Origin of the sequence: Paraburkholderia sp. J94 (genome assembly GCF_905220285.1) — a bacterium.
GTDB lineage: Bacteria > Pseudomonadota > Gammaproteobacteria > Burkholderiales > Burkholderiaceae > Paraburkholderia > Paraburkholderia tropica_A.
In genome coordinates, this window is record NZ_CAJMZH010000006.1 from 230687 (window position 1) to 461372 (window position 230686).

Annotated in this window: 192 protein-coding genes, 9 tRNA genes and 1 pseudogene (2 of these 202 cut by a window edge); 60 read left to right on the top strand and 142 right to left on the bottom strand. The window is 65.0% G+C overall.

Going from position 1 to position 230686, the window contains the following annotated elements:
• Window positions 1-796, top strand: the end of a protein-coding gene (locus U4Y88_RS14635; protein ID WP_321784750.1) for an ESPR-type extended signal peptide-containing protein. It extends 2924 nt beyond the left edge of the window; 796 of the gene's 3720 nt are visible here — the last part of the coding sequence; its start codon lies off the left edge, out of view; its stop codon occupies window positions 794-796.
• 125 nt (window positions 797-921) lie between these two features.
• Here the strand turns inward: U4Y88_RS14635 and U4Y88_RS14640 are convergent, their stop codons facing one another.
• From U4Y88_RS14640 to U4Y88_RS14685, 10 genes are all read right to left on the bottom strand, one after another.
• Window positions 922-1446 (bottom strand): ureidoglycolate lyase, encoded by a 525-nt coding sequence (locus U4Y88_RS14640; protein WP_321784752.1) that lies wholly within the window; start codon window positions 1444-1446, stop codon window positions 922-924.
• Between the two features lie 8 nt (window positions 1447-1454).
• Window positions 1455-2465, bottom strand: coding sequence for an allantoicase (gene alc, locus U4Y88_RS14645; RefSeq protein WP_124262037.1), 1011 nt, complete (start codon window positions 2463-2465; stop codon window positions 1455-1457).
• 78 nt (window positions 2466-2543) lie between these two features.
• Window positions 2544-3065 (bottom strand): 2-oxo-4-hydroxy-4-carboxy-5-ureidoimidazoline decarboxylase, encoded by a 522-nt coding sequence (gene uraD / locus U4Y88_RS14650; RefSeq protein ID WP_224007794.1) that lies wholly within the window; start codon window positions 3063-3065, stop codon window positions 2544-2546.
• The gene (gene puuE / locus U4Y88_RS14655) at window positions 3062-4021 is read right to left on the bottom strand and encodes an allantoinase PuuE (protein WP_321784754.1); all 960 of its coding nucleotides are present in this window, start codon (window positions 4019-4021) and stop codon (window positions 3062-3064) included. Before puuE ends, uraD begins: the two co-directional genes overlap by 4 nt.
• Window positions 4022-4279: 258 nt before the next feature.
• A complete protein-coding gene (locus U4Y88_RS14660; protein WP_321784756.1) occupies window positions 4280-5068 on the bottom strand; it encodes an aspartate/glutamate racemase family protein in 789 nt (262 codons plus the stop codon).
• A gap of 25 nt (window positions 5069-5093) precedes the next feature.
• Window positions 5094-6617, bottom strand: coding sequence for an NCS1 family nucleobase:cation symporter-1 (locus U4Y88_RS14665; RefSeq protein WP_224007787.1), 1524 nt, complete (start codon window positions 6615-6617; stop codon window positions 5094-5096).
• A gap of 350 nt (window positions 6618-6967) precedes the next feature.
• Window positions 6968-7690 carry a GntR family transcriptional regulator gene (locus tag U4Y88_RS14670; RefSeq protein ID WP_224007784.1) on the bottom strand — a complete coding sequence of 241 codons (723 nt, stop codon included), beginning with the start codon at window positions 7688-7690 and terminating at the stop codon, window positions 6968-6970.
• A gap of 306 nt (window positions 7691-7996) precedes the next feature.
• On the bottom strand, window positions 7997-8923 hold the full coding sequence (gene ldcA, locus U4Y88_RS14675; protein WP_321784758.1) for a muramoyltetrapeptide carboxypeptidase: 927 nt from the start codon (window positions 8921-8923) through the stop codon (window positions 7997-7999).
• Window positions 8924-8962: 39 nt separating this feature from the next.
• Window positions 8963-9613, bottom strand: coding sequence for a tRNA adenosine(34) deaminase TadA (gene tadA / locus U4Y88_RS14680; protein ID WP_321784759.1), 651 nt, complete (start codon window positions 9611-9613; stop codon window positions 8963-8965).
• Entirely contained in the window at window positions 9610-10014 is a 405-nt protein-coding gene (locus U4Y88_RS14685) for a DnaJ family domain-containing protein (RefSeq protein WP_224007775.1), read from the bottom strand. The genes tadA and U4Y88_RS14685 overlap by 4 nt, the downstream gene beginning before the upstream one ends.
• Window positions 10015-10127: 113 nt before the next feature.
• Here U4Y88_RS14685 and U4Y88_RS14690 point away from each other — a divergent pair, with 113 nt between their 5' ends.
• A complete protein-coding gene (locus U4Y88_RS14690) occupies window positions 10128-10454 on the top strand; it encodes a hypothetical protein (protein ID WP_321784761.1) in 327 nt (108 codons plus the stop codon).
• 56 nt (window positions 10455-10510) lie between these two features.
• Here the strand turns inward: U4Y88_RS14690 and U4Y88_RS14695 are convergent, their stop codons facing one another.
• Together U4Y88_RS14695 and U4Y88_RS14700 are read right to left on the bottom strand one after the other, a co-directional pair.
• Window positions 10511-11707 (bottom strand): amino acid aminotransferase, encoded by a 1197-nt coding sequence (locus tag U4Y88_RS14695; RefSeq protein ID WP_321784763.1) that lies wholly within the window; start codon window positions 11705-11707, stop codon window positions 10511-10513.
• Between the two features lie 63 nt (window positions 11708-11770).
• Window positions 11771-13183: an amino acid permease gene (locus U4Y88_RS14700; RefSeq protein ID WP_224007753.1), complete on the bottom strand. Its 1413-nt coding sequence runs from the start codon at window positions 13181-13183 to the stop codon at window positions 11771-11773.
• 254 nt (window positions 13184-13437) lie between these two features.
• On the opposite strand from U4Y88_RS14700, the gene U4Y88_RS14705 reads away from it, so the two are divergent.
• Window positions 13438-13911 (top strand): Lrp/AsnC family transcriptional regulator, encoded by a 474-nt coding sequence (locus U4Y88_RS14705; protein WP_224007749.1) that lies wholly within the window; start codon window positions 13438-13440, stop codon window positions 13909-13911.
• Between the two features lie 422 nt (window positions 13912-14333).
• On the opposite strand, the gene U4Y88_RS14710 is transcribed toward U4Y88_RS14705, so the two are convergent.
• From U4Y88_RS14710 to guaB, 5 genes are all read right to left on the bottom strand, one after another.
• Window positions 14334-14852 (bottom strand): hypothetical protein, encoded by a 519-nt coding sequence (locus U4Y88_RS14710; protein ID WP_321784765.1) that lies wholly within the window; start codon window positions 14850-14852, stop codon window positions 14334-14336.
• A complete protein-coding gene (locus U4Y88_RS14715) occupies window positions 14849-16126 on the bottom strand; it encodes a DUF262 domain-containing protein (RefSeq protein WP_321784767.1) in 1278 nt (425 codons plus the stop codon). Before U4Y88_RS14715 ends, U4Y88_RS14710 begins: the two co-directional genes overlap by 4 nt.
• Window positions 16127-16305: 179 nt before the next feature.
• Window positions 16306-17889 (bottom strand): glutamine-hydrolyzing GMP synthase, encoded by a 1584-nt coding sequence (guaA, locus tag U4Y88_RS14720; RefSeq protein WP_224007740.1) that lies wholly within the window; start codon window positions 17887-17889, stop codon window positions 16306-16308.
• Window positions 17890-18078: 189 nt separating this feature from the next.
• Complete coding sequence (locus U4Y88_RS14725) at window positions 18079-18777, bottom strand: hypothetical protein (RefSeq protein WP_321784769.1); 699 nt, start codon at window positions 18775-18777, stop codon at window positions 18079-18081.
• Between the two features lie 6 nt (window positions 18778-18783).
• Window positions 18784-20244: an IMP dehydrogenase gene (gene guaB / locus U4Y88_RS14730; protein ID WP_224007735.1), complete on the bottom strand. Its 1461-nt coding sequence runs from the start codon at window positions 20242-20244 to the stop codon at window positions 18784-18786.
• A 359-nt stretch (window positions 20245-20603) separates the two neighbouring features.
• Between guaB and U4Y88_RS14735 the strand changes: the two genes are divergently transcribed.
• The gene (locus U4Y88_RS14735; RefSeq protein ID WP_321784771.1) at window positions 20604-21650 is read left to right on the top strand and encodes a DMT family transporter; all 1047 of its coding nucleotides are present in this window, start codon (window positions 20604-20606) and stop codon (window positions 21648-21650) included.
• A 131-nt stretch (window positions 21651-21781) separates the two neighbouring features.
• Here U4Y88_RS14735 and U4Y88_RS14740 read toward each other — a convergent pair whose 3' ends face one another.
• On the bottom strand, window positions 21782-22114 hold the full coding sequence (locus tag U4Y88_RS14740) for an RnfH family protein (RefSeq protein ID WP_321784773.1): 333 nt from the start codon (window positions 22112-22114) through the stop codon (window positions 21782-21784).
• Window positions 22111-22554, bottom strand: a complete 444-nt coding sequence (locus U4Y88_RS14745; RefSeq protein WP_224007726.1) for a type II toxin-antitoxin system RatA family toxin — start codon at window positions 22552-22554, stop codon at window positions 22111-22113. Before U4Y88_RS14745 ends, U4Y88_RS14740 begins: the two co-directional genes overlap by 4 nt.
• Before the next feature lie 102 nt (window positions 22555-22656).
• Between U4Y88_RS14745 and smpB the strand changes: the two genes are divergently transcribed.
• Window positions 22657-23103 carry an SsrA-binding protein SmpB gene (smpB, locus tag U4Y88_RS14750; RefSeq protein WP_224007723.1) on the top strand — a complete coding sequence of 149 codons (447 nt, stop codon included), beginning with the start codon at window positions 22657-22659 and terminating at the stop codon, window positions 23101-23103.
• A 181-nt stretch (window positions 23104-23284) separates the two neighbouring features.
• Here the strand turns inward: smpB and U4Y88_RS14755 are convergent, their stop codons facing one another.
• From U4Y88_RS14755 to ppsA, 3 genes are all read right to left on the bottom strand, one after another.
• Window positions 23285-24241: an SPFH domain-containing protein gene (locus tag U4Y88_RS14755; protein WP_224007706.1), complete on the bottom strand. Its 957-nt coding sequence runs from the start codon at window positions 24239-24241 to the stop codon at window positions 23285-23287.
• A gap of 40 nt (window positions 24242-24281) precedes the next feature.
• On the bottom strand, window positions 24282-24737 hold the full coding sequence (locus U4Y88_RS14760) for an NfeD family protein (RefSeq protein ID WP_224007704.1): 456 nt from the start codon (window positions 24735-24737) through the stop codon (window positions 24282-24284).
• 161 nt (window positions 24738-24898) lie between these two features.
• On the bottom strand, window positions 24899-27298 hold the full coding sequence (gene ppsA, locus U4Y88_RS14765; protein ID WP_224007701.1) for a phosphoenolpyruvate synthase: 2400 nt from the start codon (window positions 27296-27298) through the stop codon (window positions 24899-24901).
• A 403-nt stretch (window positions 27299-27701) separates the two neighbouring features.
• Between ppsA and U4Y88_RS14770 the strand changes: the two genes are divergently transcribed.
• Entirely contained in the window at window positions 27702-28517 is an 816-nt protein-coding gene (locus U4Y88_RS14770; RefSeq protein ID WP_224007699.1) for a pyruvate, water dikinase regulatory protein, read from the top strand.
• Between the two features lie 133 nt (window positions 28518-28650).
• On the opposite strand, the gene U4Y88_RS14775 is transcribed toward U4Y88_RS14770, so the two are convergent.
• From U4Y88_RS14775 to rpsB, 16 genes are all read right to left on the bottom strand, one after another.
• The gene (locus U4Y88_RS14775; RefSeq protein ID WP_321784774.1) at window positions 28651-29436 is read right to left on the bottom strand and encodes an RNA methyltransferase; all 786 of its coding nucleotides are present in this window, start codon (window positions 29434-29436) and stop codon (window positions 28651-28653) included.
• Window positions 29437-29530: 94 nt separating this feature from the next.
• Window positions 29531-30316: a ribonuclease HII gene (gene rnhB, locus U4Y88_RS14780; protein WP_321784775.1), complete on the bottom strand. Its 786-nt coding sequence runs from the start codon at window positions 30314-30316 to the stop codon at window positions 29531-29533.
• Entirely contained in the window at window positions 30313-31482 is a 1170-nt protein-coding gene (gene lpxB, locus U4Y88_RS14785) for a lipid-A-disaccharide synthase (RefSeq protein WP_224007690.1), read from the bottom strand. The genes rnhB and lpxB overlap by 4 nt, the downstream gene beginning before the upstream one ends.
• Before the next feature lie 3 nt (window positions 31483-31485).
• Entirely contained in the window at window positions 31486-32274 is a 789-nt protein-coding gene (gene lpxA, locus U4Y88_RS14790; RefSeq protein WP_224007688.1) for an acyl-ACP--UDP-N-acetylglucosamine O-acyltransferase, read from the bottom strand.
• A 73-nt stretch (window positions 32275-32347) separates the two neighbouring features.
• Window positions 32348-32812, bottom strand: a complete 465-nt coding sequence (fabZ, locus tag U4Y88_RS14795) for a 3-hydroxyacyl-ACP dehydratase FabZ (RefSeq protein WP_224007685.1) — start codon at window positions 32810-32812, stop codon at window positions 32348-32350.
• Window positions 32813-33118: 306 nt separating this feature from the next.
• A complete protein-coding gene (lpxD, locus tag U4Y88_RS14800; protein ID WP_310634491.1) occupies window positions 33119-34189 on the bottom strand; it encodes a UDP-3-O-(3-hydroxymyristoyl)glucosamine N-acyltransferase in 1071 nt (356 codons plus the stop codon).
• Window positions 34190-34207: 18 nt separating this feature from the next.
• Window positions 34208-34753, bottom strand: a complete 546-nt coding sequence (locus U4Y88_RS14805; RefSeq protein ID WP_074984514.1) for an OmpH family outer membrane protein — start codon at window positions 34751-34753, stop codon at window positions 34208-34210.
• 44 nt (window positions 34754-34797) lie between these two features.
• Window positions 34798-37104, bottom strand: coding sequence for an outer membrane protein assembly factor BamA (gene bamA, locus U4Y88_RS14810; RefSeq protein ID WP_224007679.1), 2307 nt, complete (start codon window positions 37102-37104; stop codon window positions 34798-34800).
• A gap of 67 nt (window positions 37105-37171) precedes the next feature.
• Window positions 37172-38650 carry an RIP metalloprotease RseP gene (rseP, locus tag U4Y88_RS14815; protein WP_321784776.1) on the bottom strand — a complete coding sequence of 493 codons (1479 nt, stop codon included), beginning with the start codon at window positions 38648-38650 and terminating at the stop codon, window positions 37172-37174.
• A gap of 112 nt (window positions 38651-38762) precedes the next feature.
• On the bottom strand, window positions 38763-39944 hold the full coding sequence (locus U4Y88_RS14820; RefSeq protein WP_224007672.1) for a 1-deoxy-D-xylulose-5-phosphate reductoisomerase: 1182 nt from the start codon (window positions 39942-39944) through the stop codon (window positions 38763-38765).
• 25 nt (window positions 39945-39969) lie between these two features.
• Window positions 39970-40779 (bottom strand): phosphatidate cytidylyltransferase, encoded by an 810-nt coding sequence (locus U4Y88_RS14825; protein WP_224007669.1) that lies wholly within the window; start codon window positions 40777-40779, stop codon window positions 39970-39972.
• Complete coding sequence (gene uppS, locus U4Y88_RS14830) at window positions 40773-41555, bottom strand: polyprenyl diphosphate synthase (RefSeq protein WP_224007666.1); 783 nt, start codon at window positions 41553-41555, stop codon at window positions 40773-40775. The genes U4Y88_RS14825 and uppS overlap by 7 nt, the downstream gene beginning before the upstream one ends.
• A 63-nt stretch (window positions 41556-41618) precedes the next feature.
• Entirely contained in the window at window positions 41619-42179 is a 561-nt protein-coding gene (gene frr / locus U4Y88_RS14835) for a ribosome recycling factor (protein WP_224007647.1), read from the bottom strand.
• A gap of 92 nt (window positions 42180-42271) precedes the next feature.
• Window positions 42272-42988, bottom strand: a complete 717-nt coding sequence (gene pyrH / locus U4Y88_RS14840; protein WP_027814826.1) for a UMP kinase — start codon at window positions 42986-42988, stop codon at window positions 42272-42274.
• Window positions 42989-43260: 272 nt separating this feature from the next.
• On the bottom strand, window positions 43261-44142 hold the full coding sequence (gene tsf, locus U4Y88_RS14845; protein WP_065060168.1) for a translation elongation factor Ts: 882 nt from the start codon (window positions 44140-44142) through the stop codon (window positions 43261-43263).
• Between the two features lie 213 nt (window positions 44143-44355).
• Window positions 44356-45111, bottom strand: coding sequence for a 30S ribosomal protein S2 (gene rpsB / locus U4Y88_RS14850; protein ID WP_205992922.1), 756 nt, complete (start codon window positions 45109-45111; stop codon window positions 44356-44358).
• A gap of 531 nt (window positions 45112-45642) precedes the next feature.
• Here rpsB and map point away from each other — a divergent pair.
• The 3 genes and pseudogenes from map to U4Y88_RS37760 all read left to right on the top strand — a co-directional run.
• Entirely contained in the window at window positions 45643-46464 is an 822-nt protein-coding gene (gene map, locus U4Y88_RS14855) for a type I methionyl aminopeptidase (protein WP_224007644.1), read from the top strand.
• Between the two features lie 334 nt (window positions 46465-46798).
• The gene (locus U4Y88_RS14860) at window positions 46799-49375 is read left to right on the top strand and encodes a [protein-PII] uridylyltransferase (protein WP_310632217.1); all 2577 of its coding nucleotides are present in this window, start codon (window positions 46799-46801) and stop codon (window positions 49373-49375) included.
• Window positions 49376-50511: 1136 nt separating this feature from the next.
• Window positions 50512-51753: pseudogene (locus U4Y88_RS37760) on the top strand (pseudouridine synthase); the annotation flags it as partial.
• Window positions 51754-51877: 124 nt separating this feature from the next.
• Here the strand turns inward: U4Y88_RS37760 and def are convergent.
• From def to U4Y88_RS14890, 5 genes are all read right to left on the bottom strand, one after another.
• On the bottom strand, window positions 51878-52411 hold the full coding sequence (def, locus tag U4Y88_RS14870) for a peptide deformylase (protein ID WP_224016817.1): 534 nt from the start codon (window positions 52409-52411) through the stop codon (window positions 51878-51880).
• Complete coding sequence (gene ligA, locus U4Y88_RS14875) at window positions 52408-54468, bottom strand: NAD-dependent DNA ligase LigA (protein ID WP_321784948.1); 2061 nt, start codon at window positions 54466-54468, stop codon at window positions 52408-52410. Before ligA ends, def begins: the two co-directional genes overlap by 4 nt.
• Window positions 54469-54855: 387 nt before the next feature.
• Window positions 54856-56220 (bottom strand): cell division protein ZipA C-terminal FtsZ-binding domain-containing protein, encoded by a 1365-nt coding sequence (locus U4Y88_RS14880; RefSeq protein WP_321784780.1) that lies wholly within the window; start codon window positions 56218-56220, stop codon window positions 54856-54858.
• A gap of 111 nt (window positions 56221-56331) precedes the next feature.
• On the bottom strand, window positions 56332-59850 hold the full coding sequence (gene smc / locus U4Y88_RS14885) for a chromosome segregation protein SMC (protein WP_321784782.1): 3519 nt from the start codon (window positions 59848-59850) through the stop codon (window positions 56332-56334).
• 218 nt (window positions 59851-60068) lie between these two features.
• On the bottom strand, window positions 60069-61280 hold the full coding sequence (locus U4Y88_RS14890; protein ID WP_321784784.1) for a DMT family transporter: 1212 nt from the start codon (window positions 61278-61280) through the stop codon (window positions 60069-60071).
• 372 nt (window positions 61281-61652) lie between these two features.
• Here U4Y88_RS14890 and dapC point away from each other — a divergent pair, with 372 nt between their 5' ends.
• The 6 genes from dapC (at window position 61653) to cls (ending at window position 68072) form a co-directional block, all read left to right on the top strand.
• Window positions 61653-62876, top strand: coding sequence for a succinyldiaminopimelate transaminase (dapC, locus tag U4Y88_RS14895; protein WP_224016809.1), 1224 nt, complete (start codon window positions 61653-61655; stop codon window positions 62874-62876).
• Between the two features lie 129 nt (window positions 62877-63005).
• Window positions 63006-63833 carry a 2,3,4,5-tetrahydropyridine-2,6-dicarboxylate N-succinyltransferase gene (gene dapD, locus U4Y88_RS14900; RefSeq protein WP_027814838.1) on the top strand — a complete coding sequence of 276 codons (828 nt, stop codon included), beginning with the start codon at window positions 63006-63008 and terminating at the stop codon, window positions 63831-63833.
• Window positions 63833-64201 (top strand): ArsC family reductase, encoded by a 369-nt coding sequence (locus U4Y88_RS14905; protein ID WP_065060178.1) that lies wholly within the window; start codon window positions 63833-63835, stop codon window positions 64199-64201. Before dapD ends, U4Y88_RS14905 begins: the two co-directional genes overlap by 1 nt.
• A 148-nt stretch (window positions 64202-64349) precedes the next feature.
• Window positions 64350-65489 (top strand): succinyl-diaminopimelate desuccinylase, encoded by a 1140-nt coding sequence (dapE, locus tag U4Y88_RS14910; protein ID WP_321784786.1) that lies wholly within the window; start codon window positions 64350-64352, stop codon window positions 65487-65489.
• Window positions 65490-65521: 32 nt separating this feature from the next.
• Window positions 65522-66418: a 50S ribosomal protein L3 N(5)-glutamine methyltransferase gene (gene prmB, locus U4Y88_RS14915; protein ID WP_224016805.1), complete on the top strand. Its 897-nt coding sequence runs from the start codon at window positions 65522-65524 to the stop codon at window positions 66416-66418.
• A gap of 214 nt (window positions 66419-66632) precedes the next feature.
• Window positions 66633-68072 (top strand): cardiolipin synthase, encoded by a 1440-nt coding sequence (gene cls / locus U4Y88_RS14920; RefSeq protein WP_321784788.1) that lies wholly within the window; start codon window positions 66633-66635, stop codon window positions 68070-68072.
• 9 nt (window positions 68073-68081) lie between these two features.
• Here the strand turns inward: cls and U4Y88_RS14925 are convergent, their stop codons facing one another.
• Window positions 68082-68564, bottom strand: coding sequence for a glutathione peroxidase (locus U4Y88_RS14925; protein WP_224016801.1), 483 nt, complete (start codon window positions 68562-68564; stop codon window positions 68082-68084).
• 156 nt (window positions 68565-68720) lie between these two features.
• Between U4Y88_RS14925 and U4Y88_RS14930 the strand changes: the two genes are divergently transcribed.
• Window positions 68721-70676 (top strand): ATP-binding cassette domain-containing protein, encoded by a 1956-nt coding sequence (locus tag U4Y88_RS14930; protein WP_321784790.1) that lies wholly within the window; start codon window positions 68721-68723, stop codon window positions 70674-70676.
• An 88-nt stretch (window positions 70677-70764) separates the two neighbouring features.
• Window positions 70765-72114 carry a CaiB/BaiF CoA transferase family protein gene (locus tag U4Y88_RS14935; protein WP_415774443.1) on the top strand — a complete coding sequence of 450 codons (1350 nt, stop codon included), beginning with the start codon at window positions 70765-70767 and terminating at the stop codon, window positions 72112-72114.
• 113 nt (window positions 72115-72227) lie between these two features.
• Here U4Y88_RS14935 and U4Y88_RS14940 read toward each other — a convergent pair whose 3' ends face one another.
• The 3 genes from U4Y88_RS14940 to alr form a co-directional block, all read right to left on the bottom strand.
• The gene (locus tag U4Y88_RS14940) at window positions 72228-72491 is read right to left on the bottom strand and encodes a DUF2866 domain-containing protein (protein WP_224016796.1); all 264 of its coding nucleotides are present in this window, start codon (window positions 72489-72491) and stop codon (window positions 72228-72230) included.
• 134 nt (window positions 72492-72625) lie between these two features.
• Window positions 72626-74002 (bottom strand): DNA repair protein RadA, encoded by a 1377-nt coding sequence (gene radA, locus U4Y88_RS14945; RefSeq protein ID WP_224016794.1) that lies wholly within the window; start codon window positions 74000-74002, stop codon window positions 72626-72628.
• Between the two features lie 72 nt (window positions 74003-74074).
• Entirely contained in the window at window positions 74075-75145 is a 1071-nt protein-coding gene (gene alr, locus U4Y88_RS14950; protein ID WP_224016792.1) for an alanine racemase, read from the bottom strand.
• Window positions 75146-75362: 217 nt separating this feature from the next.
• Between alr and lplT (U4Y88_RS14955) the strand changes: the two genes are divergently transcribed.
• A complete protein-coding gene (gene lplT, locus U4Y88_RS14955; RefSeq protein WP_224016790.1) occupies window positions 75363-76673 on the top strand; it encodes a lysophospholipid transporter LplT in 1311 nt (436 codons plus the stop codon).
• 111 nt (window positions 76674-76784) lie between these two features.
• Complete coding sequence (gene thiD / locus U4Y88_RS14960) at window positions 76785-77591, top strand: bifunctional hydroxymethylpyrimidine kinase/phosphomethylpyrimidine kinase (protein ID WP_224016788.1); 807 nt, start codon at window positions 76785-76787, stop codon at window positions 77589-77591.
• Between the two features lie 17 nt (window positions 77592-77608).
• Here thiD and U4Y88_RS14965 read toward each other — a convergent pair whose 3' ends face one another.
• From U4Y88_RS14965 to tsaB, 4 genes are read right to left on the bottom strand one after another with little or no spacing between them, the layout of a single operon-like run.
• Window positions 77609-78862: a DUF1853 family protein gene (locus U4Y88_RS14965; RefSeq protein WP_321784792.1), complete on the bottom strand. Its 1254-nt coding sequence runs from the start codon at window positions 78860-78862 to the stop codon at window positions 77609-77611.
• Window positions 78863-78906: 44 nt separating this feature from the next.
• Complete coding sequence (locus tag U4Y88_RS14970) at window positions 78907-79941, bottom strand: uracil-DNA glycosylase (RefSeq protein WP_321784794.1); 1035 nt, start codon at window positions 79939-79941, stop codon at window positions 78907-78909.
• Entirely contained in the window at window positions 79928-80422 is a 495-nt protein-coding gene (gene rimI, locus U4Y88_RS14975) for a ribosomal protein S18-alanine N-acetyltransferase (RefSeq protein WP_224016781.1), read from the bottom strand. The genes U4Y88_RS14970 and rimI overlap by 14 nt, the downstream gene beginning before the upstream one ends.
• Window positions 80419-81213, bottom strand: coding sequence for a tRNA (adenosine(37)-N6)-threonylcarbamoyltransferase complex dimerization subunit type 1 TsaB (tsaB, locus tag U4Y88_RS14980; protein ID WP_321784796.1), 795 nt, complete (start codon window positions 81211-81213; stop codon window positions 80419-80421). The genes rimI and tsaB overlap by 4 nt, the downstream gene beginning before the upstream one ends.
• A 173-nt stretch (window positions 81214-81386) precedes the next feature.
• On the opposite strand from tsaB, the gene U4Y88_RS14985 reads away from it, so the two are divergent.
• From U4Y88_RS14985 to aceA, 3 genes are all read left to right on the top strand, one after another.
• On the top strand, window positions 81387-81656 hold the full coding sequence (locus U4Y88_RS14985) for an acyl-CoA-binding protein (RefSeq protein WP_224016776.1): 270 nt from the start codon (window positions 81387-81389) through the stop codon (window positions 81654-81656).
• A 497-nt stretch (window positions 81657-82153) separates the two neighbouring features.
• Complete coding sequence (locus tag U4Y88_RS14990; RefSeq protein ID WP_224016774.1) at window positions 82154-83884, top strand: DEAD/DEAH box helicase; 1731 nt, start codon at window positions 82154-82156, stop codon at window positions 83882-83884.
• 420 nt (window positions 83885-84304) lie between these two features.
• Window positions 84305-85612: an isocitrate lyase gene (gene aceA, locus U4Y88_RS14995; protein ID WP_224016771.1), complete on the top strand. Its 1308-nt coding sequence runs from the start codon at window positions 84305-84307 to the stop codon at window positions 85610-85612.
• 236 nt (window positions 85613-85848) lie between these two features.
• Here aceA and U4Y88_RS15000 read toward each other — a convergent pair whose 3' ends face one another.
• Window positions 85849-86286: a universal stress protein gene (locus U4Y88_RS15000; RefSeq protein WP_224016823.1), complete on the bottom strand. Its 438-nt coding sequence runs from the start codon at window positions 86284-86286 to the stop codon at window positions 85849-85851.
• Window positions 86287-86459: 173 nt separating this feature from the next.
• The gene (locus U4Y88_RS15005) at window positions 86460-87368 is read right to left on the bottom strand and encodes a LysR family transcriptional regulator (protein ID WP_224016769.1); all 909 of its coding nucleotides are present in this window, start codon (window positions 87366-87368) and stop codon (window positions 86460-86462) included.
• Window positions 87369-87536: 168 nt separating this feature from the next.
• On the opposite strand from U4Y88_RS15005, the gene U4Y88_RS15010 reads away from it, so the two are divergent.
• Window positions 87537-88301 carry a haloacid dehalogenase type II gene (locus U4Y88_RS15010; protein ID WP_310634462.1) on the top strand — a complete coding sequence of 255 codons (765 nt, stop codon included), beginning with the start codon at window positions 87537-87539 and terminating at the stop codon, window positions 88299-88301.
• A 70-nt stretch (window positions 88302-88371) separates the two neighbouring features.
• Window positions 88372-89964, top strand: a complete 1593-nt coding sequence (gene aceB, locus U4Y88_RS15015) for a malate synthase A (protein ID WP_224016765.1) — start codon at window positions 88372-88374, stop codon at window positions 89962-89964.
• 104 nt (window positions 89965-90068) lie between these two features.
• Here aceB and U4Y88_RS15020 read toward each other — a convergent pair whose 3' ends face one another.
• Complete coding sequence (locus tag U4Y88_RS15020) at window positions 90069-90497, bottom strand: gamma-glutamylcyclotransferase family protein (protein WP_321784798.1); 429 nt, start codon at window positions 90495-90497, stop codon at window positions 90069-90071.
• Between the two features lie 211 nt (window positions 90498-90708).
• Here U4Y88_RS15020 and U4Y88_RS15025 point away from each other — a divergent pair, with 211 nt between their 5' ends.
• Complete coding sequence (locus U4Y88_RS15025; protein WP_321784800.1) at window positions 90709-91593, top strand: helix-turn-helix transcriptional regulator; 885 nt, start codon at window positions 90709-90711, stop codon at window positions 91591-91593.
• Window positions 91594-91684: 91 nt separating this feature from the next.
• Here the strand turns inward: U4Y88_RS15025 and U4Y88_RS15030 are convergent, their stop codons facing one another.
• The 9 genes from U4Y88_RS15030 to gltX form a co-directional block, all read right to left on the bottom strand.
• A complete protein-coding gene (locus tag U4Y88_RS15030) occupies window positions 91685-92149 on the bottom strand; it encodes a GNAT family N-acetyltransferase (protein ID WP_224016758.1) in 465 nt (154 codons plus the stop codon).
• Window positions 92150-92357: 208 nt separating this feature from the next.
• Window positions 92358-92434: transfer RNA gene (locus tag U4Y88_RS15035), tRNA-Asp, on the bottom strand.
• Between the two features lie 88 nt (window positions 92435-92522).
• Window positions 92523-92598 (bottom strand) — tRNA-Glu (locus U4Y88_RS15040).
• A 56-nt stretch (window positions 92599-92654) separates the two neighbouring features.
• Window positions 92655-92731: transfer RNA gene (locus U4Y88_RS15045), tRNA-Asp, on the bottom strand.
• An 87-nt stretch (window positions 92732-92818) separates the two neighbouring features.
• A tRNA-Glu gene (locus U4Y88_RS15050) sits at window positions 92819-92894 on the bottom strand.
• 69 nt (window positions 92895-92963) lie between these two features.
• Window positions 92964-93040, bottom strand: a tRNA-Asp gene (locus U4Y88_RS15055).
• A 75-nt stretch (window positions 93041-93115) separates the two neighbouring features.
• A tRNA-Glu gene (locus tag U4Y88_RS15060) sits at window positions 93116-93191 on the bottom strand.
• 89 nt (window positions 93192-93280) lie between these two features.
• Window positions 93281-93356: transfer RNA gene (locus U4Y88_RS15065), tRNA-Ala, on the bottom strand.
• 271 nt (window positions 93357-93627) lie between these two features.
• Window positions 93628-95049 carry a glutamate--tRNA ligase gene (gene gltX / locus U4Y88_RS15070; protein WP_321784802.1) on the bottom strand — a complete coding sequence of 474 codons (1422 nt, stop codon included), beginning with the start codon at window positions 95047-95049 and terminating at the stop codon, window positions 93628-93630.
• A gap of 549 nt (window positions 95050-95598) precedes the next feature.
• Here gltX and U4Y88_RS15075 point away from each other — a divergent pair.
• On the top strand, window positions 95599-96510 hold the full coding sequence (locus U4Y88_RS15075) for a patatin-like phospholipase family protein (RefSeq protein ID WP_415774449.1): 912 nt from the start codon (window positions 95599-95601) through the stop codon (window positions 96508-96510).
• A 135-nt stretch (window positions 96511-96645) separates the two neighbouring features.
• On the opposite strand, the gene U4Y88_RS15080 is transcribed toward U4Y88_RS15075, so the two are convergent.
• The 5 genes from U4Y88_RS15080 to U4Y88_RS15100 form a co-directional block, all read right to left on the bottom strand.
• Window positions 96646-97344 carry a C40 family peptidase gene (locus U4Y88_RS15080; RefSeq protein ID WP_224016754.1) on the bottom strand — a complete coding sequence of 233 codons (699 nt, stop codon included), beginning with the start codon at window positions 97342-97344 and terminating at the stop codon, window positions 96646-96648.
• 160 nt (window positions 97345-97504) lie between these two features.
• Window positions 97505-99115 (bottom strand): dipeptide ABC transporter ATP-binding protein, encoded by a 1611-nt coding sequence (locus U4Y88_RS15085; protein WP_321784804.1) that lies wholly within the window; start codon window positions 99113-99115, stop codon window positions 97505-97507.
• Window positions 99116-99120: 5 nt separating this feature from the next.
• Window positions 99121-100275, bottom strand: a complete 1155-nt coding sequence (locus U4Y88_RS15090) for an ABC transporter permease (protein WP_415774444.1) — start codon at window positions 100273-100275, stop codon at window positions 99121-99123.
• A complete protein-coding gene (locus tag U4Y88_RS15095) occupies window positions 100229-101266 on the bottom strand; it encodes a microcin C ABC transporter permease YejB (RefSeq protein WP_224016748.1) in 1038 nt (345 codons plus the stop codon). The genes U4Y88_RS15090 and U4Y88_RS15095 overlap by 47 nt, the downstream gene beginning before the upstream one ends.
• 25 nt (window positions 101267-101291) lie before the next feature.
• Window positions 101292-103223, bottom strand: a complete 1932-nt coding sequence (locus tag U4Y88_RS15100) for an extracellular solute-binding protein (RefSeq protein ID WP_415774445.1) — start codon at window positions 103221-103223, stop codon at window positions 101292-101294.
• Between the two features lie 109 nt (window positions 103224-103332).
• On the opposite strand from U4Y88_RS15100, the gene fabI reads away from it, so the two are divergent.
• Window positions 103333-104124, top strand: a complete 792-nt coding sequence (gene fabI, locus U4Y88_RS15105) for an enoyl-ACP reductase FabI (protein WP_321784806.1) — start codon at window positions 103333-103335, stop codon at window positions 104122-104124.
• Between the two features lie 188 nt (window positions 104125-104312).
• Here the strand turns inward: fabI and U4Y88_RS15110 are convergent, their stop codons facing one another.
• The 7 genes from U4Y88_RS15110 to cysS form a co-directional block, all read right to left on the bottom strand.
• Window positions 104313-104675 carry a hypothetical protein gene (locus U4Y88_RS15110; RefSeq protein ID WP_224016741.1) on the bottom strand — a complete coding sequence of 121 codons (363 nt, stop codon included), beginning with the start codon at window positions 104673-104675 and terminating at the stop codon, window positions 104313-104315.
• A gap of 539 nt (window positions 104676-105214) precedes the next feature.
• Window positions 105215-105308 (bottom strand) — tRNA-Ser (locus tag U4Y88_RS15115).
• Window positions 105309-105546: 238 nt separating this feature from the next.
• Window positions 105547-106797 (bottom strand): aspartate kinase, encoded by a 1251-nt coding sequence (locus tag U4Y88_RS15120; RefSeq protein ID WP_224016739.1) that lies wholly within the window; start codon window positions 106795-106797, stop codon window positions 105547-105549.
• Window positions 106798-107268: 471 nt separating this feature from the next.
• Window positions 107269-108729, bottom strand: a complete 1461-nt coding sequence (tilS, locus tag U4Y88_RS15125) for a tRNA lysidine(34) synthetase TilS (RefSeq protein WP_321784808.1) — start codon at window positions 108727-108729, stop codon at window positions 107269-107271.
• Between the two features lie 47 nt (window positions 108730-108776).
• Window positions 108777-109748 (bottom strand): acetyl-CoA carboxylase carboxyltransferase subunit alpha, encoded by a 972-nt coding sequence (locus U4Y88_RS15130; protein ID WP_224013909.1) that lies wholly within the window; start codon window positions 109746-109748, stop codon window positions 108777-108779.
• A gap of 183 nt (window positions 109749-109931) precedes the next feature.
• Entirely contained in the window at window positions 109932-110840 is a 909-nt protein-coding gene (locus U4Y88_RS15135) for a DNA-3-methyladenine glycosylase (RefSeq protein WP_321784810.1), read from the bottom strand.
• A 47-nt stretch (window positions 110841-110887) separates the two neighbouring features.
• Complete coding sequence (cysS, locus tag U4Y88_RS15140) at window positions 110888-112285, bottom strand: cysteine--tRNA ligase (RefSeq protein ID WP_321784812.1); 1398 nt, start codon at window positions 112283-112285, stop codon at window positions 110888-110890.
• A gap of 375 nt (window positions 112286-112660) precedes the next feature.
• Here cysS and U4Y88_RS15145 point away from each other — a divergent pair, with 375 nt between their 5' ends.
• The 4 genes from U4Y88_RS15145 to U4Y88_RS15160 all read left to right on the top strand — a co-directional run bounded on the left by U4Y88_RS15145 (window position 112661) and on the right by U4Y88_RS15160 (window position 115465).
• Window positions 112661-113365: a tetratricopeptide repeat protein gene (locus U4Y88_RS15145; protein ID WP_224013903.1), complete on the top strand. Its 705-nt coding sequence runs from the start codon at window positions 112661-112663 to the stop codon at window positions 113363-113365.
• A 63-nt stretch (window positions 113366-113428) separates the two neighbouring features.
• Window positions 113429-114010 carry a peptidylprolyl isomerase gene (locus tag U4Y88_RS15150; RefSeq protein ID WP_074984459.1) on the top strand — a complete coding sequence of 194 codons (582 nt, stop codon included), beginning with the start codon at window positions 113429-113431 and terminating at the stop codon, window positions 114008-114010.
• A 138-nt stretch (window positions 114011-114148) separates the two neighbouring features.
• Window positions 114149-114643: a peptidylprolyl isomerase gene (locus U4Y88_RS15155; protein ID WP_065060212.1), complete on the top strand. Its 495-nt coding sequence runs from the start codon at window positions 114149-114151 to the stop codon at window positions 114641-114643.
• Window positions 114644-114667: 24 nt separating this feature from the next.
• On the top strand, window positions 114668-115465 hold the full coding sequence (locus U4Y88_RS15160; RefSeq protein ID WP_224013901.1) for a UDP-2,3-diacylglucosamine diphosphatase: 798 nt from the start codon (window positions 114668-114670) through the stop codon (window positions 115463-115465).
• Window positions 115466-115565: 100 nt separating this feature from the next.
• Here the strand turns inward: U4Y88_RS15160 and cysE are convergent, their stop codons facing one another.
• Complete coding sequence (gene cysE / locus U4Y88_RS15165; RefSeq protein ID WP_321784814.1) at window positions 115566-116393, bottom strand: serine O-acetyltransferase; 828 nt, start codon at window positions 116391-116393, stop codon at window positions 115566-115568.
• A 260-nt stretch (window positions 116394-116653) separates the two neighbouring features.
• A complete protein-coding gene (locus U4Y88_RS15170; RefSeq protein ID WP_415774446.1) occupies window positions 116654-117469 on the bottom strand; it encodes an RNA methyltransferase in 816 nt (271 codons plus the stop codon).
• 385 nt (window positions 117470-117854) lie between these two features.
• Here U4Y88_RS15170 and U4Y88_RS15175 point away from each other — a divergent pair, with 385 nt between their 5' ends.
• The 4 genes from U4Y88_RS15175 to U4Y88_RS15190 all read left to right on the top strand — a co-directional run bounded on the left by U4Y88_RS15175 (window position 117855) and on the right by U4Y88_RS15190 (window position 124607).
• Window positions 117855-118655, top strand: coding sequence for an inositol monophosphatase family protein (locus U4Y88_RS15175; RefSeq protein WP_224013897.1), 801 nt, complete (start codon window positions 117855-117857; stop codon window positions 118653-118655).
• 273 nt (window positions 118656-118928) lie between these two features.
• Window positions 118929-120290, top strand: coding sequence for a lysophospholipid transporter LplT (gene lplT, locus U4Y88_RS15180; RefSeq protein ID WP_321784816.1), 1362 nt, complete (start codon window positions 118929-118931; stop codon window positions 120288-120290).
• Between the two features lie 113 nt (window positions 120291-120403).
• Window positions 120404-123112 carry a DNA mismatch repair protein MutS gene (gene mutS, locus U4Y88_RS15185; RefSeq protein ID WP_321784818.1) on the top strand — a complete coding sequence of 903 codons (2709 nt, stop codon included), beginning with the start codon at window positions 120404-120406 and terminating at the stop codon, window positions 123110-123112.
• Window positions 123078-124607, top strand: a complete 1530-nt coding sequence (locus U4Y88_RS15190) for a hypothetical protein (RefSeq protein ID WP_321784820.1) — start codon at window positions 123078-123080, stop codon at window positions 124605-124607. Before mutS ends, U4Y88_RS15190 begins: the two co-directional genes overlap by 35 nt.
• Window positions 124608-124708: 101 nt before the next feature.
• Here U4Y88_RS15190 and U4Y88_RS15195 read toward each other — a convergent pair whose 3' ends face one another.
• Window positions 124709-125254 (bottom strand): FKBP-type peptidyl-prolyl cis-trans isomerase, encoded by a 546-nt coding sequence (locus U4Y88_RS15195; protein WP_224013889.1) that lies wholly within the window; start codon window positions 125252-125254, stop codon window positions 124709-124711.
• 32 nt (window positions 125255-125286) lie between these two features.
• Here U4Y88_RS15195 and U4Y88_RS15200 point away from each other — a divergent pair, with 32 nt between their 5' ends.
• The gene (locus U4Y88_RS15200) at window positions 125287-126537 is read left to right on the top strand and encodes a cupin domain-containing protein (RefSeq protein ID WP_310632274.1); all 1251 of its coding nucleotides are present in this window, start codon (window positions 125287-125289) and stop codon (window positions 126535-126537) included.
• 232 nt (window positions 126538-126769) lie between these two features.
• Window positions 126770-127045 carry a hypothetical protein gene (locus U4Y88_RS15205; RefSeq protein WP_082991928.1) on the top strand — a complete coding sequence of 92 codons (276 nt, stop codon included), beginning with the start codon at window positions 126770-126772 and terminating at the stop codon, window positions 127043-127045.
• A 217-nt stretch (window positions 127046-127262) separates the two neighbouring features.
• Here U4Y88_RS15205 and U4Y88_RS15210 read toward each other — a convergent pair whose 3' ends face one another.
• From U4Y88_RS15210 to U4Y88_RS15220, 3 genes are all read right to left on the bottom strand, one after another.
• A complete protein-coding gene (locus tag U4Y88_RS15210) occupies window positions 127263-129509 on the bottom strand; it encodes an ATP-dependent DNA helicase (protein WP_321784822.1) in 2247 nt (748 codons plus the stop codon).
• A gap of 75 nt (window positions 129510-129584) precedes the next feature.
• Window positions 129585-129818, bottom strand: a complete 234-nt coding sequence (locus tag U4Y88_RS15215; protein ID WP_224013885.1) for a DUF465 domain-containing protein — start codon at window positions 129816-129818, stop codon at window positions 129585-129587.
• Window positions 129819-129900: 82 nt separating this feature from the next.
• Window positions 129901-130773 (bottom strand): colicin transporter, encoded by an 873-nt coding sequence (locus U4Y88_RS15220; RefSeq protein ID WP_321784824.1) that lies wholly within the window; start codon window positions 130771-130773, stop codon window positions 129901-129903.
• A 285-nt stretch (window positions 130774-131058) separates the two neighbouring features.
• Here U4Y88_RS15220 and U4Y88_RS15225 point away from each other — a divergent pair, with 285 nt between their 5' ends.
• On the top strand, window positions 131059-133404 hold the full coding sequence (locus U4Y88_RS15225; RefSeq protein ID WP_224013881.1) for a Tex family protein: 2346 nt from the start codon (window positions 131059-131061) through the stop codon (window positions 133402-133404).
• A gap of 121 nt (window positions 133405-133525) precedes the next feature.
• Here the strand turns inward: U4Y88_RS15225 and U4Y88_RS15230 are convergent, their stop codons facing one another.
• The 17 genes from U4Y88_RS15230 to ndk form a co-directional block, all read right to left on the bottom strand.
• Window positions 133526-135412, bottom strand: coding sequence for a potassium transporter Kup (locus U4Y88_RS15230; protein WP_310632268.1), 1887 nt, complete (start codon window positions 135410-135412; stop codon window positions 133526-133528).
• Window positions 135413-135686: 274 nt separating this feature from the next.
• Window positions 135687-136262 carry a phosphoribosyltransferase gene (locus tag U4Y88_RS15235; protein WP_065060227.1) on the bottom strand — a complete coding sequence of 192 codons (576 nt, stop codon included), beginning with the start codon at window positions 136260-136262 and terminating at the stop codon, window positions 135687-135689.
• Between the two features lie 23 nt (window positions 136263-136285).
• Window positions 136286-137632, bottom strand: a complete 1347-nt coding sequence (locus U4Y88_RS15240; protein WP_224013877.1) for an adenylosuccinate synthase — start codon at window positions 137630-137632, stop codon at window positions 136286-136288.
• A 190-nt stretch (window positions 137633-137822) separates the two neighbouring features.
• Window positions 137823-138974 (bottom strand): ATP phosphoribosyltransferase regulatory subunit, encoded by a 1152-nt coding sequence (locus U4Y88_RS15245; RefSeq protein ID WP_321784826.1) that lies wholly within the window; start codon window positions 138972-138974, stop codon window positions 137823-137825.
• Between the two features lie 123 nt (window positions 138975-139097).
• Window positions 139098-139289: a DUF2065 domain-containing protein gene (locus tag U4Y88_RS15250; RefSeq protein WP_065060230.1), complete on the bottom strand. Its 192-nt coding sequence runs from the start codon at window positions 139287-139289 to the stop codon at window positions 139098-139100.
• 44 nt (window positions 139290-139333) lie between these two features.
• The gene (hflC, locus tag U4Y88_RS15255) at window positions 139334-140233 is read right to left on the bottom strand and encodes a protease modulator HflC (RefSeq protein ID WP_224013873.1); all 900 of its coding nucleotides are present in this window, start codon (window positions 140231-140233) and stop codon (window positions 139334-139336) included.
• Between the two features lie 12 nt (window positions 140234-140245).
• Window positions 140246-141694, bottom strand: a complete 1449-nt coding sequence (gene hflK / locus U4Y88_RS15260; protein ID WP_321784828.1) for an FtsH protease activity modulator HflK — start codon at window positions 141692-141694, stop codon at window positions 140246-140248.
• A gap of 82 nt (window positions 141695-141776) precedes the next feature.
• Window positions 141777-142949 carry a GTPase HflX gene (gene hflX / locus U4Y88_RS15265; protein ID WP_321784830.1) on the bottom strand — a complete coding sequence of 391 codons (1173 nt, stop codon included), beginning with the start codon at window positions 142947-142949 and terminating at the stop codon, window positions 141777-141779.
• A 73-nt stretch (window positions 142950-143022) separates the two neighbouring features.
• Entirely contained in the window at window positions 143023-143259 is a 237-nt protein-coding gene (hfq, locus tag U4Y88_RS15270; RefSeq protein WP_027814901.1) for an RNA chaperone Hfq, read from the bottom strand.
• A 164-nt stretch (window positions 143260-143423) separates the two neighbouring features.
• Complete coding sequence (der, locus tag U4Y88_RS15275; RefSeq protein ID WP_065060365.1) at window positions 143424-144761, bottom strand: ribosome biogenesis GTPase Der; 1338 nt, start codon at window positions 144759-144761, stop codon at window positions 143424-143426.
• A gap of 488 nt (window positions 144762-145249) precedes the next feature.
• Window positions 145250-146395, bottom strand: a complete 1146-nt coding sequence (gene bamB, locus U4Y88_RS15280; protein ID WP_321784832.1) for an outer membrane protein assembly factor BamB — start codon at window positions 146393-146395, stop codon at window positions 145250-145252.
• An 86-nt stretch (window positions 146396-146481) separates the two neighbouring features.
• Window positions 146482-147111, bottom strand: coding sequence for a tetratricopeptide repeat protein (locus tag U4Y88_RS15285; protein ID WP_224013865.1), 630 nt, complete (start codon window positions 147109-147111; stop codon window positions 146482-146484).
• A gap of 133 nt (window positions 147112-147244) precedes the next feature.
• Complete coding sequence (gene hisS, locus U4Y88_RS15290) at window positions 147245-148582, bottom strand: histidine--tRNA ligase (protein ID WP_321784834.1); 1338 nt, start codon at window positions 148580-148582, stop codon at window positions 147245-147247.
• A gap of 145 nt (window positions 148583-148727) precedes the next feature.
• Window positions 148728-150062, bottom strand: coding sequence for a flavodoxin-dependent (E)-4-hydroxy-3-methylbut-2-enyl-diphosphate synthase (ispG, locus tag U4Y88_RS15295; protein WP_224013861.1), 1335 nt, complete (start codon window positions 150060-150062; stop codon window positions 148728-148730).
• Window positions 150063-150176: 114 nt separating this feature from the next.
• Window positions 150177-151340 (bottom strand): helix-turn-helix domain-containing protein, encoded by a 1164-nt coding sequence (locus U4Y88_RS15300; protein ID WP_321784836.1) that lies wholly within the window; start codon window positions 151338-151340, stop codon window positions 150177-150179.
• Window positions 151341-151563: 223 nt separating this feature from the next.
• Entirely contained in the window at window positions 151564-152727 is a 1164-nt protein-coding gene (gene rlmN / locus U4Y88_RS15305) for a 23S rRNA (adenine(2503)-C(2))-methyltransferase RlmN (protein WP_321784838.1), read from the bottom strand.
• A 122-nt stretch (window positions 152728-152849) separates the two neighbouring features.
• Window positions 152850-153275, bottom strand: coding sequence for a nucleoside-diphosphate kinase (gene ndk, locus U4Y88_RS15310; RefSeq protein WP_027814909.1), 426 nt, complete (start codon window positions 153273-153275; stop codon window positions 152850-152852).
• A 315-nt stretch (window positions 153276-153590) separates the two neighbouring features.
• On the opposite strand from ndk, the gene U4Y88_RS15315 reads away from it, so the two are divergent.
• Complete coding sequence (locus U4Y88_RS15315) at window positions 153591-154289, top strand: Bax inhibitor-1/YccA family protein (protein ID WP_224013857.1); 699 nt, start codon at window positions 153591-153593, stop codon at window positions 154287-154289.
• 134 nt (window positions 154290-154423) lie between these two features.
• Here the strand turns inward: U4Y88_RS15315 and U4Y88_RS15320 are convergent, their stop codons facing one another.
• The 10 genes from U4Y88_RS15320 to U4Y88_RS15365 all read right to left on the bottom strand — a co-directional run bounded on the left by U4Y88_RS15320 (window position 154424) and on the right by U4Y88_RS15365 (window position 163713).
• The gene (locus U4Y88_RS15320) at window positions 154424-155197 is read right to left on the bottom strand and encodes an MBL fold metallo-hydrolase (RefSeq protein WP_321784840.1); all 774 of its coding nucleotides are present in this window, start codon (window positions 155195-155197) and stop codon (window positions 154424-154426) included.
• Between the two features lie 7 nt (window positions 155198-155204).
• Window positions 155205-156344 carry an outer membrane protein assembly factor BamC gene (gene bamC, locus U4Y88_RS15325; RefSeq protein ID WP_224013853.1) on the bottom strand — a complete coding sequence of 380 codons (1140 nt, stop codon included), beginning with the start codon at window positions 156342-156344 and terminating at the stop codon, window positions 155205-155207.
• 105 nt (window positions 156345-156449) lie between these two features.
• Window positions 156450-157355, bottom strand: coding sequence for a 4-hydroxy-tetrahydrodipicolinate synthase (dapA, locus tag U4Y88_RS15330; RefSeq protein WP_321784842.1), 906 nt, complete (start codon window positions 157353-157355; stop codon window positions 156450-156452).
• A 45-nt stretch (window positions 157356-157400) separates the two neighbouring features.
• Window positions 157401-158072 (bottom strand): class I SAM-dependent methyltransferase, encoded by a 672-nt coding sequence (locus tag U4Y88_RS15335; protein ID WP_321784844.1) that lies wholly within the window; start codon window positions 158070-158072, stop codon window positions 157401-157403.
• A 10-nt stretch (window positions 158073-158082) separates the two neighbouring features.
• Window positions 158083-159285, bottom strand: a complete 1203-nt coding sequence (locus U4Y88_RS15340; RefSeq protein ID WP_224013847.1) for a tryptophan--tRNA ligase — start codon at window positions 159283-159285, stop codon at window positions 158083-158085.
• A gap of 4 nt (window positions 159286-159289) precedes the next feature.
• Entirely contained in the window at window positions 159290-159955 is a 666-nt protein-coding gene (locus tag U4Y88_RS15345; RefSeq protein ID WP_224013845.1) for a site-2 protease family protein, read from the bottom strand.
• Between the two features lie 123 nt (window positions 159956-160078).
• Window positions 160079-160714 (bottom strand): L-threonylcarbamoyladenylate synthase, encoded by a 636-nt coding sequence (locus U4Y88_RS15350; RefSeq protein ID WP_224013843.1) that lies wholly within the window; start codon window positions 160712-160714, stop codon window positions 160079-160081.
• Between the two features lie 191 nt (window positions 160715-160905).
• Complete coding sequence (locus tag U4Y88_RS15355) at window positions 160906-161736, bottom strand: 3',5'-nucleoside bisphosphate phosphatase (RefSeq protein ID WP_224013841.1); 831 nt, start codon at window positions 161734-161736, stop codon at window positions 160906-160908.
• A 95-nt stretch (window positions 161737-161831) separates the two neighbouring features.
• On the bottom strand, window positions 161832-162728 hold the full coding sequence (locus U4Y88_RS15360) for an alpha/beta fold hydrolase (RefSeq protein WP_321784845.1): 897 nt from the start codon (window positions 162726-162728) through the stop codon (window positions 161832-161834).
• Between the two features lie 70 nt (window positions 162729-162798).
• Window positions 162799-163713 carry a ferritin-like domain-containing protein gene (locus U4Y88_RS15365; protein ID WP_321784847.1) on the bottom strand — a complete coding sequence of 305 codons (915 nt, stop codon included), beginning with the start codon at window positions 163711-163713 and terminating at the stop codon, window positions 162799-162801.
• 276 nt (window positions 163714-163989) lie between these two features.
• On the opposite strand from U4Y88_RS15365, the gene U4Y88_RS15370 reads away from it, so the two are divergent.
• The 3 genes from U4Y88_RS15370 to U4Y88_RS15380 all read left to right on the top strand — a co-directional run bounded on the left by U4Y88_RS15370 (window position 163990) and on the right by U4Y88_RS15380 (window position 166138).
• Complete coding sequence (locus tag U4Y88_RS15370) at window positions 163990-164514, top strand: gamma carbonic anhydrase family protein (RefSeq protein WP_224013835.1); 525 nt, start codon at window positions 163990-163992, stop codon at window positions 164512-164514.
• 60 nt (window positions 164515-164574) lie between these two features.
• Window positions 164575-165522, top strand: a complete 948-nt coding sequence (hslO, locus tag U4Y88_RS15375) for an Hsp33 family molecular chaperone HslO (RefSeq protein ID WP_224013833.1) — start codon at window positions 164575-164577, stop codon at window positions 165520-165522.
• Between the two features lie 265 nt (window positions 165523-165787).
• Window positions 165788-166138 (top strand): hypothetical protein, encoded by a 351-nt coding sequence (locus U4Y88_RS15380; RefSeq protein ID WP_321784955.1) that lies wholly within the window; start codon window positions 165788-165790, stop codon window positions 166136-166138.
• 137 nt (window positions 166139-166275) lie between these two features.
• Here U4Y88_RS15380 and ftsB read toward each other — a convergent pair whose 3' ends face one another.
• From ftsB to U4Y88_RS15425, 9 genes are all read right to left on the bottom strand, one after another.
• Entirely contained in the window at window positions 166276-166704 is a 429-nt protein-coding gene (ftsB, locus tag U4Y88_RS15385; protein ID WP_224013831.1) for a cell division protein FtsB, read from the bottom strand.
• A 101-nt stretch (window positions 166705-166805) separates the two neighbouring features.
• Entirely contained in the window at window positions 166806-168089 is a 1284-nt protein-coding gene (gene eno, locus U4Y88_RS15390) for a phosphopyruvate hydratase (RefSeq protein ID WP_224013829.1), read from the bottom strand.
• A 418-nt stretch (window positions 168090-168507) separates the two neighbouring features.
• The gene (kdsA, locus tag U4Y88_RS15395) at window positions 168508-169362 is read right to left on the bottom strand and encodes a 3-deoxy-8-phosphooctulonate synthase (protein ID WP_027814924.1); all 855 of its coding nucleotides are present in this window, start codon (window positions 169360-169362) and stop codon (window positions 168508-168510) included.
• Entirely contained in the window at window positions 169359-171023 is a 1665-nt protein-coding gene (locus U4Y88_RS15400) for a CTP synthase (RefSeq protein ID WP_224013827.1), read from the bottom strand. Before U4Y88_RS15400 ends, kdsA begins: the two co-directional genes overlap by 4 nt.
• 175 nt (window positions 171024-171198) lie before the next feature.
• Entirely contained in the window at window positions 171199-172002 is an 804-nt protein-coding gene (locus U4Y88_RS15405; RefSeq protein WP_224013825.1) for an alpha/beta fold hydrolase, read from the bottom strand.
• A complete protein-coding gene (locus tag U4Y88_RS15410) occupies window positions 171999-174665 on the bottom strand; it encodes a ComEC/Rec2 family competence protein (protein WP_321784849.1) in 2667 nt (888 codons plus the stop codon). The genes U4Y88_RS15405 and U4Y88_RS15410 overlap by 4 nt, the downstream gene beginning before the upstream one ends.
• A 70-nt stretch (window positions 174666-174735) precedes the next feature.
• On the bottom strand, window positions 174736-175524 hold the full coding sequence (locus tag U4Y88_RS15415) for a TatD family hydrolase (RefSeq protein ID WP_321784957.1): 789 nt from the start codon (window positions 175522-175524) through the stop codon (window positions 174736-174738).
• Between the two features lie 116 nt (window positions 175525-175640).
• A complete protein-coding gene (gene lolD / locus U4Y88_RS15420; protein WP_224013821.1) occupies window positions 175641-176384 on the bottom strand; it encodes a lipoprotein-releasing ABC transporter ATP-binding protein LolD in 744 nt (247 codons plus the stop codon).
• Window positions 176377-177630 carry a lipoprotein-releasing ABC transporter permease subunit gene (locus U4Y88_RS15425; protein ID WP_224013820.1) on the bottom strand — a complete coding sequence of 418 codons (1254 nt, stop codon included), beginning with the start codon at window positions 177628-177630 and terminating at the stop codon, window positions 176377-176379. The genes lolD and U4Y88_RS15425 overlap by 8 nt, the downstream gene beginning before the upstream one ends.
• A gap of 350 nt (window positions 177631-177980) precedes the next feature.
• On the opposite strand from U4Y88_RS15425, the gene U4Y88_RS15430 reads away from it, so the two are divergent.
• From U4Y88_RS15430 to U4Y88_RS15450, 5 genes are all read left to right on the top strand, one after another.
• Complete coding sequence (locus tag U4Y88_RS15430; RefSeq protein WP_310633562.1) at window positions 177981-179120, top strand: regulator; 1140 nt, start codon at window positions 177981-177983, stop codon at window positions 179118-179120.
• Between the two features lie 17 nt (window positions 179121-179137).
• Entirely contained in the window at window positions 179138-180844 is a 1707-nt protein-coding gene (gene recJ / locus U4Y88_RS15435) for a single-stranded-DNA-specific exonuclease RecJ (RefSeq protein WP_321784851.1), read from the top strand.
• A 97-nt stretch (window positions 180845-180941) separates the two neighbouring features.
• A protein-coding gene (gene prfB / locus U4Y88_RS15440; RefSeq protein ID WP_224013814.1) for a peptide chain release factor 2 occupies window positions 180942-182046 on the top strand; the annotation gives its coding sequence in 2 pieces (ribosomal slippage) (window positions 180942-181022 and window positions 181024-182046; 1104 coding nt in all).
• Window positions 182047-182136: 90 nt separating this feature from the next.
• The gene (gene lysS, locus U4Y88_RS15445) at window positions 182137-183684 is read left to right on the top strand and encodes a lysine--tRNA ligase (protein WP_224013812.1); all 1548 of its coding nucleotides are present in this window, start codon (window positions 182137-182139) and stop codon (window positions 183682-183684) included.
• A 335-nt stretch (window positions 183685-184019) separates the two neighbouring features.
• Entirely contained in the window at window positions 184020-184754 is a 735-nt protein-coding gene (locus tag U4Y88_RS15450) for a glycine zipper 2TM domain-containing protein (RefSeq protein ID WP_321784853.1), read from the top strand.
• Between the two features lie 113 nt (window positions 184755-184867).
• Here U4Y88_RS15450 and iscX read toward each other — a convergent pair whose 3' ends face one another.
• The 12 genes from iscX to U4Y88_RS15510 form a co-directional block, all read right to left on the bottom strand.
• Complete coding sequence (iscX, locus tag U4Y88_RS15455; RefSeq protein ID WP_224013809.1) at window positions 184868-185065, bottom strand: Fe-S cluster assembly protein IscX; 198 nt, start codon at window positions 185063-185065, stop codon at window positions 184868-184870.
• 25 nt (window positions 185066-185090) lie between these two features.
• Window positions 185091-185432, bottom strand: coding sequence for an ISC system 2Fe-2S type ferredoxin (gene fdx / locus U4Y88_RS15460; protein ID WP_065060263.1), 342 nt, complete (start codon window positions 185430-185432; stop codon window positions 185091-185093).
• A gap of 170 nt (window positions 185433-185602) precedes the next feature.
• Window positions 185603-187474, bottom strand: coding sequence for a Fe-S protein assembly chaperone HscA (hscA, locus tag U4Y88_RS15465; protein ID WP_310633565.1), 1872 nt, complete (start codon window positions 187472-187474; stop codon window positions 185603-185605).
• 106 nt (window positions 187475-187580) lie between these two features.
• The gene (gene hscB / locus U4Y88_RS15470) at window positions 187581-188117 is read right to left on the bottom strand and encodes a Fe-S protein assembly co-chaperone HscB (protein ID WP_065060265.1); all 537 of its coding nucleotides are present in this window, start codon (window positions 188115-188117) and stop codon (window positions 187581-187583) included.
• A 75-nt stretch (window positions 188118-188192) separates the two neighbouring features.
• Entirely contained in the window at window positions 188193-188516 is a 324-nt protein-coding gene (iscA, locus tag U4Y88_RS15475; RefSeq protein WP_065060266.1) for an iron-sulfur cluster assembly protein IscA, read from the bottom strand.
• 181 nt (window positions 188517-188697) lie between these two features.
• Window positions 188698-189102: a Fe-S cluster assembly scaffold IscU gene (gene iscU, locus U4Y88_RS15480; RefSeq protein WP_065060267.1), complete on the bottom strand. Its 405-nt coding sequence runs from the start codon at window positions 189100-189102 to the stop codon at window positions 188698-188700.
• 98 nt (window positions 189103-189200) lie between these two features.
• Window positions 189201-190424, bottom strand: a complete 1224-nt coding sequence (locus tag U4Y88_RS15485) for an IscS subfamily cysteine desulfurase (RefSeq protein ID WP_224013805.1) — start codon at window positions 190422-190424, stop codon at window positions 189201-189203.
• A 67-nt stretch (window positions 190425-190491) separates the two neighbouring features.
• Window positions 190492-191025: a Fe-S cluster assembly transcriptional regulator IscR gene (iscR, locus tag U4Y88_RS15490; RefSeq protein WP_224013803.1), complete on the bottom strand. Its 534-nt coding sequence runs from the start codon at window positions 191023-191025 to the stop codon at window positions 190492-190494.
• Between the two features lie 156 nt (window positions 191026-191181).
• A complete protein-coding gene (locus tag U4Y88_RS15495; protein ID WP_224013801.1) occupies window positions 191182-191664 on the bottom strand; it encodes a low molecular weight protein-tyrosine-phosphatase in 483 nt (160 codons plus the stop codon).
• 154 nt (window positions 191665-191818) lie between these two features.
• Window positions 191819-192055, bottom strand: a complete 237-nt coding sequence (locus U4Y88_RS15500; RefSeq protein ID WP_224013800.1) for a hypothetical protein — start codon at window positions 192053-192055, stop codon at window positions 191819-191821.
• 136 nt (window positions 192056-192191) lie between these two features.
• Window positions 192192-193631, bottom strand: a complete 1440-nt coding sequence (locus tag U4Y88_RS15505) for a lactate utilization protein B (RefSeq protein ID WP_321784855.1) — start codon at window positions 193629-193631, stop codon at window positions 192192-192194.
• A 69-nt stretch (window positions 193632-193700) separates the two neighbouring features.
• Window positions 193701-194432 carry a (Fe-S)-binding protein gene (locus tag U4Y88_RS15510; RefSeq protein WP_310631743.1) on the bottom strand — a complete coding sequence of 244 codons (732 nt, stop codon included), beginning with the start codon at window positions 194430-194432 and terminating at the stop codon, window positions 193701-193703.
• A gap of 224 nt (window positions 194433-194656) precedes the next feature.
• Here U4Y88_RS15510 and U4Y88_RS15515 point away from each other — a divergent pair, with 224 nt between their 5' ends.
• A complete protein-coding gene (locus U4Y88_RS15515; protein WP_224013911.1) occupies window positions 194657-195457 on the top strand; it encodes an IclR family transcriptional regulator in 801 nt (266 codons plus the stop codon).
• A gap of 118 nt (window positions 195458-195575) precedes the next feature.
• Here the strand turns inward: U4Y88_RS15515 and U4Y88_RS15520 are convergent, their stop codons facing one another.
• Together U4Y88_RS15520 and pbpG are read right to left on the bottom strand one after the other, a co-directional pair.
• Window positions 195576-196100 (bottom strand): helix-turn-helix transcriptional regulator, encoded by a 525-nt coding sequence (locus U4Y88_RS15520; protein WP_224013794.1) that lies wholly within the window; start codon window positions 196098-196100, stop codon window positions 195576-195578.
• Between the two features lie 651 nt (window positions 196101-196751).
• Window positions 196752-197927 carry a D-alanyl-D-alanine endopeptidase gene (pbpG, locus tag U4Y88_RS15525; protein ID WP_224013792.1) on the bottom strand — a complete coding sequence of 392 codons (1176 nt, stop codon included), beginning with the start codon at window positions 197925-197927 and terminating at the stop codon, window positions 196752-196754.
• Between the two features lie 757 nt (window positions 197928-198684).
• Here pbpG and U4Y88_RS15530 point away from each other — a divergent pair.
• A complete protein-coding gene (locus tag U4Y88_RS15530; protein ID WP_205994728.1) occupies window positions 198685-199257 on the top strand; it encodes a phasin family protein in 573 nt (190 codons plus the stop codon).
• A 347-nt stretch (window positions 199258-199604) separates the two neighbouring features.
• Here U4Y88_RS15530 and lpdA read toward each other — a convergent pair whose 3' ends face one another.
• The 3 genes from lpdA to aceE all read right to left on the bottom strand — a co-directional run bounded on the left by lpdA (window position 199605) and on the right by aceE (window position 205912).
• A complete protein-coding gene (lpdA, locus tag U4Y88_RS15535; RefSeq protein WP_321784857.1) occupies window positions 199605-201380 on the bottom strand; it encodes a dihydrolipoyl dehydrogenase in 1776 nt (591 codons plus the stop codon).
• A 97-nt stretch (window positions 201381-201477) separates the two neighbouring features.
• On the bottom strand, window positions 201478-203136 hold the full coding sequence (gene aceF, locus U4Y88_RS15540) for a dihydrolipoyllysine-residue acetyltransferase (RefSeq protein ID WP_321784859.1): 1659 nt from the start codon (window positions 203134-203136) through the stop codon (window positions 201478-201480).
• A 79-nt stretch (window positions 203137-203215) separates the two neighbouring features.
• Window positions 203216-205912, bottom strand: coding sequence for a pyruvate dehydrogenase (acetyl-transferring), homodimeric type (aceE, locus tag U4Y88_RS15545; protein ID WP_224015367.1), 2697 nt, complete (start codon window positions 205910-205912; stop codon window positions 203216-203218).
• Window positions 205913-206207: 295 nt separating this feature from the next.
• On the opposite strand from aceE, the gene fixL reads away from it, so the two are divergent.
• The 7 genes from fixL (at window position 206208) to gmtX (ending at window position 218350) form a co-directional block, all read left to right on the top strand.
• Window positions 206208-208724: an oxygen sensor histidine kinase FixL gene (fixL, locus tag U4Y88_RS15550; protein ID WP_224015365.1), complete on the top strand. Its 2517-nt coding sequence runs from the start codon at window positions 206208-206210 to the stop codon at window positions 208722-208724.
• Entirely contained in the window at window positions 208721-209371 is a 651-nt protein-coding gene (gene fixJ, locus U4Y88_RS15555; RefSeq protein ID WP_224015363.1) for an oxygen response regulator transcription factor FixJ, read from the top strand. The genes fixL and fixJ overlap by 4 nt, the downstream gene beginning before the upstream one ends.
• A gap of 306 nt (window positions 209372-209677) precedes the next feature.
• Entirely contained in the window at window positions 209678-210532 is an 855-nt protein-coding gene (gene folD / locus U4Y88_RS15560; protein ID WP_321784861.1) for a bifunctional methylenetetrahydrofolate dehydrogenase/methenyltetrahydrofolate cyclohydrolase FolD, read from the top strand.
• A 306-nt stretch (window positions 210533-210838) separates the two neighbouring features.
• Window positions 210839-212938, top strand: coding sequence for a M3 family metallopeptidase (locus U4Y88_RS15565; protein ID WP_321784863.1), 2100 nt, complete (start codon window positions 210839-210841; stop codon window positions 212936-212938).
• 747 nt (window positions 212939-213685) lie between these two features.
• A complete protein-coding gene (gmtY, locus tag U4Y88_RS15570; RefSeq protein ID WP_321784865.1) occupies window positions 213686-215080 on the top strand; it encodes a gamma-mobile-trio recombinase GmtY in 1395 nt (464 codons plus the stop codon).
• 10 nt (window positions 215081-215090) lie between these two features.
• Window positions 215091-217688, top strand: a complete 2598-nt coding sequence (locus tag U4Y88_RS15575) for an integrase family protein (protein WP_321784867.1) — start codon at window positions 215091-215093, stop codon at window positions 217686-217688.
• Window positions 217685-218350, top strand: coding sequence for a gamma-mobile-trio protein GmtX (gmtX, locus tag U4Y88_RS15580; RefSeq protein ID WP_321784869.1), 666 nt, complete (start codon window positions 217685-217687; stop codon window positions 218348-218350). The genes U4Y88_RS15575 and gmtX overlap by 4 nt, the downstream gene beginning before the upstream one ends.
• A gap of 220 nt (window positions 218351-218570) precedes the next feature.
• On the opposite strand, the gene U4Y88_RS15585 is transcribed toward gmtX, so the two are convergent.
• Complete coding sequence (locus U4Y88_RS15585) at window positions 218571-219857, bottom strand: amidohydrolase family protein (protein ID WP_321784871.1); 1287 nt, start codon at window positions 219855-219857, stop codon at window positions 218571-218573.
• Between the two features lie 260 nt (window positions 219858-220117).
• Here U4Y88_RS15585 and U4Y88_RS15590 point away from each other — a divergent pair, with 260 nt between their 5' ends.
• Window positions 220118-220816 (top strand): aspartate/glutamate racemase family protein, encoded by a 699-nt coding sequence (locus U4Y88_RS15590; RefSeq protein ID WP_321784959.1) that lies wholly within the window; start codon window positions 220118-220120, stop codon window positions 220814-220816.
• A 122-nt stretch (window positions 220817-220938) separates the two neighbouring features.
• Here the strand turns inward: U4Y88_RS15590 and U4Y88_RS15595 are convergent.
• Together U4Y88_RS15595 and U4Y88_RS15600 are read right to left on the bottom strand one after the other, a co-directional pair.
• A tRNA-Met gene (locus U4Y88_RS15595) sits at window positions 220939-221015 on the bottom strand.
• Window positions 221016-221161: 146 nt separating this feature from the next.
• Window positions 221162-221707: a PadR family transcriptional regulator gene (locus U4Y88_RS15600; protein ID WP_321784873.1), complete on the bottom strand. Its 546-nt coding sequence runs from the start codon at window positions 221705-221707 to the stop codon at window positions 221162-221164.
• Window positions 221708-221920: 213 nt separating this feature from the next.
• Here U4Y88_RS15600 and U4Y88_RS15605 point away from each other — a divergent pair, with 213 nt between their 5' ends.
• Window positions 221921-222910, top strand: coding sequence for a nitronate monooxygenase family protein (locus tag U4Y88_RS15605; protein WP_310631627.1), 990 nt, complete (start codon window positions 221921-221923; stop codon window positions 222908-222910).
• Window positions 222911-222992: 82 nt separating this feature from the next.
• On the opposite strand, the gene U4Y88_RS15610 is transcribed toward U4Y88_RS15605, so the two are convergent.
• A complete protein-coding gene (locus U4Y88_RS15610) occupies window positions 222993-223613 on the bottom strand; it encodes a 2-hydroxychromene-2-carboxylate isomerase (RefSeq protein ID WP_321784875.1) in 621 nt (206 codons plus the stop codon).
• Window positions 223614-223693: 80 nt separating this feature from the next.
• On the opposite strand from U4Y88_RS15610, the gene U4Y88_RS15615 reads away from it, so the two are divergent.
• On the top strand, window positions 223694-224422 hold the full coding sequence (locus U4Y88_RS15615) for an SDR family oxidoreductase (protein WP_321784877.1): 729 nt from the start codon (window positions 223694-223696) through the stop codon (window positions 224420-224422).
• A 172-nt stretch (window positions 224423-224594) separates the two neighbouring features.
• On the top strand, window positions 224595-225380 hold the full coding sequence (gene xth, locus U4Y88_RS15620; protein WP_224015348.1) for an exodeoxyribonuclease III: 786 nt from the start codon (window positions 224595-224597) through the stop codon (window positions 225378-225380).
• A gap of 100 nt (window positions 225381-225480) precedes the next feature.
• Here the strand turns inward: xth and U4Y88_RS15625 are convergent, their stop codons facing one another.
• From U4Y88_RS15625 to glnA, 4 genes are all read right to left on the bottom strand, one after another.
• Window positions 225481-227562: a prolyl oligopeptidase family serine peptidase gene (locus U4Y88_RS15625; RefSeq protein ID WP_224015346.1), complete on the bottom strand. Its 2082-nt coding sequence runs from the start codon at window positions 227560-227562 to the stop codon at window positions 225481-225483.
• A gap of 149 nt (window positions 227563-227711) precedes the next feature.
• A complete protein-coding gene (ntrC, locus tag U4Y88_RS15630) occupies window positions 227712-229286 on the bottom strand; it encodes a nitrogen regulation protein NR(I) (protein WP_321784879.1) in 1575 nt (524 codons plus the stop codon).
• 40 nt (window positions 229287-229326) lie between these two features.
• Window positions 229327-230469, bottom strand: a complete 1143-nt coding sequence (glnL, locus tag U4Y88_RS15635; protein WP_224015342.1) for a nitrogen regulation protein NR(II) — start codon at window positions 230467-230469, stop codon at window positions 229327-229329.
• 185 nt (window positions 230470-230654) lie between these two features.
• A protein-coding gene (gene glnA / locus U4Y88_RS15640) for a type I glutamate--ammonia ligase (protein WP_205994438.1) crosses the window boundary here: on the bottom strand, window positions 230655-230686 show its final stretch. Its footprint extends 1384 nt past the window's final position; only the last 32 of its 1416 coding nucleotides appear in the window; its start codon lies off the right edge, out of view; its stop codon occupies window positions 230655-230657.

Genomic DNA, 230686 nt, shown 5'->3' on the forward strand with positions numbered 1-230686 from the left:
TCAGGTCACGCTCGCCAGCACGAGCGGCGGCAACGTCAAGCTCAGCGGCCTGCAGAACGGCACGCTGTCCGCGGCCAGCACGGACGCCGTCACGGGTCAGCAGCTCTACGCGACCAACCTGCAGGTCGATGCGTTGAACCAGGCCGTGCAAAACATCAGCACGACCGGTTCCACGGCGATCGCGGTCAATAGCGCCAACGGTGCCGCCTCGGCGACCAAAGCGCAGACCATCGCGGTCGGCGGCGGCGCGGCGGCTTCGGGCAACAACGCCACGGCCATCGGCGATTCGTCGATCGCTTCGGGCGAAAGCACGGTCGCGCTCGGCCGCAACGCGTCGGCGACCGCGTCGAACGCCGTCGCGGTCGGCGCGAATTCGGTCGCGGATCGTGCGGATTCGGTGTCGGTGGGGTCGGCCGGTTCGGAACGCCAGATCACGAACGTCGCGCCGGGCACGGCGGGCACGGACGCGGTCAACATGAACCAGATGAACAGCGCGCTCACGCAGCAGTCGAACACGTTCAACCAGCAGGTGCAAAGCCTGCAACGCTCGATCAACACGGTCGAGAAGAACGCGTATGCGGGCGTCGCGGCGGCCATGGCCATGCCTAACCTCACGCCTTCGGGCCCGGGCAAGACGGTGGTCGCGGCGGGTGGCGGCTACTACAAGGGCAGCAGCGCGGCGGCGGTCGCCGTTACGTATCGCTCGGCCAATATGCACTGGCTGGCGAACGTCGGCGTGGCGGTCACGAACAATGGCGATGCGGGCGCACGCGCCCAGGTCGGCTACGAGTTCTGATCGGCACACGGTTGAGCGCTCGCATCTCGCGGGCGCTCAACCGCGCGGCAAACAAAAAAGCCACGAACGCGAGTTCGTGGCTTTTCTCATGGCGAAGCGCGAAAACGCTGAAGCCTGCGCCTAAATCAACGCCCCGCCGCGTCCATCGCTTCCTGCGTGAGCCACAGCGACTCCGGCAGATCCTGCTCGTTGAGATTGAGTCCGTCGCCGCCACGATCGACGACGATGAAATCGCTCACGTCGCCCAGCGCGATCAGCGGGTGATGCCAGACGCCCTTCGCGTAATTCACGCCCTGCCAGCCGCTCGACACGAACGCGCGAATCTTCGCCACGTCCAGATCGCCGGCCGGCGCCACCACGACGAGATACGGCTTGTCGTTGAGCGGCACGAACGCCTGACTGCCGAGCGGATGCCGTTCGAGCATCTTCACCTCGAATGGCAGCACGCGCGGCTGGCCGCGAAACAGGTTGACCAGCGTGCGGCCGCCCTCGTCGGTGACATCCACGTTCGCGAGATCGTGATAGCGGATCGTCGTGCCGAGGTTGATCGGAATCTGCTTCGCGCCTTCGAGCTCGATGACGTCGCCGAACGGCGCGAACGCCTCGCGCGTGAGCGGCTCGATGGACAGCGTGGTACGGGTATCGCTCATGATGAGGCTCAGGCCAGCGTGCCCCACAGACGCACGCGCGACACGCCGCCGTCCGGGATGATGTTGAAGCGCACGTGCGTGACCGGGCCGAGTGCCGCGAGCTCGCTCTCGAAGTAGTGCTGATTGTCCATCTGCAGCTTCTGTTCGCCGAGCAGCACCGGCCAGAACATCGCCTGCGTCACGAGCGAGCTGTCGGTGCCGCCGACCACGCGCGCGGCCTGGAACGAGCAGCGATCCGGATAATTGCCCTTGAAGTGCGCCGTGTCGACTTCGATCTTCTTGATGATGCCCGGCTGCGCGAGCGCGATGATCGCCCAGTCGTTGCCCGGTTCGCGGCGGCGGCGCGTTTCCCAGCCGTCGCCCATGTTCACGCCGCGGCCCGGCATCAGGATCGTCGAGGCGAGACCGAAGTGCTGGTTGTTCGCGCCCACGAGGTACGCGCCGTTTTCCATCGCGGCGAGGTCGAACAGTTCCGTGCGGCTCGCGCCCTGCCAGTCGAGTTGCGGCTGACCGTAGACGCGCAGACGCGCGATGCCGCCGTCCGGGTAGATGTTCACGCGCAGATGCGTGAACGGCTTGTCGCTGCCCACTTCCACGTAGTGATGGCTGTTGCCGTTCAACGACATCGACGGCACGATTTCCGTCCATTGCGTCGAGCCGTTCGGCGCGCCGTCAGGCACATGAGCCGCTTCGACGGACGCCGCGGGCGGATAGTTGCCCGTGAAATGACTCGTGTCGAGATCGAGGCCCTTGATGACGCCCGGACGCGCGAGCTTCACAACGCACCAGTCGTAGCCCGTCGTGCGCTTGCGGCGCGTTTCCCAGCCGTCCATCCACTTGCCGTGATCGTCGTACTTGCCCGGGATAAAGACGGCCGGCTCCGGATTGAGCATGCGCTCCTTCGGCGCGAAGAAGTCGTCGCTCGCCTCGAGCGCCTGCGCGCCCAGACGCGGGTCCGCGAGATTCACGTAGCGGCGCGTGAAGTCAGGTGCGTTGGGGTCGAGAGTCGGGAGTGCCATCTTTGTCTTCCTTCGTATCTTTTCGGTGGATCAAAAAGGCGCTGCGCCCCGCATCGGTTGCCGGGGCGCATCGCCAGGTCACGCGTCGATCAGCTCATCCAGCCTGAAGCGCGCAATACGGTAAATCTGGTCGAGGCTCGCGCGCATTTCGTCGGCGCGGCTGTTGCTCACGCGCGATTCGAAGTTCGCGATGATGCCGTGGCGGTCATAGCCGCGCACCGCGAGAATGAACGGGAATCCGAACTTCTCGCGATAGGCGCGGTTGAGCGCCTGCAATTTGTCGAACTCTTCCTGCGTGCACTGATTGAGGCCCGCGCCGCTCTGCTCGCGCGTCGATTCGGCGGTCAGTTCGCCGCGCACCGCCGCCTTGCCCGCGAGTTCCGGGTGAGCGTTGATGAGCGCGAGCTGCTGCGCCTCGCCCGAGGTTTCGACGGCGCTCGACATCGTCTGGTGCAAGGCATCGATGCTCGCGTACGGACGCTGCCGCGCGGCCGCTTCGGCCACCCACGGCGAGTGCTCGAAGATGCCCGAGAGCGCCGCCACGAAGGCGTCGGTCGCGGCTTGATTCAGCTGGTCGAGGGTGTAGTGCATTGCCTTCATGCGGCGGCCCCGCGGTTTGCGTTCTGTTGCGGTTGATGGGGATGGTGCTCGCGCCAGTGACGCGCGATGTCCACGCGGCGCGTGACCCACACGCGATCGTGTTTTTCGATGTGATCGAGGAAGCGCTGCAGCGCGCGGAAACGCCCCGGGCGTCCGAGCAGGCGGCAGTGCATGCCGATCGACAGCATCTTCGGCGCTTCGTCGCCTTCTTCGTAAAGCACGTCGAACGCGTCGCGCAGATACGTGAAGAAGTGATCCGCCGTGTTGAAGCCTTGCGGCGTGGCGAAGCGCATGTCATTGGTGTCGAGCGTGTACGGCACGATCAGTTGCGGCGAGGTCTTGCCGCCCGTGACTTCCACGTCCATCCAGAACGGCAGGTCGTCGCCGTAATAGTCGGAGTCGTAGAGAAAGCCGCCGTATTCCGCGACCAGACGATGCGTGTTCGGACTGTCGCGTCCCGTGTACCAGCCGAGCGGACGCTGGCCCGTGACGCGCTCGATCGCCTGCATGCCGAGCTTCATGTGCTCGGCTTCGAGTTCGGGCGTGGCGTCCTGATAGTGAATCCAGCGATAGCCGTGGCAGGCGATCTCGTGACCGAGTTCGACGAACGCGCGCGCGAGATCGGGATGACGCTCGATCGCCATGCCCACCCCGAACACCGTGAGCGGCAAGGCGCGCTTTTCGAACTCGCGCAGAATGCGCCACACGCCCGCGCGCGAGCCGTATTCGTAGATCGACTCCATGCTCATATGACGCGACGGATACGCGGCCGCGCCGACGATCTCGGAGAGAAACTGCTCGGAAGCCGGGTCGCCGTGCAGCACGCAGTTCTCGCCGCCCTCTTCGTAGTTGAGCACGAACTGCACCGCGACGCGCGCGCGGCCAGGCCAGTTGGCCTGCACCGGATGGCGGCCATAACCGATCAGATCGCGGGGATATTGGGGATCGAGTGGCATGCTGGTCGAATCTATCGAATGGTGAGGATGAAACACACGCTGGAAACGGATTCAGGGTCCGCGCGATACCGGCATCACCCGCCTGCAAGCCTTGCGCCACAAGGATTTGCGGGATTCGACGGCGATCTGCTTCACGGACCGGCCCAGTGTAGCGAAATCGTCAGGCCGCGCCCATACGCACGCTCAGATAGTGCGGGTCAAGCGAGGTGTATGAGCCGGGCGGGCCGCGCCCGGCTTTTATGCTCGCCTGACACGCGTTTACCCGTAGCGCAGCGGGCGTACCGGCGGCGGCGTGTCGGTGGCGCTCGCGGGGCTGGTCGGGCTGAAGCGTGCGAATTCGCCGTCGTAGCGCTTGGCGAGCGGACGCGCGAAGTCGCCGCGCTTCGCGGTCGTGAGGCGCAGCGCGACCAGCGCCTCGACCCACTTCACGGCAGCCGTCACGCCATCGACGACCGGCACGCCCAGCGCGTCCTCCACCTGCGCGCACAGGCTCGTCATGCCGGCGCAGCCGAGCACGATCGCATCGCTGCCGTCTTCGTCGAGCGCGCGCCGACATTCGTCGACGATCGCACGGCGCGCCGCCGAACCTGGCTCGTCGAGTTCGAGCACGGCCACGTCGATCGCGCGCACGTTGCGGCAAAAGCGCGTCATGCCGTAACGCTCGGCCAGATGCCAGGCCATCGCGCGGGTGCGCGAGAGCGTCGTCACCACCGAGAAGCCCGGCGCGAGCACGCTCGCCGCGTGCATGGCCGCTTCGGCGATGCCCACCACCGGGCCGCGCGCCAGCTCGCGCGCCGCGTACAAACCGGGGTCGCCGAAACACGCGATCACATAGCCGTCGACGCCCTCGCGCTCGCCCGCCTCCACTTCGGCGAGCAGGCCGGGCGTCGCGAGCGCCTCGTCGTAGTAGCCCTCGATCGAGGGCGGTCCCATGGTCGGGCTCACGGCCACCACGTCGGTGCCCGGCGAAACGACGGCGCGCGCGCACTGCTCCATCGCGGCCGTCATGCGCTGCGTGGTGTTCGGATTGATCAGTTTGATACGCATGGCATTTCCTTCGTCGATACCGGGTTCAGGCCTGAGCGCGGGCGCGTTCGCCCATCGTGAAGGCGCGATAGAACAGTGCGCCGAGCGCCGCGCCGATGAACCACGAGAAGTTCGCCGCATTGCCGAACGACGGCACCATCACGCAGATCGTCGCGATCACGGCGGCCGGCAGCAGCGCGGCGACCGCGCGCCAGTTGACGCCGTTGCTGTACCAGTACGCGCCCTTCGGCGACACCGAATACAGATCGTCGACAGCGAGACGGCCGCGCTTCACGAGATAGAAGTCGACGATCAGGACACCGTACAAAGGTCCGATGAACGCGCCGAGCACATCGAGCGTGTAATGAATCACCGCCGGGTTGTTGAACAGATTCCACGGCGTGATGAAGATCGACGCGACCGCCGCGAGCATGCCACCCGCACGCCAGCTGATGAGGCGCGGCGCAACGTTCGAAAAGTCGAACGCGGGCGACACGAAGTTCGCGACGATGTTGATGCCGATGGTCGCGATCGTGAACGTGAGCGCGCCGAGAATCACGGCGGTCGGATGGTCGATGCGTCCCACCGTTTCGACCGGATCGGTAATCAGTTGTCCGAACACGGGCAGCGTCGCCGCCGTCGTGATCACCGTGACCAGCGAGAACGCGAGGAAGTTGACGGGCAGGCCCCAGAAGTTGCCGCGATGCACGCTGCGCAGCGACTTGCCGTAGCGCGAGAAGTCGCCGAAATTGAGCATCGGCCCCGAGAAATACGACACCACGAGCGAGACCGCCGTGATCATCACCGGAATCACTTCGGTGCCGTGATACTTCACGCCGCCGAGATTCAGCCCGATGTTCTGCCAGCCCGCGCGATAGACCATGTAGCCCGCGAGCGCGAACATCACCACGTAGACCGCCGGGCCCGCGAAGTCGATGAACTTCTTGATGGTGTTCATGCCGTTCCAGAACACGAAGGCTTGCAGCACCCAGAGCGTCATGAATCCGGCCCAGCCGACTGTCGACAGACCGAGCATGCCGTGCTTGTGCACGTCGGCATAAGGCATCAGTTGCGGAACGAACTTGAGCACGACGATCACGAGCGCGCTCGACGCGAGGTAAGTCTGGATGCCGTACCACGCGACCGCGATGAGGCCGCGAATCACGGCGGGAATATTCGCGCCGAGCACGCCGAAGGTGCCGCGGCACGCAACCGGATACGGCACGCCGTGACGCTGGCTCGGACGCGCGATCAGATTGCAGAGCACGTTGACGATCGAGATGCCGACGATCAGCGCGACCAGCACCTGCCAGCTCGTGAGGCCGAGCGCGAACAGCGAGCCCGCGAACACGTAGCCGCCGACGCTGTGCACGTCGGACATCCAGAACGCGAAGATGTTGTACGCGCCCCAGGTTTGCTCCTTGAGCGGCGCGAGATCGTGGTTGTAGAGGCGCTCGCTGTAGCCGGCCGGCAGCCTCAGATCGTCGGCGCCATCGCCGCTATTGCCGCTTTCGCCTGAATCGAAACCGGGCACTGCCGGACTGCCTGGAGATGCGCTGAACTGAGCCATGACCCGCTCCTTGAGATGGATACGCCGACGGAAAAAAGACGCCTGAACGCCTCGACACGCGCGCCGCGCCGCCTGATGCGGCCGCCGCGATGATTCCCTGCGAATGCACGGGCCTTGCGCCGCGTGCTGCGCACCGCGCCGGTCGCCGCTTGCGCGCGCCCTGATCGCCGTGCCCATCGTCATGCCGATGCGTGGACGCACAACGCCTGGCGGCGCGCACATCACGATCGTTCGAGTCCCTCGGATTACGTCACGCGGCGGCAGAGCAGTGCACCGCCGCGTCTCACTTCAGTTCAGTCCTGCTTCGGCGCGGCCGCCACGCTCGTGCGAGCGCCGCCGCCCTGCCCGATTCAGCGCCCGGACGTCGCGGTTTCGCGCGTGCCGAACACGTCCTGCAAATCCACCGATGCGCCCGCCGGCCGATCGAGCATCTTCAACTCGACGCCCTGCAAATGCCGCACCATCAGCGCCGCCGCTTCCTGCGCCTGGCCGCTTTCGAGCGCCGTGAGAATGGCCTCGTGATCGTCGTACGAACACGGACTGCGTCCCGGCGATTCGTAGAGCGCCGAAATCAGCGTCGAGCGGGCCACCAGGCCGTTCAGGCAATCGCACAGCACCGTGTTGCCAGTGAGCGTCGCGAGCGCCGTATGGAACTCGCCCGACAGGCGGATCCACGCCGGGAAATCGCGGCTCTCGAACGCCTTGCGCTCGCGCCGGATCGTCTCGCCGATGCTCTTGAGACGCCGGCTACCGTGCTGCGCGCTGCAGATGCGCTCCACCACCGCGATTTCGATGATGCGGCGCATTTCGAACACCTCGTGAACCTCTTGAAGCGACGGGCTGGCGACAAACGCGCCCCGGTTCGGCTCCAGATCGACGAGATGATCGGTGGCCAGCAACGCGAGCGCCTGGCGGATCGGCCCGCGCTTCACGCCAAACACTTCGCACAACTGCGCTTCCGTGAGCTTCGCGCCCGGCGGCAGACGATGCTCGAGGATCGCGGCGCGGATACGCGCGGCAATCGCCTCGGGTTTCGTGCCAGTCGCGTCGGCTTCGGTTTCGCTGTTTCGCATGTCTGTCACCTTGATGTTGGGTATGCTAGTTTGGACATAAAGATTGTCAACAATTTTATCGGTGAACCTGGGGAAGATACCCACGTCGACGCAAGGCACGCATGCATCGTTGCGGTGAAACCCGCTTTATTACGGGGCGGAACGCACTTTCATGGTGATCTACATGCCCCATGCCGGCTCTCTTTTTGTCAACAATCTTGCGCGGAGGCGGTTCCATGAACATATTCCTGCGTCGGATGAAACTGGCTGTTAGTTGCGAATGTGGCGACAAAAAAAGCGCCCGAAGGCGCCTTACTCACTCGTCGTTCAGCCAAGATGCGGATACCCGCTCATCTGCAGCTCGAATCCGTGCGCGTGGGCGCGCAATTGCGCGTCGGCGCCGAACGGCAGCGTGACCATATCGGGGATATGGCCGAACGGCAGGCCCGTGATGACCGGAATGCCCGCCACCGCGCGAATCTGCTCGATCGCGGCGTGCAGGTCGTAACCGTTGTCGTAGTCGAACGGCTTGCCGCCCGAAAAATCGCCGAGCACGAGCGCCTGCTGCCGCGCGAGGATGCCCGAGAGATGCAGCTGGTACAGCATGCGTTCGACGCGGAACGGCTGCTCGTTCACGTCCTCGACGAAGAGGATGCCGCCCTCCACCGGCGGCATGTACGGCGTGCCGATCAGCGACGTGAGCACAGCCAGATTGCCGCCCCAGAGCATGCCCGAGACATTGGCCTGCTGAGCCTGCGGCGCGTTCACCTTGAGCGTGTACTCCGGTTTCGTGAGCACGTCCCAGAAGTGACGCATCGTGAAATTGCTCAGCGTTTCCGCGCCGAAATCGCTGAGCAGCATCGGGCCGCCGAAGGTCTTGACGCCCGCGCGCGCGAACAGCGCGAGCTGGACCGCCGTGAAATCGCTATGGCCGACTAACGCGATCGGCTGATCGGTCAGGCGCCGCTGCAAGCCTTCGTAGTCGAGGCCGTGCAGCACGCGCACCGCGCCGTAGCCGCCGCGCACCGCCAGCACGATGTCGGGCAGCGCGCGCGAGGGATCGGCGAGACGGTTCAGTTCGGCGGCGCGCTGGCCGTCGGTGCCCGCGAAGCGCTGAAAACGGCGCTCGGCGGCTTCGATGTTCTGGACGCGGTGACCTTCGGCGCGCAGACGCGCGATCCCGCGATGCACCGCCGCCGGATCATGCGGATAACCCGACGGCGCGATCAGTTCGATGGTGCGATGCTTGATCATGTTCGAGGCGATGAGGCTCGCCGGGCTGCGGCGAGCGGGTCAGGACGGGGTGTCGTCGGACGGTGCGGCGGTGGGGTCGGCAGCTTCGGCGGCCTGCTCCGCCGCGGCGCGACGTGCTTCGCGGCTGGCGCGGCGGCGCTCGGCGAAGAACGCACGCAGCGCGTCGCCGCATTCCGTTTCGAGCACGCCGCCCATCACGCTCGTGTGGTGGTTGAGCTGGTCGTTCGAAAAGGCGTCGACGACACTGCCGCACGCACCCGTCTTCGGGTCGCGCGCGCCGTACACGACGCGCGAGATGCGGGCGTGCATGATGGCGCCCGCGCACATCAGACAAGGTTCTAGGGTCACATAGAGTTCGCAGCCGGGCAAGCGGTAGTTACCCAGCGCGGCGCCGGCTGCGCGCAGCGCCGCCATTTCGGCGTGCGCGGACGGATCGTGCGTGCCGATCGGATGATTGAAGCCCGTGGCGATCACTTCGTCGCCGCGCACCAGCACCGCGCCGACCGGCACCTCGCCCGCCGCGCGCGCCTCGTCGGCGGCGGCTTGCGCGAGGCGCATGAAATGGCGGTCGCGTTCGGTGACGGGATCGGGTTGAGGTAGGACGTGAGGATCGGCTGCGCCAGCCGGTTCGGCGCCGACGCCCTCCTGTGGCGTCTCGTCGGGCGGCGTCGCGCCCGGAACGATGCTCACGCGGCGCCCGCTGCGAAGCCGCCCTCGCCCGCCGCGCGTTCGGACAGGCGTTCGGCGATACGGCGGCGGTACTCGTGCGGCACGACCATCGGCCCGCCGCGCAGCGACTCCAGCGCCATGTCGAGCGCGAGCATGCGCGCGCGCAGGCGGCAGCGCGCGGCTTTGTTGTCGCCGACCTTGGCGAGTTCTTCCTGGAGATCGCGCAGCGCGCGCAGTTGTTCGACCGCGGGCGGCACGAAACCGGCGTTCTTCAGGATGCGGTTCGCGACCCGGACGTCTTCGGGCACGAACGGGTCGTCGTCGAGTTCCTGGGGCGCTCCGGCGCCATCCAGATCGTCGAAGTCACCGCGCGCAGCTGCGGCGGCAATCCGTTGTTCGACGAGGGCATCAAGCAATTTCATCGGCAATCCACTACGTTGCGGCCCACGCATTCTATCAGGGTAAGACCTGGAAGACCGTCGCCGTCTGTCGTGGGACACGTCAAGCTCTTACAGGTTGACAGACGGTCGGTTTGATGCGAAGCGCATTAAATCAGACGAAGGTCGCAAAACCGGAAAAGTCCGATGGCGCAAAGACTTCGCGCAGCGTTAGTGTCGTCGATCAGGCACGCGCTTGGCGCGCCCCTCGCTCTACGTTCTCTGGTGCGCACAACATGAAAAAATCCGGAAGTTTCGATGACAATTCGGCGAGAAATCGCGCGGCGCTCGCGCGCAAGGCGCGTCTTGCCGCGATCTGCCTGCTGATGGCCGTCAGCCTGAGCGGCTGCGGCGTGTTCTGTGGCGCGGCGGGCGGCAGCGGTGGCGGCGTCGCCGGCGGGTGTGGAGCCGGTATGCGGTTCTAAAAAAGCAAAGGCCCCGCTTGCACGGGGCCTTGCCTTGTCTGGACGAGCGCCAGTGCTTAGTCCTTCAACACCTTGCCGACCGCATCGACCACGACGCTCACGTTCTTCTCATTGAGCCCGGCCACGCACATGCGGCCCGAACGCAGGATGTACACGCCGAACTCTTCCTTGAGCCGATCGACCTGCTCCGCGCTCAGCCCCGTGTACGTGAACATGCCGCGCTGCTTGACGTAGCGCTCCAGCGCCTCGCCGCTCACATGCGCCTTCAGGCCGTCGTGAATCTTCACGCGCATGCGGGCGATGCGTTCGCACATCGCCGCCAGCTCGGTTTCCCACGATTGCTTGAGTTCCGGCGTCGAGAGCACACGCGTGACGATCTTCGCGCCATGCGTCGGCGGATTGCTGTAGTTCGAGCGCACTGCGCCCGTCAGCTGGCCGAGCACGCGGTCGGCAGCCGCCGCGTCTTCGCAGATCACGTGCAGACCGCCGCAGCGCTCGCCGTACAGCGAGAAGTTCTTCGAGAACGAATTCGCGACCAGCGCCGGCACGCCACGGCGGCCCAGCTCGCGCACCGCGAACGCGTCGGCGTCGAGGCCCGCGCCGAAGCCCTGATACGCCATATCGACGAACGGCAGCAGATCGCGCTTTTGCAGCACGTCGATCAGCTGCACCCACTGCGCGTCGTTCAGATCGACGCCGGTCGGGTTATGGCAGCACGCGTGCAGCAGCACCACGCTTTTCGCGGGCAGCGCGTCGATGGCCGAGAGCATCGCGTCGAACTTCAGGCCGCCCGTTGCTTCGTCGTAGTACGGATACGTGTTCACCTCGAAGCCCGCGCGCTCGAAGATGAAGCGATGGTTTTCCCACGTCGGATCGCTGACCCACACCTGGCTTTGCGGGAAATAGCGCTTGATGAAATCGGCGCCGACCTTGAGCGCACCCGAACCGCCGAGCGTCTGCACGGTCGCGATGCGTGCCGCCGCGCGCGACGGATTCTCCGCGCCGAACACGAGCGCCTGCACGGCGTCGCGATACTGCGCGAAACCGGCCATCGGCAGATACGGCTTCGGACCCGGCTCGTTGAGAATCGCCGCTTCGGCCGCGTGGACGGCCTGCATCACGGGCAAACGGCCGTCATCGTCGAAATAGATGCCAATGCTCAGATTGACCTTGTTCTGGCGCGGATCTTTCTGGAAGTTCTCGTTGAGCGAGAGGATCGGGTCGCCGGGATAGGCATCGATGTGATCGAACATGACGGTTACTTTTTCGTTGATGGGCAGGTTACGAAGTGGCCAGTATGGTACGACGTGCGCGGCTTATCGCGTCGACACACTGCCTTGCAGCGCGGGCGCCGCGCCACGGCGCCAGAAACGATACGCAGCGGCGAGCACGCCCAGCCACACGGGAATCAGATACACGGAAATCCGCAGATCGGGAATCAAATACATTACAACGAGAATGGCCCCGAGGAACACCAGGCACAGGTAATTCGTGAACGGATAACCGAGGCTCTGGAACGCCGTCGTCGCGCCCGCGCGTGCTTTCTCGCGGCGGAATTTCAGGTGAATCAGGCTGATCATCGCCCAGTTGATGATGAGCGCCGACACCACGAGACCCATCAGCAGTTCGAAGGCCTTGCCCGGCATGAAGTAGTTGATCAGCACGCAGGCCGCGGTCGCGACCGCCGTCACCGCGAGCGCCGCCAGCGGAATGCCACGGCTGTTCACCTTGAGCAGCGCACGCGGCGCGTTGCCCTGCTGCGCGAGGCCGTAGAGCATGCGGCTGTTGCAGTACACGCCGCTGTTATAGACCGAGAGCGCCGCCGTCAGCACGACCACGTTGAGCACGTGCGCGACGAGATTGCTGTTCATCGCGTGGAAGATCAGCACGAAGGGGCTGCCGCCCGCCACGACCTTTTCCCACGGATAGAGCGAGAGCAGCACGGCGAGCGCGCCGACGTAGAAAATCAGGATGCGATAGATGACCTGGTTGGTCGCTCGCGGGATGGTGTGCGAGGGATCGTCGGCTTCGGCGGCGGTGATGCCGACCAGTTCGAGACCGCCGAACGAGAACATCACGACGGCCATCGACATCACGAGGCCCGAGACGCCGTGCGGGAAGAAGCCGCCGTGACGCCAGAGATTCGACACGCCCGCTTCCGGCCCCGCCGAACCCGAGAGCAGCAGCCAGCCGCCGAACGCGATCATGCCGACGATGGCCAGCACCTTGATGATCGCGAACCAGAATTCGAGCTCGCCGTACGATTTGACGCTCGCGAGATTGATGCCGTTGATCACGACGAAGAAGCCGAGCGCCGAAACCCATGTCGGCAGAGTCGGCCACCAGTAATGCATGTAGATGCCGACCGCCGACAGTTCGGCCATGCTCACGAGCACGTAGAGCACCCAGTAGTTCCAGCCGGAGAGGAAACCGGCGAACGGACCGAAGTATTTATCGGCGAAATAGCTGAAGGAACCGGCGACCGGCTCGTCGACGACCATCTCGCCCAGTTGCCGCATGATGAAGAACGCGACGACGCCGGCAATCGCATAGCCGAGCAGCACCGAGGGACCGGCCGTCTGGATCGTCTGCGCGATGCCGAGGAACAGGCCCGTGCCGATCGCGCCGCCCAGCGCGATCAGCTGAATGTGACGGTTCTTGAGACCGCGCTTGAGGTGGCCGTTCGCGTCCTGCTGACCGCGTGCGCCGCTTGTATCGTGGGAAACCATGTCTCTTCCTGTCTTTTCTTTATCGATGCGCCCGCGAGGTGTCCGGTTGGGCACCCTGCGCGACCGCGCGAAATAAAATTGCGCGCGCAACCTTCTGCGCTGGCGCGCTTCCGAGTCCGTCAGCGGTAACCGACAGGCCCGTCAGGTGCGCCCAGTGTATAGGCGACGGGGAAAAATATGATTTCATCTGATACGCAGGCAAACCCTGATTGGTACAATTTCGTTTCGCATTGAACTTATCTTGAGCAAGAAAAGTGCAGAACATCACCCTCGACCCCATCGATCTGCGGCTGCTCGCCGCGCTCCAGGAGCACGGGCGCGCCTCGAACCTCGAACTCGCCGCCGCCGTGAAGCTCTCGCCGGCCCAGACGCTCAGACGCCATCGGCGCCTCGAAGAACTGGGCGTGATCAAGCGCTACGAGACGCGCCTCGACCCGCAAGCGCTGGGCTTTGGCGTGGTCGCATTCATTCAGGTGACGATGGAGCGCGGGCACATGCGCGAACTCGTGAAATTCAAGGAGCTCGTCGCGAAGCTGCCGCAGGTGCAGGAGTGCTATTCCGTGACCGGCGATATCGACTATGTACTGAAAGTGGTGGCGCGCGATCTCAAGGCGCTGTCCGAATTCCTGCTAGACACGCTCATGCGCGCGCCTGGCGTGAGCAGCGTGCATTCGATTGTCTGCCTCGATGAACTCAAGGGTACGAGCGCGATGCCGTTGGAGGCGTGAGCGGAGCGTGAAGCGGGCTCGCTGGGGATAAGTCCAGTGCGGATACGCAATTTTATCTCATTTGCATCCCGCATATGAGGGAACATTGCGTTTCTGGCTGAGAGAGTGCCTGTATCTTAGCAATTGAATCAAATTGCACGGTAGATGGAGCGACCGCTCCAAATCCGTCAAAAACAAAAACCCGCGTCAGATCAAAATCTGAGCGCGGGCGTCACGGTTTGTTGCTGAAGGCCTTGCTAGACGACGTTAGCCGGAGATCCCAGTTTGTTATTCAATAGCGAAGTTGGGGGCGGCAACGAACCGCATTACAGCCTTCGTGTAAGCGGCAATGTGCGTACAGCCCTTTCATCTGGCGCAGTAACGAGAAAAAGGCGTGGAACCCGCCACACGCCACATGCACGCCAATCGCAGCCCAACATTCTTCATCTGAAACGCTCGAACAGCGCGCCCATGTGCTCAGGAAGAACATCTTTATTTTGTGCGCCATGCCGTTCCGGCCATTTCCCCCCCAAATGAGAGGGGCCGTCCTGACCGAGGACCTCGAAGACGAAGACAGTTTTATCGTAATACTGTACGCACTTGAGGTGAGAGTTTACGTAGGACTTTAGAGGCTCTGAGAGTGCAGAACGACCAACGCGATCGGTAATATCTTGGAACATCTCGTCAAGACTCTTGCCAGCGTGCTTCGCTTCGTGCTCCACCCCAGTCACATGGAAACCGTTGAAGGATTGCGGTTGGCATTTAAAGATTTTCTGCACCCTAGCGGCAGTCTGCGCATTCTCCGCAACGCCGACTATCACGTAGCCTTTGTGGCCCTTGCCGATGTTGGCAATGGCGGCGCAGGTTTCCATGATCTTGTCGAAGGCGCTTTCATCAAACGACGGAGTTTGCTTAAGCGCGTAAAAGCCCTGCTTGAAATCATAGGCCGCCTGCTCGGTCATTGAATTGGTAAGCAGATTCTGGAACTTAGTGACCCAATGCACCTTGGCTGGATCAGGGTTTTTGTCATCTTCGAAGTAACTTTGAATCCAACCGACGACGGAGTCGATGGTCCTACTGCGGTTCTCCGCCCCCATCTCCCACCGTCCTGGACCTGGATATTCTTTCCGCAGTCCTTGAGCCTCCTGATCAAACCGGCACTGTCCGACACCACCATGCTCTTCTTGACGATCAAGTCGTGAAGGGCGAGGAAAACAGCTTGAAAGTAGCGAGGTACCGGGTTTCCTCCGTTCCCGCTCGGGAAGATCAGCCCAGTGAATGTTGTGTTGGCCTGACTGAGAAGCAGTACCATGGCGTCCTGCACGCGTTGATAGTCTAAATCAACGAGTTCAGGGCTTCGCTTTCGAACAGCCTGATCGATACCATCGAAACGCGCCTGACTGGTAGCGGTGCTCGGAAATGTCGCGCCGTAATAGTCGTCAAAAAGCTCTGTACGTGAGGCAACGGGTTCATCCGAGACCATATAAGCGACGATGTCGGCAACCATCTCCTCATCGCGGCTCTGGCGAAGCTGATCCTTTGTCAGGATACCGTTGACGACCCAAAAGACACTGTCAGCGCTGATACCGTAATCTAGCTCTCTGTTCGTGATGCTAATCTTGCGCATCTCAGCCAATAGCAGCAAGTCGGTGTTCGACGTGTCGCCACGCACCCGTGCGGAGATCTTGCGGATGCACTCGGCGAACGCATTCGTCGCCCCTGCTGCCCGGAGTTCCTGCCGAGAGAGCTGGCGTCCGCCAGAATTGATCCGCCGAAAGACCTCCTCAACCGACTCTCTACGCGCGGCCTCGTAAATTGAGAGAGGCACTGGATAAGAGGCGATTGCAAGACAACGATCTCGATCGAGAATCGGCGTTTTCTGCGCAATTACCTTGCGATCCAACAGGTCCTTCGTCGTCGCAAATGTATTCAGATCGAAGTAGCAACCATCGACCGAGAAGTCATTACCAATAAACGACGTGATGGCGTTCATACGCTGCATCCCATCAATAATCTCAAGAGTCCCATCCTGCCGCCCAAGAGGCTCCGCGAGCAAGATAATAGGGATCGGGAACCCCTGTATTATAGAATCGATAAAACTCTGCTTTTCCTCGATGGTCCAAATCAACTTGCGCTGATATTGCCGATTCACGACGTATTTATTATCTTGGAAGTTGATAAAAACCCGTTCCACCTGTTCGCCGCGAACGATTAGTTCCTGTTGTGCCGCTGCCATTTTCCTCGCCTTCCTAAGTTTTAGCCTCTTGTCGCACGAATTGACATGGTAAACGATCTGGAATTCCAACGCGGCCCTCGCAGCGCTGGCAACTCCTATTCTCCGAAAAAAAGCCCGCAAAATTGCGGGCTTAGGTGTGTTTTACTGCTAGGTGGTGCCGGTACGTGCTAGACGTCCAATCACTCCCACTCAATCGTCGCAGGCGGCTTACCCGAAATGTCGTACACGACACGGTTGATGCCGCGCACTTCATTGATGATGCGGTTCGACACATGGCCGAGCAGTTCATGCGGCAGATGCGCCCAATGCGCCGTCATGAAGTCGAGCGTCTGCACCGCGCGCAGCGCGACGACGTACTCATACGTGCGGCCATCGCCCATCACGCCCACGCTCTTGACCGGCAGGAACACCGCAAACGCCTGGCTCGTCAGCTCGTACCACGACTTGCCGGTTTCCTTGTCGATGGTGTTGCGCAGCGTCTCGATGAAGATCGCGTCCGCGCGGCGCAGCAGGTCCGCGAAATCGCGCTTCACTTCGCCGAGGATACGCACGCCCAGACCCGGGCCCGGGAACGGATGGCGATACACCATGTCGTGCGGCAGACCGAGCTTCACGCCCAGTTCGCGCACTTCGTCCTTGAACAGTTCGCGCAGCGGCTCGAGCAGCTTCAGGTTCAGCGTTTCCGGCAGACCGCCCACGTTGTGGTGGCTCTTGATCGTGTGCGCGCCCTTCTTGCCCTTGCCCGCCGACTCGATCACGTCCGGGTAGATCGTGCCTTGCGCGAGCCACTTCGCGTCCGTGAGCTTGCCCGCTTCGGTCTGGAACACTTCGACGAACTCGGCGCCGATGATCTTGCGCTTCGCTTCGGGATCGGTCACGCCCGCCAGCTTCGACATGAACGCCTGGCTCGCATCGACGTGAATCACTTTCACGCCGAGGTTGTCCGCGAACATCGACATGACCTGTTCGGCTTCGTTCAGGCGCAAGAGGCCGTGATCGACGAACACGCAGGTTAGCTGGTCGCCGATCGCGCGATGCAGCAGCGCCGCCGCCACCGACGAATCCACGCCGCCCGACAGGCCGAGAATGACGTGTTCCTTGCCGACCTGCTTGCGGATCGCCTCGACGGCTTCGTCGATGTAGTGACCCATTTCCCAGTCGGCCTTCGCGTTACAGATGCCCAGCACGAAGCGTTCGAGCATCGCGCGGCCCTGCACCGTGTGCGTGACTTCCGGGTGCCATTGCAGGCCGTAGAAGTGACGCGCCTCGTCGGCCATCGCCGCGATCGGGCACGATTCCGTCGACGCCATCAGCTGGAAGCCCGCCGGCATTTCGATGACCTTGTCGCCGTGGCTCATCCACACCTTGAGCATGCCGTGGCCTTCGGCCGTACGGAAATCTTCGATGCCGTTCAGGAAGCTCGTGTGATTGCGCGCGCGCACTTCGGCGTAGCCGAATTCGCGCAGGTGGCCGCCGTCGACCTTGCCGCCGAGCTGCTCGGCCATCGTCTGCATGCCGTAGCAGATGCCGAGCACGGGCACGCCCAGCTCGAACACGGCTTGCGGCGCGCGCGGCGTGTCGGTTTCGGTGACCGAATTCGGGCCGCCCGAAAGGATGATGCCCTTCGGTGCGAATTCGCGGATGAACGCGTCGTCGACGTCATACGGATGGATTTCCGAATAGACATTGGCTTCGCGCACGCGGCGCGCGATCAGCTGGGTGACTTGCGAACCGAAGTCGAGGATCAGGATTTTGTCGTGCATGGCAGCGGACGAGACCTCAAAAAGAACGGATACAGAAAGCCGCGCGCTGGCTGAGCATGGCGCGCGGCAAGAATTTTTCGGACCGGGGCGCGGAACCTTGCCGCCGTGGAGCGGCGCGGTTCGGGCGGACTGTCGGGCGTGCTACAAGGCGTACTGCGTCTGTCGAAACGGTGGCCGGGTGCGCGCGGCTTAGCCACGCAGCGGCGGCCTCGGTGCGTCGGCGGCTTCGTCTCGCGCGGTGACGCGCGCATCCGCCGCTTCGGCTGCATCGGCGGCTCCAGCCACCGGATGCGATGCCGTTGCCGTGGTCGTCGTGGTCGTCGTTGTGACACCCGGCGCCACGGGCTCCGTCACCACCGGCTCGACGGCAGGCGCCGCCTTCTCGCGCGCGAACACCGGCTTCGCGTAGACCACCGGCTCGTCGCGCCGGGCTTTCGCCGCAGCGCGCGCTTCGCGCTCCTGCGCGGCGGCTTCGGAAGCCAGCACGCGATCGCGTTGCTTCACCGCGCCCGCGAGACGCGCACCGCCGAGACCGACGATGATCAGCCAGACCCCGACCGCACCCGCGACCAGTTGCCCGAAGCCCGTGAGCCGCGGCTCGTGCAGACCGATCAGCCAGACCAGCATCAGCACGCCCGCAATCCAGATGACGTGCCCTGCCGTACGGCCGACCGAGGCGGTCATGGCGCCATCGATCGCCCCACGCAGCGCGAGCCACGCGAAACCGATCAGCACCACGCCGAACGCCTGTCCGATGAGCGCCGGCTGCGCCTGCACCAGTTGCAGCGCGTTGTACAGCGAGGTCCACGGCGTGAGCAAAAACAGCACGCCGAAACCCAGCAACGTCAACGCATCGACAATCAGTACTATGCGCAGCAGCGGCTTCATCGGGGCTTAGTCCACGTGGTAGTTGGGCGCTTCCTTCGTGATCTGCACATCGTGCACGTGCGATTCGTTCAGGCCGGCACCGGTGATCTGCACGAACTCCGCCTTCGTGTGCAGTTCGTCGATCGTGCGGCAACCGCAGTAGCCCATCGAGGCGCGCACGCCGCCGATCATCTGGAACAGGATCGCGTTGATCGGGCCCTTGTAGGCCACACGGCCTTCGATGCCTTCCGGCACGAGCTTGTCGATGTTCGCCGAGTTGTCCTGGAAGTAGCGGTCTGCCGCGCCGTCCTTCATCGCGCCGACCGAGCCCATGCCGCGGTACGACTTGTACTGGCGGCCCTGGAACAGGAACACGTCGCCCGGCGATTCTTCGGTGCCCGCGAACATGCTGCCCATCATCACGGCGTTCGCGCCAGCGGCCAGCGCCTTCGACACGTCACCCGAGTAGCGCACGCCGCCGTCGGCGATGCACGGCACGCCGGTGCCCTTGAGGGCTTCCGCGACATTCGAGATTGCCGTGATCTGGGGCACGCCCACACCCGCGACGATACGCGTCGTGCAGATCGAACCCGGGCCGATACCGACCTTCACGCCGTCCGCGCCATACTCGACGAGCGCGCGCGCGGCATCCGCCGTAGCGATGTTGCCGCCGATCACTTCGACATGCGGGAAGTTCTGCTTGACCCAGCGAACGCGCTCGAGCACGCCCTTGCTGTGGCCGTGCGCCGTATCGACGACGATGACGTCGACGCCGGCCTGCACCAGCAGTTCGACACGTTCCTCGTTGTCCGGGCCGACGCCGACGGCCGCGCCCGCGCGCAGCTTGCCGTGCTCGTCCTTACAGGCGGCCGGGTGCTCGGTCTGCTTGGTGATGTCCTTGACGGTCATGAGGCCGCGCAGTTCGAACGCGTCGTTCACGACCAGCACGCGCTCGAGGCGGTGGCTGTGCATCAGCGATTTGGCGTCGGCCAGCGGCGTGCCTTCCTTGACGGTGACGAGGCGCTCGCGCGGCGTCATGATCGAACGCACGGGTTCGTCGAGACGCGTTTCGAAGCGCAGGTCGCGGTTCGTGACGATACCGACGAGTTGCGCGCCTTCCACGACCGGGAAGCCCGAAATGCCATGCTGCTGCGAGAGCGCGATGACATCGGCGACCTTCATCTGCGGCGGCACGGTGATCGGATCGCGCACGACGCCCGACTCGAAACGCTTGACCTTCGCGACTTCGCGCGCCTGCTCGGCCGGCGTGAGGTTCTTGTGGACGATACCGACGCCACCCTGCTGCGCCATGGCGATTGCCAGACGGCCTTCCGTGACGGTATCCATTGCGGCCGACACGAGCGGAATGTTCAGGGAGATATTGCGGGTCAGCCGGGTCTTCAGGCTGGTGTCGCGCGGGAGAACGTCGGAGAAGGCGGGAACGAGGAGCACGTCATCGAACGTGAGTGCTTTCTGGATCAGACGCATGGCAAATCCTATAGGCGCAAAAGCAGATTATACGGGATACCGCCCTGGAAATCATCAGTGCCTACAGTAGCTTAGCGCCGAATTTGGGATTTCCGCGAAGTTTTGAACGGGTGCGGCGGTGGCCTGGCCTTCGCGGACGCATCGCGAATTCGACCCGAATTTCATCGCGCGCCACCTTGCCTGCGCATCGCACTCACCTGCCCCCGGGGCGCCGCCCGGAACGCCCATGCAGGATTGAACAAGACGCGCGCGCCCCGCCCCGCTATCCTGACGCCTGTTCTGTGCGGCCATGCGGGCCGCCTGTGCGCCAGGAGGCGCAATCAAGCGCAATGAAGCGATGTGAAGCGGAGGCAAGTGAAATGCAGCGTGGTGTGTTGTACGGCGTATTGGCCGGGGCGTTATGGGGAACCGTCTTTCTGGTGCCCCGGCAATTACCGGAGTTTTCGCCGCTGCTGCTGAGTGCCGGGCGCTACGTGATGTACGGGCTCGTCTCGCTCGCCGCGCTGATGCCGATGCTGCGCCGCGTCTGGCCGCGCATCACGCGCGCGGATCTGATCGCGCTCGTCAAGCTCGCGCTGATGGGCAACCTGCTCTATTACCTCTTTCTCGCCAGTGCGATCCATCTCGTGGGCATCGCGCCCGCCTCGCTGATCGTCGGCGTGCTGCCGGTGACCGTCACGTATCTGGGCCGCGGCGACCACGGCGCCGTGCCGCTTTCGAAGCTCGTCTGGCCGCTCGTGATGATCGCGGTCGGCATCGTCTGCATCAACGTGGATGTGTTCACGGCAGCTGGCGCGTCGGACCACGCGAGCGTGCTGACCAAGATCGCCGGGCTCGGCTGCGCGGTCGGCGCGCTGATCTGCTGGACCTGGTTCGCGGTCGAAAACGCGCGCTATCTGCAGCGCAACGACCACTTCGGCGGCAATGAATGGTCGGTGCTCTGGGGCGTGGTCACGGGCGCGCTCGGCGCTCTGCTGTGGCTCGTGATTCTCGTGCTGCCGTCCGGCTCGGTGCAGGAAACGGTCGCCGACGGCCGCTGGGCCACGTTCTGGCAACTCAACCTCGTGCTGGCGATCGGCGCATCGTGGCTCGGCAACGGGCTCTGGAACGCGGCCGCCAAACGCCTGCCGCTCACGCTCTCCGGGCAGATGATCGTGTTCGAGACGCTGTTCGCGCTGCTCTATGGCTTCATCTACGACCACCGCCTGCCGCGCCCGCTCGAAATCGCGGCCATCGTGCTGCTGATGGCGGGCGTGAGCTGGTCGGTCCGCCAGCACGCGAGCGGACCGGAAGACACCGCGCACGGCGACGGCATCGTGCCGGAAGGCGATCTGCCGGGCCTCGGCGGCGATTCGGGCACGCACACGCCCGGCAACGGCAGCGAGCGACGCCGCAAGACGGCCTGAGCGCCCGCCTCAGCGCGGAATCCTCAGCGCGGCGTTCACGGCGAAAACGCTCGCCCAAAAGCATTCGGCGCGGTCCATCAAACGATGGCCGCGCCGAATTTTTATCGGTCACACTAAAAACGCCGGAGCGCTCAGCGCGAATCCTTGTTCTGCCACTTGCGCCCTTCGATGGAGCCTTCCTTGCGCGTCTTGTCGACGCGGCGCTGGCGCGCGAGCTTGGGATCGACGAGCAGCGGACGGTAGATTTCCACGCGGTCGTGGTCGGCGAGCACCGTGTCGAGCGCCTTGAGCTTGCCGTAGACGCCCACCTTCTGTTTCGTCAGATCGATCTCGGGATGGCGCGCGAGCACGCCGCTCGCCTCGATGGCCTGCTGCACCGTCGCGCCCGGCGCCAGCTGCACGCCGATGAGCGTCTGCGTATCGGGCAGCGCGTAGCAGACGTCGATGGAAAGTGTCGCGCTCATACCTTGTTCTTGCCGTAACGCTGGTCGGCACGCTTGACGAACGAATCGACAAAGGTGTTCGCGATGTGATGGAACACCGGCCCGATGATCTTCTCGAGAATGATGTTAGAAAACTCGTAGTGCAGCGAGAATTCGATCTTGCAGGCGTCGGCGCGCAGCGGCGTGAAGCGCCAGGAGCCCGTGAATTTCTTGAAAGGGCCGTCCGTGAACTCCATATCGATACGCTCGGGGCGCGTCTGCGTGTTGCGGGTGGCGAAGTGCTGCTTGATGCCCTTGAAGTTGATGTCGATCTTCGCCTCCATGCCGGTTTCGTCCTTGCGACGAACCTCGACGCCGCCGCACCACGGCAGGAAGTTGGGATAGTCGTCGACGTCGGTGACGAGGTCGAACATCTGTTCCGCCGAATGGCGAATCAACACGGTTTTCTGGACATCCGCCATAAATTGCGCAATGCGAGGCAAGGGTGAAAGCGCGACGGGCTTTCGCTGGCCCGCTTTGCTAAAATCCTAATTTTACAAGAGTTGGGCCTTTTCCATTTTCCTATGAGCATCATCGACAACAGAAAAGCGTTCTTCGACTACTTCATCGAAGAGCGCTACGAGGCGGGGCTCGTGCTCGAAGGATGGGAGGTCAAGGCAATGCGCGCCGGGCGGGCCCAGATCAAGGAAGGCTACGTCGTGATCAAGGACGGCGAGCTTTACCTGATCGGCACGCACATCAGCCCGCTGCCGGAGGCCTCGACGCACATCAATCCCGATCCCACGCGCACGCGCAAGCTGCTGCTGCACCGCGAGCAGATCGACAAGCTGATCGGCAAGATCGAGCAGCGCGGCTTTACGCTCGTGCCCCTGAATTTTCACTACAAGGGCGGCCGCGTGAAGTGCGAAATCGGCCTCGCGAAGGGCAAGAAGCAGCACGACAAGCGCGAAACCGAGAAGCAGCGCGACTGGCAGCGCGAAAAGGCGCGCCTGATGCGCACGCCGACGTAAGCGATCAGCAGGCGCATTCCGGTTCCCTGCGTTCGGATGCAAAAAGGGCGGCCTCGAGCCGCCCTTTTTTCGTCGGATCTGGACCGGAACGACGCCGACCCGGCACCAAAAACGCGCGGATTTGCCGCAGCCGCGCGCGCCTGAATCGGCCTCAAACGTCCTTAAGCGTCCTTAAGCGCCCTTAAGCGCCCTTCGCCGCGTCCCGGCTCAGCTGCCCTTCCTTCATGCCCGTACGGTTCACGATGGTCAGCGCCGACGCGATCATCGAGCTCAGATCGCTCATATTGCCGGGCACGATCAGCGTGTTGCCCTGCTTGGCCAGATTGCCGAACGCGTTCACGTACTGCTCGGCCACCTTCAGGTTGACCGCGTCCATGCCGCCCTGCGCCTGGATCGAATTGCCGATCTTCTGGATCGCCTGTGCGTTCGCCTCGGCCACGGCCAGAATCGCCGCCGCCTGGCCTTGCGCCTGGTTGATGGCCGCCTGCCTCTCGCCTTCCGACTTCTGGATCGCCGCCTCGCGCGCGCCCGCCGCGAGGTTGATCTGCTCCTGCTTGCGCCCTTCCGACGCCGCGATCAGCGCACGCTTTTCGCGCTCGGCCGTGATCTGCGCCTGCATCGCATGGAGGATTTCCTTCGGCGGCGTGAGATCCTTGATCTCGTAGCGCAGCACCTTCACGCCCCAGTTCGATGCCGCTTCATCCAGCGACGACACCACGCTGTGATTGATGAAATCGCGCTCCTCGAAGGTCTTGTCGAGCTCCAGCTTGCCGATCACCGAGCGCAGCGTGGTTTGCGAAAGCTGCGTGATCGCGAACACAAAATTGCTGGAGCCGTACGACGCCTTCATCGGATCGGTGACCTGAAAGTACAGCACGCCGTCGACCTGAAGCTGGGTGTTGTCGCGCGTGATACAGATCTGGCTCGGCACGTCGAGCGGGATTTCCTTGAGCACGTGCTTGTAAGCCACGCGGTCGATAAAAGGCAGCACGATCGTGAGGCCCGGCGTGAGCGTCGCGTGGTAACGGCCCAGACGCTCCAGCACCCACGCGTGCTGCTGCGGCACGATTTTGACCGTCTTCGAGACCAGCACGATGACGATCACGAGCAAAATCAACCCGACGACAGGCACTTGCATACGCTTCCCCCTTGAGCTTCGATTGGCTTGTTACGAATGTTCACGCGTGACGCGCCGCGCCCGCTTCGCGATGCGCGCCCACGATCAGACAGTTGCCGCGCACGGCCTGGATTTCATAGAGATGGGCGTTGTCCGGCTCGCCGGGTGCGAGCTCCACGTCCCATTCGGCGCCGCGATACATCGTGCGCGCACGGCCCTCGTGCCACGCGGCGACGGTCAATGTCGAGCCGATGTCGAGATTCACGCCAGGATCGGTCGACGCGTCGACCATGCGACGGCGACGTCCAAAGCGCGAGCGGCGCAGCACGATCACGGCGATCAGCGCGACGAGCGCCGCGCACATCAGTTGCAAGTCGAGCGGCGCACCCAGCCCATAGGCTGCCACGCCCGCCAGAAAGCCCAGCGCGATCATCAGCAGATAGAAGGTGCCGGTCATCAGCTCGGCCACGATCAGCACGCCCGCGCCGATCCACCAGAACACACCATGCGGACCCACTTCGACCTCCCAAAGCAAAACACCCCGGATAGACCGGGGTGTTATAGCACGAAGCTGACACTTTTTTCCGCAGCATGCGAAAGTGAAGCGTAAGGAACCTCGACCGCCTCAACCTTCACACACTGCGCGCCACATACGAGATGCATGGGGCGCGTGCTTCTTTACTTGCCTTGCGACTTTGCCAGCGCCTGCCACGTCTCGACGACCGTGTCCGGGTTCAGCGAGATCGAAGCGATGCCTTCGTCGGCGAGCCACTGAGCGAAGTCCGGATGATCGGACGGGCCCTGGCCGCAGATGCCGACGTACTTGTCCAGGCGGCGGCAGGTTTCGATCGCGCGCTTGAGCAGGTACTTGACGGCCGGATCGCGTTCGTCGAAGTCGGCGGCCAGCAGTTCCATGCCCGAGTCGCGGTCGAGGCCGAGCGTGAGCTGCGTGAGGTCGTTCGAGCCGATCGAGAAGCCGTCGAAGTACTGCAGGAACTCTTCGGCGAGGATCGCGTTCGACGGCACTTCGCACATCATGATGAGGCGCAGGCCGTTTTCGCCGCGCTTCAGGCCGTACTTCGCGAGCAGGCCGACCACGCGCTCCGCCTGCTTCAGCGTACGCACGAACGGCACCATGATCTCGACGTTCGCGAGGCCCATTTCTTCACGCACGCGCTTGAGCGCCAGGCACTCCATTTCGAACGCCTGCGCGAAGTCGTCGGCGATGTAACGCGACGCGCCGCGGAAACCCAGCATCGGGTTTTCTTCATCCGGCTCGTAGCGCGAGCCGCCGATCAGCTTCTTGTACTCGTTCGACTTGAAGTCGGACATACGCACGATGACGGGCTTCGGATAGAACGCCGCCGCGATCGTGGCGATGCCTTCCGTGAGCTTGTCGACGTAGAACGCGCGCGGCGATGCATGGCCGCGTGCCACGCTTTCCACGGCCTTCTTCAGGTCGGCGTCGACGTTCGGGTACTCGAGAATCGCCTTCGGGTGAACGCCGATGTTGTTGTTGATGATGAACTCGAGACGCGCGAGGCCCACACCTGCGTTCGGCAGCTGCGAGAAGTCGAACGCGAGTTGCGGGTTGCCGACGTTCATCATGATCTTGACCGGAATGGCCGGCAGCTCGCCACGCTGGACTTCGCTGACTTCCGTTTCCAGCAGACCGTCGTAGATGCGGCCTTCGTCGCCTTCCGCGCACGACACCGTCACCAGCGCGCCGTCCTTCAGCAGGTCGGTTGCGTCGCCGCAGCCCACGACTGCCGGCACGCCCAGCTCACGCGCGATGATCGCCGCGTGGCAGGTACGGCCGCCACGATTCGTGACGATTGCCGCTGCGCGCTTCATCACCGGCTCCCAGTTCGGGTCGGTCATGTCGGCGACCAGCACGTCGCCCGGCTGCACGCGTTCCATTTCGGACGGATCGTGAATCACCTTCACGCGGCCCGCGCCGATCTTCTGACCGATTGCGCGGCCCGTTGCGAGAACCTGCGACTGGCCCTTGAGCTTGAAGCGCTGCTCGGCCTTGCCGGCGGCCTGGCTCTTCACGGTTTCCGGGCGTGCCTGGAGAATGAAGATCTTGCCGTCGAGACCGTCCTTGCCCCACTCGATGTCCATCGGACGCTGGTAGTGCTTCTCGATGATGACCGCGTACTTGGCCAGCTCGATCACGTCTTCGTCGGTGATCGAGAAACGGTTGCGCTGTTCGTGCGAGACGTCGACCGTCTTCACGCGGCCCGGCTCGCCCGGCTGCGTGAATTCCATCTTGATGAGCTTCGAGCCGATCGAGCGGCGGATGATCGGGGCCTTGCCCTGTTCGAGCGTGGTCTTGAAGACGTAGAACTCGTCCGGGTTCACGGCGCCCTGCACAACGGTCTCACCGAGGCCATAGCTCGACGTGATGAACACCGCTTCCTTGAAGCCCGATTCCGTGTCCAGCGTGAACATCACGCCAGCGGAGCCGCGGTCCGAACGGACCATGCGCTGCACGCCCGCCGACAGCGCGACTTCAGCGTGGGTGAAGCCCTTGTGGACGCGATACGAGATAGCGCGGTCGTTGTAGAGCGACGCGAACACGTGCTTGAGACGGTCGAGCACGTCGTCGATGCCGACCACGTTCAGGTAGCTTTCCTGCTGACCGGCGAACGAAGCGTCGGGCAGATCTTCCGCCGTTGCCGACGAACGCACGGCGAACGAGAGTTCCGACGGCGAGCTCGCCTTCAGCGTTTCGAAGCCAGTGCGAATGTCGGCTTCCAGCTGCGGCTGCAGCGGCGCGTCGACGATCCATTGACGGATTTCCTTACCCGCTTCGGCCAGCGCCTTGACGTCGTCGACGTCGAGCGTTTCCAGACGGGCGGCGATCCGCTCGGTCAGGTTGTTGTGCTTCAGGAAGTCGCGGAAAGCGAGCGCGGTCGTCGCGAAACCCGTGGGTACGCGCACGCCAGCCTCAGCCAACTGGCTGATCATTTCGCCGAGCGAGGCGTTCTTGCCGCCCACGATCTCGACATCGGTCATCCGCAACTGCTCGAAAGGCACTACATACGCCTGATCCTTGGCAACGGTGTTAGTCATACAAGCCCCTAAGTGTGAAAAAAATTCACGGCTGCGCAAGTGGGCTCGAACGCGGTCCGCTCATAGGAAGCGGATTCGCGTCTTGCGCAACCTGTTGGAGAAGCAATCGCCGATGGCGCGACCGCTCACAAACAACGGGAGGAAAAGCAGGAAGATGCGCGCGATTGCAAGGAGTTATGCAAATTCGCTGCAAGTTGACGCCAGTTTCAGCCACGATGGGCTGCCGTTTGGCGTGGTTGCACTGCAATTGCTTATCCAACAGGTTGCCGCTATTCTACCGTGCCGACTACAGAAAATGTGTCAGTCGGCGAGAATCGCGCCGCGGCCCCGCCCGCAGGCGCCGTCCGGGCGCCCAAGCCCGTCCTGTGAGCCGCACAGCAGTTCACGTACCCAGCCTCATCCGATGCCGCCAACCGTATTCATCGTCTCCGACGGTACCGGGATCACCGCCGAGACCTTCGCGCATTCGATCCTGTCGCAGTTCGACCAGAAATTCCGCCTCGTGCGTGTTCCGTTCATCGATTCGACGGAAAAAGCCTATTCGACCGCAGAAAAAATCAACGAAGCCGCCATTCAGGAAGGCCGCCGCCCGATCGTCTTCACGACGCTCGTGGACAGCAATTCGAACGAGATTGTTAAACGCGCGAATGCGCTCGTGCTCGACATGTTCCAGACCTTCGTGGAACCGCTCGAACAGGAGCTGGAGCTCAAGTCGAGCCACGCAATGGGCCGCGGCCACCAGAACGCCGACACCGACGAGTACAAGAACCGCATCGAGGCGATCAACTTCTCGCTCGCGCACGACGACGGCCAGTCCGACCGCAATCTCGCCGACGCCGATGTGATCCTCGTCGGCGTGTCGCGCAGCGGCAAGACGCCGACGAGCCTCTATCTGGCGATGCAGTACGGCGTGAAGGCCGCGAACTATCCGCTGATTCCCGACGACTTCGAGCGCGGCAAGATGCCGAATTCGCTGCTGCCGCATCGCGGCAAGATTTTCGGCCTGTCGATCGATCCGCAGCGCCTCACGGAAATCCGCAACGAGCGCCGTCCTGGCAGCAAGTACGCGGCGCTGGAGAATTGCCGCTACGAGGTGAACGAGGCCGAGGCAATGATGCGCCGCGAAGGCATCAAGTGGCTCTCGTCCACGCACAAGTCGATCGAGGAAATCGCCACGACGATCCTGCAGGAAATCCGCATCGACAAGCCGGCTTACTGAGCTTTGGCGCGCGGGCAATCCCGCAGCGGATTGCAGCAAACGAAAAGGCCCGCATCGAGCGGGCCTTTTTCATGTCGCGACAACGATCCGCAAGATTCAGCGAAACAATCCGCGATAAAAATCAGCGATCAATTCAGCGCGCGCGGCGCTGCTGCCGGCATTGCTCGAACACGCACACGGCGGCGGCAGCCGCCACGTTCAGCGACTCCATGCCGCCCGGCTGCGGAATCGTCACGCGCAGCGTCGCCGCGTCGCGCCAGACCTGCGAGACGCCCGCGCCTTCGTTGCCGAACACCCACGCCACCTGCCCCGCGAGATCGGCTTCGTCGATCGCCTGTGCGCCGTGCGAATCCGTGATCACGACGGGCACGCCGAGCAGATCGACGAGCGTCTCCGGTTCGACGTTCTCGAACACCTGCAACAGGAAATGCGCGCCCATCGCCGAGCGCAGCACCTTCGACGACCACGCGTAGGCCGTACCCGGCGTGCAGAACACCTTGTCGATGCCCGCCGCCGCCGCGCTGCGCAGGATCGAGCCGACGTTGCCCGCGTCCTGAAGGCCGTCGAGCACGAGACAGGTCGATTCGACGCGGTGCGGCAGCGTCGCTTCGGGCATATCGACGAGCAGCAACATGCCCGCGCCGTGCACGACGTTGGACAACTGGCCGAACAGCGCGTCGGGCAGCGTGATCACGCGGCGTTCGTCCACGCGCGCGACGATGTCCTGCGCCTCCGCGTGCGCGAGCGCGCCTTCGGTCACGACGCAGTATTCGGGCTGCGAGCCGCCGTCGAGCCACGCGCTCGCCAGATGGAAGCCTTCGAGCAGCGCCTGATGCGCGCGGCGCTGCTGATGGGTCGAGCCGGCCAGCGCCTTGAGGCGCTTGTAGAGCGGATTGTCGCGCGAGGTAATGGCTTTCACGGGCGGGCCTGACGATCAGTAATGCGATGAATGAAAAGGAAAACGGCGCCGCACGAGGCGACGCCGATGGGGCTGCGCGGCGGCATCGGCGCGGCTAGAGCGGCGCGAACGCGTCGCCTTCGGCAGCGGGCGCAGCCTGATTCGCGCTCGCGGTCAGGACCACGCCGTGCAGCGCAAACGCCTCGCGCACCGGCGCGAACGAACGCCGATGATGCTCGCACGGTCCATGCTCGCGCAGCGCGGCCAGATGCTGCGCCGTGCCGTAGCCCGCGTGCGCGTCGAAGCCGTACGCCGGGAAGGTTTCGTGCATCTGCGTCAGCATGCGGTCGCGCGTGACCTTGGCGATGATCGAGGCCGCCGAAATGGCCGGCACCAGCGCATCGCCGCCGATCACGGCTTCGCTGCGCACCGGCAGCACCGGACAGCGATTACCGTCGATCTTGGCCAGCGTGGGCGTGATGCTCAGGCCCTCGACCGCGCGGCGCATGGCCAGCATGGTCGCGTGCAGGATGTTGAGCGTGTCGATTTCCTCGACGCTCGCCTCGGCCACGCACCAGGCGAGCGAATGCTCGACGATCAGATCGTAGAGCGCATCGCGCGCCTTGGCCGTGAGCGCCTTCGAGTCGTCGAGTCCGGCGATCGGACGCGCCGGATCGAGAATCACGGCGGCCGCGACCACGGGACCGGCGAGCGGGCCGCGCCCGGCTTCGTCGACGCCGCAAATCACGTCGTCGGGCGATTCGAACAGCAGACCGGCCTGCTCCGCGCGCTGCAGGCGCACGGCGCGCTTTTGCGCGGCCTGCGAAGGCGCCTTCGCTCGCGTTGCCGCGCCCGCCGCACCCTTCGGCACGGCTTTCGCGCGGGTCGTCCGTTCCGTCATGCCTTGCTCCTGCGGCCTTCGGCGATACGCGCGACCACTTCCGCCGCGCGCTCCGCCGTGTTCTGGCGCAGCGCGTGATGCATCTGCGTGAACACCTCCGTCAGCGTGCGCCGGTTCGCCTCGTCGTGCAACTGCGTGAGCGTGGCTTCGGCGAGCGCCTCGGGCGTCGCGAAATGCTGAAGAATCTCGGGCACGACGAAGCGCCCCGCGAGAATGTTCGGCAGACCGACATATGGCAGATAGCCCTGGCGGCGCATGATCTGGCCCGTGAGCCAGGGCACCTTGTACGAGATGACCATCGGCTTCTTGAGCAGCGCGGCCTCCAGCGTGACCGTGCCGCTTTTCACGAGGATCGCGTCGGCGGCCGTCATCGCGACTTGCGACTGACCGTCGATGATCGTGAGCGCGAGACCCTGATGCGAATTCGCGAGTTCCTGCAACTGCGCGTGGATCGCCGGCGTGGCCGCCGGCATCACGAAACGCAGGCCCGGCTCGCGCTGCTGCATGATCTGCATCGCGTCGAAGAAGGTCGGGCCGATCAGGTTGATCTCCGAGCGCCGGCTGCCCGGCAGCACGGCGATCACCGGGCCGCTTTCGGGCAGGCCCAGCGCGCGGCGCGCGGCCGGCACGTCGGGTTCGAGCGGAATCTCGTCGGCGAGCGGGTGCCCCACGTAGGACGCGGCCACACCGGCCTTTTCGAGAATCGCCGTTTCGAACGGGAACACGCAGAGCATGTGATCCACCGACTTCTGGATCTTCTTGATGCGCCCGCCCCGCCACGCCCAGATCGACGGGCAGACGAAGTGCACCGTCGGAATGCCGGCGTCGCGCAGCGGGTGTTCGAGACCAAAGTTGAAATCCGGCGCGTCGACGCCGATGAAGACGTCGGGCGGATCCGCGAGCAGCTGATGCTTGAGCTCGTTGCGGATGCGCAGGATTTCGGGAATGTGCTTGAGCGCCTCGACGTAGCCGCGCACGGTGAGCTTGTCCATCGGCCAGTGCGCGTCGAAACCGACGGCCTGCATGCGCGGGCCGCCGATTCCGTAGTACTGCGTGCTATCCGGCAGCTTGCTGACGAGCCCCTTGAGCAGCGACGCCGCGAGCAGGTCGCCGGACGGTTCCCCGGCGACCATCGCGAGACGTAGCGGACGGTTTTGCAGCGCCATCGTTTAGCGGATGATGCCGCGCTGCGACAGCTCGACGAAATCGAGCAGCGCCTTCACGTGCTGGTCGCCGTCGCCGCCCGCCTGGGCGAGTTCGGCGAGCTGCACCTTCGCCTCTTCGAGCGACAGGCTGTTCTTGTAGAGCGTGCGGTACGCCGAGCGCAGCGCCGAGATGGCGTCGGGCGAGAAACCGCGGCGGCGCAAGCCTTCGACGTTGATGCCGTGCGGCACCGCCTTGTTACCTGCGGCGACCACGAACGGCGGCACGTCCTGCACGAGCGCCGAGGCGCCGCCGACCATCGAGTGCGCGCCGATGCGCACGAACTGGTGCACGCCGGTCATGCCGCCGACGATCGCGTAATCGTCGACGATCACGTGGCCCGCGAGCTGCGCGTTGCTCGACATGATGATGTTGTTGCCCAGACGGCAGTCGTGACCGACGTGCACGTAGGCCATGATCCAGCAGTCGTCGCCGATCGAGGTGATGCCGGTGTCTTGCACCGTCCCCGTATGCAGCGTCGTGAACTCGCGAATGGTGTTGCGGTTGCCGATCACGAGCTTCGTGGGTTCGCCCTTGTACTTCATGTCCTGCGGGCGGCCGCCGACCGACGCGTAATGGCCGATGCTGTTGTCTTCGCCGATCGTGGTGTGGCCTTCGATCACGCTGTGCGAGCCGATCTTGGTGCGCGCACCGATGGTGACGTTCGCGCCAACGATCGCATACGGGCCGATCTCGACCGTTTCATCGACCTGTGCGCCCGGCTCGACGATCGCAGTGGGATGGATCCTGCTCATTCGTCCTCGCTCTCCGAATTCTGTTAGCGTGCCCGCGCGCCACCCGGCGCGCGACGGCATTGCGCGGCGCGTCTTATTGCGCTGCGTCCATTTTCTTGACGGTGCACATCAGTTCCGCTTCGCAGGCGACCACGCCTTCGACTTCGGCGACGGCCTTGAACTTCCAGATGCCGCGCATGTAGCGCTCGAACGTCACGTTCAGGATCAGCTGGTCGCCCGGCTCGACCACGCGCTTGAAGCGCGCGCCGTCGATGCCGACGAAGTAATACAGCGTGTTCTCGAAGTCCTGCTCCTCTTCCGAGAACGTCAGCAGCGCGGCGGTCTGGGCCAGCGCTTCGAGAATCATCACGCCGGGCATGACCGGACGCTGCGGGAAATGGCCCGTGAAGAAGGGCTCGTTGATCGTCACATTCTTCAACGCCTTGATGCTCTTGTGCGGCTCGAGCTCGATGACCCGGTCCACCATCAGGAACGGATAGCGGTGCGGCAGCAGCGTGAGGATCTTGTGGATGTCGAAGTTGAGTTTTTCGATGTTCATGGTGGTTCTGCTCACGCAGGAATTGCGCGTGTGACTATCGGATGCGATGCCTGAAGTGCCTGACGTACCTCGTCGGCCCGCGCTGAGGCGCAGTATGCGCCACGCGCTGCCCTTCGTGCATGCGGATTGCCCCGGGGCCGACGGCCCGAGGCCCGGAACGCAAAGCGGCACGCAAAAAACGGCGCCCGCGCGTGGCGCCGGCTTTTGCGTGCCGGCCAGGCCGCGCGCCGTATGACTCGCAACGACGCGCTGCCCGGTGCCCCGAAACTGCTGTTGATTCTTATGGGTTCTCTTGCCTGTGCCAGCTCAGGCGTCGCCTTGCGGCTTCTGGGCGGCTTCGAGCGCGCGGATGCGGTCGCGCAGCTTGTCGATGTTGCGAAGCAGCGCGGCGCTCTTGTTCCAGTCGGCGTGATCGACCGCCGGGAACGCGCTCGTGTAGATGCCGGCCTTGGGCAGCGACTTCGAGACGCCCGACTTCGCCGTGACGATCACGTAATCGCCGAGCGTGACGTGCCCCGCGATGCCGACCGCGCCGCCGATCATGCAGTGCTTGCCGATCGTCGTGCTGCCGGCGATGCCCGCGCAGCCCGCGATAACGGTGTAAGCCCCGACGCGGCAGTTGTGGCCGATCTGCACGAGGTTATCGATCTTCACGCACTCTTCGATGATCGTGTCGGCCATTGCGCCGCGGTCGATCGTCGTGTTCGCGCCAATTTCGACATCCGGCCCGATCGAGACGCCGCCGACTTGCGGAATCTTGACCCAGCTGCCCGTGCGCGCCTCGCCCTCGCCCGTGAAATCGGGCGCGAAACCGAAGCCGTCCGAGCCGATCACGGCGCCCGCGTGCACGATCGCGCGCGCACCGAACTTGCAGCCGTGATAGACCGTGACGCCCGGGTAGAAGTGCGCGCCCTCGCCCACCTGGGTGCCGCGGCCGATGAACACGTTCGCGTCCAGACGCACGTTCTCGCCAATCACGGCGCCCGCTTCCACGGTGACGTTCGGGCCGATCACCGCGCTCGCGGCGACCTTGGCCGACGCGTCGACGTGCGCGCTCGGGTGCACGCCCGGCTGCGTTTTCGGCGTAGCGAGGTCGATGAACGCCTGCGCGACGCGCGCGAAGTAAGCATACGGATTGGGTGTGACGATGAAGTTGCGGCCCTCGCGCGAAGCGAGCTTTGCCAGATCGTTCGGGCTGATCAGGACCGCGCCGGCGCGGGTGGCGTCCACCTGCGACAGGTACTTCGGATTGGCGAGGAACGCCAGCTGCTGCGGACCGGCCTGGTCGAGCGGCGCGAGCGAGCCGACGCGTTGCGCCGGATTCCCGACCACTTCGCCGCCGAACCGCCCGGCGATTTCCTCAAGCGTAAATGCCATACGCGTGCTGCTCCTGCCTTAGTTGCTGTTGCTGCCGGTGCTGTTGGCTGCGAGCGCCTTCAGCACCTGGTCGGTGATGTCGATGCGCGGGCTCACGTACACCGCTTCCTGCACGATCAGGTCGTAATGCTGCTGTTCGGCGATCTGCTTGATGACCTTGTTCGCGCGGTCGAGCACCGCGGCCAGTTCCTCGTTGCGGCGCTGGTTCAGGTCCTCGCGGAACTCGCGCTGCTTGCGCTGGAAGTCGCTGTCGAGCTGCGACAGATCGCGCTGCTTCTGCGCGCGGTCGGTCGCCGACATCGACGGACCGTTCTTGTCGATCGAGTCCGACATCGTCTTCAGACGCTGCGCCATGTCCTGCAAGTCCTTGTCGCGCTTCGCGAACTCGGCTTCGAGCTTGGTCTGCGCGGCCTTCGCGGGGGCGGATTCGCGCAGGATCCGGTCGGAGTTGACCGCGGCGATCTTGGCTTCCTGCGCATGGGCCGCGCCCGTGCCGAGAGCAAGCATCGCCAGCGACAGCGTCATGGCCCCGATGGTCCGTCTGGAAAACAATCCCGTTAGCAAAGTTATCCTCTCGTTTCTGAAATAGCCTGTGGCGGCGCGTCTCGTCAGAATGCCGTCCCGATCTGGAACTGGAACTTCTGGTACTGGTCGCCTTCGTGTTTCGTGACCGGGAAGCCCAGGCTGAGCTTGAGCGGGCCGATCGGCGAAATCCACGCGAGACCCACGCCATATGCATAGCGCAGACCATTCGAACCGATGCTCGAACCCTCGTCGCCCCAGACGTTACCACCATCGATGAAGGTGAAGACGCGCAGCGTGCGGTCGTAGCCCGTGCCCGGCAGCGGGAACGTGAGTTCGATGTTGCCGACCACCATCTTCGAGCCGCCGATCGGGTCGTTCGTGGTCTTGTCGCGCGGACCGAGCGAGCTCGGTTCGTAGCCACGCACCGAGCCGATACCGCCCGCGTAGTAGTTCTTGAAGATCGGGTACGGCTTGCCGCCGAGACCGTTGCCGTAGCCGGCCTGGAAGTTCATGCCCAGCACGAAGCCGCGCGCGAACGAGTAATAGTACTGCGCCTGGACGTCGGCCTTGTAGTACTGCGTGGCGCCCGCGGGCGTGCCGTATTCGGCGTTCGCCTGCGTGAAGTAACCGCGGCTCGGCACGAGCGCGCTGTCACGCGCATCGCGCGACCAGCCCATCGTGAGCGGCACGTTGTTCGACACGCGGCCGAACTGGTTCACGTAGTCGATGTAGCTCTGCGGCGTGTACGAGTCGACGTCGAGGCGGTCCTGCTCGAAGCCCACGCCGAAGAAGACCGTATCGACTTCCGAGAACGGAATGCCGAACTTCAGGTCGCCGCCGGCCGTGATGATGCGGAAGCTCGAATCGGTCGAGTAGTACAGCGGCTGATACGTGCGGTAGTAGACGTCGGTGATGCGCTTGATGCCGTCCACCGTGAAGTACGGGTCGACCTGCGTGACCGCGAGCGTACGGTACGTCTTCGCGGTGTTCACGTTCACCGACAGCGAGGTGCCCGAACCGAACACGTTGTCCTGCGACACGCCGGCCGACAGCACCACCTTGTCCGTGGACGAGAAGCCCGCGCCCAGCGTGATCGCGCCGGTCGGCTTTTCGGCCACCTTGACGTCGACGTCCACCTGGTCGGCCGTGCCTTCCACCGGCACCGTCGTCACGTCGACGTCGGTGAAGTAGCCCAGACGGTTGATGCGGTCCTTCGAGAGCGCGAGGCGGCTCGAATCGAACCACGAGCTTTCGAGCTGGCGCATTTCGCGACGCACGACTTCGTCGCGCGTGCGGGTGTTGCCCACCACGTTGATGCGGCGCACGTAGACGCGGCGGCTCGGATCGACCTGCAGCGTGAGTTCGACCGTGTGATGCGCCTGGTCGATCTGCGGCAGCGCGTTGACGGTCGCGAATGCGTAACCGTATTCACCGAGCTTGTCGACGATCGTCTTGGTCGTGGCCTGCAGCTTCTCAGCCGAGAACGTATCGCCCGGTTTGATCTTGATCAGCTTGGTGAGCTCGGCTTCACGGTTCAGCAGATTGCCCGCGAGATGGATGCCCGAGATCTTGTACGGCTCGCCCTCATGCAGCCCGATCGTGAGGTACATGTCCTTCTTGTCGGGCGAGATCGACACCTGCGTGGAGTCGATGTTGAACTCGAGGTAGCCGTGGTTCAGGTAGTACGAGCGCACGTTCTCGAGGTCGCCCGTGAGCTTTTCCTTCGAGTACAGGTCGTTCTTCGTGTACCACGAGAACCAGTTCGGCGTGGACAGCTGCATTTCGCTCAGGAGCGTGCCGCTGCTGTATGCCTTGTTGCCGATAAAGTTGATCTGGCGGATCTTCGCGCTCGGACCTTCGACCACGGAGAACAGCAGACCGACGCGGTTGCGGTCGATCGGCGTGACGGTGGTGGTCACTTCGGCGGCGTAGAAACCGCGCGTGAGGTACTGGCGCTTGAGTTCCTGCTCGGCCTTGTCGACGAGTGCCTTGTCGTAGTAGCGGCCTTGCGAGAGACCGACTGCGCGCAGCGCCTTCGTGAGGTTGTCCTTGTCGAATTCCTTGATGCCGGCGAAGTCGATCGTGCCGATCGCGGGACGCTCCTGCACCTGAACGACCACGACGCCGCCTTCGGTGGCGATGCGCACGTCGTTGAAAAAGCCCGTCGCATACAATGCGCGGATGGCTTCGGAAGCCTTGTCGTCGTTGAAGGTATCGCCCTGCTTGATGGGCAGGTACGCGAACACCGTGCCCGGCTCGACGCGTTGCAGTCCTTCGATGCGGATGTCCTGTACCACGAAAGGCGTCGTCGCTGCGTGGACAACGAGACCATGTGCGGCGATCGCCGCAGCCGCAACCGTTTTTGGAACCAAGCGATGAGGTCTAAACAACGTGCTTCCCCAGTATGTATAGCTGCATCAGGTCAGGCGGCCCGCCCTCGGTCGCCGCCAGACACCTTTAGAAATGGATTAACCGAGCCAGATCGTTGAACAACGCGATCGCCGACAGCGCGACGATGCAGGCAAGTCCCGCTCGCTGCAGCACGAGCTGCCAGCGATCCGAGACGGCTTTGCCCGTTACGGCTTCAACCGCATAATATAACAGATGCCCCCCGTCCAAAACGGGAATTGGGAGCAGGTTGAGTACGCCCAGGCTAATACTGACAAGGGCGAGGAACGACAGGAATGCCGAAGGACCGAGCCGCGCGCTCTTGCCGGCATAGTCAGCAATCGTCACCGGCCCCGAAAGATTCTTCAGCGAAGCCTCGCCCGTGAGCATGCGGCCGAACATCCGCAGCGAGTACAGCGCGATGTCCCACGTGCGGTAAGCGCCCAGCCGCGCGCTCTCGATCGGGCCGTAACGCACCTCCACCGACGGCGCCTGCGCCGACAGCGCCGCCCCGATGCGGCCCACCTGGCTGCCCGTTTCCTCGTCGAGCTGCGCGTGCGGCGTCACGGTGACGGTGAGCGTTTGCGGCTTCGCCGCGGCATTCTTGCCTGCGCCGCTGCTGGCACCGCTGCTTACACCGCTGCTTGCATCACTACCTGCAACCGCATCGCCGACATTCGCGCCATCGTCCGCGCCGCCGCGCTCGATCAACAGATGCACCGGCTTGCCCGCGTGCGCCTTCACATACGCGATGAAACTGCTTGCGCTGTCAACGGGACGGCCGTCGATCGCGCGCAGGCGGTCGCCCTTTTCCAGCCCGGCCTGCTGCGCGGCGCTGCCCGGCTCGACGCCCGCGATGCGCAGCGTGCCGCCGCCCGCTTCGAGACCGAGCTTCGACATGAAGTCGTCGTCGAGATCCTGACCGGTGAGACGCGAGAGATCGAGCGGGAAATCGTAGGTGCCGGCGCCGTCACGCGCGGAGAGCACCACGCGCCCATGTTCGAGCGCCGTCGGCATGAGCTTCCAGCGCAGGTCGGCCCACGAACGCACCGGTTCGGTGTGGCTGCCGCTGGCATTGCTCACGGAGAGAATTGTTTCGCCACCCTGGAAGCCCGCCTGCGCGGCCGCGGATTGCGCGGGCGGCGCGGCCACGACGGCCACGGGTTCGGTCACGCCGCTCGCGTAGACCGCGCCGAACAGCACGATGGCAAGAATGAAGTTCGCGACCGGACCGGCCGCGACGATGGCGATGCGCTTGCTGACCGGCTGACGGTTGAACGCGTGCGGCAGATCGGCCGCGTCGATCGTCTCGGGCGACTCGCGCTCGTCGAGCATCTTCACGTAGCCGCCGAGCGGCAGCGCGGAGATGGTCCACTCGGTGCCGCTTTTCTTGCTGACCCATTGCACGAGCGGCCGGCCGAAGCCGATCGAGAATCGCAGAACCTTGACGCCGCACAAACGCGCGACGCTGTAGTGCCCATACTCGTGCACGACGACGAGCACGCCGATCGCGACGATAAAAGCCACCAGTTCGGTGAGCAGATTCATATGCGCCTCCTCTGCTGGAAGCAGCACGCAGGTGCTGGAGCGGCGTGCCGCGTGTGTCCCCGGACACGCCCCGGCTCGCCGCTGGGCCCGCTCGCGGGCCCGCCGTCGGACCTTAAGCCGGCACCGGCAGGCTGTCGATGATGGTGTGTGCCGCGCGGCGTGCGGCGGCGTCGGCTTCGAGCACGACTTCAAGGCTCGTGGCGGGACGATTCTGCAGTGCGTTGAGCACGGCGTCGACCGTCTGCGCGATGGCCATGAAGCCGATGCGGCGGTTGAGGAAGGCCTCGACCGCGATTTCGTTGGCCGCGTTGAGCGTGGCGCTCGCCACGCCGCCCTCGTTCAGCGCCTTCATGGCGAGCGCGAGGCACGGGAAACGCGTGTAGTCGGGATGCTCGAAGTTGAGCGTCGCGACCTGCACGAGATCGAGTTGCGCGACGCCCGAATCCACGCGGTCCGGGTAAGCCAGCGCATGCGCGATCGGCGTGCGCATGTCGGGGTTGCCCAGTTGCGCGAGCACCGAACCGTCCGCGTACGAGACCATCGAATGGATCACGCTCTGCGGATGGATCAGCACGTCGATGCGGTCGCCCGGCAGATCGAACAGGTAATGCGCCTCGATGACTTCGAGACCCTTGTTCATCATCGTGGCCGAGTCGACCGAAATCTTGCGGCCCATTGACCAGTTCGGGTGCTTGCAGGCCTGCTCCGGCGTGACGTCGACGAGCGTCGACGGTTCGCGCGTGCGGAACGGGCCACCCGAGGCGGTCAGAATGATCTTGGTCACGCCGCCGTGCATGGCCGCTTCGCGCGGCAGGCACTGGAACACGGCGTTGTGCTCGCTGTCGACGGGCAGCAGCACCGCGCCGTTGTCGCGCACCGCGTTCATGAAGATGTCGCCCGACATCACGAGCGCTTCCTTGTTCGCGAGCAGGATGCGCTTGCCGGTCTGCGCCGCCGCGAGCGTGGGCTCGAGGCCCGCCGCGCCGACGATGGCCGCGACCACCGTATCGCAGCCGTCGCTCTTCGCGACATCGATGAGGGCCTGCGGGCCGTGCGCCACGAGGGTCTTCGAACCGGCCGCGCGCAGCTTGCGCTCGACGTCCTGGGCCGTTGCGGCGTCGCCGACCACGGCCACTTCGGGCGCGAAACGCAGACATTGTTCGACGAGCTTGTCGCCGTTGCGGTGCGCCGTGAGCGCGTAAATCGAGAAGCGGTCAGGATGACGCGCGACGACGTCGAGCGTGCTGTCTCCGATCGAGCCCGTAGAACCGAGCAGGGTGAGTCGTTTTTGCATTTCCATTTCTCTAGCCGGATGCCTCTTAGCCAAGCAGCAGCATGGCAAGCGGCAGCACCGGCAACAGCGCATCGATGCGGTCGAGCACTCCGCCATGACCCGGCAGGAGGCCGCTCGAATCCTTCACGCCAGCCTGGCGCTTGAGCATCGATTCGAACAGATCGCCGACCACGCTGAACGCGACCAGCACGGTAAGCACGAAGAACGCGCGGCCCAGGCCAAGATGGCCGGCCAGCGCCGAATAAAGCGTGGGTTCGAACGCGTGCAGCGCGAGCGCGGCAGCGGCGACGATCATCACGGCCGCCCAGCCGCCGACGGCCCCTTCCCAGGTCTTGCCGGGGCTGATGGCGGGCGCGAGCTTATGCTTGCCGAATGCCTTACCGGCAAAGTATGCGCCGATATCGGCCAGCCAGACCACCAGCAGCAGCGACAGCACGAAGGCCACGCCCGAGGTGCGCGCGAGCACCAGCGCGTGCCAGCAGGCGCAGAAGATCACGAGCCCGGCGGCCAGCAGGAAGGCGCGCCAGGCGCCCGCGGCGAGCACCGGCTTGCGCACCAGCACATAGGGCCCGGCGACGATCCAGAAGATACCCGCGGCCTGGAACAGCGGCCGCGGCGACGCGAGATGCTCGCTCGCCAGCACGGCCAGCGCGGCGATCAGCGCATAGACGATCGAACCGACCTTGCCAGCCTTGAGCAGACGCGCCCATTCCCACGCGGCGAACGCCACCACGACATGGATCAGCAGGCCAAAGGCCGCCACCGGCGCGAACAGCGTGACCGGCAAAAGCACGGCCAGCAGGACGATCGCCGTGATGACACGGGTCTTTAGCATGAAAGAGAGTCGGCGTTCTGGGACTGAGTGTCGAGTTGCGCGCTGGTGCGGCCGAAGCGGCGCTCACGTTCGGTGTAGGACTCGATGGCGCGGTTGAGCGCGTCGCGATCGAAGTCGGGCCAGAACGTATCGGTGAAATAGAATTCTGCGTAAGCGAGCTGCCAGAGCAGGAAATTGCTCACGCGCTGCTCGCCGCCCGTACGGATGAACAGATCCGGCTCGGGCGCATAGCTCATGGCCAGGTACTGGCCGAGCGTGTCCTCGGTGACCGGCACCGGCTCGCCTGCCGCCACGGAGGCTTCGACCAGCTTGCGCGTGGCCTGCAGGATGTCCCAGCGGCCGCCGTAATTCGCGGCGATGGTCAGCGTCAGACGGGTATTGCGCGCCGTCTTGGTTTCGGCGCGGCGAATCAGGTCCTGGATGCGCTCGTTGAACATCGACAGGTCGCCGACCACGCGCAGGCGGATGCCGTTCGCGTGCAGACGCCCTACCTCGCGCTCGAGCGCCGAGATGAACAGGCGCATGAGGAACGAGACTTCGTCGGTTGGGCGCCGCCAGTTCTCGGAACTGAAGGCGAACAGCGTCAGGTATTCGACGCCGCGCTCGACGCAACCTTCGACGACCGCACGCACGGCGTCCACGCCGCGCGTGTGGCCCGCGACGCGCGGCAAGCGGCGTTGCGTCGCCCAACGGCCATTGCCGTCCATGATGATCGCGATGTGGCGCGGCACGGCCGCCACTTCGGGCACGCGAACGGTTGAGCTGGTATAGGTCATGGCCGTCGGACTATAACTGCGATAAGGAAAGAGAAACCCTGGCGGGATGAGAGCCTCGCGGCCTCAAACCGTCATGATCTCGGCTTCCTTGGTCTGGACGAGCTTGTCGATTTCCGAGACGAAGCGGTCCGTCAGCTTCTGGACGTCGTCGCTGCCACGGCGCTCGTCGTCTTCCGAGATTTCCTTGTCCTTCACGAGCTTCTTCAGTTGCTCGTTGGCGTCGCGGCGCAGGTTACGCACGGCGACCTTGGCCGTTTCGCCTTCGTTCTTGACGACCTTCGTGAGTTCCTTGCGGCGCTCTTCGGTCAGCGCGGGCATCGGCACGCGGATCAGATCGCCGTGCGTTGCCGGGTTCAGGCCGAGATCCGACTCGCGGATCGCCTTTTCGATGACCGGAACCATCTTCTTTTCCCACGCCTGGACGCCGATCGTGCGGGCGTCGACGAGCGTCAGGTTGGCCACCTGCGAAATGGGCACCGGCGAACCGTAGTAGTCGACCTGGATGTGATCGAGCAGGCCCGTGTGGGCGCGGCCCGTGCGGATCTTCGCGAGATCGCCCTTGAACGAGTCGATCGAGCGCTGCATTTTCTGCTCGGCGCCCTTCTTGATGTCAGCCACAGCCATTTTGATACCTCCGAACCTTTGTTGCGGTACGGGCCCGCCAGCGCGCATAGAGGGCGGCGCGGCCCGAAATCGATTTCGTGTGAAACGAGAGTTTACACGTGGACGAGCGTGCCTTCGTCTTCGCCCTGAATGATGCGCTTGAGCGCGCCCGGCTTGACGATCGAAAAAACCCGGATGGGCAGCTTCTGATCGCGGCACAGCGCGAAGGCCGTGGCGTCCATCACCTGCAGATTGCGGCCGATTGCCTCGTCGAAGCTGATCGTCGAGTAACGCGTGGCCGTCGGGTCCTTCTTGGGGTCGGCCGAGTAGACGCCGTCGACCTTGGTGGCCTTGAGCACGACTTCCGCGCCCACTTCCGCGCCACGCAGCGCGGCTGCGGTGTCGGTCGTGAAGAACGGGTTGCCGGTGCCGGCCGCGAAGATCACGACCTTGCCTTCCTCGAGCTGACGGATCGCGCGGGGGCGGATGTACGGCTCGACCACCTGATCCATGCGCAGCGCGGACTGCACGCGCGCCTCGATACCGGCGTGGCGCATGGCGTCCTGCAGCGCGAGCGCGTTCATCATGGTCGCGAGCATGCCCATATAGTCGGCGGTCGCGCGGTCCATACCGGCCGCGCCGCCCGCGACGCCGCGGAAAATGTTGCCACCGCCGATCACGACTGCGAGCTGGGTGCCGAGCCGCACCACCTCGGCCACGTCTGCCACCATTCGTTCGATCGTGGCGCGGTTGATGCCGAAGGCATCATCGCCCATGAGGGCTTCGCCGGAAAGTTTGAGCAGGACGCGTTTATAGGCGGGTGTGGGCATGGAGGTATCCAGGATCGCGCGCAAAGGGCAATAACTTGAAACTGTAGGGGTGAAATACGGCTTGGGGCAAGCGCCACCAGAAATAGCGAAGATTTGTGCCACGGGGCACAGCGGAAGACCGCTGCGCCCGGCACGAGGCGCCGGGCGTCGCTACATCGGGCGTCGCTACGCTGCCCCACCGCGGCGGAAATGCGCCGCCGCGGCGTACTACGGGACTGCGATGAGACTTTTACTGCGGGTACGGCTCGATAAAGCTAAAGGCTGCGCGGCCCTTATTGCTGCTTTGCAGCAGCGACTTGCGCGGCCACTTCGGCAGCGAAGTCGTCCTGGCGCTTCTCGATGCCTTCGCCAACGACGAACAGCGAGAACTTCTGCACCGACGTGTTAGCCGCCTTGAGCATCTGTTCGATCGTCTGCTTGTCGTTCTTCACGAACGGCTGGTTCAGCAGCGAGACTTCCTTCAGGTACTTCTGCACCGAGCCGTCGACCATCTTGGCGACGATTTCAGCCGGCTTGCCCGATTCGGCAGCCTTCTGTTCGGCGATGCTGCGCTCCTTGGCGATCAGGTCGGCCGGCACTTCGTCCGACGACAGCGAGACCGGCTTCATCGCGGCGATGTGCATTGCCACGTCCTTGCCGACCTGCTCTTCTGCGCCCGTGTACTCGACCAGCACGCCGATACGCGTGCCGTGCAGGTACGAAGCCAGCTGGTTGGCGGTTTCGAAGCGCGCGAAACGGCGGATCGAAACGTTTTCGCCGATCTTGCCGACCAGTGCGAGGCGCACTGCGTCGACCGTCGAGCCTTCCAGCGGCAGAGCCGACAGAGCGGCGACGTCAGCCGGGTTTTGCGTGGCGACCAGTTCGGCCACCGTGTTCGCGAATGCGAGGAAGTCGTCGTTCTTCGCGACGAAGTCGGTTTCGCAGTTCAGTTCGACGACCGCGCCAGCGTTGCCGCCGATGAACGAAGCGATCACGCCTTCAGCCGTGACGCGCGATGCAGCCTTGCTCGCCTTGTTGCCGAGCTTGACGCGCAGGAGTTCTTCAGCGCGCGCCAGGTCGCCGTCGGCTTCCGTCAGCGCCTTCTTGCATTCCATCATCGGCGCATCGGTCTTCGCGCGCAGTTCTGCCACCATGCTTGCGGTAATTGCCGCCATCATTCGCTCCTTGAGTCTGTCTGGTACACGCCGCGCCGCATGCTTCGATGCGGCCGGCTGGAATTCGTTTCCGTTCGAGTCTGTTCTGAAACGCTTTTTTACAGCTGCTTCTACAGGACTACGGTGCCGCGGTGATGACGCGGCGACGAAAGTCGCGGCTTAAAAAAAAGGGGCCTATGGAAAGCCCCCTTTTCTTGCCGGACACGGGGCAGCTTACGCCTCCGAGTTGACCTCGACGAACTCGTCGTCGCCGTCGTTGCCGCGCGCTGCTGCGACGACTTCGTTGACCGAGCTCGCACGGCCTTCGAGGATCGCGTCGGCCACGCCTTCGGTGTAGAGCGCGACTGCCTTGCTGGCGTCGTCGTTACCCGGGATGACGTAGTCGATGCCTTCCGGCGAGTGGTTCGTGTCGACCACAGCGATGACGGGGATGCCCAGCTTGTTGGCTTCCGTCACGGCAATCTTGTGGTAGCCGACGTCGACCACGAAGATCGCGTCCGGAATGCCGCCCATGTCCTTCACGCCGCCGATCGACTTTTGCAGCTTGGCGATTTCGCGTTCGAACAGGAGCGCTTCCTTCTTGCTCATCTTTTCGAGTTCGCCTGCCTCAACCGCTGCTTCCATGTCCTTCAGGCGCTTGATCGAAACCTTCAGCGTCTTGAAGTTGGTCAGCATACCGCCGAGCCAGCGTGCGTTCACGAACGGCATACCAGCGCGCTGCGCTTCCTGGGCGATCGTGTCACGCGATTGACGCTTCGTGCCGACGAACAGGATCGTGCCACGGTTCGATGCCAGCTGACGCACGTACTTCAGTGCGTCGTTGTACATCGGCAGCGTCTTTTCGAGGTTGATGATGTGAATCTTGTTGCGATGACCGAAGATGAAGGGGGCCATCTTCGGGTTCCAGAAGCGCGTTTGGTGACCGAAGTGGACACCGGCTTCCAGCATTTGGCGCATGGTAACTGCCATGAGAATTTCTCCGCTAGGGTTTGGGCCTTAAGCCGGCTGCCGTATCGTAGCGCCCTCCGCCTCAGCGGATGAGCGCCCGACACCCTGGGTGCGCCGGCTCGCGATTTAAAAAAATGTCGCCTGCTGCTCTGCTACTGCTACTGCTACTGCTACTGCTACTGCTACTGCTACTGCTTTCTGCCACTACTTATTACTGCATTGCGCCCGCGGCGACTGCGGACTCAGCCGCCCCGCTACGCCATTCATCCATGCTAGTCATGGATTGAAAGAATACGGGGAGCGACTTAGCCGAAGATTATAGCACGCGAAATCAAAGCCGCTCAAGCCAGCTATTACCCTCGCAGAACGGACGGCAGCGGGTGGCGCCCCCGACTCCACCGCGGCGCAATCCGGCGGCAAACCAGCCCCAAGCCAGCACCAAACCCGCCCCAAGCCGGCGACGATACCGCGGCGATCCCCCAGTATTAGCCCAGCGACCGCCGGGATAAGGTGCGATAATTCGATATTCGACTGCATTTTCGGGCGCACACCATGGCCATTTCGATCAAGAACGAACACGACATCGCGCAAATGCGCGTCGCCTGCCGCCTGGCAAGCGAGGTGCTCGACTACATTACGCCGTTCGTCGTCGCGGGCGTCACGACCGGCGAGCTCGACCGCCTCTGTCACGAATATATGACCAACGTGCAGGGCACCGTGCCCGCGCCGCTGAACTATCAGCCGCCCGGCTACCCGCCCTACCCGAAGGCGATCTGCACCTCGGTCAACGATGTGATCTGTCACGGTATTCCGGGCGACAAGGCGCTGAAGAACGGCGACACGCTCAATATCGACATCACCGTCATCAAGGAAGGCTATTTCGGCGACACGAGCCGCATGTTCATCGTCGGCGAAGGCTCGATTCTCGCGAAGCGCCTCGTGCAGACCACGTATGAGTGCATGTGGCTCGGCATCGACCAGGTGCGTCCGGGCGGCCATCTCGGCGACATCGGGCATGCGATCCAGCGTTACGCCGAATCGCAAGGTTATAGCGTGGTGCGCGAATACTGCGGCCACGGCATCGGCACGGTGTTCCACGACGAGCCGCAAGTGCTCCATTACGGCCGCGCCGGCACGGGCGTGGAACTGCTGCCGGGCATGATCTTCACGATCGAGCCGATGATCAACGCCGGCCGCCGTGACATCCGCACCATGCCGGACCAGTGGACCGTCAAGACGAAGGACCGCAGCCTCTCGGCGCAATGGGAACACACGGTGCTCGTGACCGAAACCGGCTACGAGGTGCTGACGGTATCGGCGGGCACGCCCGCCAAGCCGGCGATCGTCGCGCAGATGGCGGGCAGCGTAGCCTGATCGCCGATTGAGCGCACGGGTCGGGCGGCGGCGGTTCGCGTGAGTCTGGCGCCGCACTTGCCGCCCAAACGCCGGGGCGCCCGAGCGCCATCAGGAAATGAGTAGTGGAAGTAGTCGGCCGGAAAGCGCGCCGCAGCGCCGCCGGCCACGCAGTCAAGCATCATGAATGCGAGCCGGCGTCGAACGCCCCGCCCGCGGTAGTTCACGCAGTTCAGTTCAGGCAAGACCATGCAGTGACGGCGCCTGTGCGCGCCAGCGGCGCCCCCGCCCGGCGGCCCGCCGCCCCGACCCATCGACCGCGCCCCGTGCGCCAACCATCGTCCAGTTCCAGTTCATGAGCGTTCTCGCCGCCGCACCCGATACGTCGTCGCTGAGGTCCGATTACAAGGCCGCCAAGGCCCAGTTGCTCGAACGGTTCAAGACCGCCTCCAACGTCGACACGCTGATGCGCGCTCTCGCCCGCACCACCGACGACACGCTGCGCAGCGCCTGGAACCTGTGCGAGCTGCCGGCCTCGCTCGCGCTCGTCGCCGTGGGCGGTTATGGGCGCGGCGAGCTTGCGCCGTTTTCCGACGTCGACATCCTCGTGCTGCTGCCCGACGACGAAGCGCTCGCGCCGCTCGAAGCGCGCATCGAGCGCTTCATCGGCCTCGCGTGGGATCTGGGGCTGGAGATCGGCAGCAGCGTGCGCAGCGTCTCGCAGTGTCTGGAAGAAGCGGCCAACGACGTGACCGTGCGCACGTCGCTGCTCGAAGCGCGCCGCCTGACCGGCAGCGCGACGCTGTTCGGCGACTTCGCGCAGCGCTACCGCGACGCCATGGACCCGCGCGCGTTCTTCCAGGCGAAAGTGCTCGAAATGCGCCAGCGCCATGCGCGCTTCCAGGACACGCCCTACTCGCTCGAACCGAACGTCAAGGAAAGCCCCGGCGGCCTGCGCGATCTGCAACTGATTATCTGGATGACCGAGGCGGCCGCGTTCGGCAGCAGCTGGAAGGAGCTCGACGAGCGCGGCCTGATCACCGGCCGCGAAGCGCGCGAACTGCGCCGCAACGAGACCTTCCTGAAGACGCTGCGCGCGCGCCTGCACGTCATCACGGGACGCCGCCAGGACATTCTCGTGTTCGATCTGCAGACCGCCGTCGCGGAGAGCTTCGGCTTCAAGGCCAGCGGCTCGCGTCGCGCGAGCGAACAGCTCATGCGCCGCTACTACTGGGCGGCCAAGGCGGTCACGCAGCTCGCGAGCATCCTGATCCAGAACATCGAGGCACAGCTCTTTCCGAGCACGAGCGGCATCACGCGCACGCTGTCGGCGCATTTCGTCGAGAAGCAGGGCATGCTCGAAATCGTCACCGACGATGTCTTCGAGCGCGACCCGCACGCGATCCTCGAAGCCTTCCTGCTCTACGAACAGGTGCCCGGCGTGAAGGGCCTGTCGGCGCGCACGATGCGCGCGCTCTACAACGCGCGCGACACGATGGATCAGCACTGGCGCCGCGACCCGGAAAACCGCCGCCTGTTCATGGAAATCCTGCGCCAGCCCGCCGGCATCACGCACGCCATGCGGCTGATGAACCAGACGAGCGTGCTCGGGCGCTATCTGCTCAATTTCCGGCGCATCGTCGGGCAGATGCAGCATGACCTCTACCACGTCTACACGGTCGATCAGCACATCCTGATGGTGCTGCGCAACATGCGCCGCTTCGCCGTGGCCGAGCACGCGCACGAATATCCGTTCTGCAGCCAGCTGATCGCGAACTTCGAGCGCCCGTGGGTGCTGTACGTGGCGGCGCTGTTCCACGACATCGCCAAGGGCCGCGGCGGCGATCACTCGCAGCTCGGCATGGCCGATGCGCGCCGCTTCTGCCGCGACCACGGCATCGAGCGCGAGGACGCCGACCTGATCGTCTGGCTCGTCGAGCAGCATCTTACGATGAGCCAGGTCGCGCAGAAGCAGGACACGAGCGATCCGGAAGTGGTCAAGCGTTTCGCCGATCTGGTGGGCACGGAGCGCCGCCTTTCCGCGCTTTATCTGCTGACGGTCGCCGATATTCGCGGCACCAGCCCGAAGGTCTGGAACAACTGGAAGGGCAAGCTGCTCGAAGACCTCTACCGCGCGACGCTCGCGGTGCTCGGCGGCGCCAAGCCCGACGCGCATTCCGAGCTGAAGACGCGCCAGGAACTGGCGCTCGCGCTGCTGCGCCTGGAGACCGTGCCGGAGAACGCGCATCGCGCGCTCTGGGACAAGCTCGACGTGGGCTATTTCCTGCGCCACGACGCCGCCGATATCGCCTGGCAAACGCGCGTGCTGTACCGCCACGTGGAGACGCCGTCGCCCGTCGTGCGCGCGCGCCCCTCGCCGGTTGGCGAAGCGCTGCAGGTGCTGGTCTACGCGAAGGACCGCCCGGATCTGTTCGCGACGATGTGCGCGTACTTCGACCGCAGCGGCCTGTCCGTGCTGGACGCGCGCGTGAGCACGACGCGCCACGGCTACGCGCTGGACAACTTCATCGTCGCGAATACCGAGGATGAAGTGCATTACCGCGATATCGCGAACCTCGTCGAGCAGGAACTCGCCGAGCGGCTCACGGCCGAAAGCCATGTGCTGCCGGAGCCGTCCAAGGGCCGCCTCTCGCGCCTGTCGCGCACCTTCCCGGTGACGCCGCGCGTCGACCTGCGGGCCGACGAGCGCGGCCAGTACTACATCCTGTCCGTGTCGGCGAACGACCGGCCGGGCCTTCTTTATTCGATCGCGCGCGTGCTGGCCGAGCACCGGATTGGCGTCCAGGCGGCGCGAATCAATACGCTCGGCGAGCGCGTCGAGGACGTGTTCCTGCTGGACGGGTCGGGACTTTCCGATAACCGTCTGCAGATCCGCGTCGAAACGGAATTGCTGCGCGCGATCGCAGTCTGAATGCAACACCGAGCAACATCGAAATACCTGGAATCATGCGAGCCAAACTGACAGCCAAGCATCCGCGCCCGACTACCCCGGAACGCGCCCCCGTCCGCCGCGGCGCCACGACCGCGCGCAAGCCGGTGCGTCCGGCCGAGGCGAAGCCTTTCGCCCCGTCGACGGGGCCCAAGGGCGCGTCGTCGAAACCGTCGCGCCCGCCGCGTGACGGCGATGCGCGTCCCCCGCGACGCGCCGACGGCGATCAACGCGGCGAACGCGGTTTTTCGCGCGGCCGTGGTGAGGGCGAGGAGCGTCGGTCGTTCCAGCGTCGCGATGAGGGTGGTGAGCGTCGGCCGTTCCGTCCGCGTGAGGAAGGTGGCGAGCGCCGGCCGTTCCAGCGACGTGATGAAGGTGGTGAGCGTCGCGAATTCCGGCCGCGTGAGGAAGGTGGTGAGCGTCGGCCGTTCCAGCGACGTGACGAAGGTGGTGAGCGTCGCGAATTCCGGCCGCGTGAGGAAGGTGGTGAGCGTCGGCCGTTCCAGCGACGTGACGAAGGCGGTGAGCGTCGTGAATTCCGTCCGCGCGAGGAAGGCGGCGAACGCCGTCCGTTCCAGCGACGTGATGAAGGTGGCGAACGTCGTCAGTTCCGTCCGCGCGAAGAAGGTGGTGAGCGCCGTCCGTTCCAGCGTCGCGATGAAGGTGGTGAGCGTCGCGAATTCCGTCCGCGCGAAGAAAGCGGCGAACGTCGCCCGTTCCAGCGTCGCGAGGAAGGTGGCGAACGTCGTCAGTTCCGGCCGCGCGAAGAAGGTGGTGAGCGCCGTCCGTTCCAGCGTCGCGATGAAGGTGGTGAGCGTCGCCCGTTCCAACGCCGTGACGAAGGCGGCGAGCGTCGTGAATTCCGTCCGCGCGAGGAAGGCGGCGAACGCCGTTCGTTCCAGCGACGCGATGAGGGTGGCGAGCGTCGCCCGTTCCAACGCCGTGACGAAGGCGGTGAGCGTCGCGAATTCCGTCCGCGTGAGGACGGTGGCGACCGCCGTCCGCTCCAGCGACGTGATGAAGGTGGCGAACGTCGCCCGTTCCAACGCCGTGACGAAGGCGGTGAGCGTCGCGAATTCCGTCCGCGTGAGAACGGTGGCGACCGCCGTCCGTTCCAGCGACGTGATGAAGGTGGCGAACGTCGCCCGTTCCAACGCCGTGACGAAGGCGGCGAGCGTCGCGAATTCCGTCCTCGTGAAGAAGGCGGCGAACGCCGTCCGTTCCAACGACGCGATGAAGGTGGCGAACGTCGTCCGTTCCAGCGTCGTGACGAAGGCGGCGAGCGTCGTGAATTCCGTCCGCGCGACGAAGGTGGCGAACGTCGCCCGTTCCAGCGTCGTGACGAAGGCGGCGAGCGTCGCGAATTCCGTCCGCGCGACGAAAACGGCGAACGTCGACCGTTCCAGCGCCGCGACGAAGGCAACGACCGCCGCGAATTCCGTCCGCGCGAAGACCGCGGTTCCGCACGTCCCGTGAAGTCGTCGTGGGGCGAGCGTGACGGCGCGCCCGCGCGCAAATCCTTCGACAAGGGTCCGCGCCGCGACGCCGATAGCGGCGACCGTGCCGCCCCGCAACGCGCGGCGCGCGCCGAAGTCGACGGCGACAACGCGATGCGCCTCTCCAAGCGCATGTCGGAACTCGGCCTGTGCTCGCGCCGCGAAGCCGACGAGTGGATCGAAAAAGGCTGGGTCTTCGTCGACGGTGAAGTCGTCGACACACTCGGCGCCAAGGTCACGCCCGAGCAGCGCATCGAAGTCGATCCCGCTGCCCTCGCCGCCCAGGCGCGCCAGGTGACGATCCTGCTGCACAAGCCCGTCGGCTACGTGTCGGGTCAGGCCGAAGACGGCTACGAACCCGCCGTGACGCTCATCAACAGTGACAACCACTGGGACGGCGACCGTTCGGGCATCCGCTTCTCCGCGCAGCATCTGCGCACGCTCGCGCCGGCAGGCCGTCTCGACATCGACTCGACCGGCCTGCTCGTCCTGACCCAGGACGGCCGCGTCGCGAAACAGTTGATCGGCGAAAGCTCGGACATCGACAAGGAATACCTCGTGCGCGTGACCTATGGCGACGTCGAGACCGAAGTCGACCGCCACTTCCCGGCCGACCTGCTCGCGAAACTGTGCCACGGCCTGTCGCTCGACGACGTGCCGCTCAAGCCCGCCGAAGTCAGCTGGCAGAACGGCGAGCAACTGCGTTTCGTGCTGCGCGAAGGCAAGAAGCGCCAGATCCGCCGCATGTGCGAACTGGTCGGCCTACACGTCGTCGGCCTCAAGCGCGTGCGCATGGGACGCGTGGTGCTCGGCGCGCTGCCGCAAGGCCAGTGGCGCTATCTGTCGGCCGACGAAGGGTTCTGACACGCAACGCGGTTCGGCCTGAACCGCCAGCCATGAAAAACGGGAGCCACTGGCTCCCGTTTTTATTTGCGTCCCGATCAGCGGACAACGGCCAAACCGAGGCCCATCAAGCGCCTCGCGCGCGTCAATCGTCGCTATTCGGATCGAGATTCGGGAACAGGATGTCCGTGAAGCCGAACTTCGAGAAGTCGGTGATACGCATCGGATACAGCTTGCCGATCAGGTGATCGCATTCATGCTGCACCACGCGCGCATGGAAGCCTTCCGCGACGCGTTCGATCGGCGTGCCGTACTGATCAAAGCCGTTGTAGCGGATCATCGAATAGCGGCTCACCGCGCCGCGCAGGCCGGGCACCGACAGACAGCCTTCCCAGCCCTCTTCCATGTCGTGCGAGAGCGGATGGATGACCGGATTGATCAGCACGGTTTGCGGCACCGCCGGCGCCTCGGGATAACGCTCGTTCTGCTCGAAACCGAAGATCACCACCTGCAGGTCAACGCCGATCTGCGGCGCGGCGAGACCCGCGCCGTTCGCGGCGTGCATGGTGTCGAACATGTCGGCGATCAGTTCGTGCAACTCGGGCGTATCGAAATGATCAACGGGTCTGGCGATACCGAGCAGGCGCGGATCGCCCATCCTGAGAATTTCGCGAATCATGTTGTTTGCCCCTCCAGGAGCTTGTGCAACCCATCCTCGTCGAGCACCGGCACGCCGAGTTCCTCGGCTTTCGCGAGCTTGCTGCCCGCGTCGGCACCCGCCACCACGTAGTCGGTCTTCTTCGACACCGAGCCGGCCACCTTCGCGCCAGCCGCTTCCAGCATCTCTTTCGCCTCGTCGCGCGTGAGCGTGGGCAACGTGCCCGTGAGCACCACCGTCTTGCCCGCGAGCACGCCGACCGGCGCTTTCGGCGCAGGCGGACCTTCAGGCCATGTGACCTTGCCGGGCGCGCGCAGTTGCTCGATCACCGTGCGGTTATGTTCTTCCGCAAAGAACTGGTGGATCGATTCCGCCACGATCGGTCCCACGTCCTTCACGTCGAGCAGCTGCTCGATGCTCGCGTCCATGATGGGATCGAGCGAGCCGAAGTATTTGGCCAGATCCTTCGCGGTGGACTCGCCCACCTGACGTATGCCCAACGCATAAATAAAGCGCGCGAGCGTGGTCGACTTGGCTTTTTCGAGCGAATCGAGCAGGTTTTGCGCCGATTTTTCGGCCATGCGATCCAGTTCCGCGAGCGTGGCGAAGCCCAGATTGAACAGATCGGCGGGCGTGCGCACGAGATTCTGCTCGACGAGCTGATCGATGATCTTCTCACCCAGACCGTCGATGTCGAGTGCGCGCCGCTGCGCGAAATGCCAGAGCGCCTGCTTGCGCTGCGCCGGACAGAACAGGCCGCCCGAGCAACGCGCGATGGCCTCGTCGGGCAGACGCTCGATGCGCGAGCCGCACACCGGACATTCGGTCGGCATGACGAACTCGGCTGCGTCGGCCGGACGGCGATCGAGCAGCGCGCTCACCACTTCGGGAATCACATCGCCGGCGCGTCGCACGATGACCGTGTCGCCGATACGGATGTCCTTGCGGCGCACTTCGTCTTCGTTATGCAGCGTCGCGTTCGTGACGGTCGCGCCGCCCACGAACACCGGCTCGAGCCGCGCAACCGGCGTGATGGCGCCGGTACGGCCCACCTGCACATCGATCGCCAGCAGCTTCGTGAGCGCTTCCTGCGCCGGGAACTTGTGCGCGAGTGCGAAGCGCGGCGCGCGCGAGACGAAGCCGAGCGCGTCCTGCTCGTCGCGGCGGTTGACCTTGTAGACCACGCCGTCGATGTCGTACGGCAGGCTCTCGCGCTTCTCGCCGACCGCGCGGAAGAAGTCGAGCAAACCCTGCGCGCCCTTCGCGACCGCACGCTCGCTGTTCACCGGCAGCCCCATTTCCGCGTACCAGTCGAGCAGTTCGCTATGCGTGGCCGGCATCGGCTCGCCTTCGAGGACGCCAATGCCATACGCGAAAAACGACAGCGGACGCTGCGCCGTGATCTTCGAATCGAGCTGGCGCAGGCTGCCCGCGGCGGCGTTGCGCGGGTTCGCAAACTCCTTCTGACCGGCCTCGCGCTGGCGCTCGTTCATACGCGCGAAGTCGCGGCGAAACATCAGCACTTCGCCGCGCACGGCGAGCAGCTTCGGCACGCGCTGGCCCTTCAAGCGCAGCGGCAGCGAGCGGATCGTGCGCACGTTCTCGGTGACGTTCTCGCCGGTCGTGCCGTCGCCGCGCGTGGACGCCTGCACGAACACGCCGTCGACATAGCGCAGCGAAATGGCCAGGCCGTCGAATTTGAGCTCGCACGCATAATCGACCTGCTCGTCCTCGGGCTTGCCGAGCGTGTCGTGTACGCGCTTGTCGAACGCGGCGATGTCCTCGTCGGCGAAACCGTTGTTGAGCGAGAGCATCGGCACGTCGTGCACGACCTGCTCGAAACCCTCGGACGCCTCGCCGCCGACGCGCTGCGTGGGCGAATCGGGCGTGATGAGATCGGGATGCTCGGCTTCGATGGCCTGAAGCTCGCGGAACAGCGTGTCGTATTCCGCGTCGGGCAGCTCCGGCTGGTCGAGCACGTAGTACGCGTGATTGGCGCGCTCGAGTTCGGCGCGCAGCCACGCCGCGCGCTCGGTCGCGGGGGATGCTTCGGAGGGACGGGCGGGATGACGGACCATGCTGGAGACGGTTTCTGACAAGTGATTTCGGAGTCAGATTATCTCAGGAAGCCGCCCGTGTCGCATCGGCTGAATGGCTAACGTCGCGCCAACTTCAGGCCTGTTTCGTGCGCCGCCGAACGCGACGCCCGAAACTCCTGGCCGAACGGCTAACGTTGGGCCGGATGCATTGACGAGCGCCCGCGCCGATGCGACCTTGAAGGCACCGCAACCCGAGCGCGAGCCGCGTCCAGCGCATCACCCATGACCCTCCCGAATCCCTGTCCCATGCCCGGCGCGCGAGCCGGGCCGCTTCTGCCGCCCACGTGCATACGGCACGCCCAGAACGCAAAAAAGGCGCGGCGCCCTGACAGCGCCGCGCCTTTCGCGGTCTCGTTGCGTCAGCCCTTACTGGCTGAACAGCCGGCGCGTGGCCGGCGAGCCCGCCGGAATGCCGGCCTGCTCGAGCTTCGCGTAGAGCGTCATGAGCTGCTTGTCGATGTTCTGCAACACCGACTCAGGCAGCGGACGGCGCTGGTCGTCCACCACGCGCCCGCCGATGCGCTCCGCGAGCGAACGCGCGTAGTCGCACATCAGGCGGAACGGCAGGATGTCCTCGTCGGCCACCGGCACGTCGAGGATCAGCGTGATCATCTGGCCGCCCTTGTAGGTGAGGTCGTCGCGCAGGAAGTTGGTGTCGCCGAACTGGAGCATGAACACCGGGCTCTGCCGGGCGTCGAGCTTGACGAAACGCGTGCCGTCGCGCGACAGCAGCAGGCCGTCCTGCGCCGACACCGCCTGCACGTAGTTCGCCGACCACGGCGCGCCGTCCGACAGCACGTTGATCGACAGCTGCGCATCGCACTGCGCGGCAAAGCCGTCGAGTTCGCGCGCCATCGCGACCGTTTCCATCATGTCTGGGAATTCAGGCAAGCCGTCCACGCCGTCAGCGAACTGCTGCACACCCGTCACGAACTCCGAAAACTCCAGCTCGTTGAGCGGGCCGTTGCGGTTCGCAAGCTGTGCCGCCGCGCGCAATTCCTCGTAGCGCACGCCGTTTTGCAGCAGCTCCCAGCCGTCGCCGCCCTCGGGCTTGCCTTCGATGTGCACCGGCTTGCTGCCCGCACGGCGCAAGCGCTGCGCAAGCGGGATCACACGTTCGCCGGGCAGCGCGGCACCCAGCCGGATCGGCACGATGCAGTCGATGCGGCGGTCCACGACGGCCGGCGGCGCCGACGAAATCGTCGTCGCGGCGGGCAGTACGGGCTCGACGCGCTCGCCTTCGGCGGCTTTCGCGTCCTTCGCTTCGTTGCTGACCTTCGAGTCTTTGGCGTCCTTGCTCTCGGCAGCCTCGGCGGGCTCTGCGTCGGACGTCTCGGCCGCGTCAGCGGCGGCTGCAACCGTGGCCGGCTCGCCGCCCTCGCCCTCAGCCTGCGCCTGTTCGGCTTCGGGGAAACCGTTCGGCGACGTGTTCTCCGCCTGAATGTCCACGGGCGTATCGGCCGGCGCCGCCGTGCCGAAGCCCGGTTCCATGCGCTCCTCGGCCAGTTCGCCGCCCGCGAGCGAAGGCTCGCGGCGCGACGGCGCACGGGCGGGCTCGATGAACGGGCTCTGTTCCTCGAGTTCGCCGCCCAGCGGCGTATCGACCGCCTCTTCAGGCATCGGTCGCGGCATGCGCCGGCGCACCTTGGCGCCTTGCCAGGCGTTGTACACCACCACGCCCCCGACGACCACGGCACCCGCGCCGATCAACCCGAGAGTCAACTGATCCATGCATGCTCCATCTGCAATTCTTTTTCCGGCGGCGCGCGCCGCGCGCCGTCCTTGTCTAGCGATATCGACCGCGATTCAGATCGCGAATTAACCTGCGAAATAACCCGCGAATCAGACCGTATTCTGTGCGAAACCGGCAGCCGTTTCCATGTCGACCGCCACGATGCGCGAGACACCCTGCTCCTGCATCGTCACGCCGATCAGTTGCTGGGCCATTTCCATCGCAATCTTGTTGTGCGAGATGAACAGGAACTGCGTCTTGTCCGACATCGCCCGCACGAGATTGGCGAAACGCTCCGTATTGGCGTCGTCGAGCGGCGCGTCCACTTCGTCCAGCAGACAGAACGGCGCCGGATTCAGCTGGAACATCGCGAACACGAGCGCCGTGGCGGTCAGCGCCTTCTCGCCGCCCGACAGCAGGTGAATCGTGGAGTTCTTCTTGCCCGGCGGCTGCGCCATGACCTGCACGCCCGCGTCGAGAATCTCGTCGCCCGTCATGATGAGCTTCGCCTGGCCGCCGCCAAAGAGACGCGGGAACAGGTCGCCGAAATGCTTGTTCACTTCGTCGAACGTGCCTTGCAGCAGCGTGCGCGTTTCCTGGTCGATCTTGCGGATGGCGTCTTCGAGCGTTTCGATCGCGCTCGTCAAGTCGGCCGACTGCGCGTCGAGGAAGGTCTTGCGCTCCTTCGCCGCGGCCAGTTCGTCCAGTGCCGCCATATTGACCGGGCCGAGCGCCATGATCGCGTTGTTGATGCGCGTGACTTCGCCTTGCAGATACGACGGCTTGAGGTCCGGCGTGAGCTTTTCCTGCAGCGCCGCTTCGTCCACACCCGCGGCCTGCAACTGTTCGACGAACTGCTCACCGTTCAGGCGCGCGGCCTGTTCCTTGAGCTGCAATTCGGTGATGCGGTCGCGCAGCGGCTGCAGCGCGCGTTCGGCGGCGAGACGCGTTTCGTCGGCGGCGCGCAGCTTGGCGCTCAGATCGTCGAGTTCGGCGCGCGCGTTGCGCAGCAGTTCTTCCTTCTCCGCGCGGATTTCCAGCGCGTCCTGCAGACCCGTGTGCGCGGTCTGCTCGTTGATCGTTTCGAGTTCGGCGCGCGCGTCTTCGAGCGAGCCCGCGACGCGTTCGCTCTGGTCGTGCGAGATCTGGATGTTGCGGCGCAGTTCCTCGATGCGCGCGGCCATGTTGCGGGCCGCGAAGCGCGCGTCGCCCGCTGCGCGTTCGAGATCGCGCGCGGCGTTACGCGCCGCGCCCAGTTCTTCGTCGAGCGCCTCGAACGCGAGCTGGTTGTCCTCGAAGCGCGCCTGAAGTTCGGCAAGTTCGCCGTCGTGACGCTCGAAATTCGCTTCCGATTCGGCACGCAGCGCACGCTGCTCCTCGATCTGCGCGCGGATTTCGTCGAGCTCCTCACGGATCTGCGTGCTGCGCGCCGTGTAGCGCTCGTGCGCCTGCGTGAGCTTGAGCACGTCCATTTGCAGCGCGTGCACGCGCTGCGTGGCGCGGTCGGCCTGCTGGCGCGCCTCGCCGAGCACCTGAGCCGCCTGCGTGTGCGCAGCTTCGGCGCGCACGACAGCCAAGCGCGCTTCGTCGGCGAGCAGCGCCTGAGCGCGCACCTGGCGCGTGAGATTTTCGATTTCCTGCTGGCGCGCCAGCATGCCCGCCTGCTCGGTGTCGGCGGCGTAGAGCTGCACGCCCACGCGCGAGACCGAGTGGCCGGCCTTCACCACGAACGCACCGCCCTCGGGCAGTTGCGCGCGTTGCGCGAGCGCTTCGGCCAGATCGTTCGCGACGAAGGTCGTGCCGAGCCATTCGTTGAGCACCGCGCGCAGGCCCGCATCGTCGATACGCACGAGCGAGAGCAGCGGCGTGAGGCCCGCCGGCGCGCTCGCCGTCTGGCCCGCCAGCGGCGGCGCGTAGAACGCGAGCTTGGCGGGCGGCGCATCGCTGGCGAACGCCTTGACCCAATCGAGATTCGAGACTTCGAGCGCCGCCAGACGCTCACGCAGCACCGCTTCGAGCGCGGTTTCCCAACCGGCTTCGACGTGCAGCTTCTTCCACAGACGCGGCAGGGCGCCCAGTTCGTGACGTTCGAGCCACGGCTGGATCTTGCCCTCGGTCTGCACGTTCTCCTGCAGTTGCTTGAGCGCGGCGAGACGGGCTTCGAACTGGTGAATCTGCGCGTTTTCGGCCTGCACGCGATCGTGCGCGGCACGGCGCTCGGCGTCCAGACGCGGCACGGTTTCCTGCGCGTCGGTGAGGCGGTCCTGGGCGTCACGCAGGATCTCTTCCTGCTCGGCCAGCTGCATGCGCAGTTCTTCGAGCTGCGCTTCATCCGGTGCGTCGAGACCGCCTTCCTCCGACTTCAGGCGCTCGTGGCGCTGCTGAAGCTGCTGGAGCATCTGGTCGGCGTTGCGCTGATGCGCGGCTTCGAGCTTGAGCGCCTGCTCCGTGCGCGCGATGCCCGCACGCTCGTCATTCAGTTGCGCCTGGGCGTCGCGCCAGCGGTTTTCGAGCGCGGGCAGCGCTTCCTGCTTCGCGGCCGCCTCTTCCTCGGCGATGGCGGCTTTCTCCTCGCCCATCGCCAGCTGTTCTTCGGCGTCTTCGATATCGTCCTGCGCCTTCTGCGCCTGGACCTGCCATTGCTCGCGCTGCGCCGTGAGCGCTGCGATCTGCGCCTGCACACGATTGCGCGACTCGACGATGAACTTGATCTCGGCTTCGAGACGGCTCACCTCGGCATTCGCTTCATAGAGCGAGCCTTGCGCGCCCTGCATCGCGTCGCTGGCCGAATAGTGCGCCACGCGCAGCGTTTCGAGCTGCGCCTCGACTTCGCGCAGTTGCGCGGTATGCCGTTCGAGATCGATCTGCGCCTGTTCGATGGCGCGCTGCTGGCGCTGCTGCTCGCCCGCCGCCTCGTTCTTGCGCAGCAGCCACAGCATGCGCTGCTTTTCTTCGCCGTCAGCCTGCAGTTCGCGGTACTTCGTCGCCACCACGGCCTGGCCTTCGAGCTTGTCCAGATTCGTGGAAAGCTCGCGCACGATGTCTTCCACGCGCGTGAGATTCTCGCGCGTGTCATGCAGGCGGTTTTCGGTCTCGCGGCGGCGTTCCTTGTACTTCGAAACGCCCGCGGCTTCTTCGAGGAACACGCGCAGTTCTTCGGGCTTCGCCTCGATGATGCGCGCGATCATGCCCTGCCCGATGATCGCGTACGCACGCGGACCGAGACCGGTACCGAGGAAGATGTCCTGAATGTCGCGGCGGCGCGCCGGCAGATTGTTGATGTAGTAGCTCGAGGTGCCGTCGCGCGTCAGCACGCGCTTGACGGCGATCTCCGCATACTGGCCCCACTGGCCCGCGGCGCGCCCGTCGGCGTTGTCGAACACGAGTTCGACGCTCGCGCGGCTGCCGGGCTTGCGCGCGGTGGAACCGTTGAAGATGACGTCCTGCATCGACTCGCCGCGCAATTCGGACGCGCGGGATTCGCCGAGCACCCAGCGCACGGCGTCGATGATGTTCGATTTACCACAGCCATTCGGTCCGACCACTCCGACGAGTTGGCCCGGAACCTGGAAATGCGTGGGATCGACGAATGATTTGAAGCCAGCGAGTTTAATCGAGGTCAGACGCACGGCGATATCGCTGTTTGAATTGGAAGAGTGAACGGGACCGCCCGGGCCGCCGCCGCGCGCCGTCGACCGTCACTTCAGTCGCACGGCGGCGCGAGGCGCCGCAGGATTCGCATCTGGCCGAACGAACGGCGCGCACAGCACGGACAGCCGCCACGGCTCGCCGTGCGAAGCGCCTGATGCACCTCAGTGCGCGCCCGGCCGGCGAGGATCAGGGGCAATCATACCATCGCACGCGCGCCATTCTGCCCGCCATCGGGCCGGGCGCCGGGACTGCCGTGGCGATTGGCGTTTTTGTCGTCGTTTTTGTCGGCGGCTGGATCGTCGTTTTGTGAGTCGGTTTGATCCTCACTGCGGTTGCCGCTGTGCTTGCCGTCAAGATCGCCGCGACCGTCACCCATTTGCTTGTCGTTCTGATCGCGATCGTCATGACCGCTTTCGTCATCGAGCAGGCCTGCATCGGCGTGAGCAATCGCGCTGGCTTCGGCGCTTGCGTGCGCGATCTGACGAGGACGCTTGCGCGCTTCCTGCGCGCGATGCACCCAGCTCGACAGCAGCGAGGCGAGCACGATACAGGCGCCGCCCGCCCATTCGCGCGGCCCCGGCGTCTCGCCCGCGAGCAGCCACGACGAGAGCGCCGTCACGACGATTTCGAACAACATGATGATCGACGCCCGATTCGCCGGCACGCGCGCGAGCCCGTATTGAACGAGCATGTTGTTCACGCCCAGCAGCACGCCGAGGGCGAGCACGAGCAGCACCGCGCGGGCGAGCGGCTCGCCGGCGTGCAGCGTCGGCATCGGCTCGAAAAACGAGGCGATCAGGCCGAATATCGCCGCGCCGCCGAAAATCACGGCGGTGCGCATTTCAGGCTTCATCTGCGGCAGCACGCGGCTCGTCTTCACCACGAGCACGTTGCTCATCGCGAAACCCATGCCGCCCGCGAGGCCCGCCCATTCGGCGGCGCTGCCCGGCAGCGGCACACCGAGCTTCGGCGACCACAGCATCAGCACCGCGCCCGCCAGCGACAGCGCGGCCAGCGCCGCGCCGGACCACGTCAGGCGCTCGTGCAGGATGAAATGCGCGAAAATCGCCGTCCACGCGGGCGTCAGATAGAACAGCAGCAGCACGCGCATCACTTCGCCGTGGATCGCGCCCCACACGAAACCGATATTCGTGACGCCCGCCGCCAGTCCGAGCAGTGGCAAGACCCCATGCCAGCGCACCGTCGCAATCGAACGGCGGCGCAGCAGCAGCACAAACAGGCAGCCCGCCGCGCTCGTCGCGGCGCCCGCGGCCGTGCCGGTCAGGCCGAAACTCGCCAGCGTGCGCAGCGGAAACCAGATCACGCCCCACACCGAGGCGCCGATCATGATGGCGAGCGTCGGCCAGCCCGCGCTCAGGTTCCGCCTGCTCGACTGGGCGCCGCTCATCGCGCGACCCTCGCGGCCGTCCCGCGTTTTTCAGACTGCATATCGATCCTTGTTTCGTTCCAGCTCGTTTGCCGCTCATTTGCGGCTTATTTGCCGCTCGCGCCGCCACGAGCGCCACCAGGGAGCCCCACCCCGCGCCCCATCGCCCGCCCATCGGCAAACGGCGGCCACGTTATAATTCACGTTTTGCCAGCGACAGCGGCCGCACCGCCCGCGTTATCCGGCACAGCCCCATCCGGGCTAGCCGGGTCCATCAGCCGGCCGTCCGGCGCACACCCTGCGCCGCGCCGAGCGTCGCAATAAGCGCCGCAAAGCCGCCCGCGTGCCCGCGCCCGTCGCTCCATCCGCTTTTCGCTTACGCCGCCCAGCCCTGTGAATCCGCTACTCGACACCCTCCAGTCCTATCCCTTCGAAAAGCTGCGCGCACTGTTCAAGGACGTCGCGCCGAATGCCGGCCTGCGCCACATCAGCTTCGGGATCGGCGAGCCGAAACACCCGACGCCCGCGCTGATCCGCGACGCCATCGTCGCCTCGCTCGACGGTCTGTCGGTGTATCCGGCCACGGGCGGCAGCCCGGCGCTGCGCGAGGCGATCGCGAAATGGGTAAGCGAGCGTTACAGCCTGCCCGCCCTCGATGCGAGCACGCAGGTGCTGCCGGTTTCGGGCTCGCGCGAGGCGCTGTTCGCGCTTGCGCAGGCGGTCGTCGATCCCACGGCGGGCGCGCAGGACCCGGCGAAGCGCGCGATCGTACTCTGCCCGAACCCGTTCTACCAGATCTATGAAGGCGCGGCGCTGCTCGCGGGCGGCGAGCCGTACTTCGTGAACAGCGATCCGGCCCGCAACTTCGCCTGCGACTATTCGCAGGTGCCTGAGGAAATCTGGGCGCGCACGCAGCTGCTCTACGTCTGCTCGCCGGGCAACCCGACGGGCGCCGTCCTCACGCTCGACGACTGGCGCGAACTGTTCGCGCTGTCCGACCGCTACGGCTTCGTGATCGCGTCGGACGAATGCTATTCGGAGATCTATTTCGACGAATCGACGCCGCCGCTCGGCGGTCTGGAAGCCGCGCACCGCCTCGGCCGCGGTTTCGAACGTCTGATCATGCTGTCCAGCCTGTCGAAGCGCTCGAACGCGCCGGGCATGCGCTCGGGCTTCGTGGCCGGCGACGCGGCGATCCTCAAGCAATTCCTGCTGTACCGCACCTATCACGGCTCGGCGATGTCGCCGGTCTGGCAGTCCGCCAGCATCGCCGCCTGGGGCGACGAAACGCACGTGCGCGAGAACCGCGCGAAGTACGTCCAGAAGTTCTCGACCGTCACGCCCATGCTCGCCGACGTGCTCGACGTGAAGCTGCCGGACGCCGCGTTCTACCTCTGGGCCAACGTCGCCCGCACCGGCCTCTCGGACACCGCGTTCGCCCAGCGCCTCTACGCCGACTATAATGTGACGGTCCTGCCCGGCTCGTTTCTCGCGCGCGAAGCGCACGGCGCGAATCCGGGCGAAGGCTTCGTCCGTCTGGCGCTCGTCGCCGACGTCGACGAATGCACCGAGGGCGCGCAGCGCATCGTCGACTTCTGCCGCTCGCTCAAGCCGTAACTTCAGCACGAAAAGTCAGCGGTAAACAGTCAGCAGTCACGCCACCGCCGAACGCGCGCCCCGCTGCGCGCGTATCGCCGCCGAATTCCCGCCGTCCAACGGCTTTTGAACTCACACGAAATCATCACCATGTCGCAACAACTTCAGCAGATCATCGACACCGCCTGGGAAAACCGCGCCGACTTTTCGCCCAAGTCCGCGCCGAACGACGTGCGTGAAGCCGTCGCCCACGTCATCGCCGAACTGGACAAGGGCGCGCTGCGCTGCGCCGAAAAGAAGGACGGCGACTGGGTCGTCAATCAGTGGGTGAAGAAGGCCGTGCTGCTGTCGTTCCGCCTGGAAGACAACGCGCCGATGGCTGCCGGCGGCTTCACGCAATTCTTCGACAAGGTGCCCTCGAAGTTCGCCAACTACACGGCTGAAGACTTCGCCGCGGGCGGCTTCCGCGTCGTGCCGCCGGCCATCGCGCGCCGCGGCTCGTTCATCGGCAAGAACGTCGTGCTGATGCCGTCGTACACCAACATCGGCGCATACGTCGACGAAGGCACGATGGTCGACACGTGGGCAACGGTCGGTTCGTGCGCGCAGATCGGCAAGAACGTGCACCTCTCGGGCGGCGTCGGCATCGGCGGCGTGCTGGAGCCGCTGCAGGCCAACCCGGTCATCATCGAAGACAACTGCTTCATCGGCGCGCGCTCGGAAGTCGTGGAAGGCGTGATCGTCGAAGAAAACTCGGTCATCTCGATGGGCGTGTACCTCGGCCAGTCGACCAAGATCTATGACCGCGAAACCGGCGAAATCTCGTACGGCCGCATCCCGGCGGGCTCGGTCGTCGTGGCCGGCAACCTGCCCTCGAAGGACGGCTCGCACAGCCTCTACTGCGCCGTGATCGTCAAGAAGGTGGACGCCAAGACGCGCGCCAAGGTCGGCCTGAACGAGCTGCTGCGAGGCGACTGATGGCGAAGGCCGCAAAAACCGTGGTCGTCTACGGCATTCCGAACTGCGATACCGTGAAGAAGGCCCGCGTGTGGCTGGAAGAACACGGCATCGAGTTCGAGTTTCACGACTTCAAGAAAGCGGGCGTGTCGAACGCGCTGGTGCAGGACTGGCTCAAGGATGTGTCGCTCGATCAGCTGATCAACAAGCGCGGCACGACGTGGCGCGGCCTGTCCGAGGTCCACAAGGCCGAAGCCGATTCGACTGCCGGCGCGATCGCGCTGATGATCCACAAGCCGTCGATCATCAAGCGCCCGGTCGTGGCCGTGAACGGCCGCGTGAAGACGCTCGGTTTTTCGGCCGAGCAGTACGCGGAGCTGTTTGCCTGAACTGTGTTTGAGGCGCTGCGCGACCGGCGCGCCAGCCATCGGTGATACATCGAGGCCGGCGCGAAACGGGTAGCGCACCATCGTCACAAGCTGTTGCCGGCCCCTGCATTGCAGCGGCGCCGGCATTTTTATTGAAAGTGGTCCCTTCATGTCCGCCACCCTCGCCCTTACCGAAGCCCTGATCGCGCGCGCGTCCGTGACGCCCGACGACCAGCACTGCCAGCGCATCATGACCGAACGCCTCAGCGCGCTCGGCTTCGCGTGCGAAACGATCGAATCCAACGGCGTGACCAACCTGTGGGCCGTCAAGCGCGGCACGGCCGGCGCCGACGCGCCGCTGCTCGCCTTCGCGGGCCACACCGACGTGGTGCCGACCGGCCCCATCGAACAATGGAGCTCGCCGCCGTTCCAGCCCTCGCATCGCGACGGCGTACTCTACGGCCGCGGCGCCGCCGACATGAAGACCTCGCTCGCCGCGTTCGTGGTGGCCAGCGAGGAGTTCGTGGCGGCGCACCCGCAGCATCGCGGCGCGATCGCCTTCCTGATCACGAGCGACGAAGAAGGCCCGGCCACCGACGGCACGATCAAGGTAGTCGAGGCGCTCCAGGCGCGCGGCGTAAAGATGGATTACTGCATCGTCGGCGAACCGACGTCGACCCATACGCTCGGCGACTGCGTGAAGAACGGCCGCCGCGGCTCGATGTCGGGCAAGCTCGTCGTCAAGGGCGTGCAGGGCCACATTGCCTATCCGCATCTGGCGAAGAATCCGGTGCATCTGCTCGCGCCGGCACTCGCCGAACTCGTCGCCGAAAAGTGGGACGACGGCAACGAATACTTCCCGCCCACCACGTGGCAGGTCTCGAACATGCATAGCGGCACGGGCGCGAGCAACGTGATTCCGGGCCACGCCGACGTGCAGTTCAACTTCCGCTTCTCGACCGCGAGCACGGTGGAAGGCCTGCAGCAGCGCGTGCACGCGATTCTGGACAAGCACGGCCTCGAATACGATCTGCACTGGAGCGTGAGCGGCCTGCCCTTCCTCACGCCGCGTGGCGCGCTGTCGAACGCGCTCGAAAAGGCGATTCACGACGAAACCGGCGTGACCACCGAACTCTCGACCACCGGCGGCACCTCGGACGGCCGCTTCATCGCGCGCATGTGCCCGCAGGTCGTGGAATTCGGGCCGCCCAACGGCAGCATCCATAAAATCGATGAGCACATCGAAGTCAAATTCATCGATCCGCTCAAAAACGTCTACCGCCGCGTGCTCGAACAGCTGATCGCCTGAGCGGTCCGCCCGCACGCACTGGAGCCCCTGATATGACCCATCCGCTTGCCACCACCTTTTCGACCGTGCGCGATCTGCTGCGCTACGGCGTCTCGCGTTTTTCCGCGGCGAAACTCTCGTTCGGCCACGGCTCGTCCAACGCCTACGACGAGGCCGCCTATCTGGTTCTGCACACGCTGAATCTGCCGCTCGACCTGCTCGATCCGTTCCTCGACGCGCGCCTCGCGCCCGAAGAGATCGAGAAGGTGCTCGGCGTGATCGAGCGCCGCGCGAACGACCGCGTGCCGGCCGCCTACATCACGCAGGAAGCGTGGATGCACGGCCTGCGCTTCTACGTGGACGAACGCGTGATCGTGCCGCGTTCGTTCATCGGCGAACTGCTCGCGGACGGCCTGCAGCCGTACGTGGAAGACCCCGAGCAGGTGAGCGCCGTGCTCGAACTGTGCACCGGCTCCGCGAGCCTCGCGATTCTGGCCGCGCACGCGTTCCCGAACGCCGATATCGACGCCGTGGATCTGTCCGCGCCCGCGCTCGAAGTGGCGAAGCGCAACGTGCACGAGCATGAGCTCGACGAGAAGATCTCGCTGTTCGAAGGCGATCTCTACGCGCCGCTGCCGGAACGCCGCTACGACGTGATCATCACGAATCCGCCCTACGTGAACGCCGATTCGATGGCCGCGCTGCCGGCCGAGTACCGTCACGAGCCGGAAATGGCGCTCGCGGGCGGCGCGGACGGCATGGACATCGTGCGCCGCATCATCAAGGACGCGCGCAACTGGCTGACTGACGACGGCGTACTCGTGGTCGAGATCGGCAACGAGCGCGAGAACGTGGAAGCGGCGTTCGGCGGCCTCGATCTCGTCTGGCTGTCGACGAGCGCCGGCGACGACCAGGTGTTCCTGATCCAGGCCCGCGACCTGCCGGTCTGAACCCGCGCCTGCGAGTGAGCCCGCGCCAGCGGGCGCGCTCGCGCACGCATCCCGGACACAAGCGGGACAAATGCAGGACAACCGCAGCACAACCGGCGGCCAGACGTCGCCGCCGGCCCCATAGCGCGCGCCGCGCCGCCCTGGGTAAGATGACCGTTTTCCGGCTCATGCGGCTTGGACGTTGGCTGGCACGCCCGCAACGTCCCGCGCCTTTATGCACTTCGACTGGTCAACGCTCGGCACCCTGCTCGCGGTCGTCCATGTATTCGGACTGATCGCGGCCTGCCACGCCATTCTCAATACGCGCACCTCGCAAGGTGCGATCGCCTGGGCCGTCTCGCTCGCGACGATGCCCTACCTCACGCTGATCCCGTATCTGTTCCTCGGCCGCAGCAAGTTCGAAGGCTACGCGGACGCCCGGCGCATCCGCAACGAAACGCTGCGTGCGCGGGCCCACTCGCCCGAACGCGACCGTCCTGCGGCCAGCACCGGCCCGACGGATCTGCTCAGCGAGCGCGTGATCCGCACCTTCGCGCAACTGGGCGGCATGCCGCTCGTGCCGGGCAACACGGTGCGCACGCTCGTGAACGGCGAAGCCACCTTCTCGGCCATCTTCGACGCAATCGAACAGGCGCGGCACTACGTGATCGTGCAGTTCTTCATCGTGCACGCGGACGCGCTCGGCGACATGCTCAAGGACGTGCTGCTCGCCGCCGCGCAGCGCGGCGTGCGCGTGTACTTTCTCTACGACAGCATCGGCAGCTTCGATCTGCCCGCCAGCTACGTGCGCGATTTGCGCGCGGGCGGCATCGACGTGCATCCGTTTTCGGCGAAGCGCCGCTTCGTCAATCGCTTCCAGCTCAACTTCCGCAATCACCGCAAGATCGTGGTGGTCGACGGCGAGCGCGCCTACGTGGGCGGTCACAACGTGGGCGTCGAATATCTGGGCGCGAACACGCGCCTCTCGCCGTGGCGCGACACGCATATCGAAGTGCGTGGCCCCGTGGTGGCCAGCATCCAGTTCGCCTTCACGGAAGACTGGTACTGGGTCACGCAGGAACTGCCGGGCTCCGAGCCGCCCGCCGTCACGCCGCGCGACGGCGACGACATGCAGTGCCTCGTCATGCCCACCGGCCCCGCCGACCGTCAGGAAACCTGCTCGCTGTTCTTCGTGGAAGCGATCAACGCCGCCAGCAAGCGCGTCTGGATCACCACGCCCTATCTCGTGCCCGACTCGGCGGTGCTCTCCGCGCTGCGCCTGGCCGCGCTGCGCGGCGTGGACGTGCGCATCATGATTCCGTGCCGGCGCGACCACTACGTGGTGTTCGAAGCCTCGACGCTCTATGCCTACGACGCCGTACGCGCGGGCATCCGCATCTTCCGCTACAAGCCGGGCTTCCTGCACCAGAAGGTCGTGCTGATCGACGACGTGGCCGCCGCGATCGGCAGCGCGAATCTGGATAATCGCTCGTTCCGCCTGAACTTCGAAATCATGGTGCTGACCGTGCACCGGGGCTTCGCCGCCGAAGTCGAAGCGATGCTGGAGCACGACTTCGCGCAGAGCTTCGAAATCGACCGCAGCGAATACCGCAACGCGCCCGCCTGGCGCAAGATCACCATGCATCTCGCGCGGCTGTTCGCGCCGATTCTCTGACGCGCCGCGTTACAGCAGCTTTTCGATGTCGGCAGCGATGGCGTCGGGCTTCGTGACCGGCGCGTAGCGCTTGACCACGTTGCCGTTGCGGTCGACGAGAAACTTCGTGAAATTCCACTTCACGCGTTCGAGCCCGAGCACGCCGGGCGCTTCCTCGGTCAGCCACTGGTAGAGCGGATGCGCGTTCGCACCGTTCACGTCGATCTTCTCGAACATCGGGAACGTCACGCCGAAGTTCTTCTCGCAGAACGCGCCGATCTGCGTGGCGTCGCCCGGCTCCTGCTTGCCGAACTGGTTGCACGGGAAGCCGAGCACCGCGAGGCCGCGCGCGGCGTACTGCTCGTAAAGCTTTTGCAGACCCGCGTACTGCGGCGTGAAACCGCATTCGCTCGCGGTATTCACGATCAGCAAGACCTTGCCCGCGTACTGTTCGAGGCTGACCGGCGCGCCGCCGCCCAGCGGCTCGGCCGAAAACGCATACACCGTCGTCATCTGGCTCTCCAAAGGAAAGCGCCAGTCTAATGGAGAAAAGGTGCGCTCCGCACCCTGGCCGGACGGCTAGCCGTTCGGCTAGTTATTGGACGCCCGCCGCGCAGTTAAAATAGCGCTTTACGTTTTATCCGCGGCTTCGTCCGCGCCCGCGCTCCCGTGATCCGCTTCAACCAATTCAGTCTTGCCCGCGGTACCAAGCCGCTTTTCGAACAGACCTCGTTCACCCTGAATCCGGGCGAAAAGGCTGGCCTCGTCGGCGCAAACGGCGCGGGCAAGTCCACGCTGTTTTCCGTGCTGCGCGGCGAACTGCACGCGGACGCCGGCGACTTCTCGCTGCCGCCGTCGTGGCAGATCGCCCACGTGGCGCAGGAAACGCCCGCCGTCGACCGGAGCGCGCTCGAATACACGCTCGACGGCGACGCCGACCTGCGCGAGATCGAAGCGCGCATCGCGTCGGCCTCGGCGGCCCACGATGGCGCGGCCGAAGCCGAAGCCCACGCCGCGTTCGCCGACGCCGACGGCTACACCGCGCCCGCGCGCGCCGAAGCGCTGCTGCTCGGCCTCGGCTTCACGCTCGACCAGACGCGTCAGCCCGTGGCGAGCTTCTCGGGCGGCTGGCGCATGCGCCTGAATCTGGCCCAGGCGCTGATGTGCCGCTCCGACCTGCTGCTGCTCGACGAACCCACGAACCACCTGGACCTCGACGCCATCGTCTGGCTCGAAGACTGGCTGCATCGCTATCCGGGCACGCTCGTCGTCATTTCCCACGACCGCGAATTTCTCGATTCGATCTGCAACGTCACGCTGCATCTGGAAAACCAGCAGGTCAAACGCTACGGCGGCAACTATTCGCAGTTCGAGATCCTGCGCGCCCAGCAGATCGCGCTCCAGCAAAGCGCCTACGAAAAGCAGCAGAAGACCGTCGCGCATCTGCAAAGCTTCATCGACCGCTTCAAGGCCAAGGCCACCAAGGCGCGCCAGGCGCAGAGCCGCGTGAAGGCGCTCGAAAAGATGGAACTGATCGCGCCCGCGCACGCGACCTCGCCGTTCACCTTCGAGTTCCGCACGCCCGATTCGGCGCCCAATCCCATGCTCGTGATGGAAGACGTGCGCTGCGGCTATCGCGCCGAAGACGGCACCGAAACGCCGATCGTCGAGCGCGTGGCGCTGTCGATCCAGAACGGCCAGCGCATCGGCCTGCTCGGTGCGAACGGCCAGGGTAAATCGACGCTGATCAAGACGCTCGCGAGCACGCTCGCGCCGCTCTCGGGCGAAACACGCACCGGCAAAGGCTTGCAGATCGGCTATTTCGCGCAGCATCAGCTCGAAACGCTGCGCCCCGACGACTCGCCGCTCCAGCATCTCGCGCGCCTCGCGCCCGACACGCGCGAGCAGGAGTTGCGCGACTTCCTCGGCGGCTTCAATTTCCCGGGTGAAATGGCCACGGCGGCCATCGCGCCCTTTTCGGGCGGCGAAAAGGCGCGTCTCGCGCTCGCGCTGATCATCTGGCAAAAGCCCAATCTGCTGCTGCTCGACGAACCGACCAACCACCTCGATCTCGAAACGCGCCACGCGCTCACCATGGCGCTCGCGCAGTTCGAGGGCACGCTCATTCTGGTTTCGCACGACCGCCATCTGCTGCGCGCCACCACCGACCAGTTCATGCTGGTCGCCAAACACCGCCTGCAACCGTTCGACGGCGATCTCGACGATTACCGCGACTGGCTGCTTCAGCACGCGGCCGAGCAGCGCGCGGCGCTCAAGGCCGCGGCGGCCGGCGGCACGGCGAATGCGGGCGGCGATATCGACAGCGCCGATTCAGGCGTGAACCGCAAGGAACAGCGCCGCCAGGAAGCGGAAACGCGTCAGCGCCTCGCGCATCTGAAGAAGCCGCTGCAGGCGAAGATCGGCAAGATCGAAAAGGAAATGGACGCGCTCAATGCGGAGAAAGGCACGCTGGACGCCTTCGTCGCCGATCCGGCCAGCTACGAGCCCGAGCAGAAGACGCGTCTGACTGACGCGATCCGCCGTCAGGCCGAAGTCCAGTCGCGGCTCGAAACGCTCGAAGCCGATTGGCTGGAAGCGCACGAAGAACTCGAGCAGATCGGCTGATTGCCTGCGCCCCGCGTGCGGCACAATGGATCCTGATCCGTCTTTTCGCCTTAACGACGTCACCGCTCTCACGTCAGGAGTCACCCGAGTGTCGACACCCGCCTTGCAAGGCCTCCGCGTTCTCGATCTGACCCGTCTTTTGCCCGGGCCAGTGGCCACGCTGCGCCTCGCGGAAATGGGCGCCGACGTGCTCAAGATCGAGCCGCCGGGCGCCGGCGACGCCTCGCGCGCCATGATGCGCAGCAGCGCCGACGAAATCGCGGGCCGTCCGGGCGCGTTCTATCAGATCGTCAACCGCGGCAAGCGCGAGACGCGGCTCGACCTCAAGTCCGAGGGCGGCCGCGCCGTGCTGCTCGCGCTCGCCCGCGACGCCGACGTGCTGGTCGAGAGCTTCCGGCCCGGCGTCATGGACCGGCTGGGCCTCGGCTACGAGACGCTGCGCGCGATCAATCCCAAGCTCGTCTACTGCGCGATCACGGGTTACGGCACGACCAGCCCCTTCGCCGAGCGCGCCGGCCACGACATCAACTACGTCGCGTATTCGGGCGTGCTGCACCAGATCGCCGCGCGCGACGGCGCGCCCGTGCTGCCCAATTTCCAGATCGCCGATCTGCTGGGCGGCGCGCTCGCAGCGGTCACGCAGATTCTCGCCGCGCTCTGGCAGGTCTCGCGCGGCGGCGAAGGCCGTTTCGTCGATGTGTCGATGGCGCACGTCTCGCACGCGCACAACGTGGTCGCCCAGGTCGCGCTCGCCAACGACGACGCGGCCGCGCTCGAAGCGGGCGGCGGCCTGCTCAACGGCGGCGTGCCCTGCTACAACCTCTATCGCACCCAGGACGACCGCTGGCTCGCGGTCGGCGCGCTGGAGCTGAAATTCTGGCAGGCGCTCTGCACGGCGATCGGCCGCGAGGACTGGGCGCAGCGCCACTGGAGCCTCGGTCAGGCGATCGGCGGCACGGATGCGGCGGCGCTCACGCAGGAACTCGCCGCGATGATCGCGGCCGAGCCGCTGCAAACGTGGATCGACCGGCTCGAAATAATCGACTGCTGCGTCTCGCCGGTGCTCACGCCCGGCGAGGCGGCGAATCATCCGCTGTTCAACCCGGAAGCGCTCCAGGCGGTGCTCGACGAAATCGCCGCGCAACGCGAAGCGGAAGCGCGCCGCGCCGCGGGATTCGCGCCTGGACCTGCGCCCGCGCCGTTCGCGCAGGCGGGTGCGGCCGCGGCCTATGGGATGCCGGGCGCGCAGAACCCGGCAAACGCGCAGAACGCACAGAACGTACAGAATGCGTCGGCCACTCCCAGCCCCCAGAACGCCTTCGCCACCAACACGCCGGGCATGCAGGGCTACGCGCAGAACGCGCCGCAAGGCGGCGGCACGCACGCGCCCGGCCAGCCGACCGGCAAGAAGCCGTTCAACTATGGCCCGTGGAGCTAATCAAAATGAAAGTTAAGGAAAGGCAGGCTGGATGAAAAATGGGCGCACGGAGCGCCCATTTTCTTTGGCCGGGGCTGCAACCCCGAGGAACCAGCCGGCTCCTTGCCGCGCGCCTAGCGCCGCGGCAGCGTTTGACGCGGCATGCGCTCGTCGTCGTACATGACGTGTTTGCGACCTTCCACATGATGGGCGATGGTGCTGCGCACCTGCGCGGCCGTCACGTTGCCAGCCACCACCTGCCGCGAAATACGGCCGTCGCCATCGATCCATTCGACGATACGGCAAGTGCCGCCGAAGGGTTGAACAAGCGGATCCGAGACGCGGCAGCCGCGCACCACGATCGAGTTTCCGACGAAGGACGATTCTGTCTGTTTCAAGTCGCTATCCTTTCCGCTGGATGCGGGGTTGCATATGCGGCCAAGGATAGGGAAATCGCAAAAGTTTCTGGTTACAGTGCGAACCAGGGTTGTTACCAATCATTACGCGACAGAGCATGCCTGCCGCATCGATATCACTCCAGTTCGCGCACCCGGTCGATCGCTTCCTCAATACGCTCGACCGCGATCACGTTCAGGCCCTCGATCGGCTGCTTCGGCGCATTGGCGCGAGGGATCAGCGCGCAGGTGAAACCGAGCTTCGCGGCCTCCTTCAGACGATCCTGGCCGCGCGGCGAGGGCCGGATCTCGCCGGCCAGCCCGACTTCGCCGAAAACGATCAGACCCTTGGGCAACGCCTTGTTACGCATCGACGAATGAATCGAAAGCAGCACGGCGAGGTCGGCGGCCGGCTCGGTGATCTTCACGCCGCCCACCGCGTTCAGGAAAACGTCCTGATCGAAACAGCCGATGCCCGCGTGCCGATGCAGCACCGCCAGCAGCAGCGCGAGCCGGTTTTGTTCGAGCCCGACCGCGAGCCGGCGCGGATTCGGCACCTGCGCGGTGTCGACCAGCGCCTGCACTTCCACCAGCAGCGGCCGCGAGCCTTCCTGCGTCACCATCACGCACGAACCCGGCACGCTCTGCTCGTGTTGCGAGAGAAAGAGTGCTGAAGGATTGGCAACGCCACGCAATCCGCGCTCGGTCATCGCGAACACGCCCAGTTCGTTGACCGCGCCGAAGCGGTTCTTGAACGCGCGCACGAGACGGAACGACGAGTGCGTGTCGCCCTCGAAATACAGCACCGTGTCGACGATGTGTTCCAGCACGCGCGGACCCGCGAGGTTGCCCTCCTTCGTCACGTGGCCGACCATGATGATCGACGTGCCCGACTGCTTGGCGATGCGCGTGAGCTGCGCCGCGCACTCGCGCACCTGCGCGACCGAGCCGGGCGCGGACGTCAGCGCTTCGGAATAGATCGTCTGGATGGAGTCGATGACCGCGACGTCGGGCTTTTCCGTCTCGATGGTCGCCTGGATCTTTTCGAGCTGGATTTCGGCGAGCAGTTGCAGCTCGCTCATCTTCGAGCCTTTTTCGAGCAAGCCGAGACGTTGCGCGCGCAACGCGATCTGCGCCGCCGATTCCTCGCCGCTCACATAGAGCGCGCGGCGGTCGGCCGCGATTTCCGCGAGCGATTGCAGCAGCAGCGTCGACTTGCCGATACCCGGATCGCCGCCGATCAGCACCACGCCGCCCGCGACGAGGCCGCCGCCCAGCACGCGGTCGAACTCGCCCACGCCGGAGGTGAAGCGCGGCACGTCGGACGCTTCGATATCGGCCAGACGCCGCACCGGCGCGCTTTTCGCGAGCGCCTGATAACGGTGATTGCCCGCGGGCTCCGCGACGCTTTCGACCAGCGTGTTCCACGCGCTGCACGCGGGGCACTGGCCTTGCCACTTCGGCGCCTGCCCGCCGCATTCGGTGCAGATATAGAGCGTCTTAACCTTTGCCATGCTTTTTGCCATACCGCCTTTGTCTTGTTCTCGCTTTCCGACCCGCTGCGCTTTTGGCCGCTTTTTGCCCGCTTATTCCGCGCGCACCGGCACGCGCGGCGCGACTGCGCACATCAGCTCGTAGCCGATCGTGCCACACGCGGCGGCCACGTCGTCGATCGGCAGCTTCGCGCCCCACAGCTCGACGCGCGTCCCCATGCCCGCGCCCGGCACCGGCGTGAGATCGACGGTCAGCATGTCCATGGACACGCGGCCGACGACATGCGTGCGCACGCCGTCGACAATCACGGGCGTGCCTTCGGGCGCCACGCGCGGATAGCCGTCCGCGTAGCCGCAGGCCACCACGCCGATACGCATCGGCTTGCGCGCCGTGAAGATCGAGCCGTAGCCGACGGACTGGCCTTCGGCGACGTTCTGCGTCGCGATCAGCTCGGACGCGAGCGTCATCGCCGGTTGCAGGCCGGTGCCGTCGAGCGCCGACGCCACGCCCGAGGGCGACGCGCCATAGAGCACGATGCCGGGCCGCACCCAGTCGAAATGCGACGACGGATGCCAGAGCGTGGCCGCCGAATTCGCCAGGCTGCGCGCGCCCGCGATGCCGTGCGCGCCGCGCTCGAACGTTTCCATCGCTTCGCCGATGCCGCGCGGCGTGTCGGCGTCCGCGAAGTGCGTCATCAGCGTGATCTGACCGATGCCGGCGGCGGCGCGTGCGCGCTCCCACGCGGCGCGGTATTTCTCGGGCGTGTAGCCGAGCCGGTTCATGCCGCTATTCATCTTGAGCTGCACGTTAACAGGCTTCGATAGGCGGGCCATTTCGAGCATGCGCATCTGCTCGTCGCAATGGACGACGGTCGTCAGGCTGTAACGGTCGATCACGTCGATGTCGGTCGGCCGGAAGAAGCCTTCGAGCAGCAGGATCGGACCGGCCCAGCCGAGCTCGCGCAGCTTCACGGCCTCTTCGAGGTCGAGCAGGCCGAAGCCGTCAGTGGCGCGCAGGCCGGGGAACGCGCGCGCGAGCCCGTGCCCGTAGGCGTTGGCCTTGACCACGGCCCAGATTTTCGACTTCGGCGCGTATTTCCGGACGACGGAGAGATTATTCGCGAGAGCGGCGGTGTGGATCGTGGCTGAGAGGGGGCGCGGCATGGGAGATTTTCGTAAAGACGCTTTCGAATCAGGAGCTTACAGGGTGTTTTCAGCGCCCGGCAGGCCCGCCTGATGGGCGGTCAAGGAATGTGCTAGTCCGAATGCAGCTATTTTCGTGATATAAAGCCCTGCGCACAACCCATTTCGAACGTAATAAGCCCGGATGCCTCCCACCCGTCCGGGGCGGACGGACCGCGAGAGGACAGCATCGCATCAGATGAAAAAAGGCTTTTACACCATCATGGCCGCGCAGTTTTTTTCGTCGTTGGCCGACAATGCGCTCCTGATCGCTGCGATTGCACTGCTGAAAGACCTTCACGCCCCGAACTGGATGACGCCGCTGCTCAAGCTGTTCTTCGTCCTTTCCTACGTCGTTCTAGCCGCATTCGTCGGCGCCTTTGCTGATTCCCGCCCTAAGGGCAAAGTGATGTTTATCACGAACTCGATCAAGGTCGTGGGCTGCGCCATGATGCTGGCCGGCACGCATCCCTTGCTCGCGTATGGCGTGGTGGGCTTCGGCGCGGCGGCTTATTCGCCCGCCAAATACGGCATTCTGACGGAGCTGCTGCCGCCCGAACGGCTCGTCGCCGCCAATGGCTGGATCGAGGGCACCACGGTCGGCTCCATTATTCTGGGCACCGTGCTCGGCGGCGCGCTGATCAGCCCGCACATCGCCGCCCACGTGATCCGCCACACGCCCGCCTCGATCAACACGCCGGCCGAAGCCGCGATGCTCGTGATCATGGCCATCTACGTGATCGCCGCCCTCTTCAATCTGCGCATCCCCGACACCGGCGCGCGCTATCCGCGCCAGCAGCACGGTCCGATCCGCCTCATCACCGACTTCGCCGACTGCTTCAACACGCTGTGGCACGACAAGCTCGGCCAGATCTCGCTCGCCGTCACGACGCTGTTCTGGGGCGCGGGCGCGACGCTGCAGTTCATCGTGCTGAAGTGGGCCGAAGTCTCGCTCGGCATGTCGCTCTCGGAAGGCGCCGTGCTGCAGGCCGTGGTGGCCGTGGGCGTGGCCGCCGGCGCAATGATCGCCGCCGCGCGCATTCCGCTCAAGAAGTCGCTCTCGGTGCTGCCGGTCGGCATTCTGATGGGCATCGCCGTCATGCTGATGGCGTTCTACACGCGCAATCTCTTTCCGCCGCATTGGGGCCTGCATATCGGCCACATGCGCATTCCGGGATACCTGCTGTTCGCCTATGTGTTCCTGATGGTCGTGGGCGCGCTGTCGGGCTTCTTCGTCGTGCCGATGAACGCGCTGCTCCAGCATCGCGGCCACGTGCTGCTGTCCGCCGGCCACTCGATCGCCGTGCAGAACTTCAACGAGAACCTCTCGGTGCTCGTGATGCTCTGCCTCTACGCCGTGCTCGTCTGGCTCGACGTGCCGGTGACCATCGTAATCGTGCTGTTCGGCACCTTCGTCTGCCTGATGATGTGGCTCGTGATGCGGCGCCACCAGGCCAATCAGCGCGCGTTCGACTCGGTCGCGCTGATCGGCGAAAATCACGGACACTGACCGGCCGCGCCACGGCGCCGCCGTCGTCCTCTTCATCGAACTTTTCAGCGTCCGCGCGGCGGTCTTCGAGGTTTCGGAGCGATGCGCGCGCGACGCCTTCGCGACGCTGCCATGACCTCACCGATTTCCCACGTCCTCACGATCGCCGGCTCCGATTCGGGCGGCGGCGCGGGCATCCAGGCCGACCTCAAGGCGTTCTCCGCGCTCGGCGCGTACGGCGCGAGCGTGATCACCGCGCTGACCGCGCAGAACACGCGCGGCGTGACCGCGATCCACGCGCCCGACGCCGCCTTCGTGACGGCGCAGCTCGACGCCGTGTTCGACGACATCCGCATCGACGCCGTGAAGATCGGCATGCTCGCCAACGCGTCGATCGTGCGCGCCGTGGCCGATGCGCTGCGCCGCCACAAGCCGCCGCGCGTCGTGCTCGATACGGTGATGATCTCCAAGAGCAATCACGCGCTGCTCGCGCCGGAAGCCGTCGCGGCGCTGCGCGAGGAACTGCTGCCGCTCGCGGGTATCGTCACGCCGAATCTGCCGGAGGCGGCCGCGCTGCTCGGCATCGACGCCGCCACCGACGAAGCCGCGATGGTCGAGCAAGGCGAGCGCCTGCGCGCGCTCGGCGCGCAAGCCGTGCTGATGAAAGGCGGCCACCTCGGCGGCGACGACAGCCCCGACTGGCTGATCGAAGCCGGCGGCACGCTGCGCCTGGGCGGACCGCGCGTGCCGGTGACGAATACGCACGGCACGGGCTGCACGCTGTCCTCGGCGATTGCCGCGCTCTGGCCGCAGAACGCGACGCTCGCGGATGCGGTCGCGCAGGCGAAGACCTATCTCACTGGCGCGCTGGAAGCGAGCGACCGGCTCGAGGTCGGTCACGGCGTGGGGCCGGTGCATCACTTCTGGCGCTGGTGGTAAGCGCCGCGACGCACGGTTTATTGCAGCGCGAAAGCGCGGGCCCGCTCGGGCCAGTCGTCGGGGACGATGAAACCACGCGAGCGCTCGATATAGCCGCCCGCGCCATCGGCGACGAAAGCGGCGACCATCACCGGATCGTGCTTGCGCGGCAGATGCGCGAATAGCGTCGCCGCATCGGTTGGGCGCGCAACGGCGAGACGGCTGAGGAAGCCGCCGTCGTCATCAGCTTTTCTCGTGGGCGTTTCGTCGGCCGATGCAGTGGCCGATTCACCAGGCAACGGCCCCGCTGGCTCACCGGCCGACTCACCGACCGAGTCGCCAACTGACTCGCCAACCGCCCTGCGAGCCGACGCCCCGGCCACGCCACCTTCGCCCGCACCACCACCAACCTCTCTCCCACTCCCACTCTCGCTCGCCGCGCTGGACTGGCTGTTAGTTGCGATATCGGCGCGGTCGCGATCCGCGAATTCATGCGCGCCGAGATGACGCGGCGCGAGCCACGCGAGGCGCGGCAACACACTCCAGCCATCCGCGCCGTGACGTTCGGTGAATGCGGTCCATTCGGCTTGCGTAATCCACCAGCCGCGCCCGTGCTCCGCCGTGAGTTCCGGCGCACTCGCCGCCGTATCGTCCGCGTGCAAATCCGCGCGATAGAACAGCCAGCCCTTCACGAACATCTGCGCGAGCCAGGGACCGCCACGACCCAGCGCGGCAAACTCCTCGCGCTGCGTCAGCCGCAATTGATGGTCGAGCAGATGCGCGTACTTCCAGTCGAAGCGGTCACGCAGATTCGGCCCGACGAAATCCGCGAGACGGCCAGCGCGCGCCTCCTGCATGTCCGCATGCAGATAGCACTTCACCGCGAGTTCCCAATGGAGCTTGCGGCCATCGGCGGTCTCGACGAGAAAATCGCACTCGCCGAGCGTGCGGCCCGCATGCCGCAGCGCGAGATTGGCGGCGACGAGCCGCGGCGCGGGGCCGAGCGTCAGCCACGCCGCGAGCAGCGTTTCGGCGTAGCGGCCAAGGCGGGTGAGATGCGCCGCTTCGAGCAGCGCATGCAGGCTGGACGGATCGCGGTCGAGTTGCGCGAGCCAGTCGGCGACGGCGTGCGCGGTTTTGTCGGCGGCGTCATCGGTGGCATCGGCGCAGGGCTGCGCGAGCGGCGCGTGAGGTTGCGCGCGCAACAAATCGGCGCTGAGCAAGAGCCACGCGAGATCGCGCACGGCCGGATCGGCGTACCGGGCCAGCGGATCGCGCGCGGTGTCGGACATTGCGTTCGGCACCGCGAGGCGCGCCCCGCCGCACCCGTCGGCGTTCACGACTCGCCGCCCGCCGCCTTGCGCCACGTATCGCGCGCGAGGCACAGATCGGCCCACGCCTTCGACTTGTCGTGCAGGCTGCGCAGCAGATACGCCGGGTGATACGTGACGATCACCGGCACGCCTTCGTACTCATGCACGCGGCCGCGCAGCGACGCGATGCTGCCGTCGGTCTTGAGCAGGCTCTGCGCGGCGAAGCGTCCGAGCGCGACGATGATCTTCGGCTTCACGAGCGCGACCTGGCGTTGCAGATACGGCTCGCAGCGCGCGACCTCGTCCGGCTCGGGATTGCGGTTGCCGGGCGGACGGCACTTGATGACGTTGGCGATGTACACGTTATCTTCGCGCGCGAGCGAGAGCGCGTGGAGCATGTTGTCGAGCAGCTTGCCCGCCTGGCCGACGAAGGGCTCGCCCTGACGGTCTTCGTTCTCGCCGGGCGCTTCGCCGATCAGCATCCAGTCGGCTTCGCGGTCGCCCACGCCGAACACGGTGTTGGTGCGCTTCTCGCACAGACGGCAGCGCTCGCACGACTTGACGCGTTCGGCGAGCGTGTCCCAGTCGAGCGTCGCGATGTCGTCGCGCGGCGCGCGCGCGGGCGCGTCCATGTCCTGCGGCAGCACCGGCTCGGCGACCGAGTCGAACCACGCGAAATCGTCTTCGGTGAAAGGCGGCGGTTCGTCGGCGGCGGGTTGCGCGGACTGAGCGGACTGAGCGGACTGAGCGAACTGCAGAGGTTGCACGCGCTTCGCTTCGGACGGCGCGGGTTCGCGCGTCCCGGGCTGCGCGTGCGGCGCGGCGGTGGCGGCAGGCTCGCGACGCGGCATCGGCGCCTGCGAAGGTGCTTGCGTCTGTGCCTGCGTCGGCGCTTCGGCGCGCGCCACGACCGCCTCAACCGGCGGCGCGGCTTCCGTCACATCGCGCGCGACCGCCGTTCCAGCCTCGGCCGCGACGCCTGCATCAGCCGCCGCGCCCTTGCGCACCCAGCGCGGCGCGAGCCCCAGCTCCTCGAGCGCGTATTCATCGAGCGCCATCCGCGCCCTCCTCTGCAAAAGTCAGACGCATCACCATCGCGTCTTCGCGGGTGTGGTGACGGGCCGGATAGTAATTCTTGCGCCGCCCGACGGTCACGAAACCGAACTGCTCGTACAGGCGGATCGCGCGATGATTCGACGGCCGCACTTCGAGCAGCAGTCCTTCGAGCCCCTGCGCGCGCGACATCCGCACGCCTTCGCGCAACAGCGCGAGCCCCGCGCCCGCGCCTTGAGCCTGCGGCGCGACGCACAGATTGAGCAGATGCATCTCGTCAACGACCGGCATCAGCACGCAATAACCGATCAGCGTGCCGGTCACGTGGCGCATGCAGATGCCGTAGTACCCGTTGCGTAGCGAATCCTCGAAATTGCCGCGCGACCACGGAAATTCGTACGCCGACTTCTCGATGACGACGACCTCGTCGAGATCGCTTTCGGTCATCTGGGACAAATAGCGGTCGGTCATCAGGACGCCGCTCATCGGCCCTCCCCGGACGCGGCCGACTTGGCGGCGAGGCGCTCGGCCGTGGTCTGCGCGACCTTGTTGCGGATGTATTCCGGCGCGGCCTGGTCGGCGGGCACGGTGCGTCCGGCGCGGAACGCACGCAGCGCGGCATGCGCGAGCGGCACGGCGTGCGGCAGCGCCTCGGCGTCGATCACGCGCGCGGTCGTGGCCGCCGTCAGGCGCGAGCCGAAGGCCGCCGCCGCGTTGCCCGCGAGCGTGAACGGCGCATCCGGCGCGACGATGCCCTCGGGCGCGTCGAGCGAGGCGGCGCGCAGCGTCTGCCAGTCGTCCGCCGCCGCGTCCCACGCGTAATCGGCCCAATAGGCTTCGTCCATACGCGCATCGAGCGCCGCCAGCACGCGCGTCGCCGACGGATCGCGCTGGCGCGCGCTTTCCGCGCAGACGAGCAGCGTGCTCACCGGCACGACCGGAATATCGAGGCCGAACGCGAGGCCTTGCGCGACGCCCGTGGCGGTGCGCAAGCCCGTGAACGAGCCGGGTCCTGCGCCGAAGGCGATCGCATCGCAGTCGGCGAGCGCGAGTCCGGCTTCGGCGAGCACTTCGCCGATCGCGGGCAGCAGGCGCGTGCTGGAAACCGCCCCTGTGGCTTCATGCCGCACCCAGACGCGCGGCGCGGACGGCTCTTGAGCGGCGTTCTGAGCCGGATTCTGGGCAGATGCGCCGCTCGCGGGCGCGGCGGCGCGAAGCAGCGCGACCGAACAGAATTCGGTCGAGGTATCGATGGCAAGCAGCACGGTTTCAGTCATGACCGCTATTGTAATGCGGCGCCCTCGCCCAGTCGCCGCCCAGGCATGCGCGCTGCGCGCCGCCCACGCCGACAGCCTGGCACCTTCTAGAGTGGAGGAATCGTTCCAGCCCCATGACAGATGTCGCTGCTACCATCGTCGGACTCGATCGATTTCAAGCGGAGGAAACCACAATGAGCGATATCAACGCCCAATTCGCGCAGGCCCAGGAAGACGTGCAGAAGCTGTCGGAGCGCCCGGGCAACCTGACGCTGCTGCGTCTGTACGCGCTGTTCAAGCAGGCCAGCGAAGGCGACGTGCGCGGCGACAAGCCGGGCTTCACCGACATCGTCGGCAAATATAAGTACGACGCCTGGGCAGCGCTGCAAGGCACCGCACAGGACACGGCGAAGACGCAGTACGTGGAACTCGTCGAGTCGCTCAAGAGCGGCGCGGCAAGCTGAACCAGCAAGGCGCGGGGAACGACGCGGCACACGAAGCAGCAAAAAAGCAGCAATACGCGGCACGACCCGCACGGCCGAAGCCCTACGCCCGGCCGCCCCGGATTCCCGCCGATTTTCCGTTGTTCGCACCCTCTTTTGCACCGATCCGCGTGCAAGTATCCGTTCGCCCGTCACAACGCTGGCGCGCTGCAACAAAACGAGATATAATCTCCGCTGCGTTGCGCTCCGGTCGCCTTTGCGATCAGCCCAACGCCACGTAGCGTTAAGCTCCAATCCAGTTTAGAACCTGTCCCTCCCTGCCGTGGCCCTGCTTCCGGGCCGTCAAGTATCAGGCTGGCGGTTGGCCAATCCGGGCTGAGCCGCACCCAAAACAGCTTCTAACGAAAATCCGCCCCCGTGTGCGGATTGCCCCCGTTTTTCGATTTGTTTGCACAATCCGACGACTTGGGTATGCCGATTGGCGCCGACGTTCTATTTCCTGTGTACCAAGGATTTTCATGACTTCGAGCAATACCCAAAGCCCCCTCGACGCGATCGCCAACGACGCCCTCGGCCTCGAGCAGCCTGTCGCCGCCGCCGCTGAAGGCGCCGCGCCTGCCGCCGACACGCCGGAAGGCCCGACGTTCGCGTCGCTCGGTCTGTCGCCGGAGATCGTCTCCGCGCTGACCGCAGCGGGCTATAAGGCTCCGACGCCGGTTCAGGAACGCGCCATTCCTGCAGCCATCGCGGGCCGCGACCTGCTGGTCTCCAGCCCGACCGGTTCGGGCAAGACCGCAGCCTTCATGCTGCCTGCCATCGAGCGCTTCGCGCAGATCCAGAAGGCACAAGCCGCGCAGCCGCGCGAGCCGCGTCCGCAAGGCGCGAACGGCCAAGCCGATCGCCGCCCGCAACGCCGTCCGCAGCCGGTGGCACGCCCCGGCCTGCTCGTCCTCACGCCGACGCGCGAACTCGCCATGCAGGTGACGACGGCCGCTTCGACGTACGGCCAGCACCTGCGCCGCCTGCGCACCGTCAGCATTCTCGGCGGCGTGGCCTACGGCCAGCAGCTGATGCTGCTCGCCAAGAACCCCGAAATCCTCGTGGCGACGCCGGGCCGTCTGCTCGACCACCTCGAGCGCGGCCGTATCGACCTGTCCGAGCTGAAGATGCTCGTGCTCGACGAAGCCGACCGCATGCTGGACATGGGCTTCATCGACGACATCGACACGATCGTCGCCGCCACGCCCGAAACGCGTCAGACGATGCTGTTCTCGGCCACGCTCGACGGCAAGATCGCGTCGATCACCGGCCGTCTGCTGAAGGACCCGGAGCGTATCGAAATCGTCCGCAAGATCGAAGCGAGCTCGAACATCGCCCAGACCGTGCACTACGTCGACGACCGCGATCACAAGGATCGTCTGCTCGACCATCTGCTGCGCGACGAAAAGCTCGACCAGGCCGTCGTGTTCACGGCGACCAAGATGGACGCCGATCAACTCGCGGGCAAGCTGGCCGACGCCGGCTTCGAAACCGCCGCGCTGCACGGCGACCTGCCGCAAGGCGCGCGTAACCGCACGATCCGCGCACTGCGCGAGCGTCGCGTGCGCGTGCTGGTCGCGACCGACGTCGCGGCACGCGGCATCGACATCCCGGGCATCACGCACGTCTTCAACTACGACCTGCCGAAGTTCGCGGAAGACTACGTCCACCGTATCGGCCGTACGGGTCGCGCGGGCCGTTCGGGCACCGCAGTGAGCCTCGTGCACCACGCCGAGCAAGGCGCGCTCAAGCGCATCGAGCGTTTCGTGCGCGGCACGCTGCCGGTCAACGTCGTCGAAGGCTTCGAGCCGCGCAAGGCACCGCCGGCTAACCGTGGCTTTGGCGGCCGCGGCCGTCCGGGCGGCGGCAACGGCGGTGGCCGTCGCTTCGGCGGCAAGCCGGGTGGCGGCTACGGCAACAACCGTGGCGGCTACGGCGGCGGCAACGGCAACGGCGAGCGCAGCTTCGGTGACCGTCCGCAAGGCGATCGTCCGCAAGGCGACCGCAACGGCAACAGCTGGGGCAACAAGTCGTCGGATTCGCGCGGCGGCTACGGCCAGCGTGAAGGCGGCTACGGCGCCTCGCGCCGCGAAGGCGGCGATCGTGGCGGCTACGGCCAGCCGCGCGGCGACGGCTACGGCCGTTCGCGCGAAGGCTTCGGCGGCGGCCGCCGTGACGGCGGCCCGCGTGGCGCACGTCGCGACAGCTAAGCAACGCTGAAAACGGCGTCGAGCGGCGGTCAACACCGCCCTCGCGCCCGCAGCCAATAAAAAGACCGGTGCTTCGTCACCGGTCTTTTTTTGTCCGCAGACAGAATTTCACGATACGAAAAATTTTTTTGCTTCGTAAAATCTCGTGCTGCGTGGCACAAACCGGGCCATTGCAAGATGGAAAATTGCGTTTCTTATCGCGAAACGCAAGACATAACTCATTGATTTTATTTATTTAAAAATCCACAAAAATCCCCTTTGCCGCCCTGTTGCCGGAGCATCGGTTTGCCTAGACTCTTATATAAGAGTTCGCGAAACGAAACGCCTCCAGGCATCAACGAGACACTGGCTTCGCGACGTTCACCGGTTCAGCAGTTCCGATCAGCGGTTCATCTATCAGGTAAACAGAAGGAGCGCACCATGTCGACTCGTCAACAGCAAGCACAGCAACTCCAGCAGCAATGGGATACGGATCCGCGCTGGAAGGGCGTCAAGCGCAACTACACGGCTGAAGACGTGGTGCGCCTGCGCGGTTCGATCCAGCCCGAGCACACGCTCGCGAAGCAAGGCGCGGAAAAGCTCTGGAAGGGTGTGAACACCGAGCCGTTCATCAACGCGCTGGGCGCCCTCACCGGCAATCAAGCCATGCAGCAGGTCAAGGCCGGCCTCAAGGCGATCTATCTGTCGGGCTGGCAAGTCGCGGGCGACGCCAACCTCGCGGGCGAAATGTACCCGGACCAGTCGCTCTACCCGGCCAACTCGGTGCCGCAAGTGGTCAAGCGCATCAACAACACGCTCACGCGCGCCGACCAGATCCAGTGGTCCGAAGGCAAGAATCCGGGCGACGAAGGCTACACCGACTTCTTCCAGCCGATCGTGGCCGACGCTGAAGCGGGCTTCGGCGGCGTGCTGAACGCGTTCGAACTGATGAAGGCGATGATCGAAGCCGGCGCAGCGGGCGTGCACTTCGAAGACCAGCTCGCTTCGGTGAAGAAGTGCGGCCACATGGGCGGCAAGGTGCTCGTGCCGACGCGCGAAAACATCGCCAAGCTGACTGCCGCGCGTCTGGCCGCCGACGTCTGCGGCGTGCCGACCGTGCTGCTCGCCCGCACCGACGCGGAAGCCGCCGATCTCGTCACGTCCGACATCGACGACAACGACAAGCCGTTCCTGACCGGCGAGCGCACCGTGGAAGGCTTCTTCCGCACCCGCAACGGCCTCGATCAGTCGATCTCGCGCGGCCTCGCCTACGCGCCTTACGCCGACATGATCTGGTGCGAAACGGGCAAGCCGGATCTGGCGTTCGCCAAGCAGTTCGCCGAGGCGATCCACAAGGAATTCCCGGGCAAGCTGCTCTCGTATAACTGCTCGCCGTCGTTCAACTGGAAGAAGAATCTCGACGACGCGACGATCGCCAAGTTCCAGCGCGAGCTGGGCGCGATGGGCTACAAGTTCCAGTTCATCACGCTCGCGGGCTTCCACTCGCTGAACTACTCGATGTTCAACCTCGCGCACGGCTATGCGCGCCAGAACATGAGCGCGTTCGTGGAACTCCAGCAGGCCGAGTTCGCCGCCGCCGAGAAGGGTTTCACCGCCGTGAAGCATCAGCGCGAAGTGGGCACGGGCTACTTCGACGCCGTGACGCAGACGGTCGAGCACAACGCGTCGACCACCGCGCTGCACGGTTCGACGGAAGACGAGCAGTTCTTCGACAAGAAGGTGGCGTAAGACCACCGCTGGCGAGGGTTTGGGGTGCCCTCGCCCGTTCTGGCGCCGTCCGCGGCGCGGCGGCCGGCCTGCGAAACCTTGGCGGGGCATGCCGGCCGCCGCCACCGCTGGACGCGCGCCGAACGTCCGCATGATCAGCGAGACCTAAAAGACCTAAAAAGACCAAAGCGACCTGAGAGACACCGGCAAAACAACAAAAACACGAGACACACGCCGACAGAACGCCGCCCCGTTTCTCACCGATACACGATCACCGGAATCTTCGTATGACTGAGCACGCGCTGGGTCTCGCTGCCGATCAGCAGGCTACCCAGGCCGCGACGGCCGTGCGAGGCCATGAAGATCACGTCGCAGCCCCGGTTTTCGGCGGCTTCGATAATGCCGAGATAAGGCGAAGGATGGACGCTGGTGCAGCTGTCGCACGCCACGCCCACGCTGTGCGCCGCCTCCTCGACTTCCTGCAGATGCGTGCGCGCCTCTCGCTCACTGCGCGTCTGGAAGTCGCCGGGAAGCTCGATGGCGATGTCATCGGGATAAGGCGAGTACGGATATTGCGGCATGCAGGCGTAGGCCGTGACGCGCGCGCCCACCGTGCGCGCGAGCGCGATCGCGCCGTCGATCGCCTTTTTCGACAGATCCGTGCCGTCGGTCGGAACGAGGATGTGCTTGAACATGACGCCCTCCGTGTTCATGTGCGCTGCCGACTCATGCGCCGATCTCATGTGCCGATTGTAGTGCGCTAAAAAACGCGGCGCGGCGGGCATGCGGGCATCTCCGCATATCGGAAACACCCACATCCCGCCGCGCGCGATGACAAAGCAAGCCGAAGAAAGCGAGACCGACGCCGTCAGTCCTGGCCCCAGTAACCTGGTTGACCGTACGTATGCTTGAGAAAGTCGAGAAAGAGACGCACGCGCAACGGCAGGTGCCGGCGCTGCGGAAACACGGCATGAATGCCGATGGGCGGCGCGGCGTAAGCGTCGAGCACGCGCGCGAGCCGGCCCGCCGCAATGTCCTCGCCGACTTCCCACCACGAGCGCCACGCGAGACCGTGGCCCGCCAGACACCACTCGTGCAGCACCGCACCGTCCGAGCACTCCATCGTGCCCCCCACGCGGATCTGCACCACCTTGTCGTCCTGCTGGAAGGTCCAGCCGCGCTGCTGGTTTGCGCTCGCGCCGAACGCGAGGCAGTTGTGGCGCGCGAGATCGGCGAGTGTTTCGGGTTCGCCGCGCCGCGACAGATACGAGGGCGCGGCCACCACCACGCGGCGGTTTTCGCCGAGCTTCAGCGAGACCAGCGACGAGTCGGGCAATTCGCCCAGACGCACGGCGCAGTCGAAGCCTTCGTTGACCAGATCGACGAGCCGGTCCGAAAGATCGAGCGTGATCGTCACGTCCGGGTGCGCAACCGTGAAATCGGGCACGAGCGGCGCGACGTGGCGCCGTCCGAAACCCGCCGGCGCCGACACGCGCAGGTGTCCGCTCGCCTTCACGCCGCCCGCCGAGACGCTCGCCTCGGCGTTCTGCATGTCGTGAATGATGCGCTGGCAGTCTTCGAGAAACGCCGAGCCCTCGAAGGTCAGCGTGATGCGCCGCGTGGTGCGCACGAACAGCTTCACGCCGAGGCGTTCCTCGAGCGCGTCGATACGGCGTCCGATGATCGCGGGCGCGACGCCTTCGGCCTGCGCGGCCGCCGAAAGACTGCCCTTCGCGGCGACGATCGCGAAGGTCTCGATTTGCTTGAATCGATCCATCTGGAGAAAAAAGGAGCCGGATTGCGCAGCGCAAATGGCTGCAAAAAAGCGAATGGTCGTCAGATTAGGTGGGTAAAAGTAAAAGATCAAGTGATCAATCCCGCCTTTTTCAGCAATCCACCTCATGAATACAATTCACCTCGACCTCTGACGACGGAGTGCAAGGCTATGTCGGCCACAACGACAACTCATTTTCCCAAGGCTGTGATCTTCGACGCGTACGGCACGCTGTTCGACGTCCATTCGGTCGTCGCCGCTGCCGAGCAGATGTTCCCGGGCCAGGGCGAAGCGCTCTCGCAGCTCTGGCGCCTCAAGCAGATCGAATACACGCAGTTGCGCACGCTCTCGGACCCCGCTGGCGCGCGCTACAAGCCGTTCTGGGACATCACGCTCGACGCGCTGCGCTATGCCGCGCGCCGTCTGAACCTCGCGCTCACGGGCGCCGGCGAAAAGCGTTTGATGGACGAATACGCCTGCCTCTCTGCCTTCCCCGACGTCCTGCCCGTGCTGCGCCGCCTGCGCGAGCCGCGCGAAGACGGCAGCCGCACGGGTCTCGCAATCCTCTCGAACGGCAATCCGCAGATGCTCGACATCGCGGTCAAGAGCGCGGGCATGAACGGCCTGTTCGACCACGTGCTCTCCGTGGACGCCGTGCGCGCCTACAAGCCCGCCGCCGCCGCGTACGCGCTCGGCACGGCCGCGTTCGACGCGGCGCCGCGCGAGATGGTGTTCGTGTCGTCGAATGGCTGGGACGCCGCGGGCGCCGGCTGGTTCGGCTACACCACGTTCTGGATCAACCGCCAGCGACTGCCCGCCGAAGAACTCGGCGTCGCGCCGCACGGCACCGGCGGCGGCATGGCTGAACTGGCCGCCTTCATCGAAACCGCCGCGCCCGCCGAACGAAGCCGCCCCCGCCCCAGCCCGGGCGCGTGACGGCATCGCTCAGCGAGCACGGATAGCAGCACATCACGCATTCACATCTGACCGACCAAGGAGTTAGCAAATGGCGAACACGTTGCAACTGCCGCAAGGCATGCAGATCACGGCCGAGATCCAACCCGGCTTCGAACAGATCCTCACGCCCGAGGCGCTCGAACTCGTCGCGAAGCTGCACCGCGCTTTCGAACCGCGTCGCCAGGAACTGCTGAAGGCGCGCGTCGAGCGCACCCAGCGCCTCGACGCGGGCGAGCGCCCGGACTTCCTCGCGGATACGAAGTCGATCCGCGAAGGCGACTGGAAAATCGCCGCGCTGCCGAAGGATCTCGAATGCCGCCGCGTGGAAATCACCGGCCCGGTCGAGCGCAAGATGATCATCAACGCGCTGAATTCGGGCGCGGACTCGTACATGACCGACTTCGAGGATTCGAACGCGCCGAACTGGGACAACCAGATCACCGGCCAGATCAACCTCAAGGACGCGGTGCGCCGCACGATTTCGCTCGAACAGAACGGCAAGTCGTACAAGCTCAACGACAAGACCGCCACGCTGATCGTGCGTCCGCGCGGCTGGCACCTCGACGAAAAGCACGTGACGGTCGACGGCCAGCGCGTGTCGGGCGGCATCTTCGACTTCGCGCTCTACCTGTTCCACAACGCGAAGGAACTGCTCTCGCGCGGCAGCGGCCCGTACTTCTATCTGCCGAAGATGGAAAGCCACCTCGAAGCGCGCCTGTGGAACGACATCTTCGTCGCGGCCCAGGAAGGCGTGGGCATTCCGCGCGGCACGATCCGCGCGACGGTGCTCGTCGAAACGATCCTCGCCGCGTTCGAGATGGACGAAATCCTCTATGAACTGCGCGAACACAGTTCGGGCCTGAACGCGGGCCGCTGGGACTACATCTTCTCGGCGATCAAGAAGTTCAAGAAGGACGCGGACTTCTGCCTCGCGGACCGCTCGCAGATCACGATGACCGTGCCGTTCATGCGCGCCTACGCGCTCGAACTGCTCAAGACCTGCCACAAGCGCAACGCACCGGCGATCGGCGGCATGAGCGCGCTGATTCCGATCAAGAACGATGCGGCCGCGAACGACAAGGCGATGGGCGGCGTGCGTTCGGACAAGGCGCGCGATGCAAGCGACGGCTACGACGGCGGCTGGGTCGCGCACCCGGGTCTCGTGCCCATCGCGATGGAAGAGTTCGTGAAGGTGCTCGGCGACAAGGCGAACCAGATCGGCAAGCAGCGCCCCGACGTCAACGTGACGAACAAGGATCTGCTCGACTTCCGCCCGGAAGCGCCGATCACCGAAACGGGTCTGCGCAACAACATCAACGTCGGCATCCACTATCTCGGTTCGTGGCTCGCGGGCAATGGCTGCGTGCCGATCCACAACCTGATGGAAGACGCCGCGACCGCCGAAATCTCGCGCTCGCAGGTGTGGCAGTGGATCCGCTCGCCGAAGGGCAAGCTCGACGACGGCCGCAAGGTGACGGCCGAACTCGTGCGCGAACTGATCCCGCAGGAACTGGACAAGGTGAAGGGCGTGGTCGGCGGCGATACGAAGCCGTATGAGCGCGCCGCACAGATCTTCGAACAGATGTCGACGTCGGAAGACTTCGTCGAATTCCTGACGCTGCCGTTGTACGAGGAAATCTGATCGGCTTCGCTTGACGCGATACGCCGATGAAAAAAGGCCCGGCGGATGGGAGTCCGCCGGGCCTTCGTGTTTTTGGCGCTCTTATCGAGCGTGTGGTTCAGGCTTTAACGCGCGCGCCGATGCTCCACCCAGTCGCCGCTCGCGATCTCGGGACGGCCCGCGACCGCGCCCGGCGCGACCGGATAGTACAGGCAGTCGATGCGCTCGCCCTGCACTTCGATGCTCACGGCCTTCGAGACGAACAGGCCGTCGACGCCCGGATACACCTGCTCGATTTCGTCGAGCACGGCCAGCAGCGCATCGTCGATTTCGTAGACGTCGCCGACTACGCGCGCCTGGTGATCCGCTTGCTTCGCAGCAGCATCGTGCGCACCAGCCACCATGCCCGGATACGTGCCGAAGTCGAACAGCCGACCCGACAGCGACGTAAGCCCGAGATGACGCGGACGCGCGATCGCGTTGCGATCCGCCGCGAGGTTGATGTCGTTGATCTCGCCCGCGCGCAGCGTGCCGTAGACGAACACGTATTTCATGGATTCCGCTCCTTGCTCCTGATATCCGCAGCATTATGCGATACCCAAAATGTTTGCGGGCGGCGCTTCGGCGGTGCATCGGCACGGCTGCGCGCCGATCCGCGCACGCGCCTACAATGAAGCACTTAATCTGACCTGTTCGCGCACCTGTTCTCGCACCTCTTCGCGCACCTGTTCTCGCCCATCAGTACCCGCTATACGCCCGCACGCCATGACCGCCGACGCCCCCGCCATCGACGCGACCGATGCCCTTTCGGCGACGTTCGCCCAGATCCCGCCCGAGTTCGCGCCGAACCTCGAGCATCCGATCCGCGTGCGTTCGCGGCCGATGGCTGCCGGCGTGCGCATCTCGAAGCACACGCATGCGTGGGCGCAACTCGCGTATGCGTCGCGCGGCGTGCTGCGCATGGCCACGCCCGGCACCACGTGGATGGTGCCGCCGTCGCGCGCGATCTGGGTGCCGCCGCACGTCACGCACGAAGTGGCGATCGTCGAGGACGCGTTTCTGCGCACGTTGTATGTCGATCAGTCGGTGATTCCGGCCGGGCTGGACGCGTGCCGGGTCGTGGAGGTGTCGGGGCTGCTGCGTGAATCCATCGCCGCCTTCGACGAGCAAGGCATCGCACCGGCGCGCGAGCGTCTGCTCGGCGCGGTCGCGCTCGACGAGATCACGCGCTCGGCGCCTCTGCCGCTCGCGGTGCCGATGCCTGAGGAAAAGCGTCTGCGCGCGCTCTGCGAGGCGCTGCTCGCCGATCCGGCCGGTCCCGGCTCGCTCGAATACTGGGCCGCACACGTAGGCGCCAGCACACGCACGATCGCGCGGCTGTTCCGGCTGGAACTGGGTGTGAGTTTTTCGCAGTGGCGTCAGCAGGCGATCCTCGCGCGCGCGATTCCGCTGCTGAACCAGGGCAAGCCGATGTCGATCGTCGCGCAGGAACTCGGCTATCAAAGCCAGAGCGCGTTTTCGGCGATGTTCCGGCGCGCGTTCGGCGAAAGTCCGCGGGCCTTTATCGCACGCGGCACCGGCGACCGCGAACAGGATCTCGACGAAACCCACTCGGCGAACGACGAACCGCTCGAAGCGCCGGACAACTGACACGCGCGACGCGCGCGTTCATTGCGCGCTCAACGGCCATGAGCGGCTGCCAACGGCTGTCAGCGGCCGCCAGATACGCGCAAAACCGCGTTCAAACCAGCCGCGTCATGTGCCGGATCGAGCCCAGCCGCGCGAGCCGCGGCCCCGCCACCCGATACCCCTTGCGCAGATACAGCCGCGCCGCCGGGTTATCGACGAACACGCGCAGCTGCAATTCGCGCAGCCCGCGCTCGCGCGCCCATTGATGCGAGATGTCGAGCAGGAAGGTGCCCGCGCCGTTGCCGCGATAGCCCTCGGCGATCTGCACGTCGCGGATATGCAGCGAATCGCCCTCCTGCGTCACGCGCAGCACGCCGATCGCTTCGCCGTCGAGTTCGAGAATGAAATTCTCCGATTCGCGGTAGCTCGCGAGAAACAGATCGCCGCGCCAGATCAGATGATGCCGCTGGTAATAGCCGCCCATGTTCCGCCGCGTGAGCGACTCGGCGAACTCGAAGTCGTCCATGGTGGCGTGGCGCAGCTGGAAGCGCGACGGAATGTCGTTCGGTGCGAACATGGGAGGCAACGCGGCAATCGCGGAAATTCGGAGTTTCGACAACGCTACGATAACGCGCCGCCTCAGGCAATGGCATTTTGTCCGTACGTGTCGACGAACAGCCCGTAGGACTGCGCCGCACCAAAGATCGGAAGAGAAAGAGCGCGCGAGAAGAAACTGGCGGCGGAAAAGAAAAAAGCCCGCTGGAACTTCCAGCGGGCTTTGATTCTGGCGGAGCGGACGGGACTCGAACCCGCGACCCCCGGCGTGACAGGCCGGTATTCTAACCAACTGAACTACCGCTCCAGTACTGCTTGACTGCTACACCGGCGGGCGTTGGTTAGCTCCCGCTGGCGGCGTCGCCTTGACTGCTTGATGGCGCCGCAGATGACTTTGGCGTCCCCTAGGGGATTCGAACCCCTGTACTCACCGTGAAAGGGTGATGTCCTAGGCCTCTAGACGAAGGGGACAACACAGGCTTGCGCCTTGAACTACACGCTGCACGCTTGCGCGCACAACTCGAATCTGGCGGAGCGGACGGGACTCGAACCCGCGACCCCCGGCGTGACAGGCCGGTATTCTAACCAACTGAACTACCGCTCCAGTACTGCTTGACTGCTACACCGGCGGGCGTTGGTTAGCTCCCGCTGGCGGCGTCGCCTTGATGCTTGATGGCGCCGCAGAAAACTTTGGCGTCCCCTAGGGGATTCGAACCCCTGTACTCACCGTGAAAGGGTGATGTCCTAGGCCTCTAGACGAAGGGGACAACACAGGCTTACACCTTATCCTGCTACAACTAAAAAGCCCGCTCACGATTTCTGAACGGGCTTCTATCTGGCGGAGCGGACGGGACTCGAACCCGCGACCCCCGGCGTGACAGGCCGGTATTCTAACCAACTGAACTACCGCTCCAACGCGACAATCACAGATGGGCGTTGGTTGACTCCCACCTGCTGCCTCGCCAACCTCGTTGACGACGCTCATGTCTGGCGTCCCCTAGGGGATTCGAACCCCTGTACTCACCGTGAAAGGGTGATGTCCTAGGCCTCTAGACGAAGGGGACATGATCTTTTCAGATAATGCCTTACTACACTGTACAGCTATTCCTGCGAATCACCAGCTTTACTACGACTGGGAAACAACCTGTTCTGATGGTGGAGGTAAGCGGGATCGAACCGCTGACCTCTTGCATGCCATGCAAGCGCTCTCCCAGCTGAGCTATACCCCCTTGCAGAACAGAAGCGAGATTTTAAACATCATTTTCGCTTTCGTCAAGAGCTTTTTGAATCTTTTTTTCATCGCTTCGGCGTTTCAGAGAAACATCGTTGCTCGATTCAGCCACTCTCTGCGTGAAACTTGCTGCTGTTTCGCGCTCCGTATTCAACGGAGCCCGAATACTACAAGAACTCTTGGCATCGCGCTAGTGCCAGAGCGAAAAAACTTCAAAAAAAGTTCACGCCCCGGCTTTCGCGCATCCATTCGATGCGCTCAAGACGCGCTTACGCGCCCTTCGCGAGTCCTTGTTCGATGCGGCTCACTACGACATCGCGGCCAAACTGCGTGAGCACGGCGTCGATCGCGGGCGTATGCGTGGTGCCCGCAACGAACAGGCGCACCGGCATCGCGAGCTGCGGCATCTTGAGCTTGTGCGTCGCGAGCGTGGCCTTGAACGCCGCCGAGATCGCCTCCTTGCTCCACTCCGCGCCCTTGAGCGCGACGGCGAGATCGGCGAGCGCCGGGCGCACCGCATCGGTCACGTGCTGCGCGAGCGCGTCCGCTTCCGGCTGCGGTTCGCGATAGAACATCATCGCGCTTTCGGCGATTTCCTTGATCGTGTTCGCGCGATCCTTGAACAGCGCGACCACGCCGTCGAGCGCCGGGCCCTTCGCGAGCGCCGCCTCGTCCACGCCGAGCGCCGCGAAGAACGGCTTGGAGAGCTCGGCGAGGCGCGCGTCGTCGACTTCCTTCAGGTAGTGGTTGTTGAGCCAGTTGAGCTTGTTGTGGTCGTACTGCGCCGGCGACTTGCCCAGGTGCTCCAGGTCGAACCACTCGACGAACTGCTCGCACGTGAACACTTCCGCGTCGCCATGCGACCAGCCGAGGCGCGCGAGATAGTTCAGCACCGCTTCCGGCAGATAACCGGCATCGCGATAGCCCATCACGCTCATCGCGCCGTGGCGCTTGCTCATCTTCTCGCCCTGCTCGTTCAGCACGGTCGGCAGATGGGCGTAGACGGGCGGCTCGGCGCCCAGCGCGCGCAGGATGTTGATCTGACGCGGCGTGTTGTTCACGTGGTCGTCGCCCCGGATCACGTGCGTGATCTTCATGTCGAGGTCGTCGACGACCACGCAGAAGTTGTAGGTCGGCGTGCCGTCCGGGCGCGCGATCACGAGGTCGTCGAGTTCTTCGTTCGAGATTTCCACGCGGCCCTTCACGGCGTCGTCCCACGCGACCACGCCCGTGAGCGGGTTACGGAAGCGCAGCACGGGCTGCACGCCTTCCGGCGGCGTCGGCAGCACCTTGCCCGGCTCCGGGCGCCACGTGCCGTCGTAGCGCGGCTTCTCGCCTGCGGCGCGCTGACGCTCGCGCAGCGCATCGAGTTCTTCCGTCGACATGTAGCACGGGTACACGAGGCCCTGCTGCTGCATCTGCGCGAGCACTTCGCGATAACGGTCCATGCGCTGCATCTGGTAGAACGGGCCTTCGTCGAAATCGAGGCCGAGCCACTGCATGCCTTCGAGAATCGCGTCGACCGATTCGGACGTCGAGCGCTCGACGTCGGTGTCCTCGATCCGCAGCACGAAGACGCCCTCGTTGCGGCGCGCGAAAGCCCACGGATAGAGCGCGGAGCGGATGTTGCCGAGGTGGATGAAGCCGGTCGGGCTCGGCGCGAAACGGGTACGGACGGGAGTCGTGGTCATGGGCGAATACTCGAGGACGATGCCGGCCGGCGAACGGAAGGCGCGGCGGCGTTGCGCGCAAGGCGGACAACGTCGCGGGCGCGTTCTGTCGGCGGCGCTCGGCGAAGGGTCGCGGCGCGGGCCGTGGCGGCGCGGCGGGCTCGTGAAAAGCCCGGCGGCACCCGGCGCTCACGCGAACGAAAACCGGGAAAATTAGAGACGGGATTATACCCGCCGCAGACGGCTTCGGCCTTGGCGGCAGTGGGCGCGGACGGCGCCCGTCCGGCAATCGGTGACGTGCGCGGCCGCGCGTCACGCCACGTTACAAGCACGAAGCGTAAGCGCGTACCGCTTTGCCTTATCATGTCGGCGCGCTGGCCTCCTCGCCAGTTCCGCCCGGTCCGCAGCCGCGGTCCGAGAGAAAAAATGCGGCGCGCACGCCACACGCTCGACGTCCTTGCCCGCGCCGCCTGGAGAAATTGCTTGAAGTCCCGTTCGAAGCCTGACCAGCACAACGATCTCGACGATCTCGATCAAACGCCGTCCGCGCCGCCGTCCGCCTCGCTGTCACTGAGCCGCCGCCACTTCTCGCTTGCGGCCGCCTCCTCCGTCCTCGCCGCCTGCACGACCGCGGGCACGCAGGCGCCGCAGAACAAGCCGCCGATCGCCCCGCCGCCCGTCGCGCGCAATCCGCGCCCGGTCCGTGTGGGCCTCGCGCTCGGCGGCGGCGCTGCACGCGGCTTCGCGCACATCGGCGTGATCAAGGCGCTCGAGGCGCGCAACATCCAGGTCGATCTGATCACCGGCACGAGCGCGGGCTCGGTGGTCGCCGCGCTCTATGCGTCGGGCATGAACGGTTTCGCGCTCAACAAACTCGCGCTGACGATGGACGAAGCCTCGATCAGCGACTGGGCCATGCCGTTCCGCACGCGCGGCATCCTGCAAGGCGTCGCGCTGCAGAACTTCCTGAACACCACGCTGCACGACCGGCCGATCGAGAAGATGGCCAAGCCGCTCGGCGTGGTCTCGACCGACCTGCAAACCGGCCAGCCGATCCTGTTCCAGCGCGGCAATACCGGCATCGCGGTGCGCGCGTCGTGCAGCATTCCGTCGATTTTCGAGCCGGTGAAGATCGGCGGCCATGAATACGTCGATGGCGGCCTCGTGAGCCCGGTGCCGGCCTCGTTCGCGAAAAAGATGGGCGCCGATTTCGTGATCGCCGTCGATATCTCGGCGCGCCCGGAAACGGCCTCGACGCTGAGCCAGTTCGACGTGCTGATGCAGACCTTCACGATCATGGGCCAGTCGATCAAGACCTACGAGCTTGAGAAGTACGCCGACGTCGTGATCCGTCCGAGCCTCAACGCGATGTCGAGCAGCGACTTCACGCAGCGCAACGCCGCGATCCTCGCGGGCGAGGAAGCCGGTGCGCGCGCGGCGGCGGAAATCGAGCGCAAGCTCGCGGCGGCCCGCGCAGCCTGAGCGCGGCGCGATCGGGCGCCACGAATATGGGGCCCGTTTGCTGAGCCCAGACGCAAAAAAGCCTGCTTCGCGTGAAGCAGGCTTTTTTTGCGCCGATGCCGCCTTGGCGGACCGGCAGACCCCTACTGCAATACTTTAGTTACCGCTGCCGTCGAACTGCGCGCTCACGCGCTGCTTGAGGCTCTGCGCCTGATCCGGCGTGAACGACGTTTCGACGCGGCGTGCGCCCGTGAAACGCTTTTCCCAGTAGCCGTCGTCCAGGTCGTCGACGCGGATCGTGCTGCCGGTGGACGGCGAGTGCACGAACTTGTTGTCGCCGATATAGATGCCCACGTGCGAGAACGTACGGCGCATCGTGTTGAAGAACACGAGGTCGCCCGGCTTGAGGTTGCTCATGCTCACCTTCTCGCCGACGCGGCTCATTTCTTCAGCGCGGCGCGGCAGGTTCAGGCCCAGCGTGTCCTGGAACACGTAGCGCACGAAGCCGCTGCAATCGAGCCCCGAATCCGGCGTGTTGCCGCCCCAGCGGTAACGCACGCCGATCATGTTCAGCGCGCCGACCACCACGTCGCCGGCCTTGCCGGCCATGCCGGACAGGAACGACTTCGCGCCGCCTTCGGACGGGGCCGGAGCAGCCTGCGATGCGGTTTGGGTGGCGTTTTGAACGGCGGGGAGCGACTGTGCATTCGCCGAATTGCTCGGCGAAAATGAGACATTCTGGTTAAAGCTGCTAGCTTCGTCGGCGAACGCGCCGGGAGCTGCTGCCATCAGGACGCCGATGAACATCCCGGCGACGACGCGCGTGCAAGCCTGGGTCAAGTATCGGTGCTGCATGGGTCGGTAGAAATTGCCCGTAAATCAGGGAGTTAGAAGAAAAGTTTGGACGATACTAGCCAGTAAGTATTTGTGTGTCAAAACTTATAGAAAAATACAATCGCGATGCGCACCTCATTGGTGAATTTCACCAATATTCCCCCTAAAGTTCCGCGATCGTTCAGCGATCGAAGGCGGCTTTCAGCAGCTTTCGCGTGTAAGGGTGAATGGGGTCGTCAAAGATTTTTGTTACATCTCCCGACTCGACAATGGCCCCGTTTTGCATCACGGCGACGCGGTGCGCCATCGCCCCGATCACTTCCAGATCGTGGCTGATGAACACATAGCCCAGGTTGTACTTGCGTTGCAGTTCGGTCAACAAACGCAGCACCTGCTGCTGGATCGAGACGTCGAGCGCGCTGGTCGGTTCGTCGAGCACGATCACGCGCGGCTCCAGCACCAGCGTGCGCGCAATCGCAATGCGCTGGCGCTGGCCGCCGGAAAACTCGTGCGGATAGCGTTGCAGCGCCGTGCGGTCGAGCCCCACCTCGCGCAGCACGCCCACGATGCGCTTGCGCCGCTCCTCCGCGGAAAGATCGGCGCGATGCAGCGCGAGCCCCTCCCCCACGATGCGCTCGACGGTCTGTCGCGGAGAAAGCGAACTGAACGGATCCTGAAAGACCACCTGCAGATGCGAGCGCAAGCCGAGCTTGTCCCGGCCCTGATAGCTCGCGATCGAGCGCCCCTGGAACTCGACCGCGCCCGCCGCCGTGCGTTGCAGCCCCAGCATCGCCATGGCGAGCGTCGACTTGCCCGACCCCGATTCGCCGACGATGCCCAGCGTCTCGCCCTGGCGCACCGACACGCTCGCGTCGTTCACGGCGCGAAAGCGGCCGCGCTCGAACCAGCCCTTGAAACCGGGCAGCTTCGTGGCGAAATCGACGCTCACCTGTTTCGCTTCCAGCAGCACCGGCGCGATCGGCAAGACGGGCAGCACGTTGCGCTCGGGCCGGCTCGCGATCAGGCGCTGCGTATAGGGATGCTGCGGCGACCCGAAAATCTGCTCGACGGTGCCCGTTTCCACGAGCTTGCCCTTCTCCATCACCGCCACGCGCTGCGCGAAGCGGCGCACGAGATTCAGGTCGTGCGTGATCAGCAGCACCGACATGCCGCGCCGCGCGGCTTCCTCGCGCTGCAATTCGAGCAGCAGATCGACGATCTGGCCGCGGATGGTCACGTCGAGCGCCGTGGTGGGCTCGTCCGCCAGCAGCAGACGCGGACGGCACGCGAGCGCCATCGCGATCATCACGCGCTGGCGCTGCCCGCCCGAGAGCTGATGCGGATAGTTGAACAGGCGCCGGCGCGGCTCGGGAATGCCCGTGCGCTCCAGCAGCCCCACGGCCTGTTCGTAGGCTTCCTTCTTCGACACGCCGTCGTGCAGCACGATGGTTTCCGCGATCTGCTCGCCGATCGTATAGAGCGGATTGAGCGCGGTCATCGGCTCCTGGAAGATCATCGCGATGTCGTTGCCGCGCAGGCCGCGCATGTCGCGCTCGCTTTTCGTGACGAGGTCTTCGCCGTCGAAGCGAATCGTGCCGCCGATCTGCGCATCGCTCAGCAGGCGCAGGATCGCGAGCGCCGTCACCGTCTTGCCCGAACCCGATTCGCCGACCAGCGCCACGCGCTCGCCGCGTCCGATCGCGAGCGCGATGTCGTCGACGGCGAGCGTGTCGCCGAAGCGCACGCTCAGATGCTCGATCGAAAGCAGCGGCGCGGAGATGTCTTGAGGCATGGCGCTCACTGGTTGCCTCCGGCTTTCATCGCGTCGGAGATGCGCGTGTCGAGCGCGTTGCGCAGCGCGTCGCCCATGAAGGTGAGCAAGAGCAGCGTGACCACGAGCACGCCGAACGTCGACATCGAAATCCACCAGGCGTCGAGATTGCCCTTGCCCTGCGCGAGCAGTTCGCCGAGGCTCGGCGTGGGCGGCGGCACGCCGAGGCCCAGAAAGTCGAGGCTCGTGAGCGCGAGAATCGACCCGCTCATGCGAAACGGCAGGAACGTGATGACGGGCGTGAGGCTGTTGGGCAGCACATGGCGCCAGATGATCTGCCAGTTCGACAAACCCATCGCGCGCGCGGCGAGCACGTAGTCCTGATTGCGGTTGCGCAGGAATTCGGCGCGCACGTAATCGGACAAGCCGATCCAGCCGAACAGCGACAGCAGCACGATCAGCAGGATAAAACCCGGCTCGAAGATCGACGCGAAGATGATCAGCAGATACAGCTCGGGCATCGCGCTCCATATCTCGATCAGGCGCTGCCCGACGATGTCGACGCGCCCGCCGAAATAGCCCTGCACCGCGCCCGCCAGCACGCCGAGCAAGGTGCCGATGGCCGTGAGCACGAGCGCGAATTGCACCGACACCTTGAAGCCGTACAAGAGCCGCGCGAACAGGTCGCGTCCGCTCGCGTCGGTGCCGAGCCAGTTCTGCCGCGATGGCGGCGCGGGGTTCGGCACCTTCGAGAAATAGTTGAGCGTGTCGTAGTAGTACGGGTTCGGCGGATAGAGCGCGAAGTTGCCCGGCGCGTCGAAGCGCTGGCGCACGTAGGGATCGAGATAGTCGGCGGGCGTCGGGAAATCGCCGCCGAACGCGGTCTCCGGGTAGTCCTTGAACAGCGGGAAATACAGATGCCCTTCGTAGCGCACGACGATCGGCTTGTCGTTGCACCAGAGCGGCCCCGCGAGGCTCGCCGCGAACGCCACGATAAAGATAATCAGGCTCCAGTAGCCCAGGCGCTGCTGCTTGAAACGCAGCCAGACGCGCCGCGCGGGCGTGGGCGACTTGAAGGCGCGCACGCTCTCGGTGCGCTGTTCGGGTTCGGCGCCGGTGCGGACTCGGTTCAACTCAGCGCTCCAGTTGTTCGAATTGAATGCGGGGATCGACCCACACATAACAGAGATCGGAAATCAGCTTGGTCAGCAGTCCAATCAGCGTGAAGAGATACAGCGTGCCGAGCACGACCGGATAGTCGCGCCGCACCACCGACTCATACGAAAGCAGGCCGAGACCGTCGAGCGAAAACAGCGTTTCGATCAGCAGACTGCCCGTGAAGAATGCGCCGATAAACGCGGCCGGAAAACCCACCACGAGCGGCAGCAAGGCGTTGCGAAACACGTGCTTCCAGAGCACCGTGCGCTCGGACAGACCCTTCGCGCGCGCGGTCAGCACGTACTGGCGGCGAATCTCTTCGAGGAACGCGTTCTTCGTGAGCATCGTCGTGACGGCGAAGCTGCCGACCACCGAAGCCGTCACCGGCAGCGCGATATGCCAGAGGTAATCGAGAATCTTGCCGCCGAGCGAGAGCGTGTCCCAGTCGTCGGAGGTGAGATTGCGCAGCGGGAAGAGTTGCAGGAAGGTGCCGCCGCCGAACAGCACGAGCAGCAGCACGCCCAGCACGAAGCCCGGAATCGCATAGCCGATCAGCACGATCAGACTCGTGATGAGATCGAAGCGCGAGCCGTTGCGCACCGCCTTCGCGATGCCCAACGGCACCGATATCAGATACGTGAGAAAGAACGTCCACAAGCCGATGCTGATCGACACCGGCAGCTTCGAAATGATCAGCTTCCACACGCTCTGATGATGGAAGTAGCTCTGTCCGAGATCGAAGCGCGCGAATCGGCCGAGCATCAGGAAATAGCGTTGCAGCGGCGGCTTGTCGAAGCCGTAGAGTTGCTTGAGTTGCGCGATCTGCTGCGCGTCCACGCCCGAGTGCGTGCGCATGCCGAAGGGCATGCCCTGCTCCGCGCCGCGGCGCAGATCGCGCACGGCCTGTTCGACGGGACCGCCCGGCACGAACTGGATCACGGCGAAGGTCAGCGTGAGCACGCCGAGCAGCGTCGGGATCATCAGCAGCAGGCGTTTGACGATGTAGCTCCACATGATTCTGTGCTCGCTTCGAAGAAGATCAGTGCTGCGGTTGCGCTTGAGACGGCGTTTGCGCCAGCGATTTGAGCCACCACGTCGAGATGATCCAGTCGGTCGCGCCATAGTACAGCGGCAGCTTCGACGGATACGCGAGCGTGTTCTTGTAGGCCACGCGGTGCGTCGCGCTATACCACTGCGGGACCACATAGTAGCCGTGCATCAGCACCCGGTCGAGCGCGTGCGTGGCGTCGAGCAGTTGCTCGCGCGTCTGCGCCTGCGACATCGCCTTCAGGATCGCGTCGACGGCCGGCGACTTCAGCCCGATCAGATTGCCCGAACCCGGTTCGCCCGCGGCCTTGCTGCCGAAGCGGTCGATCTGCTCGGCGCCCGGCACCTGCACGTCGGGAAAGCGGATCGTCGTGATGTCGAAGTCGAAGTCGTCGAGACGCTTTTGATAGAGCGCGAAATCCACCGACCGATAATTGATGCGGATGCCGAGGCGCGCGAGCGCCTGCGTGTACTGCGCCATGATCGGCGCCCATTGCGCGGAAGCGGCCGTATCGTCGAGCACCTCGAACACGAAGGGCTGACCTTGCGCGTTGCGCAGCGCGCCGTCGCGATAGGTCCAGCCCGCCTGCGCGAGCAGCGCGCGCGCCTTGAGCAGATTCGCGCGCAGCGAGCCGGGCGGATCGGTATTCGGCTGCGCGGGCGGCGCACCGAACACGGCCGGATCGAGCTGTTTGCGCCACGGATCGAGCAGCGCGAGTTCGCCCGGCGACGGCTGGCCCTTCGCCTGCAGATCGGTGTTCACGAACCAGCTGTCGATGCGCTTGTACTGGCTATAGAACAGCATGCGGTTGAGCCACTGGAAATCGAGCGCGAGATCGAGCGCCTGGCGCACGCGCGCGTCCTGGAACATCGGCTTGCGCAGGTTGATCACGTAGCCCTGCATGCCGGTGCCGTTGTGCTGCGGGAACTCGCGCTTGATCAGCTCGCCGCTGTCGAACTTCTTGCCGACGTCGCGGCGCACCCAGTTGCGCGCGACGTATTCGACGAGCGTGTCGTACTCGCCCGCCTTGAAGGCTTCGAGACGCGCGACATCGTCGGAATAGAGCTTGTAGACGATCTGCTCGAAGTTGTTCTGCCCCACGCGCACGGGCAAATCCTTGCCCCAGTAATTCGGATTGCGACGGTACGTGATCGTGCGGCCGTTCGAGTAGCGGTCGATCAGATACGGGCCGCTGCCGATCGGCTGCTCGAACGCGATCTGGTCGAAGGCGATGCGGCTGCCGTCGGGACGCAGCCCCCACTTGTGCGAAAACACGGGCATGCCGCCCGCGATGAACGGCAGCTCGCGATTGTTCGTGCGGAACTCGAAGCGGATAGTCGCCGCATCGACTACGACTGCACGCGTGATGTCGCTGAAATACGCCTGCATCGACGGCGCGGCCTTGCGGCTCTTGAGCGTGTCGAGCGAGAACTTCACATCGTCGGCGGTGACGGGGTCGCCGTTCGAGAAATGCGCGCGCGGATTCAGATGGAAGGTCACCGAGAGACGGTCGGGCGCGATGCGGATATCGTCGGCGAGCAGGCCGTAGGCGGACGCGACTTCGTCCATGCTGCCCGTCGTGAGACTTTCGAACAGCATCCCCAGACCCGGCGCCGAGTTGCCGCGCAGCGTGAAGGGATTGAACTTGTCGAAGCTCGTCAGGCGGTCGGGATTCGCTAGCACGAGCGTGCCGCCTTTGGGCGCGTCAGGATTCACATAGTCGAAGTGCTTGAAGTCGGCCGGATACTTCGGCTCGCCATACTGGGCGATCGCATAGACCGCGTGCGCCTGCGGCATGGCCGCGAAACACAGCGCCAGCATCGCGCCCGCCGTCGCCAGCCTGCGCCGCAAAGCGCGCCGCCAGGCAGGATGATTTGCCTCACGCGCCGCGCGCGTTTGCCTGCCTCGCGTACCTGTCGTCATAGAAAAGGGGTCGTCCGGGGTGCCAAGTCAAGTGTGAGAGAATTCTACCCAAACCGCGCGGCGCCGCCTCGTCCAGCGCCCGTCGCATTGACCTGATTTAGGAGAATTCATGGGCTTCCTCGCTGGCAAACGCATCCTGTTGACCGGTCTGCTGTCGAACCGCTCGATCGCTTATGGCATCGCGCAGGCCTGCAAGCGCGAAGGCGCGGAACTCGCGTTCACCTATGTCGGCGAACGCTTCAAGGACCGCATCACGGAATTCGCGCAGGAATTCGGCAGCAATCTCGTGTTCCCCTGCGATGTCGCCGACGACGCGCAGATCGACGCCCTCTTCACCGACCTCAAGCAGCATTGGGACACGCTCGACGGTCTCGTGCACTCGATCGGTTTCGCGCCGCGCGAAGCCATCGCGGGCGACTTCCTCGACGGCATGACGCGTGAGAACTTCCGCATCGCGCACGACATCTCGGCCTATAGCTTCCCGGCGCTCGCGAAAGCCGCGCAGCCGATGCTCGCCGACAACGCCGCGCTGCTCACCCTCACCTACCTCGGCGCCGAACGCGCGATCCCGAACTACAACACGATGGGTCTCGCGAAGGCCTCGCTCGAAGCGAGCGTGCGTTACCTCGCGGTGTCGCTCGGCGCGAAGGGCGTGCGCGTGAACGGCATTTCGGCGGGCCCGATCAAGACGCTCGCGGCAAGCGGCATCAAGAGCTTCGGGAAGATCCTCGACTTCGTCGAACACAACGCGCCGCTGCAACGCAACGTGACGATCGAACAGGTCGGCAATACGGCCGCGTTCCTGCTCTCCGATCTGGCGGGCGGCGTGACGGCGGAAATCGTTCACGTCGATGCGGGCTTCAACGCGGTCGTCGGCGGGATGGCGCATCTCGGCGAGTAAGCCGATGCGCGCTTGCGTGCGCTTCGTTGCGCATGCAACCGCGTGTCGATCGATACGTTGAACGCCACGCCAAACGCCAGGCCGAACGCAACGTCGATCGAAGCAGCATGAAAAAAGCCGCCCTCGGGCGGCTTTTTCTTTTGGCCCGCGCGCGTGTCATGCACGCTCGCGATGGGCCGAATAGCGGCTTAGTGCCAGTGTCCCGGCGGCGGGCCGCCGTGATCCGGGCCGCCACGATCCCAGTGACCGCGCGGACCACCAGGACCGTAGCCGCCGTGATGGCGATACCAGTCGTCGCGGCCCCAGTAGCGGCGGCCGTCCCAATAACGATCGCCATGCCAGCCGATCACGATGGCCGGCGCGGCATAGACCGGCGCGGGCTGATAGACGACCGGCGGCGGAGGCGGCGGCGCATAGACCGGTGCGGGCGCGACATAAACCGGGGCCGGAATACCGATGTTGACACCGACGCTCACGCCAGCCATCGCCACGCTCGACGCACCGATAGCCAAGCCCCCGAGCAGCATTGCAACAACACGAGCGAACTTCATGGACTCACCTTTTGGGGTTGATGTTTTGTTGAAGCCAATATAGCGCAGGCACCCCGGCCCGCGTATTTCAACTTTGTAATAACTGATGCACAAAAGCACGATGCGATCTCTGGAGTTACGTCTGGTTACAGAGCGACGAAATAACGCAACAACGCAGGTAACCACGCACGCAAGCGTGCGCATAACAGCGACGCGAGAATAGCACCGTCTACGACAACGCATCGGCGAGGCCTGCAGCGTGCTGCTCATTCGCAAAACGGCTTGCGCGCATCGACTTCGGCGCTGATTCAAAAACGCACGAACGCAATAACGGCCGACAGTGAAAAAACTTTTGCGCGATTTATTTTGGCATCCTGATTATCAAAATCGAATTGAAAGATTCATTCGATGAGAGCGAATGCCAACGCGAAAAACCGCGACGATAAATTCAGGAAAAGCCGCGAACAAAAGCATCGCGAAATTCACGCACAGCGATTTTGCGCGCGGAAAAAGAAAAACCCCGCAAGCCGAGACTTGCGGGGTTTCCACCGCCATTTTACTGGCGGAGACGGAGGGATTCGAACCCTCGATCCAGGTTTTGGCCCAGATGCTCCCTTAGCAGGGGAGTGCCTTCGACCTCTCGGCCACGTCTCCCGAAAACTTCGTTCGCGCCAGGGAGGCAGCGCAACGAAGCCAAGATAATAGCGGGTTAGAACGCTCCGGTCAATTCATAAGACGCTTTTTTTGCAAACTTTTTTCTGCGCGGCTGCAGTGAGCACAGGAGCAGCACACACGCGGCACACAAGCGGTACACAAACCGCGCACAAACAAAGGCTTGCAGGGGCATCTCAAAACAAACTGACCGTCACACTCCTCTCACGCTATCCGCGATTTACGCGTGTTCCAGCTCGAACGCCTTGTGCAGCGCGCGCACGGCGAGCTCCATGTACTTCTCGTCGATCAGCACCGAGATCTTGATTTCCGACGTCGAGATCATCTGGATGTTGATGCCCTCTTCCGACAGCGTGCGGAACATCTTGCTCGCGACGCCGACGTGCGAGCGCATGCCCACGCCCACGACCGAAACCTTCGAGACCTTCGCGTCGCCCAGCACCTGCTCGGCGCTCACGTGACCCTTGACCGTGTTGTTCAGCACGTCGATGGCGCGCTGATAGTCGCCGCGCGGCACCGTGAACGTGAAGTCGGTCTTGCCGTCCACGCTCTGGTTCTGGATGATCATGTCGACGTCGATGTTCGCGTCGGCGACCGGGCCGAGGATCTGATACGCGATGCCCGGCTTGTCGGGCACGCCCATCACGATGATGCGGGCCTCGTCGCGCTGGAACGCGATACCCGAGATGACTGCTTTTTCCATGGTGTCGTCTTCTTCAAAGGTGATCAGGGTGCCCGAGGACATTTCCTCGTCGAGGTTCATCAGCGGGTCGGTCAGGCTGGAGAGCACACGCGTCTTCACCTGATATTTGCCCGCGAATTCCACCGAGCGGATCTGCAGCACCTTGGAGCCGAGGCTGGCCATTTCCAGCATCTCTTCGAACGTGATGCGGTCGAGGCGGCGAGCGTCGTCGACCACACGCGGGTCGGTCGTGTAGACGCCGTCCACGTCCGTGTAGATCAGGCATTCGTCGGCCTTCAGCGCGGCCGCGACCGCGACCGCCGAGGTGTCCGAGCCGCCGCGGCCGAGCGTCGTGATGTGGCCTTCGGGATCGATGCCCTGGAAGCCCGTGATCACGACCACCTTGCCGGCGTCGAGGTCGGCCTTCACGCGCTCGTCGTCGATCTCGTTGATGCGCGCCTTGGTGAACGCGCTATCGGTTTTGACCGGCACTTGCCAGCCGGTGTAGCTGATGGCGTCCACGCCCGCATCCTGCAGCGCGATCGAGAGCAGACCGACGCTCACCTGTTCGCCGGTCGCCGCAATCATGTCGAGCTCGCGCGGGCTAGGCTGCGCCGAAATCTCTTTCGCGAGGCCGAGCAGACGATTGGTTTCGCCGGACATCGCCGAGGGCACCACGACCATCTGGTGGCCGGCCTTGTGCCATTTGGCGACGCGCTTGGCGACGTTCTTGATGCGCTCGACCGAGCCCATCGAGGTGCCGCCGTATTTGTGTACGATGAGTGCCATTGTCGTTCTGAACTGGAGATGTTACCGCGCTGGCGCGCCGGGATCGGCACCGCCGGGGAGCCCGGGGGTGTCCCGGGATAGAGGCCGCGGCGGCGCTCCGGCGCGTGCAGCACACGCGGAGTTTGCCCTCGGAACCGCGTGGCCGTGCTGACCCGCGCGCTCCGCCCGCATACCGCTACGACGTCCTTGCAACCGTCGGATGGAAACCGCTCGAAGGAAAAATCGCGCCTTCACGGCGAGCGCCGCTTTTGACGGCGTCCGTGAACGCGAAAAAGCGGGCTGGACAAACGAGTTACCCTACCCGATCGAGGTCAAAATTACAAGACGAAAATGGCCGACGGGAGCCGAAAAAGGCTTGTGTGGCAAGGATTTGCGGCGAAACGGCAACTTTGACCGCGATGCCCGGCGCATCACGCGGGACAACTGCGCGACAACTGCGGGACAACTGCGCGCCAACCACGCGCCAACCGGTCATGCGATCGTCAGATCCTCGCGCCACTCGATACGGCGCCAGCGCACGCTCGGGTTCGCAGAATCGACAGCGTCGGCCTCGAATGCGCCGAACGCCGACCGGTTCACACCGATGCGGGGCACGAACAACAGCGTCTCGCCCGCGTACAGTAGCGGCACGTCGCGCTCCCATGCGGGCACGCCGCGCGACTGAAACAGATTCTTGAGCGTGCGGCTCACGTTGGCCGCCTCGTCGCGCACACGCTCGCCGCCCGAACGCGCGCGCGCCACGAGCGGTGTCTGCCGAAGCACGGCTTCGGGAACGGCATCGGGATCGTCGGCGCTCGCGGGCGCGAACACGAAGCTGCCGCGCCACGACGGCAAACGCCACACTTCCTCGCCGCGCCAGTCGAGTTGCACCGGCGCGCGTGCATTGCCCTCGTCCATCGATTCCTCGCTATCTGATGAGTTTTCGCCACGCGTATCGTCCCAACTGACGAGTCCGCGATAACAACGCAGCGTGAAGCCCGCGTGATCGACGCGCAACGCGTGATCACCGCCCTCGCCCTTGAGCGCGATCTCGCGCAACTGACGCAAGGCGTCGGCGATACGCGCGGTCGATGCCGCCGGCATGCCGCGCGCACGCATCCAGTAGCGCAGCAGATTGAGCGCGCGCGCATCGTCGAGCGCGACGAGCGCCGTGTGCGATAACGCGTCGCCGTCCGCCTGCGCGGCGTCACGCAGATCGATACGCGCGAGGTCGTCGAGCAGACGCTGCGCCGACGCCGCGTGCGCCGCCGTGCGCGCGAGCGCCTCGCGAAAACCGGGGAAATGCGCCGAGAGCGCGGGCGTCACGTCGTGACGCAGCGCGTTGCGCGCATAACGCGTGTCCTCGTTCGATTCGTCCTCGATCCAGCGCAGATCGTAGGCGTGCGCGTAGCGTTCAAGTTGCACGCGCAACAAAGACAGCAGGGGCCGCACGCGCGGTACCGCGCCCGCCACGGCGCGCTCGGGCGCCATCGCCGCGAGGCCCGCCAGCCCCGCGCCGCGCAGCAATTGCAGCAAGACGGTTTCGGCCTGATCGTCGGCGTGCTGGGCGAGCCACAGCGACTGCGCGCCGTGCGCGGCGCACATCGCCTCCAGCGCGCGATAACGCGCCTCGCGCGCGGCCGCCTCGACACCCGACGGATCGTCGTGCGCCACCTCCACGCGGCGCGCCTCGAACGCGACGCCATACGCGCGCGCCGTCGCCTCGCCGTGCGCGAGCCAGTGATCGGCGTTCGCGCTCAGGCCGTGATGCACGTGCAGCGCGACGAGCCGCGCCGGGCCGGCCGCACGCACGGCCGCGTCGAGCAGCACGGACGAGTCGAGCCCGCCGCTGTACGCGATGGCGATACGCGTGTCTTCGGGTAGCGCGGAAAGCACAACGCCGAGCGCATCGATAACGATGCGCCCGGCGTCGGATTCGGGATGGTCGGTCAAGGCGTGACGGCGCTCGAGCGCCGGCAGACGTTGATGACGGCGTGCGCTTACGCGCCCGGCGTCGATTCCTTGAACTTGCCGTAGGTCATCAGGCGCTCGAAACGGCGGTCCTTCAGCTCGGCGATGCTCATGCCCTGGAACTGGCGCAGCGAGTCGGAAAGCGCACGGCGCAGCAGCGCGGCCATGCCCTTCGGATCGCGATGCGCGCCGCCGAGCGGCTCGTTCACGATCTTGTCGATCAGGCCGAGCGCCTTCAGGCGGTGCGCCGTGAGGCCCAGCGCTTCAGCAGCTTCGGGCGCCTTGGCGGCACTCTTCCAGAGGATCGATGCGCAACCTTCCGGCGAGATCACCGAGTAGGTCGAGAACTGCAGCATCATGACCGTGTCGGCGACCGCGATCGCGAGCGCGCCGCCCGAACCGCCTTCACCGATGATCGTCGTGATGATCGGCGTCTTCAGCTCGGCCATCACGTAGAGGTTGTGGCCGATGGCTTCCGACTGGCCGCGCTCTTCCGCGCCGATGCCCGGGTACGCGCCCGGCGTGTCGACGAACGTGAAGATGGGCAGGCCGAACTTCTCGGCGAGGCGCATCAGGCGCTCGGCCTTGCGATAGCCTTCAGGACGCGGCATGCCGAAGTTGCGCGCGGCGCGCTCCTTCGTGTCGCGGCCCTTCTGGTGGCCGATGATCATGCAGGCCTGGCCGTTGAAGCGCGCGAGGCCGCCGACCACCGACAGGTCGTCCGCGAACGAACGGTCGCCATGCAGTTCGTGGAAATCGGTGAACAGCTCATGCACGTAATCGAGCGTGTACGGACGCTGCGGATGACGCGCGATCTGCGAAACCTGCCACGGGCTCAGGTTCGCGTAGAGGTCCTTCGTGAGTTGCTGGCTCTTTTTCGACAGCCGGTCGATTTCTTCCGAAATATCGACAGCCGAGTCGTCCTGAACGAAGCGCAGTTCTTCGATCTTCGCTTCGAGTTCAGCGATCGGCTGCTCGAAATCCAGAAACGTGGTTTTCATGTGTTGGAATCCTTGCACTTTGCGGCAGCGCGTATTCTAACCGCGCCGGCCCGTGTCGAAATCGGCGCAGAACTATCGAATTCTTATAACGATAGGATAAAGCTGAAGAAACCAGGACGAATCAAATCGGGGACGGAACTGCCGCGCACCCCGCGCGCGGCGCCCCGCCCGATCGCCCCGGGCTTACGAAGGCTCGAGACTGCGCCACATATACCAGGTTGCGACGGTACGCCACGGCTCCCAGTTGGCCGCCACTTCACGCGCTTCGCTGCGCGTGACGGGCTCGCCGCTGAAGTAATTGACGCTGATCGCCTGAATCAGACCGAGGTCGTCGAGCGGCAGCACGTTCGGACGCGCGAGATTGAAGATCAGGAACATCTCGGCGGTCCAGCGGCCAATGCCGCGGATGGCCGTGAGTTCGGCGATCACGTCCTCGTCGTCCATCGTGGTCCACTTGCCCACGTGCAGCGCGCCGGACACGAAGTGCTGCGCGAGATCGAGGATGTACTCCGTCTTGCGCTTGGACAGTCCGCACGCCGCGAGTTTTTCGTGGCCGAGCTTGATGAACTGTTGCGGCACGAGCTTCGGACATGCGGCCTCGACCTTCTGCCACAGCGCCTGCGCCGCGGCCGTCGAAATCTGCTGGCCGACCACCGAGCGCGCGAGCGTGACGAACGGATCGTCGCTGCTCATCAGATGCACGGGGCCGAATTTCGGAATGAGTTTCTTGAGGATGCGGTCGCGCTTGACGAGGTCCGCGCAGGCCTTGTCCCAATAGTCGGGGCGCACCACGTCGGACTCGACGCCGCGCGACGGCGCAGCCGCTGCATCCGCAGCGTCGCCATGCGCGCCTTCGGGCGACGCGGCCGGCATCGCGCCGATGCTATCGGCCGCGCCGTTGACCTTCGCGCGCGTTTTGCCCGCACCTTCCTGCGCCGCGCCGTTGAGCGCGTGCTTCTTGACGCCGTCCGCCTTCACGGTGTCGGCTTCCTGCTGTTTCTGGGCGCCGCGCGCGGCGCGTTTCGCCGCATCGCCTGCCGCGCCCGTAAGCGACGCAGACCGCCTGGCCTGCGTCTTCGTGGCCGTTGCCATCCTGCCTCCTGCCTCGCGAATCGATCAGTGGAAACTGGACAGCCCGCTCAAACGCGGCGCCACTCGGTCAATCCGCCCGGTTTGTCTTCGAGCGCAACACCGGCATCGAGCAGTTCGGCCCGGATCCGGTCCGCCTCCGCATACTGTTTTGCCTGCTTCGCGGCGACGCGCGCGGCAATCTTCGCCTCGATCGCCGACACGTCGAGCGCACCCGCGTCCTGCGCGCCCGCAGCCTGCTGCAGGAACGCGCGCGGTTCGCGCACGAGCACGCCGAGCACGCGGCCCAGACGCTGCAACTGACGCGCCAGCACCACGTCGCGCGTGCGGTTCACTTCCGTCGCGAGTTCGAACAGCACCGAGATGGCGACCGGCGTATTGAAGTCGTCGTTCATCGCGGTATGGAAACGCTGCGCGTACGCCTCGTTCCAGTCGAGCTCGCCGGCATCCGGCGTGACATCCTTGAGCGCCGTGTACAGACGCGTGAGCGCATTGCGTGCGTCGTCGAGATGCACGTCGCTGTAATTCAGCGGCGAGCGGTAATGCGCGCGCGCCATGAAAAAGCGCACCACTTCGGCGTCGTACTTCGCGAGCACTTCGCGGATCGTGAAGAAGTTGCCAAGCGACTTCGACATCTTCTCGTTGTCGATCTGCACGAAACCGTTGTGCATCCAGTAGTTGACGAACTTCTCGCCCGTCGCGCCTTCGCTCTGCGCGATTTCGTTCTCATGGTGCGGGAACTGCAGATCCTGCCCGCCGCCATGAATATCGAAATGATCGCCGAGCAGCGTGCAGCCCATCGCCGAACATTCGATATGCCAGCCCGGACGGCCACGGCCGTATTTCGAGTCCCAGCTCGTGTCCGCCGGCTCCTCTGGTTTTGCCTGTTTCCACAGTACGAAGTCAAGCGGATCCTGCTTGGCATCGTTCGCCGCCACACGCTCGCCCGCGCGCAGGTCTTCGATCGACTTGCCCGAAAGTGCGCCGTAGTGCGCGAACTTGCGCACCGCGTAGTTCACGTCGCCGTCCGAACCTTGATACGCGTAGCCGTTCTTTTCCAGCATGCCGATCATGTCGAGCATCTGCGGAATGTACTGCGTCGCGCGCGGCTCGTGATCGGGACGCGCGACGCCCAGCGCGTCCGCGTCTTCATGCAGCGCGTCGATGAAACGGTCGGTGAGCTGCTTGATGGTTTCGCCGTTTTCCACCGCGCGGCGAATGATCTTGTCGTCGATGTCGGTGATGTTGCGCACATAGGTCACGTTGTAACCGAGCGTGCGCAGCCAGCGCTGTACGACGTCGAACACCACCATCACACGCGCGTGGCCAACGTGACAATAGTCGTACACCGTCATGCCGCAGACGTACATGCGTACGACGCCGGGCTCGAGTGGCACGAAATTTTGCTTGTCACGCGCGAGCGTGTTGTAGATGCGCAGTGATTCCATAAAGACGATGGATACGTGGGTCGAAAGAAATCCGCGGTGGCGCCGACAGCAGCGAGCGGGGCATGCGAAGCACCGCGCTCCTGGAGCTGCGTACAGTCGCGCTCAATCAGTCATCAGGGCGGAGACGACCACGAGTGGCGAAAGAAAGCCTGGCGTTCAGCGCAGCGTCGCGAGCGATTTTGCGTGGCGGCGACGCTTGCACGACGCTTGCGTTCCCATTCGCGATGTTGGCACGCAACCCCTTCATGCAACCGTCCCGGAACTGGCCGTAACCAGCTGGAACCGGCGCCGAATCGGGCGCAGCGATTTCACGCGACGAAAACGCACAGACCTTTTGTTAGAATGGCTCGGAGTATAACACCGCGACCTCACCCTATGAAATCTTCCAGCGGCCGCGCGCCTCGCGCTGCGACCTTTGCGGCGGCGGCTCTCGCGAGCCTCGGTTTCGTTCTCGGCGGCCTGTCCGCCGCGCATGCGGCACCGCCCGCTACGGCCGACGGCACGCCTGCCGCGGACTCCGCCATCGGCCAGCACGACTGGGCCACGGCGCTGAACGAGCTCGACGCGCGCATCAAGTCGAACCCGCGCGACGTGCAGGCGAAGTTCAAGCGCGCGACCATCCTCGCGCGTCTTGGCCGCGACGACGACGCCATCGAGGCCTTCACCGAACTCACGCAGACCTACCCGGAACTGCCCGAGCCCTATAACAATCTCGCGGCGCTCTACGCGAAGCACGGCCGTTACGACGAAGCCCGCATCGCGCTGGAAACGGCCACGAAGGCGAATCCGTCGTACAGCCTCGCGTGGGAGAATCTCGGCGATCTGTACCTGCGTCTGGCCGACGCCTCGTACCGCCGCGCGAGCACGCTCGGCCATACGAGCGGCCCCACGCAGCAGCGTCTCGCCGACATCGAGAAGATCGTCAATCCGCCGAAGTCGAAGAAGGCCAAGGGCGAATCCGGCGCATCGGAGACGGCCACGAGCAAGCACGTGGGCCCGATGCTCGACAATCCGGTGATCCAGTTCGGCGGCCCGACCGGGTCGCTCGCGATGCCGCCGTTCGTGGCGCCATCGAACTAAGCCGCAGCACGCCGCGCGCGGCGTGACTGCGACACGTTTTTCCCCGCACTTCCGAGGATACTCATGAAATGGTTGATGTTGGCGCTCGGCAGCGCCGCCCTGATCGCGAACGCACCCGCCTTTGCGCAGAACGGCCCGCAAGCCGCGCATCCGCAGGTGCTCTTCAAGACCAGTGATGGCGACATTCGCGTCGAACTCTATCCCGAGAAGGCGCCCAAGACCGTCGACAACTTCCTCCAGTACGTGAAGTCCGGCCAGTACAACGGCACGATCTTCCATCGCGTGATCCGCGGCTTCATGATCCAGGGCGGCGGCTACACCACGAGCTTCGTCGAGAAGCCCACGCGCGCGCCGATTCCGCTCGAAAGCAAGAACGGCCTGAAGAACACCACCGGCATGCTCGCGATGGCGCGCACGAGCGACCCGAATTCGGCGACGGCGCAGTTCTTCATCAACACCGTGGATAACGCCAACCTCGACTATCCGAACCCGGACGGCAACGGCTACGCGGTGTTCGGCAAGGTCACGCAGGGTCTCGACGTCGTGAAGAAGATCGAAGCGACGCCCACCACTTCGCGCGGCCCGATGTCCGACGTGCCGCAAACGAACGTCGTGATCCAGTCGGCCACCGTGGTCGGCAAGTAAGCTCACACCCCACCATTCGTCGCGCGGCGCGGCGCCGGCACACGCGAAGGCAGACGCCTCGCCTCGTGCCGAAACCGCACCGCCCTTTCACCCCCCGCCTCAGACACACTCAGGCACCCATAGGCAAAGGATTCCATCATGGTCGAACTGCATACGAACCACGGCGTCATCAAGCTCGAACTGAACGCCGAAAAGGCGCCGAAGACGGTCGCTAACTTCCTTAACTACGTGAACAGCGGCCACTACAACGGCACGGTGTTCCACCGCGTCATCGACGGCTTCATGATCCAGGGCGGCGGTTTCGAAGCCGGCATGAAGCAGAAGCCGACCGAAGCGCCGATCGAAAACGAAGCGAACAACGGCCTGAAGAACGTGCGCGGCTCGATCGCGATGGCACGCACCAACGACCCGCATTCGGCGTCGGCGCAATTCTTCATCAACGTCGCCGACAACGACTTCCTGAACCACTCGTCGCCGACGCCGCAAGGCTGGGGCTACGCCGTGTTCGGCAAGGTCGTCGACGGCCTGGACGTGGTCGAGAAGATCAAGTCGGTCAAGACGGGCTCGAAGGGCTTCCATCAGGACGTGCCGGTCGACGACGTCGTGATCGAGAAGGCTGTCGTCGTCGAATAACGCAACAGGGCGCTCGCTTCATCGATGCTGCAGGACAAGGCACTCAGACACGCCGCCGCGGGCGTGCCCGGCGAGGGCAAGCGCCCTCATGCGGCGCGCCCGTTTCTCTTCATCTCGGACCTGCATCTGAATGAAGCGATTCCGCACACGGTCGCCGCGTTCGAACACTTCATCCATGTGACGGCCGATCAGGCCGACTCGGTGTTCATACTCGGCGACCTCTTCGAATACTGGATCGGCGACGACATGCTCGCCAATCCGTTTTTCGCGCGCATGGCCGCGTTGATGCACACGCTCTCCGAGCGCGGCATCGCGCTGTACATCATGCATGGGAATCGCGATTTCCTGATGGGCAAACGCTTCATGAAAGCGGCGGGCGCGATCTGGCTGCCCGACCCCATCGCGATCACCGCGTTCGGCACGCGCATCGCGCTCGCGCACGGCGACGCCATGTGCACCGACGACCGCGGCTATCAGTTCTTCCGCAAATTCGCGCGCAACCGGCTGCCGCAACTGCTGTTTCTCGCGTGGCCGTACCGCTGGCGCATCGCACTCGCCGAACGCGCGCGACGCGCGAGCGAGGAACGTCGCGACGGGCCGTCGCTGCCGAAATACGATGTGACGGCGAAAGGCGTCGCGGCGCTGTTCAAGCGCGCTCGTGCGAACACGATCATTCACGGGCATACGCACCGGCCCGCGCGTCATCAGGAACCCGGCGGCACACGCTGGGTGCTGCCCGACTGGGATCTCGACCACGGCAAGCCGCGCGGCGGATTGTTGCGCGTGGACGCGGAAGGGTTCAGGATGTTGCCGCTCGATTGAGGGGCGCGGGGCTCGGTACATCGGACCGGAAATAAAAACAGCCGCTTGAAGCGGCTGTTTTACCTTACGACGCGTTATGAACGTATCGGGTGCTACGCGCTCAAACCCGCGCCGCAGCCTCATCGCGCGTCTGCGCCTGCTCACCCTCACGCGCCGCCGCGCCGCCTTCAAAACCCGCCGAAAGACGGCGCAATTCCGCGAGCGCGGCATCCGCGCCATGCAGCGCTTCGAGACGGGCGCCCAGCCGTTCGAGCGCGACCACGATCGCGTCGACGCGTTGCGTCTGCGTCGCCGCGTGATCGATCAGGCCGTGAATAGCCAGCGACACCGGATCGTCGGCGTTCGGCGAGATGCCGTACGCGCAGAAGCCCTCGCGCGCGGATGCGGCCTTCGCCTGCTGCGGCGGCGTCTTCGCGGGCGCGACGATACGCGCCGGATTCCCCACCGCCGTCGCGCCCTCGGGCACCGGCTTCACGACCACGGCATTCGAGCCGATCTTGGCTTGCGCGCCCACCGTGAAGCCGCCGAGCACCTTTGCGCCCGCGCCCACGATCACGCCCGCGCCGAGCGTCGGGTGACGCTTGGCGCCCCGCGTCAGCGAGGTGCCGCCGAGCGTCACGCCCTGATAGATCGTGCAATCGTCGCCGACTTCCGCCGTCTCGCCGATCACGACGCCCATGCCGTGATCGATGAACACGCGCCGGCCGATGGTCGCGCCCGGATGGATCTCGATGCCGGTGAGAAAGCGCGCGAGCTGCGAGACGTAACGCGCGAGCCAGCGGCGCTTCGCGAGCCAGCAGGCATGCGCGAAACGATGCAGCACGAGCGCGTGCAGCCCCGGATAACAGGTGAGGACTTCCCAGGCGCTGCGAGCGGCGGGATCGCGCTCGCGGATCGTGGCGATATCTTCGCGAAGTCTCTTGAACATGGCTTTCACACGCTTCGAACGTGAGGAACAGGGGAATCGGCTGCGCGTCGCCCACTCGGGGCGCGCACGGCTCGCGCGTGGCGTCGGGAAACTCGGGATACGCAGGAAATCGCGGTCGATGGCGGACGATTCCGCCTCGCGATCCCTCGGCAATCCCTTAGCAGCCACGCTGATTTGCTTGTGATGTGCAGTCGATTGTAGGCCAAAGGCGCGCGTGGCCTGGCAAGTCCACGCGGCCATCAAGGTCGGAGCCGCGACGCTTACTTCGCGCCGTCCTTGCTCTTGAGGAGGATGTGCTTGGCGATGCCGCGCACGATGTTGACTTCCTCGCGCTCGAGCCCCGAACGTGCGAACAGACGCCGCAAACGCGACATCAGCTTCTTCGGATTGGCCGGATCGAGAAAATCGAGCGCGATCAGCGCGTTTTCCAGATGCACGTACATGCGCTCGATATCGTCGCTCGTGGCGAGCGGCGTGCCTGCATCCGGCGTGCCGGCGGTCGGCAGCGCGGCACCCGGCGAGTCCTCGGACAGATACGCGAGGCGCAGTTCGTAGGCCAGCACCTGCACGGCCTGCGCGAGGTTGAGCGAGCTATAGGCCGGATTGGCGGGAATGTGCGCGAGCGCCGTGCAGCGCTCGACGTCCTCGTTCGACAGGCCGGTGCGCTCGTTGCCGAACACCAGCGCGATGTCGCCGTGCGCGACCTGACGGCAGGCGTCCTGCACCGCGTGACGCGGCGCGGCCGGCGGCGGCCCGTATTCACGCGTACGCGCCGTGAGCGCGAGCGACCAGGACGAGCCCGCGAGGGCGTCGGCGAGCGTGGGGACGATGTGGGCGGCGGCCAGCACGTCGTCGGCGCCGCTGGCCATGGCGATCGCCTCGGGATCGCAGTGCACCTGCGGCACGCGCGGCGCGACCAGCACGAGCCGCGAAAAACCCATCGTCTTCAACGCGCGCGCCGCAGCGCCGACGTTGCCCGGATGGCTGGGCTCGACCAGCACGAAACGCGTGGACGTGAAACCGCCGCGCAGCGGCTCGTGTGCCGCATCGGCGGCGTGTGAATCGGGGTGCTCCAAGATGAATCTCGTACGGCGTGGTCAGTGAAGCATCTATGTTAGCGCGGCTCGCGCGCCGGGCCTATTGGGGACGGCGCGGAGCAAGCCCGCCAGCACCGCCCCGGCATCGCCCGAGCACCGCTCGCATTCCGCCCATCCGAAGTCCCCCGAAGCCGACCGGAAATCGGGTAAAATGCCAGATTCGCGCGCGTTTTCCGGCCGTCAGACTGACCGGAAAACCGGGCCCGCAAGGCCGCCGCGCCCCGTTCTTATTCAATTCGTCTCCGTTGGCGGGACAGGTTCCGCGGCCGCCAGGCCCGCGCCCTGTCCAATCGTTAGACGCTTTATCTTTCGCACCACCGGTGCGCGTGCCGATGCGCGCGCCGGACAACAAGGATCCAGGCTCATGCATCCCATGCTCAACATCGCTGTCAAGGCCGCGCGCCGCGCCGGACAGATCATCAACCGCGCGTCGCTCGATCTCGACCTCGTGCAGGTCGCGAAGAAGCAGCACAACGATTTCGTCACGGAAGTCGACAAGGCGGCCGAAGCCGCCATCATCGAAACGCTCACCACCGCCTACCCCGACCACGCGATCCTCGCCGAAGAATCCGGCGAATCGGCCAACGAGTCGGAATACCAGTGGATCATCGATCCGCTCGACGGCACCACGAACTTCATCCACGGCTTCCAGTACTACTGCGTCTCGATCGCGCTCGTGCACAAGGGCATCGTCACGCAGGCCGTGGTCTATGACCCGACCCGCAACGACCTCTTCACCGCCTCGCGTGGCCGCGGCGCGTTCCTGAACGACCGCCGCATCCGCGTGGGCCGCCGCGACCGTCTCGCCGACGGCCTGATCGGCACGGGCTTCCCGTTCCGCGAAAAGGACGGCCTCGACAGCTACTGCGAACTGTTCGCCGCCATGACCAACGCCTGCGCCGGCCTGCGCCGCCCGGGCGCCGCCGCGCTCGATCTGGCGAACGTCGCCGCGGGCCGCATGGACGGCTTCTTCGAACAGGGCCTCAAGCCGTGGGACGTCGCCGCGGGCGCGCTGCTGGTGACGGAAGCCGGCGGCCTGATCGGCAACTACACGGGCGACTCGGACTTCCTGCACGTCGGCGAAATCGTCGCGGGCAACCCGAAGATCTACGCGCAAATGGTGCCGATCCTCTCGAAGTACACGCGCGTCAAGAAGGAAGCCTGAGCGCGCTGAGCCGCCGCCGCATCAAAGCGGCAACGCAGCCGCGAGCGTCCCGCATGAAGCTGTAAGGCGATTGCGAGGAACACTGCGGCGCGCGGCGGCGCGTGTCACAATCCGGGAAACTGCAAAGCGGCACGGATCAGGACGAGCAAGGCAGCGGGGACAAGCGTCGAATCGGCAGCGCGTACTCGCGCCGCGCGCCACGCGACACTCACCCGCACCATCAAGCGGCTTCGGCCGCTTTTTTCATCGTTTTTCCGTGCCGGTTTCGTTGTATTGCGTTTCCCGCGCCATGGTCGCCGGGGCCATCGAGCCGTCGTTCAACCGCTCCAACCCGCGATGAAAAAAGGCTTCTACACGATCATCGCCGCGCAGTTCGTTTCGTCGCTCGCCGACAACGCGCTGCTGATCGCGGCAATCGCGCTGCTCACGGTGATCTCGTCGCCGGCCTGGGTCACGCCGCTTCTGCAAATCTTTTTCACGGTTTCGTACGTGCTGCTCGCGCCCTTCGTCGGCGCGTTCGCCGACGCGCTGCAAAAGCGCCACGTGATGTTCGTCTCGAACGCGCTCAAGGCCGCCGGCTGCCTGCTGATGATCGCGGGCGTGCATCCGATGCTCGCGTACGGCGTGGTCGGTTTCGGCGCGGCGGCCTACTCGCCCGCAAAGTACGGAATCCTGACCGAATTACTGCCTGCCGAAAAACTCGTCGCGGCCAACGCGTGGCTCGAATCGGCGACGGTGCTCTCGACCATCGTCGGCACCATGCTCGGCGGCGCGCTCGTGTCGACCTACGCGCAGCGTTTCGTCACGCATCATCCGATGCCGCTGATCCACTCCGCAGCCGATCTCGCGATGCTCGCGGTGATGATCACTTACGCCATCGCGGCGCTCATCAACTTCGGCATTCCCGATACCGGCGCGCGCTATGAAAACCGCCTCAAGGAACCGGCGCGACTGGTCGGCGACTTCGTGCACTGTTTCAACGTGCTGTGGGCCGACAAGCTCGCGCAGATCGCACTGTGGGTCACGACCCTGATGTGGGGCGCGGCCGTGACGCTGCAGTTGCTCGTGCTCAAATGGGCCGACGCCAATCTTGGCCTCACGCTCTCGAAAGCGGCCGTGATGCAGGGCGTGACCGGGCTCGGCATCGCGCTCGGCGCGGGCGCGGCGGCGGCGTGGGTGTCGTTGCGCGCGTCGCTGCGCGTGCTGCCGGTGGGCGTGCTCTGCGGCATCGTGGCGATGGCGATGGCGTTCTACAGCAAGAGCCTGTTCCCGGCCGGCGAAGGCCTGCGCTTCGGCACCTTCGTGCTGCCCTTCTACCTGCTTTTCGCGTATCCGCTGATGATCGCGCTCGGCACGCTCGCGGGCTTTTTCATCGTGCCGATGAACGCGCTGCTCCAGCATCGGGGCGCGACGCTGCTCTCGGCCGGCCATTCGATCGCCGTGCAGAATTTCAACCAGAACCTCGCCGTGCTGATGATGCTCGGCGCCTACGCGCTACTGCTCACGGCGAAGATGCCCGTACAGTGGATCATCGTCGTATTCGGCGTGTTCGTTTCGGGGATGATCTGGCTCGCGATGCGACGGAGTGCCGCGAACGCGCGCGCCGTGGACATGCAGGCGCTCGTCGACGAATGAGCGCGAACACCGCCTGGCGGCATGGCGCGCGCATGCGCTAGCCATCCGGCCAGGTTCACGCGCCCCCCGCGCGGGTTACACTCACGCCCTGAACCTTAAGCAAGACACCGAGGATGGCTACACACACCGCAGGCGCAGCCGACACCGCGCAACACACTCCCATGATGCAGCAATATTTGCGCATCAAGGCCGATCATCCGGGCACGCTCGTGTTCTACCGGATGGGCGACTTCTACGAGCTGTTCTTCGAAGACGCGGAGAAGGCCGCGCGCCTGCTCGACCTCACGCTCACGCAGCGCGGCGCATCGGCGGGCAATCCCATCAAGATGGCCGGCGTGCCGCATCACGCCTGCGAGCAATATCTCGCCAAGCTCGTGAAGCTCGGCGAATCGGTGGCGATCTGCGAACAGATCGGCGACCCCGCCACCTCGAAGGGGCCGGTCGAACGCAAGGTCGTGCGCGTGGTCACGCCCGGCACGCTCACCGACGCGGCCCTGCTCTCCGACAAGAACGACGTCTACCTGATGGCGGTCTGCCCCGGCCACAACCGGCGCGGCGCGACGGTCAACGTCGGCCTCGCGTGGCTCAATCTCGCAAGCGGCGCGCTGCGCCTCGCGGAAGTCGCGCCCGAACAGGTCGCGGCGGCGTTCGAACGCATCCGTCCGGCGGAAATTCTGGTCGCCGAAATGCCCGCGGAGTCGTCGGGCTGGGCGCCGCCATCCGCGAATTCGGGCACGACGCCCGGCGCGCTCACGCGTGTGCCTGCGTGGCACTTCGACGTCGCGTCGGGCCGCCAGCGCCTGTGCGACCAGCTCGACGTGGCGAGCCTCGACGGCTTCGGCGCGCAAACGCTCACGAGCGCCTGCGGCGCGGCCGGCGCGCTGCTGCTCTACGCGGCGGCCACGCAAGGCCAGCAACTGCGTCACGTGCGCAGCCTGAAGGTCGAAGCCGAATCGGAATATATCGGCCTCGATCCGGCCACGCGGCGCAATCTCGAACTCACCGAAACGCTGCGCGGCACCGAGTCGCCCACGCTCTGCTCGCTGCTCGACACTTGCAGCACGACCATGGGCAGCCGTCTGCTGCGTCACTGGCTGCATCATCCGCCGCGCGACGCCGGCATCGCGCAAACGCGTCAGCAAGCCATTGGCGCGCTGCTCGACGCCCCGCCGCCCGCGAGCGTCGATTCCCTGCGCAGCGCGCTGCGCCAGATCGCCGACGTCGAACGCATCACCGGGCGTCTCGCGCTGCTCTCGGCGCGTCCGCGCGACCTGTCGAGCCTGCGCGACACCTTCGCCGCCCTGCCCGCGCTGCGCGAACAGGTCGCGGCCGCAGGCGGCGCGTCGGCGTCGCTCGCGCGCATCGTCGACCTGCTCGATCCGCCGCCCGGCTGCGCCGAACTGCTGCAACGCGCGGTCGCGCCCGAACCGGCGGCCATGATCCGCGACGGCGGTGTGATCGCGCGCGGCTACGACGCGGAACTCGACGAACTGCGCGACATGTCCGAGAACTGCGGCCAGTTCCTGATCGATCTCGAAGCACGCGAACGCACGCGCACGGGCATCGGCAATCTGCGCGTCGAATACAACAAGGTGCACGGCTTCTATATCGAAGTCACGCGCGGTCAGACCGACAAAGTCCCCGACGACTATCGCCGACGCCAGACGCTGAAGAACGCCGAGCGCTACATCACGCCCGAACTGAAGACGTTCGAAGACAAGGCGCTCTCCGCGCAGGAGCGCGCGCTCGCACGTGAGAAAGCGCTCTACGAAGCGCTGCTGCAATCGCTGCTGCCGTATCTGCTCGACTGCCAGCGCGTGGCCGCCGCACTCGCCGAGCTCGACCTGCTGGCCGCCTTCGCGGAACGCGCGCGCGCACTCGACTGGGCCGCGCCGGAATTTTCCGAAGCGCCCGGCATCGAGATCGAGCAAGGCCGTCATCCGGTGGTCGAAGCGCAGGTCGAACAGTTCATCGCGAACGACTGCGTGCTCAACGCGGACCGCAAGCTGCTGCTGATCACCGGCCCGAACATGGGCGGTAAATCGACCTTCATGCGGCAGACCGCGCTGATCGCCTTGCTGGCTTACGTGGGCAGCTACGTGCCCGCGAAGCGCGCGCGCTTTGGTCCGATCGACCGCATCTTCACGCGTATCGGCGCGGCCGACGATCTCGCGGGCGGGCGCTCGACCTTCATGGTCGAGATGACGGAAGCCGCGGCGATCCTCAATGACGCCACGCCGCAAAGCCTCGTGCTGATGGACGAAATCGGGCGCGGCACCTCGACCTTCGACGGTCTCGCGCTCGCGTGGGCCATCGCGCGGCATCTGCTGTCGAGCAACGGTTGCCAGACGCTGTTCGCCACGCACTACTTCGAACTCACGCAACTGCCCGCCGAGTTCGCGCAGGCGGCCAACGTGCATCTTTCGGCGGTCGAGCACGGTCATGGCATCGTGTTCCTGCACGCCGTCAGCGAAGGCCCGGCGAACCAGAGTTACGGCTTGCAGGTTGCGCAACTGGCGGGCGTGCCCAATCCGGTGATCCGCGCGGCGCGCAAGCATCTCGTGCATCTGGAGCAGATGTCGGCGGGCCAGCCCACGCCGCAGCTCGATCTGTTCGCCGCGCCGTCCGCTGCGAGCGAGGACGAATTCGACGCACCCAAACACTACGTCGAAGACGCACCGCAAGCCGAGGAAGATCTCGCGGCGGCGCGTGTCGCCGAGCGTTTGCGCGCGATCGATCCGAACGAACTGCGCCCGCGCGATGCGCTCGACCTGCTGTACGAACTGCATGAGCTGGCCACTGCGCCGGACGCCAAACGCTGAGCGTCGCCCTGCGACGCCACCGCGGCCTGCCATACGAGGCCGCGGGCTTGCGCATTCGCGTTATCTGAAAAATGTGCGCGGCATTAGGCGCAAGTCGATCGTCAGACTGGTGCATGCGCTGCGCCTGACTATCAGCATGTTCGGCGTGCTGGGTTCGCTGATTGCGCTCGCGCTGCCCGGTCTCGCGCACGCGCAACCGCAATCGGCTGCGCCCGCTGCCTCGCAACGCTATGCGTTCGCGGTCCTCGCGAACGTCGTCACCGAACCGGGCGACGAAGGCACGCTGCAACGTCTCGTCGATGCGATCGGCCGCGATCCGCAAATTTCCTTCGTGGTCTACGACGGCAATCTCAAAGGCCCGCGCGAATCCTGTGCGGACAGCCTGTACGAGCGTCGTCATGCGCTGCTTTCGGGGTCGCGTCCGCCGCTCATATTCGTGCCCGGCCAGCGTGACTGGGCGAATTGCGGTACGAACGGCAGCGGCGCGTGGGACCCGGTCGAGCGGCTCGATTTTCTGCGTCAGAATTTTTTCGGCGACAGCAATTCGCTCGGCGAAAACCCGCTCACGCTCACGCGCGAAAGCGAAGTGTCGCGCTTTCGGCCTTATCGCGAAAACGCGCGCTGGCAGACCGGCGACACGGTGTTCATCGCGCTGAACGTGCCCGGCGACAACAACCACTATCTGAACGCGGGCGGCCGCAACGGCGAATTCGAAGACCGCGTCATCGCCAACGGCTTCTGGATCGAACACGCGGCCGAATATGCGCGGCGGCGCAACGCGCGCGCCATCGTCATCTTCATGCAGGGCAATGCGATGCCCGAGCATTACGAGCGGCCCGAGCGCTTCGCGTGGCTGCGCTTCAGGCACGCGCAGCGCGACGGTTATACCGAATTGCGGCGCAGCCTCGTCAAGGCGTCCGAGACCTTCCGCGGCCCGATCGTGATCATCAATCCCGACGAGGCGCGGCTCGCGCGCGGTTTCGCGATCGATCAGCCGTTGCGCACCGAGAAGGGCGTCAGGATTGCTAACGTGACGCGCATCTCGGTCGCGCTGCGCGATCCGCTCACGCAGTGGCTACAGATCGACGCGGACATGACACGCCGCACACCGTTGCGCATCAGCGTGCGCGACGTACCGAAACATCTGCCGCTGCTGCCGCCGCAGGAACCGCCGTCGTTGCCCGGCATCAATATGTCGCCGGCTGTGCCGGACATGCCCGAAGTGTCGTCGATGCCCGACGTCACCGAAATTCCCGGCATGCAGCAGGCCCCGGACGTCAATGGTGCGTATGGCGTGAACGGCATGCCCGCTGCGCCCGCGAGCGGTGCGGCCGTGCCACCGGATTGGCCAGGCGCGCCGGCGACTACCGCGCCGGGTGCAGCGTCCTCGCCTTCTTCGGCGTCTTCACTCTCCACGCAGCACCAGCCGCAGTTCGCGCCGCCCTGGGTCGGCCACGGTGCCACACCCGCCAGCAGCGCGGCGCCGAATGACTGAGTGATCAACTGAGCGCACGCGCCTCGATCGAACAGCCGCGCAACACACGCGTAAACGAAAAACGCCGGCCCTGAGGCCGGCGCGTCGACTGATCGGCGAGATCAGTGCAGGGTAGGTTTCGAGTCGGCTTCGTCGCCGTCGTCTTCCTCGTCTTCGTCGATGACTTCGAGTCCGTCCGCGCCATGCGCGTGCTCATGCTCGATTTCGTCTTCCGTCGCCTGACGCACTTCCTTCACGGTGAGCGCGAAACGCAGGGCCATGCCCGCGAGCGGATGATTGCCGTCGAGCACGACCTTGTCTTCCGCGACGTCGGTGACGGTGTAGATGAGCGCGTCGAGATCCTCGTCGCCTTCTTCCGGCGTGCCTTCGAACTGCATGCCGACTTCGAGCGGTTCCGGGAAGCGCGTGCGCGGCTCGATCTTCACGAGTTCGGGATCGTACTCGCCAAACGCATCCTGCGGCTCAAGCTGGATCTGGGTCTCGAAGCCCGGCTCCTTGCCGTCCAGCACTTCCTCGATCTTGGGGAACGTGCCATCATAGCCGCCGTGCAGATAGACCATCGGCTCGTCGCTTTCCTCAATCAGATTGCCCTGCGCATCCGATAGCTTGTAAGCGACCGACACGACGGTGTCCTTTGCAATTTTCATTCGATCCTCCAGATTACAGACCTCATTATACGATGCCCAAGCGGTCCCCTGACCACCTGGAGGACGCGCGCAAGCAGCGCGCCCCCTCCTCCCCGGCACGCCCCGCGCCTGACACCCCCACGCCGCTGCTAAACGGCCTGAGTCCGGCGCAGTTCATGAAGCAATACTGGCAGAAAAAGCCGCTCTTGATCCGCCAGGCGATACCCGGCATCGAAGCGCCGCTCTCGCGCGACGAGTTGTTCGCGCTCGCCGACAGCGACGACGTCGAATCGCGCCTCATCACGCATTTCCGCAAGCGCTGGTCGCTCGAACACGGCCCTTTCTCGCCCGACGATCTGCCGACGCCGAAAACGCGTCAATGGACGCTGCTCGTGCAAGGCGCCGATCTCCATGACGACCGCGCCCGCGCGCTGCTCGAACGCTTTCGCTTCGCGCCCGACGCGCGCCTCGACGATCTGATGATCTCGTATGCGAGCGATGGCGGCGGCGTCGGCCCGCATTTCGATTCGTACGATGTGTTTCTCCTGCAGGTGCACGGCAAGCGCCGCTGGCGCATTGGCGCGCAGCGCGACCTCTCGTTGCAGGAAGGCATGCCGCTGAAGATTCTCGCGAATTTCGAGCCCGAGGAAGAATGGGTGCTGGAACCCGGCGACATGCTCTATCTGCCGCCGCATATCGCGCACGACGGCGTGGCCGAGGGCGAGTGCATGACCTGCTCGATCGGCTTTCGCTCGCCTTCCACGTCGGAGCTCACGAACCAGTTTCTTTACTGGCTCGCCGAACGTGGCGCAGACGATGCCGCACAACCCGGCGCGAAAGCGGGCAAGAACGGGCTTTATCGCGACCCGGATCAGCCCGCCGTGACGCATCCCGCGCAATTGCCCCCGGCACTTGTGGAGCGCGTTGCGTCCGTGCTTGCTAAAGTGCGTTGGAGCGACGCCGATGTGTCGTCGTTCGTAGGCTCGTACCTTTCGGAACCGAAGGCCAATGTGGTCTTCGACGCCCCCGAAAAACCCCTCGACGAGGCCCGTTTTGTTGCGCGCGCCGCGAAAAGCGGGATAAGACTCGACCGCAGGACAATCCTGCTTTACGATGCGCGGTCGTACTACCTGAACGGGGAACAGTACTTGCTCAGAGAAGCCCGAAAGTGGCTGCCGGCCTTGGCTGACAACCGCTTTCTGGATGGGAAACGCTTTGTAACACTCTCACACGATTCGTGTGTGACAGCGTTACTACACGAATGGTATTGTGCGGGCTGGATACGGACCGGAGAGCTTGCGTAAGCGCTTCGGACTGTTATACCGTACTAATATAGTGCTTGTATGAGAAAGACAACGTATTGTCCCCGGATTTGTCGACGGTCGATACGAAAGTGCCTATAATTTCCGCCCAGGCCGTAGGGAAGATTCACGCTCTTGCAGTGCATCTCCACCAGCGGCTCAGGTCGGTGTTGGGGCACATTTACCGGTATTATTTTGCGCTGTTGCTTACCTTTAACCATAAAAGGACGTGATCATGAAGAAATCCCTCCTCGTAGCATCCCTGCTGGCAGCTGTTGCACTCGCTGCGTGCAACAAGAGCAGCGACCAAGCCGCTGCGCCGGCTAGCGACGCAACGGCTGCTTCGGCACCGGCTGCTGCCGCTTCGGACGCTGCTGCTGCTGCTTCGGGCGCTGCTGCTGCTGCGAGCGACGCTGCTGCTTCGGCTACGGCTGCTGCTTCGGACGCTGGCGCTGCTGCTTCGGACGCAGCCGCTTCGGCAGCTGCTCCGGCATCGGGCGCAAGCCAGTAAGCTGCATTCGCGCGAGGCCCGTGCAGAGCTTCGGCTCCAGCGGGCATCGCAGCGAACCGCGGTGCAGCCTGACGACATCGTCAGTCGCACAGCGGGCAAGCAAAAAAGCCACGAACGCAAGTTCGTGGCTTTTTTGTTTTCCATCGTGATTGCATGATGCGTCGCGCATGTAACAACCGCGACGCATCTGCAAGCGTGTATTACGCGCGCAGCCTGATTAGCCGGCTTGCCCGCCCTCTTCTTCCTCGCCTTCGAAGAACGCCTGCACGACTTCGATTTCGCGCGTGCGCTTGAACGGCGGCAGACTTTGCCAGATACGGCGTCCATACGGCTTATCGACGAGACGCGTATCGCAGATCATCAACACGCCGCGATCGGTCTCCGCACGAATCAAGCGCCCTGCGCCCTGCTTGAGCGTGATTACAGCTTGCGGAAGTTGATGTACCGCAAACGGACTCAAACCCTTCTTGGTCAGCGCATCGAGTCGCGCAGCGAGCACGGGATCGTCGGGCGGCGCGAACGGCAGCTTGTCGATGACGACGAGCGAGAGCGCATCGCCACGCACGTCGACGCCTTCCCAGAAGCTCTGGCTGCCCACGAGGATCGCATTGCCGTACGCGCGGAAGCGCTCCAGCAGCTCGGTACGGCTCGCGTCACCCTGCACGAGCAAGGGCGTATTCCAGCCGCGCGCCTCGATCGTATCGCGCAGCTTCGTCGCAATACGGTCGACTGCGCGCAGCGTCGTGCACAGCATGAACACGCCGCCGCCCGATGCCTCGATCGCCGGCAACGCGGCATCGAACACAGCGTCGGTGAACTGCGGCGACGACGGCTGCGGCATGTTGCGCGGCACGTACAGCAAGCCTTGCTGCGGATAATCGAACGGGCTCGGCAAGGTCATCGAACGGCGCGAACTCAAGCCCATCTGCGCCGCGTAGTGCGTGAAGTCGCCGCGCACCGACAGCGTCGCCGACGTGAAAATCCACGTGCGCGGCACGCCCGCGCGCTGCTTCGCGAAAATCGGCGCGACCGAGAGCGGCGTCTCGTGCAACTGCACCGTATGCGAGAACACTTCGACCCAGCGGACCTTTTCGTCGTCGCCCGGGTGATCGTTGGCGGCCTCTCCCTCGCCTTCGGGCTTGCGCGCCGGCTCGGCCACCGCGGCGCCAGTCCAGCCCGCGAGGATGCCCTGTAGCTCGCGCGCGCGGCGCAGGCAGGTGCCCAGCGATTCCGCGCGTTCGGCCTGACCCGCCAGCGCCGTGGCGAGCGTGCCCAGTTCGGTCTGCAACGCATCGAGCGCATCGAACAGCGGATGGTCCTCGGGCAACTGCGTGATCGAGAGCCGCAGCGAATCTTCCTTGAACGCAAGACGCACGTCGCGCGCGGCGCGTTCGACGCCCGCTGCCAGCTTCACCCACTCCACCGCATCGCGCGCATGCGCGAGACCTTCTGCGACACAATCGCGCGCGAGTTCGAGGAACTGCGCCGTCGAGAGCGTCTCGCCGAAGAACAGCGTGGCGGTTTCGGGCAACTGATGCGCTTCGTCGAAGATGATCGTGTTCGCGCTCGGCAGCAGTTCGGCCATGCCGGTGTCGCGCAGCATGATGTCGGCGAAGAACAGATGGTGATTGACCACCACGATGTCCGCCTGCTGCGCTTCGCGGCGTGCCTGCATCACGAAGCAATCCTTGTAATGCGGACACTCCTGACCGAGGCAGTTATCGCGCGTCGAGGTGACCATCGACCACACGGCCGCCGTCTCGGGCACGCTCGCGAGTTCGGCCTTGTCGCCCGAACGCGTGATCTTCGCGAAGCGGATGATCTCCTGCAGATACGAGGTTTCCTGGCGCGACGGCAAGCGGCCGTTGTCGGCCGTGCGCTGCAAATAGTAGTGACACAGATAGTTCGAGCGACCCTTGAGCATCGCCACGCTCACGGGCACCGCGAGCGCGTCGCGCACGGTCGGAATGTCGCGGGCGAAAAGCTGATCCTGCAAGTGCTTCGTGCCCGTGGAGACGATCACCTTGCCGCCCCACAGCATGGCCGGCACGAGATAGGCGTAGGTCTTGCCCGTGCCCGTCCCCGCTTCGACGATCAGTGTGTTGTCGCCCGACTCGCCGGCGCCCGATGCGTCGTCGCCGTTCGCGGAGGCCGGTACGGGCGCGCCACGTTCCAGACGCCGCGCCGGGCGCGACTGCAACTCGAACGCGGCGGGATCGGGCTGCGCCTGCGCGGCGGCTTCCATCGCGGCCGCGACGGCGCTCGCCATCTCGATCTGCGCGGCACGCGGACGATAACCATCGATCTCGCGTGCGAGCAGGCCGTCGGCGGCAAAGAGTTCCTGGAGTTCGGCGGCGCGACGCGTGCTCAGCGCGGGCGATGCGGCTTGCGCGGCGCGAGCGTCGCCAGTCCGCGCGCCGCCATCGCGTGCAGACTGGGTTCGGGAAACGGTCGTTGAATTCAAGGCAAGCGGTTCCTGCTCGGTCCTCGAGGCACAGCCCGATTGCGGCCGCGCCCCGGCGCCTGCCGGGACCCGGAATCAGGCGTGCCCGTTCGAGGTCTTCGTTGAATCGGGGTCCAGCTGCAATTGCAGCAGGATGATGTTGTCCTTGAGCTTGAGCTTGCGCCTCTTCAGCTTTTGCAGTTCGAGATCGTCGAAGTCCGACTTCTCACAGAGCCTCTCGATCAGACGATTGAGATCGCCGTGTTCCGATTCCAGTTGCAGAATGCGGTCACGAAGGACCTCGCCTTTGACTTCACGATGCTCGCGCATGCTCGCCTCCTCGTCATGATCGGCGCACGCCGTGCGAAGAGGCGCGCGCCTGAGGTTGCTGACCGGCTGAAAAAGCGGAGTGCTACTTGCCCTGCGATTGCTGCTGCTGTTGCTGCTGTTGTTCCTGCTGCTGCTTCTGTTGCGCCTGCTGCTGCGCCTTCTCAGCCGCCTGTTTCTGACGCGCTTCCACGTCAGCCTTATGCTTCGCCGCCTCGTCCTGCTTCTGCTGGAAGCGTTCAGCCTTGTCGGCGCGTTCCTGCGCCTTCTGCTGACCTTGCGCGCGCGCCTGCTCCAGTTGCTTCTGGTAGTCCGACTGCTTCTTGTCGTACGCGGCCTGATTCGCCGCGCGCTGCGACTGAGCCTGTTCGCCCTGACGCTGCGCCTGATCCAGCGCATGCTGACGCTGCTTGTCCTGATACGCCTGCGCGTTCGCGGCGCGCTGCGGCGCTTCGGCCTGACGCTGAGCCTGATCGAGCGCGTGCTGACGCTGCTTGTCCTCGAAGGTCTGCGAACTCTTCGCCTCGTTCGCGGCCCGCTGCGGCGCGTCGGCTTCGTCGCGCGCGCGTTGCAGGGCGGCCTGCTCGTCGCGGCGGCGCGCGTTGTCGGCGCGCTGTTCTTCGTCGAGCTGCAACTGCTGATGGCGGATGTCCGCCTGCACCACGCGCATCGCGTCGCGCGCCTTGCCAAGACAGTGATTCACGAAGAACGTGTCGTAGCAATTGTGCTGCGCCACGCCGTATTGGTAGTTGTTCTCCGCCGTGCGGCGGTCAAGCACCTTCTGACGCGCGCCAAAATCGTTCTGCACCCCGGCATTCGCCGCGCCCGAAGCCGCAAGCGGCGCCGAAGCGCCCGAGCCGATCGGACCGCCTACTTCGACCGGGCTCGTGGCTTGCGCACCGCTAGCCGCGCCGCCTTGGGCGGCCTCATCTTGCGCGAGGGCCGGAACGTTCGCCATCGCCAGCAACGCGACGGCACAAACCGCCGCGCGGGCGGAGGTCCGCCATGCAGCGCCTTCGCGCGCAACGGACCGGACAGGTGACAAACGGGATGGGATCAACGTCTTCTGAGGGCAGCGGAACATGGGGGAAATTCTAACACCCCCCGACTCGAGCGCCCGGCCATTTATGGCAAAATGCCCCGCTCCACCGGCCAGCGGGCGTTCCCTCGCGGGTGCGCTCCGCCCGGTCGTCGGACCGAAAACCGGACTGCAAACCGATCCTCGCAGGAATATCCAGACCCTATGACGGAAACCGTAGCACTCAAGATCGTCCAGCGTATCGCCACTGAACTGAGCGTTCAACCGCGCCAGGTGGCGGCCGCCGTCCAGCTTCTCGACGAAGGAGCGACCGTTCCGTTCATCGCCCGCTACCGCAAGGAAGTCACGGACAATCTCGACGACACCCAGCTGCGCACGCTCGAAGAGCGTCTGCTGTATCTGCGCGAACTCGAAGAACGCCGCGCCACGATCCTCGCGAGCATCGACGAGCAAGGCAAGCTCACCGACGAGCTGCGCACCGCCATCGAGACCGCGGACAGCAAGCAGGTCCTCGAAGACCTCTATCTGCCGTACAAGCCCAAGCGCCGCACGCGCGCGCAGATCGCCCGCGAAGCCGGTCTGCAGCCGCTCGCCGACGCGCTGCTCGCCAATCCGCTGCTCGATCCGCAGACGGAAGCCGCGCAGTACGTGGACGCGGAGAAAGGCGTGGCCGACGTGAAGGCCGCGCTCGACGGCGCGCGCGACATCCTCTCCGAACAATTCGGCGAAACGGCCGAACTGCTCGGCAAGCTGCGCGACTGGCTGCAAAACCAGGGCGTGGTGACGTCGACCGTGATCGAAGGCAAGGAGAAAGAGGAAGGCGAGAAGTTCCGCGACTACTACGACTACTCCGAGACCATCAAGACCGTGCCGTCGCACCGCGCGCTCGCGCTGTTCCGCGGCCGTAACGCGGGCGTGCTGATGGTCAAGCTGGGCCTCGGCGGCGAACTCGACACGCAGACGCCGCATCCGGGCGAAGGCCATATCGCGCGCCACTTCAACATCGCGAATCTGGGCCGCCCCGCCGACAAGTGGCTCGCCGACGTGTGCCGCTGGTGCTGGCGCGTGAAGGTGCAGCCGCACCTCGAAAACGAACTGCTCACGAATCTGCGCGAGCTGGCCGAGACCGAGGCGATCCGCGTGTTCGCGCGCAACCTCAAGGATCTGCTGCTGGCCGCGCCGGCCGGCCCGAAGGCTGTGATCGGCCTCGATCCGGGTCTGCGCACGGGCGTGAAGGTGGCCGTGGTCGACCGCACGGGCAAGCTGCTCGCGACCGACACGATCTATCCGCACGAACCGCGCCGCGACTGGGACGGCTCGCTCGCGAAGCTCGCGCGCATCGCCGCGCAGACGCAGGCCGAACTCGTCAGCATCGGTAACGGCACGGCTTCGCGCGAGACCGACAAGCTCGCGAGCGAACTGATCGCGAAGCATCCCGAACTGAAGCTGCAGAAGATCGTCGTGTCCGAAGCCGGGGCGTCGGTTTATTCGGCGTCCGAACTAGCGGCGAAGGAATTTCCGGAACTGGACGTATCGCTGCGCGGCGCCGTGTCGATCGCGCGCCGTCTGCAAGACCCGCTCGCCGAACTCGTGAAGATCGAGCCGAAAGCGATCGGCGTCGGCCAGTATCAGCACGACGTGAACCAGCGCGAACTCGCGCGCTCGCTCGATGCCGTGGTCGAGGACTGCGTGAACGCGGTGGGCGTCGATGCGAATACGGCGTCGGTCGCACTGCTCGCTCGCGTGTCGGGCCTGAACTCGACGCTCGCGCGCAATATCGTCGATTACCGCGATGCGAACGGTCCGTTCCCCTCGCGCGAGCATCTGAAGAAGGTGCCGCGTCTCGGCGATAAAACCTTCGAACAGGCCGCGGGCTTCCTGCGCATCAACAGCGGCGAGAATCCGCTCGACCGTTCGTCGGTGCACCCGGAAGCGTATCCGGTCGTCGAGCGCATGCTCGCGAAGATCCAGCGCAATATCGGCGACGTGCTCGGTAGCCGTGAAGCGCTCTCGGGTCTCTCGCCCGCTGAATTCGTCGATGAGCGTTTTGGTCTGCCGACCGTGCGCGACATTCTCTCCGAGCTCGAAAAGCCGGGCCGCGATCCGCGTCCCGAGTTCAAGACGGCAACGTTCCGCGATGGCGTCGAGAAGGTCTCGGATCTCGTGCCGGGCATGGTGCTCGAAGGCGTCGTGACCAACGTGGCGGCGTTTGGCGCGTTCATCGACGTGGGCGTGCATCAGGACGGTCTCGTGCACGTCTCGGCGCTGTCGACGAAGTTCATCAAGGATCCGCACGAAGTCGTGAAGGCCGGTCAGGTCGTGAAGGTGAAGGTGCTCGACGTCGACGTGAAGCGTCAGCGGATCGCGCTCACGATGCGTATGGATGACGATCCCGCAAGCGCGGCGCAGCGCGCCGGTGGCGGCGCGGGCAATGGCGGCAGTCGCGATCGCAATGATCGCGGCGGCAACGCGAATCGCGGCGGTCAACGTTCGCGCGGCGAGGAGCCGGTGAACGCGATGGCTGCGGCGTTTGCGAAGCTCAAGCGCTAACGTAGGCCGCACGCGGCGCGGGCCGCACACCATGCAAGCCCGCGCCGCGCGTGAACCGCGCAATTCAAGCGCAACAAAAAAGCCGCCCAAGGGCGGCTTTTTTGCATCTTGAAGCTGACGATCAAATCTCGATCTTCGTCCCCAGTTCCACCACGCGATTCGCGGGAATGCTGAAGAAGTCAGTCGGCTTCGCGGCATTCTGGTGCATCCACGCGAACACGCGCTCGCGGAAGATCGACATGCCTGGCAATTGCGTCGGCACCACCGTCTCGCGCGCGAGGAAGAACGACGTGTCCATCATCTCGAACGACATGCCTTCGATACGCCCAATCTCCTCGAGCACGGCCTTCACGTCCGGCGTTTCGTTGAAGCCGTAATCGGCCTTCACGAGATAGAGACCGCCGCCGATATCCTTCACGCTCACGCGCTCCGCGTTCGACACGTACGGAATATCGCGAATCTTGAACGTGAGGAAAATCGTGCGTTCGTGCAGCACCTTGTTGTGCTTCAGGTTATGCAGCAGGCTCACCGGCACGAGCGTGTCGCTGCCCGTGAGATAGATCGCGGTGCCGGAAACACGATGCGGCGGATGCGCGAGCAGACCTTGCAGGAACGGCATCAGCGGAATGCCGTCGGCGGCCGTGCGCTCCTTCACGATCATGCGGCCCTTGAACCACGTCATGAGCAGGAAGAACAGCAGCGCGCCGATACCGAGCGGCAGCCAGCCGCCCTCTTCGACCTTGAGCAGATTCGCGCCGAAGAAGCCGAGGTCGATGATCAGCAGGCCCGCTATGATGAGCCCGACCAGCCACTTGTTCCACTTCCACAGCTTCGTCATCACGACGCTCACGAGGATCGTGGTCATCACCATGGTCGCGGTCACGGCGATGCCGTACGCGGCGGCGAGGTTATCGGAGCTCTTGAAGCCCACCACGATGCACAGAATGATGAACAGCAGCATCCAGTTCACGACCGGCACATAGATCTGGCCGATGGCGAGATCCGACGTGTGCAGCACCTTCATGCGCGGCACGTAGCCCAGCAGAATCGCCTGGCTCGTCAGCGAGTACGCGCCCGAGATCACGGCTTGCGAAGCGATCACCGTGGCGACCGTCGAGAGCACGACGAGCGGCAAGAGCGCCCAGTCCGGCGCCAGCAGGAAGAACGGATTTTCGATCGCGCGATGATCCTGCATCAGCAGCGCGCCCTGACCGAAGTAGTTGATCACCAGCGAAGGCATCACGAGGCCGTACCACGCGCAGCGGATCGGCTTCGCGCCGAAGTGGCCCATGTCGGCGTAGAGCGCTTCCGCGCCGGTCAGCACCAGCACGACCGAGCCGAGCACCACGTAGGCCTGCAGCAGGTGCGCGCTCATGAACGAGATGGCGTAGTACGGATTGAGCGCCGCGATCACGCCCGGCTGCTGCACGATGCGCGCGGCGCCGAGCACGGCGATGGTGATGAACCAGATCACCATGATCGGCCCGAACAGGCGGCCGACGAGCGCGGTGCCGTGGCGCTGGATCCAGAACAGCGCGATCAGGATCACCATCGTCAGCGGCAGCACGAGATGTGCGAGCTTGGGCGCGGCGATCTCCAGACCTTCGACCGCCGACATCACCGAGATGGCCGGCGTGATCACCGCATCGCCGTAGAACATGCAGGCGCCGAAGATGCCCAGCGCCGTGAGCACCACGACCGAGCGGCTCTTGCGGTCGAGCGAGCGCAGCGCGAGCGCCATGAGCGCGAGCACGCCGCCTTCGCCGTTGTTATCGGCGCGCATCACGATGAGGACGTATTTGACGCTGACGACGATCATGATCGCCCAGAACAGCAGCGAGATGACGCCAAGGATGGACGTGTTGGTAAGCGGAATGCCGTGAGAAGGGCTGAACGCCTCTTTCAGGGAGTACAGCGGGCTCGTGCCGATATCGCCGAACACCACGCCGATGGCCGCTACGGCCAGGGAAGGTAGCGGCTGTTTTGCCACGTGCGTGCTAGTTGTCATATACGCAGAGATCCGTTTGAGGCGGAAAAATTCGAGCGCTATTCTAAACCGGCTGCGGGTGGAACCAGAGTACACGTTGCGACCCCGCGACGTACTCTTGTCCCCGCGCAGTTTAGCATTCGCGCTTTGCAGCAGTCTGCCGTCTGCGCCCCGGCGGGCGAACTGGCCCATCGGAGCGCACCGCGACAGCAAAAAAAACGGAGCCTCGAAAGGCTCCGTTCATGGCCTGGCCGCGCCGCGCAGACCCGTAGGCCGCGGCGGCGCGCCAACGCGCTCAACCCTGCGAGTTCTGCTGCTGGGCTTGTTGCAGGCCGCGCTTGATCCACGCGCCGAGGTTGTGAGGACGCACCGTGTCCCACTCCTCGAACGGCTGGTGAATCCAGGGATTCGTCGGCAGATGCTGGACGAAATAGTCCGGCTTCACCTTCGAGCAGCCCTTGTACCAGAGCACCGCCGAGCGCACGCCGGTCACCGCCGGATAACGCTCCTTCAGGTGATCCTGCACGCGCGCGAGCGTGACGCCCGAATCGACGAGGTCGTCGACCAGCAGCACGTTGCCTTCGAGGTGACCGCGCGTCATCGTGATGTACTGCGCGATGTCGAGGTCGCCCTGCTCCGTGCCCGCTGCTTCGCGGTACGAGCTGGTCGCGAGAATCGCCAGCGGCAGATCGTAGATGCGCGAGAGCTGGTCGCCCACGCGCAGGCCGCCGCGCGCGAGACACAGGATCTGATCGAATTTCCAGCGCGATTCATGCACCTGAAGCGCGAGCATTTCGATCAGCCGGTGGTATTCGTCCCAGCCGACCCACAGGTTCTTGTCGTCGTTGCGCGGGTCCATCATTTGAATCATTTTTGCTTCTACCTTCTTGCCACTTAGACCTTGAACGGATGACGCAGCAGGATCGTTTCGTCGCGATCCGGGCCGGTCGAGACCATGTCGATCGGCACGCCGGCGACTTCCTGCACACGCTTCAGGTATGCCTGCGCGCTCTGCGGCAGCGCATCGAACTGCGTGATGCCGATGGTGCTTTCCTTCCAGCCCGCGAAGGTCTCGTAGACCGGCTCGCAGGCCGCCACTTGCGAGGCGCCGCGCGGCAGGATGTCCACGTCCTGGCCGTCGACCTTGTAGCCGACGCAGAGCTTCACTTCTTCGAGGCCGTCGAGCACGTCGAGCTTGGTGATGCACAGGCCCGTCACGCCGTTGATCTGGATCGAGCGGCGCAGCGCGGCGGCGTCGAGCCAGCCGGTGCGGCGCGGACGGCCCGTGACCGAACCGAATTCCTTGCCGACCTTCGCGAGCGTGAGGCCCACTTCTTCCTGGCGGTCAGCGTTGTCGGCGTCATACAGTTCGCTCGGGAACGGACCCGAACCGACGCGCGTGCAGTACGCCTTGGTGATGCCGAGCACGTAGTTGAGCTTTTGCGGACCGACGCCCGCGCCTGCCGAAGCCGCACCTGCGACGCAGTTGCTCGACGTGACGAACGGATAGGTCCCGTGATCGATGTCGAGCAGCGTGCCTTGCGCGCCTTCGAACAGCAGGTTGCTGCCTTCGTTGTTCACGTCGTACAGACGACGCGAAACGTCCGTGACCATCGGCTTCAGGCGTTCGGCGTACGACAGCATCGTGTCGAGCGTCTGCTGATAGTCCACGGCCGGCGCGCCCAGGTACTGGGTGAGCACGAAGTTGTGGTAGTCGAGGTTCTCGCGCAGACGCGCGGCGAACGTTTCCGGCTCGAACAGATCCTGCACGCGCAGACCGCGGCGCGCGACCTTGTCCTCGTACGCCGGGCCGATGCCACGGCCGGTCGTGCCGATCTTCGCGGCGCCGCGCTTGGCTTCGCGCGCCTGGTCGATGGCGATGTGGTACGGGAGAATGAGCGTGGTGGCTTCGGAGATGAAGAGGCGCTTCTGAACGTCGATGCCCGCTTCTTCCAGCTCGCCGATTTCCTTGAACAGGGCTTCGGGCGACAGCACCACGCCGTTGCCGATGTAGCAGGCGACGCCGGCGCGCATGATGCCCGACGGGATCAGTCGGAGAATGGTCTTCTTACCGCCGATGATGAGAGTGTGGCCGGCGTTGTGACCGCCCTGGAAACGCACCACGCCTTGCGCGTGGTCCGTCAGCCAGTCGACGATCTTGCCCTTGCCTTCATCGCCCCATTGGGTGCCCACGACGACGACGTTGCGTCCCGGGGTTACATTCACTGCGCTGGCAGACATGGTGTTTCGTTAGCTGGTTAAAAACGTATTCTACCTGGGTTCGGCGACAAGACCGCCTTTTTTTCCCGAAATTCCAGGAATTTCCTTTTGCACTCAACGGCATGCGCTGCGAGACGCCCTGCCCGGCGCGTGCGCCGGGCGTGGTTCGATGCCCGCTTTGTGGCCGTTTTGTGTCCCGGCGCGCGCCCGCTTATGCGCGCGCTTCGACCACCCACACGCCGTCGCGCTCGACCAGCGTGCGGTCGCAGGCGAACTCGTCCATGTCGTGATCGTGACCCGGCAGCGCCTGGATGACGACTTCGCCCGCGTCGCGCAGGGCCGCGACGGCGGCGCGCAGCGCCTCGTCGTGCTTCCACGGCGCGAGGATCGCGCTGCTGCGCGCTTCGACCGGCGAAATCCGCGCCACTTCGCGCAGATCGAGCGAGAAACCCGTTGCTGCGCGGGCGCGGCCATAGGCCTCGCCGACCTTGTCGTAACGGCCGCCGCGCGCAACCGCGTTCGGCACGCCGTCGACGTAAGCCGAGAACATCACGCCGCTGTGATACGCGTAACCGCCCAGATCGGCGAGATCGAGTGCCAGTTCCGCGCCCTCGATCTTGCCGACGAGGAACGCCAGGTCGTCGAGCGCGCGCGCGATGCCGGGCAGCGCCGGCAGACGCTTGCGGGCTTCGTCGATCACGCTCGCGTCGCCGTACAGCGTCGGCAGCGCGCGCAGCGCGTCGCGCGTGACCGGCGCGAGGCTCGCCGTGAGTTCGGCCAGACGCGGCACGTCCTTTCCTGCGAGCGCTTCATACAAAGCGTCGCCGAGCGCAGCGGCTGCGGGATCGGCTTCGAAGATCGCCGCGAGCACGCCCGCGTGCGAGAGGTCGAGGCGCACCTGCGTGAGACCCGCGAGGCGCAGCGCATCGAGCATCAGCTGCTGGATTTCGAGGTCGGCTTCGAGGCCGGCGTGGCCGTAGATTTCAGCGCCGATCTGGATCTGCTCGCGCGTGGCGTGCAGGCCGCGCGGCAGCGTGTGCAGCACGTTGCCCGCATAGCACAGGCGCGTCACGCCCTGACGGTTCAGCAGATGCGCGTCGATGCGCGCGACCTGCGGCGTCATGTCGGCGCGCAGGCCGAGCGTGCGGCCCGAGAGTTGGTCGACGAGCTTGAAGGTGCGCAGGTTCAGATCGCGCCCGCTGCCGACGAGCAGCGACTCGAGGTATTCGAGCAGCGGCGGCATCACCATTTCGTAGCCATAGGCGCGGAAGCGGTCCAGCAGGCGGCGGCGCAGTTCTTCGATCTTGCGCGCCTCGGACGGCAGCACGTCGGCGATATTCTCGGGAAGTAACCAGGTCGACATCGGTGAGTCCTACGACAAAAAGGGCCACGCAGGCCGGCGGCGCGCGCGAAGGCGCGCCTCACTCGGGCCATGAACGGACCGGACGATAGAAACGGCGCGCCCCTCGCGGCACGCGCCTTGAATTCAGGTGGCAAGCATCAGCAGCACGAGGCCGAGCGCCATCACGATCAATCCGCCGATCCTGATGTGATGCGGCGGCCGTTCCGCAATTCTACGAAATGTGTCGCGCCACGCCGTCGGAAAGACGAACGGGAACATGCCCTCGATAATCAGCATCAGTGCGATCGCGAGCAACAGGGAACCGGCTATGTCCATGCGGGAAATAGCGCCGCGCACACGCGCGGCGCCCGTGTCTCAATTTAGTGTTTGCGCGGCGCGGCGGGAGCCTGCGGCGCGTCTCCGTTCGGACTGCGCATGAAGCGGAAGAAGTCGCTCGACGAGTCGACCACGACCACGTCGCCCGGCTTGAAGCTCGCGCGGTACGCCTGCATGCTCTGGTAGAAGCGATAGAAGTCCGGGTCGCGGCCGTAGGCCTGCGCAGCGATCGCGGCGGCCTTGCCGTCGCCTTCGCCCTTGATGGCCTGCGCCTGGCTGTACGCGTCGGCGACCGCGGCTTGCTGCTTGCGCTCCGCGTCGTCCTTGATCTGCTGCGCTTCGGCGGCGCCCTTCGCGCGCTGGTCGGCCGCGGCCTGCTCGCGCGCGGCGCTCATGCGCTTGTAGACGCCATTGGCGACTTCCGCCGGATAGTCGATGCGCGTGAGCTCGATATCGACCACGTCGATGCCGAGCGGCGCGGCGGCCGTCTTGAGTTCGTCGCGCGCGGCATGGGCGATGGCTTCCTGCTGCTGAAGCGCATCGGACAGCGAAACCTTCGAGAAGGCGTCGCCGAGTGCGTCGCGCGACAGCGAAGCGAGCCGGTCGGCAAGCGTCTGCGCGTCGCCCTTGGTGGCGGCGAACAGCTTGAGCGGATCGGCCACGCGATAACGCACGATCGGATTCACGAGCAACTCGGACTTGTCCGACGTCGTGTAGCGATCGGCATCAGGCGCGTCGAATGCCTGAATGCGGGTGTCGATGAACGTCGCGGTCTGGAACGGCGGCGGCAGCTTCACGTGCAGGCCCGGCTCCGCGAGCGTGGCCTTCGAGCCGCCCGACGAGGACAGCACGGCCACGTGACGCGGATCGACGACGAACACCGACGACGAAGCCAGCAGCACCACCACCACGAAGGCGACGACGAACGCAATGATCTTGTTCATATCGGCGCTCCGTTATTGCACGTCGTCTTCGCGGCCGCGCGAACGCAGGGCGTCGCGCGAACGGAAGGCATCGCTGGCCGCTTGCGCGGCGTCGCTGGCCGAAGGTGCGGGCGCCGCGCTCTGCTGGGCGCCTTGCGGTGCGCTCTGCGGCTGCGCGCCCTGCGACTGCGTGTCGCTGCTCGTGGCCGGCGCGGCGGCGCCGTTCGCATCGGGTGCCGAGGCGGCATTCGGCGCCGTGACCGCAGGCGCGGACGACGCACCCGCCGCTGCGGCGGCTCGCTGACGCGTGGCCTCGACGAGCTTGTCGAGCGGCAGATAGATCACGTTGTTGCCCGACTTGCTGTCGACGAACACCTTCGTCGCATTCGAGTAGATCTGTTGCATCGTGTCCAGGTACATGCGCTCGCGAATCACGGCCGGCGCCTTCGCGTATTGCTCGTAGACGCTGTTGAAACGCTGGGCGTCGCCCTGCGCCTGCGCGACCACGCGGTCGCTGTAGGCCTTGGCATCGTCGATCAGACGCGCGCCGTCGGCTTGCGCACGCGGCAGCAGCTGATCGGCGTAAGCCTGGGCGTCGCGCTTCGCACGCTCGCGGTCCTGATGCGCCTTCGCTTCGTCGTCGAACGCGGCCTGCACCTGGTCGGGCGCGGTGACGCTCTGGATCGTCACGCCCGTCACGCCGAGACCGGTCTTGTATTCGTCGAGCGCGTGCTGAATGGTGTCGGCCAGTTGCGCGCGGATCGGCTCGCGGTCGGCGTAAAGCAGATCGTTGGTGCTGCGCGCGCCCACCACCGTGCGCACCGCCGCCTGCGCGGCCTGGCTCACGGTCAGATCGGGATCGGCGCTGCGGAACAGGTAGTCGGTCGGCTGCTTGACCTGGTATTGCACGGTGAAGCGCACGTCGAGGATGTCGCCGTCGTGCGTGAGCACCGAGGCGTCCTTCACGTTCGACGGACGCACGAGATTATTGCGGCCGATCTCGACGCTGCGGATCTGCCCGACGTTGACGATTTCATGCGTCTGGAACGGGAACGGCAGGCGCCAGTGCACGCCCTGACCCACCGTGTGGCGATACTGGCCGAATTGCAGCACGACGCCGGCCTGGCCGTCCTGGACCACGAACACGCCGCTGCCCACGTAGATGGCGATCAGCACGCCGAGCACGATGCCCACGCCGATGCGCGCGCCGTGACCGTTGTCCGGGCGCGGACCGATGCCGCCGGGGCCCTTGCCCTTCTTGCCGAACAGCGACGACAGACGGCGATTGAAATCGCGCCACATTTCGTCGAGGTCGGGCGGGCCGTCGCCCTTGCCGCCACCGTTGTTGCCGTTATTGCCCGACGGGCGCCGGGTGTCTTCCGTGCGCTGGCCATTGCCTTCGCCACGGCCCCAACGCGGGTCGTTCAGCGAGAAAATGGCGCGGGGGCGCTGCCAGCCAGTCCGCTTGTTGTAATCGTTCACCTGAGTTCGTTCACCAGAGTAGACAGCGGGTCATGTGCGTGGGAGAAACCGCCGGGCGCCGCACGGGCGCCCCACGGACCGCTCAGCGGCCGTGCTCGGCTTCCCTGCTGGGTTCGTGCGGCAGCGCATTCCAGTCGGCTGCGGCCGGGGGCTGCGACGCCTCGGCAAGCGAATCGGCGGTCGCGATTTCGGCGATGGCGGCGCGCAGCGCATCCAGTCCGACGCCCGTGCGCGCGCTCAAAAAGACGCGCGAAATATTACCATACTCATCCCGCTCGACCGTCCCGCCTCGCGCCGCCAGTTCGGGCACGGCGTCGATCTTGTTGAACACCAGCACCTGGCGGATCGTGTCGGCGCCGATCTCGTGCAGCACCTCGTTGACCTGATCGATCTGATCGAGACGCACCGCGCTCGAAGCGTCCACCACGTGCAGCAGCAGATCGGCCTGCACGGTTTCCTGCAGCGTCGCGCGGAACGCGGCCACCAGTTGGTGAGGCAGTTCGCGGATGAAACCCACGGTGTCGGACAGCACGATCTGACCCACTTCGTCGCCGAGCCAGACGCGCCGCGAGGTCGTATCGAGCGTTGCGAACAGCTGGTCGGCCGCGTAGGCCTGCGCCTTCGTGAGCACATTGAACAGCGTGGACTTGCCCGCGTTCGTATAGCCGACGAGCGACACGCTCATCGTGCGCGTGCGTTCGCGCTGACGCCGCTGCGTGCCGTGTTGACGGCGCAGCTTGGCGAGCTTGCCCTGCAGCATCTTGATGCGTTCGCCGATCAGCCGGCGGTCGGTTTCGAGCTGCGTTTCACCCGGCCCGCGCAGACCGATACCGCCCTTCTGGCGCTCAAGGTGAGTCCAGGCGCGCACGAGGCGCGTGGCGAGATACTGGAGCTGGGCGAGTTCGACCTGCAGCTTGCCTTCGTGGCTGCGGGCGCGTTGCGCGAAGATGTCGAGGATGAGGCTCGTGCGATCGATCACGCGGCGGCCGAGTGCGCGCTCCAGATTACGTTGCTGGGCGGGCGACAGCGCGTGATTGAAGATGACGATTTCGATGTCGTTCGCTTCACAGGCGAGACGCAGTTCCTCGGCCTTGCCGCTGCCGATGAACATGGCGGCGTCGGGGCTGGAGCGACGCCCGGTGAGCGTGACGGCAGGATGGGCGCCCGCGCTTTTGGCGAGCAGGCTGAGTTCTTCGAGGCTGGCTTCGAAGTCGGTCTTGCCGAAGTCGATGCCGACAAGTGCGGCGTTGATCAAATTAGCTGATGTCAAAATGGAAACGGCCGGTCCGGATCGCCAGCGAGGCGCCCCGGACCGGCCGCGTCATAGGTCAGGACGCTTCCGAATCCGGGTGGAAGTTCACCGGACGGGCCGGGACCACCGTGGAAATGGCGTGCTTGTAAACCATTTGCGTAACCGTATTACGGAGCAACACGACGTACTGGTCGAACGATTCAATGTTCCCTTGAAGCTTGATGCCGTTGACCAGATAGATCGAAACAGGCACGTGCTCCTTGCGCAGCGCGTTCAGAAACGGGTCTTGTAACAGTTGCCCTTTGTTGCTCATAGCAAACTCCGTATTTTTTTGCAGGTTTAACTTAAATTGGCGGCGAAGAAAAAGAGATCCGCCGCCAATCGCTACACTATAGCTGATTCTCGTTCTGCCGCGACTGTACTGGCCGTCCGGCCAGGGCGGTGAACGACCAGGTTAAGCGCGGTAGCGAACGGAGCTCAACTCTTGTCAGTGTAGGGATTCGTCGAGGAACGAAACTCTATGCGCAATGGAGTCCCCGTCAGCGAGAAAGTTTCCCGGAAACGGTTTTCCAGATAGCGTTTGTAAGTATCGGTAATCGCATCGAGCGCATTGCCGTGGATCACGATGATCGGCGGGTTCTGGCCCCCCTGGTGCGCATAGCGCAGTTTCGGGCGAACCGGACCGCGGCGGCGCGGCTGCTGGAACTCCACCGCTTCGATCAGCGCGCGCGTGAGGCGCGGCGTCGGCAGCTTGGCCATCGCGGCGGCGTAGGCGTCGTCCACCGAACGCATGAGCGCGCCAATGCCGAATTTTTCCGTCGCCGAAATGAAGTGCATCTTGGCGAAATCGAGGAACTTCAGCTTGCGTTGCAGGTGATGCTTGGTGCGGTCGCGCGCGTGGTCGTCCATGCCGTCCCACTTGTTCACGCCCACCACCAGCGCACGGCCCTGCTCGACCACGAAGCCCGCGATATGCGCGTCCTGGTCGGAGATTTCCTGATGCGCGTCGAGCAGCAGGATCACCACGTTGGCGTCGGCGATCGACTGCAGCGTCTTCACGACCGAGAACTTCTCGATAGCCTCAAAGACCTTGCCGCGGCGGCGCAAACCGGCCGTATCGATGAGCGTGTACTTCTTGCCGTTACGCTCGAAATCCACATAGATCGAATCGCGCGTCGTGCCCGGCATGTCGAAGGCGATCACGCGATCTTCGCCGATCAGCGTGTTCACGAGCGTCGACTTGCCGACGTTCGGACGGCCGACGATGGCGATCTTGACGCCGTGCTTGCTCGCGTCGTCCTCGTCTTCTTCGGGGCGATCGGTGTAGGCCTGATCGAGCGCCTCGTTGATCATTTCCGTCACGCCGTCGCCGTGCGCGGCCGAAATCGCGCGCGGGTCGCCGAGGCCGAGTTCGTAAAAGTCGGCGGCCACAGCACTGTATTTCATGCCTTCGGCCTTGTTGACCACGAGGAAGATCGGACGACCGGTCTTGCGCAGGTAATCGGCGATGTGCTTGTCCTGCGGCGCGAGGCCGTTGCGGCCGTCGCAGATGAACACGACGATGTCGGCTTCTTCCACGGCCTGACGCGTCTGGCGCGCCATTTCATGCAGGATGCCGTCCTTCGCCACGGGCTCGAAACCGCCGGTGTCGACAACCAGATACGCGCGATCGCCCACTCGCCCCTCGCCGTAATGGCGGTCGCGCGTGAGACCGGGCAAATCGGCCACCAGCGCATCGCGCGAACGCGTGAGCCGGTTGAAGAGCGTGGATTTCCCCACATTGGGGCGCCCGACGAGGGCGATAACGGGTTTCATCTGATCTTTTCTACAGTAAGGCGCGGCGCCGGAACGTCCGGCCCGCTGCGCGGCAAGCGCCTGCAAGGTAGCCCGCAGGGCTGCATCAGTTGCAAATTATCACGAAATGGGCACCGGGCCCGACGCTCGCGGCCATTGACCGGTCGTCGGCACCCGGTATGCGCCGCATGAAGCTTCGGGCGGCCCGGATCGACTTTCTTCTTCGGCCTCGCAGACCGACCCGGCACACCGGCCAGGCGATCAGAAGCGTTCGCCGGGTCCAGCAGCCGGGCCCGGACTGCGCGCGACGCGCGTGGCGTCATGCGGGGCCGTGCCGACATGCGCGCGGCCGGCGTGCGCCGGCCCGCTCGACGGCGCACCGAATCATTCCCGGACGCCGTCTTGATTTCTGCATGTGGCGCTGTGACGCACCAAATGCAAGAGGCCGCACCCCGCAGGGGCGGCCCCTTCACTGCGACCGGCGACGCGCGCCGGACGCCTTGATTCGCTTAACGCGGACGCAGACCGTAGAGGTCGCCGTCCTTCGTTTGCACGACGAGCGTGTTGCCCGCGAGCACCGGTGCAGCAACGATCGGGCTGCCGTCGGTCTTCACGCGCGAGACGAAGCTGCCGTCGTCGAGCGAGAGGAAGTGCACGTAGCCTTGATAGTCGCCCACCACGACCGCGTGGCCCAGCAGTGCCGGGACGCTGACGTCGCGATTCTTGAGCTTGTCGGTGCTCCACGACTGCGCGCCCGTCGACACGCTGTACGCCTTCACGACCGACCAGTCGTCGCCGCCGACCACGGTGGCGTCGTCCTGAGCGATACCGCTCGTGCTCGAGAACGCCTTCTCCCACATCGCACGGCCCGAGTTGGCGTCGAAGCAGCCGAGCTGACCCTGGAACGTCACTGCGCAGGTCGTGGCGCCGACGAGCGTGGGCGGTCCGCTCACGTCGTTGATACGCTCGACTTCGGTCACGCCCTTCGGATACGACACCGGCGTTTCCCAGAAGGCGTCGCCGCTTTGCAGGTTGATCGCCGCGAACGCGCCGCCCGGGAAGCCCGCGAGCACCGCCTGGTCACCCGCGAAGGTCATGCCGGCCGAAACACGCAGATTCAGCGGCACCGCGCGGTTGCGATAGAGCCACTTCTGCTCGCCCGTCTGCGCATTGAACGCGACGATCTGGCCGTCGATCGTACGCACGATCACGAGACCGTTGCCGACCAGCGGCGGCGAGATGATTTCGCCCGGCGCCTTGGCTTGCCACGAGAGCTTGCCGTTCGAGTCGAGCACGTAGACTTCGCCCTTCAGGCCGCCGACGGCCGTCAGGTTGCCGTCGCTGCCGACGCCTGCCGAAATGTCGTCCTTGAGCTTCGTGCTCCAGACTTCCTTGCCGGAAGCGGCGTCGATCTTCTTGACCGAACCGTTGGCGCCAGCGGCATAGACCGCGTCGCCGACGGCGACCGGCGAGAACAGGTAGCGGCCGGCCTTGCCGACGCTCGCCTTCCACACCTGCTGGACGTCCAGCACCGGCTTGAACTCGGTCAGCGGCACCGGCACGCGGCGCTCGTCCTTCGTCGATGAGCAGGCCGCCAGAGCAAGGACGGTCATCGCGCAGGCGACGGGCACAACGGTTCGTTTCAGCAGATTCATCGGTGAACGAAGCATCAAAGGAGTTGAGTTGATTTGTTGATTCGATTCGCGGGCGGCGCACGCGGTGCGTCACGCCCGCCGCTTGCTTAGCCGCCCAGCGCGTCGAGCTTGAACTGGATCAGTTGACGCTCGGACGCATCGGTCTTCGGCAGGGTGTCGAGCGCGAGCTTGTACGAGGCGCGCGCGTCGTCGCGCTTGCCCGCTGCCGCGAGCAGGTCGCCACGGCCGTCGGCGACGACGCCCTTGAACGGACCCGCATCCGGCTGCGGAATCAGGGCGAGGCCCTGATCGTAGGCCTTTTCGTCGAGCAGCAGCGAAGCGAGACGCAGCTTCGCGACCTGGCGGAATTCCTCGTCCTTCGCATGGTCGGCGGCCCACTGCAGCTGCGCCTTCGCGCCAGCCGTGTCGCCCGCCATATAGAGCGCCTTCGCCACCGCGAGCGCCGACATCTGCGCATACGCGGTGCCGCCGAAGCGGTCTTCCATATCGCTCGCGACGCGCGTGATGAGCGCCTTGTCGCTGCCGTTGACGGCCTGCTGGACCTGGTCGTACAGCACGGCGGCCTCGGCCGCCTGGCGGCGCTGCCAGAAGTTCCAGCCGTTCCACGCGGCGAGCGCGAGCAGTACGATCAGCACGACCCACGTAGCGGCGTTACCCCACTGCGTCCACCATGCCTTGAAACTCTCGATCGATTCCTGTTCGTCGTGGTAACTCATCGCGTCGCGATTCCTCGTTTTTTCTGAAGCCTGTTAGGGGGCGCGCCACCGCATTTCGCGCCGTTTTTTCAGGCGTTTCGTGCAGCGCGGACACGCCGCCAGTCTTGATCCAATCTTGATTCGAGCGTCGCGATCAGTCGTCGCCGTCTTCGGCGGATGCAACCATCGCATTGATCAGATATTCGGTCAAGTCCTCAAGCGCTACCGTTTGTTGCTCGTTGCGGGCATCGGCGGCCACGCCGCGCAGCGGTTTCACACCCGCCACGCCCTTCGCCACTTCGTCCTCGCCGAGCACCACGGCGAACGCCGCGCCGCTTGCGTCGGCACGCTTCATCTGCGACTTGAAGCTCGCCGCCTGACCGTCCGCGCTGCAATGCAGGATGACGTCGAGGCCCGTGTCGCGCAGACGTTCCGCGACGATGAAAGCCTGATCGCGCGCCGCTTCGCCCTGATGCACGACGTAGACATCGCAACCTTCCGCTTGCGGCACGAGGTCTTCTTCCTTGAGCAATTCGAGAATGCGCTCGATGCCCATCGCCCAGCCGCAGGCCGCCGTGGGCTTGCCGCCAAGCTGCTCGATCAGCGGGTCATAACGGCCGCCGGCCGCGACGGTACCCTGCGCGCCGAGCTTGTCCGTGATCCACTCGAACACGGTCAGATTGTAATAATCGAGACCACGCACGAGACGCGGATTGATCTTGAACGGAATGTTGTTCGACTTGAGGATGCGTTGCAGCCCCTCGAAGTGCGCGCGCGAATGCTCGCCGAGGAAGTCGATCAGCTTTGGCGCGTTGTCCGCGACTTCCTGCAGCGCGGGATTCTTGGTGTCGAGCACGCGCAGCGGGTTCGTATACAGGCGGCGCTTGCCGTCTTCGTCGAGCAGGTCGACGTGCTGCTCCAGATACTTGATGAGCTCGACGCGATGCGCCGCGCGCTCCTCCGCCAGACCCAGCGAGTTGATCTCAAGCTTGATACCGGTCAAACCGAGATCGTCCCAGAGACGCTGGCACATCAGGATGATTTCCGCGTCCGCGTCCGGGCCCGAGAAGCCGAGGGCTTCCACGCCGACCTGGTGGAACTGGCGATAACGGCCGCGCTGCGGACGCTCGTGACGGAACATCGGACCGACGTACCAGAGACGCTTCGGGCCGTCGTAGAGCATGTTGTGCTCGATCGACGCACGCACGACCGCCGCCGTGTTCTCGGGGCGCAGCGTGAGATGCTCGCCGTTCAGCGAGTCGGTGAAGCTGTACATCTCTTTTTCGACGATGTCGGTCACTTCACCGATACCGCGCGTAAAGAGCTGCGTGTGCTCGACGATCGGCGTACGGATATTTTGATAGCCGTACGAACGGAGCATGGACTTCACGGTGGTTTCGAAGAAGTCCCACAGCGCGGCGTCCTGCGGCAGGATGTCGTTCATGCCCTTCACGCCGGTCAGCTTTTCGGGCTTTCTTTTCTGTTCGCTCATGGTGTTGCGATTGACGATGTTCGGTTGTGCTTGGCAGTCGGTTCGCTCGGTGGCTCGGGGCTCATCGAGTGCAAACTCGTGAGACGCTGAGCGCGGCGGTCTGGCGCGCGCCCGCGAGGGGCGCGCCGCGATGCTGAATCTGCCCTTAGTGGGCCGCTTCCTGGGTCGCTTGTTCGGCCTTGCCGTACTTGCGCGCGACGTAGTCGCTGACGATCTGCTGGAACTCTTCGGCGATGCGCTCGCCGCGCAGCGTCTTGACCTTTTCGCCGTCGATGAAAACCGGCGCGGCCGGGTTCTCGCCCGAGCCCGGCAGGCTGATGCCGATGTTCGCGTGCTTCGACTCGCCCGGACCGTTGACGATGCAACCCATGACCGCGACGTTCATGGTCTCGACGCCCGGGAACTCGTCGCGCCAGATCGGCATCTGCGCACGCAGATAGCCCTGGATCTGCGACGCCAGTTCCTGGAACAGCGTGCTGGTCGTGCGGCCGCAACCCGGGCACGCGATGACCATCGGCGTGAACGAGCGCAGGCCCATCGTTTGCAGGATTTCCTGGCCAACCACGACTTCGCCCGTGCGCGATCCGCCCGGTTCCGGCGTGAGCGAGATGCGGATCGTGTCGCCGATGCCCTGTTGCAGCAGCACCGACAGCGCCGCCGTCGAAGCGACGATGCCCTTCGAGCCCATGCCCGCTTCCGTGAGGCCCAGGTGCAGCGCGAAATCGCAACGCTTCGCGAGCTGCTGGTACACGGCGATCAGATCCTGCACGCCGCTGACCTTGCACGACAGGATGATCTTGTCGCGGCCAAGGCCGAGTTCGACCGCGCGTTCTGCCGAGCCGATGGCCGACTGGATCAGCGCTTCGTACATCACGCTTTGCGCTTCCCACGGCACGCTGCGCGCCGCGTTTTCGTCCATCATGCGCGCGAGCAGGTCCTGATCCAGGCTGCCCCAGTTCACGCCGATACGCACCGGCTTGTCGTACTTGATGGCCGCTTCGATCATCTGCGCGTACTGCGTGTCGCGCTTCGCGCCCTGACCCACGTTGCCCGGGTTGATCCGGTACTTCGAGAGCGCTTCCGCGCAGGCCGGATGGTCGCGCAGCAGCAGGTGGCCGTTGTAGTGGAAGTCGCCGACCAGCGGCACCATCACGCCCATGCGGTCGAGCTGGTCGCGCACGTGCGGCACGGCGGCCGCCGCTTCCGGCGTGTTGACCGTGATGCGCACGAGTTCCGAACCGGCTTGCGCGAGTTCCTTGATCTGGATTGCCGTACCGATCGCGTCAGCGGTGTCGGTATTGGTCATCGACTGCACGCGCACCGGCGCGTCGCCACCGATCGTCACCAGCTGGCCGCCCCAGCGCACGTGCACGGCGTGCGACTTGCGGCGCGGCGCGTGGCCGCCGAGGATCGGCTCGTTGGACACGATCTGACTGTTGCTGGACGAGGATTGCGTTTCGCTCTGCATCGAAAAACCCATTTACACCTCGCGCGCACCGCCGCTGCTCATGCAGCTGCTGCGCCGCGCGAATTGAAAAAGCGTCGCGGCCGGCTTGTCGATACTTCGCCGGCCGCGACGCATGCCATGTCTCTATCAGGGCAGCACGAAGCGCGCGACATTGCCGCGCGACGACGCGTACTTCGCCGCGTCGACCGGCTGACCGTCGATGCTCATCGACTCGATGCCGGCCTTGTTGCCCACTGTAATCTTCATCGGCGCGATGGCGTTGATGTCACGCGAGTCCGCGCCGTGGACCAGACCGGAGAAGACCTCCTTGCCGTCCTTGCCGCGCACGCTGACCCAGGTGTCCTGCGTCACGCGGATCGTGAACGTCGAGGCGTCGCCTGACGCCGCGGCCGCCGACGCGCCCTGCGCGGTCGTTGCCACGGCCGGGGCGCTGGCCGCTGCTGCCGCCGCTTGTGCCACCTGCGCCGCGCTTGCCGCAGCCGTATTTGCGGCTGCATTTGCTGCAGTATTCGCTGCCTTCGCCGCCGAAGCAGCGCTAGCCGGCTGCGCCGCTTGCGGCACGCTGGCAGGCGCTTGCGCCGCTGCTTGATCGTTAGCCTGAGCGTCCGTCTGAGCGCCGCCCTGCGCCGCCTGATCGTCGGCCTGCGCGCCCGACGCTGCGTCGTCGCCATTCGCGGTCGCGCCTTCGGCCACCGTGGCCGACGAGGCCCCCGACGACGCGCTCACGCCGTTAGCCATCGACTTGATGCGCGCGAACCACGCCGACGATTCACCGCTATTCGTATGCCACATCGAGAGCGCGATGACCGCGATCACGATGATGCCGAGGCCCCACAGCCACGACGCGCGCCGACGCGGCGCACGCGCCCCGCCGCCGCCGAGCGACAGCGACACGCGCCCGCGCGGCAGGTCGGCGCCGGCCGACGCCGGCATCGACAAATCCTGTTCCGGCACGCCGCGCTCGCGGCGCAGCGCCTGGGTGAGCGGCGCGGGGTCCGCGCCGAGCAGTTTCGCGTAGGCGCGCACGACGCCAACCGCGAACGTGGTGTCCGGCAGATGGCTGATGTCGCCCGCTTCCAGTTCGCGCAGCTTCGACACGGCCACTTTCAGGCGCGCCGAGACGTCTTCGATCGACCAGCCCTTCGCCTCGCGCAGCTGCGCGAGACGCGCACCCACCGCGCCCAGCGTGTCCGGCACGGCCTGCACCGGCGACGGCGCACCGTCCTGCGCGGTCCGGCCTGCGTGCGTCTCTGTCCCGTCTGTCCCGAAGGGGTGCTGCGGCTCGCTCATCCCAAAGTCCTTGCGTCGATTCTTTTCAATCCCGGAACCGGCGGGCGCCACGCGCCCGGCCCCGATTCGCAGACCGTTTTATAACAAAATGCGCGGCCTCTGTGCCGCTTCCGATCGCTTCTGCAACGTTTCTTGTCAAACTCGCCGATGCCCCGCTTACCCCCCGCGCGAGCGCTCCGGCGTTGCCGCCAGGCCCGGGCCTCACCGGCCCGCGCCGCCGTCCTCAATGCTGCACGGGACGGACTTCGATGATCTTCTGCCCGGCGCGCTGGGTGCGCTCCGCCAGACGCGTGCGGTCCTTCACCTCGCCGGCGAGCTGGCCGCAGGCCGCGTCGATGTCGTCGCCGCGCGTCTTGCGCACGGTGGTGACCACGCCCGCGTCCATCAGAATCTGCGCGAAACGCTTGATCTGCTCGTTCTTCGAACGGAGCAAACCCGATTCCGGGAACGGATTGAACGGGATCAGATTGAACTTGCACGGCACTTCACGCGTGACGGCGAGCAACTGGCGTGCGTGCTCCTCTGTATCGTTCACGCCGTCGAGCATGCAGTACTCGAACGTGATGAAGTCGCGCGGCGCCACCTTCAGATAGCGCTGGCACGCCGCCATCAGCTCGCGCAGCGGGTACTTGCGGTTGAGCGGCACGAGTTCGTCGCGCAGCGCGTCGTTGGGCGCGTGCAGCGACACCGCGAGCGCCACCGGCAGATCCGCGCCCAGGCGGTCCATCATCGGCACGACGCCGGACGTGGAGAGCGTGACGCGGCGGCGCGACAGGCCATAGGCGTTGTCGTCGAGCATCAGGCGCATGGCGGGCACGACCGCGTCGTAATTCAGCAGCGGTTCGCCCATGCCCATCATCACCACGTTCGTGATGACGCGCTCGCCCTTGCCTTCACCGCCGTTGGCGCGGCCGCCGGCCTCGCCAAGCAGCGACGCGCGCAGGGCGAATTCCGCCATGCGCAGCTGGCCGATGATCTCGGCGGTGGACAGATTGCGTGAAAAACCTTGCTTGCCGGTCGAACAGAACCGGCAATTGACCGCGCATCCCGCCTGCGAGGACACACACAGCGTGCCGCGCGTTTCTTCGGGGATGAACACGGTTTCGACCGCGTTGCCGTTACCGACGTCCACGAGCCATTTGCGCGTGCCGTCGGAGGAAACGTTGTCGGAAATGATGTCGGGCATGCCGATACATGCGCGCCCTTTCAGCTTCTCGCGCAGCGATTTGGCCAGATCCGTCATGCCGTCGAAGTCGGCGGCATTGTATTGATGGATCCAGCGCTGAAGCTGTTTGGCGCGAAACGGCTTCTCGCCCAGGCTTTCGCAATAAGCGACAAGCCCTTGGGCGTCGAGATCGAGAAGGTTGACGGTGGAACTGCTCGTCATGTCGAATCCTGCCATTTCAGTGCGAGAGCGCGTTCACCGCCGGTTTCGAGAGAACCCGGCACCGGACGGTGGACGTCATCGCCGTTCGCGACCCTATGCTACTTTGGACTACCGCTTACTGCTTAGCGCGAGTAAACGTTGACTTCCGGGAAGAAGAACGCGATTTCAACGCGTGCCGTTTCCGCTGCGTCCGAACCGTGGACTGCGTTCGCATCGATGCTGTCTGCGAAGTCGGCGCGGATCGTGCCCTTTTCCGCCTTCTTCGGGTCCGTTGCGCCCATCAGGTCGCGGTGCTTCAGGATCGCGTTTTCGCCTTCCAGTGCCTGGATGACGACCGGACCCGAGATCATGAACTCGACCAGGTCCTTGAAGAACGGACGCTCAGCGTGAACAGCATAGAACTTCTCTGCGTCGGCGCGCGAGAGTTGGACCATGCGCGAGGCAACGATCTTCAGGCCAGCGTTTTCGAAGCGGCTGTAGATCTGGCCGATCACATTCTTCGCCACTGCGTCCGGCTTGATAATCGACAGGGTGCGTTCGATCGCCATAAAAACTCCAGAAAATTAAGAGGTTACAAGTTCAAATGAATCCGCAATTGTAGCATGTTCCCATGTATGATTGCGATTGAACCCTGATTGCTCCGAAAACTGCACAAATCCGGTGCGAATCAGGTGCAAACGCCGCACAGCCGGGGCTTTCAGCCTGGCTTAAGAATGGCGGCATACGCTGGTGAAAGATAACGGAAACTGTGTGGCATCCCGTTGAAACTCTGGGCCGTCACACTTATCTTAGGAGGGAGCGCAACGCACATCCGGCGCGCGCCCTCAATGACGTGAACCACGCGTCTCACGCAAGGAGAAAGCATGAACGAGTATCCCTATAACTTCGGCCGCGGCGGCAGCGTCGCCAGCGCCGAGACCCGCAACCGCGTACTGCGCAACACCTACTGGCTGCTCGCGCTCTCGATGGTGCCGACGGTCCTCGGCGCGTGGGTGGGCGTGGCCACGGGCTTCTCGCTTTTCGCCGCCACCAGCCCGGCCATGAGCCTGCTGGCGTTCTTCGCCATCGCATTCGGCTTCATGTTCGCCATCGAGCGCACCAAGGACAGCTCGGTCGGCGTGTTCGTGCTGCTCGGCTTCACGTTCTTCATGGGCCTGATGCTCTCGCGCCTGCTGTCGTTCATCCTCGGCTTCTCGAACGGCCCGTCGCTCATCATGCTCGCATTCGGTGGCACCGGCGTGATTTTCGCGGCCATGGCCACCGTCGCCACGGTCAGCAAGCGCGACTTCTCAGGCCTCGGCAAGTGGCTGTTCATGGGCGTGATCGTGATCCTGCTCGCCGGCGTCGCGAACATCTTCCTGCAACTGCCCGCGCTGATGCTCACCGTGTCCGTGCTGGCCATCGTGATCTTCTCGGCGTACATGCTGTTCGACGTGCAGCGCGTCGTGAACGGCGGCGAGACCAACTACATCTCGGCCACGCTCGCGATCTATCTGGACCTGTACAACGTGTTCACGAACCTGCTCGCGATCCTCGGCATCTTCGGCGGCAACCGCAACTAAGTTGCACCACGCGGGCCGGACCTGATCCGGCCCCGCTCGCAGGAGCGGCAGCCAACAAAAAAGCCCATGACCTTCGTCATGGGCTTTTTTTCGTCTCGAGCCAGGGAGCCGAACGGCCCGCTAGCGTCGATCGATCAAAGCGCCAGCCAGTCGAACCCCTCGTCCTGCGTTGCCACCCCGATTTCCGTCGCCGCATTGCCGAGCACCGCGGCCATGGCCGCGCGTGCGAGTTCCGGCGAGTTGTTCTGCTGGCTCAGGTGCGCAGCGATCAGATGGCGCAGCTTCGAACGGTCGAGCGCGGCGAGAATGTCGCCCGCCGCCTCGTTGTTCAAATGCCCGTGCGAGCCGCTAATGCGCGCCTTGAGCGACGCCGGATAGCGGCTGCCCGCGAGCATGTCGAGGTCGTGGTTGTATTCGAGCACGAGCGCGTCGCACCCGCTCAGCACCGAATTGATGTGCGGCGTCGATTCGCCGACGTCGGTCAGCACGCCCAGACGGCTCGCGCCATCGCTGAACACGAACTGGAGCGGCTCGCGCGCGTCGTGCGGCACCGTATACGGCAGCACGCCGAGTTCACCGATTTCGACCGTCTCGTCGCCCCAGAGGATATTGAGTTCCACGTTGGCGTCGTCGGCGCCCACGGCTTGCGCCGTGCCCCAGCTCATGTAGAGCGGGATCGACCAGCGGCGCGCCAGCGTGAGGGCGCCGCCGATGTGATCGCTGTGTTCGTGGGTGATGAGGATGGCGCTGAGGCTATCGGCGGCGAGGCCCGCACGGGCGAGCCGCCGCTCCACTTCCTTCGCCGAGAATCCGCAGTCCAGCAGCACGCGCGTGGGCGTCGCGCCGCTGCCTGCTTCTACGACCAGCGCGTTGCCCTCGCTGCCGCTGCCGAGGCTTGCAAAGCGCACGGCGGGATCAGTTCAGCTGCGCGTGCAGCGCGGAGACGATGCGCTGGGCGTCCGACGACGTATCGACCTGACCGCTCTGGTTGAGTACCGCGACCTGGGTGGAGCTGCCGTTCGGGCGCACCGCGATCTGGAACTCCGGACTCTGATTCTGCTTCGCCTTCTTCGGGTTGTAGAAGAGCTTGCCGAACAGGCCGTCGCCCTTCAGTTCCTGCATCGAATCGGCGTAACGGACGTAGTAGATGCCCTTTTCGCGGTCGCGGTTGTCGACCGTGAAGTTGGTGCGGTCGAGCGCGAGGCCCACACGCAGCCACGCCGTATCGAACGCTTCAGGCAGATTGAGCGTCGTGCCGTCCGGGCCCGCCGCGACCTTTACCGCGGCCACCGACGGACGCGCGTCGGTCAGCAGCTGCTTCGATTGCGCGTCGGTCAGACCGAACTTCTGCATGATCTTGGCGAGGAATTCGGCTTCGAGTGCCGGATCGCGCGGACGCTCGACCCACTTCGAACCCGTCTTGTCCTGGCCCGTGAGCATTTCTTCCATCGCGCTGTGCGTGACCGAAATGTCGGTCTGGCCGTCCGGGCCGCGCGACACCAGCGTGCGGAAACGGTCGCGCGTGCCCGACGAGTACGCGAAGTCGATCACACGGCCGATCGTGCGGCGGAACCAGTCGTCGGGAATGTTGGCGCGGTTTTCGGCCCAGTCCGTGGTCATGATGCCGGTGTTCGGCGCGTCGGTGGTCAGCGTGAAGCCGTTGTCGGTCCAGAATTCCTGGAGCTGCGGCCAGACGTCGTCCGGCGTGCGGCCGTCGACCACGAGCCAGCGGCGGTCGCCGTCGCGCTCGACGTGCATGCCGAGCGGATCCTGCGCGCTCGGCACGCCCAGCACGGCGTTGCCCTGCGGCGTGACGGTGCGCTGCGCGGCGCCGCCGAGCGCCACCGTGGGCGGCGGCGCGACGTACTTCTGGTCGCCCGGCGCCGAGGACAGATCCTTCGGCACGGCCAGCGGCGGCGCACTTGCCGTGTCCTTGTAGTTGACGCGATCGGACGCGAACATGTCGTTCAGCGACTCGCAGCCAGCGAGCGAGCCGAGTGCGAGCGCCAGCACCGCCATGCGGGTTGCGTGGAGGGAAAAAGCGGAACGTTTCATGTGGACCTTCGTGATACCAGGAACGCTAAGCCTCGGTCTGCCAGAAAACTGTCAGCGCTTGGGCGATGGCGACGTCGATTGAAAATTCGGCGGCTTGGCTGAGGATCAGCCCAGCAGACCGGCTTCGCGCAGCGCCGTGCGCACCACGTCGTGGTAGCGCGCGTCGAGCGGCGTGAGCGGCAGACGGATGCCGCTTTCGATGCGGCCGAGTTCCTGCAGCGCCCACTTCACCGGAATCGGATTCGATTCGATGAACAGGTTCTTGTGCAGCGACAGCAGCTTCATATGGATCTCGCGCGCGGTCTTCGCGTCGCCGGCGATGGCGGCCTTGCACAGGTCGCTCATCTGACGCGGCGCGACGTTGGCCGTCACCGAGATATTGCCGTGGCCGCCCAGCAGCATCAGCGCAATCGCGGTGGGATCGTCGCCGCTGAAAATCTTGAAGCCTTCCGGCGCGTGCTTGATCAGGTGCGCCGCGCGGTCGATATTGCCCGTGGCTTCCTTCACGCCGACGATGCCCGGCACCTGCGCGAGGCGCAGGATGGTCTCGTTCGTCATGTCGGCGACGGTGCGGCCCGGCACGTTGTACAGGACGACCGGCAGATCGACCGCCTCCGCGATCTTCGCGAAGTGCAGGAACATGCCTTCCTGGGTCGGCTTGTTGTAATAGGGCACGACCTGCAGCGTGGCCTGCGCGCCGACTTCCTTGGCGTGCTTCGAGAGTTCGATGGCTTCGGCGGTCGAATTGCCGCCCGCGCCCGCGATGATCGTCATGCGGCCCGCAGCGTGCTCGACGGCCGTCTTGACCATCAGGATGTGCTCTTCGACGTTCAGCGTGGCGGACTCACCGCTCGTGCCGACCACGACGAGACCATCGGTCCCCTCTTGCGCGTGCCAGTCGATCAGTTTGCGGAACGCCGGCAGATCGAGACTGCCGTCTTCGTGCATGGGGGTGACGATCGCGGGAATGCTACCGCCGAGCGTAATGCCGTCCTGAGTGCCGTTAGCCATTGAAACGTCAGAAAAAAGAGTACGTTAAACCGCGATTGTAGCGGATTAGCCGGTCAGATCGTAACGCGGTACGGGTAGTACCTGAGTCGCAGCCCCGTTACCGGAATTTTCGGCCTGTTTTGCGTCCGACCCCGAACGCGGCGCAGCAGCAGATTTTTCCGCTTCGCGCACCGCGCAGATCCGCTGAACGAACGCCTCACGCGGTTGTGAGAGGAATCCGTCTTCGTAGGCGATTACGCGCAGTGCGGGCGCACAGATCGCCAGCAGCTCACCCGCCGCCAGCAGGAATGCGGGATTCGACGGTTTTCCGACCGTCTCGTTCCCTTGCGCGAAAGTTTCGTAAATAAGTACGCCGCCTGGCGCGAGCGCATCGATGAGCCGCGCCATCAGCGGACGATGCAGATAATTCGTGACAACAATGCCGGCGAAGCGCGCGTCGTCGTGCAGCGGCCAGGGCGCGCCTTCGAGGTCGCACTCTAATGCGCCGATGCCGGGCACGTCGCGCATCGTGGCGAGCGCCGCGCCGTCGCGGTCGAGCGCGGCCACCGGATGGCCGCGCTGCGCGAACCAGCGCGCGTGCCGGCCCGCGCCGCAGGCCAGATCGAGCACCGTGCCGCCCGGCGCGACGAGGTGCGCCCAGCGGCGCACCCAGGGCGACGGCTCGCCGAGCCCGTGCATGCCCGTCGCAGCGGGCGTGGACCCGAACTTGAGCGTCATCGCGCGCGCCTTAGTTGTACGAGAGGCCCATCGCCTCGCGCACGTCGCGCATCGTTTCCGTGGCGTACTTGCGCGCGCGGTCGCAGCCGTCGGCGACGATGGCGCGCAACAGCGACGGATCGTCCATGTACTTCTGCGCGCGTTCGAGCATCGGCTGCTGCTCGCGCAGGATGCCTTCGATCACCGGCTGCTTGCACTCCAGGCAGCCGATGCCCGCCGAGCGGCAGCCCTTCTCCACCCACTGATGCGTCGGCTCGTCGGTGTAGACCTGATGCAGCTGCCACACCGGGCACTTGTCCGGGTCGCCCGGATCGGTGCGGCGCACGCGGGCCGGATCGGTCGGCATGGTGCGCACTTTCTTTTCGATCGACTGCGCGTCTTCGCGCAGCGCAATCGTGTTGCCGTACGACTTCGACATCTTCTGGCCGTCGAGGCCCGGCATGCGCGACGCCTCGGTCAGCAGCACCTGCGGTTCCGGCAGGATGATCTTGCGCGAGCCTTCGAGATAGCCGAACAGGCGCTCGCGGTCGTTCATCGACAGGCTCTGCGATTCGGACAACATCGCGCGCGCCTGTTCGAGCGCCTCATCGTTGCCTTCCTGCTGGTAGGCGTTGCGCAGCTCGTGATAAAGCTTCGAGCGCTTGCCGCCGAGCTTCTTCGCGGCCTCGTTGGCCTTCTCCTCGAAGCCCGGCTCGCGGCCGTACATGTAGTTGAAGCGGCGCGCCATTTCGCGCGCCATTTCGACGTGCGGCACCTGATCCTCACCGACCGGCACGAGCGAGGCGCGGTACAGCAGGATGTCGGCGGCCATCAGCACGGGATAGCCGAGGAAGCCGTAGGTGCCGAGATCCTTGTCGCGCAGCTTCTCGATCTGTTCCTTGTAGGTCGGCACGCGTTCGAGCCAGCTAAGCGGCGTGCTCATGCCGAGCAGCAGCGCCAGTTCGGCGTGCTCGGGCACCCGGCTCTGGATGAACAGCGTGGCCTGATTCGGATCGATGCCCGATGCGAGCCAGTCGATCAGCACGTCCCAGACGTTTTTCTCGATGACATCCGGCGTCTCGTAGTGCGTCGTGAGCGCGTGCCAGTCGACCACGCAGAAGAAACACGGGTATTCGGACTGAAGCCGGACCCAGTTTTTCAGCACGCCGTGGTAGTGGCCGAGGTGCAGCGACCCGGTGGGCCGCATGCCGGAGAAAATACGGTCTGGGAACATGATGTTATGAGAATAGCGATACGAGGGGACTGAGGATGACGTTCAGGGCCAGTTGACCGACCTGAACCAACGGATACATCCAGAAGCGCGTGAAAACGCCCGTCAGCATGAGCGCCATGACGATAAAGAAACCATACGGTTCAATCCGCATGAGCGCAATGTTCGCGCGCGGCGGCAGCAGCGCCGCCAGCACGCGCCCGCCGTCGAACGGCGGCAAGGGGAAAAAATTGAGCACGCAGAGGACGATGTTCACGGTCATGCCGGCGCGTGCCATCAGCAGAAAGAACGGCTCGTCGATGCCGATCACGCTCAGCGCGATCAGGAACACGCCCCACACGATCGCCTGCACGAAATTGCAGAGCGGGCCCGCGGCGGACACCCAGAGGCTGCCCCAGCGCGGATTGCGCAGGCTGTTGAAGTCGATCGGCACCGGCTTGGCGTAGCCGAACACGAACGCGCCGCTCGTGAGCACGTACAGAATGAGCGGCATCGCAATCGTGCCGACCGGGTCGATGTGGCGCATCGGGTTCAGCGAGACGCGCCCGAGCACGTAGGCCGTGTTATCGCCGAGCAGGCGCGCAACGTAGCCGTGAGCGGCTTCGTGCAGCGTGATCGCGAAGATGACGGGCAAGGCGTAGACGGCGAGCGTCTGAATGATCGTGGCTTCCATGGCGGCGTATTGTAACAACGCGCTAGCGGCGCGCCGCACCGCGCGCGGCCGGATCGTCGTCCAGATGCGCAACCTGATGCGCGCGAAGCCGTGAAAATGCCCGCCCTGCCCGCATGACCGGCATCACGCTTCGGCTTCCAGACCGAACGGCGCGAGCGAACCTCGGCCCGCGCGCACGAGCACCGGCTCCGCGCCGCTCAGATCGACGATGGTCGACGGCTCCCACGGACACGCCCCGCCGTCGATCACCAGGTCGAGCTGTTTTTCCAGCCGTTCGCGGATCTCGTCGGGGTCGTTGAGCGGCTCGGTGTCGGGCGGCAGGATCAGCGTCGAGGCGAGCAGCGGCTCGCCCAGTTCTTCGAGAATCGCGAGCGGAATCGGATGCCCCGGCACGCGCAGCCCGATGGTCTTGCGCGACGGATGCGAAAGGCGCCGCGGCACCTCCTTGGTCGCTTCGAGCACGAACACATACGGCCCCGGCGTCACCGATTTGATCAGCCGGTACTGGCGGTTATCCACCATCGCGAAATTCGCCAGCTCGGACAGGTCGCGCACCATCAGCGAAAGCAGCGCCTTTTCGTCGAGATGACGAATGCGGCGCAGGCGTTCGGCGGCGTGTTTGTCGTCGATGCGCGCGGCGAGCGCGTAGCTCGAATCGGTGGGCAGCGCGATCACGCCGCCGTCGCGGATGATCTGCACGGCCTGCTTGACGAGGCGCGGCTGCGGATTCTCTGGGTGAAGCCGAAAAAACTGTGACATGGCAGTAATCAGCTGACGAATTCAGAACAGTCGGGACGGCGGACGGGCGGCGCGCAGGCGACGAGCAAGGCGCACGCGTTATCGTAAAGCGTAGCGAACGGGCGAAGCAGACGTCGCGCGGCGGTACAAGGCGCGGACCGCGCGGCGGAAATAGCGAAAACGGGCCAGCGGGACCACGCGGTGCGCGCGGCCTAGAGCCAGCGCTCCCAGACGGGCTTGAGGTCGGAAGGCAGCGGCGGCAGCGTGCCCGGCTCGATGGCGTCCGGGCCTTTGGCGTGAAAGTCGGAGCCGCGCGAGGCCTCGAAGCCGAAGCGGCGCGCGACGGCGGCGTACTCGCCGTACTGGTCGGGCGTGTGGCTGCCCGTGACGACTTCGATGGCCTTGCCGCCGAAGTCGATGAATTCGCCGAAGAAGGTGTCGAATTCGAGCTGCGTGTAGTTGTAGCGGCCCGGATGCGCGACGACGGCCTCGCCGCCCGCGGCCTTGATCCACGAGACGGCATCGGCCAGTTTCGCCCAGCGATGCGCCACGTAACCCGGCTTGCCCTCGCCCAGCCAGCGCGAAAATGCATCCTGCGTGTTCTGTGCGCGGCCGGATTCGACGAGGAAGCGCGCGAAGTGCGTGCGCGAGATCAGGTCGGGATTCGAGACGTACTGGAGCGCGCCCGCGTAGGCGTCGGCGATGCCGAGTTCCTCGAGCCGTTCACCGATTGCCTCGGCCCGCGCCGCGCGGCCGTCGCGCGTGCGCGCCAGCCCCTCGGCGAGCGCCGGACACGCCGGATCGACATGCAGGCCGACGATATGCACCGTGCGCGACGCCCACGTGACCGAAATTTCGACGCCCGAGAGATAACGCATGCCGAGCGCTTCGGCGGCTTCGCGCGCCTCGCGCTGGCCGCCCAGCTCGTCGTGGTCGGTGAGCGCCCACAGCGTCACGCCGCCCGCCTTCGCCAGCTGCGCGACGGCAGCCGGGGCCATCTGGCCGTCGGAGACAGTGGAATGACAGTGGAGATCGGCGTTCATTGTGGGCGTCTTGAAAATGAAGCCTTATTTTACTGCAATGCGGCGAAGCCGTCCGGGCGCGTTCGGGCCTTGCTCAAAGCCGGTTCAAGCGCCTTTCAAGGGGCGCAGAACGCCTCGATGAGGCGCGCAATCGCCTCCGGTTGATCGTGATGGACCATGTGCCCGGCGTCGTCGATAAAGCGCTCGCGCCAGTCGGGAAACGCCTCGAAGCGGCGCTTGAACTCCGCGATCGGCACCTTGCCCGCGATGCGCGCGAGCGTTTCCGAATCGGTGGCCTCGACGTGCAGCACCTTCGCGCGCACCTGCGCCCAGATCGCCATGATTTCCTCGAGCCGGTAGAGCACGGGATTGACCATCTTGTGCGCCGGATCGCCGAGCAGCATGTAGCCCTCGCCCTGCGCGCCGCTCACCGGCTTCGACCAGTGCTGCGCGAGAAAGCGCGCCCGCGCGGGCAGCAGGCGCGGATTCGTTTTCGTGAGGCGCGCCGCCACGTCGTCGAGCGTCTTGTAGGGGCGCAGCTGCGGCGGCGCGCGCATTTCGTCGAGCCACTCGCGCACGCGGCCCGGCGCCTGTCTGGGCGTGGTCGCGGGCATGCCGAAGCCTTCGAGATCGACCACGCGCCGCACCCGCTCGGGCCGCACGCCCGCATAGAGGCAAACCACGTTCGCGCCCAGGCTGTGCCCGACGAGATTCACCTCGCCCTCGGGCGCGTAACGATCGAGCAGCGCGTCGAGATCGGCGAGATAGTCGTGGAACCAGTAGTTGCCGGCGCCGCGCTGCGCGACCGGCCAGTCCGACAGGCCAAAGCCGCGCATGTCCGGCGCGATCACCTGCCAGTCGCCGCCCAGCGCGTCGACGACGAACTGGAACGAGGCGGCCACGTCCATCCAGCCGTGCAGCATGAAAAGCGTGGGCGCGTCCTCGGCGCCCCAGCGGCGCACATGCAGACGGATGCCGTTCACGTCGACGAATTCGGATCGGGAAGGATTCATTGCGTTCGCGCAGAAAAACGAATGGTCGTTCGATTATATCGGCAGGTTCTGACAGATGGGGAGCCGATGTTTAGCGATCGGCGGCGGATTCGGCGGCGGCTGGCGCGGCGTCCTGCGCCTTCAGCGTTTCGAGTTCGGCGTCGTCGAAGCCCGCCGAGCGGCGCGCTTCGAAGTTGAACGGGCCGCGCATCTTCGGCGCGTGATACTGCGCCGCGAGTTCGAGCCAGGCCGCATGCGGATCGAGGCCGCGCGCCGCGCACAGATGCCGGAACCAGTGGTTGCCGATGCGCACGTGCCCTACTTCGTCGCGCAGGATGATGTCGAGGATCGCGGCCGATTCGTCGTCGCCGGCCTGCTTCAGACGCGCGCGGATCGGCGGCGAGGCGTCGAGTCCGCGCGCTTCCAGCACGCGCGGCACCAGCGCCATGCGCGCGAGCACGTCGCCGCTGGTGCGCTCGCACATTTCCCAGAGGCCGTTATGCGCCGGGAAATCGCCGTAGACATGGCCGTAGTCCGCCAGCCGCTTGCCGAGCAGCGAAAAGTGATACGCCTCCTCGGCCGCCACCTTGAGCCAGTCGGCGTAGAAGTCCGCGGGCATGTCCGCGAAGCGCCAGACCGCGTCGAGCGCCAGATTGATCGCGTTGAATTCGATGTGCGCGAGCGCGTGCAGCAGCACGACGCGCCCTTGCGGCGTGCTCATGCTGCGGCGCTGAAGGCTGCGCGGCTCGACCAGATCCGGGCGCGCGGGACGGCCCGGCAAGTCGGCGGGGGCGCTCAGCGCGCAGTCGGCCTGCCAGTGCGTGACGCCGCGCGCCGCGCCGTCCTGGGCGAGCGCGTGGAGCGCCGTCACGGCCTCGGCCTTGGCGAGCGGATCGCATTCGCGCAATGCCGCAAGCGCGGCGGCACGCCAGCTGGCCTGCGGCGCGGCGGCATCGACGGGCAATTCGGCGCTATCGCGCGCGGAGTCGGAAAATACGGAATTCATCGTCGAACGGGCAAAAAACGGCAAAAAAGCAGTCAAAACTGGCGATAACGAGGTTCAAACGCGTGATTCACATCGTGATCCAGTAAAAGCGCGCGCCCCGCGCACCGCCCCGGCACACTCCGGCGGCCTCGCGTGCGAGGCCTGCCGCACGCTGCACGCGCCCCATGCCAGGCGGACTGCGCACGCAACCGTTTACAATACGCGATTCACCCGCCCTGCGCCGCCCGCGCCCGTTCGCGCGCCGCAGCCCCGCAAGACAAAAGGAGACGCAACACCGTGGCCATCTACAAGCTTGGCGAAGCCGCACCCACCATTCACGAAAGCGTGTTCGTCGCGGACAACGCGACCATCGTCGGCAAGGTCGAACTCGCCGAAGACTCGAGCGTCTGGTTCGGCGCGACGCTGCGCGGCGACAACGAGCTGATCTCGGTCGGCACGCGCAGCAATGTCCAGGAAGGCGCAGTGCTGCATACCGACCCCGGTTTCCCGCTCACGCTCGAAGCCAACGTGACGGTCGGCCATCAGGCCATGCTGCACGGCTGCACGGTCAAGGAAGGCGCGCTCATCGGCATTCAGGCGGTGGTCTTGAATGGCGCGGTAATCGGCCGCAACTGTCTGGTTGGCGCGGGCGCGGTGGTCACCGAAGGCAAGGTGTTCCCCGACAACTCGCTCATTCTCGGCGCGCCGGCCAAGGTCGTGCGCGAGCTCACCGAGGCCGACATCGCCGGCCTCAAGCGTAACGCGGACGTCTACGCGCAACGCCGCGAGTATTTCAAGGCGCAACTCGTGCGTATCGGCTGACGGCATCGGGCCGCCATGCCGCGCGAGCGCGCCGCACGCATCGAAACGAAGGAAAAGATTGTGAACGACCAGTTGCAGAAATTCATGTTCAGCGCCGCTCCGGTGCGTGGCGAGATCGTCTCGCTGCGCAACACGTGGCAAGAGGTGCTGACGCGCCGCCAGTACCCGGCGCCGGTGCGCACCGTGCTCGGCGAAATGATGGCCGCGTGCGCGCTGCTCTCCGCGAACCTCAAGTTCGACGGCACGCTGATCATGCAGATCCTCGGCGAAGGCCCGGTGCGCATGCTGGTCGTGCAGTGCAGCTCCGACCTCTCCATGCGCGCCACGGCGCGTCTGGCCGAAGGCGTGGAAACCGTCGCTGACGACCTCACGCTCGCGGATCTCATCAACGTGAACGGCCGTGGCCGCTGCGTGATCACGCTCGATCCGGCCAACAAGCATCCCGGCCAGCAGCCCTACCAGGGCATCGTGCCGCTCAACGGCGAGGAAGGCCCGCTGAAGTCGATCGCCGAAGTGCTCGAGCACTACATGCATCACTCGGAACAGCTCGACACGCGCCTGTGGCTCGGCGCGAACGACGACCGCGCCGTCGGCATGCTGCTGCAGAAGCTGCCCGGCGACGGCGGCATCGTGCCGCATCCGCACGAACTCGACGCCGACACGTGGGAACGCGTCTGCACGCTCGGCGGCACGCTCACGCGCGAGGAACTGCTCGAACAGGAGCCGGAAACGCTGTTCCGCCGCCTGTTCTGGCAGGAGAACGTGCAGCATTTCGAGCCCGCCACCACGCGCTTCCTGTGCAGTTGCTCGCGCGAGAAGGTCGGTTCGATGCTCAAGATGCTGGGCCGCGAGGAAGTGGACAGCGTGATCGAGGAGCGCGGCCACGTCGAGATTCACTGCGACTATTGCAACCAGCGCTACGAGTTCGATCCCGTCGATGTGGCGCAACTTTTCGCCACGCCGGGGCTCTCAGAAGGAGTCTCTCCCGCAGCGGACCAGCGCCACTGAGCCACCGATTGCCTCCCCGGCTCATGGCGCACCGTCTCCCGCCACGGGGGACGGCGCGGCCGCGTAGCACGTTGGCGCCGCGCACATCATGAGCCGCATCAAGGATGCCGATTCGCGCCGCGCCCGCGCTGCTGCAAGTCAACGCGCCGGCATCCGACCGATAAAGGGAAGCAAGACGATGAGAACGAACCTCGGGGCTGCATTACCTGCCTTCGCGGCGCGCGCCCTGCGCCGCGCCAGAGCGCTGATCGCCACCACCACGCTGATGTCGCTGATGACAACCTGCGCGGGCGTGGTGCTGATGAGCGGCTGCACGCTCGATCCGCCCGGCCCTTCGCCGATCTATAGCCGCCTGCCCGCCGATCAAGCGGGCGCCACGGCCACGCAGCCGCAGGCCGGCCCCGCCCTCACGCCCGAGCAGCTGCGGCGCTACGACGAGATCGACCAGCAGGCGCTCGCCGAGTCCGACCGCGCCGCGACCGCCGAAGCCGCCGCGCAAGCCTGGTCGCGCGCCTACACGCCGCCCGTCAACGTCTACGGCAGCTACTACAGCGGCGGTTGGGGAAGCGGATGGGGCACCGGAATCGGCTACGGCTATCCGGGCTGGGGTTGGTGATGCGCGTGCGCGCGTAAGCGCAAGCGCAGCAGGGCCGACGCAACACCACGCGGCAACAAAAAAGCGCGGCATCCATCGGATCGCCGCGCTTTTTACATCGACGCCAGATACCGCGTCGATCGAGTCACCCAAGTCGCTCAGCCTGGCTTCTTCTTCGCATCCTTGCTGGCGTGCCCGTGCCGCTTCTCGGGCACGCGCGACACCGGATTCGGCACCACCTTGACGGGCGCCGCCGACATCTCGCCACGCGTCGACGTATTCGACGACCCCGCCGGCGTGGCCGGCAGCGGCTGATTCGGCGAAACGAACTGCACGAACACCTCGCCGTCCTTCACCATACCCATCTCGTAGCGCGCGCGCTCCTCGACGGCCGCGGTGCCGTTCTGCAGATCCTGCACTTCGCCCGCGATGCGTTCGTTGCGCAGTTTTTCGTCGTCGTTCTGCTTTTGCTGCTGCGCGAGCTGCCCTTGCAGTTCGTGCACGCGCAACCAACCGCCGTGGCCCCACCAGAGCGGATACTGGATCAGCGCGAGCAGGATGATCAGGACGACAGTGACAAGCCGCATGGATGGTGCCGGATAAACATACGCCGCCCTGCGCTGAACGCAGGGCGGCGAAGAGGGATGACGAAGGGTGACAGCAAGGCTGCTGTCGCGTTCAGGTCCGCTTAGCGGAGGTTATAGAACGCCGACTTGCCCGGGTAGCTGGCGATATCACCGAGATCTTCCTCGATGCGCAGCAGCTGGTTGTACTTCGAGATGCGGTCGCTGCGCGAGAGCGAACCCGTCTTGATCTGACCGGCGTTCAGGCCGACGGCGATGTCCGCGATGGTCGAATCTTCGGTTTCGCCCGAACGGTGCGAGATCACGGCCGTGTAGCCCGCGCGCTTCGCCATTTCGATCGCTGCGAAGGTTTCCGTCAGCGTGCCGATCTGGTTGATCTTGATCAGGATCGAGTTGCCGATGCCCTTCTCGATGCCTTCCTTCAGGATGCGCGTGTTGGTGACGAACAGGTCGTCGCCCACGAGCTGAACCTTCTTGCCGAGCTTGTCGGTCAGAATCTTCCAGCCTGCCCAGTCGCTTTCGTGCATGCCGTCTTCGATCGAGACGATCGGGAACTTGTCGGCGAGCGTTGCGAGGTAGTCGGCGAATTCGGCCGACGACAGTTGCAGGCCTTCGCCCGCGAGCTGGTACTTGCCGTCGTGGTAGAACTCGCTGGCCGCGCAGTCGAGCGCGAGCAGGACGTCTTCACCGGCGCGGTAGCCAGCCTTCTCGATGGCTTGCAGGATCGTCGAGAGGCATTCGTCGTTGCTGCCGAAGTTCGGTGCGAAGCCGCCTTCGTCGCCGACGGCCGTGCTCATGCCGCGATCCGAGAGGATCTTCTTGAGCGCGTGGAACACTTCCGCACCGCAACGCAGCGCTTCGCGGAAGGTCGGCTGGCTCACCGGCACGATCATGAATTCCTGAATGTCGAGGCTGTTGTTCGCGTGCGCGCCGCCGTTGACGATGTTCATCATCGGGACCGGCAGTTGCATCGCGCCCGAGCCGCCGAAGTAGCGGTACAGCGGCAGGCCGGCTTCTTCAGCAGCGGCCTTCGCGACGGCCATCGACACGGCCAGCATCGCGTTCGCGCCGAGACGCGACTTGTTGTCGGTGCCGTCGAGTTCGAGCAGGGTCTTGTCGAGGAAGGCTTGTTCCGATGCGTCGAGGCCCATGATCGCCTCGGAGATTTCGGTGTTGATGTGCTCGACGGCCTTCAGCACGCCCTTGCCGTTGTAGCGGCCGGCTTCGCCGTCGCGCAGTTCGATCGCTTCACGCGAGCCCGTCGACGCGCCCGACGGCACAGCCGCGCGGCCCATCGTGCCCGACTCGAGCAGCACGTCGCATTCGACGGTGGGATTGCCGCGCGAATCCAGAATCTCGCGACCGATGATATCTACGATTGCACTCATGGTTTCCTCAGGAAATGACAGTAATTCTTGCGAGACACACACCATCTGCTGGTCCGGCGAAGCGCGGTCTACGCGCTCGTGCGGGACACACCGTCACATGGGACAGGCGGCGCGGTCGTCGGGTTCAACTTGTTGCGGCGCGAGGGTTATACACTTTGTAACCGCTGCGCCGCCACGCTGCCTTGCACATCTGGCGCGGCGCGGTTCCCGTCCTGCGCAGCATGGCATCGCTTGATGACACCTGCTGCGCCGGCGGGCCGCTCGCCGCGGCTCCTCCATCGCGCCGCTCATGCAATCGAAGCGGCGCGCGATGCTACAGAACGGCTGGAAAAACTTCGCGATCGATCAACGCTCGCGATAAAGCCATACGACAAAGCGCACGGCGCGCATGAAGCGCGCCGGAGCCTTACTGCTTGAATCAGTTGAAGTCGTTCTCGAGGAACGGCGTGCGCTTGACCGCCTGGTCGAGCGTCACGAGCGTTTCGAGCAGGTCGGCCATGCGGTTCAGCGGCACGGCGTTCGGACCGTCGGACTTCGCTTGCGCGGGGTTCGGGTGCGTCTCCATGAAGAGACCCGCCACGCCCGTGGCCACGGCCGCGCGCGCGAGCACCGGCACGAATTCGCGCTGACCGCCCGAGCTGGTGCCCTGGCCGCCCGGCAGCTGCACCGAGTGCGTGACGTCCATCACGACCGGCGCCGCCGTCTCGCGCATGATCGCGAGCGAGCGCATGTCCGACACGAGGTTGTTGTAGCCGAACGAAACGCCGCGTTCGCAAGCCATGAAGCGGTCTTCCGACAGACCCGCTTCACGCGCCGCGTCGCGCGCCTTGTCGATCACGTTCTTCATGTCGTGCGGCGCGAGGAACTGGCCTTTCTTGATGTTGACCGGCTTGCCCGAACGCGCGCACGCGTGGATGAAGTCGGTCTGACGGCACAGGAACGCCGGCGTCTGCAGCACGTCGACGACCGAAGCCACCGGGCCCACTTCCTCTTCCGTGTGCACGTCGGTCAGCACGGGCAGGCCGAGCTGGCGCTTCACTTCGGAGAGGATGCGCAGGCCTTCGTCCATGCCGAGACCGCGGAACGACTTGCCGCTCGAACGATTGGCCTTGTCGAACGACGACTTGTAGATGAACGGGATGCCGAGCTTCGCCGTGATTTCCTTCAGGCGGCCCGCCGTGTCGATCGTCATCTGTTCAGATTCGACGACACAGGTGCCTGCGATCAGAAAGAACGGCTTGTCGAGGCCAACCTCGAAACCGCACAGATTCATGCTTTCTCCTGGGCGCGCGACTGCTGCTGGTGCGCAACCGACGCTTCGACAAACGCCTTGAACAGCGGATGGCCGTCACGCGGCGTGGACGTGAATTCCGGGTGGAACTGAACGCCGACAAACCACGGGTGCATGTCGCGCGGCAGTTCCATCATTTCCGGCAGGTCTTCAGACGGCGTACGGGCGCTGATGATAAGGCCACCGGCTTCGAGCTTGGGCACGTAGCCGTTATTGACTTCATAACGGTGACGGTGACGCTCGTTCACGTCCTTGCCGTAGATTTCCGAAGCGAGCGTGCCCGGCTTGATCGGGCAACGCTGCGAGCCGAGGCGCATCGTGCCGCCCAGGTCCGAATCTTCCGAGCGCTTCTCGACCTTGCCTTCGCGGTCGGCCCATTCGGTGATGAGCGCGACAACGCGATCCGGCGTGTCCGCGTCGAATTCCGTGCTGTTCGCGTGCTTCAGGCCCACGACGTCGCGCGCGAATTCGATCACGGCCAGCTGCATGCCGAGGCAGATGCCGAGGTACGGCACCTTCGATTCGCGAGCGTACTGGATGGCCTTGATCTTGCCTTCGGTGCCACGACGGCCGAAACCGCCCGGCACGAGAATCGCGTCGAGATGCTTGAGGCTGTCCACGCCCTCTTCGTCGATCAGTTCCGAGTCGATGTACTCGATGTTGACCTTGGTGGAGGTCTTGATCGATGCGTGACGCAGCGCTTCGATGAGCGACTTGTACGACTCGGTCAGGTCGACGTACTTGCCGACCATGCCGATCGTGACTTCGTGCTGCGGATGCTCGAGCTTCTCGACCATTTCGGCCCACATCGACAGGTCGGCGGGCTTGGCGGACAGCTTGAGTTCGTCGCAGACGATCGAGTCGAGACCCTGGTCGTGCAGCATCTGCGGAATCTTGTAGATGCTGTCGGCGTCCCACACCGAAATGACGGCGTCTTCGGGCACGTTCGAGAACATCGAGATCTTCGAGCGCTCGTCGTCGGGAATGCGGCGGTCTGCGCGGCACAGCAGCACGTTCGGATAGATACCGATTTCGCGCAGCTTCTGCACGCTGTGCTGCGTGGGCTTGGTCTTGAGTTCGCCGGCCGTGGCAATGAACGGCACCAGCGTGAGGTGCACGAAGCACGCGCTGTTGCGGCCCATGCGCAGGCTCATCTGACGCGCGGCTTCGAGGAACGGCAGCGATTCGATGTCGCCGACCGTGCCGCCCACTTCAACGATCGCCACGTCGGGTTCGCCGCACGTCGCGGATGCCGCGCCGCGCTCGATGAACGCCTGGATTTCGTTGGTGATGTGCGGAATGACCTGCACCGTCTTGCCGAGATAGTCGCCGCGGCGTTCCTTGCGGATCACCGATTCGTAAATCTGGCCCGTGGTGAAGTTGTTGGCCTTGCGCATCTTCGTGCTGATGAAGCGCTCATAGTGGCCGAGGTCGAGGTCGGTCTCCGCTCCGTCTTCCGTCACGAACACTTCGCCGTGTTGAAACGGGCTCATCGTGCCGGGGTCGACGTTGATGTAGGGATCAAGCTTGAGGAGGGTGACTTTCAGACCGCGCGATTCGAGGATCGCGGCGAGGGAGGCGGCGGCAATACCCTTGCCAAGGGAAGAAACTACGCCGCCGGTGACGAAAACATATTTGGTCATCGCTGGATGCTCGCGGGAAAAACGGATTATACCGTAAAGCAAGGGCTAACCCTGAATTTTGAAAGAGCATCTTGCGAGACGGCGCGCGGCGCGAATGAAGCGTGCGCCGAATTGATCGCGCCCCGCCAGGCGGCGGCCGGCGGGTCTCTATCAGGCACGCGGCGAGGACGCGGGCCTAGCCGCCGTTATCCATCGCGTAGAGCATGCGCTGCACCGCGCGCGCGGTCTCGATGGGCCGCTCCATCGGATAGAGATGGCTGCCTTCGATCCACTCGAAACGCTCTCCCGCGATGCGCCGCGTGGCCCCGAGGCCGACCTGCCTCACCTCCTTCGAATGCGTGCCGCCGACGAAACTCACCGGCACCGGCGAGCCATGCGCGAGGCGCGTGCCGAAGGTGTGCGGCAGCGTGCGGTAGATGAGGTATTCGGTGCGGCGGTCGAAGGCCAGCGTGCGTGCGCCGTCAGGCGAAGTCTGAGGAATGCCGAAGTCGATGTAATCGGACAGCACGCGTTCGTCCCAGCGCGCGAACGCCGGCTTCGAATAGAAGTGGCGCCAGGCCTCGTCGCGGCTCGCCCAGTTCGTGCGGCGCGTGCGCGTGGCGGCGGCGGGCGACAGGCGCTCGTCGAGCCCGGTCCACTGCGAGACCCGCAGCATGCCGCTGCGCCAGCCCGCGATCACCGGCGAATCGAGCATCACCACGCCCCTGACCCACTGCGGCTTCCTGAGCGCCGCCATCAGCGAAAGATAGCCGCCGAGCGAATGCCCGACGAGCCAGACCGGATGCTCATAACGGCTGCCGATGTCCTCGATCAGCTGCTCGACGAGGTGCGGCCAGTCGCGCGTGACGGGATAGCGTGCGTCGTGGCCGATGCGTTCGATATAGCGCAGCTCGTAGGTGTCGCCGAGTTCGGCGAAGAAGGTGCGATACGTCGAGGCCGGAAAGCCGTTCGCGTGGGAAAAATGGATGACGTTCTTCAATCTGTGTCTGTCTCCGTTTTGTCCGTTCTTGTTGGATTGTCGTTATCGCTGCCGTTGTCGTTCGCACGCGGCGCGCGGCCCGCGGGCGCCGCCTTCGGATCGTCCATCCAGTAGCGCCGGCGCGTGTCGCGAAAGCGCTCGACCGTCAGCGCGCCGGGCGCGGCCTCGATGCGCGCCGCGCCATCCCAGTCGCTGCGCGCAAGCGCGATGTGGCGCGCCGCATACCGCGCATAGACGCCGGGATAAGGATGATGAAAGCGATTCAGGAAGCCTACCTGAAATATCGCGACGAGCGGCCAGACAGAATCGAGGAACGGTTCAGTCGACGACGTGCGGCTGCCGTGGTGCGGCACGACGAGGATCTGGGCGCGCAGATTGTCGATGCCGCGGGCCATAAGGGTGCGCTCGGTGCGGGCCTCGATGTCGGCGGCGAGCAAGGCCGCGACAGCGTTACCTGGCGCGGGCGCGGCGAGAGGCGTTCCGGCCGTCGTCACGCGCAGCACGCAGCAATGCGCATTGGGTTTCCCGCCGAGCGGCCCGGCGTCGGGCCAAAGCACCTCGAAGGTCACGCCATCCCACTGCCAGCGCTGCCCTGCGGCGCACTGCACGCGTTCCGCCCCACGTGCGTGCGCGCTCGCCCACAATGGATGCGCGGGCAGAATGCCGGCCACGAACTGCCGCACCGGCAGCGCATCGAGCACGGCCTGCGCGCCGCCCGAGTGATCGGAGTCGTCGTGGCTGATCATCAGCATGTCGAGGCGCGTCACGCCGTGCGTCTGCAGATAAGGAACGACGAGCCGCTCGCCCGCATGCGTGGACTCCGGCCCCGGTCCGGCATCGAACAACAGCGTGTGGCGCGCGGTCTCGACCAGCACCGAAGTGCCCTGCCCGATATCGAGCGCCGTGAGCCGGAACGCACCGTCCGGCGGCCCGCCCGGCGACGACGCGAGCAGCGGCAGCCACGTGAACGGCGCGAGCCAGCGCAACGGCCAGCCGCGCGGCGCAAGCATCCACGCGACGCCGACCGCCGCGCAGGCCAGCGCCCAGCCGGACGGCTGCGGCAACCGCAACAGCGCCCACGGCAGCCCTTCGAGCGCGCCGAGCGCCATCGCGAGCCGATCGAGCAACGCGTGCGCGGCGTGCAGCGCGAAGGCGTCGAACGGCGCAGGCAGGACCGCGCCCGCGAGCACCGTCGGCGTGACCAGCATGCTGACCCAGGGAATCGCGAACGCATTCGCCAGCGGCCCGATCAGCGGAATCTGCAAGAACCAGTACGCGGTGAGCGGCGCGAGCGCGAGCGTGACCGCCCATTGCACGCGCGCGCCGTCGTGCAGACGGGCCGCGAAGCGTCGGGCGGCGCGCCGCCAGCGCTGCCGGTCGACGTATGAAGCGAAGCGCCCGCCCCTCGCCTCTGATGCCGCGTCGTCCTTATCACGCATCGGATCGATTTCGTCGGGCGTGGGTTCGGCGTCGTCTTCGCGGCGCACGCGCGGCGCGCCGCTCGCCGCATACAGAATGGCCCCGACGGCGCAAAACGACAGCCAGAAACCCGGCGCGGTCACCGCCCACGGATCGCGCAGCAGCACGAGCCCGAGCGCCCACGCCAGCACGTGCGAGCGCGACACCTCGCGCGAACCCAGCAGCGCCAGCGCCGCCACCGCGAGCATCCAGAGCGCGCGCTGTACCGGTACGTTGAACCCGGCCAATGCGGCATAGGCCGCGCCCGCGCACAGCGCCCCCGCCAGCGCGACCTTCTGCGCGGGCACGACGAGCGGCGCGTCGACGCCGCGCCAGCGCGCGCGCCGCCAGATCGCACCTGCGAGCCAGCCCGCGAGTCCGGCGACAAACGCGAGATGCAGCCCCGAAATCGCGACGAGATGACTCGTGCCCGTGTTGCGCATGAGCCGCCAGTCGGCGTCGCTGACGTCGTCCTGTGCGCCGGTCGCGAGCGCCACGACGATGCCGCGATGCGGCGCATCCGCCAGCACCGCGCCGATCCGCGCGCGCACCGCCGCCCGCCTTTGCTCGATCGCGATGCCGATGCCCTGCGCATCCCGAGGCAGTCTCTGCGCATGGGCGGCATCGCTGACGTAACCGGTCGCGCGCACGCCTCGCGCGAGCAAGGCCGCTTCCGTATCGCGCAGATCGAAATTGCCCTCGCCGTGCGCCGGTTTGAGCCGCACCGTCAGCCGCCAGCGCGCGCCGGGCACGAGCGGCGGCACGGGCGCGTCGCGCGCGATCCAGTTCAATTGCAGCAGACGCGGCGGATGCAAGGCGCTCGCGGCCCGCTCACGCCCCGGCCACGATTCCACCGCAAAGAGAAAGCGCGCCGAACCTTCGCCGAAGGCGGGCATGCGCGCGATAGACCCCGTTACGTCGACGTCACGCGTCTGCCAGGCTTGGGGCAGCGTTTCAACGAGACGGATTTCCGCGCGCCACGCCGCGTAACCGAATCCGGCGCACGCCGCAGCGATCCCAACCGCCGCCCATCCCGCAAACCGCCACACGCGCCCGCGCGCGCCCCGCCGCAACAACCACGTACCGCCGATTGCCGCGCCGACCATCAACGCGATCAATCCGCACCACGCACCGCGTCCCGGCAACGCAGCCTGCTGTTGCAGCGCGATCACGCCAAGCGCGAATCCGCACCACACCGCCCGCATAGCGCCTCCGCGAAACGGCGGCGCGAGGCCTCAACAAAACCCGCCGTTTCGCGCGCCACCCATGCGGAAATTATGCAGACGAAAGCGCGAGCCGCGGCAGCGCAGCCGCAGCGTTAGCCGTCGTGCCAAGGGCGATATCCTCGGGCGCCACGCCCCGCAAGGCCGCGAGCACGGCGCCGATGCGCGGCACCTGGTCCGGCGTGTTGCGCTGCTTGTAGAGCCAGGACGGCGAGATATCGGGCGCATCGGTTTCCATCACGATCGCGTCGAGCGGCAACTGCTCCGCGAGCCGGCGGATCTGCAACGCGCGCTCGAAGGTCAGATTGCCGCCGAAACCCAGATGCATGCCCTGCTCGATAAACGCGTGCGCCTGCTGAAAACTGCCGTTGAACGCGTGCGCGATGCCGCGCTTCACGCCGTTCCGACGCAAGCCCGCGAGCACCTTATCCTGCGACTTGCGCACATGACAGATCGCGGGCAAATCGAACTCGCGCGCGAGCTTCAGCTGCGCGTCGTAGATGAATTGCTGACGCTGCGCGTCGAGCCCCGGCACGAAAAAATCGAGGCCGATCTCGCCGATGCCCACGAACTTCGGATCGTCGAGGCTCGCTTCGATTTCGGCGCGCAGCGCGTCGATATCCTCGTCGCGCGCCTGCGGCGTATAAAGCGGATGGATCCCGAGCGCGTAGACCGCGCCCGGCGTGCGCCGCGCGAGCGCACGCACGGTTTCGAAGTTCGCGCGCGCCACCGCCGGAATCACAATGCGCGTCACGCCCGACGCCTGCGCCGCCGACGCCACCGCATCGCGGTCCGCGTCGAACTCGCCGGCATCGAGATGGCAATGCGTGTCGATCCACATGGTCAGGCGCTCCGTCGATAAACACCCAAAAACAAGGCCCGCGAATCGCGCGGCCAAACAGCGACGCAACTCGCGGGCCCGAGGCGTCGCGCATGGCGACGCCCGTTGCTGCGCGCCTAGACCGGCAGAACCGGCTCCTCGTGCAGCATGCCTTCGCGCAGGCGCACGATGCGGTCGCAGCGCGCCGCGAGATCGGGATCGTGCGTGACGATCACGAAGCTCGTCTGGAACTGGTCCGAGAGTTCGAGCATCAGGTTGAACACCGTGTCCGCCGTGCTGCCGTCGAGATTGCCGGTCGGCTCGTCGGCGAGCACGCAGGCGGGCTTGGTCACGAGCGCGCGCGCAATCGCCACGCGTTGACGCTCGCCACCCGAGAGTTCGCCCGGACGATGACGCGCGCGATGCGCGAGGCCCACGCGGTCGAGAATCTCCAGCGCCTCGCGGCGCGCGTCCTCTTGCGGCATGCGGCGGATGCGCAGCGGCATCGCCACGTTGTCGAGCGCCGAGAATTCCGGCAGCAGATGATGGAACTGATAGACGAAACCGAGCGCGCGGTTGCGCAGATCGTTGCGGTCGCGCTCCGAGAGTTCGGTAAACGGCTTGCCGAGCAGTTTCACGTTGCCGGTGCCCGGTTCGTCGAGACCGCCGAGCACGTGCAGCAGCGTGCTCTTGCCCGAGCCCGACGCGCCCACGATCGCGAGCTTTTCGCCGCGCTTCACGGAGATTTCGGTGTCGTGCAGCACCTGCACGGAGAGCGCGCCCTGGCCGAACACCTTCGAAATGCCGTGCGCCTCGATCACGTACGGATAGTCGCTTGCCACGCCGCTCATGATGTTGTTCTTTGCTTGACGATCATTCATAGCGCAGTGCCTCCGCCGGTCGAACCTTGGCCGCGCGCCAGCTGGGGTAAAGCGTCGCGAGCGCGGACAGCACGAACGCAATCAAACCGATGCGGATCACGTCGCCGGCGACGAGTTCCGAAGGCAGTTCGCTGATGAAGTAAACCGAGGGCGGCAGGAACTGCACGCCGAGCAGATGCTCGATCATCGGCACGAGCCACGGAATGCTCCACGCGATCAGGCAGCCGAGCGCGACGCCGATCGCCGTGCCCACGAAGCCGATCGTCACGCCCTGCACCACGAAGATCTTCATGATCGAGCCGGGCTGCGCGCCGAGCGTGCGCAGAATGGCGATATCGGCCTGCTTGTTGGTCACCGTCATCACCAGCGACGACACCAGATTGAACGCCGCGACCGCGATGATCAGCGTGAGGATGATGAACATCATGCGCTTCTCGATCTGCACGGCCGAGAACCAGGTCTTGTTCTGCTGTGTCCAGTCGCGAATATAGAGGTCGCCCGAGAGCGTATGCACGAGTTGCCGCGCGACCGCTGGCGCGCGCTGCATGTCCTTCAGGCGCAGCCGCACGCCGCTGGGCGCGGCCAATCGGTACAGCACCTCGGCGTCGCGGATATTCACGAGCGCGAGCGTGCTGTCGTACTCGTAATGCCCCGATTCGAACACGCCCACCACGGTGAACTGCTTCAGGCGCGGCAGCATGCCCGCGGGCGTGATGGTGCCTTCGGGCGCGACAAGCGTCACCTTGTCGCCCTTCGTCACGCCGAGATTCACGGCCAGATCGGAGCCGAGCACGATATTGAAGCTGCCCGGCGTCAGATCGTTCATGGTGCCGATCTTCATTTCCTTGCCGATATCCGAGACCTGCGGCTCTTCCGACGGCTCGACGCCGCGCAGCGCCACGCCGTTCACGCTATCGCCGCGCGTGAGCAGCGCCTGGGCGTCCACGTAGGGCGCGGCGCCGATCACTTCGGTATTGGTCTTGGCCTCTTTCGCGGTCAGTTTCCAGTCGGGCATCGACCCGGTGGGCGAGAAGATTTCGATATGCGCGAGCACCGAGAGCATGCGGTCGCGCACGTCGCGCTGGAAGCCGTTCATCACCGAGAGCACGACGATCAGCGCCGCCACGCCGAGCGCGATGCCCGACATCGAGATCAGCGCGATGAAGGAGATGAAGCCATTGCCGGTCGTGCGCTTGCCGGCGCGTGTGTAGCGCCAGCCTATCTGCCATTCGTAGGGAAGTTTCAAGCGAATCCTTTAAAGCGTCTGCGTTGCGCGGGCTCTGGCGCGCGGAGTGGTGTCGATGGCGGCGTCGATGCGGATGCGTCGATCCTTGCGCCACCCGATTTCCGTGCCGGACCATGCCGACGATCAAGCGCGAAGTTTGCCACACTACGGCGGCGTCACGGACTTTGCGCCGTCGCGGGCCGCCGCCGCCGGCCCTGTCCCTTGGATGCGGATTCGGCGCGCAGGTGCCCGCCCAAACGGCCGATCGCCGATAAGTGACTGATTCGTATGGCGTCGCGCGCCAAACCGGGCCGAAACGCGCGCGCGACGCGCCGTCCGCCGCGCCCAGCAGCCGCGAGCGCCGAAGTACAATGCGCACCATGCCTGTCGACCGCCTCCATCTCCTTGTGCCTTTCGCGCTGCCGTCCGCGGCTGTCGCGCCCACCGCCCTCGCCGGCCTGCAATTTCCCGCGCTCTCGAAGCTCGTCGCGCGCGCGACGCTCGGCGACCAGGTGATCGGCGAGGATTTCCAGCGCACGCTGCCGCACGAGCGCTGGGTCGCGCGTCAGTTCGGCGCGCTCGGCGGCGATGCCGCGAACGGGAAGACGAACGCCAACGGCGCCAGCGCCGACGACGAAGCCCCGCTCGCGCCCTGGATGCTGCTCGCCGACGGCGGCACGCCCGGCGACGCCACGTGGGCCTGCATCCAGCCCGTGCACGTGCGCATCGCGCACGATCACCTCGTGCTGATCGATCCGGCCTCGCTCGAACTCGCCGACGCCGACGCCGCCACGCTCTACGCCATCGCCAAACCGCTGATCGAAGAACTCGGCGTGCGCGTCGAGGCCCCGACGCCGCAGCGCTGGTATCTGTCGAGCGACCAGTTCGGCACGCTCGCGGGCGCGTCGCCGCTGCGCGCGAGCGGCCGCAACATCGAAATCTGGCTGCCGCACGAAGCGCATTCGGGCCAGCGCTCGCGCGCGTGGATGAAGGTGCAGAACGAGGTGCAGATGGCCTGGTTCGAGCATCCGGTCAACGAAGCGCGCGAAGCGCGCGGCCTGCCCGCCGTCAACTCGATCTGGTTCCACGCGCAAGGCGCGCTGCGCCCCGTGCGCAAGCCGTTCGCGCGCGTGCAGTCGGACGCCGCCGCCACGCGCGGTCTCGCGCTCGCCTCGGGTGCCGCGCTGAGCGCCGCGCCGGCCGATTTCGCCGCGCTGAAAACCACGCTCGACGGCGCGAAGAACGGCACGCCAAACGGCGCCACGCTGGTCGAACTCGATCCGTTCTCGGCGGCCTATATCCAGCAGGACTGGTTCCGCTGGAACGCGGCGTTCGCGCAGATCGAGCGCGACTGGTTCGCGCCCGCGCTCGCCGCGCTGCAGGCGGGCGAGCTGAACCAGCTCGACGTCACGCTCTGCGGCGACACCGGCTCGGTCACGCTCGCGCTCACGCGCGGCGACCTACGCAAATTCTGGCGACGCCGCGAGTTCGCGTCGCTCTTTATCGAATAATTTCCGAAGTCGTCCGCATGACCCGAATCGTCACCCGCGCCTGCTCCCCCGCCGATACCGAAGTGCTGATCCGCCACGGCCTGCACCCGGTGCTCGCGCGCCTCTACGCGTCGCGCGGCGTCAGCCAGCCCGACGACATCGAGACCGGCCTCGGCCGCCTGATTCCGCCCGCCAGCATGAAAGGCCTCGACGCCGCCGCCGCGCTGCTCGCCGACGCGCTCGAACAGAAGCGCCGCATGCTCGTCGTGGCCGACTACGACTGCGACGGCGCGACCGCCTGCGCGGTGGCCGTGCGCGGCCTGCGCATGCTCGGCGCGCAGATCGACTATCTGGTGCCGAATCGCTTCGAGTACGGCTACGGCCTCACGCCGGAAATCGTCGCGCTCGCCGCGCAGCGCAAGGGCGGACCGCCCGATCTGCTGATCACGGTCGACAACGGCATCGCCAGCGTGGAGGGCGTGGAAGCCGCCAACGCGCTCGGCATCGACGTGCTCGTGACCGATCACCATTTGCCCGGCGACGTGCTGCCCGCCGCGCGCGCGATCGTCAATCCGAACCAGCCGGGCTGCGAGTTTCCGAGCAAGAGCCTCGCGGGCGTCGGCGTGATGTTCTACACGCTGCTCGCGCTGCGCGCCGAACTGCGCCGCCGCGGCGCGTTCGCCGACGGCAAGCCCGAGCCGCGTCTGGACGGTCTGCTCGATCTGGTCGCGCTCGGCACGGTCGCCGACGTCGTCAAGCTCGACGGCAACAACCGCGTGCTGGTCGCGCAAGGCCTGCAACGCATCCGCAACGGCCGCATGCAGCCGGGCATCGCCGCCCTGTTCCGCGCCTCGGGCCGCGACGCCAAGAGCGCCTCGGGCTTCGACATGGGCTTCGCGCTCGGGCCGCGCCTGAACGCGGCGGGCCGCTTGTCGGATATGTCGCTCGGCATCGAGTGCCTGACCACCGACGACGTGGGCCGCGCCTGGGATCTCGCCCAGCAGCTCGACACGATCAACCGCGAGCGCCGCGAGATCGAGGCCGGCATGCAGCAGCAGGCGCTCGCCGATCTCGCCGACGTCGATCCGCAGGACAGCGCCACGCTCACACTCTTCAACGAAGGCTGGCACCAGGGCGTGATCGGCATCGTCGCGGGGCGCCTGAAAGAGAAGTTCCACCGCCCGTCCTTCACCTTCGCGCTCGCCGACGACGACGGCGCGCTCGTCAAGGGCTCGGGCCGTTCGATCCCCGGTTTCCATCTGCGCGACGCCGTCGATCTGATCTCCAAGCGCGAGCCGGGCCTGATCCACAAGTTCGGCGGCCACGCGATGGCCGCGGGCCTGACGATCGCCGCCGCCGACGTGCCGCGCTTCGCCGCCGCCTTCGAGCGCGTGGGCCGCGAGTGGCTCACCGCCGAGGCGCTCGCGCGCACCGTGGAAACCGACGGCGATCTCGAAGACGCCTATTTCACGCCCGATTTCGTCGAGATGATCGACGCGGCCGTCTGGGGCCAGGGCTTCCCGGCGCCGGTGTTCGCGGGCGAATTCGAAGTCGCCTCGCAGGCGCTCGTGAAGGACAAGCACCTGAAACTCCAGTTGCTGCGCGGCCGCCAGCGCTTCAACGCGATCTGGTTCAACCACACCGAGCCGCTGCCGCAGCACACGACCGTCGCCTACCGCCTCGTGCGCGACACCTGGAACGGCGTCTCGCGCGTGCAACTGGTGGTGGAGCACGCGGCGCTCTGACCGGCGTGGACGAGAGGCCACGCATGGGGCCGCCGCGCCCTTGATGCATGGCCAATCGGCTATAATTGCGTGTTTTACACGCCGGATCACGACACAAATGGAAGCGGAACGTCTCAACGCGATCGAAGCCCTTTTGGCGGACCTGCGCGCACGCGCGGGCGAGCTACGGGGGTATCTTTGACTACGACGTAAAAGCCCGACGGCTCGTCGAAGTCAATAGCGAACTCGAAGACCCTAACGTCTGGAACGACTCCAAGCACGCACAGGGTCTCGGCAAGGAAAAGAAGCTGCTCGAAGGCGTCGTGCATGTGCTCGACGGTATCGAGAACGACGCGCGCGACGCGCAGGACCTCTTCGAGATGGCGCGCGAGGAAGGCGACGAGGACACGCTCGTGGCCTGCGAAAGCGACGCCGCCGAAATCGAGAAGCGTATCGCCGACGTCGAGTTCCGACGCATGTTCGCGAACCCGGCCGACCCGAACAACGCCTTCATCGACATTCAGGCGGGCGCGGGCGGCACGGAAGCCTGCGACTGGGCGTCGATGCTGCTGCGCCAGTACGTGCGCTACTGCGAACGCAAGGGCTTCAAGACCGAAGTGCTCGAAGAGTCCGAAGGCGACGTGGCCGGCATCAAGAGCGCGACCATCAAGGTCGAAGGCGAATACGCCTACGGCTTCCTGCGCACCGAAACCGGCATTCACCGCCTCGTGCGCAAGTCGCCGTTCGACTCGTCGGGCGGCCGTCACACGTCGTTCTCGTCGGTGTTCGTGTACCCGGAAATCGACGACTCGTTCGAGATCGACGTCAATCCGGCTGATCTGCGCATCGACACGTATCGCGCTTCGGGCGCGGGCGGTCAGCACATCAACAAGACCGACTCCGCCGTGCGTATCACGCACGTCCCGTCGGGCATCGTCGTGCAGTGCCAGAACGACCGCTCGCAGCACCGCAACCGCGCGGAAGCCATGGCGATGCTGAAGTCGCGCCTGTACGAAGCCGAAATGCGCAAGCGCCAGTCGGAGCAGGACAAGCTCGAAGCGGGCAAGTCGGACGTGGGCTGGGGTCACCAGATCCGCTCCTACGTGCTCGACAACAGCCGCATCAAGGATCTGCGCACCAACGTCGAAATCAGCAACACCAAAGCCGTGCTCGACGGCGATCTCGACCCGTTCATCAGCGCAAGCCTGAAACAGGGCGTGTAAGCGCCGCCCTCTCCCGCCGTGCCGCCGCCCGCTTCGTCCGAGAAGCGCGGCGCGCGCGGCGGAACCGAATTTCCCGAACCCCGAGCCATCATGACCGAACCGACCCAGCCGAATACGGCCGCCGCAGCGCCCGCCGCGTCGCCCGACCTGGACGACAACCAGATCATCGCCGAGCGCCGCGAGAAGCTGCGCGCGCTGCGCGAAGCGGGCGTCGCCTTTCCCAACGACTTCCGCCCCACCCACCACGCCGCCGACCTGCAGCGCGACTACGCCGAGACCGACAAGGACGCGCTCGAAGCGAATCCGCTCGAAGTCGCGATCGCCGGCCGCATGATGCTCAAGCGCGTGATGGGCAAGGCAAGCTTCGCCACGGTGCGCGACGGCTCGGGCCAGATCCAGTTCTTCATCACGCCCGCCGACGTCGGCGACACGACCTACGACGCGTTCAAGAAGTGGGACCTCGGTGACATCGTCGCCGCGAAGGGCGTGCTGTTCCGCACCAACAAGGGCGAACTCTCGGTGCGCGTCACCGAACTGCGCCTGCTGTCGAAGTCGCTGCGTCCGCTGCCGGACAAGTTCCACGGTCTGTCGGACCAGGAAATGCGTTATCGCCAGCGCTACGTCGACCTGATCGTCACGCCGGAAGCGCGCGACACGTTCGTGGCGCGCACCAAGGCGATCTCGTCGGTGCGCCGCTTCATGTCCGACGCGAGCTTCATGGAAGTCGAAACGCCGATGCTGCACCCGATCCCGGGCGGCGCGGCGGCCAAGCCGTTCGTCACGCACCACAACGCGCTCGACATGCAGATGTTCATGCGCATCGCGCCCGAGCTGTATCTGAAGCGCCTGATCGTGGGCGGCTTCGAGCGCGTGTTCGAAATCAACCGGAATTTCCGTAACGAAGGCGTTTCGCCGCGTCACAACCCGGAATTCACGATGATGGAGTTCTACGCCGCGTACACCGACTACGCGTGGCTGATGGACTTCACCGAACAGCTGATCCGCCAGGCCGCGATCGATGCATCGGGCACGGCCGTGCTCACGTATCAGGGCCGCGAACTCGATCTGTCGAAGCCGTTCCATCGTCTGACGATCGTGCAGGCGATCCAGAAGTACGCGCCGCAGTACACGACCGAGCAACTCGCCGATGCCGCGTTCCTGCGCACCGAGCTGAAGAAGTTCGGCGTCGACGCGAACCAGCCGCAGTTCCTCAACGCGGGCGTGGGCGCGCTGCAACTCGCGCTGTTCGAAGAGACGGCCGAGTCGCAACTGTGGGAACCGACCTACATCATCGACTACCCGATCGAAGTCTCGCCGCTCGCGCGCGCCTCGGACACCACGCCGGGCATCACCGAGCGTTTCGAGCTGTTCATCACGGGCCGCGAAATCGCCAACGGCTTCTCGGAGCTGAACGATCCGGAAGACCAGGCCGCGCGCTTCAAGAAGCAGGTCGAGCAGAAGGACGCCGGCGACGAGGAAGCGATGTTCTACGACGCCGACTACATCCGCGCGCTGGAATACGGCATGCCTCCGACGGGCGGCTGCGGCATCGGCATCGACCGTCTGGTGATGCTGCTCACCGATAGCCCGAGCATCCGCGACGTCATCCTGTTCCCGCACCTGCGCCGCGAAGACTAAGCGACGCCTGCAAGACAGCGACGCCGAACGGGGCGCATGCGGTTCACGCCGCATGCGCCCCGTTTCTTTTGGGCCGTCATGTCGCGATGATCGGACGTTTGTAACGATAGGTAAAAGCTGCCGCCCTGCTTCGCGCGGTTTTCGCGCGACGAATGGGCATGCCGATTGCGCGAGGACGGGAAACCGCGCCGGGCAACGCCGTGCGGCGATCGGGACCTTTTCGATGCGCTAGCGGTTCGCCGCGCGCGCACGACGGGTTACAAAATGAAACGCCCGTGCCACGGCTTTCGCTCACACTGATTCGTGAGTCAACTCTGCAAAAGACGGAGCCTTTCATGAACGAATTCGATCCTAAAACCACCACGCACGACACGTCCGGCAAACGCCGCCTGCATCCGCTCGTCGCCACCGCGGCGGCGGCCGTGATCGTCGCGAGTCTCGCGGCCACGGCGGCCATCACCGGCGTGTTTCCCAAGGCCTCCAGCACGGCCGAACAGAACGCCCAGTCGCAGACCGGCCAGACCACGCTGATGGCGACGCCGCCCGCCACGCAGGACTCCACCCTGCCCGCGAACGGCGCGCAGTACGCGCAGCAGAATGGCGCGCAAGCCAATGCGCCCGCTGAGCCGCAACCCGCTCCGGCAGCCGCCCAGCAGCAGCAACCCGCCGCTCCCGCGCCGCAATACGCACAGCAGCCTCAGCAAGCCGCGCAGGAAGCACCGCCGCAACAGGCCGCGTGCGCCTCGTGCGGCGTGGTCGAATCGATTTCGGCGAGCAAGCAGGAAGGCCACGGCACCGGCATCGGCGCAGTCGGCGGCGCGGTGGCGGGCGGCGTGGTCGGCAACCAGTTCGGCAGCGGCGGCGGCCGCACGGCGATGACGCTGCTCGGCGCGCTCGGCGGCGGTCTCGCGGGCAACTCGGTCGAAAAGCATCTGCGCAGCACGACTTCCTACTCGGTGCGCGTGCGCATGGATAACGGCAAGATGCGCTACTTCACCTATCACGAAGCGCCGCCGTTCCAGCAAGGCCAGCGCGTGCGGGTCGAACGCGGCGCGCTCGAAGCGGCCTGACGCCCTCTGATCCTCGCCACGCCGGCAAACAAAAAGGCGATTCGCCATCACAGCGAATCGCCTTTTTTCATTCCGGCCCGCGACGGCGCGCGGGCGGCCGTCAGCAAGATCGATCAGTAATCCGCTTCCTCGATCCAGGCGGCCTGGATTGCTTCGAGGATGCGTTCGTTGGAGTTTTGCGGATCGTCGTTGAAGCCTTCGAGTTCCGTGATCCAGCGATGCAGATCGGTAAAGCGCACATACTGCGGATCGACTTCGGGGTGCGTGTCCGTCAAGGCCATTGCGATGTCCTGCGTATCGGTCCATTTCATGGCTGTGCGCTCCTCTTCGGGTGGATCAGTGGTTTTCCTTGGCGTGGTTGATCGAGTAACGCGGGATCTCGATCACCAGGTCGTCTTCCGCCGGCACGAGCGCCTGGCACGACAGCCGCGAAGTGGGCTCCAGACCCCATGCCTTGTCGAGCAGGTCGTCTTCGGCTTCTTCCGACGGTTCGAGCGCGTTGAAACCTTCGCGCACGATCACGTGACAGGTCGTGCACGCGCACGACTTCTCGCAGGCGTGTTCGATCTCGATGCCGTGTTCCAGCAGCGCGTCGCACACGCTTTCACCCGGCTTGGCGTCGATGACCGCGCCCTCGGGGCACAGTTCGACATGGGGCAGCACCACGATTTGAGGCATTGTGATTTCCGTATCCAATAACTTTCAATTCGGGCGCGCCCCGCCTGACGGCGGCGGCATCGCCCATTCTACTGACCTCGCGCGCTTCGCCACATCGGGAAAGCACGCACCCGGCGCGCAACGCGCACGGGAGAGTTCGCTAATCGTTCAGTTGCGCAGTTGGCCGCGCTTTAGCCGATCTCGTCGAGCCGCTTGCCCGCGAGCGCGCGCTTGATGCCCTTGTCCATGCGGCGCGCGGCGAATTCGTCGGTGCCTTCGGCAAGCGCCTTGGTGGCGGTTTCGATCGCATCGGTGTCGTCGCTTTGCACGATCTGCGCGAGCGCCGCGATCAGCGTGTCGAGCGCGGCGCGCTCGTCGGCGTCGAGCAGCTCACCGTCGGCGGCCAGCGCCGATTGCGTCGCTTCGATCACGCGTTGCGCCTCGACCTGCGCTTCGCGCAGCGCGCGCGCACGCATGTCGATGTCGGCGGTCTTGAAGCTCTCTTCGAGCATCCGGGCGACTTCGTTATCTTCGAGGCCGTACGACGGCTTGACCACCACCGATGCCTCCACGCCCGACAACTGCTCGCGCGCGAACACCGACAGCAGACCGTCCGCGTCCACCTGATAGGTCACGCGGATGCGCGCCGCACCGGCCGCCATCGGCGGAATGCCGCGCAGCTCGAAGCGCGCGAGCGAACGGCAGTCGGCCACGAGCTCGCGCTCGCCCTGCACCACGTGGATCGCCATCGCGGTCTGGCCGTCCTTGAAGGTCGTGAAGTCCTGCGCGCGCGCGACCGGAATGGTCGAGTTGCGCGGGATGATCTTCTCGACGAGGCCGCCCATCGTTTCCACGCCCAGCGAGAGCGGGATCACGTCGAGCAGCAGCCAGTCGTCGTCGCCGCCGCGATTGCCGGCCAGCAGATCGGCCTGAACCGCCGCGCCGAGCGCGACCACCTGATCCGGGTCGAGATTCGTGAGCGGCGCCTGGCCGAAATACTGTTCCACGGCGCGGCGGATCACCGGCATGCGCGTCGCGCCGCCAACCAGCACCACGCCCTTCACGTCCTGCGCGCCGACCTTCGCATCGCGCAGCGCCTTCTTCGTCGGCGTGAGCGTGCGTTGCACGAGCGTCTGCGTGAGCGCTTCGAAACGCGGCTCGTCGATGGCGACCGCGATGGCCTGGCCGTTCGACAGCGTGACGTCGATACGCGCTTGCGGCGCCGACGACAGCGCTTCCTTCGCGTCGCGCGCGCGGTCGAGCAGCAGACGCACGTCTTCGGGCGCGAGCGCCGTGCGCGCGACCCCGCTTTGTTCGAGCACGTAGTCGAACAGCACGTGGTCGAAATCGTCGCCGCCGAGCGCCGAATCGCCGCCCGCCGCCAGCACTTCGAACACGCCCTTGGTGAGCTTCAGGATCGACAGGTCGAAGGTGCCGCCGCCGAGGTCGTAGACCGCGTAGAGGCCTTCGGCGCCGTTGTCGAGACCGTAGGCGATGGCCGCCGCGGTCGGCTCGTTCAGCAGGCGCAGCACGTTCAGGCCCGCGAGGCGCGCGGCGTCCTTGGTCGCCTGGCGCTGCGCTTCGTCGAAGTACGCGGGCACCGTGATGACCGCGCCGACGAGGTCGTCGCCGAGCGTGTCTTCGGCGCGCTGACGCAGCGTCGCGAGAATTTCCGCCGACACTTCCACCGGGCTTTTCACGCCGTCGATGGTCTCGATCTGCACCATGCCCGGCGCGTCGACGAACACGTAAGGCGCGTTCGCCGCGCCTTCGACGTCGGCCTTGCCGCGGCCCATGAAGCGCTTGACCGAGACGATCGTGTTGCGCGGATCGCTGGCCGCCTCGGCCTTGGCCGTGCGGCCGATGCGGCGGCCGCCGTTGGCCAGATAGCGCACGACGGAAGGCAGCAGCACGTGGCCGTCCTCGTCGGGCAGCACGTCGGGCACGCCGCTGCGCACGGCGGCGACGAGCGAGTTCGTCGTGCCGAGGTCGATGCCGACGGCGAGTCGCCGCTGGTGCGGCGCCGGCGCCATGCCGGGTTCGGAGATTTGCAGTAATGCCATCTGTGTGATCTGTTGCGGGCCGCCACGGGCAGCCCTGTCCTATGTTCTACGCTCTTTTCGCACGGCCGGGCGCACGCTCATGCGTGCTCGTGCGAGCCGCGCCGCCTCAGCCTTCCAGCCGCTCGATCTGCGTCTCGATCTCGGCCGCCACGCGCTCGATGAACATGAGCTGGCGCACCGCTTCCGCCGCCGGCTGGTTCGAGCCGCTGTCGATCAGCGCCGCGAGCTTCGCGAGGCGCGCGCGCTCGTCGTCGCGCAATTCGCCCGACAGCGCGTCGAGCGCATCGACGTTCTTCGCGTGCACGGCGTCTTCGATCGCTTCGCGCCACTCCATCTGCTGCATCAGGAACGCCGGCTCCATGGCCGTATTGTCCTCGGCGCCGACGTCGACGCCGCGCAGATGCAGCAGGTACTTGGCGCGCTTGAGCGGATCGCGCAGCGTCTGATACGCCTCGTTCGCGCGCGTGGCCCATTGCATCGCCACGCGTTTTTGCGCGTCGCCGGCCGCCGCGAAGCGGTCCGGGTGCACCTGTGCCTGCACGGTGCGGTAAGCGTGGTCGAGCGAATCGGCGTCGATCGCGAACTGCTCGGGCAGGCCGAACAGCACGAAGTGGCTATCGGAAAGCGATGAAAGCGAGGTCATCGGATAAAGCGTTCTTGTGGGGCCATCAAAATCAAAAAGGCGGCACAGGCCGCCTTTTCACCGCACCGCGCGGGCTTAAACGCGGAAGGACTCGCCGCAACCGCACTCGTCCTTCACGTTCGGGTTGTTGAACTTGAAGCCCTCGTTGAGGCCTTCGCGCACGAAGTCGAGCTGCGTGCCGTCGATATAGGAGAGGCTTTTCGGATCGACGATCACCTTCACGCCGAAGCTCTCGAAGACGTTGTCTTCGGGCGCCAGGTCGTCGACATACTCGAGCTTGTACGCAAGTCCCGAGCACCCCGTCGTGCGCACGCCGAGACGCAGACCCACGCCCTTGCCGCGCCGGGTCAGGTACTTCTGCACGTGCTGTGCCGCTTTTTCCGTCAACGTAATAGCCATAGCGTTTTCGCCGCGCCCCGCCCCGCGTGCCGCAGGCTCATGCCTGCTTCACCACGATGCGACGCAACCTGCCTGCATCCAAAATCGTTAATCCCGCGGCGGCGCACCCGAGGGTTCGCCGCCGTTCTGCCCGCGCCGCGCGCCATGTTGCCAGGGCGTCGCGCGCGTACTGCCGTGCGCCTTAAACGGCGTCGGCCTTCGCTTCGGTCGTGTGACGCGTGCGGTAGTCGGCGACCGCTGCCTTGATCGCGTCTTCCGCGAGGATCGAGCAGTGGATCTTCACCGGCGGCAGCGCCAGTTCTTCGGCGATCTGCGTGTTCTTGATCGAGAGCGCTTCGTCGAGCGTCTTGCCCTTGACCCATTCCGTGACGAGCGAGCTCGAAGCGATCGCCGAGCCGCAGCCGTAGGTCTTGAACTTCGCGTCTTCGATCACGCCGTCCGCGCCCACGCGGATCTGCAGCTTCATCACGTCGCCGCAAGCCGGCGCGCCGACCATGCCGGTGCCGACGGTGTCGTCGTCTTTCGAGAACGAACCGACGTTACGCGGGTTTTCGTAGTGGTCCAGAACCTTGTCGCTATATGCCATGATCACACTCCTTCAATTCGTTGGCCGCGCGGCAGTTTCGTGTGCGCTGCGGCCGGGTCGATGTTCGCTTTGCGTCGCGTGAAACTCTGCGCGCTGACTTAGTGCGCCGCCCACTGGATGGTCGACAGGTCGATGCCATCCTTGTGCATTTCCCACAGCGGCGAGAGTTCGCGCAGCTTGGCGATCTTCGTCTTCAGCAGGTTGATCACATAGTCGACGTCCTGCTCCGTCGTGAAACGGCCCACCGTGAAGCGGATTGAGCTGTGCGCCAGTTCGTCGTTGCGGCCGAGCGCGCGCAGCACGTACGACGGTTCCAGCGAAGCCGACGTGCACGCCGAACCCGACGACACCGCCACGTCCTTCACCGCCATGATCAGCGACTCGCCTTCGACGAAGTTGAAGCTGATGTTCAGGTTGTGCGGGACACGCTGTTCCATGTCGCCGTTCACGTAGGTTTCTTCGATTTGCGAGAGGCCCTTGAGCAGACGGTCGCGCAGCATGCGCACGCGCTCGTTTTCCGTCGCCATCTCTTCACGCGCGATGCGGAACGCTTCGCCCATGCCGACGATCTGGTGCGTCGCCAGCGTGCCCGAACGCATACCGCGCTCGTGACCGCCGCCGTGCATCTGCGCTTCGATACGCACGCGCGGCTTGCGACGCACGTACAGCGCGCCGATGCCCTTCGGGCCGTAGGTCTTGTGCGCCGAGAACGACATCAGGTCGACCTTGAGCTTTTGCAGGTCGATGGGCGTCTTGCCCGTCGATTGCGCGGCGTCGACGTGGAACACGATGCCCTTTTCGCGGCAGATTTCGCCGATGGTCTCGATGTCCTGGATCACGCCGATCTCGTTGTTCACGTGCATCACGGAAACGAGGATCGTGTCCGGGCGGATCGCCGCCTTGAACGCTTCGAGGTCGATCAGGCCGTTGTCCAGCACCGGCAGATACGTGACTTCATAGCCTTCGCGCTCGAGCTCGCGGCAGGTGTCGAGCACGGCCTTGTGCTCGGTCTTCACCGTGATGATGTGCTTGCCCTTGCTCTTGTAGAAGTGCGCAGCACCCTTGATCGCGAGGTTGTCCGATTCGGTCGCGCCGGAGGTCCAGATGATTTCGCGCGGGTCGGCGTTGACGAGCGCGGCAACCTGCTCGCGCGCTTCCTCGACCGCACGCTCCGCGTCCCAGCCGTAGGCGTGGCTGCGCGAAGCCGGATTGCCGAACTGCTCGCGCAGGTACGGAATCATCTTGTCCACCACACGCGGGTCGACCGGCGTCGTCGCGCTGTAGTCCATGTAAATGGGCAGGTGGGGAATATCGTTATTCATCTATCGCTCCGGGGAATCTTTGTGCTGCGCTGTACTGTGTAGTGCGTCCTGGCGGCTCGGATCAAGCTCACGAACTCGCCATGTTGAAAATCGAGTTCGGCCCTAGCGGCACGGCCCTCACCGGCTCCACCGCGGGTGCCTCGGCGCGGCGGTCGCGGATGACGGTCGGCGCGGCGCCTTCGCGGGCGCGCTGCTTGTCCACCAGATCCTTGAGCGACACGGAGTCGAGGTACTCGACCATCTTCTGGTTCAGCGTGGACCAGAGTTCGTGCGTCATGCAGTGGCCGTCGTGCTGCTTGGTGCCCTCGCAGGCGCCCTTGCCGCCGCACTGGGTGGCATCGAGCGGCTCGTCCACGGCAATGATGATGTCCGCGACCGTGACGTCCTCCGCGCGGCGCGCGAGGTTGTACCCGCCGCCCGGCCCGCGGACCGATTCGACGATTTCATGACGGCGGAGCTTGCCGAACAGCTGTTCGAGGTACGACAGCGAAATGTGCTGGCGCTGGCTGATACCCGCAAGCGTCACCGGGCCCTGCTCCTGGCGCAGGGCCAGGTCGATCATCGCCGTGACGGCGAAACGGCCTTTCGTGGTGAGTCTCATGATGGTAGGGGAACCGCAATTCTCGACAATTTTCGTCAAGTATAAATACATGACTAGTTTAGTCAAGTATCCGTGCCGCCATTCGGGTTATTAGGCACATGACGAAAAGGTAAAACGGCGCACATCCTGCTCAACGCGTGCGCCGCACCGTTCACTTCAATCCACCAGTTGCGGACGCAGCGCCGCCAGCAGGCCCGCGCAAGCGGCCTCGCACTGGTCGAGCACCGCTTCGAAGCCCGCCGCGCCGCCGAAATAAGGGTCGGTAACCACGCGATCCTGCGCGTTCGGCGCGAATTCCATCAGCAAGCGGATCTTGTCGCGCTCGCTGGCCGGCGCGACCTGATGCAGCGCGGTCACGTTGGCGTCGTCCATCGCGACGATCAGATCGAACGCCGCGAAATCTTCCTGCGCGATCTGGCGCGCGCGCAGCGGCGCGAGATCGTAGCCGCGCTGCTTGCCCGCGCGCTGGGCGCGCTCGTCGGGCGCCTCGCCGATGTGCCAGTTGCCGGTGCCCGCCGAATCGACCACCACGCGACCGTTCAGGCCCGCCTGCTCGACCATGCGCAGCATCACCGCTTCAGCCGTGGGCGAGCGGCAGATGTTGCCGAGGCAAACGAAACAGACGGAAACCTTGTTCATCGTGTCGGGGTGGGACTGGACGCGGTACAGAGCCGTCCAGTCGATAGTCAGATACGTCAGAGCAAAGCCGGGACCGGAACCGCATCCGGGCGAATCCGCAATTATACAAAGTGCGGCAAATGCGCGCTCGTGATGCCCGCGCCGCCCGGGATGCTCAGATCGTGCTTGCCTGCGGCAGCGGGTTCACGGCACGCATCGCCTTGACGGGCGCCTTCACGTCGCCGGTATTCCCGACAAGGCCATACGACACAGCGCGCGCCAGTTCGGCGCTCACCTGATCGGCGGCGAGCGGCAGTTGCTGCTCGGCGGTATTCCAGGCGTGAACCCATGCAACTGCCGCGAGCGGCACGATCAGCGCCAGCGGCCAATACACCACTATTTTCTTTTTCATGATGCGACTCTCTCTCGACTGTGGGGCGAGGTGCTTGAGACGCACTATCGCCAGTCGAAATGATATAGACGATCGCAATCAGGAAAAACCCGGCAAAGACGAACACACTGTTGCCGCAGATTAAACAGTGGCCGATTTACGGTTGACGATGCCGTGTCGTGTTGGCGTCCAGATGCGTCTGGCGCGCCGCGTAAAGCTCGCGGAACGTGCGTCCGACCGGCGTGGGCATGTCGCGCCCCTCGGTCCAGCCGCGCGCGAACGGCAATTTACGGATCGCCTGCCCTTGCCGACCCATGCGCTCCAGTACGCGCACGCCGAGTTTCGTCAACAGCCCGTAGGCCGTGGGATGCAGCGCGAACCAGCCCCACACGGCGAGCGCCGCGCGCTCGCGCCACGGCCGCAGCTTGCGTTCGGTCTGCTTCTCGCGCAGCTTGCGCAGCAGATCGGACAGCGGAATGCCGACCGGACAGACGCTGTTGCACTCGCCGCACAGCGTGGCGGCCTGCGGCAGATCGAGCGCCTTCTCGATGCCGACGTAGCTGGGCGTGAGCACCGAACCCATCGGCCCCGGATAGACCCAGCCGTAGGCGTGGCCGCCGACCTTCTGATAAACGGGACAGTGGTTCATGCACGCGCCGCATCGTATACAGCGCAGCATGTCCTGGAACTCGCCGCCGATCAGCCCGGTGCGGCCGCCGTCGACGAGCACCACATACATATGCTCCGGCCCGTCCTGGTCGCCGGGCCCGCGCGGGCCGGTGAGCATCGAAAAATAGTTCGACGTGGCCTGCCCGGTCGCCGAACGCGGCAGCAGGCGCATGGCCGTGGCGAGATCCTCCAGCGTGGGCAGCACCTTTTCGATGCCGGTGACCGCCACGTGCACGCGCGGCATCACCGTACACATGCCCTCGTTGCCCTCGTTCGTGACCAACACGACCGAACCCGTTTCCGCGACGAGGAAGTTGCCGCCCGTCACGCCCATATCCGCCGACAGAAAGTGCGGACGCAGCACTTCGCGCGCCTCGCGCGTCATGTCGGGAATCTCGGTGAGACGCGGCTTATGGTGCGTCTGCGCGAACAGGTCGGCGATCTCGTCCTTATCCTTGTGGACGACGGGCGCAATGATGTGGCTCGGCGGCTCGTTGTTGTTGATCTGGAGGATGTACTCGCCGAGATCCGTCTCGATGGACTGCACGCCCATCTGCGCGAGCACGGTGTTCAGCTGCATTTCCTCGGACACCATCGACTTCGTCTTGATGACCTTGCGCACCTCGTGCTTGCGCGCGATGTCGGCCACCAGTTGCGCCGCGTCGCGCGCCGTCTCCGCGAACAGCACCGTCACGCCGCGCCGCGTGGCCTCGGCCTCGAACTGCTCGATCCAGACGTCGAGGTTCTCCAGCGCGCGGTTGCGGCGCTCCTTGAGCGCGGCGCGCGTGGCCGCGAAATCGATGGCCGTGATGGCCTCCGCGCGCGCGGTGACGAACTTGGTCGAGAGCTTCTTGAGGTTCTGCTGCAGGCGCTGGTCGGCAAGCTTCTGGCCGGCGCGCGCCTTGAACTGCATCGATTGGACTTGCATGGCGTGGTGTCGGGGCGAATGGTGGCGTGAACGTGCGGATTGAGCCGCGTGCGTGGACAAAGCGGCGCGTCAGACGTCGCCGGCCAGCACCTGTGCGATATGCAGCACGCGCGTGTGCGCATCGCCGGTACGGCGCAAGCGCCCTTCGATGTTCAACATGCAACCGAGGTCGCCGAGCACGACCGCGCCCGTGCCGCTCGCCTGCACGTTCATGCATTTTTCGTCGGCGATCGCGGTGGAAATCGCGCCGTACTTGACCGCGAAAGTGCCGCCAAAGCCGCAGCAATGCTCGCAGTCCTTCATCTCCTGGACTTCGACGCCGCGTTGGGCGAGCAGCGCGCGCGGCTGCGCCTTCACGCCCAGTTCGCGCAGCCCCGAGCACGAATCGTGATACGTCACCGGGCCGCGAAACTCGCCTTCAGGCACTTCGGGCAGCGTGACTTGAGCGACATTGACGAGAAAATCGGTCAGTTCGTAGACCCGCTCGCGCAGCTTGCCGTAGCGCGACATCAGCTCGGGATCGTCGCGGAACAGGTCGCCGTAGTGCACGCGGATCATGCCGCCGCACGAACCCGACGGCACCACCACGTAGTCGAACTGCTCGAATTCTCGCAGCGTCTTTTCGGCCAGGTCGCGTGCGAGCGGGCGCTCGCCCGAGTTGTAGGCCGGCTGCCCGCAACAGGTTTGCGCGGACGGCACGACGACTTCGTAGCCCGCCGCTTCGAGCAGTTTGATCGTCGAAAAACCGATCTCGGGGCGCATCGTGTCGATGAGGCAGGTGACGAACAAACCGACTCGCATGGGGACTCCTCCTAAAAACCGTCCCCGATTATCCGATGTTTCGCGCTCACCACCAACGCGGGCCTGCCCGGGTTTTACTCGCCCCGACGCGCGCCGAACACGGCCGCCGACTCCTTGATCCGCCCCTGCGGCGGTGCAGCAACGGCTCCCGCCAGGCGCTTACTTTTTTCACCATACGAGATACAATGGATTTTCCGCTTCACGCGTCAAACGAAAAAGCACCCATGAGCGACACCAATCCGGATCCGAAGACCTCGATTCAGGTGATCGAGCGCATGATGCGGCTCCTCGACGCACTTGCCGCGCATACCGACCCCGTCAGCCTGAAAGAATTGGCGCAGCGCACGGAACTGCATCCGTCGACCGCGCACCGCATTCTCAACGACATGGTCAGCTGCCGCCTGGTCGATCGTTCCGATCCCGGCACGTACCGGCTGGGCATGCGTCTGCTCGAACTCGGCAACCTCGTGAAAGCGCGCCTTTCGGTGCGTGATGCGGCGCTTTCGCCGATGCGCGAACTGCACCGCCTCACGGGGCAGACCGTCAATCTTTCCGTGCGCCAGGGCGACGAAATCGTTTATATCGAGCGCGCCTATTCGGAGCGCTCGGGCATGCAGGTCGTGCGCGCTATTGGCGGCCGCGCCCCGCTGCACCTCACCTCGGTCGGCAAACTGTTTCTCGCCGCCGACGAAGCCACCCGCGTGCGCGCCTACGCAACGCGTACCGGCCTCTCGGGCCACACGCGCAACAGCATTACGGACCTCAGCCGCCTGGAACGCGAACTCGCCCATGTGCGCCAGCAATCGTGCGCGCGCGACAACGAAGAACTCGAGTTGGGCGTTCGCTGCATTGCCGCAGGCATTTACGACGATACCGGCAAGCTCGTGGCAGGCCTGTCGCTTTCCGCGCCCGCGGACCGCTTGCAGGACTCGTGGCTCGGGCAGTTGAGCAAGACCGCGCTGACGATTTCCGAGTCGCTGGGTTATCACCCGGAAATCGCCGACGGCAACGTGCAGACGGCCTGACGTAGAACCGGACGTAGCACGGATGCGCGTATCGCATCGCATGAAGCGGAGGCAAGCCCTCCGCTTTTTTTCGCCCGCTCGACGCATTGCGCGCGAGAACGCCGAACTCGCGCCCAACTCAGCCCACAAGCGCTTCGAGTTGCTGATCGACCTGCGTATCGAGTGCGCGCGCCTCTTTCGCCAGATTGACCTGCCTGGCCGTGTGCGCCGTTTCCAGCAAACTCGAGCTGATGGTGTAACCGTCGCGGCCAACGAGCCACGTGAGGATGTCGCTCAAATGCCAGAGCGACGGACTACCTTCGTGGACCGGTTGCGGGAAATCGGCCGCATGCACGAGCATCAGCTTGCGCATGTTCTGGCGCGACATGCCCGTCATGTCCGCGACGTCGGTCAAGCCGACAAAGTCGGGCGCCGCCTCCACGAGCCGCGCGGACGGCGCCGCTTCCTTCACGTTCTGCAAGGCTGTATAGATGGCCTCCCACGCCGTGGCGCTGTCACGCGTGAACGCCAGCGCGATGCGCCCCGGCAAGCCGACGCCGAGGGTGGCGTCGTCGCAGCCCGCTTGCGCGAGCCGCTCGACGAGCGCGTCGTGGTCGCTGTCTTCCGGTGCAAGCTGATACTTGAGCGTGAAAACGTATTCCATGCCTGACTCCTGCTCTACTCATGCCTGTGAGGCCCAACGGGCCGCTCTGACCTGCCTTGATGCCGCGCGCTTTCGGCCACACGGCTCGCCACACTTCCAGCCACACTTCCGGCTGCACCGCCGACCGGCGCCTTCACGGGCGCCTTCACTCGCTGCGCCGTGCAGTTGTCCACCACACGCTTAAGCATGTTTGCGTGATTCCCTGCGTTGCGCGGCGTGCTCCAGATGCTCGTGATGCAGAATTCGCCACAACGGCAATCGGCCTGATTGAGCGGGCAAAACATTCTTCCCCACGCGTGACCATTGCCTTTACCTGGCATCACTAACCAACCTTGGGTTTCGGCATAAACCAGCGCCGCCTCGACCTCTTTCTTCGCATGCGATCGTCTCATCGACAAGCCCAGTGTATGTATCGTCAACATGGTTGTCAACTGACAACCATCAAACTCCAGTCGAACTCGATGCCCGGCTGGCCGCCTTGATCCATCACTGGAAATCTTGCCGATCGAATGCTCGCGTAGAAAGCTGGCCGGATGGCGTAGGAGCAGACGCGCCACCCCTCGGCGCCCTCCCAATCCGCGACCCAAAACAAAAACGCCCCGCAATTGCGGGGCGTTCTGCGAAACGAACTCGGTGCTGGCGTGAGGCGGCTCAGGTGCCGGCGCCGCCTGCGTCCGCGCTCGTGATATGCGGCTGCTGATCGGCGCCGCCATTGTCCAGCCACGTGCGCACACGCGTGGCGTCGGCGAAGCGCGAGTACTTGCCGCTCGAATCGAGCAGCACCATGATCACCGGACGGCCATGCACGACCGTCTGCATCACAAGGCACTCACCCGCTTCGTTGATGAAACCAGTCTTCTGCAGGCCGATGTCCCACGACGGATTGCGGATCAGCGCGTTCGTGCTGTTGTAGGCCAGGTTGCGCTTGCCCGTGAACACGTCGTAGCTGCGGTCGGTCGAGAACTGACGGATCATCGGATACTGATACGCCGCGTTCACCATCTTCACGAGGTCACGTGCGCTCGACACGTTGTGGCTCGTCAGACCCGTGGAGTTCTCGAAATGCGTGTCGGTCATGCCGAGCTGCTTCGCCTTGGCGTTCATCGCGGCGATGAACGCCGGACGGCCGCCCGGGTAGTAACGCGACAGCGCGGCGGCGGCGCGGTTTTCCGACGCCATCAGCGCGATGTGCAGCATGTCTTCACGCGACAGCACCGAGCCGACCGACAGGCGCGAGCCCGTGTTCTTCTCGTAGTCGCGGTCTTCGTCGGTGACTTCGATCTGCTCGGTGAGCGGCGCCTTCGAGTCGAGCACGACCATCGCGGTCATGAGCTTCGAGATCGAGGCGATCGGCACCACGGCGCGCGAGTTCTTGTCGAACAGCGGCTCGAGCGAGTTCTGGTCGACCACGTAAGCCACGCCCGAGCGCAGCATCAGCGAATCGGGCGTCTCATGCAGGCCGAACGCCTGGCCAGCGGTGGGCTGACGCGGCTCGAAAGCCACGCGGCGCACGGCCGTGTGATGGCGGCCGTTCATCGTGTAGGCCACGCGGCGTTTCTTCGCCACCGGGCGCGCGTCGTCGTCCTTGGCTGCGACAGTACGGGCAGCGCCCGCCTTCTTCGCAACCTTGGCCGATGCCGGCGCAACCTTTTTGGTGGACTTCTTCGCCTTGGCCGTATTGGCCGCAGCGGTGTTCTGCGACGCAGCAAACGCGCCCTCGGGCACGAATAGCGTCGCACTGATGGCCACGGACACAGCCACCGACAGCGCGGTGCTGACAACCGATGAGGGCACCAGCTTGAACGACAGGAACTTGTCGGATTTCATTGGTGTTCTGGATGGAGCGGCGGGATCGTTCGCCAAGTGTAGTAAAACCACGAAAAATTCGCAAATTGAAGCACTTATGGCTGCTCGTTAAACCGAAATCTGGTTCTTGATTGAGTAGACCAATACGCTTCACATTCTCGATGGACAGAGACAATCGTCCGGGCGGTCCCGCCCTGCTGCGCCAATGGCCGGCAACTATTGCTGTCGCCTACGCATTAACGGCGCACGTTGTGCAGAACTTTATGTGGGATAAATACCGGGGACGATGCTCAGACGCCAGTGCTGCCGAACCGCGCGACGCGTGTTCGACCGGGCTTTCGACCGGAATGGATCTTTAACGTTCCATGACGCAATCTGGTGGACGCGTTAAGTGAAATCCCGCACATGACTTCCTCGAATCCGACGGCGCAACCTCCGATGTGCCGTCAGGCTCAATCTTGCCAGAATCAGCGCGCATATGCCTGGCCTTCTCCAGCAAGGCCTGGCGCCGGTTTGCGCCCTGCCCTTGCGGGGCGTCATGCCGCACGCCGCCAACCGGCACGCAATTTGCCCCATGCGAGTCGCATAAGTGTCTGTTTAATAACAAATAAATGACATGGTGCGACGCACCAAAAGACGCTTGACTTTCGGCTCAGGCGTCCTAAAATCGTCTGTAATGTTGCGACGCACCAATGCGCCCGGCAGATCACCCAGCGTCTTGCCACTTACTCCAGGCGGTCCACCCACACGAGGCCGCCAACCATCCAGGAGCGTAAACATGAGTCTGCTGACCCCTGAGCAATTCGTCGCCGCCCAGAAAGCCAACCTCGAAACCCTGTTCGGCCTCACCGGCAAGGCATTCGAAGGCGTGGAAAAGCTCGTCGAATTGAACCTTCAGGCCGTTCGCTCGAATCTGGCGGAATCGCAGGAACACGCGCAGCGCGCGCTGTCGGTGAAGGATGCGCAGGAACTGCTCGCACTGCAATCGAGCTACGCCCAACCGCTCGCCGAAAAGGTGCTCTCGTACGGCCGCCACGTCTACGAAATCGCTTCGGCCACGCAAGCCGAATTCGCGAAGGTCGCTGAAGCTCACTACGAAGAGCAGAACCGCAAGGTGCAATCGCTCGTCGACAACGTCGCGAAGAACGCACCGGCCGGTTCGGAAACCGCTGTCGCCGTGATCAAGTCGGCCATCAACGCCGCGAACACCACGTACGAAACGGTCCACAAGGCCACCAAGCAAGCGGTCGAAATGGCCGAAAGCAACTTCAACGCCGCCACCGCTGCGGCCAGCAAGGCCGCCGCGCAAGCTTCGCGCTCGGCAGCCGCTTCGGCCAAGAAGACGGTCTGAAGCCCCGGTCCGACACTCATCTTCAGACCCCGCCGGCCCGCACCGGCTGATCGCTGGAGACCGCCGGACCAAGAACCGCTGAACGGGGCGCGCGCCGCAACGGCTGCGCGCTCCGCGCCGGACTGACGCTCCGGTATGCCGCAAGGTATGCCACTTACCCGGTCGCCCGACCGGGAATCTTTTTTACCGCGTCAGTCGCCGCGCACTTTGCCGCGCCGGCGCGCCTCTCGAAGCTCCCGCCCGCCCCGTCCAGGCTCGGGGCACCGCACAAAGAAAAACGGCGCACTCCCTGAGGAGTGCGCCGTTTGCTTACGTGCATGCCGCCAGCGAGCGCGGCACGCAGCGTCTTACTTCTTTTTCTGCGGCGGCAGATCGGTACAGACGCCTTCGTACAACTCGGCGGCCATGCCGACGGATTCGCCCAGCGTCGGGTGCGGGTGAATCGTCTTGCCGATGTCGGTCGCGTCCGCGCCCATTTCCACCGCGAGGCAGACTTCGCTGATCAGATCGCCCGCATTCAGGCCGACGATGCCGCCGCCGATCACGCGATGCGTCTCTTCGTCGAAAATCAGCTTGGTGAAGCCCTCGTCGCGGCCGTTGGCGATCGCGCGGCCCGAAGCGGCCCACGGGAACACCGCCTTGCCGTACTTGATGCCTTCGGCCTTGCACTGATCTTCGGTCTTGCCGGCCCACGCCACTTCCGGGTCGGTGTAGGCCACCGACGGAATCTGCAGCGCGTCGAAGTATGCCTTCTCGCCGTGCGCCGCTTCCGCCGCCACGTGGCCTTCATGCACGGCCTTGTGCGCGAGCATCGGCTGGCCGACCACGTCGCCGATTGCGAAGATGTGCGGCACGTTGGTGCGCATCTGCTTGTCGACGTCGATGAAGCCGCGATCCGTCACCGCCACGCCGGCCTTGTCCGCGCCGATCTTCTTGCCGTTGGGCGAGCGGCCCACGGCGACCAGCACGAGGTCGTAGCGCTGCGCTTCGGCCGGAGCCTTTTCGCCTTCGAACGTGACGTAAATGCCGTCTTCCTTCGCTTCGGCCTTCGTCGTCTTGGTCTTGAGCATGACATTCGCGAAGCGCTTCGCGTTGTACTTCTCCCAGACCTTGACGAGATCGCGGTCCGCGCCGGCCATCAGGCCGTCGAGCATTTCCACGACGTCGATCTGCGCGCCGAGCGTCGAGTAGACCGTCGCCATTTCCAGACCGATGATGCCGCCGCCGATCACCAGCATTTTCTGCGGCAGCTGACGCAGTTCCAGCGCGCCGGTCGAGTCGACCACGCGCGGATCTTCCGGCATGAACGGCAGCTTCACGGCCTGCGAACCCGCAGCGATGATCGCCTGCTTGAACTTGACGATCTTCTTGCCGCCCTCGCCCGCCACTTCCATGTGGTACGGATCGATGAACGAGCCGAGGCCCGTCACGACTTCGACCTTGCGCGCCTTGGCCATGCCGGCGAGACCGCCGGTCAGCTTCTTGACGACGCCCGACTTGAAGTCGCGCAGCTTGTCGAGATCGACTTGCGGCTTGCCGAACGAGATGCCGTGCGATTCGAGCGAAGCGGCTTCGTCGATCACGAGCGCCGTATGCAGCAGCGCCTTCGACGGGATGCAGCCGACGTTCAGACACACGCCGCCAAGCGTCGAATAACGCTCGACCAGCACGGTCTTCATGCCGAGGTCGGCGGAGCGGAACGCTGCCGAGTAGCCGCCGGGGCCGGCGCCGAGCACGAGCATGTCGCATTCGACGTCTACGTTGCCGCTGAAGCTGCCGGCTTGCGGTGCCGGTGCTGCTGCCTTCGGTGCCTCCGCAGCCTTGGGCGCTTCGGCCTTCGGCGCGGCGGCCGGTGCGGGCGCAGCCGCCGGTGTGGCAACCGCTTCCGACACTTCGACGATCGCGACCAGCGTGCCTTGCGACGCCTTGTCGCCGGCCTTGATCTTCACTTCCTTGACCGTGCCCGCGACATCGCTGGGCACTTCCATCGTGGCCTTGTCCGACTCGAGCGAGAGCAGCGACTGCTCTTTCTCGATCACGTCGCCCGGCTTGATGTTGACTTCGATGACGTCGATGTCCTTGAAGTCGCCGATATCCGGCACTTTCACTTCGACGAGACTCATGGTGTCCCCTTCAGGAACGACCGGCCGCGCCTGTCGCGGCGCGCATCGGCTTGAACAAGCGGATGCGGCGCGGCGGCGCGGGCCGGTCGAAGCGGTTTTACAGGATCACGCGGCGGAAATCGCCGAGGATCGCGCCGAGGTACGCGTTGAAGCGCGCGGCAGCCGCGCCGTCGATCACGCGGTGGTCGTACGAGAGCGAGAGCGGCAGCGTGAGGCGCGGCACGAACTGCTTGCCGTCCCACACAGGCTTCATCGCGCTCTTCGACAGGCCGAGGATCGCCACTTCCGGCGCATTGATGATCGGCGTGAAATGCGTGCCGCCGATGCCGCCGAGCGACGAGATCGAGAAGCAGCCGCCTTGCATCTGGTCCGGCTTGAGCTTGCCGTCACGCGCGAGCTTCGAGAGCTCGGTCATTTCCTTGGCGATGTCGACGAGACCCTTCTTGTCGGCGTCGCGGATCACCGGAACGACGAGGCCGTTCGGCGTGTCGGCGGCAAAACCGATGTGGAAGTACTGCTTGAAGACGAGGTTGTCGCCGTCGAGGCTCGCGTTGAACGCCGGGAACTTCTTGAGCGCCGCAACCACCGCCTTGATGACGAACGCCAGCATCGTGAACTTCACGCCGGCCTTCTCGTTTTCCTTGTTCAGCTGCACGCGCAGCGCTTCGAGGTCGGTGATGTCCGCTTCATCGTTGTTCGTGACGTGCGGGATCATGACCCAGTTGCGGTGCAGGTTCGCGCCCGAGATCTTCTTGATGCGCGACAGCGGCTGCGTGTCGATCGGGCCGAACTTCGTGAAGTCGACCTTCGGCCACGGCAGCAGGTTCAGGCCCGCGCCGCTTGCCGGAGCTGCGGCGGCAGCCGGAGCCGCCGTCTGGCCGCTCATGACGCCCTTCACGAACGCCGTGATGTCGGCCTGCGTGATGCGGCCCTTAGGACCCGTGCCGCCGACGCGTGCAACGTCGACGCCCAGATCGCGTGCGAACTTGCGCACCGAAGGCGAAGCGTGGCTCGGACGGCGCGCGCCGCCTTCGCCTGCCGGGATGATCGGAGCTTGCGCGAGTGCCGAGGGCGCAGCGGGCGCGGCCTTGGCGGGCGCAGCCTGCGGTGCGTCGGACGGCTGCTCGGCCGGCGCCTTCGCAGCCGGTGCGGGCGCAGCGGCTGCCGCACCTTCCGCTTCCACGACGATGATTTCCGCGCCTTCCGACACGCTGTCACCGACCTTGACCTTGATTTCCTTGACGATACCCGCGACCGGGCTCGGCACATCCATCGTCGCCTTGTCCGATTCGAGCGTGACGAGCGACTGCTCCTTCTCGACACGGTCGCCGACCTTCACGCCGATCTCGATGACCGGAACGTCCTTGTAGTCGCCGATATCGGGGACCTTGACGGTCTGCACGCCGCCGCTCGCGGCGGGCGCAGCAGCAGCCGGGGCCGGTGCGGGCGCAGCGGCTTGCGCAGGCGCGGCGGCCGGGGCAGCGGCCGGTGCAGCAGCGGGAGCCGCGGCAGCGCCGGCGCCTTCCAGCACGAGGACGAGCACGCCTTCCGAGACGTTGTCGCCGACCTTGACCTTCACTTCCTTCACCGTGCCCGACGCCGGGCTCGGCACGTCCATCGTCGCCTTGTCCGACTCCAGCGTGATGAGCGATTGCTCTTTCTCGACGGTATCACCCGCCTTGACCAGCACCTCGATCACAGGAATGTCCTTGTAATCGCCGATGTCCGGCACTTTGACTTCGATCGCTTGACTCATTGTTAGTGTCTCCGGGGCCGCACAAAACGCGCCTCCCCGCTTCGGGGAGGCGCGCATGCCATGCACAGGGGGTGATGCGTTAGACGGTCATCGGGTTGGGTTTCGACGGATCGAGGTTGTACTTGGCGATCGCTTCGCCGACAACCTTGCGCTCGATCTTGCCTTCGTCCGCGAGCGCGTTGAGCGCCGCAACCGTCGTCCAGTAACGATCGACTTCGAAGAAGTGACGCAGCTTTTCACGCGTGTCCGAACGGCCGAAACCGTCGGTGCCGAGCACCACGAACTTGCGCGGCACGAGGCCACGGATCTGGTCGACCAGCGCGCGCACATAGTCGGTCGAAGCGATGACCGGGCCTTCCGTGCCCTTCAGCAGCTTCTCGACGTGCGATTCGCGGCGCGGCTCGCTCGGGTGCAGCAGGTTCCAGCGCTCGACTTCGTGGCCTTCGCGGGCCAGTTCCGTGAAGCTCGGGACGCTCCAGAGGTCGGCTTCGACGCCCCAGTCGTTCTTGAGCAGGTCGGCGGCGGCGATCACTTCGTTGAAGATCGTGCCTGCGCCCAGCAGTTGAACGCGCGGGCCCTTGGCCTTCGCGTCCGCCTTGCGGAACGAGTACATGCCCTTGATGATGTCGGCGGCCACGTGCTCGCCCTGCGGAATCGCCGGGTGCTCGTAGTTCTCGTTCATCACGGTGATGTAATAGAACACGTCTTCCTGGTTCTGCACCATGCGGCGCAGACCGTCCTGCATGATCACGGCGAGTTCATAGCCGAACGTCGGGTCGTAGTTCACGCAGTTCGGCACCGAAGCGGCCCACAGGAGCGAGTGGCCGTCTTCGTGCTGCAGGCCTTCGCCGTTCAGCGTCGTGCGGCCCGCGGTGCCGCCCAGCAGGAAGCCGCGCGAACGCATGTCGCCTGCGGCCCACACCAGGTCGCCGATACGCTGGAGACCGAACATCGAATAGAAGATGTAGAACGGGATCATCGTCTCGCCGTGCGTCGAGTACGACGTCGCGGCTGCGATCCAGTCCGACATGCCGCCGGCTTCGTTGATGCCTTCCTGCAGGATCTGACCGGTCTGCGATTCCTTGTAGAACATCAGCTGGTCGGAATCTTCCGGCACGTACTTCTGGCCGTCCTGATTCCAGATGCCGATCTGGCGGAACAGACCTTCCATGCCGAAGGTACGCGACTCGTCCGGCACGATCGGCACGACGCGCTTACCGAGCGCCTTGTCCTTGAGCAGGATGTTCAGGATCCGCACGAACGCCATCGTCGTGGAGATCTCGCGGCCTTCGCCCGTGCCCTTGAGCAGCGGCTCGAACGCGTCGAGCGCCGGCACCGGCAGCGACTCCGCCTTCTGGCGGCGCGCCGGCAGGTAACCGCCGAGGTCCATGCGCTTCTGGCGCATGTATTCGAGTTCCTTCGAGCCTTCCTCGAACTTGAGGTACGGCACGTCGACGATCTGCTCGTCGGTGATCGGCAGACGGAACTGGTCGCGGAACTTCTTGAGCTGATCCACCTGCATCTTCTTCTGCTGGTGGGTGATGTTCATCGCCTGACCGGCTTCGCCCATGCCATAGCCCTTGATCGTCTTGGCGAGGATCAGGGTCGGCTGGCCCTTGGCGTGCTGGGCCTGATGGAACGCCGCGTAGATCTTGTGCGGGTCGTGGCCGCCGCGGTTCAGGTTCCAGATGTCGTCGTCGGACCAGTCGGCGACCAGCGCCTTCAGTTCCGGCGTGTTGAAGAAGTGCTCGCGAACATACGCGCCCGACTCCGACTTGTACGTCTGGTACTCGCCGTCGACGACTTCCATCATGCGGCGCATCAGCGCGCCCGATTTGTCGCGTGCGAACAGCGCGTCCCAGCGCGAACCCCAGACGACCTTGATGACGTTCCAGCCGGCGCCGCGGAACTCGCTTTCGAGTTCCTGGATGATCTTGCCGTTGCCGCGCACCGGGCCGTCGAGACGCTGCAGATTGCAGTTGATGACGAACACGAGGTTGTCCAGACGCTCGCGGCCGGCCATGCCGATCGCGCCGAGCGATTCCGGCTCGTCCGTTTCACCGTCGCCGAGGAAGGCCCAGACCTTGCGGCCTTCGGTCTTCGTGATGCCGCGCGCCTGCATGTACTTCATGAAGCGGGCCTGGTAGATCGCCATGATCGGGCCGAGACCCATCGAGACGGTCGGGAACTGCCAGAAGTCCGGCATCAGCCACGGGTGCGGATACGACGAGATGCCGCCGCCGTCGACTTCCTGACGGAAGTTGTCGAGCTGGTTCTCGGTCAGACGGCCGAGCAGGAACGCGCGCGAGTAGACGCCCGGCGACGAGTGGCCCTGCACGAAAATCAGATCGCCGCCGTGTTCGGCGGAGGGCGCGTGCCAGAAGTGGTTGTAGCCGACGTCATACAGCGTGGCTGCCGACGCGAACGACGCGATGTGGCCGCCCACGTTCGTGTGCTTGCCCGCGCGCAGCACCATGGCCATGGCGTTCCAGCGCGTGTACGAGCGGATGCGGTGTTCGATGTCCTGGTCGCCGGGGTTCTTGGCCTGGTTGGCGACCGGGATGGTGTTGATGTACGGCGTGTTCGCCGAGAACGGCAGATGCTCGCCGTGCACACGGGCGAATTCGATCTGCTTTTCGATCAGGTAGTGGGCGCGGTCGGGACCGACGGTCGAAATGACGCCATCGAGCGCCTCGAGCCATTCGGCGGTTTCCTGGGGATCCTCGTCCTTGTCGGCGGCAACGTACTTCAGGACTTCGTCGGGTACAGCGGACATGCTCGTCTCCTGGATGTAGGGGAACGCTGTTGATCGGACCATGCGGGCGACGACGCCCAGACGTAACCGGGCCGACCGCAGCAGCTTTGCGGGCGATTGTAATGACGCCCCCCGAACTCGCGCAAGGAAATTTTCGAATCGCGAGATGACATTTCATAATGCGATAAATTGTTGCAGCGCACGCTGAATCGTTCCGGCCCCTGCGCCTATATCGACCAGTTTGGACCGGTTTATCTGCGATTTAATGCTTTTTTCACGGCATTTCGGACTGTTACGCTGAGCTACAATCCTTGCCATGTTGACCGAACGGCTTTTCGCACGCTCGGCGCGGCCGCCCGGTTCGCCCGGCGAGTCGTCGCCATCTCGCTGGCACCACGGACCCTGGTGGTCGAATTCCTATTTGTTGACGCCGCTCCTGTCGATCCTCGTTTTTCTGATCGTCATGAGTCTGATCCTGTGGAGCCTCAACCGCCGCGAGCAGCAGCAGCAGGAAGACACGCTCTACCGCAACGTGGCCTGGGCCCAGCAGCAGATCCGCCTCTCCATGACGGGCGCGCAAGAGCAATTGCAGGCGCTGGCGCGCGATCTTGTCGCGGGCCATAACGATCCGCAGTCGTTCCAGGTGTCCACCACGGACATCATGCAGGGCCATCCCGAGATCCTTTACCTGAACTGGTATACGAGCCAGCAGGAGCCGCGCTGGCCCAATACGGCCATGCCGGTGTTCGGTCAGCGCCTTGCCAAGCCCAACGACTCGCAGATGGACGAAGCCGTGAAGGCCGCGTTCGCCGAGGCGCGCTCCACGCGCCGCCAGGTCTATTCGCCGCTCATTTACGACGACGTCGGCAACGGCTACATCACGCTGCAAACGCCGGTATACCGCGATCGCGAATTTCTTGGCTCCATCGCGGCCGTGTTCTCGGTCGAAGGCATCCTGAAGCACGACATCCCGCCCGAGCTGTCGGCCAAGTACAAGATTTCGATCCTCGACGCCAACAACCGCGAGCTCGCCACCACCTCCACGCGTCCGCGCCTGCCGCGCGACGTCTATTACGACCTGCCGCTCGATCCGCCGGGCCAGGGCGTCTCGGTGCGCGTCTATTCGTACCCGCAGATGACCAACTTCACGAACAACACGCTCGTGTGGCTGGTCGCGGGGCTGTCCTGCTTCGTGCTGTGGAGCCTCTGGAGCCTGTGGAAACACACGCGCCAGCGCTTCGAGGCGCAGCAGGCGCTCTACGCGGAAGCGTTCTTCCGCCGCGCGATGGAAAACTCGGTGCTGATCGGTATGCGCGTGCTCGACATGCACGGCCGAATTACGCACGTCAATCCGGCCTTTTGCCGCATGACCGGCTGGGACGAAAGCGATCTGGTCGGCAAGACCGCGCCGTTCCCCTACTGGCCGCGCGACAGCTACCCGGAAATGCAGCGCCAGCTCGACATGACGCTGCGCGGCAAGGCGCCCTCCTCGGGTTTCGAACTGCGCGTGCGCCGCAAGGACAGCTCGCAGTTCCACGCGCGCCTCTACGTCTCGCCGCTGATCGACAGCTCGGGCCGCCAGACCGGCTGGATGTCGTCGATGACCGACATCACCGAACCCAAGCGCGCGCGCGAGGAACTCGCCGCCGCGCACGAGCGCTTCACCACCGTGCTCGAAAGCCTCGACGCCGCCGTGTCCGTGCTGGCCGCCGACGAAGCCGAGCTGCTGTTCGCGAACCGCTATTACCGCCATCTTTTCGGCATCCGCCCGGACGGCCATCTGGAACTCGCGGGCGGCGGCGGTTTCGATTCGTCGAGCGCCTCGTCGGACTCCATCGACATGGTCGACGCCTTCGCCGGCCTGCCCGCCACGGCGCTCACCGAGAGCACCGCCGACGCGCAGGAGATCTACGTCGAAAGCATCCAGAAGTGGTTCGAAGTGCGCCGCCAGTACATTCAGTGGGTCGACGGCCACCTCGCGCAGATGCAGATCGCGACCGACATCACCACGCGCAAGCAGGCCCAGGAACTGGCCCGCCAGCAGGACGAAAAGCTGCAGTTCACGAGCCGCCTGATGACGATGGGCGAAATGGCCTCGTCGCTCGCGCACGAGCTGAACCAGCCGCTCGCCGCGATCAACAACTATGCTTCCGGCACCGTCGCGCTGGTGAAATCGGGTCGCGGCGCGCCGGAGAACCTGCTGCCCGCGCTCGAAAAAACCGCGCAGCAAGCCGTGCGTGCTGGCATGATCATCAAGCGCATCCGCGAATTCGTGAAGCGCTCCGAACCGAAGCGCCAGGCCGCGCGTGTCGCCGACATCGTCGCCGACGCCGTGGGGCTCGCCGAGATCGAAGCGCGCAAGCGCCGCATCCGCATCGTGACCGACATGCGCTCGCGCATGCCCGTGATCTACGTCGATCCGGTGCTGATCGAGCAGGTGCTCGTCAACCTTTTGAAGAACGCCGCCGAAGCGATGGCCGACGCGCGCCCGAACGCCATCGACCCGGTGATCCGCGTGATCGTGAAGCGCGAAGGCGGCCACGTCTGCATCAGCGTGATCGACCAGGGCCCGGGCGTGGACGAAGCCACCGCCGAGCGCCTGTTCGAACCGTTCTACAGCACCAAGTCCGACGGCATGGGCATGGGGCTGAATATTTGCCGCTCGATTATCGAATCGCATCGCGGGCGTCTTTGGGTGGTCAACAACGTCGAAGCGGACGGCCACATCAGCGGCGCCACGTTCCATTGCAGTCTGCCCATCGGCGAATCCGACCATCCCTCGCGGGACGGACGTGACGAGCCGACTCCACAAACCGTTACGGGAGAGCCATGAACAGCCCAGTCACCACCCAGGAAACCGTCTTTGTCGTCGACGACGACGAGGCCGTACGAGACTCCCTGCGCTGGCTGCTCGAAGCGAACGGCTACCGCGTTCAATGCTTCACGAGCGCGGAAGAATTCCTCGAGGCGTACCAGCCCGCGCAGCAAGCCGGACAGATCGCCTGTCTGATTCTGGACGTGCGCATGCAGGGCATGAGCGGGCTCGAGCTTCAGGAGCGCCTGATCGCCGACAACGCCTCGCTGCCGATCATCTTCGTGACGGGCCACGGCGACGTGCCGATGGCCGTCTCCACGATGAAGAAAGGCGCGATGGATTTCATCGAGAAGCCGTTCGACGAAGCCGAACTGCGCAAGCTGGTCGAGCGCATGCTCGAAAAGGCGCGCAGCGAAAGCACCAACGTGCAGCAGCAGCGCGCGGCGGCCGAACGTCTGGGCAAGCTCACGGCGCGCGAGCACCAGGTGCTCGAACGCATCATCGCGGGCCGCCTGAACAAGCAGATCGCCGACGACCTGGGCATCAGCATCAAGACCGTCGAAGCGCACCGCGCGAACATCATGGAAAAGCTCAACGTGAACACGGTCGCCGACCTGCTCCGTCTCGCGCTCTCCAACAAGCCGCAACAGGCGCCGCAGCAGTAAGAACAAGCGGCAGCACTGATCCCCACGGCGCGCCGCGCCGGTCCCGCTCATGCGGCGCCGCGCGGCGCGCGAGTCTATTTCTCCGCGTTTTTCCTTCCAGAATCGGCCGGCGATCCGTCCTGCCGCGACAAGTCGCGCCCGTCGCGCGGGTATAATGTCGGCCTCCGCAGCGGCGCCCGTTTTCGCGCGATCTTTCAGACGAAAGTTCGTGCGAACGCCGCGACGCAGGATTCGCCTCGTTTGCGCCCCGCCGCTCGCCCCGGCGGTCACGCTCCCCGCCTTGCCCTAATCGATTCTCGACCGACCATGACTGCCACTCTCATCGACGGCCTCGCCCTCTCCAAGAAACTGCGCGCCGACGTCGCCACGCGCGCCGCCGCCCTCGCCGCACGCGGCCATCAGCCGGGCCTCGCGGTCGTGCTGGTCGGCGACAATCCGGCGAGCGAGGTCTACGTGCGCAACAAGATCAAGGCGTGCGAGGACAACGGCCTCTATTCGTCGTACGACCGTTATGCCGAAACGCTCCCGGAAGCCGATCTGCTCAAGCGCATCGACGAGTTGAACAACGACCCGAAGATCCACGGCATCCTCGTGCAACTGCCGCTGCCCAGGCACATCGACAGCCACAAGGTGCTCGAAGCGATCGCGCCCGAGAAGGACGTCGACGGCTTCCACGTCGCCAACGCCGGCGCGCTCATGACCGGCCAGCCGCTGTTCCGCCCCTGCACGCCCTACGGCGTGATGAAGATGTTCGAGGAATACGAGATTCCGCTCGAAGGCGCGAACGCCGTGGTGATCGGCCGCTCGAACATCGTCGGCAAGCCGATGGCGCTGCTGCTGCTCGAAAAGGGCGCGACGGTCACGATCTGCCACAGCAAGACGCGCGACCTCGCGAAGCACACGCTCGACGCCGACATCGTCGTGGCCGCCGTGGGCAAGCGCAACGTGCTGACCGCCGACATGATCAAGCCGGGCGCGACCGTGATCGACGTGGGCATGAACCGCGACGACAACGGCAAGCTGTGCGGCGACGTCGACTTCGCGGGTCTGAAGGACAAGGCCGGCTTCATCACGCCGGTGCCGGGCGGCGTCGGCCCGATGACGATCACCATGCTGCTCGTCAACACGATCGAAGCCGCGGAGCGCGCAGCCGGCGTGTAAGGCTGCTGTTGGCTACGACGTTGGCATTGCGCGTTGCAACACGACGCCGTACGCATCGACATTCAAAAAGCCCCGGAAATCCGGGGCTTTTTTACGCCCGGCGGCCCCGTATGCGCCCGTCCGCACACCGTTTGGCGAGTCGGGATTACGCCGCCGCGCACCGACTTCTGCTAATTTGCTCGCATGACCCGGTTGGAAAGCGCGCACTGCGCCCCAATAACCGATCTATCGAACCCACAGCCGGGGCGCGCGACATCGCGCGGCGCCCCGAATCGACTAACCGCGACAGAAGGAACAGGACGCACCATGGCAACGACATCCTCCGATAATCCGCTGCTCGACTTCTCCGGCCTGCCGCGCTTCGGCGAAATCCGCCCCGAACACGTCACGCCCGCCCTCGACGTGCTGCTCGCGAACGCGAACGCCGCCGTCGAACGCGCCGCGCAACCGATGACGCCCGCGCAATGGAGCGACGTGGTCGAACCCGTCGAGCGCGTCACCGAGCCGCTCTCGCGCGCGTGGGGCGTGATCGGCCACCTGAACGCCGTCGCCGACACGCCCGAGCTGCGCGCCGTCTACGGCGAGAACCTGCCGCGCGTGACCGAGTTCTGGTCGAGCGTCGGCCAGAATCTCGCGCTGTACGAGAAGTACAAGGCCATCACGAATCACAACTCGTTCCAGCTGCTCACGAGCGAGCGCAAGAAGATTCTCGACAACGCGCTGCGCGACTTCCGCCTCTCGGGCGCGGAGCTGCCCGAAGACCAGAAGCCGCGTTTCGCCGAGCTGCAGGAACGTCAGGCCGCGCTCTCGAAGTCGTTCTCGGATCACGTGCTCGACGCCACGAACGCCTACGCGTTCTACGCGAAGGACGAGAGCGAACTGGCCGGCCTGCCCGACGACGTGATCGCCGCCGCGCGCGAAGCCGCCGAGCGCGATAACCAGGAAGGCTGGAAGTTCACGCTGCATTTCCCCTCGTATTTCCCGGTGCTGCAGTACTCGGAAAACCGCGCGATGCGCGAAACGATGTACCGCGCCTACGTGACGCGCGCCTCGGAACTCGGGGCGGTCTACGGCGGCGGCAAGCCCGAATGGGACAACACCGCGATCGTCGACGAACAGCTCAAGCTGCGCGCCGAAGAAGCGAAGATGCTCGGCTACAACAACTTCGCCGAAGTCTCGCTCACGCCGAAGATGGCCGAATCGCCGGCACAGGTCATGAGCTTCCTCGAAGACCTCGCCACGCGCGCGCGTCCGCACGCGGAAAAGGACTGGGCGGAGCTGCGCGAATTCGCCGCCAGCGAGTTCGGCCTCACGCAACTCGAACCGTGGGACATGGCGTTCGCCGCCGAGCGTCTGCGCCAGAAGCGCTACTCGTTCTCCGAGAACGAAGTGAAGCAGTACTTCCCCGAAGACTTCGTGCTTCAGGGTCTGTTCAAGGTCACGGAGACGCTGTTCGGCGTGCGCATCCGCGACGACAGCGCGCCGGTCTGGAACAGCGACGTGCGCTTCTTCCGCGTCGAAAACACCGACGGCACGCTGGTCGCGCAGTTCTATCTCGACCTCTACGCGCGCGAAGGCAAACGCGGCGGCGCATGGATGGACGACGCGCGCTCGCGCCGCAAGCTCGAAGCCAACGGCGTGCAGACGCCGGTCGCTTACCTCACCTGCAACTTCTCGGCGCCCGTGGGCGGCCGTCCGGCCTGCTTCACGCACGACGAAGTCATCACGCTGTTCCACGAGTTCGGCCACGGCCTGCATCACATGCTCACGCGCGTCGATGAGCTCTCGGTGTCGGGTATCAACGGCGTGGAATGGGACGCAGTCGAACTGCCCTCGCAGTTCATGGAGAACTTCTGCTGGGAGTGGGACGTGCTTACGGAGATGACTTCGCACGTCGACACGGCCAAGCCGCTGCCGCGCGAACTCTTCGACAAGATGCTCGCCGCCAAGAACTTCCAGAGCGGTCTGGGCACGCTGCGCCAGATCGTGTTCTCGATGTTCGACATGGCGCTGCACGTGGACTTCGACGCCTCGAAGGGCAAGACCGTGAACGAGCTCGCACGCGAGATCAACGAGCGTTATCACGTGATTCCGCAGGCGCCGTTCTCGCGCTGGCCGAACACCTTCAGCCACATCTTCGCGGGCGGCTACGCGGCGGGCTACTACAGCTACAAGTGGGCCGAAGTGCTGTCCGCCGACGCCTACGCGGCGTTCGAGGAAGCCGCGCAAGCCGCGAAGTCGAGCGTGCTCGACGCGGCCACCGGCACGCGCTATCGCAAGGAGATTCTGGAAGTGGGCGGCAGCCGCCCGGCGATGGAATCGTTCAAGGCGTTCCGCGGCCGCGAGCCGAGCATCGACGCCCTGCTGCGCCACAACGGCATGGAGCAGCCGCCGGCGCAGCATTAAGCCGAAGCTTCGCGGCGCTCAGCGCTGAAAAGCAAAACCGCGCACTTCGGTTCTCCCCCCCAATTAAAGTTACATAGTTGTGGGTTTGAAGTAGAAGTCAGCGCTTAAACTCTTCACCGACACCCCTCCAGTAGGGGTGTTTTTTTTCTCCAGAGATTGAAGTTCCTCCCTAATCTTGCATCGTATGCATCAGCCAGCAGTTGAGCAGTACCGTCTTTCATTGAGAGTCGCGTAGCTGCCTCTTACTCTTTACAAGTCGAATTGTTCAGACTTATGATTGCGCTTGGTTGTTGAGTCAAGGTAGTTCCAGCACTGTTCGAGGCTCCTTCGGGAGTACGGTGAGGGCTCCTGTAGTCGCGACGCTTCAGCTACGTTGTACCGTCTGACTTGCGCCCGCAATTCGAACCCGGGCGACTCTCAAGCCGGGCGAATCCCTTGGATTTCAGTCTCATCAAGGAGATTCGCTTTGGCTCGTCCATCTTCCGCAACACTCGTCTGCTTACTCGAAGCAACAGCTGCTGTCGCGCTCATTGCGCTGGCTGCTTCAGCAAAGCGCGATACCACGCCCACTCCCGCTAGGTCGGCAGCCTCCGTGCGTCGGCACGTGACTGTCGACACCTTTCAGTTTGGGCTATTGCTCGATGCTCCGAGGTCTTCCGACGCGCGCGCTGAGTTGAGCGGCCGGAGCGTCGTAGAGCTAGCCATCCGCCTCTTTCGCGTCAGGCAACTCCACGAGCGGAGTGTCTGATGTTCGTTTCAGTGCCCGCCAAAATCTTCACTGATGCCACCGGCGTTTACACCGAAATACCTGCGCTACTCACGCCCGCCGGAGTTCTTGAACCGTTGCTCGACTATTGCCTGTCGCGTAGCCACGACCGAAGCCTAGCGTGGATGACAAAGGTCACCCGCTCAGTTCAAATGTTTCTGGAGTACCTCCAAAGCAATCCGGCCGAGCGAGATACATATCGCCTCTTCCAAAACTTCGCACAGCGCCTTTACACAGGAACGTTCGACCGCACAACCGGGCTAGACCCAAGCAGCCTGTGCTGGGCTCCTCGTTCACCGAAAGAAGCCGCGAACGTGGTTACGCACCTCTCAGACTTTTTTGACTGGCTGGGAGAGACGCGTCCTGCGGCCGCTAGTTTAAACCCGCGATATGCAGGTGGGACATTTGACCGACAAACCGACGAAGCAGCGTATCAATATCGGCGCAATAAGGCCCTTCTCGGACACACATGGGCCGCAAACGCGTCCTCGTTCGTCGCTGGGCATCGCCTGCGCAGCAGGCGTGTTCCAAAGGTCGAAAGAGGTGAGCCACCCGCGTTTCCGGAGGAGCGCTTCAAGGATTTGCTACTGAAAGGTTTCTATGCGGCCGGTCGTTACGACTACCGGAGCATGCTCATTACTCTTCTGCTGCATGGAGCCGGCTTCCGTGAATCTGAACCGTTTCATATTTATATCCACGACGTCTTTGCGGACCCTGCCAACACTCGACAGGCGAAGGTGCTCATTCATCACCCAAGTTACGGTGCGGCGCCCGAAGACTGGCGTGATGAGCGAGGCCGGCAGCGTAAAGGCAATCGAGCAGAATACCTCGCTTTAGAGTTCGGCCTCGCTCCACGAACCGACCTGATGGATGGCCGACACGCGGGTTGGAAAGGGGGGATGCTCGACGCGGCGTATTACAAACAAGCGTATTGGTTTGTACCCGAGTATGGCGAATGGTTCTTACAACTCTGGCATAGATATCTCGAAGACGTCGCGCGTATCGAACGGTCGCATCCATTCGCATTTATCAATTTAAACCGCGAGCCGGTCGGCGCCATGTACAAGCTCGCTCAGTACAACAAGGCGCACGCCGCAGCCTGCGAGCGCATCGGGCTCACGGTGAGCAAGGCGCTGGGCACAACTCCGCACGGTCACCGGCATGCTTATGGGCGAAGGCTACGCAATGCTGGCGTCGATAAGTCGCTCATCCGTCGCTTTATGCATCACACCTCCCTCGAAAGCCAAGAGGTGTATACGCAGGCGAACGCGCGGGAAGCCATCGCAGCTCTCGAAGAAGCCGCGAAGCGACTCCGGGGAAAAATCTCCGAAACACAAATTGAATCCAGACTAACTGGCATTGAACTGAACGATTGAGGACATTTGCATGAATGGAAACAGCGCGACAAACGCCTCGAAGGCACCCGCCACCTCGACGTCCAAGAGCAAAGGCGTAACTCGCAAGGCGGACACCAGCCTTGGCTGGGTTGCGCGCAAATATCCGCAGTTTGAGGCTTGGCGCCTTTTAGCCGTGGAATGGCTAAAAGGCGAAACAAATGGACTCGACGTCAGGTTGCATGCATTGACAGCCTTCTTCGAGCGTTATCTCCTTCAAGAGGCCGTACCGCTTGACACCTCCATTTTCTTTGCACGGACAACCGTTCTGCCAGACTTTTTTCGCACGGCGTGCCCTAACTCAGTTTCAGGTATCAAATATAACAATGCTATCCACGAATTCCTGCACTTCGTGCTTCTGCAGCATTTCAGTGAAGTAGACGACAACGGGAAGTCGTGGATTTCCCCTGCATTCCGGAATCCTTTGTCAAGGATGTCGAGGAGTGGTATGCCCAGGCGCGATGAGAGCGTCCACTCTCCACTTCCATATGGCTACATAGATGAACTAAGGCAGATGCTTGCCGAAGGGCCAAACTTCGGTGACTGGCTTTGGGCACAAGGTGCGTTAGGAGCAGAAATCGGGAAGCGTGGGTATACCTCGCCGGACTGGTTCGAGGTTACTGAAAATCAGATTGACAAGACCGACCCGGACTGCGTTTGGCGCGTGAGGCCTCTTACCAACTCAAGCCGCCTAGAAATGTGGAGTCCGGTCCGCTGGGTGGCGCTTTTAGCCAAGCTCATACTGCCTCTACGTACATTTCAGGTCCGTATGCTCGACTCTGGAGAATCGGATACCTGGCGTTATGAAGCGCGAGCTTGGGCCTTGAATGCGAACAGACTCGCTCAAGGCAATGAGCGGAGGCCCCAACAACAGGGAGTTTTCCGCTTAAATCGTCAACTTGACATTGGCGATAGTAGTTCGGCGCTTCTCTACATCAATACAAACAAGACTGCTGACATTGCCAAATCAGGTCCTGAGAAAGGTTACGTGTTGCCGTGGCCGATGGGCGGCCCCCTGCATCAGGATGTGTTTTACTGGCTGGAGAAATTACGAAATTGGCAAGAAAAATATGCCCCTATTTCGCGGCGCACCGCCTGGTCGGAACTGGATGGGCGTCACTTTAACGCCAAGAGCGCAGTACAACTTGCAAGCTATCCGGATACCTGCTTTCTTTTCAGAATGCCGGAAGCACGAGATGGCGAATATCACCTGCCTCTGACAACTGAAACCTTGGATAAACCTTGGTTTTGCTTGCTAGGCGCACTGCAACGGAAGTTAGCCGAACGCGACGAAACCCACCGTAATGGTACGCAAATTCGCTTCCTCCCTCTGCCGGAAGAGCAAACCGGGAAAACCACCCTGTTCCCTCTGCACAGCTTGAGGGTGTCGCTCATCACGGCACTGGCTTTGGAAGGGCAGGTTCCTTTCCCCGTTCTTCAAAAACTCGTTGGCCACAGCCGCCTAATCATGACCCTGTACTACACGAAGCCGGGGGCGACGCACATCCGCGATGTATTGCTCGGGGCAGCGCAGCAACTCGAGGAAAATAAAGCGGCAAGCATCCAGAATTTCCTGCTGGATACAGAGCACGATGCTCTTCTGCGAAAGGCAATCTGCAACAGCGTTCCTAGCCTTGCAGCGGCAGTTCCACTGCATCCGGCGGCGCGCAATCCTGCCGGTTGGATGCCGATGCATCACGGCCTGTGCGTCGTGGGCGGTAACACCAGTGAGGTCGAGGAAAATGGCGCAGTGGGCGGCTGCTATAACGGCGGCGCAATGACTTCGAAGCCTACGTCATCGGAAAACCCTAAGCACGGTCCTGTTCCAGGCGGAAGTCGCAACTGTGTTCGTTGCCGTTGGTTCGTCACAGAGCCACACTATCTGCCAGCGTTAGCCGCCCACTTCAACACTCTTGCTTACCATTTCGACGAGGCGCGCAACACCTGTCTCGCTCACGAGACCGCGCTGCAAAAGTTGAAGAAAGAGAAGGCGGACGCGGAGAACATAGGTCGGACGTTTGCGCAGATGGAGTCTCTCCGCCAAGCCGAGCGCGTTTGGGAGAGTGCCATGAAGCGCTTTAGCGACCTAGCGGAAGACATCGTTGCCTGCTGGCGCCTAGTCGAACGTTGCAAGGCGGCACTGGAAAGCGAGCAGGAGAACACCGGAAGTCGGATGATTGCCGTCGGCACCGAGAACGACTTGCATATCGCCTTCGACGAGACAGATTCCGAATTGCTACAGCTTACAGGCGTGTGCGAAAGCATTGAAATGTACCCTGACCTAGAACCCGGCAAGGCAGTGTTCCGGCGCAGTCAGTTGCTTGACGTCGCCTTGTATCGAGACGGGCTTCCCCCCATGTTTATGCTGCTGAACGAAAACGAACAACTTCGCGTTGGCAACGCCTTCATGCGGAGCCTCGCACAAAAAATGAACCCAGCGAATACTGCGCTGGGCCAACGAGACGTGGTTCAGTTGATGGACGCCGGCAAGAGTCTCAGCCAGCATTTTGATACGGACCTTCTCTCATTACTGCCCACCCTAAATCGGTCGCTAGCATTTGCGCCCAGTTTCCAGGTTACACAGGCATGAACAGCATGACTGACATTCACCCCGACGCCGTCATTGAGTCACTGCTTACGAAGGGCGCACGCTCGAACCGACGAGCAAACCTCGCGAGACTGCATGATGTTTGCCGGCGGCAATACGAGTCTGGTTCACGAGATTTTTCGCTGCCAGCCATCGGCCGCGCGGTCGAAGCAGAAAAAATCATGAAAGGCCGTATTCTCTATAACGCCCAGTCCGCCGACTATCGAGCGCTCATCGAGGCTTGGGGAGCTTTCTCAGGCCCTCCGTCGCCGAAGCCACCGAAAACGCTCGCAACCCACGATTACTTGTTACGAATTGATGACCCAGCCATACGGTCCATCATGCAGGCCGTCATCGTTGAACGTGACAAACTCAAGGCTCAGCTCAATATCCTAAAAGCCAACGCTCAGGTGACCGTCGACAGACGGCCGCAGAGTCGACCTATCGAAGCGGCTACATCTGGAACGCAACCCGTCACAGTGATTGCGATGGCGGCGCAACTTACACCATCTGAGCATGATGCTTTGAAGAAGGCGGTCGATTCGGACTACCTTGACGAGCGTGGACTCAAAGAGGGTAGTCATGGCGAAATCGTGAGTGAAAGAGGTCGGACGATTTTCGAGGTGGGATTTGCGCTCGCGATACGCAAGGTTCTGGGCGAGTGAACGATAAGAGAGGCCGGTGGAAAACCGGCCTTTAGAGTTTCGATGCATTGCGATGTATAAATACATCGCAATGCCGTAAGGAGCTACGCCTCGCTACCACAAGACTTTCGCGCGGCCACCCCATCAACTATGTACCGGTAAGGTATAAGAGCCGGAGGTGCGCGGTTTTTTTATGGGCGCTCGATGGAGAACCTCGCGCGGCTGCGTTGCCCCACGGCGTTCAGCGATGCAGTTTGAAATCGACGCTTTCAGGCCGCCCTTCGAGCGTGAGCGACGCGCGCTGCGCGGGTTGCCGGCTCACCACCCTGCCCCGGCTCACGACCGCGAGCCGCGCGGCGCGCAGGCGAATCGCCTCGATCGGATCGCGCGCATCGAGCACGACGAGATTCGCGGCGCAACCGGGCGCGATGCCATAACCTTCGAGCCCGAGAATCTTCGCGGGGTTGACCGTCACCGCGTCGAAACACGCGCGCGTCGCCTCCACGCCCGTCATCTGCGCGACGTGCAGGCCCATGTGCGCGACTTCGAGCATGTCGCCCGAGCCGAAGCTGTACCACGGGTCCATCACGCAATCGTGGCCGAACGCCACCGTCACGCCCGCCGCCATCAACTCGGGCACGCGCGTCATGCCGCGCCGCTTCGGATAGGTGTCGGCGCGCCCCTGCAACGTGATGTTGATCAGCGGATTCGCAATCGCCGCCACGCCCGAATCGCGGATCAGCGGAATCAGCTTGCTCACGTAGTAGTTGTCCATCGAATGCATCGACGTCAGATGCGAGCCGGTCACGCGGCCTTGCAGGCCGAGGCGGTGCGTCTGCGCCGCGAGCGTTTCGATGTGACGCGAGAGCGGATCGTCGGATTCGTCGCAATGCATGTCGACGCGCAAGCCTTTTTCCGCGGCGAATTCGCAGAGCAGGCGCACGGATTCCGCGCCATCGGCCATCGTGCGCTCGAAGTGCGGAATGCCGCCGACCACATCGACGCCCATCGCAATCGCGCGCTTGAGATTGTCGAACGCGCCCGCGCTGCGCAGCACGCCGTCTTGCGGAAAGGCCACGAGTTGCAGATCGAGATACGGTGCGACGCGACGCTTCACTTCGAGCAGCGCCTCGACCGCGAGCAGCCGCTCGTCGCAGACATCGACGTGCGAACGGATCGCCAGCAAGCCGCGCGCGACGGCCCAATCGCAGTACTGCAACGCGCGCTCGACCAGCGCTTCCTGAGTGAGATGCGGCTTCAGTTCGCCCCAAAGCGCAATGCCTTCGAGCAGCGTGCCCGACGCATTCACGCGCGGCAGCCCGTAAGACAGCGTGGCGTCCATGTGGAAATGCGCGTCGATGAACGGCGCGCTCACGAGCATCCCGGCAGCGTCGATTTCCTCGCGCGCCTGCGCGTCGATACGCGGCTCGACGGCCACGATGCGCGCCGACTCGATGCCGATATCGACCGTGGCATGGCCGGCGGGATGCGCGTGCGCGAGCACCGCGCGGCGAACGATCAGGTCCATGGTGAGGCTCCTGGGTGGCGTCTTGTTGTGGGCCCGATGCGGCCTGCGCATCGCGGCATGTGTCCCGATTCTATCGGCGCCAGAAATGCGGTGCCATCCGTACACTCGCGCACAACTGTACTGAAGTGATCCATTTTTGCGACAACTGTCCGCGCGCTATGCCCGATCCGTATCGTGACACTTGCGCCGCACCGTACCTGTACAGCACGGTACACACGCCTATACTCGTTCGGACCTTACCTCTTTCGCAATGGCAGATGATGAAAACGATCGGCGTGATTGGCGGCATGAGCTGGGAGTCGTCGGCGGAGTATTACCGCCTGCTCAACAGCTATACGAAGGCGCGGCTCGGCGGCCATCACAACGCGCGCAGCCTGATGGCGACCGTCGACTTCGCGGATATCGAGGCACTTCAGCGCGCCGGCGACTGGGATGCACTCGGCGTGCAGATGGCGCAAGCGGCCACGCAACTCGAACGCGGCGGCGCGGGCATCGTGCTGCTCGCGACCAACACGATGCATCGCGTGTGCGCGTCGATCGAAGCGGCCATTTCGATTCCCTTCCTGCATATCGCGGACCCGACCGGCGCGGCGCTGCGTGCGGCGGGCGTGACACGCGTCGGCCTGCTGGGCACGCGCTATACGATGGAGCACGACTTCTACGCGGGGCGGCTGCGCGACGTGCACGGCATCGAGGCCATCGTGCCTGACGAGGCGGCGCGCACGGACGTGCATCGCATCATCTACGACGAGTTGTGCCACGGGATTGTGAAGGCGGAATCGAGGCAGGTTTATCAGCGCACGATCGACGCGCTGGCCCAAGCGGGCGCGCAGGCGGTCATACTCGGCTGCACCGAGATCACCCTGCTGATACGCGCTGAAGACTCCGCGCTGCCCGTGTTCGACACCACGGCGCTGCATGCGCAGGCGGCGGTGGATTGGGCATTAAAAGAAGCTTGATCGGAAGACACATGGCGCCGTACTGATGCGGCGCCAAAAAGGAACCCAAAAGAGGAACGCAAAACGGAAGCTACAAAGGATAAAGCCCGCACGATTTGCATCGTGCGGGCTTTGAGAATCCTTGGTTGCGGGGACAGGATTTGAACCTGTGACCTTCGGGTTATGAGCCCGACGAGCTGCCAGACTGCTCCACCCCGCGTCCGTCAGAGAAAAGAATTATAGGACCATGATCCCGTTACGTCAACACTTTTTTCATCCTCGTGTTGAGCGTCGAATCTCGCGGATAGCGTTTGACGCAATTGATTCGGCATCCGAATCAAATTAGCGCGATGAACGAACAGCGTTTCAAACCGCCTCGTCGCCCACGATCTCGCGCAATTCCTCGGCCCACGCGAGCCATGTTGTCTGCGTGTGAATACCGGCCTTGAGGATCGCATACTGCAATTGCTGTGCGCGCGTGAGTTGCGCCGCGCCGAAGTCGCGCCGCTCGATCTCGCGATACGTCTCCAGACGCGCACGCGCCTCATCGATCAAACGCCGCAACTCCTCGCCGAGACCGAGCGGACCAATCACCGCATCGGCGCGCAGCTTGAGCAGGAACACGTTGCGATCGTCCACGCCGAGCCGCGTGTCGCGTGCCCAGCGCATGACTTCCTCGCGTCCCACGGGCAACACGCGATAGACCTTCTTGCGCGACGCGGCCGCGCCCTCCTCGCCTTCCTCGACCACCGCCACCCAACCCGCCGAGACCATGCGGCCCAGCTCGCGGTAGATCTGCTGATGGGTGGCCTGCCAGAAATAGCCGATGGCCCGGTCGAAGCGCCGGGCGAGGTCGTAGCCCGACGACGGCTTTTCGAGCAGGGCGATGAGGATGGCGTGCGGAGTCGACATGCGGCGATTCTAAACCACGCCCCCTGCCTCGCCGCCCTGGTTCCGTCCCGAATAAGCCTCGAATGATGCCACTATGCAACTGGTTGCATAGTGCTGTCGGCTTTGCTATGTTTAGCGCTGTCGGCCCGTGAAGCATCACGCACGAGCACAAACCATCACGAACTACACGACAGCGCCCGCTGCGGGCCGCCGTCATCATCAAGGAGATATGGGATGTCCCTGCCCGCCGTGCTGCGCCGTGGCCTGTCGATTCCGGTCGTCGGCTCGCCGCTTTTCATCATTTCGAATCCCGATCTCGTGATCGCGCAGTGCAAGGCCGGCGTGGTCGGTTCCTTCCCGGCGCTCAACGCCCGTCCCGAACACGTGCTCGGCGAATGGCTCGACCGCATCACCACCGAACTCGCCGAGTACAACGCAAAGCATCCCGACCGCCCCGCCGCGCCGTTCGCGGTGAACCAGATCGTCCACAAGTCCAACGACCGGCTGCAGCACGATCTGGGCGTGTGCGCGCAATACAAGGTGCCGATCGTCATCACCTCGCTGGGCGCGCGCGAGGAAGTGAATCAGGCGGTGCATAGCTGGGGCGGCATCGTGCTGCACGACGTGATCAACAACACGTTCGCGAAGAAGGCCATCGAGAAAGGCGCGGACGGCCTGATCGCCGTCGCCGCCGGTGCGGGCGGCCATGCGGGCACGCTGTCGCCGTTCGCGCTCATTCACGAGATCCGCGAATGGTTCGACGGCCCGCTGCTGCTCTCGGGCGCGATCGGCAACGGCAATGCGATTCTCGCCGCGCAGGCGGCGGGCGCGGACCTCGCGTACATCGGCTCGGCCTTCATCGCCACGCAGGAAGCGAACGCCGTCGAGGCCTACAAGCAGATGATCGTCGATAGCAACGCGGCCGATATCGTCTACTCGAATCTGTTCACCGGCGTGCACGGCAACTATCTGCGTTCGAGTATCGTCGCGAGCGGCCTCGACCCGAACGCGCTGCCGGAATCGGATCCCACGGCGATGAATTTCGGCTCCAACCGCGTGAAGCCCTGGAAGGACATCTGGGGCTCGGGCCAGGGCATCGGCGCGGTCAAGAGCATCGTGCCCGCCGCCGATCTGATCGCGCGTCTGAAGCGCGAATACGACGCGGCGCGGGCGCGAATCGGCGTGATGTCGGCGAGCGAAGCCGAAGCGCCCGCCGCCGTCTAAATCGCGACACGCGACTCACGCGATGAAAACGAGGGAGCGCCTGCATGGCATCGGCGCTCCCCACCCTGCTGCGGCGCAAGCGTCACGCGCCGCCTTTCACACGCACGATTTCGTCTTCGACATCGCGCAACTGATCCTTCCCGAAGAACATCTCCTCGCCGACGAAAAACGTCGGCGCGCCAAACGCGCCGCGCTCGAACGCATCCTGCGTATTGGCGAGCAACGTGGCTTTCACATCGGCGTCCGCGAGCAGCGTTTCAAAACGCGCCACGTCGAAACCATCGGCTTGCAAGGTCGCGCGCAGCACTTCGGGATCGTCGAGCTTGAGGCCGCCTTCCCACATATGCGCGAACATGCGATCGACGTAATGTTCGAACACGCCCTCGCGCTGCGCCGCCACCGCGCCTCGCATGATCTGCAGCGTATTCACCGGAAAATGCGGATTCATCCGATACGCGCTGAGGCCGTGCTTCGCGATAAAGCGCTGCATCTCCCGAAACATATACTTGCGCTTGTTTGCGATTTGCGCCGTGCTTTCCGCCGGCGAGCGATTACCGGTCATCTTGAACAGACCGCCGAGCAGAATGGGCACATACTCGAAACGCACGCCATGACGCGCTTCGATCGCGGGAATGACCTTATGGCTCAAATAAGCATTAGGACTGCCAAAGTCGAACAGAAACTGCACGCTGATTTTCTGCATTGCCGCTCCTCCATGCGTGTGTGAATTCGTTCGACGCATATTCCTCCATGCAGGCAAACATGACAAGGAGACAAACCACCATGACGCAAAAGAAAGCCGTACTCGTGATCGGCGCAGGTGATGCAACGGGCGGCGCGATCGCACGCCGTTTCGCGCGCGAAGGGTATATCGCTTGTGTCACGCGCCGCCACGCGGACAAGCTCGCGCCGCTCGTCGCGCAGATCGAAGCCGAAGGCGGCGTCGCGCACGCGTTCGGCTCGGACGCGCGCAAGGAAGAGGACATGATCGCGCTATTCGCCGAGATCGAAAAAAATATCGCGCCGGTCGAAGTCGCGATCTTCAATATCGGCGCGAACGTGCGTTTCGGCATTACCGAAACCACGGCGCGCGTGTATCACAAGGTCTGGGAAATGGCCTGTTTCGCAGGCTTTCTGATGGGCCGCGAGGCGGCGAAGGTCATGCTGCCACGCGCGCGCGGTTCGATCTTTTTCACGGGCGCCACGGCGAGCGTACGCGGACGCGCGGGCTTCTCCGCTTTCGCGGGCGCGAAGCACGCGTTGCGCGCGCTCGCGCAATCGATGGCGCGCGAGTTGGGGCCGGAAGGTGTGCACGTCGCGCAGATCATCGTCGACGGCGCGATCGATACCGAATTCATCCGCGAGAATTTTCCAGAGCGCTACAAGCTCAAGGAGCGCGACGGCATCCTCAATCCCGAGCATATCGCCGACGCCTACTGGATGCTGCATCAGCAGCCGCGCGATGCGTGGACGCACGAACTCGATCTGCGTCCGTGGCTCGAGGAATGGTGAAAAAAGCGCGGCGCAAGCGCCGGGTTGGCTCACGAGTTTGCTCATGAACGCGCGAGGCCAGGTATGATGCGGGAAACGCCGGTTCGCGGCACGCGTTCGACACGCGCGTGCGCGGCCGCCGGCCCGATCTGTCGCGCCCGCTTCATCGCGCTCATTACCTGTTCAGCAACTCATGAAAATCGCCACCTGGAACGTCAATTCCCTGAAGGTCCGCTTGCAGCACGTCATCGACTGGCTCGGCGAGAGCAAGGTCGACGTGCTCTGTCTTCAGGAACTGAAGCTCACCGACGATAAATACCCGCGCGCCGAACTCGAAGCGCAAGGCTACCGCAGCTGGTTCACGGGCCAGAAGACCTATAACGGCGTGGCTATTCTCGTGCGCGACGGCCTGAACGTCGACGAGAGCACCGTCGTGCGCAACATTCCCGGTTTCGAAGATCCGCAGCAGCGCGTGGTCGCCGTGACGGTCGAAGGCACGCGCATCGTCTGTGCGTATTTCCCGAACGGTCAGGCGCCCGGCAGCGAGAAGTTCGCGTACAAGCTCGACTGGCTCAACGCGATGCACGACTGGCTCGCGGCTGAAATGCAGCAGTATCCGAAGCTCGCGCTGCTCGGCGACTACAACATCGCGCCCGAAGACCGCGATGTGCACGACCCGAAAGCGTGGGAAGGCCAGAATCTCGTGTCGCCCGAGGAGCGCGCGCAGTTCCAGCGCCTCATCGCGCTCGGTTTCGTCGATGCGTTCCGCCAGTTCGAGCAGCCCGAAAAACTGTTCACGTGGTGGGATTACCGCATGTTCGCGTTCCGCCGCAATGCGGGGCTGCGCATCGATCACATCCTGCTGTCGCCCGCGCTCGCGGCCACGCTCACCGCGTGTGAAGTCGACAAGGTGCCGCGCAAATGGGAGCAGCCTTCCGATCACACGCCGGTGATCGCGGAAGTCACGTTCGCGGGATAAGCGGGTTAAGCAGGCCAGGCGCCCTGAACGCAGCGAGCGGGCGCACGGGCGGCCCGCTCGCGGCTCAAGCCATGCGAGGCGCACGCGCGCCTCACGGCTCTCACCACGTTCCGCCGAGCGTGGTCCACAGGAAGCGGTACACGAGCGCATCGTACTGCGCGCGTTCCAGCGAGTCGCTGCCCGGCCCATGGCCGCCTTCCGTGTTCTCCAGATACCAGACGTTCGCGTGCCCCTGCTCCTGCATGCGCGCGACCATCTTGCGCGCGTGCGCGGGGTGCACGCGGTCGTCGCTGGTCGAGGTCGTGAACAGCACCGGCGGGTACAGCACGCCCGGCTGCACGCGCTGATACGGCGAGTACGCGGCGAGCGCAGCGCCTTCTTCGGAATCCTCAGGATCGCCGTATTCGTCGATCCACGAAGCGCCCGCGTGCAGCAGGGGATACCGCTCCATGTCGAGCAGCGGCACTTCGCAGACCACCGCGCCGAACAGCTCGGGACGCTGCACCATGCACACGCCCACGAGCAGGCCGCCGTTGCTGCCGCCCTTGATGCCGAGTTGCGGCGCGCTCGTATAGCCCTGCGAAACCAGGGCCTGCGAGACGGCAATGAAGTCGTCGAACGAACGCTGCCGATGTTCGCGCTGCGCCTGCACGTGCCAGGCCGTGCCGTATTCGCCGCCGCCGCGGATATGCGCGATCGCCACGATGCCGCCCTGCTCCAGCCAGCCGATGCCCGATCCCACCAGATATTGCGGCGTCAGCGCGATCGAAAAGCCGCCATAACCCGTGAGCAGACACGGCAGCGGCTTGCGCGCCTCGCCCTGAAGCGCGTCGCGCGGGCCGACAACGGTGAACGGCACCATCGTGCCGTCCGCCGAACGCGCATGCGAGCGGATCACGGTGAACGGACCGGCGTCGAACTGCGTGGGCCAGCGGTCGAGCAGTTCCCAGTTCTGCAAATCCTGCTGCGCGAGATCGGCGAGCCAGTATTCGGGCGGCAGCAAATAGTCGTCGACGTCGACGAACACTTCGTCGTTGAGCGTATCTTCGATCGGCGAGACATCGACCTGCGAACTCGCGCGCCCCGGAAAGCTGCGCGAATGCCACGTCCACACGCCGTCGCGTTCGGACGGTTGCCAGAGCATCGTGCGACTTTGCACGTCGTCGAGCCAGGAGACGATCAAGACGTTTTTCGTATTGGTCCAATCGCACGCGGAGGTCACGGGCGTGGGCGTGAAGAGCGCCGTGAAATTGCGATCGCCGGCCACGAACGCGTCCTCGCGTATCGCGAGCAGCGAACCGCCCGCATACGTCTGCGCGCCGAGGGTCCAGTCGAGACGCGGTTCGAGCATGAGCCAGCCGTGCCACGCGCCCACCGCGACATGCGACGGCACATCGTAGAGCTGCCACTCGCCGCGAGCATCGAGACGATACGTATATGAATCGAAGAAGTCGACGGCGCGCACCACGTCGTGCCGTTGCTCGACCGGATCGTAATCGCCTTCGACGCTGATGTCGTCGAACTCGCCGCGAAACACCACGGGCGCATCGACGAGACGCGTACCGCGCGTCCAGCGCCGTACTTCACGCGGATACCCCGAGCGCGTGAGCGTCTTCTTGCCGTGATCCCAACCGACATAAACCGTGTCGCGATCGATCCACGAAATCGTGTGCTTGCCTTCCTTCTCGATGCAGAAACCGCCATCGACGAACACGCGCCGTTCGAGATCGAACTCGCGCACCGTGACGGCGTCGGCGCCGCCATCGGACAGCTGGATCAGCGCGCGATCGCCATCGGGATACAGAATGTCGATGCCCGCGCAAACCCACGGCATGCCTTCGGCCGCGCCGAGTGCGTCGAAGTCGAGCAGCGTTTGCCACTCGGGGCGATGCGCGCGCCAGTCGGCCCATTTCGCGCGGCGCCACAGGCCCTTCGGGTTGTCCTCGTCCTCCCAGAGATCGTAGGCCCACTCGAGCCAGCGGCTCGGAATCACGGGCCGCTCGCGCGGCAAATACGCCTGCGCGAGACGCTTCTCCAGCGCGTCGAAACGCGCGCCGCCTTGCCACGCGGCACGCGTGCGCGCGTTCTGCGCCTCGACCCACGTCATGGCGGCGGGATCGTCGAGCGATTCAAGGGAGAGAAAGGGATCGGCCTCGGCGGGCCAGGGAGAAGTCACGGGCATGTTCGATCGTCTGCAAGAAACCAGCGTCGATTATGCCCCAGCGCGTGAACGGGCACGCGCAGGGTGCATCGGCTCGCGCGGAGCCGACGCACCTTGCGCGCTAACTTCAGCGCTCATTTCAGCGCTCATTTCAGCGCTCATTTCAGCGCTTATTCCAGATTGAGTTCCTGGATCTTGCGCGTGATGGTGTTGCGGCCAATGCCGAGGCGCTCTGCCGCCTCGACCTTGCGGCCGCGCGTGAAGTCGAGCGCCTCGCGAATCACGGCGGCCTCGAAACGGCGCGAGAGTTCGTCCATGACGTCGGCGCTGTTTTCGCGAAGCAGGCGCGCGACTTCCGTACGCAGACCGCTTTCCCAGACGCTGACCGCCAGCGCGGCCGCAGCGGCCACGCCGTTGGCCGCGGAGAAGCCGCCTGCCGCGCCGCCCACCGCGCCACCGAAACCGGACACGCTTGCCGCGCCCGGAGCGCCGCTCACGGCTCCCGCTGCACCCGCCGCCGCGCCCTCGTACGACACGGCGCCGTTAGCCAGCTCGCTCGCCACCGCCGCGCCCTCGCCCGTCGCGACATGCGACGGCAGCAGATCGGGCGGCAGATCCTTGATTTCGATGGTCTGCGCGGGCGCCATCACCGTAAGCCAGTTCGCGAGATTCTCGAGCTGGCGCACATTGCCCTGGAACGGCAGCGACGACATATACGCAAGCGCTTCATCGGAGACGCGCTTGGGCTCCACGCCCAGTTCGCGCGCGCTCTTTTGCAGGAAGTGGCGCGTGAGCAGCGGGATATCCTCGCTACGCTCGCGCAGCGCGGGCAGACGCAGCCGGATCACGTTGAGGCGGTGATACAAGTCCTCGCGGAACAAACCCTGACGCACGCGCGTTTCCAGATTCTGGTGCGTGGCCGCGATCACGCGCACGTTCGCGCGCAGCGGATTGTGGCCGCCCACGCGATAGAACTGGCCGTCGGAGAGCACACGCAGCAGGCGCGTTTGCAGATCGAACGGCATGTCGCCGATTTCGTCGAGAAACAGCGTGCCGTTCTCGGCTTGCTCGAAGCGGCCTTGACGCATCGCCTGCGCGCCCGTGAACGCGCCGCGCTCATGGCCGAACAGTTCGGATTCCAGAAGATCTTTCGGAATGGCCGCGGTGTTCAGCGCGATGAACGGACCGTTCGCGCGTGGGCTATGTCGGTGCAAGGCGCGCGCAACAAGCTCCTTTCCGGTGCCCGACTCGCCCGTGATGAGCACGGTCGCCGCCGAATGCGAGAGACGGCCGATCGCGCGGAACATGTCCTGCATCGCGGGCGCCTGGCCGAGCATCTCGGGCGCTTCGGCGGGACGGTCGTCCCACTGCTGTTCGCCGCGCATGCTTTCGTCGACGGCGCGGCGGATCAGCTCGACGGCCTTGTCGACATCGAAGGGCTTGGCGAGATATTCGAATGCACCGCCCTGGAACGCGGCCACCGCGCTGTCGAGGTCGGAGAACGCGGTCATGATGATGACGGGCAGTCCCGGCAGACGCTCGCGCACGGTCTGCAGCAGTTCGAGTCCCGAGCCGCCAGGCATGCGGATATCGGAGACGAGCACCTGCGGGCTGTCGTGGTCGAGCGCGCTCGCGGCCTCACGCACGTTCGAGAAGCTGCGGGTGGCGAAATTTTCGCGTGCGAGTGCTTTTTCGAGCACCCAGCGAATTGATTGGTCGTCGTCAACTATCCAGATCGGCTTCATAAGGTCGGTCAGAAGTCTTGGTGGCTTGCGGGTCGTGAGATCAGTTGTCGAGCGGCAGCAAAATCTGAAACTCGGTATGACCGGGCCGGCTTTCCACTTCGATCAGGCCGTCGTGCTGTTGCACGAAGGTCTGCGCGAGCGTGAGGCCGAGACCGCTGCCATCCTCGCGTCCGGAGACGAGCGGATAGAAGATGCGATCGCGGATGTCCTCGGGAATGCCGGGGCCGTTGTCGATGATATGCAAGTCCAATGCCAGCTTGCACAGGCGTTTTGAAATCGTGATCTTGCGCGCGATGCGCGTGCGCAATTCGATGCGCGCGTCGCCTTGCGAAATGCGTTCGCGCAGCGCCTGGGCCGCGTTGCGCACGATGTTGAGCAGCGCCTGAATCAGCTGCTCCTTGTCGCCGCGCAGATCGGGCACGCTCACGTCGTAATCGCGCTCGATCGTAAGGCCGCGCGGAAACTCCGCGAGAATCACGGCGCGCACGCGCTCGCAGACTTCGTGAATATTCACGTCGCCGACGATATGCGGATGACGATGCGGTTCGAGCAGCCGGTCGACCAGCGTTTGCAGACGGTCCGACTCCTTGATGACCACCTGCGTGTACTCGCGCAACTCGCCGCGCTCGAGCGTGCCGAGTTCGAATTCGAGCAGCTGTGCCGCGCCGCGAATGCCGCCGAGCGGATTCTTGATCTCGTGCGCGAGATTGCGGATCAGATGTTTGTTGACCGTCGCGAGGTCGTGAATGCGCTCCTCGCGGTCGGTACGGATATGCCGCTCGTTCTCGAACAGTTCGAGCAGCACGTAGTCGGGCGCGCTCTCCAGAAAGCCGACGATCGCATGCACATGCAGCGACTCGCGGCCCGGCCGTTCGAGCGAGGCGTCGAGGCGCGTCGCGTGAAAGCGGTGCGCGGCGATCGACGCAATGGTTTCGAGCAGTTCGTCGGCATTCGAGAACAGATCGGACCACACCATCTGCGAGAGCTGCCGGCGCGAGAGGTCGAGCATCGCCTCGGCCGAGGGATTCGCAAACGCCACGCGCAGGCTGCGCTTCTCGAGCACGAGCACGACGGTGGGCAGCGCCTCGAAGCCGGGCAAGAGACCCGACTCGACGAGCGGCGCGTCGTCCGAGAGCGGCTCCGCATGGCCCTTTCTTGCCTTGATCAGATTCTTGAGCACCATCTTGCATGGCCGGCCGCCACGCGGCGCACCGGCTCCCTGTCCCTGTCGTTGAATGACGGCAACGCGGCGAGCGGACCAACGAAAAAGGGACGGCACCGCCGTCCCTTCATGACCGATCGCCGATGTCGGATGGACACTTCGCTACGCGGCTGCGAGCGAAGCGCCATCGTCGATTACAGCGCGCTTTACAGCGAGTAGTACAGTTCGAACTCGACCG

Excerpts from the sequence above, each read along its gene's own strand:
- U4Y88_RS14640 (WP_321784752.1), bottom strand. The coding sequence starts at position 1,446 with ATGAGCGATACCCGTACCACGCTGTCCATCGAGCCGCTCACGCGCGAG.
- alc (WP_124262037.1), bottom strand. The coding sequence starts at position 2,465 with ATGGCACTCCCGACTCTCGACCCCAACGCACCTGACTTCACGCGCCGC.
- uraD (WP_224007794.1), bottom strand. The coding sequence starts at position 3,065 with ATGAAGGCAATGCACTACACCCTCGACCAGCTGAATCAAGCCGCGACC.
- puuE (WP_321784754.1), bottom strand. The coding sequence starts at position 4,021 with ATGCCACTCGATCCCCAATATCCCCGCGATCTGATCGGTTATGGCCGC.
- U4Y88_RS14660 (WP_321784756.1), bottom strand. The coding sequence starts at position 5,068 with ATGCGTATCAAACTGATCAATCCGAACACCACGCAGCGCATGACGGCC.
- U4Y88_RS14665 (WP_224007787.1), bottom strand. The coding sequence starts at position 6,617 with ATGGCTCAGTTCAGCGCATCTCCAGGCAGTCCGGCAGTGCCCGGTTTC.
- U4Y88_RS14670 (WP_224007784.1), bottom strand. The coding sequence starts at position 7,690 with ATGCGAAACAGCGAAACCGAAGCCGACGCGACTGGCACGAAACCCGAG.
- ldcA (WP_321784758.1), bottom strand. The coding sequence starts at position 8,923 with ATGATCAAGCATCGCACCATCGAACTGATCGCGCCGTCGGGTTATCCG.
- U4Y88_RS14685 (WP_224007775.1), bottom strand. The coding sequence starts at position 10,014 with ATGAAATTGCTTGATGCCCTCGTCGAACAACGGATTGCCGCCGCAGCT.
- U4Y88_RS14690 (WP_321784761.1), top strand. The coding sequence starts at position 10,128 with ATGCGAAGCGCATTAAATCAGACGAAGGTCGCAAAACCGGAAAAGTCC.
- U4Y88_RS14695 (WP_321784763.1), bottom strand. The coding sequence starts at position 11,707 with ATGTTCGATCACATCGATGCCTATCCCGGCGACCCGATCCTCTCGCTC.
- U4Y88_RS14700 (WP_224007753.1), bottom strand. The coding sequence starts at position 13,183 with ATGGTTTCCCACGATACAAGCGGCGCACGCGGTCAGCAGGACGCGAAC.
- U4Y88_RS14710 (WP_321784765.1), bottom strand. The coding sequence starts at position 14,852 with ATGACCGAGCAGGCGGCCTATGATTTCAAGCAGGGCTTTTACGCGCTT.
- U4Y88_RS14715 (WP_321784767.1), bottom strand. The coding sequence starts at position 16,126 with ATGGCAGCGGCACAACAGGAACTAATCGTTCGCGGCGAACAGGTGGAA.
- guaA (WP_224007740.1), bottom strand. The coding sequence starts at position 17,889 with ATGCACGACAAAATCCTGATCCTCGACTTCGGTTCGCAAGTCACCCAG.
- U4Y88_RS14725 (WP_321784769.1), bottom strand. The coding sequence starts at position 18,777 with ATGAAGCCGCTGCTGCGCATAGTACTGATTGTCGATGCGTTGACGTTG.
- guaB (WP_224007735.1), bottom strand. The coding sequence starts at position 20,244 with ATGCGTCTGATCCAGAAAGCACTCACGTTCGATGACGTGCTCCTCGTT.
- U4Y88_RS14735 (WP_321784771.1), top strand. The coding sequence starts at position 20,604 with ATGCAGCGTGGTGTGTTGTACGGCGTATTGGCCGGGGCGTTATGGGGA.
- U4Y88_RS14740 (WP_321784773.1), bottom strand. The coding sequence starts at position 22,114 with ATGAGCGCGACACTTTCCATCGACGTCTGCTACGCGCTGCCCGATACG.
- U4Y88_RS14745 (WP_224007726.1), bottom strand. The coding sequence starts at position 22,554 with ATGGCGGATGTCCAGAAAACCGTGTTGATTCGCCATTCGGCGGAACAG.
- smpB (WP_224007723.1), top strand. The coding sequence starts at position 22,657 with ATGAGCATCATCGACAACAGAAAAGCGTTCTTCGACTACTTCATCGAA.
- U4Y88_RS14755 (WP_224007706.1), bottom strand. The coding sequence starts at position 24,241 with ATGCAAGTGCCTGTCGTCGGGTTGATTTTGCTCGTGATCGTCATCGTG.
- ppsA (WP_224007701.1), bottom strand. The coding sequence starts at position 27,298 with ATGACTAACACCGTTGCCAAGGATCAGGCGTATGTAGTGCCTTTCGAG.
- U4Y88_RS14770 (WP_224007699.1), top strand. The coding sequence starts at position 27,702 with ATGCCGCCAACCGTATTCATCGTCTCCGACGGTACCGGGATCACCGCC.
- rnhB (WP_321784775.1), bottom strand. The coding sequence starts at position 30,316 with ATGACGGAACGGACGACCCGCGCGAAAGCCGTGCCGAAGGGTGCGGCG.
- lpxB (WP_224007690.1), bottom strand. The coding sequence starts at position 31,482 with ATGGCGCTGCAAAACCGTCCGCTACGTCTCGCGATGGTCGCCGGGGAA.
- lpxA (WP_224007688.1), bottom strand. The coding sequence starts at position 32,274 with ATGAGCAGGATCCATCCCACTGCGATCGTCGAGCCGGGCGCACAGGTC.
- fabZ (WP_224007685.1), bottom strand. The coding sequence starts at position 32,812 with ATGAACATCGAAAAACTCAACTTCGACATCCACAAGATCCTCACGCTG.
- lpxD (WP_310634491.1), bottom strand. The coding sequence starts at position 34,189 with ATGGCATTTACGCTTGAGGAAATCGCCGGGCGGTTCGGCGGCGAAGTG.
- rseP (WP_321784776.1), bottom strand. The coding sequence starts at position 38,650 with ATGAATCTGCTCACCGAACTGGTGGCTTTTATCGTCGCGATCGGCGTG.
- U4Y88_RS14820 (WP_224007672.1), bottom strand. The coding sequence starts at position 39,944 with ATGCAAAAACGACTCACCCTGCTCGGTTCTACGGGCTCGATCGGAGAC.
- U4Y88_RS14825 (WP_224007669.1), bottom strand. The coding sequence starts at position 40,779 with ATGCTAAAGACCCGTGTCATCACGGCGATCGTCCTGCTGGCCGTGCTT.
- uppS (WP_224007666.1), bottom strand. The coding sequence starts at position 41,555 with ATGACCTATACCAGCTCAACCGTTCGCGTGCCCGAAGTGGCGGCCGTG.
- frr (WP_224007647.1), bottom strand. The coding sequence starts at position 42,179 with ATGGCTGTGGCTGACATCAAGAAGGGCGCCGAGCAGAAAATGCAGCGC.
- pyrH (WP_027814826.1), bottom strand. The coding sequence starts at position 42,988 with ATGCCCACACCCGCCTATAAACGCGTCCTGCTCAAACTTTCCGGCGAA.
- tsf (WP_065060168.1), bottom strand. The coding sequence starts at position 44,142 with ATGGCGGCAATTACCGCAAGCATGGTGGCAGAACTGCGCGCGAAGACC.
- rpsB (WP_205992922.1), bottom strand. The coding sequence starts at position 45,111 with ATGGCAGTTACCATGCGCCAAATGCTGGAAGCCGGTGTCCACTTCGGT.
- map (WP_224007644.1), top strand. The coding sequence starts at position 45,643 with ATGGCCATTTCGATCAAGAACGAACACGACATCGCGCAAATGCGCGTC.
- U4Y88_RS14860 (WP_310632217.1), top strand. The coding sequence starts at position 46,799 with ATGAGCGTTCTCGCCGCCGCACCCGATACGTCGTCGCTGAGGTCCGAT.
- def (WP_224016817.1), bottom strand. The coding sequence starts at position 52,411 with ATGATTCGCGAAATTCTCAGGATGGGCGATCCGCGCCTGCTCGGTATC.
- ligA (WP_321784948.1), bottom strand. The coding sequence starts at position 54,468 with ATGGTCCGTCATCCCGCCCGTCCCTCCGAAGCATCCCCCGCGACCGAG.
- U4Y88_RS14880 (WP_321784780.1), bottom strand. The coding sequence starts at position 56,220 with ATGGATCAGTTGACTCTCGGGTTGATCGGCGCGGGTGCCGTGGTCGTC.
- U4Y88_RS14890 (WP_321784784.1), bottom strand. The coding sequence starts at position 61,280 with ATGAGCGGCGCCCAGTCGAGCAGGCGGAACCTGAGCGCGGGCTGGCCG.
- dapD (WP_027814838.1), top strand. The coding sequence starts at position 63,006 with ATGTCGCAACAACTTCAGCAGATCATCGACACCGCCTGGGAAAACCGC.
- U4Y88_RS14905 (WP_065060178.1), top strand. The coding sequence starts at position 63,833 with ATGGCGAAGGCCGCAAAAACCGTGGTCGTCTACGGCATTCCGAACTGC.
- dapE (WP_321784786.1), top strand. The coding sequence starts at position 64,350 with ATGTCCGCCACCCTCGCCCTTACCGAAGCCCTGATCGCGCGCGCGTCC.
- prmB (WP_224016805.1), top strand. The coding sequence starts at position 65,522 with ATGACCCATCCGCTTGCCACCACCTTTTCGACCGTGCGCGATCTGCTG.
- cls (WP_321784788.1), top strand. The coding sequence starts at position 66,633 with ATGCACTTCGACTGGTCAACGCTCGGCACCCTGCTCGCGGTCGTCCAT.
- U4Y88_RS14925 (WP_224016801.1), bottom strand. The coding sequence starts at position 68,564 with ATGACGACGGTGTATGCGTTTTCGGCCGAGCCGCTGGGCGGCGGCGCG.
- radA (WP_224016794.1), bottom strand. The coding sequence starts at position 74,002 with ATGGCAAAGGTTAAGACGCTCTATATCTGCACCGAATGCGGCGGGCAG.
- alr (WP_224016792.1), bottom strand. The coding sequence starts at position 75,145 with ATGCCGCGCCCCCTCTCAGCCACGATCCACACCGCCGCTCTCGCGAAT.
- lplT (WP_224016790.1), top strand. The coding sequence starts at position 75,363 with ATGAAAAAAGGCTTTTACACCATCATGGCCGCGCAGTTTTTTTCGTCG.
- thiD (WP_224016788.1), top strand. The coding sequence starts at position 76,785 with ATGACCTCACCGATTTCCCACGTCCTCACGATCGCCGGCTCCGATTCG.
- U4Y88_RS14965 (WP_321784792.1), bottom strand. The coding sequence starts at position 78,862 with ATGTCCGACACCGCGCGCGATCCGCTGGCCCGGTACGCCGATCCGGCC.
- U4Y88_RS14970 (WP_321784794.1), bottom strand. The coding sequence starts at position 79,941 with ATGGCGCTCGATGAATACGCGCTCGAGGAGCTGGGGCTCGCGCCGCGC.
- rimI (WP_224016781.1), bottom strand. The coding sequence starts at position 80,422 with ATGAGCGGCGTCCTGATGACCGACCGCTATTTGTCCCAGATGACCGAA.
- tsaB (WP_321784796.1), bottom strand. The coding sequence starts at position 81,213 with ATGACTGAAACCGTGCTGCTTGCCATCGATACCTCGACCGAATTCTGT.
- U4Y88_RS14985 (WP_224016776.1), top strand. The coding sequence starts at position 81,387 with ATGAGCGATATCAACGCCCAATTCGCGCAGGCCCAGGAAGACGTGCAG.
- U4Y88_RS14990 (WP_224016774.1), top strand. The coding sequence starts at position 82,154 with ATGACTTCGAGCAATACCCAAAGCCCCCTCGACGCGATCGCCAACGAC.
- aceA (WP_224016771.1), top strand. The coding sequence starts at position 84,305 with ATGTCGACTCGTCAACAGCAAGCACAGCAACTCCAGCAGCAATGGGAT.
- U4Y88_RS15000 (WP_224016823.1), bottom strand. The coding sequence starts at position 86,286 with ATGTTCAAGCACATCCTCGTTCCGACCGACGGCACGGATCTGTCGAAA.
- U4Y88_RS15005 (WP_224016769.1), bottom strand. The coding sequence starts at position 87,368 with ATGGATCGATTCAAGCAAATCGAGACCTTCGCGATCGTCGCCGCGAAG.
- U4Y88_RS15010 (WP_310634462.1), top strand. The coding sequence starts at position 87,537 with ATGTCGGCCACAACGACAACTCATTTTCCCAAGGCTGTGATCTTCGAC.
- aceB (WP_224016765.1), top strand. The coding sequence starts at position 88,372 with ATGGCGAACACGTTGCAACTGCCGCAAGGCATGCAGATCACGGCCGAG.
- U4Y88_RS15020 (WP_321784798.1), bottom strand. The coding sequence starts at position 90,497 with ATGAAATACGTGTTCGTCTACGGCACGCTGCGCGCGGGCGAGATCAAC.
- U4Y88_RS15025 (WP_321784800.1), top strand. The coding sequence starts at position 90,709 with ATGACCGCCGACGCCCCCGCCATCGACGCGACCGATGCCCTTTCGGCG.
- U4Y88_RS15030 (WP_224016758.1), bottom strand. The coding sequence starts at position 92,149 with ATGTTCGCACCGAACGACATTCCGTCGCGCTTCCAGCTGCGCCACGCC.
- gltX (WP_321784802.1), bottom strand. The coding sequence starts at position 95,049 with ATGACCACGACTCCCGTCCGTACCCGTTTCGCGCCGAGCCCGACCGGC.
- U4Y88_RS15080 (WP_224016754.1), bottom strand. The coding sequence starts at position 97,344 with ATGCAGCACCGATACTTGACCCAGGCTTGCACGCGCGTCGTCGCCGGG.
- U4Y88_RS15085 (WP_321784804.1), bottom strand. The coding sequence starts at position 99,115 with ATGCCTCAAGACATCTCCGCGCCGCTGCTTTCGATCGAGCATCTGAGC.
- U4Y88_RS15090 (WP_415774444.1), bottom strand. The coding sequence starts at position 100,275 with ATGTGTGGGTCGATCCCCGCATTCAATTCGAACAACTGGAGCGCTGAG.
- U4Y88_RS15095 (WP_224016748.1), bottom strand. The coding sequence starts at position 101,266 with ATGTGGAGCTACATCGTCAAACGCCTGCTGCTGATGATCCCGACGCTG.
- U4Y88_RS15100 (WP_415774445.1), bottom strand. The coding sequence starts at position 103,223 with ATGACGACAGGTACGCGAGGCAGGCAAACGCGCGCGGCGCGTGAGGCA.
- fabI (WP_321784806.1), top strand. The coding sequence starts at position 103,333 with ATGGGCTTCCTCGCTGGCAAACGCATCCTGTTGACCGGTCTGCTGTCG.
- U4Y88_RS15110 (WP_224016741.1), bottom strand. The coding sequence starts at position 104,675 with ATGAAGTTCGCTCGTGTTGTTGCAATGCTGCTCGGGGGCTTGGCTATC.
- U4Y88_RS15120 (WP_224016739.1), bottom strand. The coding sequence starts at position 106,797 with ATGGCACTCATCGTACACAAATACGGCGGCACCTCGATGGGCTCGGTC.
- U4Y88_RS15130 (WP_224013909.1), bottom strand. The coding sequence starts at position 109,748 with ATGAAAACCACGTTTCTGGATTTCGAGCAGCCGATCGCTGAACTCGAA.
- U4Y88_RS15135 (WP_321784810.1), bottom strand. The coding sequence starts at position 110,840 with ATGGCAACGGCCACGAAGACGCAGGCCAGGCGGTCTGCGTCGCTTACG.
- cysS (WP_321784812.1), bottom strand. The coding sequence starts at position 112,285 with ATGGAATCACTGCGCATCTACAACACGCTCGCGCGTGACAAGCAAAAT.
- U4Y88_RS15145 (WP_224013903.1), top strand. The coding sequence starts at position 112,661 with ATGAAATCTTCCAGCGGCCGCGCGCCTCGCGCTGCGACCTTTGCGGCG.
- U4Y88_RS15150 (WP_074984459.1), top strand. The coding sequence starts at position 113,429 with ATGAAATGGTTGATGTTGGCGCTCGGCAGCGCCGCCCTGATCGCGAAC.
- U4Y88_RS15155 (WP_065060212.1), top strand. The coding sequence starts at position 114,149 with ATGGTCGAACTGCATACGAACCACGGCGTCATCAAGCTCGAACTGAAC.
- U4Y88_RS15160 (WP_224013901.1), top strand. The coding sequence starts at position 114,668 with ATGCTGCAGGACAAGGCACTCAGACACGCCGCCGCGGGCGTGCCCGGC.
- cysE (WP_321784814.1), bottom strand. The coding sequence starts at position 116,393 with ATGTTCAAGAGACTTCGCGAAGATATCGCCACGATCCGCGAGCGCGAT.
- U4Y88_RS15175 (WP_224013897.1), top strand. The coding sequence starts at position 117,855 with ATGCATCCCATGCTCAACATCGCTGTCAAGGCCGCGCGCCGCGCCGGA.
- mutS (WP_321784818.1), top strand. The coding sequence starts at position 120,404 with ATGGCTACACACACCGCAGGCGCAGCCGACACCGCGCAACACACTCCC.
- U4Y88_RS15190 (WP_321784820.1), top strand. The coding sequence starts at position 123,078 with ATGAGCTGGCCACTGCGCCGGACGCCAAACGCTGAGCGTCGCCCTGCG.
- U4Y88_RS15195 (WP_224013889.1), bottom strand. The coding sequence starts at position 125,254 with ATGAAAATTGCAAAGGACACCGTCGTGTCGGTCGCTTACAAGCTATCG.
- U4Y88_RS15200 (WP_310632274.1), top strand. The coding sequence starts at position 125,287 with ATGCCCAAGCGGTCCCCTGACCACCTGGAGGACGCGCGCAAGCAGCGC.
- U4Y88_RS15205 (WP_082991928.1), top strand. The coding sequence starts at position 126,770 with ATGAAGAAATCCCTCCTCGTAGCATCCCTGCTGGCAGCTGTTGCACTC.
- U4Y88_RS15215 (WP_224013885.1), bottom strand. The coding sequence starts at position 129,818 with ATGCGCGAGCATCGTGAAGTCAAAGGCGAGGTCCTTCGTGACCGCATT.
- U4Y88_RS15220 (WP_321784824.1), bottom strand. The coding sequence starts at position 130,773 with ATGGCGAACGTTCCGGCCCTCGCGCAAGATGAGGCCGCCCAAGGCGGC.
- U4Y88_RS15225 (WP_224013881.1), top strand. The coding sequence starts at position 131,059 with ATGACGGAAACCGTAGCACTCAAGATCGTCCAGCGTATCGCCACTGAA.
- U4Y88_RS15230 (WP_310632268.1), bottom strand. The coding sequence starts at position 135,412 with ATGACAACTAGCACGCACGTGGCAAAACAGCCGCTACCTTCCCTGGCC.
- U4Y88_RS15235 (WP_065060227.1), bottom strand. The coding sequence starts at position 136,262 with ATGATTCAAATGATGGACCCGCGCAACGACGACAAGAACCTGTGGGTC.
- U4Y88_RS15240 (WP_224013877.1), bottom strand. The coding sequence starts at position 137,632 with ATGTCTGCCAGCGCAGTGAATGTAACCCCGGGACGCAACGTCGTCGTC.
- U4Y88_RS15245 (WP_321784826.1), bottom strand. The coding sequence starts at position 138,974 with ATGTCGACCTGGTTACTTCCCGAGAATATCGCCGACGTGCTGCCGTCC.
- U4Y88_RS15250 (WP_065060230.1), bottom strand. The coding sequence starts at position 139,289 with ATGGACATAGCCGGTTCCCTGTTGCTCGCGATCGCACTGATGCTGATT.
- hflC (WP_224013873.1), bottom strand. The coding sequence starts at position 140,233 with ATGAACAAGATCATTGCGTTCGTCGTCGCCTTCGTGGTGGTGGTGCTG.
- hfq (WP_027814901.1), bottom strand. The coding sequence starts at position 143,259 with ATGAGCAACAAAGGGCAACTGTTACAAGACCCGTTTCTGAACGCGCTG.
- der (WP_065060365.1), bottom strand. The coding sequence starts at position 144,761 with ATGAAACCCGTTATCGCCCTCGTCGGGCGCCCCAATGTGGGGAAATCC.
- bamB (WP_321784832.1), bottom strand. The coding sequence starts at position 146,395 with ATGAATCTGCTGAAACGAACCGTTGTGCCCGTCGCCTGCGCGATGACC.
- U4Y88_RS15285 (WP_224013865.1), bottom strand. The coding sequence starts at position 147,111 with ATGAGTTACCACGACGAACAGGAATCGATCGAGAGTTTCAAGGCATGG.
- hisS (WP_321784834.1), bottom strand. The coding sequence starts at position 148,582 with ATGAGCGAACAGAAAAGAAAGCCCGAAAAGCTGACCGGCGTGAAGGGC.
- ispG (WP_224013861.1), bottom strand. The coding sequence starts at position 150,062 with ATGGGTTTTTCGATGCAGAGCGAAACGCAATCCTCGTCCAGCAACAGT.
- U4Y88_RS15300 (WP_321784836.1), bottom strand. The coding sequence starts at position 151,340 with ATGAGCGAGCCGCAGCACCCCTTCGGGACAGACGGGACAGAGACGCAC.
- rlmN (WP_321784838.1), bottom strand. The coding sequence starts at position 152,727 with ATGACGAGCAGTTCCACCGTCAACCTTCTCGATCTCGACGCCCAAGGG.
- ndk (WP_027814909.1), bottom strand. The coding sequence starts at position 153,275 with ATGGCGATCGAACGCACCCTGTCGATTATCAAGCCGGACGCAGTGGCG.
- U4Y88_RS15315 (WP_224013857.1), top strand. The coding sequence starts at position 153,591 with ATGAACGAGTATCCCTATAACTTCGGCCGCGGCGGCAGCGTCGCCAGC.
- bamC (WP_224013853.1), bottom strand. The coding sequence starts at position 156,344 with ATGAAACGTTCCGCTTTTTCCCTCCACGCAACCCGCATGGCGGTGCTG.
- dapA (WP_321784842.1), bottom strand. The coding sequence starts at position 157,355 with ATGGCTAACGGCACTCAGGACGGCATTACGCTCGGCGGTAGCATTCCC.
- U4Y88_RS15335 (WP_321784844.1), bottom strand. The coding sequence starts at position 158,072 with ATGACGCTCAAGTTCGGGTCCACGCCCGCTGCGACGGGCATGCACGGG.
- U4Y88_RS15340 (WP_224013847.1), bottom strand. The coding sequence starts at position 159,285 with ATGTTCCCAGACCGTATTTTCTCCGGCATGCGGCCCACCGGGTCGCTG.
- U4Y88_RS15345 (WP_224013845.1), bottom strand. The coding sequence starts at position 159,955 with ATGGAAGCCACGATCATTCAGACGCTCGCCGTCTACGCCTTGCCCGTC.
- U4Y88_RS15350 (WP_224013843.1), bottom strand. The coding sequence starts at position 160,714 with ATGTCACAGTTTTTTCGGCTTCACCCAGAGAATCCGCAGCCGCGCCTC.
- U4Y88_RS15355 (WP_224013841.1), bottom strand. The coding sequence starts at position 161,736 with ATGAACGCCGATCTCCACTGTCATTCCACTGTCTCCGACGGCCAGATG.
- U4Y88_RS15360 (WP_321784845.1), bottom strand. The coding sequence starts at position 162,728 with ATGAATCCTTCCCGATCCGAATTCGTCGACGTGAACGGCATCCGTCTG.
- U4Y88_RS15365 (WP_321784847.1), bottom strand. The coding sequence starts at position 163,713 with ATGAATTCCGTATTTTCCGACTCCGCGCGCGATAGCGCCGAATTGCCC.
- U4Y88_RS15380 (WP_321784955.1), top strand. The coding sequence starts at position 165,788 with ATGTCGCTGATGACAACCTGCGCGGGCGTGGTGCTGATGAGCGGCTGC.
- ftsB (WP_224013831.1), bottom strand. The coding sequence starts at position 166,704 with ATGCGGCTTGTCACTGTCGTCCTGATCATCCTGCTCGCGCTGATCCAG.
- eno (WP_224013829.1), bottom strand. The coding sequence starts at position 168,089 with ATGAGTGCAATCGTAGATATCATCGGTCGCGAGATTCTGGATTCGCGC.
- kdsA (WP_027814924.1), bottom strand. The coding sequence starts at position 169,362 with ATGAATCTGTGCGGTTTCGAGGTTGGCCTCGACAAGCCGTTCTTTCTG.
- U4Y88_RS15400 (WP_224013827.1), bottom strand. The coding sequence starts at position 171,023 with ATGACCAAATATGTTTTCGTCACCGGCGGCGTAGTTTCTTCCCTTGGC.
- U4Y88_RS15410 (WP_321784849.1), bottom strand. The coding sequence starts at position 174,665 with ATGCGGGCGGTGTGGTGCGGATTCGCGCTTGGCGTGATCGCGCTGCAA.
- U4Y88_RS15415 (WP_321784957.1), bottom strand. The coding sequence starts at position 175,524 with ATGTGGATCGACACGCATTGCCATCTCGATGCCGGCGAGTTCGACGCG.
- lolD (WP_224013821.1), bottom strand. The coding sequence starts at position 176,384 with ATGAATGATCGTCAAGCAAAGAACAACATCATGAGCGGCGTGGCAAGC.
- U4Y88_RS15430 (WP_310633562.1), top strand. The coding sequence starts at position 177,981 with ATGCGCACCATGCCTGTCGACCGCCTCCATCTCCTTGTGCCTTTCGCG.
- recJ (WP_321784851.1), top strand. The coding sequence starts at position 179,138 with ATGACCCGAATCGTCACCCGCGCCTGCTCCCCCGCCGATACCGAAGTG.
- lysS (WP_224013812.1), top strand. The coding sequence starts at position 182,137 with ATGACCGAACCGACCCAGCCGAATACGGCCGCCGCAGCGCCCGCCGCG.
- U4Y88_RS15450 (WP_321784853.1), top strand. The coding sequence starts at position 184,020 with ATGAACGAATTCGATCCTAAAACCACCACGCACGACACGTCCGGCAAA.
- iscX (WP_224013809.1), bottom strand. The coding sequence starts at position 185,065 with ATGAAATGGACCGATACGCAGGACATCGCAATGGCCTTGACGGACACG.
- fdx (WP_065060263.1), bottom strand. The coding sequence starts at position 185,432 with ATGCCTCAAATCGTGGTGCTGCCCCATGTCGAACTGTGCCCCGAGGGC.
- hscA (WP_310633565.1), bottom strand. The coding sequence starts at position 187,474 with ATGGCATTACTGCAAATCTCCGAACCCGGCATGGCGCCGGCGCCGCAC.
- hscB (WP_065060265.1), bottom strand. The coding sequence starts at position 188,117 with ATGACCTCGCTTTCATCGCTTTCCGATAGCCACTTCGTGCTGTTCGGC.
- iscA (WP_065060266.1), bottom strand. The coding sequence starts at position 188,516 with ATGGCTATTACGTTGACGGAAAAAGCGGCACAGCACGTGCAGAAGTAC.
- iscU (WP_065060267.1), bottom strand. The coding sequence starts at position 189,102 with ATGGCATATAGCGACAAGGTTCTGGACCACTACGAAAACCCGCGTAAC.
- U4Y88_RS15485 (WP_224013805.1), bottom strand. The coding sequence starts at position 190,424 with ATGAATAACGATATTCCCCACCTGCCCATTTACATGGACTACAGCGCG.
- iscR (WP_224013803.1), bottom strand. The coding sequence starts at position 191,025 with ATGAGACTCACCACGAAAGGCCGTTTCGCCGTCACGGCGATGATCGAC.
- U4Y88_RS15495 (WP_224013801.1), bottom strand. The coding sequence starts at position 191,664 with ATGAACAAGGTTTCCGTCTGTTTCGTTTGCCTCGGCAACATCTGCCGC.
- U4Y88_RS15500 (WP_224013800.1), bottom strand. The coding sequence starts at position 192,055 with ATGAAAAAGAAAATAGTGGTGTATTGGCCGCTGGCGCTGATCGTGCCG.
- U4Y88_RS15505 (WP_321784855.1), bottom strand. The coding sequence starts at position 193,631 with ATGCAAGTCCAATCGATGCAGTTCAAGGCGCGCGCCGGCCAGAAGCTT.
- U4Y88_RS15510 (WP_310631743.1), bottom strand. The coding sequence starts at position 194,432 with ATGCGAGTCGGTTTGTTCGTCACCTGCCTCATCGACACGATGCGCCCC.
- U4Y88_RS15515 (WP_224013911.1), top strand. The coding sequence starts at position 194,657 with ATGAGCGACACCAATCCGGATCCGAAGACCTCGATTCAGGTGATCGAG.
- U4Y88_RS15520 (WP_224013794.1), bottom strand. The coding sequence starts at position 196,100 with ATGGAATACGTTTTCACGCTCAAGTATCAGCTTGCACCGGAAGACAGC.
- pbpG (WP_224013792.1), bottom strand. The coding sequence starts at position 197,927 with ATGAAATCCGACAAGTTCCTGTCGTTCAAGCTGGTGCCCTCATCGGTT.
- U4Y88_RS15530 (WP_205994728.1), top strand. The coding sequence starts at position 198,685 with ATGAGTCTGCTGACCCCTGAGCAATTCGTCGCCGCCCAGAAAGCCAAC.
- lpdA (WP_321784857.1), bottom strand. The coding sequence starts at position 201,380 with ATGAGTCTCGTCGAAGTGAAAGTGCCGGATATCGGCGACTTCAAGGAC.
- aceF (WP_321784859.1), bottom strand. The coding sequence starts at position 203,136 with ATGAGTCAAGCGATCGAAGTCAAAGTGCCGGACATCGGCGATTACAAG.
- aceE (WP_224015367.1), bottom strand. The coding sequence starts at position 205,912 with ATGTCCGCTGTACCCGACGAAGTCCTGAAGTACGTTGCCGCCGACAAG.
- fixL (WP_224015365.1), top strand. The coding sequence starts at position 206,208 with ATGTTGACCGAACGGCTTTTCGCACGCTCGGCGCGGCCGCCCGGTTCG.
- fixJ (WP_224015363.1), top strand. The coding sequence starts at position 208,721 with ATGAACAGCCCAGTCACCACCCAGGAAACCGTCTTTGTCGTCGACGAC.
- folD (WP_321784861.1), top strand. The coding sequence starts at position 209,678 with ATGACTGCCACTCTCATCGACGGCCTCGCCCTCTCCAAGAAACTGCGC.
- U4Y88_RS15565 (WP_321784863.1), top strand. The coding sequence starts at position 210,839 with ATGGCAACGACATCCTCCGATAATCCGCTGCTCGACTTCTCCGGCCTG.
- gmtY (WP_321784865.1), top strand. The coding sequence starts at position 213,686 with ATGTTCGTTTCAGTGCCCGCCAAAATCTTCACTGATGCCACCGGCGTT.
- U4Y88_RS15575 (WP_321784867.1), top strand. The coding sequence starts at position 215,091 with ATGAATGGAAACAGCGCGACAAACGCCTCGAAGGCACCCGCCACCTCG.
- gmtX (WP_321784869.1), top strand. The coding sequence starts at position 217,685 with ATGAACAGCATGACTGACATTCACCCCGACGCCGTCATTGAGTCACTG.
- U4Y88_RS15585 (WP_321784871.1), bottom strand. The coding sequence starts at position 219,857 with ATGGACCTGATCGTTCGCCGCGCGGTGCTCGCGCACGCGCATCCCGCC.
- U4Y88_RS15590 (WP_321784959.1), top strand. The coding sequence starts at position 220,118 with ATGAAAACGATCGGCGTGATTGGCGGCATGAGCTGGGAGTCGTCGGCG.
- U4Y88_RS15600 (WP_321784873.1), bottom strand. The coding sequence starts at position 221,707 with ATGTCGACTCCGCACGCCATCCTCATCGCCCTGCTCGAAAAGCCGTCG.
- U4Y88_RS15605 (WP_310631627.1), top strand. The coding sequence starts at position 221,921 with ATGTCCCTGCCCGCCGTGCTGCGCCGTGGCCTGTCGATTCCGGTCGTC.
- U4Y88_RS15610 (WP_321784875.1), bottom strand. The coding sequence starts at position 223,613 with ATGCAGAAAATCAGCGTGCAGTTTCTGTTCGACTTTGGCAGTCCTAAT.
- U4Y88_RS15615 (WP_321784877.1), top strand. The coding sequence starts at position 223,694 with ATGACGCAAAAGAAAGCCGTACTCGTGATCGGCGCAGGTGATGCAACG.
- xth (WP_224015348.1), top strand. The coding sequence starts at position 224,595 with ATGAAAATCGCCACCTGGAACGTCAATTCCCTGAAGGTCCGCTTGCAG.
- U4Y88_RS15625 (WP_224015346.1), bottom strand. The coding sequence starts at position 227,562 with ATGCCCGTGACTTCTCCCTGGCCCGCCGAGGCCGATCCCTTTCTCTCC.
- ntrC (WP_321784879.1), bottom strand. The coding sequence starts at position 229,286 with ATGAAGCCGATCTGGATAGTTGACGACGACCAATCAATTCGCTGGGTG.
- glnL (WP_224015342.1), bottom strand. The coding sequence starts at position 230,469 with ATGGTGCTCAAGAATCTGATCAAGGCAAGAAAGGGCCATGCGGAGCCG.